Below are 184881 nucleotides of genomic sequence, written 5' to 3'. Positions count from 1 at the left end.
GCCGGCCGCGCGGCCGCGCCCCGCCGCCGGCGCCGGCTGGCCGGCGGCGCCGCGCTGGCCCTGTGCGCCGCCGGCGCCTTCTGGAATGGCAAGGCCTTCATGGCCTCATGGCTGGCGGCATGGTGGTTCTGGTTCGGCCTGGGCCTGGGCGCGCAGGCCATCGTCTGGCTGCACCGGCTGACCGGCGGCGCCTGGGGCGCGGCGCTGATGCCGGCGCTGGACCGGCTGCGCGCGCCGGTCCCGATCGTGGCCGCGCTGGTGCTGCCGGTCCTGCTCGTGCCGTCTGCGCTCTACCCCTGGGCCGCCGGCGCGGCGCCCGAAGAAGGCTTCCCCGCCGCCTGGCTGACGCCTGCCGGCGTGGCGCTGCGCGGCATCGCCTGGGTCGCGCTGTGCGCCTTGCTGTGCCTGGCCTGGGGCCGCGGGCGGCGCCCCGCCTCGGCCGGTTTCGCGGCGCTGGGCCTGGCGGCATACGGCTACGGCATCAGCCTGGGCAGCGTGGACCTGCTGATGTCGCTGGTGCCGCACTGGTATTCCGCCGGCTTCGGCCTGACGGTGGCCGTGGCGTCGATGAAATGCGCGCTGGCCGCCGCCGCGCTGCGGCAGGCGCCGGCGCTGCCGCCGCCGCTGCGCGCCGACGCCGGCAACCTGCTGCTGATGTTCGTGATGACCTGGGCCTATCTCTCGTATACGCAGTTGCTGATCATCTGGGCCGAGAACCTGCCGCACGAGATCGCGTGGTATCTGCCGCGCCTGCAAACGGGATGGGCATGGCTGGGCCTGCTGCTGGCGGCGGCGGGCTTCGCGCTGCCGATGGCGCTGCTGCTGTTCCGCCGCCTGAAGACCGACGCGCGCTGGCTGCGGGCCATCGCGGCCGTGGTGCTGGCCACCGGCTGGGCCGACGTGCTGTGGTGGATCCTGCCGTCGGTGGCGCCGGTCGGTTTCGGCGCGCTGTGGATGCTGCCGCTGGCCACGCTCGGCATGGGCGCCGTCGCCTCCGCATGGCCGTGGCGGCCGCCGCCGGCGCCTGCCGCCGCCCGGGGAGCCCACCATGCGTGACGGCATCGATACCCGGCGCGTCGCGCGGCTCGGGCTGGCCGCGCTGGTCGTCCTGGCGGCCGCGGTGGCCGCCGCGCTGTGGCTGGCCTCGCACTGGACCGATCCGTGGCCGCCGCTGCCGCAGGGGCCGGACGGCACGCCCGCCGCCGCGGCCGGCCAGGGCCGCCAGCCCGGCGCTTCGGCCGAACCCGCGCTCGAAGCGCATCCGCAGCAGGCGCTGGCCGACTACCTGCGCGAAAAGGCCCGCCTGACCGACCGCTACGGCTGGCTGGACCGCCGCGCCGGCATCGCCCGCATCCCGGTCGACGAAGCCATGCGCGCGCTGGCCGAACGGGCGGGCGATCCGGCGGCGACGGAGGCCACGCCATGAACGCGCTGCGCAGGGTCTTCCTGACGGGCACGCTCCCCGGCCCGCGCCATGGCCGGCATCCGGCCTTCGCGACGTATCGCCGCCTTCTGCAAGCAGCCGCGCTGCTGTGCGCGTCGGCCGCATGCGCGATCCAGCCGCACGCGCAAGCGCTGCCAGCCGCCGGCCCGGACACGGTCGCCTTCGTCCAGCGCCCCGGCGCCGCGCTGCCGCTGGATGCGGCGCTGCGCGACGAGGCGGGCCGCGCCGTGCGGCTCGGCAGCTATTTCGGCGCCGAACCGGTGGTGCTGGTGCTGGGCTACTACCACTGCCCGATGCTGTGCTCAACGCTGATGGACGGCGTGATCGAGAGCCTGCACGGCATCGGCGTCGACTACCGCGTGGTCGGCGTCGGCATCGACCCGGCCGAGACGCCGGCCGACGCCGCCGCCCGCCACGCCGCCTACCAGGGCCTGCTCGACCCGGAACAGCGCGGCCGCCTGCACCTGCTGACCGGCGCCGCCGCGCCGGTGGCGCGCATCGCCCGGGCCGTCGGCTTCCACTACCGCCGCGATCCGGCCACCGGCCAGTACGCGCACCCGGCCGGCTTCGTCGTCGCCACGCCGGACGGCACGGTGTCGCGCTACTTCCCCGGCGTGCGCTTCGCGCCGCGCGACCTGCGGCTGGCGCTGGTGGAGGCCTCGCGCGGCACGGTCGGCAGCGTGTCGGACCGCCTGTTCCTGCTGTGCGCCCACTACGATCCGCAGCGCGGCCGCTATACGCTGGCCGCGATGACGGCGGCGCGCGCGGCCGGCCTCGCGGTGCTGGCGGTCCTGGCGGCGATGCTGTGGCGCCTGCGCGGGAAGGGGGGCATGCGGTGACCGACGAGATCAGCCTGCTGCCGCCCGCCGCCTCCAGCGTCGCCGGCCATACCGACGCGCTGTTCTATTCGCTGGCCGGCTTCTCGACCGCGATCGCCGCCGCGCTGGCGCTGCTGGCGGTGGCTTTCTGCATCCGCTACCGGCGCGGCTCGCGCGCCTCGCGGCAGGGGGCGCGCCGGCACGCCAACGGCCTGGAATGGGCCTGGACGATCGCGCCGATGACGGTCTTCCTCGGCCTGTTCGCCTGGGGCGCCTACGACTACGCCAGGCTCACGCGGCCGCCGGCCGACGCGGTGCCGGTGCTGGCGGTGGCCAAGCAATGGGTGTGGACGCTGCAGCACGCCGACGGCCGGCGCGAGATCAACGAACTGCACGTGCCGCTGGGCCGCCCGGTGCGGCTCCTGATGACCTCGCAGGACGTGATCCACAGCTTTTTCGTGCCTGCCTTCCGCATCAAGCAGGACGTGCTGCCGGGCCGCTACACCAGCCTGTGGTTCACCCCGACCCGCGCCGGCACCTACCACCTGCTGTGCGCCGAATACTGCGGCACCGACCACGCGGCCATGGTGGGCGGCATCGTGGTCATGCCGCCCGAACGCTTCGCGCAGTGGCTGCAGGAAGGCGACCGCGGCCCCAGCCTGGCGCGGCTCGGCATGCGCCTGTTCCGCGACAGCGGCTGCGCCGGCTGCCACAACCCGCAGTCGTCCGTCCATGCCCCCGACCTGCGCCAATTGTTCGGCCGCCGCGTGTTCATGCAGGACGGCAGCCAGCGGGTGGCCGACGAAACCTATCTGCGCGACTCGATCGTCGAGCCGCGCAAAGACATCGTGGCCGGCTACGAGCCCATCATGCCCTCGTACGCCGGCCAGCTGGACGAGGAACAGATCGGCGCGCTGGTGCAGTACCTGCGCAGCGGCGCCGCGCCGGAGGAGTCGCCATGAACACGCCTGCCCTGCCGGCGCCCACCGGCGCCCCGGCGCGCAGCTACCTTCAGGAAGGCTACCGCCTGTCGGACTGGCTGCGCACCCACGACCACAAGCGCATCGCCGTGCTGTACGCGGTCGGCATCACGCTGTTCTTCTTCATCGGCGGCGCCGCCGCGGCCCTGATCCGGCTGGAACTGCTGACGCCGCAGCCCGACCTGGTCGGCGCCGACACCTACAACCGGCTGTTCACCGCCCACGGCGTGATCATGGTGTGGATGTTCCTGATCCCCTCGATCCCTTCGGTGCTGGGCAATTTCCTGCTGCCGCTGATGATCGGCGCGCGCGACCTCGCCTTCCCGCGGCTGAACCTGCTGAGCTGGTACCTGTACATGGGCGGCGGCGCCTTCACGCTGGCCGCGCTGCTGCTGGGCGGCGTCGATACCGGCTGGACCTTCTACGCGCCGTTCTCCACGATGTTCTCGCACAGCCGCGTGCTGCTGACCCTGTGCGGCGTGTTCGTGCTGGGCTTCTCGTCGATCCTGACCGGGCTCAATTTCATCGTCACCATCCACACGATGCGCGCGCCGGGCATGGGCTGGTTCCGCATGCCGCTGTTCGTGTGGGCGCAATACGCCACCAGCCTGCTGCTGGTGCTGGCCACGCCGGTGCTGGCCGTCACGCTGACGCTGCTGGCGGTCGAACGGGTGTTCCACGTCGGCTTCTTCGATCCGGCCTACGGCGGCGACCCGTTGCTGTTCCAGCATCTGTTCTGGTTCTATTCGCATCCGGCCGTCTACATCATGATCCTGCCGGCCATGGGCGTGGCCAGCGAGATCATTCCCTGCTTCGCGCGCCGGCCGGTGTTCGGCTACCGCTCGATGGCCTACGCCATCCTCGGCATCGGCGTCATCAGCTTCCTGGTGTGGGGGCACCACATGTTCGTCAGCGGACAGTCCGTCTACGCCAACATGACGTTCTCGCTGCTGAGCTTCATGGTGGCGGTGCCGTCGGCGGTCAAGGTCTTCAACTGGACCGCCACGCTGTACAAGGGCTCGATCAGCTTCGAGGCGCCGATGCTGTATGCGCTGGGCTTCGTCGGCCTGTTCATGACCGGCGGCCTCACGGGCCTGTTCCTGGCCGCGCTGGCGGTGGACGTGCACGTGACGGATACCTATTTCGTGGTCGCGCATTTCCACTACATCATGGTCGGCGGCGCGGTCATGGCCTACCTGGGCGGCATTCACTTCTGGTGGCCCAAGATCAGCGGCCGGCTCTACCCGGAAGCCTGGGCGCGGGTGGCGGCGGTGGCGATATTCATCGGCTTCAACCTCACCTTCTTTCCGCAGTTCGTGCTGGGCTACGCCGGCATGCCGCGCCGCTACCACGCCTATCCGCCGGAATTCCAGGTACTCAACGTGCTGTCGTCGGCCGGCGCCGGCATGCTGGCGCTGGGCTACCTGCTGCCGTTGGGCTATCTGCTGTGGTCGTGGTTCCGCGGGCCGCGCGCGCCGGGCAATCCCTGGAACGCGAGCGGGCTCGAGTGGCAGACCGCGTCGCCGCCGCCGAAGGAAAACTTCGCCACGCCGCCCGATGGCAACCGGGATCCTTATGGGTATCCGCTGCATCCCACCGGCCCGGGGGACTGACATGGATGCCGCGTCTTCCGCCGCCGACCGCCTCGCCGACTACCGCGCCCGCCTGGGCATGTGGGTGTTCCTGGCCACCGAGGCGATGTTCATCGGGCCGCTGTTCCTGGTCTACGCGACCGCGCGGCTGCGCCTGCCGGAGGCCTTCGAACAGGCCGGCCGCCTGGCCGACGTGGCGCTGGGCGCGACCAACACGGCCGTCCTGCTGACCAGCAGCCTGGCGATGGCGCTGGCGGTGGAAGCCGCCCGCCTGCGGCTGACGGCGGCGGCGCGGCGCGCGCTGGCCGCCACGCTGGCGCTGGGCGCGCTGTTCCTGGTGCTCAAGGGCTGCGAATACGCGCTGGACTGGCGCGAACACCTGTTCCCGGGCGCCGGCTTCCGGCCGGAGGGCGTATCCGACGTGGCCGGGGCCCGGCTGTTCTTCCTGCTGTATTTCACGGCCACCGGCATCCACGCGATCCACGTGGCGGTCGGCCTGGGCGCCATCGCCGCCGCGCTGCGCCGCTGGCGCCGGCGACCGGACGACCACGCCGTCCGGCAAATGGAGGCCACCGGCCTGTACTGGCATTTCGTCGACGTCGTCTGGATCTTCCTGTTTCCGGCGCTCTACCTGGTCGGGAGGGCGCCATGAACCGGCCGGCGCCGGGCGCGCCCCGCACGGACCCGGCCGCGGTGTGGCAGCGCTCGGCATGGCGGCGCGCGGCACGCGGGCTGGTCCTGGTGTGGCTGGCGCTGTTGCTGCTGGCCGCGCTGACCACCGGCAGCGCCTTCCTGCCGATAGGGGCTGCCCATGTCGCCGTCAGCGTGGGCATCGCCGCCGTCAAGGCCGTGCTGGTGGCGGCCTTCTTCATGCAGCTGCGCGAACCCTACCCCGTGCTGCGCATGGCCGCGCTGCTGGCGCTGGCGCTGCTGGCCATCCTGTTCGCGCTGAGCGCCACCGACTACGGCTGGCGCAGCCCGCCGCCGCCCCGGCCGGCGGCTCGGCAGCCGCCGCCTGCGGCCGTACAATAGGCCATCCGCACAGCAGCAGCCGCACACCTTTCCATGCGTCAATACGAAGATTTCATGCGCCACGTGTATGAACACGGCGTGCAGAAGACCGACCGCACCGGCACCGGCACGCGCTCGGTGTTCGGCTACCAGATGCGCTTCGACCTGTCGCAGGGCTTTCCGCTGGTCACCACCAAGAAAGTCCACACCAAGAGCATCATCGTCGAACTGCTGTGGTTCCTGCAGGGCGGTACCAATGTGCGCTGGCTGCAGGAGCGCGGCGTCAGCATCTGGGACGAATGGGCCGGCCCCGACGGCGAACTGGGCCCGGTGTACGGCGCGCAGTGGCGCAGCTGGCCCACGCCCGGCGGCGGCCACGTCGACCAGATCGCCCAGCTGCTGCAGCAGATCCGCAGCAATCCCGATTCGCGCCGGCTGATCGTGTCGGCCTGGAACGTGGCCGACATCCCGAACATGGCGCTGCCGCCGTGCCACGCCTTCTTCCAGTTCTACGTGGCCGACGGCCGGCTGTCGTGCCAGCTGTACCAGCGCAGCGCCGACATCTTCCTGGGCGTGCCGTTCAACATCGCCAGCTACGCGCTGCTCACCCACATGATCGCCCAGCAGTGCGACCTCGAACCGGGCGACTTCGTCTGGACCGGCGGCGACTGCCATCTGTACAACAACCATTTCGAGCAGGTCGAGCTGCAGCTGTCGCGCGAGCCCTATCCCTACCCGCGCCTGGCCATCCGGCGCCGCCCGCCCACGCTGTTCGACTACGAATACGAAGATTTCGCGTTCGTCGACTATCGCTCGCATCCGCACATCAAGGCGCCGGTAGCGGTCTGAGCGGCCGACACGGAACCGGAACGCCGGGGTCCGTATAATTTTCCGACTGCCCGCCCGGGCCGAAAACAGGAGAATGAAGGTGCGCCGTTTGCGTAACGCCAAGATCGTCGCCACCGTGGGCCCCGCCAGTTCCGATCCCGCGATGCTGGCGCGGCTGTTCCGCGCCGGCGCCGACGTCTTCCGCCTGAATTTCAGCCACGGCACGCACGACGACCACCGCGCGCGGCTGGACGCCATCCGCGCGCTGGAGCGCGAGGTGGGCCGCCCGATCGGCGTGCTGATGGACCTGCAAGGCCCGAAGCTGCGCGTGGGCCGCTTTGCCAGCGGCCCCGTCATGCTGCACCCCGGCCAGCATTTCCGGCTCGATCTCGATGCGGCCACGCCGGGCGACGACAACCGCGCCCCGCTGCCGCACCCCGAAATCTTCGCCGCCATCGGCCCCGGCACCGACCTGCTGCTCGACGACGGCCGCATCCGGCTGCGCGTGGTGGAGTCCGGCCCCGACTACGCCCACACCGAAGTGATCGAGGGCGGCCCCTTGTCGGACCGCAAGGGGGTCAACGTGCCCGGCGTGGTGCTGCCGCTGTCGGCCATGACGGAGAAAGACCGCGTCGACCTGGAATTCGGCCTGTCGCTGGGCGTGGACTGGATCGCGCTGTCGTTCGTGCAGCGCGCCGAAGACATCCGCGAGATCAAGCAGCTGGTCGACGGCCGCGCCGGCGTGATGGCCAAGCTGGAAAAGCCGGCCGCGATCGCCGAACTGGAATCGATCCTGGCCGAGTCCGACGCCGTGATGGTGGCGCGCGGCGACCTGGGGGTGGAAATGCCGGCCGAGCAGGTGCCGGCCATCCAGAAGCGCATCGTGCGCGCCTGCCGGCGCATCGGCAAGCCGGTGGTCGTTGCCACGCAGATGCTGGAATCGATGGTCAACGCGCCGGTGCCCACGCGGGCCGAGGCCTCCGACGTGGCCACCGCCGTCTACGACGGCGCCGACGCCGTCATGCTGTCGGCCGAGTCGGCCTCCGGCAAGTACCCGGTGGAAGCGGTCCGGATGATGAACGACATCATCGCCCAGACCGAAGCCGACCCGCACTACCGCGAGGTGATGGAAGCCTCGCAGACGCCGCCCGCGCCCGACATCGCCAACGCGATCGGCCGCGCGATGCGGGGCGTGGCCGGGCTGCTGCACGTGGCCACCACGGTGGCCTATACCAGTTCCGGCTATTCGGCGATGCGCATGTCGCGCGAGCGGCCCGAGGCGCCCATCATCGGCATGACGCCGAACCTGGCCACCGCGCGCCGCATGGCGCTGGTATGGGGCGTGCACGCGGTGGTGATCCACGAAGTGGACAGCGTCGGCGAAATGACCGCCTACGCCTGTGAAACCGCCCTCAGCGAAGGCTTCGCCAAGGTCGGCCAGACCATCGTGATCTCGGCCGGCATGCCGTTCGGCTCGTCCGGCACCACCAACCTGCTGCGCATCGCCACCGTAGAAGCGCCCGAGGCTTGAACCCCTGCACCCAGGACGCCGCGGATCCGGCTCCGCCGGTCCGCCAGCGTCGCCCCTTGAGGGGCGCGCGAAGCGCGTAGGGGTGGGCTACATCTTCGCCAGGAATTCCAGCGTGCGCTGGGTGGCTACGCTGGAGGCGGCCGGGTCGAAGGCGGCGCGCTGGTCGCAGTTGAACCCGTGGCCGGCGTCGTACACGTAGATCTCGGACTCGGGATGGGCGGCGCGGATCTTCTCGACGTCGGCCATCGGAATGGACTTGTCCTGCTCGCCGAAGTGGCCCTGCACCGGCACTTTCAGCTTGGCGTCGGCGCGCGCGGCGATGCCGCCGCCGTAGTAGGGCACCGCGGCGGCAATGCCGTCCAGCTGGGAGGCGGCGATCCACGCCACCGTGCCGCCCCAGCAATAGCCGATCACGGCCACCTTGCCGCCCTCGGCCGCCACCGCCACCGCCGCCGCCACGTCTTTCAGCGCCGAGTCGAAATCGATCTTCTGCATGATCTCGCGGCCGCGCGCCACGTCGTCGGGGTTGTAGCCGAGTTCGACGCCGGGCTGCACGCGGTCGAACATCGCCGGCGCGACGGCCAGGTAGCCCTCCTTGGCATAGCGGTCGGCCACGCTGCGGATGTGCGAATTGAGCCCGAAGATCTCCTGCACGATCACCACGCCGCCACGCGGCTTGCCCTGGGGGTCGGCGCGGTAGGCGGCAAGGCGGGTTCCGTCGGCTGCGGTCAGTTCGATTTGCGTTCCCATGATTTCCTTTGGCTCGGTAGAGTTGTTCGAAAGAACCGGCCCGCCCGCGCGCAGCGGCGCGTCCGCGGGCCGGACGCCCAACTCCCGGTTGTATCAGAAAAGGCGGCGAGCCGTCATGCATGCTGGCGCCCATGGGCACGGGCGGCGGCGCATCGGCGGCACGGCGGGCCGCGCCCGCCCTTCGTGCTAGAGTCGACTTCCCGCCGTCCGTCCTGCCTGCCGCCGCCGATGCACCTCGTCCTGATCGTCGCCTACGCCCGCAACCGCGTCATCGGACGCGCCAACACGCTGCCCTGGCGCCTGCCGGGCGACCTCGCCCACTTCAAGCGCAGCACGCTGGGCCATCCGATCGTGATGGGCCGCAAGACCTGGGAATCGCTGGGCCGGCCGCTGCCGGGCCGCCAGAACATCCTGGTAACGCGCGACCCGGCCTATGCGGCGGCCGGCGCCACGGTCGTGCACGGCCTGGACGAGGCGCTGGCCGCCTGCGCCGGCGCGCCGCGCGTATTCGTGATCGGCGGCGCCCAGCTCTATGCCGCCGCGCTCGGCCGGGCCGACGAAATCCTCGCCACCGAAATCGACGCCGAAGTCGAAGGCGATGCCTTCTTCCCGCCGCTGCCGCCCGGCTGGCGGGAGCAAAGCCGGCAGCCTCAGCCGCCGGAGAACGGGTACCGCTACGATTTCGTCAGTTACCTGCGCCCGGCAGACCACGCCTAGCCTCAGCCCTTCAATTGGCCTCGCTGATGTGCGCGTCGTGTGCAATCCGCCGGAACTTGGCGGCCTCGTTCTCAATGAATTTCTGAAAATCGGCCGGAGTGCGTCCATCCGGGGTCAGCACGGCGTTTTCGCGCAGCCACTGCTTCCATTCCGGCGTATCGAGGATACGATTGATTTCCGCATTCAGACGCCCTACTACCGCCGACGGCGTACCCGCCGGTGCGGCCAGGCCATACCACTCGGTAATCTCGTAGTCCGGGTAGCCAGATTCGGCAATGGTCGGCAACTGCGGCAGGCGCGGCGTGCGACGGGAACCCGTCAGCCCCAGCGCCTTGACCGCCCCCGATTCCAGCGAACCGGCCACCGTCGGAACGGCTACGAAACTCGTTGCCACCTGACCGGCAACGACGTCGGCCAATGCCGGGGCGGCGCCGGAATACGGAACGTGCACGATGTCGACCCCTGCCTGCAGCTTGAAAAGCTCACCGGCAAAATGATGCGCCAGGCCAATGCCTGGGGATGAGAAGAACAGCTGCCCCGGCCGCTTCTTGGCCAGCTGCACGAATTCGGCCAGATTGGCGACCGGTACGGCGGGGCTTACGGCGAACACCATCGGGACCTGGCCAACCAATGCTACCGCCTGGAAGCTGGCGATCGGATCGAAATTGAGCTTGCGGCCGATGGCTGGCACCGAGACGTTCGAACTGATGATCATGCCTATCGTATAGCCGTCGGGCTCGGCACGGGCCAGTTCACCGGAGGCGATCATGCCGCTCGCGCCGGCCCGGTTCTCGACCACGACGGGCTTGCCGAGGGCCTGGGCCAGCGGCACCGCGAGCTTGCGGGCAATGATGTCGGTCGTACCCCCGGGGGCGAAGCCCACGAGTACCCGGACGGGCCGCTGCGGCCAGGTTTCGGCCGACGCCCCACAGGCGGCGAAGGTTGCCAGCAGGCATGTCAATAGCTGCGCCGGTTTGCGCATGGTGTCTCCTCGGTTCTGGTTTGTGCCGGCAGGGGGACGGCCTGCGTCGCAGCGTGGCGAAAGGCCCTCTCCGGCGGCTGCGAAAACTATGCACAAATGGCGCCGAAGCCGCCATTCGTCGTTGGAAAACACCCCGTTAACGCCAGGCTAAGAAGCCCGCGCGGACAGGCCCTTAGCGCTCGCTTAAGCCCCTCTTATGAAAAGCGAAATTGTTCGCCGCCGCCCGCGCTTCCAGAATGACGCCACCGTACCGAACAAGGAACTGCAATGTTGGCAACCTTATCCCGAGTCGATGTACTGCCGATGCCGGCCGGATTGGGCGCAGAGATTACCGGCGTCGACCTCGCCGGCCCCGTGTCCGACGAGGTCCATGCCCGTATCGTCGATGCGTGGCACCAGTACCTGGTATTGCGCATCCGCGGACAGCGATTGGACGATGCGCAACTGATGCGCTTCGGCAGGCGCTTCGGCGAACTGGAACTGTCTCCCAGTACCGAATACACCGCCAACTTCGGCGAAATGGAAGGCGTGCCGCCCGAAGTCACCGTCGTGTCCAACATTGTGGAAGACGGCAAGGCACTCGGCACGCTTGGCGCAGGCGAAGCCTACTGGCATTCCGATAGCTCCTTCATCGACAAGCCGCCCAGCGCCAGCATACTGTACGGCATCGAGGTTCCCGACAGCGGCGGCGACACCTGCTTCGCCAATATGTACGCCGCCTACGAGGCACTGCCGGACGACGTCAAGGCTCGCATCGACGGGCTGCGCGCCATTCACAGCTCTGCCTATACCAGCGCGGGCGCGCTGCGCAAGGGCCGCACGGCGCCGGCCGATGTCACGCAGGATCCCGGCCCCCGCCATCCGTTGGTCCGCACGCATCCGGAAACCGGCCGCAAGGCGCTTTACCTGGGCCGGCGCCTCAACAGCTACATCGTCGGCCTGCCAATTGCCGAAAGCGAAGCACTGCTGGATCTGCTCTGGTCGCACGCGACGCGCGAAGAATTCACGTGGCGTCATCAATGGCAGCGCGGCGACGTGCTGATCTGGGACAACCGCTGCGCGCTGCACCGGCGCGACGCGTTCGATCCCTCCGTGCGTCGCCTGATGCACCGGGTACAGGTCAAGGGAACGACGCCGGTGTGAATATGGGACAGAGACCTTTCATGCGTGTCAGCACGTCGGATATTTTCGACGCCGATCCGGACCGCGTCCTGGTCTGCGAAACCCAGTTCCGCAGCTTCGGCCGGTTGCGCGAGTTCGCCGGCCCGTGCGCCACGGTGGCCGTACGCGAAGACCACCGGGAGATCCGCAAGCTGCTTGAAACGCCGGGCGAAGGCCGCGTCCTGGTGGTAGACGGCGGCGGTTCGCCGCGCGTCGGGTTGATGGGCGACGTCATGGCGGCGATGGCGGTGCGCAACGGATGGGCCGGTGCTATCGTTTTCGGCGCCATTCGCGACAGCTCCGCCATCGATGCAATGGAATTCGGCGTCAAGGCCGTCGCCACCACGGCTCGCCGCGCCCAGACTGCCGCGTCCGCCCTGCACGACCAACCGGTGGAATTCGGGGGTGTGCGCTTCCATCCCGGCGATTGGGTTTGTGCGGACTCCGATGCCGTGGTCGTGCGGCCTCAGCGGTGAATGGCAACATGGCCATCGACCATCGTGGGGAACGACCGGATGCCTATGCAATTCGACCTCGTCGATTTCAGACTGCTCGTCAACATTGCCGAGGAAAAAAGCCTGAGCCGGGGGGCGGAGCGCTCCCATCTCTCGATCCCGGCCGCCAGCAATCGCATCAAGAACCTGGAAAGCCGGATCGGCATGGACCTGCTGTACCGGAACAGCCAAGGCGTTACGCTCACGCCCATAGGGCAGTCGTTCCTGCACCATGCCCGCATCGTCCTGCGGCAGCTGGAGCACTTGTGCGGCGACCTGCAGGAATACACCGAAGGCATCAAAGGCCACATCAAGATATTTGCCACCACCACGGCCATCACGGAACTGTTGCCCGAGCCGATCAGCCGCTTCTTGCGGGCGCACCCCGACGTCAACATCACGATGCAGGAACATCGCAGCCAGCACATCCTGCGCGCGGTCACGGAAGGATCGATCGACATCGGCATCGTCGCGGAAAACATCAACCACGAGAACGTGCAGCTGTTTCCGTTCGGACAAGACCGCCTGGCCTTGGTGGCGCCGGTCGACCATCCCTTGGTCGGCCGCCGGGAAGTGGCCTTTGCCGAAACGCTGGACTACGACTACGTAGGCCTCTGGGAATCGAGCGCGATGCACAGCTTTCTCGTCGATGCCTCGCGCTCGTTGAACCGACCGATGAAATTCCGCCTCGAAGTCGGCAGCATCGAAGCGGCCTGCCGCATGGTTTCGTTCGGCGTCGGCATTGCGATGGTCCCGGTTTCGGCGGCTCGACGCTACGCCACGTCGTTCGATATCAGGGTCATCGAGCTCAGCGACGACTGGGCCCGGCGCTGCCTGCAGATCTGCGTGCGGAACCTGGAGCAATTGCCGGTGTTCGCGCGCGACCTCGTTGCCTTCCTGCTGGCCACGGCCGACGTATCCGCGCTCTGATCCGCAAGACGCCAGCCTGCCTGCCGGCCCCCACCTTCTTCTCATTGCTGGCCGGCCATGGCCAGACACCGGAGCCTTCATGATTCCGATCCAGTACCTGACCAATATCATCCTCGCGCCAGGCTGTGTGGCCATGCTGCCCGACACGCTTGGCAAGCTGGGGGTCCACCGGCCGCTGCTCGTGACCGACAAGGGCGTTCGCCACACCGCCGCCTTCGAGCGCATACAGTCCGCGCTCGGCGCCGGGCATGCGCTGTTCGACGACACCCCTCAGAATCCCACCGAGCACGCCGTCGAATCGGCCACTGCCCTGTTCCGCGACCGCCGCTGCGACGGCGTCGTGGCGGTCGGCGGAGGATCGCCCATCGATCTGTCCAAGGCCGTCGCCCTGCTGGCCACGCACCAGCCTCCGCTATCCCGCTATGCGCTGATCATGGACGGACTGCGCCACATCCGCGCCGACGTAGCGCCGGTGGTCGCCCTTCCCACCACGGCCGGGACCGGCAGCGAAGTCGGCCGGGGAGCGTTGATCACATTGCGGGACGGCCGAAAGCTGGGGCTGATCAGCCAGCATCTGATTCCAAAGTACGCCCTCTGCGACCCCGAGCTGACACTGTCGCTGCCGCCGCGCCTGACCGCCGCCACTGGCATGGACGCCTTGGCCCACTGCATCGAAACCTTCCTGTCGCCGCGCGACAATCCGGTAGCGGACGCAATCGCGCTGGACGGTGCGGGCCGGGCCTACCGCAATATAGAGAGCGCCGTGCGCAACGGCAGCGATCTGCGGACACGGCAGGAAATGATGACCGCATCGCTGATGGGAGGACTCTGCTTTCAGAAAGGACTGGGAGCGGTGCATTCGCTGTCGCATGCGCTGGGGGCGATCAAGAACCCCGTCCTGCACCATGGAACGCTGAACGCCATCCTTCTGCCTTCGGTACTGCGGGCCAACGCGGCCTATGCCGGAGACAAATACCCGCGGCTGCTGGCCGCCATGCACCTGGCCACGGATACCGATTTGCCCGCCGCCATCGAGGCGCTGAACGGCAGGCTGGGCATTCCCTCCAGCCTGAAGGATCTGGGCGTGACGCGCGACATGCTGCCTGGCGCAGTCCGAGGCGCGCTGGCCGACCACTCTCATGCAACCAATCCTTTTCAACCGGACGCGATGCAATACATGGACATACTTGACGCCGCCATGCAGTGAGGCGGCACGGTTGCGCTCTGGCACAATGATGCATCCAGATCACGCAACGACCCTCGATGCCCCGGTTTTTCCGGCTGCCCGCGCTGCTGGCCGCATTCGCGCTGCTGGCGGCGTGCGCCAGCGTTCCGCCGCCGTCTCCGCCCGGCGTGTTCGATACCGGCTTCGAGTCCGGCAGCCTCGGCACGATCGAGGCGGTCGACGATGCCACCTGGGACCTGCGGCTGCGCAACGACAACAATGACCCATCGCTGCCGGCCTCGTTCCGCACCTGGTTCTACTTCGGGCTGAACCGTATCCCGACCGGCCGGCCGCTGACGCTCCGGCTGTCGGGCTTCGGTTCGTCCTACCCGGCCATGCCGGTCTATTCGTACGACCGCGTTCACTGGCGGCATTTCGACGCGTCAGAAGTCGACTGGCAATCCTGCCCCCGCTCGCGGCCCGGGCAATGCCGGCTGGTGGTGCGCAAGGCCTTCGCCCAGCCGCGGGTATGGATCGCCCGCTTTTTTCCCTACACCGCGCGCGAGCTCGACGCCTTCCTCGACACGGTGCGCGGCAGCCCCTACCTGACCGAACGCACGCTGGCCACGGGACCGGCCACCGGGCAGCCTATCCGGCTGCTGACGATCGGCGATCCGCCGGCCGCGGCGAATATCATGCCGGACCGCCGCTACGTGTGGATACAGGCACGCAGCCACCCCGGCGAAACCGCGTCGTCCTTTCTGCTGGAAGGGCTGATGAAGCGTGTGCTGGCCGACGACGGCCTGGGCCGTTCGCTGCGCGCGCGCTATGTGTTCGAGATCGTGCCGATCCATAACGTGGACGGCGTGGCGCTCGGCAACTACCGCACCAACGCCGCCAGCCAAAACCTGGAAGACAGCTGGACCTTCGCCTCCGACGGCACGCCGCTGCCCGGCGAGCCGGCGCCCCCGCCCGAGGACCTGGCGCTGATGCAGGCCGGCATCCAGCCGCTGCTGCGGGCGGGCGCGCGTTTCGCGCTGGCGCTGAATCTGCACTCGTCCAACGCCGAACCCGACAAACCGGCGTTCTTCGTGCCGCATTTCGGCAGCGATCCGGCCGCCTACACCGACGCCCAGCGCGCGCTGTGGCAGCGGCAGGCCCGCTTTGCCGAACTGGTCGACGCCTATTACGATGGCCCGATATGGCCGGTGCGCGAAGGCGGTCAATCGTTCCTGGAGCACTATTTCCCCGAGCGCTGGTGGTGGGCATCGCAGCAGGACGCCGTCGATGCGCTCACGCTGGAAACCACCTACGGCCGCGGCGGACTGGGCCGCTGGATCGAGCCCGACGACTTGCGGCGGCTGGGCGAGGCGGTGGCGCAGGCCATCGCCGCGATGGACGACGGCACGGCCGAGCCGATGCCCGTGGCGCCGCCGGGGCAAGGCAGCCACCAGGCGCCGGCTCCCACGGAGGAAGATCTGTAAGCGCGCCCGCCTGCGGCGGCGCGACCTTGTCAGGCAAGACATCGCACAGCGACAGGAGTACGCCAGTGAACCGCTTGCAAGTCATCCGCGCCGACATCACGACGCTCGACATCGACGCCATCGTCAATGCCGCCAATCCGTCCTTGCTGGGCGGCGGCGGGGTCGACGGCGCGATCCACCGCGCGGCCGGCCCCGAACTGCTGCGCGAGTGCCGCGGACTGGGCGGCTGCCCCACCGGCGAGGCCCGGCTCACGCGCGGCTACAGGCTGCCGGCGCGTTTCGTGATCCACACGGTAGGGCCGGTGTGGCGCGGCGGCGGCGCCGGCGAGCCGGAATTGCTCGCCAGCTGCTATCGCAACGCGCTGCGAATCGCCGGCGAACGGTCGCTGCGCGGCATCGCCTTCCCCAGCATCTCGACCGGGGTCTACGGCTATCCCGTCGAGGCGGCGGCGACGGTGGCGGTGCGGGCCGTCATGCAGGCGCTGCCGGCCGCGCCGTCGCTGGAGTCGGTCGTGTTCTGCTGCTTCTCCGAAGCGGACCGCATCGTGTACGCCGACTGCCTCGAACGCGAAGGCGGCGGGGCGTCTTTCTCATGAAGCCGCGGCGCCTCGTCCGGCCGGGCCGCGCGCGCCTGGCGGCCGCGACGCAGCATGGCCGCAACGGCGCCAGGCGATGAACGCGCCGGGCCGCATCGCCGCATTCACGCTGCTGGCGCTTGCGGCCGCGGCCGCCCTGTTCGCCTACGGCGTGCGCAGCGGCCGGATCATGCTGCCCGATCGCTGGAACCCGTGGACGCCGCTCGACGTGCGCCAGCCGCCCGGCCCGCTGACGGGCTGGAAGCTATGGCGCGCCACGCACGACCCGCAGTTGTGCCGCGCCGCGCTCGACTTGTCCGGCATGACCTACCACCCGGTGCCGGACCAGAGCGCCGGCCCGGGCTGCGAGCTGCACGGCGCCGTGCGGGTCGAGCGGCTGGACACCCGCTTCGGCAGCAGCTTCCTGGCCAGCTGTCCGCTGGCGCTGGGCGTGGCGCTGTTCGACGCGCAGTACCTGCAGCCCGCCGCGCAGGCTTTCTACGGCGAGCCGGTCGCGCGCATCGACCACGTCGGCAGTTATGCCTGCCGCAACGTCAACCACGCCGCCAGCGGCTCGCTCAGCCAGCATGCGCATGCCAACGCGCTGGACATTACCGGTTTCGTGCTGGCGGGCGGGCGCCGCATCACGGTAACGGGCGACTGGAACGACGGCGGCAAGGCCGGGCAGTTCCTGCGCCAGGTGCACGACGGCGCGTGCAAGTCGTTCAATGCCACGCTGGGGCCGGAATACAACGCGCTGCATGCCACGCATTTCCACGTCGACATGGGGCCGTACCGGATGTGCCGCTAGGCCGGCGCGGCATGACTAAGGCGCAGCCCGCGCCCGTCGATAATCGCCGCGGATAAATGGGCGCCGTCGGCCGGCCATCTATCAAATTCCGATATTGGACCCTCGTCCCCGCGGCTCTCTACACTGCACCGGGTCATCTCCAGAAGGAGCAATCGATGGCCCCGGAACGCGCGGATTCAAGCATGCAGGAAATCGTGGTCGAGGGCTTGCCGGACCCGCCCCGGTTCGGCAGCCCCACCGCCTTGGCCATCAGGGCCGGCCAGCAGATCTTCATATCCGGGACCCTGGCCTGGGACGCCGACCGCAAGCTGGTGGGCGTCGGCGACGTCGAGGTCCAGACCCGGCACATTCTCGATGCGATGGCGGCGATTCTTCGCACCCAGGGAGCGTCCCTGCGCGATATCGTGAAAATCAATTTCTTCCTGACCGATATCCGCGACAAGGAAAGGATTTGGGCCGTCCGCCGGGAAATGTTCGGCGACCATCGCCCCGCCTCCACGCTGGTGGAAGTCTCCCAGCTGGTCGATACGGAAGCGAAGCTGGAAGTGGAAGCCATCGCGCTGGTTCCTCCGTCGCGGCCTTGAAGGAAGCGTGCAACATGCAGATCCATCGTCCGAAAACCTACACCTTCGTGTTCGAGAACGTCCGCGCGATGTCGGCGATGCTGTCGCCGCCGGAGCTGACCTGGTTCACCGAGATTCCCGACGATGGCATCGCGCGGCCGTTCTACCTCCACCTGTCGTGCATGGCGCATCTCACCCCGCACATCCCCTACATCGCGCAGGCCGTCCTTCACAGGCTGGATCTTCCCTGTCCGATCGTAGGCGGCCCCGAGCACTGTTGCGGGGGATACCATCATGTATTCCAGGACAAGAAGCTGGAAAAGAAAAGCGCCGTCATCACGTTGAACGCCCTGCGCAAGGCCAGCGCGGCCACGGTGCTCTCCATATGCCCGAGCTGCGACGAACGCTTTGCCGAGCACCGCCCGGCCTCGCTCGAGCTCGACCACGGCAATGTGTCGCGCCTGTTCGCCGGACTGCTCGACCGGCTGCGCCCGATGATGAAACCCGTGCCACGCCGGGCGATCCTCCATTACCACGACTACAACGAGGCGCGCCGGCAGGACGAAGGCAACATCCGCGCGATTCTTTCCGCCATTCCCGGACTCGAACTGATCGAATCCGTGCACGCCCACGGCCAGGGCAAGGATTGCAATCCGCGCAACCGGATGCCGCCGGAACAGACGGCCCGCCTGCTCGACGATGCGAAACGCGCCGCCGCCGACATGCTGGTGGTCCCGTACCATTCCTGCTTCAGGCAGAACTGCCACCTCGAACTCGGCGCAGGGCCCAAGGTGCACCACTACCTCGAACTGCTCGCCATGGCGCTGGGCATTGCGTACGAGGATCCGTTCAAGCAGCTGCGGCTGGCGAACGACGTCGATGCGGCGGTGGAAATGCTGCGTCCGCGATGGGAGGCGCTGCGCCTGGAGCGCAGCGACGTGCGGGCCTTCGTGCACCATTCCGTCTATTCGTGAGGGCCGCCATGGAAGCATCCACCACGGAAAGCGAATGGATCCACCTGGGCGCCAGCGAAGATTTCGGCGCCGGATGCCCGATCGTCGAACGCCAGCGGCGCCGATTCGTCGTGGCGATCCTCGACAACAGGATATTCGCGTTCGACGCGCTGTGCCCGCATGCCTTCGGTCCGATGCACCTGGCCGAGGTGCAGGGAACGGTCGTCACCTGCCCCTTGCACGCCTGGCGATTCGACCTCGAACAGGATGGCCGGGAGCTGCATGGCTATCGAGGCTTGCAGACATACGCCGTGAAGCAGGAAGGCGGCCAGGTCTACATCGCCAAGAGACCGGCATAGGCCGGCGCGGCGGTCCACCCGGAACGCGGGAGGAAGAGACAAGGCCCTCCGCGCCGGCGGAAGACATTCGCACTGAACAAGGAACTGTCATGGATCTTCATCGCAAGACGCCGCGCATGCTTGCCGCGGTTGTTTGTCTGTTCTTCGGCATGGCTTCGCAGGCATGGGCCGAATCCTGGCCCACGCGCCCGGTCAGGCTGGTGGTACCGCTCGCGGTGGGCGGCGGGGTCGATGCGGTGGCGCGCATCCTGGCCGCCAAGCTGGGGGCGGCCCTCGGCCAGCCGGTGGTGGTGGAGAACCAGGGCGGCGCCGGCGGCACGCTGGCCACCGGCTACGTGGCGAGGTCGCCCGCCGATGGCTATACGCTCATCTTTTCGTCGACCTCGGCGGCGGTGATCAACGCGCTCGTCTACAAGAACCTGCCCTACGACCCCGTCAAGGACTTCGCTCCGGTCTCGCTGTTCGCGACGTCTCCGCTGGTGGCGGTCATCAATCCGCAAGTCCCCGTCCGCGACCTGCCGGAGTTTCTCGCGCTGCTGCGGGCCAATCCTGGCAAATACTCCTATGGCTCATCGGGATATGGAACCATCACGCACCTCGCCGGCGAGTACTTCAAGTCCCTCGCCAAGGTGGACATCGTCCATGTTCCGTACCGCGGCAACGCTGCCGTCCTGCCCGACCTGTTCGGCGGCCGCATTTCATTGATGTTCGACAGCCTGCCGCTGCAGATTCCCAATATCCGCAGCGGCAAGGTCCGCGCCATCGGCCTGCTCGGCAACCAGAAGTCGCCCGAGTTGCCGGACGTGCCCTTGATGAAGGAAACGCTGCCCGGGTTCGAGCTGCAATTCTGGATGGGCGTATATGCGCCGGCCCGGACGCCGAAGCCTATCGTCGAGCGACTCGCCGCCGAGATATCCAAGGTGGCCGCCGACCCGGAGGTCGTGGCGAACCTGGCCAGGCTCGGGGTCGACAGCCGCAGCTCCTCCCCCGGCCAGTTCGACGCGTTCTGGCACGAGCAACTGCGGCAATATGGGAAAATCGTGCAGGCCAACCACATCATGGTGGATTGACGCCGGCGGCCGTCGGGCCGCCATGGGACGGCGATGGCCATGCAATACTGTGCCGTGGCCACCCGGCGCGGCAGGAGTATTGCATGTATCCCGACGTAAAGTTCCGCCAGATCCGCGCCTTCATCGCGGTCGCCGAATGGCGCAGCTTTACCAAGGCCAGCGCCGCCTTGCACATCTCCCAGCCAGCCCTGACGGCCTCCATCAGACAGCTGGAGGAAACGCTGGCGACACGGCTGCTCGATCGCAATACCCGCAGCGTAACGCTGACCGAATCAGGCGAATCGTTCTTCGCCACCGCGAAGTACCTGGTGCGCAGCTTCGATTCTTTCATCGGCGACACCCGGGACAAAGGCAATCTGCAGGCCGGCCAGGTCGTCGTGTCGGCGCTGCCCTCGGTGTCGGCCACGCTGGTCAGGGATTCGATCCCGAAATTCCGCAGGATGTTTCCCGGCGTATCGCTTCATCTCTACGACGGCATCGATCTCGACGTTGCGGGACACGTCGTGCGCATGCAGGCCGATTTCGGCGTCGGCGGGCGCCTCACCCGCTATCCCGAGCTCGATTTCGAGCCCCTGGCCGTCGAAAAGGCCTTCGTCGTCTTCCGCCGCGGGCATTGGCTTGCGCAGCGCAAGAAAGTCGCCGTGGCCGAGCTCGCGGACGAGCCGATGATCGTGCAGAGCCGGCGCACCCGCTGGCAGCAGCTGGTGGAAGAAGCGTTCGTCAAGAGCGATGTCCGGACCAACACGCTATGCGAGGTCCAGCAGCTCAGCAGCCTCAAATCCTTCATCGAAACCGGGCTCGGCGTGGCCATCGTGAATTCGACCTGTCTGCCGGTCGTCGTCGGCGCCGGCATCCTCGCCCGCGAGGTCGCGAGCCCGCCCATCACGCGCGAGATCGGCATCATCACGCGCGCGGGCGGGTCCATGTCGGTAGCGGCGGAAAGCTTTCGGCAGATCATCCACGCCGCGCTGACGCATGCGGGCGCGGGCCCGGCGCAATCGGCCGATGCCGCCCGCCCGGCCTAGCGGCGAACCGGATCGCCCGCTGCCAGGCTGTCCGGCCGCCCCGCGTCGGCGGCCACCGTCGCCAGGAAATGCCGGTAGTTCCGGTGCGCGTTGCCCAGGTGCTCGCGCAGCGCGGCCAGCGCGGCGGCGCCGTCGCCCTTCTGCAAAGCCTGGATGATGCGGCGGTGTTCCGACGAACCGTCGTGGCCGCGCGCGCCGCGGTCGGCCCAGAACCAGTAGCCGTCGTTGCGGCGGCGGAAATTGAGCCGATCGTAGATGTCGCCCAGCATCCGCACCAGCAGCGCGTTGCCGGACAGGCCGGCCAGCGCCAGGTGGAATTCCTGGTCGATGCGGGAACGGTTGACCACGCTCTGGTCGTCCAGCAGGCGCTGGTATTCGGTGTTGAGCCGCATCAGCGACTCGATGCCGTCGGCATCGACGCCACGTTCGAGCGCCGTCTCCAGCGCGCGGATTTCCAGCCCGTAGCGCACGTCGTACAGATCGCTGGCCTCGGTGGCGTCCATCTCGGCCACGAAGTAGCCTCGCGCCGGAATGCGGGTCACATACCCTTCCTGGCACAGCCGCTCGAGCGCATGCCGCACCGGCGTGCGCGACACGTTCAGCGTGCCGGCGATGTGTTCGGGAATCAGCTTGACGCCGGGCCGCACGCGCTGGGCCAGGATGTCGCCGCGCAGCGTTTCGTACACCTTGTGGATGAAGAAGCCGCGGTCGGACTTGGCTGGCGGCGCGCTGCCGGCCGGCTTTTCGACGGCCGCGGCGGCTTTCCCGGAACGGCTGGCGCGGGTCATCGGTTCCCCGCCTCGTGCACGGCCGCGCCGATCGCGGCCGCGAGCGATTCCTGCAAGCGCGCGACGGGCGCCTGCCCATCGACTTCGCGGCACAGGGCGAACAGCCCCGCCGGCGCAGCCGGGCCGGCGCAACCGGCGAACTTGGCCTGCAACGTGGCCGCATCGAGCCAATTGCCAGGCTTGCCGCTGGCCACGTCGACACGGGCCGACTCGAGGCGGCCGTCATCCATCTCCACATCGACGATGGCGGCGAACTCGCGGTCGTCGGCCACGCGCGGGTCCACTTCGACGCCGATGCGGTCCATCAGCGCCGCCGCCTGCGGGCGCCGGATCCGGTCGTCGAGAAAGCTGTCCATGTTGACGGTGTCGTCCAATAAAGCGGCGGCGATGCAATAGCGCATGCTGAACTTGCCCTCCAGCGGCGTGGCGGGGCGGTCATGGATCAAGGGCTGCAGCGCGAATTTCGACGCGCCCACCCGCACCCGCCGGACCGCAGCGGGATTGTAATCCGCGAGCCTGCGGCGCACCGCGCGCGCGGCGTCGATGGCCGGATGGGTGGCCGCGCAGCACGGATAGGCCTTGAGCGCGATGCCGGTGTCGGTGAGGATTTCCAGCGGCTCGCCCCAGGGCTTGGCGCGGCCGCCCGCGGCGCCGGCGCCGCCGAGCACCTTGAAGAAGCCGTGGCGGCCCTCCAGCGCATCGTCGGCGCTGGTCAGGCCGGCGGCCGCCAGCCGCGCCGCCAGGATGGCCGAGCGGCCCGGCAGGCCGGCATGCAGCGGCTTGGTCATGGTGCCGAAGTTCTGCCGCACCCCGCCCGCCATCGAGGCGGCGATGCCGATGGCCTGGCGCGTGGCCGGGCCGGGCAGTCCCTCCAGCCAGCACACGGCGGCGGTGGCGGCCAGCGTGCCCAGCGTGGCGGTGGCGTGCCAGCCGGCCTCGTAGTGCGCCAGGTTCAGCCGGCGGCCCAGCTGGCCCAGCACTTCCAGGCCGACCACGTAGGCCCGCAGCAGCGCCGCGCCGCCGGCCTGCAGCGCGCTGGCGCGCGCCAGCAGCGGCGGCAGCAGCAGCGCCGTGGGATGGCAGTAGGCCGGATGGCTGATGTCGTCGAAATCCACCGCATGGGCGAGCGTGCCCAGGTACAGCGCGGCCGCGCCCTGCGCGTCGGTATCGGCACGGGCCAGCGCGGCCGGCGCCAGCCGGGCCGCCACGTCATGGCCGGTGGCGGCCGCGCCGAACAAGGCGGTGCGCAGCGGCGCCTCCAGCGGCTGGCGGGCGCCCAGCAGCATGCAGCCGACCGAATCGGTGATCGCGTCGGTGGCGCGCCGGACGGCTTCGGCCGGCAGCGGGGCATCGCGCAAGGCATCGCCGAAGCGGATCAGGGCGGCGGTGAAATCCCGGTTCGGGTCGATCGCGTCGGCTTGGTCCACGCCGGTTCTCCATAAGCATAAGACGGGGGTGCGCTCATTATGGCACCCCTGGTGCTCTTTAGCATCCAAATCAAGGCCCAATTAAAGGTCCACAACTGGATCCAGTTCGTGATAAACTGGCCGCCAACGTCGTCACGGTGCCGCCACAACCCATCGCCATGCCTACCGCCGAGTCCTCCGTACCGCCGATTCCGAACCGTCTGCCGCTGTCCGGCCTGGTCGTGCTGGAAATGGCGCACACCGTCATGGGGCCCTGTTGCGGCCTGGTGCTGGCCGACCTGGGGGCCGAGGTGATCCGCGTCGAGCCGGCGCCCGGCGGCGACCGCACGCGCCGGCTGCGCGGCTTCGCCAGCGGCTTCTTCTCCTACTTCAACCGCAACAAGCGGAGCCTCTGTCTGGACCTGAAGTCCGAACGCGGGATGGCGCTGGCGCGCCGGCTGATCGCCCGCGCCGACGTGCTGGTCGAGAACTTCGCCCCCGGCACGCTGGATCGCCTCGGGCTCGACTGGGAAACGCTGCACGCGCTCAACCCGCGGCTGGTGTTCTGCGCGCTGAAGGGTTTCCTGCCGGGCCCCTACGAACACCGGCCGGCGCTGGACGAGATCGTGCAGTACATGACGGGCCTGGCCTATATGACCGGCCCCCCGGGCCAGCCGCTGCGGGCCGGCGCCTCGGTGGTCGACATCATGGGCGGCGTGATGGGCGCGGTGGCGATCCTGGCCGCGCTGCGCCAGCGCGACGCCGACGGCGTGGGCCGCCGCGTCACCAGTTCGCTGTATGAGTCGTCGGCCTTCCTGGTGGCCCAGCATATGGCGGGCGAGGCCGTCACCGGCGTGCCGGCGCCGCCCATGCCGGCGCGCGACAGCGCGTGGGCCATCTACGAAACCTTCCCCACCGCCGACGGCACGCCGCTGTTCGTCGGCATTACTTCCGACCGCCACTGGGAAGCCTTCTGCCGGCACTTCGGACGCGAAGACTTGCTGGCCGACCCGCGCTACGCCGCCAACGAAGAGCGCGTGCGCCACCGCGACACGCTGCGGCCGCAGGTGGCGGCGGCGATCGCCGCGCGCCCGATCGAAGAACTGTGCGGGATCCTGGAACGCATCGGCGTGCCGTTCTCGCCCGTGCGCCGGCCGGGCGAGCTGTTCGACGATCCGCAGTTGCGCGCCAACGACCGCATGCTGCGCACCGTGATGCCGGACGGCCGCACCGTTCCTTTCCCCAGCCTGCCGCTGGAGATCGACGGCAAGGCCCCGCCGCTGCGCCGCCAGCCGCCCGCGGCCGGCCAGCACACCGACGAAATCCTCGCCTCGCTCGGCCTGGAGGCCGCCGAGATCGCCGAACTGCGGGCCGCGCAGGTGGTGCGATGAACGCGCCCGCCCGGCCGCAGCGACAGGAGGCCCGCCAGTGAACGCCACGCGCTTCCCGGCCCGCGTCGACATCTTCGAAGAAGGCGTGCGCGAGGGCTTCCAGTCGCTGCCGATGGTGGTGCCGACCGAGGTCAAGCTGGACATCATCCGCCGGCTCTCCGCCACCGGCCTGAAGCAGATCGCCGCCGCCTCCTTCGTGCGTCCCGACCGCGTGCCGGGCTGGGCCGACGCCGAAGAGGTGGCGAGCCGGCTGGAGCCGGTCGACGGCGTGTCGTATTCGGCCCTGTGGTTCAACCGGCGCGGCCTGGAGCGCGCCGCCCGCCACGCCGGCCGGCTCGAGCTGTTGGGCTCGCTCACGCTGTCGGCCTCGCGCGCCTTCATCCAGCGCAACCAGAACATCGGCTACGAACAGGCGCTGCGCCAGCTCGACGACGTGGTGGCCTGGTGCCGCGAACTGTCGATCCCGGTGCCGCGCGCCGCCGTGTCGGCCGCCTTCGGCTGCAACTACGAAGGACCCGGCTCGCTCTCCCGTCTGCTCGAGGTCGTGGCCGACCTGCGCGGCTGCGCGCGCAAGCATGGCCTGGAAATCGAATACCTGACCCTGGCCGACACCATGGGCTGGGCCGACCCCGTCCAGGTCGGCGCCTATGTGGACGCGGTGCGCGCGGCCTGGCCCGGCGTGCGCATCTGCCTGCACCTGCACGACACGCGCGGCCTGGGCCTGGCCAATGCCTATGCCGGCCTGGCCGCCGGCGTCGACCTCTTCGACGCCAGCCTGGGCGGGCTGGGCGGCTGTCCCTTCGGCGGCAGCGTGCGCGCCTCCGGCAACGTCAGCACCGAAGACCTGGTCTACCTGTGCCACCGGCTGGGCATCGCCACCGGCGTCGACCTGGCCCGCCTGGTGGCCGTCTCGCGCCATGCCGAGGAAGTGCTGGGCATCCCGCTGCCCGGACGCCTGAAGAACGTGGCCGACGCCTGCATCGGCCTGCCCCCCGCACCCTCCATTGCCGAGGTATCCGCATCATGACCGCCTCAACGTTCGCCCCCATCGACCACCCGTCGGCCTGGCGCGCCGCCGACGTCGCCGATTCGCCCGCCTGGCGCGTGAGGCTGGCGCCCGAGGCGGCCGCCGAACTGGCGGGCGGGGCCGCCCGCACCGATCGCGCCTCGCTGGCCTCGATCACCGCCAGCCCGGTGGACCGCGCCGCCTTCCCCGCCGCCGCTGCGCAGCTGGCCGCCATCGAGCGCGAGGTGATGCTGGGCCGCGGCTTCGTGCTGCTCAACGGCCTCGACCCCGGCCTGGACGACGGCATGCTCAAGGCCTGCTACTGGATCATCGCCAACCTGCTCGGCACGCCGCTCAGCCAGAACTCCTACGGCGACCTGCTGTGCGACGTGATCGACACCGGCAAGAAGATCGGCGAAAAGCGCGTGCGCGGCTACCAGACCAACGCCGACCTGAAATTCCATACCGACCGCGCCGACATCGTCGGCCTGCTATGCGTGCGCAAGGCCATGCGCGGCGGCAGCAGCAGCATTTCGAGCGCGGTCACGGCCTACAACGAACTGCTGCGCCGCCGCCCAGAGCTGCTGGTGCCGCTCACCGAAGGCCTGTACTACATGAACGTGGAAGAAGGCGGCGACTCCAGCCTCAAGCGCGTGCCGATCTTCGACCTGCGCGACGGCGTGCTGTCGTGCCGCTACTCGCGCAACACCATGGCCACCGCGATGCTCAACGGCGCGCCGTTCACCGAATTGGAAAAAGAAGCCCTCGACGCGCTCGACGCGCTGGCGGCCGACCCCGCGCTCAGGCTCGACATGACGCTGGAGCGCGGCGACATCCAGCTCATCAACAACTACACCACCCTGCACGCGCGCACCGCGTTCGAAGACTATCCCGACCCCCGGCTCAAGCGCTGCAAGACGCGCGCCTGGATGCGCAGCCTGAGCGGCCGCCCGGTCGGCCCCCACTTCGACGACTACGCCGGCGTGCCGGTCACGCTAGAGCGCGAGATCGCCCGCCGTGCGGCAGTCTGACCGAGGACGCCGCGGATCCGGCTTCGCCGGTCCGCCAGCGTCGCCCCCCCGGGGGGGGCGCGCGAAGCGCGTAGGGGGAGCCCAATGCAGCGGCCGCCAGAGCCGCGCCCACGACATCACGAGGAGGATGGAGAAATGAAAAAGCAAGCAATGTTCGCCCGCGGCGCCGCCGCCGTGGCCGTCCTGCTGTCGCTGGCCTGCGGCGCCGCCGCCGCGCAGGACTACCCCAACCGCCCGGTGCGCAGCATCGTCGGCTACCCGCCGGGCGGCGCGGTCGACACCAACGCCCGCATACTGGGCCAGGCGCTGAGCAAGCTGTGGGGGCAGTCGGTGGTGATCGAGAACCGCGGCGGCGCCGGCTCCACCATCGGCACCGCCATGGCGGCCCAGGCCGCGCCCGACGGCTATGCCTACCTGGTGGTATCGCCGGCCCACGCCATCAATGCCACCCTGTACAAGAAGCTGCCGTACGACACCGAGAAAGACTTCGCCCCCGTCGCCCAGCTGACCGAATCGCCGCTGATCCTGTTCGTGAACCCGTCTTTGCCGGTCAATTCCGTGGCCGAGCTGATCGCCTACGCCAAGGCCCATCCCGGCAAGCTCAACTACGGCTCGTCCGGCAACGGCACCTCCGTGCACCTGGCCGGCGCCCTGTTCAACATGATGGCCGGCACCCGCATGACGCACATCCCCTACAACGGCGGCGGCCCGGCCTACAACGCCCTGCTGGCCGGCGACGTCGACCTGATGTTCGGCGGCGTCGAAGGCCTGCCGCACGCCAAGTCCGGCAAGCTCAAGGCCCTGGCCGTCACCACTCCGCGCCGCGCCCCCGGCTACGCCGACATCCCGACCGTGGCCGAATCCGGCCTGCCAGGCTACGAGGTGGAGGCCTGGTACGGCGTGTACGTTCCGGCCGCCACGCCCAAGGACATCGTCGCCCGCCTGAACCGAGACATCAACCGCGCGCTCGAAACCGACGAGGTCAGGAAACGCTACGGCGAGCTCGGCTTCAGCGTCGTCCACGGCACGCCGGAACAGTTCGCCGAATTCAGCAAGTCCGAAATCGCCAAGTGGCGCAAAGTAGTACAGTTCGCAAACGCAGGAATCGACTGACTACCCAGACTCCAGGAGGCATTGCATGAAGCTCGTCACGTTCCAACCGCGCCGCGGCGGCGCCCCTTCCTTCGGCGTCGCCCGCGACGACGGCATCGTCGACCTGGGCGCCGACTGGCCCGACGTCGGCGGCGTGCGCGGCCTGATCGAGCGCAACCTGCTGGCCGAAGCCGCTGCCCGCGCCAAGGACCGCCCGGCCTCGCACGCCCTGGCCGACGTGACGCTGCTGCCACCCATCCCCGTCCCCGGCAAGATCCTGTGCGTGGGCCGCAACTACATGGACCACGTGGCCGAGCTGGGCGACAAGCCGCGCGGCCATCCCAGCATCTTCATCCGCCTCACCAACACCCTGGTCGGCCACGAAGGCCAGCTGGTCCGCCCCAAGGTATCGGACAACTTCGACTTCGAAGGCGAACTGCTGCTGGTGATCGGCAAGCACGGCCGCCACATCAAGCCCGAAGACGCGCTCGACCACATCGCCGGCTACGCCTGCTTCAACGACGCCAGCGTGCGCAACTACCAGTTCGAGCACTGCCTGATCGTCGGCAAGAACTTCCACGCCACCGGCGGCTTCGGCCCCTGGATCGTGACCGCCGACGAAGTGGGCGACCCGCGCGAGCTCACGCTCGAAACGCGCCTGAACGGCCAGCGGGTGCAGCACTCCACCGTCGACAAGCTGATCTGGGACATCCCCACCCTGATCAACTACCTGTCGACCATCACCCCGCTCGAACCGGGCGACGTGATCGCCACCGGCACGCCCGAAGGCGTCGGCTATTCGCGCAAGCCGCAGCTGTGGATGAAGCCGGGCGACACGATCGAAGTCGACATCTCGCGCATCGGCGTGCTGCGCCACACGATCGTCGACGAAGCGGCCTGACCGGCAGCACCCGCCCCGTCCCGGCGTAAGACCGGAGGCGGGGCCGGCGGATGTCAATCCCCCGGCTTCCACACGTACTCGAAAGCCTCCGCCGCCGTCATCCAGACGATGCCGTCCCCCACATGCTGGGTGGCCGCAGCTTCCAGGATCGCCTTGCGCAGTCCTTCCGCATGGGCGTCCTCGGCCACGATCTCGATCCGCACTTTGGGCGAGAAATCCAGAAGCTCTTCCTTGATCCCGTGCGGCACGTGTCGCTGGGGCGAACTGCAGCCCTCGACCCGGGTCACGGTCATCCCCGGAAACCCCGGCACCTTGCGCAGCGCTTCGCGGACCTCGTCCAGCCGGAACGGCTGGATGATCGCCTTGATCTCTTTCATGGCATCCTCCTAGGCTTCGGCCGGTTCTTCGTCGAACCAGCGATACAAAGTGGGCAGCACCAGCAGCGTCAGCAAGGTGCAGCTGATCAGCCCGCCGATCACCACCACCGCCAGCGGCCGCTGCACTTCCGACCCCGGACCGGTGGCGAACAGGAACGGGATCAGGCCCAGCATCGCCACCGTGGCCGTCATCATCACCGGCCGGAAGCGCATCCTGGCGCCCTCCACCACCGCTTCGGCCAGCGGCATCCCTTCGCGCCGCAGGCTGCGGATGTAGGACACCATCACCACCCCGTTGAGCACCGCGATGCCCCACAGCGCGATGAAGCCGACGGAGGCCGGCACCGACAGGTATTCCCCGCTGACGAACAGCCCGACGATGCCGCCGATCGACGCGAACGGCAGCACCGTGATGATCAGGGTCGCGTAGCGCACCGAGTTGAACAGCAGGAACAACAGGAAGAAGATCGCCGCCACCGTGACGGGCACGATGATCATCAAGTGGCCCAGCGCGCGCTGCATGTTCTGGAACTGCCCGCCCCATTCCAGGTAGTACCCGGTCGGCAGCGACACCTTCTCCTGCACCGCCTGCTGCAGTTCAGCCACGAAGCCGCCCAGGTCGCGGCCCTGCACGTTGATGGCCACCACCACGCGCCGCTTGCCGCCCTCGCGGCTGATCTGCGCCGGCCCGTCGCGCACCTCGATCGTGGCCAGGCTTTCCAGCGGCACCCGCACGCCGCGCGGCGTGGTCAGCAGCAGTTGCCGGATCGCCGACACGTCGTCGCGGAATTCCTCGGGCAGCCGCACCGCGGCCGAGAAGCGCCGCTCGCCTTCGAAGATCTCGGTGGCGGTCTTGCCGGCGATCGCCACTTCGATCACGTCGTGCACGTCCGACACGTTCAGGCCGTAGCGCGCGATGGCCTGGCGGTCGATATTGATCGACAGGTACTGCTGGCCGCTTACCCGCTCGACCCGGATGTCGCGCGCGCCGGCGATGCCGCCGGCCACCCGCGCCACCTCGTTGGCCTTCTGCAGCAGCCGGTCCAGGTCTTCGCCGAACACCTTGACCGCCACGTCGGAGCGCACGCCGGTCACCATCTCGTCCACGCGGTCGGAAATCGGCTGCGCCATCACCACCTGGGCGCTCGGGATCGCGGCCAGCTTCTTCTGCATTGCCTCGGCGATGTCGTCCTGCGTCCAGCCCTCGGGCCACTGGTCGCGCGGCTTCAGGCTCACGATGGGTGTCGATTCGTTTTGCGCCTGCGGGTCGGCCGGGCTTTCGCCGCGGCCCACGCCCGACACCGCCGACTTCACGCCTGGCACCTCCATCACCAGCCGCATGGCCTGCTTTTCGAGCGCGATCGATTCTTCCAGCGAGATGTTGGGCACCCGGTTGATGCCCGGCACGACCGAACCCTCCTTCATCTCGGGAATGAAGGAGGTGCCCAGCAGCGGCAGCAGCGCCAGCGAGGCGGCGAAGGCCAGCACCGCCGCGATCACGGTCTTCCTGCCGTTGCGCAGCACCGCGTCGAGCATCTTCAGATAGCGCGTCTTCAGGAAACCGATCAGTCGCGTATCGTGCTCGGCGCCGCCCTTGAGCAGATAGGAGGACAGCACCGGCGACAGCGTCAGCGACAGCACCAGCGAGATCGCCAGCGCGATGGCGATGGTGTAGGCCAGCGGCGCGAACATCTTGCCTTCCATGCCCTGCAGCGTCATCAGCGGCAAGAACACCAGGATGATGATGCCGATGCCGAACACCACCGGCGTGGCCACCTCGGCCACCGCTTTCAGGATGACGCGGACCTTGCTTTCGCCGGACTCGCGGGCGCGGCCCAGGTGGGCGAAGGCGTTCTCCACCACCACCACCGAGCCGTCCACCATCAGGCCGATCGCCACCGCCAGCCCGCCCAGCGACATCAGGTTGGCCGAGATGCCGAGCCGGTTCATCGCGAAGAAGGTGAGCAGCGGCGTCAGCACCAGCGTGGCCACCACGATCAGCGACGAACGCACGTCGCCCAGGAACAGGAACAGCACCAGCACCACGAAGGCCACGCCCTCCAGCAGCACCTTGGCCACCGTCCACAGCGCGGCGTCGACCAGCTCGCTGCGGTCGTAGTAGGGCACGATCCGCAGCCCGTCGGGCAGCATGCCGCGCTCGTTGATCTCGGCCACCCGCCGCTGCACGCGCGACACCACCTCCTTGGCGTTGCCGCCGCGCATCATCATCACGATGCCGCCCACCGATTCGGTCACGCCGTTCTTGACCACCGCGCCGTAGCGCACCTCGTGGCCGATGGTCACCTGCGCCACGTCGCGGATGTAGACCGGCGTGCCGTCGGATTCCGACAGCACGATGTTGCCGATGTCGTCCAGGTTCTCGATCAGGCCCACGCCGCGGATCAGGTACTGCTCGGCATAGTGCGGCAGGATGCCGCCGCCCGAATTGGCGTTGTTGCGCGCCAGCGCCTCGTACACCTGCTGGACCGACACGCCGTAGTGGGTCATGCGGTCGGGGCTGATCAGCACCTGGTACTGCTTGACGTAGCCGCCCTGCGAGTTGATCTCGGCCACCTGCGGGATCGAGCGCAGCAAGGGGCGCACCACCCAGTCCTGCACGATGCGGCGTTCGGTCAGCTCCTGCGGCGTCAGCTCGCGGTCGCCGTCGTCGGGACGGTCCAGCGTGTACTGGTAGATTTCGCCCAGGCCGGTGGAGACCGGACCGAGCACCGGCGTCACGCCGGCGGGCATGCGGCCGCCCACCTCGATCAGCCGCTCCATCACCAGCTGGCGGGCGAAATAGACGTCGGTGGCATCGGTGAACACCAGCGTGATCAGCGACAGCCCGGGCTTGTTCAGCGAACGCATTTCCTCCAGCCCCGGCAGGCCGGTCATCGCGATCTCGATCGGCACGGTAATGAAGCGTTCCACCTCTTCGGGCGAACGGCCGGTGGCGTCGGTGGCGATCTGCACCTGCACGTTGGTCACGTCGGGGAAGGCATCGACCGACAGCTTGCGCATCGCATCGATGCCGAAGGCCAGCGCCACCGCCGCCAGCACGACGATGACGAGCCGCTGCCGCAGCGCGACGCGGACGAGGTTCTCGAACATGGCCTACTCCTGGGCGGCGCCGGTGCGCTGGTTGTTGAGATGGAAGGCGCCTTCGGCCACCACGCGGTCGCCCGCCTTGACGCCCGAATCCACCGCCACCTTGCCGTTGTAGCCCTGGCCCAACTGCACCGGCACGGCGCGATACTGGCCGGGGCCGTTCTCGACATAGACCAGGTCCTGGTCGCCGGCGCGCACCACCGCCGAGGACGGGATGACCACCCGCTCGGTGGGCCGGCTGACGATCAGCATGGTCGCCAGCATGGCAGGCTTGAGGCGGCCGCCGGGGTTGTCCAGCGCGGTGCGCACCAGCACCGTCCGGGTCTGCGGATCGACGATCTGGCCCACGTAGATCAGCTCGCCGGAGAATTTCATGTTGCCGAGCGCCGGCACCTCGATATCGACCGTCTGGCCCTGGGCCACCAGGTCGGCCTGCTGCTCGGGCACCTCGGCCACGGCCCACACGCGCGACAGGTCGGCCACGGTGAACAGCGCGTCGGCCGGCTGCACCACCTGGCCCGGCGCCACCTTGAACTCGACCACCGAGCCGCGCAGGGTCGACACCACCGACGAGAACGAACTGATTTCGCCGTCCTGGGCCAGCTTGGCGATGGCCGCCGACGGCATGCCCAGCACGCTCAGCTGGTCGCGCGCCGCGCGCAGCTCGGCGGCGGCGACGGCGTACTCGTTCTCGCGCTTCTGCAGTTCGGCGCGGCCGATCACGTCGGCCGCGAACAGCTGGCGCGCGCGTTCGCGGTTGTTGCGCTGCAGTTCGGTCTGCGCCGAGGCCTTCAGGTAGGCCAGCTGCGCCGTGCCCAGTTCGGTGCTGTGCAGGCGCGCCAGCACGTCGCCCGGCTTGACCTGCTGGCCCAGGCGGGCGTTGATGTCGGTGACCCGGCCGGTCACCGGCGCGCCGATGCGGGCCACGCGCTGCAGGTCGAAATCGATGCGGCCGGCCACGCGCAGGATCTCGCCGAACGGTTCGAGCCGTGCCTCCTCGGTCTTCAGACGGGCCTGCAAGGCGGCGTCGGCCTCGACCAGGCTGGGGTCGGACCGGGTGGCCTGTTCGGCCGGCGACGGCGTCTTGTCGCCGCAGGCGCCGAGGAGGATCGCCAGCGCGAGCAGCGCGGCGCAAAGGCAGGTACGGGGCATGGTCGTCATCATGGGCCTACTGGCGTGTTGGCCAGCAGCCGTTCGATCTCGACGGCGGCCAGCTGAAGGTCGTATTGGGCGGCGATCAGTTCATTGCGCGCGTTGCGCAAGACCCGCTGGGCATCGAGGTAATCGATGATGCCCCGCTCGCCGAATCGGTAGGCGGCCTCGGCCACCCGCAGCGCGGCCTCGGCCTGGCGCACGATGCCGGACTCGAAGGCCTCGGCCTGGGCGGCCGCGATCTGGAACTGCTGGTAGGCCGAATCCAGCCCTTGCTGGAGTTCGAACTCGCGCGCCTCCAGCAGGCTGCGCATGCGGATCACGCCGGCAGCGGCCTCGTCGATCGGGCCCTGCCGGCGGTCCCACAGCGGCACGCTCAGCACCACCCCGAGGCGGGTGTTGCGCGCGTCGGGCTCGCGCTCGGCTGCCAGCCGCAGCGCCACCGAAGGCAGCCGCAATGAACGCTCGTAGTCGACCGCCAGTTCGGCCCGTTCCACTTCGTCGCGCAGCCGGGCCAATTCCGGATTGGTAGCGGCGAGCACCTCGCGCAGCCGGGCCAGGTCGGGAATGTGCGGCGCGCGCGCCAGCGTGCCGTGCAGCGCATAGTTGCCCGGCAAGCGGTCGCCCACCTGCTGGCGCAGCACCGACTTGGCGCGGCTCACGCGCAGCATCGCCGTCTGGCTGTTCTTCTGCGCGTTCAGCAACTCCGCCTCGGCACGGATCAGTTCGTAGCGCGGCGCGTCGCCGGCGTCCACGCGCACCAGCGCGCGTTCGTAGATCTGCTGCGTGAGCCGCAGGTCTTCCTCCGACGCCTCGAACTCGGCCTGGCGGCGCAGCGCGTCGTAATAGGCCTCCTTGACGCGCGCGGCGAGGTCCGACATGTAGGCGCGCTGGCCCGCCGATACGGCATCCAGCGTCTTGCCGGCGATCTCGCCGCGCAGCCGGCGCTGGCCCGGCAGGTCGATGCGCTGGGTGACGGAATACGTCTGGGTCGGCCCGGCAACCGCGCCGGGCTGGCGCGCCGACACGCGGCCGGTCAGGAATTCGACCTCGGGATTGGGATAGGCGCGGGCGGTGGCGATGCCGGCGCGCGCGGCGTCGACGCCGGCGGCGGTCGCCTGCGCGCCTTTGTTGGTGGCGGCGGCTAGATCCAGCAATTGCTGGAGCGTATAGGGCTGCGCCGCGGACGCCGGAAAGGCGGCAACGGCCAGCCACACCGCCAGGGCGAGTGTGATCGGTTTCATGTAGAGCCTAGTCCTAGGCGCATCGCGCGCCTCGAGAGGCGGCGCAAGCGGACCGGCAAAGCCGGAGCCGCCGCGCGCCGGAAGGCGCCACGGTTGGCGTAGGAAACGTCAAGAAGGAAAGGCGCCGCGGCCGTGGCCGCGTGCTTCGGCTGCGCGGTGTTTCCGCGCGGGAACGCGTCAGGCCGCGCGTCTGGGCGGCTTGTCGGTCTCGAAAACGGGGGCGGGAGGAGGGGTTTGCGGCAAAGCAGCAAACGGGGCATCGCGCAGTGCCGGCGGCACCATCGGCGCGATCAGGGGAAAGTCGAACTCATGCTGCTCGCCGGATGCCGACAGCAGCGCGGTGGAGTCGTCGGCCGGGATGCGGCACGACAACTCGTCGACGCTGACGTGGCTCCACTCCGGCGCCGAAACCTGTTCGACGATGTCGAGCGGCTCGTCGTCGAAGAATTCCCAGGTGGGCAGGCCGAGCCGGTTGAGAGTGAAGCCGAGGCCGGAATCGGCCTGGACGGCCGCGCGCAGCGCCGGTTCGGCGGCGAACTGCTGCACGCCGGCGGCATCGTGCTGGACGACGGTTTCGGCGGCCTTCTGCTTGCACTGGAACATGCCTGCCCAGACGAAGTGGGTAGGCGCCAAAGCCAGGACGAGAAGAGCCAGCCAATAACGCATGTGCAGCATTTTAGCGAGAGGCCGTTTTTTTGCCAATTGGCGCGGCCATGGCTGGCACCGCCCATCAGCCTTGCGCCGCCACCGCCTCGTAGCCGGCCGCGTCCAGCAGCGCGGCGGTGTCTTCCAGCCGCACCGGCTTGAGCTTGAAGATCCAGGCGTCATAGGGCGCCGCGTTGATCTTCTCGGGTTCGGCCGACAGCTCGTCGTTGAAGGCGACGATCTCGCCGTCCACCGGCGCATGGATGTCGGAGGCGGTCTTGACCGATTCCACCACGCCGGCCGGGTCGCCGGCCTTCAGCACGGCGCCGACCTTCACGTCGCCGACGAAGACCAGGTCGCCCAGCGCGTCCTGCGCGGTGTCGGTGATGCCGACGACCAGCAGGTCGCCGTCGGTGCGTACCCATTCGTGGGTCGCCGCGTATTTCAGGTCGGTGGGTGTGTGCATGGTGCGCTCTCGGGAAATCGGATGATGGCTAGGGGTATATCGGTGCAATCGAAGGGGGTGGGCTACACCCTTTGACCGCAGGCAACGCCGGAGGCCCACGCCCACTGGAAGTTATAGCCGCCGAGCCAGCCGGTGACGTCGACCACTTCGCCGATGAAGTGTAGCCCCGGCACGGCCTGCGCTTCCATGCCGTGCTGGTCCAGGCCGCGCGTGTCGACGCCGCCGAGCATCACCTCGGCCTTCTTGTAGCCGGCGGTGCCGGAAGGCCGCAGGCGCCAGTGTTGCAGGCCTTGCGCCAGCTCGCGCAGCACCCGGTCGGGAAGGTCGGCCAGGCGCTGCGCGGCCAGGCCGGCGCCGGCGCCGGCGTCCGGCGCCCGGGCCGCGTGGTTTGCCGCGGCCTTCGGCCCACTGCCCGCGGCTGCCGCATCGCACACCGCCAGCCACTGTTCGGCCAGCCGCCGCGGCAGCAGCGCGCCCAGCGCGGTGCCGAGCTGCTGCCGGCTGCCGCGCTTGGCTGCCAGCAGCTCGGCGGCCAGGTCGCGTCCGGGCGCGAGATCGATCTCGATGTCCTGCCCCGGCCGCCAGTAGCTGGAAATCTGCAGCACCGCCGGCCCCGACAGGCCGCGATGGGTGAACAGCAGGTCTTCGCGGAACGCGCCGGCCCGGCGCCCCTCCCCGGTCCGGATGTCGACCTCGAGCGCGACGCCGGCCAGCGGCGCGAACGGGCGCCAGGTCTCGGCATCGAAGGTCAGCGGCACCAGCGCCGGCCGCGGCTCGACCACCGCCAGCCCGAACTGCCGCGCGATGCGCAGCCCGAAGTCGGTGGCGCCGATCTGCGGCACCGGCATGCCGCCGGTGGCGATCACAACGCGCTGCGCCGCGATCGGGCCGGCCGAGGTCCGCAGCGCGAAGCCGGCACCGTCGCGCGCCAAAGATTCCACCGTGCACGGCATGCGCCAGGCCACGCCCGCGACATCGCACTCGCTGCGCAGCATGCGGATGATGGCCTCGCTGGATTCGTCGCAGAACAACTGGCCGCGATGCTTCTCGTGCCACGCGATGCGGTGGCGCGCCAGCAGCGCGAGGAAATCCTGCGGCGTATAGCGCGCCAGCGCCGAACGGCAGAAATGCGGATTGGCCGAAATGAAGTTGGCCGGCCCGGCGTCGCGGTTGGTGAAGTTGCAGCGGCCGCCGCCCGAGATGCGGATCTTCTCGGCCAGGCGCCCGGCATGGTCGATCAGCACCACCCGCCGGCCGCGCGCGCCCGCCGTCGCCGCGCACATCATGCCGGCGGCGCCGGCGCCGATCACCGCGACGTCGAACACCATTCGACGCTGATGATTTCGCCCCTCGCACGACGCACGCCGCGCGAGTGCGGTGCAGCTCGACCCAGGACGCCGCGGATCCGGCTCCGCCGGTCCGCCAGCGTCGCCCCTTGAGGGGCCGCGCACAGACGCGTAGGGGTGGTCATACCCTCACGCAATCGACATAGTGCCGGCGCGCGCCGTCGGGCCCGATCTCTTCGGCCAGGCCGTGGATGTCGGTGCCGAAGCCGGGGAACTGCGCGTTGAACTGCCGCGCGAAGCGCAGGTAGTTGATGATGGTGCGGTTGAAGCGCTCGCCCGGGATCAAGAGCGGAATGCCGGGCGGATACGGCGTCAGCAGCACGCTGGTGATGCGGCCTTCCAGGTCGTCGATCTCGACCCGCTCGATCTCGCGGTGCGCCATCTTGGCGTAGGCGTCGGCCGGCGTCATCGCCGGCTGCATGTCGCTCAGGTACATCTCGGTGGTCACGCGCGCCACGTCATGGGTACGGTACATGTCATGGATGCGGGTGCACAGGTCGCGCAGCCCGACCCGCTCGTACTGCGGGTAGTCGTGGCAGAACTCGGGCAGGATGCGCCACATCGGCTGGTTCTTGTCGTAGTCGTCCTTGAACTGCTGCAGCGCGGTCAGCAGCGTGTTCCAGCGGCCCTTGGTGATGCCGATGGTGAACAGGATGAAGAACGAATACAGCCCGGTCTTTTCCACGATCACGCCGTGCTCGGCCAGGAACTTGGTCACGATCGAGGCCGGGATGCCGGTCTGGCCGAAGTTGCCGGCCATGTCGAGCCCGGGGGTGACGATGGTGGCCTTGATCGGGTCCAGCATGTTGAAGCCCGGGGCCAGGTCGCCGAAGCCGTGCCACTCGTCGTTGGACTTCAGGATCCAGTCCTCGCGCTCGCCGATGCCGTCGGCCACCAGCTCGTCGGGGCCCCACACCTTGAACCACCAGTCGCTGGCGCCGAATTCTTCCTCCACCTTGCGCATCGCGCGGCGGAAGTCGAGCGCTTCCAGGATGCTCTCCTCCACCAGCGCGGTGCCGCCCGGCGGCTCCATCATCGCCGCGGCCACGTCGCACGACGCGATGATCGCGTACTGCGGCGAGGTCGAGGTGTGCATCAGGTAGGCTTCGTTGAAGATGTGGCGGTCCAGCGTGCGGCTCTCGGACTCCTGCACGATGATCTGCGAGGCCTGCGACAGCCCGGCCAGCAGCTTGTGCGTGGAGTGGGTGGCGTAGACCACCGCGTCCTTGCTGCGCGGGCGGTCCTTGCCGATGGCGTGCATGTTCTTGTAGAAGTCGTGGAAGGCCGCGTGCGGGATCCACGCCTCGTCGAAATGGAGCGTATCGATCGCGCCGTTCAGCGTGGCCTTGATCGTTTCCACGTTGTAGACCACGCCGTCGTAGGTGCTCTGCGTCAGCGCCATGATGCGCGGCCGGCGGTTGCTCTTGCCGGCGAACGGGTTGGCGTCGATCTTTTTCCGGATGTTCTCGGGCTTGAACTCTTCCAGCGGGATCGGGCCGATGATGCCCAGGTGGTTGCGGGTGGGCCGCAGGAACACCGGCACCGCGCCGATCATGATGATGGCGTGCAGGATCGACTTGTGGCAGTTGCGGTCCACCACCACCACGTCGCCCGGCGCCACGTTGGCGTGCCAGACGATCTTGTTCGAGGTGGAGGTGCCGTTGGTGACGAAGAAGCAGTGGTCGGCGTTGAAGATGCGCGCCGCGTTGCGCTCCGAGGCCGCCACCGGCCCGGTGTGGTCCAGCAGCTGGCCGAGTTCGTCGACCGCGTTGCAGACGTCGGCGCGCAGCATGTTCTCGCCGAAGAACTGGTGGAACATCTGCCCCACCGGGCTCTTCAGGAACGCCACGCCGCCCGAGTGGCCCGGACAGTGCCACGAGTACGAGCCGTCCTGCGCGTACTTGACCAGTTCGCGGAAGAACGGCGGCGGCAGCGAGTCCAGGTAGCTCTTGGCCTCGCGGATGATGTGGCGCGCCACGAACTCGGGCGTGTCCTCGAACATATGGATGAAGCCGTGCAGCTCGCGCAGGATGTCGTTCGGGATGTGCCTGGAGGTGCGCGTTTCGCCGTACAGGTAGATCGGAATCTCGGCATTGCGGAAGCGCAGTTCGCCGATGAAAGCGCGCAGCTTGTGGACCGCGTTGGCCACGTCTTCCGGCGAACCGGCGCCGAATTCTTCGTCGTCGATCGACAGGATGAAGGCGCTGGCCCGGCTCTGCTGCTGCGCGAACGACGACAGGTCGCCGTAGCTGGTCACGCCCAGCACTTCCATGCCCTCGGCCTCGAGCGCCGCGGCCAGCGCGCGCACGCCCAGGCCCGACGCGTTCTCGGAACGGAAATCTTCGTCGATGATGACGACGGGAAAACGGAATTTCATGGACGCTCCTGTGCTGCCGGAGTGAAGGAAGGCGTCAAGTCCTGGGCAGCGTGACGCCCTGCTGCCCCTGGTACTTGCCGCCGCGATCCTTGTACGAGGTCTCGCAGACTTCGTCGCTTTCGAGGAAAAGCATTTGCGCGCAGCCTTCGCCTGCGTAGATCTTGGCGGGCAGCGGCGTGGTGTTGGAAAACTCCAGCGTGACGTGGCCTTCCCATTCGGGCTCCAGCGGCGTCACGTTGACGATGATGCCGCAGCGCGCGTAGGTGCTCTTGCCCAGGCAGATGGTCAGCACGCTGCGCGGGATGCGGAAGTACTCCACCGTGCGCGCCAGCGCGAACGAGTTGGGCGGGATGATGCACACGTCGCCCTTGAAATCGACGAACGATTTCTCGTCGAAGGCCTTGGGGTCGACGATGGTGGAATTGATGTTGGTGAAGATCTTGAATTCGTCGGCGCAGCGCACGTCGTAGCCGTAGCTGCTGGTGCCGTAGCTGACGATCTTGCCGCCGCCCGTGGCGCGTACCTGGCCGGCCTCGAACGGTTCGATCATGCCGGCGGCAGCGGCGCGGCGGATCCAGCGATCGCTCTTGATGCTCATGGGCAGGCCTCGGCAAATGCGGAAAAAAGTGGCGAAAGGGAAAGCGAAGGCTGCGATTGTAGCGTCGTAATGCGACGGCGCCGGGCGCGCCCGGGCCGTCAATCGTCGAAAAATACGTAATAGAGCAAGTCCAGCCCGGTCAGCGTTCCGCCCTTGGCCACCACCGACAGGCGGCGGGTCAGCTGGTAGCTTGCCCGCACCACGCCGTCGCGGCCGCTCAGCGCCTGTTCGAAGCTTACGTACACCGCGTTCGACAGGCGCTTGCCGATGATGAAGAACTGGCTGGCCTGCTGCGTGGTCGAGGTGGTGCTGCTGCCGGCCACGGTGCGCTCGGGCAGCAGGCCGCGGGTCGAGCCGACGTTGCCCGAGCGCACGCCGATCTCGTCCACGCCGAGCCGGCGCGACAAGGGCTCGCTGTCGCCCGAACCCAGCAGCGAGGTGGCCGCGCCGAGCAGCAGCGTGGCGTCGGCCGAGCCACCGCCTTCGTCCGGGCCTCGGCCCAGCAGCAGCCACGACAGCTTTTCGACGTCGCTCACCTCGGGCTCGGAGATCAGCGCGATGCGCGGATGGCGGGCGGTGCCGCTGACCTGCACGCCGGCCTCCACCTGGGGGCCGACGCGCAGCGCCACGATGTCGAGCAGCGGGTCGTCGATCGGGCCCTGGAAGGTGATCACGCCGCGCCGCACCGTCAGCGTCTGGCCGTAGGCGTCGAAGCGGCCGCCGCGAGTGCTGACGCGGCCGGCGGCCATCAGCTCGCCGCCGCTTCCCGTCACCCGCAACTGGCCGGTCAGTTGGGTGTCGAGCCCATAGCCGCGCAGGTAGAAGCGGTTGCCCAGCCTGGCGCCCACGTCGATGTCGATGCCGAGCGGCTTGGCGCGCGGGGCGTCGTCGCCGGGCTGCGCCACGTACACGTCGCTCGACAGCGTGGCCGGCGCCTCGGTGCCGAGGTCGATCCAGCCGGCGTCGGCCTCGAGCTGGCCGGCGATCCGCATTTTTCCGGGAGCCAGGTCCATGTCGATCCGGCCCGAGCCGGCCACGAAACGGTCGGCGCGCTGGATCAGCGGGAAGCGGTCGGCGTTGACCGTGGCATGCCCTGCGCCGGCCGACAGGCGCCAGTCGGCCGTCATTTCCAGCCGGCCGCCCTGCCCGCTGCCGTCGAGCCAGGCCACCACCCGCGAGTCGCGCGGCCGCACCCTGATCACCGACGGGAAGCGCAGCGAATCCAGCACGAGCCGGTCGTCCTCCAGCGTGGCCTTGAGGGTGCCGTCCAGCAGGCGCACGCCGTCGTCGATGCGCACCATGCGCAGGCCGTCGCCGGTGATGGCGCCGGTGGCGTGCCACTGGCCGCCGCGGCGCTCGACGTGCGCCTTGCCGGCAATGCGGCCGCCGATCTCGTTGGCGTCGCCGGCGAACAGCTCGGCCCAGCTGATGTCGCGCATGTCGATGTCGGCGTCGGCGAAGGCCGGCGCGTCGGGGTCCAGCCCGAGCGCGCCGCCGTCGGCCGCCACCCCGGCCTCGCCGTCGATCCGCACGCGGCCCACGCGCTCGCCGTCGATCTCGCCCTGCACCGTCACCCGGCTGCGGCCGGCCGCGCCGGTGGGCGTGGCGCGCAGCGTGAGCGCGGCGGTGCGCAGGCCGAGCGGCGCGGGCGGCGTGCCCGGCAGCCACAGGTCGCCGCCGTGCCGGCGCAGCTGGGCGGTGCCGCGCAGCGCGCCGCGGAAGGCCAGGTCCCAGTCGCCGTCGAACAGCAGCACCGAATCGGGCGGCGGCTTGGCGCCGGCCACCACGTCGTGCAGCAGGTCGGGCGCCCAGGCCAGGCCTTCGGCGCGGCCGCGCGTCTCCCAGCCTTGCGCGCCGCCGCGCGAACCGTCGTGCACCAGGCTGCCGGTGCGCCCTTCGGGCAGGCGGGCGGTGAAGCGGGCGGCGCCGGCCTCCCATTGCCAGGCCGGCGACGGCGCGGCCGGCACCAGCGAGACCGTCATCGGCGCGTCGAGCGCGATGCCGAACGGCGGGCGGCTGGCGTCGAATTTCTCCAGCGTGCCGTGCCAGCCTGCCGGCTGGCGGCCGGCGGCGCCCGTCCAGCCGCCGGCCACGGCCACCGCCAGCGTGGCGTGGGTCGAACCGTCGGCCGGCACGAATTCGGCGTCGACCGTCGCGCGATGGCTGGCCATCGTGCCATCGGCGCGGACCCGCGCCTCGCGCATCACCGCCTGCGGCGCGGCGCTCACGCTGACGTCGCCGATCGTCAGGTCGACTTCGACCGGCGCCTGCGCCAGGCCGGCCGGCGCGCTGCCTGGCCTGCCACGTGCCGTAGCGCCTGCCGCGCCGCCAGCGGCACCTCCGGCCATGCCGACGTCGATCGTGCCGCGCACGCTGCCGACCTTGATTCCACCCGGCGCCGCCAGGTCGCCGGCGTCGATCGTCGCCGCCATGGACGGCGCGGCCGGCGTGCCCCCCAATTCCCCCTTGGCGTCGAGCCGCCCCGCCAGCCCGGGCCACAGCGCTTCCAGCCGCGGCGCGGCCAGGTCGAAGCGCAGGCGGTCGCCTGGCCGGCCGAAGGCGCCGTCAGCCCGCAGCCGGCTGTCGCCCGCCGTCAGCGCCGCATCGATCCGCTCCACCCGGTCGCCGGCAAAGGCAAGATCCACCTTGCCGCCCAGCGGCTCGCGATTCCAGCGGCTGCCCGGATCCACCGACAGCGCCACCGAGCCGGCCGGCGCCGGCGACAAGCGCCCCCGTGCGGTGGCCGACGCCGAAAGGCTGGCCGGCGGCAGGCCCGCGCCGGGCGCCAGGCGCGCCGGGTCGAAGCGGTCGAGCCGCAGCTGGGCGGAGAAATCGCGATCGCCGTCGAGCGCCAGTTCGCCGGTGGCATGCGCCCGCGCCGGGCCGGCCTCCAGGTCGGCGCGCGAAACGGTCAGCCGCTGATCCTGCAGCCGCGCCGACAGCGCCAGCGACAAGGGCAGCTCGCGCCCCGCCTCCGACAACTTGGCATCGACCTGCTGGCTGCCGGCATCGGCCGTGAACGCGATCGGCCCCGACAGGCGCGTGGCCACGGCCGCGCCATGCAGCCGCGAAGCATCGATGTCGGTGGCGGTGAGCCGGCCCTGCAGCGTGCCGACCGGGTCAGCCGGATCCGGCCGGCTCCAGGCCAGGTCGCCGCGCAGGCGGCCGCCGCCGGCCGCCATGATGTCGAGCGACGACACGTCGACCCGGTCCACGCGGGTATCGGCCGGCAGATCAAGCGTGCCCGCCACGCGCGCCACCGGCACCCCGCCGCGGTCGATCGGCAGCGGGTCGGCGTTGGACAATGCGAAAGTCCCATGCAGCACCTGGCCCGCGCCGGCCGCGCCCGGCGCGTTGGCCTGGTCCACCGTGCCCAGGTCTGCGGTCAGGTCCAGCCGCGCATGCGGCGCGCCGGACGCCCACGCCGACGGATCGATGCCGCGCAGCCGCAGCTGCAGCGTGCGCAGCGGAAAGCCGGCCAGCGGCGCCAGCCGGGCGCGGGCATCCAGCCCCACGCCCGCGCCGTCGCCGCGCAGCTGCAGCGCAAGGTCTTCGAGCGAACCGCTGCCCTCGGCCTGCAGCGCGAACGCGCGGTCGGCCTGCCGACCGTCCAGGCTCAGGTCGAGCCCGACCGGGAAGGGCGATGCGGCGCCCAGCCGCAGTTCGCCGCGCGCCGAGGCCTCGGCCTGCGGGCCGGCCGCGTGCAGGCCGTTGATCAGCAGCCGGTGCCCCTGCGGGCCGAGCGCGGCGCGCAGGTCGATGCCGCTCAGCGCGACCGGCAGCGGCGTGCCGCCGGTGGCAATATCGAGCGTGCCGATCGCCAGCCGGTCGACGTCGATCTCCAGCGGCAGCCCCAGCGATGCCGGCGGCCCCCCGCCGGCATCGTCCGACGGGCGGACGTCCACCCGCAGGCGGCCGGCCGACAAGTCCAGCACGTGCAGCCGGCGCCCCCACAACGCGCTCCAGGCCACCTCCACGCGCAGCCGCTCGCCGTCGACGTCGGCGCCTGGCGTGCGTACCGTCAGCCGGTCGATCTCCAGGCCGTCGGCCAGCGTGCCCCGCACGCCCTCGGCGCCGCTGCCGGCGCCGGCCAGCGCCAGCCCCGTGCGCAGCGCCCACGCGGTGCCCGATGGGGTGGCCGCGACCCAGGCCGCGGCCGCCACCGCGGCCACCGCCACCACGACAACCAGCAGCGGCAGCAGCCACAGCCAGCGGCGCCGGCGGCGCGCCGGCCGCACGGCGGCAGGAGATGGCGGATCGGTGCGCCGGCTGTCCATCAGAATGCGATCCCGAGCGAGAAATTCAGGCGCACGCCCTTGTCGCGCACCGCGTAGGCCACGTCAAGGTTCAGCGGCCCGGCCGGCGTGCGCACGCGCAGCCCGGCGCCGACGCCGGTGGCGAGTTTCATTTGCCCGAACGACGGCGCCACGTTGCCGGTGTCGACGAACAGCGCGCCGCCGAAACGCTCGTTGAAATAATGCGTGCCTTCGATGCTGGCCACCGCCAGCGTGGCATCGCCCAGTATCGCGTCGCCCACGTGCCGGCCCAGGCCCAGGTAGCGGTAGCCGCGCACCGAGCGCGCGCCGCCGGTGCGGAAGGCGAAATCGTCTGGCACCCGCAGCACGTCGACGGCCCACAGCTTGCCGATTTCGGCCCGCACCGTGAGCACGTCGCGCGGCGACAGCGACCACCAGTACTGCCCGCGCGCGGTCAGCCGGCCGAAGCGGTTGCTGCCGTCCAGTTCGGTCCCCAGGCCGGCGCCCAGCGCGATCAGATTGCCTTCGCGCGGATCGTATTTATCGTTGACGTCGCGCCGCAGCCATTCGATCGTGCCGGTGGCAGTGGTGGAGTCGTACGACTCCACGCCGTCGATCTTCACGTGCTCCCTGGCCAGCCGCGAGCCCAGCCGGGTTTCGTACTCCACCCGCTTGCCCGGATCGGTGGGCTTGCGCGTATAGACGCGGATCGCGCCCACCGCCAGCCGGTGCACGTCCAGCCCTTCGATGTCGGAATGCTGCGCCAGCACGCCGAAGCTGTCCTGGTGGCCGGCGGGATCTGGCGCCAAGTGGATATCGGCATAACCCAGCTGGCGCAGGCGGTCCAGGCGGCCGCCGGTTTCGAGCTCCACCGGATAGCCCGCCACCACGTTCTGCCGGTAGACCGACTCCACACGCGGGCCGGCCTCGGAATCGACGCCGAGCGACACGCTCATGCGGCGCGGCCGCGACTCGGTCACGCTGGCCAGGATCGGCAGCGTCACCTCCGGCGGCCCCTGGTACGGCGGCGCTGTGCCGGTCTCGCGCGCTTTTTCCATCGATTCGGGCATCAGGCCGGGCACTTCCTCGGCGGGGGCGGGCGCCAGGCCGCGCTGGTCCAGCTGCAGCCGGGCGCCGCTGAAGAACGGCGTGGCGGTCAGCTCCTGCTGCCACTCCACCATGCGGTCGCGGTCGTAGCGCTGGCCGGGCTGGACTCGCACATAGCGTTCTACCACGCCCTCCGGCACCCGCTTCAGGCCGCGCACCTCCACCTGGCCGAAGCGCACCGCCGGCCCGCTGTCGAGCTTGACGTGCAGCCGCGCGCTGGCCCGCTGCGGATCGACGTCGGCCGAGGTCTCGACCAGCCGCGCCAGCGGGAAATCGACGGCGCCGGCCGCATCCAGCAGGGTGCGCTTGGCGTTTTCCCAGGCCTCGTTGCGGAACGGCGCGCCTTCGGCCAGCCCCCAGCCGCGGCGCAGTTCGTCGGCCCGCGCAGCGAAATCCGGCCCGGCCAGCGTGCCGGTAAATTGCAAATCGACCGCTTCGATCACGGTGCGCGGCCCAGGGTCGATGCGGATGTCCCATGCGGTGGCCGGGTCGCCGCCTTCGCCGAATTCGACCTGCGGCGAGAAATACCCTTCGGTGGCCAGCGCGTCCACCGCCGCGGTACGCGCCCGGCGCCGCAACCGGGTCGCCTCGCCGCCGTCCTCGTCCTCGGCCAGCGCGGCCACGCTTTGCACCGCCTTGCTCACCGCGTCCAGCACGCCGGAGGGCAGGCCCTGCGCGGCGATCTGCACCGACGGCCGCGCCGCCCATCCGGCCGCGGCCCAGCCCACCCCCAGCGCCAGCGCCAACCACCGCGCCGCCCGCAGGCCGGCAAGGCGCGCGGCACGGGCGGAGGCGATGCGGCGGAAACGGCTCACGTGTTCTGCACGACGATGGTCGGGAACTTGCTGCTCATGTCGCGCGCCTGTTCCGCCACCTTCACCGCGAGGCGGCGGGCGATGGCCCGGTAGACGGCGGCCAGGTCGCCGTCGGGATCGGCGGCCACCGTGGGCGTGCCGGAATCGGCCTGCTGGCGGATCCGCATGTCCAGCGGCAGCGCGCCGAGATAGTCGACGCCGTAGTCGTTGGCCATGCGCTGACCGCCCCCTTCGCCGAAGATGTGCTCGGCATGGCCGCAGTTGGAACAGACGTGGATCGCCATGTTCTCGACGATGCCCAGGATGGGGATGCCAACCTTCTCGAACATCTTGAGCCCCTTGCGGGCGTCGAGCAGGGCCAGGTCCTGCGGCGTGGTGACGATGACCGCGCCGGTCACGGGCACTTTCTGCGCCAGCGTGAGCTGGATGTCGCCGGTGCCGGGCGGCATGTCGACCACCAGGTAGTCCAGCTCGCGCCAGTTGGTCTGGCGCAGCAGCTGCTCCAGCGCCTGCGTGACCATCGGGCCGCGCCACACCATGGGCGTGTCGGCGTCGATCATGAAGCCGATCGAGCTGGCCTGCAGGCCGTGGCCGGTCATCGGCTCCATCGTCTTGCCGTCCAGCGACTGCGGCCGGCCGGTGATGCCGAGCATGGCCGGCTGGCTGGGGCCGTAGATGTCGGCGTCCAGCACGCCCACGCTGGCGCCCTCGGCCGCCAGCGCCAGCGCCAGGTTGGCCGCTGTGGTGCTCTTGCCCACGCCGCCCTTGCCGGAGGCCACCGCGATGATGTTCTTGACCCCGGGCAGCAGCTGCACGCCGCGCTGCACCGCGTGCGCGGCCACCTTCCAGTCCAGCTGGACCCGGGCGCCACCGGCGCCGGCCGCCGCCAGCGCGGCCTCGGCCTGGGCGCGCAGGGCCTGCGCCCGCGGGCCGGGCGGATAGCCCAGCACGAGCTCGACGCTGACGAGGCTGCCCTCCGATTTCACGTTGCGAACGGTCGCCCCCGCCAGCAGATCCCTGCCGGTATCGGGATCGACCACGCGCCGCAGCGCCTCTTTTACCTGTTCGACTGACAAACTCATGCAGACTTCCCGCCATTCCTGCGCCATTGGACGATTCCGCAAGCATAGCGGATGCGCCGCCCGGCCGCCGACTACCGGCCCGGACGGGATTGTTTTCGAATGTGTGCCGGGCGCGCCGCGGGCCGATGCGGGCCAATACCGCGCGGCCGAGGTTGGGCGAAGCGCCCGGCGTCGGCTATGCTGGGAAACATTGCCAACACCAGGCCGCGAAAACCCCCACCCGGCGCGGCCTTTTCCATGGAAATCGCTCTTCTTCTGGTCCTTTTCATCGCCAATGGCGTGTTCGCCATGAGCGAGATCGCCGTCGTCACCGCCCGCCGCTCGCGCCTGCAGCAGCGCGCCGAGGAAGGCGACGCCCGCGCGCGGGCCGCGCTGGAACTGGCCGAACACCCCACCCATTTCCTGTCGACGGTGCAGATCGGCATCACCTCGATCAGCATCCTGACCGGCATCGTCGGCGAGGGCGCGCTGGCCCAGCCGCTGGCCGAATGGATCCGCATCCACGTTCCCGCGCTGGCCCCGTGGTCGGGCGGGCTGGCGCTGACGCTGGTGGTGATCGCCATCACGCTGTTGTCCATCGTCATCGGCGAACTGGTGCCCAAGCGCCTGGGCCAGATGCACGCGGAAACGATTTCCGGCCTGATCGCCGCGCCGATGCGAGTGCTGTCGTGGGTCGCCACCCCCTTCGTCAGGCTGCTGTCGCTGGCCACCGACACCCTGCTGCGGCTGCTGGGCGCGCGCGAGAACGACGAACACATCGTCAGCGAGGAAGAAATCCAGGTCCTGATGGCCCAGGGCACGACCGCCGGCATCTTCGAGCAGGCCGAGCAGCAGATGGTGCGCAACGTGTTCCGCCTGGACGAGCGCAAGCTGTCGTCGCTGATGGTGCCGCGCTCCGACATCGTCTACCTGGACGTGACCGACCCGCCCGAAGTGTCGAAGGCCAAGATCGAAACCTCCCAGCACTCGCGCTTCCCGGTGTGCCGGGGCGACCTGTCCGACGTGATCGGCTTCATCAGCGCCAAGGAGCTGCTGGCGCGCGCGCTGGCCGGCGCGCCGTTCGACCTGACCAGCCGGCTGGCGCCGGTGCTGTACGTGCCGGAAACCCTGACCGGCACCGAACTGGTGGAAAACTTCCGCAACGCGCGCACCCAGACGGCGCTGGTGGTGGACGAATACGGCGACGTGCAGGGCCTGGTCACGCTGCGCGACGTGCTGGAAGCCATCGTGGGCGAATTCCACACCACCGCCGCGCCCGGCGAATCATCGGCCGTGCGGCGCGACGACGGCTCCTGGCTGCTGGACGGCCTGATCGACACCCACGAGCTGGCCGACCGCCTGGGCATCAAAGACATGCCCGAGGGCGAATCGGAGAGCTACCACACCCTGTCCGGCATGATCATGCTGCTGCTGGGCCGCATCCCCCGCACGGCCGAGCAGGTGGAATGGGGCGGCTGGCGCTTCGAGATCGTCGACATGGACGGCAAGCGCGTCGACAAGGTCCTGGCGACCCGCGTCGTCATCCCTGAACTCCTGGACGAACCCGATTGATCCGTCCCCCAGGAACTTCCACGGCAGGCAATGCCCCAATAGACATGGCTGATACATTCTCGAAACTGTTCCGCACCGTCATCGTCGCCGCCGTCGCGCTGGCCGGCATGCTGATGGCGGCCGTTTTCATCGTCTCGACCGCGGTGGCGTTCGGCGTCGTCTACCTGCTGGCCCGGCTGGCCGGCAAGCCGGCCACGATCGAAATCTTCCGCCGCGCGCCTTGGCAGCGCCGCGGCCCGGCCCCCGGCACGGGCGCCTCGCCCGGGGCCGGCGCGCCGCCCCGCAAGAACGCCCCCGTCTTCCTGCGCCCCAAGCCCGCCGACGTAATCGACGTCGAAGTCCGCGAGATCTGATCCCCCTACGCGCTTACGCGCGCCCCCCAGGGGGCGATGCGGGCGGACCGGCGGAGCCGGATCAGCCGCATCCTGGAGGGGGCGGCGCGGAGGCATTCGTCGCGGCAGTTCGTTGCCGCGGTGCCGGGAGGGAAGGTTAGTCTGCGCTTAGGTGCGCGGCTTCGACTACCTTGCGCCAGCGCGCCACTTCGCTCTTCACGAACGCGCCCAGCTCGGCCGGCGTGCTGCTTTGGGTGTCGGCGCCGTTTTCCTTGAATTTCTCGATCACCGACGGATCGCGCAGCGCGGCGTTCAGATGCCGGTTCAGCAGGCCGACGACCGCCGCGTCCGTGCCGGCCGGCGCGAACAGGGCGTACCACTGCGGCACGCTGACACCCTTGACGCCCAGTTCCTCCAGCGTGGGAACGTCCTTGAGCACGTCCGAGCGCTTGTCGCCGGCCAGCGCCAGCGCCTTGATCCTGCCCGAGCCAAGGTGCGGATAGGCGCTGAACAGGCTGGGAAACATCACCTGCGTGGTGCCGGCCAGCGTATCGGCCATCGCCGGCGCCGAGCCCTTGTACGGAATGTGCAGCATCTGCGTGCCGGTGGCGAGCTTGAACAGCTCGGCCGTCACGTGCGGAGCCGTGCCGGCGCCCGCCGACGCATAGCTGAGCGTGTCGGGCTGCGTCTTGCCGCGCTCGATCAGTTGCTTGACCGAATCGATGCCCGAGGCCGCCGACACCACCAATAGCGTGGGCGAGCTGGCCAGCATGCCGACCGGCGCGAAATCGGCCACCGGGTCGTAGCGCAGCTTCTGCAGCGCCGGATTGATCCCGTGCGTGGCGATGTAGCCGAACAGCAACGTATAGCCGTCGGCCGGCGCGTGCGCCACGAATTCGCTGGCGATGGCGCCCTGGGCGCCCGCCTTGTTGACGACCACCACGGTCTGCTTGAGGCTTTCGCCCATCTTCTGCGCCAGCACGCGGGCGAAGGCGTCGTTGCCGCCGCCGGGCGCGGTCGGCACCACGATGGTCACGGGGCGCTCGGGGTAGGCGGCCTGCGCGGAAGCCGCGGCGCAAGCCAGCGCGGCCGCGGCCAGCGCCATGGAAAGTGCCGATGGTCGGCATTCGGAACGTTGCATTCGAGTCTCCGATGGTTTCGTGGGCGCCGCGGGAAGCGTGACGGCGCCGGGTGTTGCGATATGCCGCCGCGCCATGCGGCGGCGCGGGGTTCAGCCCTCGAAAAGCCGGGCGGGCAAGTACAGCTGGCCTTCCATGATCTTGCGGGCGGTGCGGATCAGCCCCGCGCCGACGACCTCCTGCGACGGCCCCTCGCCGCGCAGTTCGACGTCGATCTCGATGCGGCCGGAAGGATGAGCCACTTCGATCCGATGGGTGCCCGGCCCATGTGCCGCGCCGAGGCGGAACGGCACGGTGCCGGGCGTGACGAAAGCCGTCGCCACGCCGATCGCGCCGGTGACGGCGTGCGAGCGGTGGCAGCGGTGCGGCGTGAAATAGCGGGAGACGATGCGGCCGGGATGCCCGCCGGCGCTGACCAGCACCGGCTTGGGCACCACGCTGTCGGCAACGTCGCCCAGCCCCATGCGGCGCCCCGCCTCGCGCCGCAGGGCCTCCAGCCGCGCCCGCATGCCGGCGTCGGCATCGAGCTGGTCGGGCGTCTCGTCGCCGCGCAGGCCCAGCGAGCCGGCGGCCACGATCATCAGCGGCATGGCCGCGTCGATACAGGTGGCGGGCACGCCGTCGACGACGTCGGTCGCACTGCCCGTGGGGAACACCTTGCCGGTGACCGTGCCCCACGCGTCCAGGAAATCGAGCCGGATCGGCGCGGCCGAGCCGGGCACGCCGTCGATGCGCGTATCGCCCTCGTACTCGACCCGCCCGCCGGGCGTCTGCACCACGGCGTCGATGGTCGAGCGGGTATTGACGTTGTAGATCCGCACCCGGGTGAAACCGTCGGCGGCCGGCACCATCGCCTGCTCGATGGCGAACGGCGCGACGCCCGACAACAGGTTGCCGCAATTCGGGCGCGTATCGACCAGCGCCTGCTCGACCGACACTTGCGCGAACAGGTAATCGACGTCGCAGCCCGGCCGGGTCGACGGCGAGACGATGGCGACCTTGCTGGTCAGCGTGTTGCCGCCGCCCAGCCCGTCGATCTGCAATTCGTGGGGCGAGCCCATCGCGCCGAGCAGCACGCGGTCGCGCCGGCCGGAGTCGGGCGGCAGCCAGTCGGCCCGGAAATAGGGGCCGCGCGACGTGCCGCCACGCATGAAGACACAGGGTATGGTTCGTTGCATGGGACGGCATGTTGCGCCGGCCGCGATAATAAGTGAATTGCAATTCTTATATAATTTAATGCATGGCACGCATCAATTTCGACCTGCAGGAATTGCAGGCCTTCGTCGCCGTGGCCGAACGTTCCAGCTTCCGCGCCGCGGCCGAAGACCTCAGCCTGTCGCAGCCGGCGCTCAGCCGCCGCATCGAAAAACTCGAAAGCATCCTGGGCGCGCGCCTGCTCGACCGCAGCACCCGCCACGTGGCGCTCACCAACGTCGGCCGGATGTTCCTGGAGCACTCGCGCGCCGCGCTCGACGAACTGGAAGGCGCGGTGCTCGGCGTCTCCGATCTCGCCGCGCGCCGCAGCGGGCTGGTCACGGTCAGCTGCGTGCCGTCGGCGGCCTACTACTTCCTGCCCTCGGTGCTGCGCGAATTCTCGGCGCGCTACCCGCGCATCCGCGTCAAGGTCATCGACGAAGGCGCCAACACGGTGCTCAATGCGGTCATCTCCGGCCGCGCCGATTTCGGCATCAGCTTCATCGGCACGCAGGAAACCGAAGTCGACTTCAAGGCCATCTTCAGGGAGCACTTCGTGCTGGCCGTGCGCAACGACCACCCGCTGGCCGCGCGCCGCAGCGTCGAATGGGAAGAACTGGCCGGCGAACGTTTCATGACGGTCGACAAGGACAGCGGCAACCGCCTGCTGATCGACGCCGCGCTCGCCAAGAGCGGCAAGCGGGCGATGAGCGCGTTCGAGGTCAGCCACGTGCTGACCCTGCTGGGGCTGGTCGAGGCCGGCCTGGGCGTGGCCGCCGTGCCCAAGCTCGCGCTGCCGCTCACCACCCATCCCACGCTGGTGGGCGTCCCGCTGCTCAAGCCGCGGGTCAGCCGCACGCTGGGTCTGATCGCCCGCCACGGCCGGCCGCTGGCGCCGGCCGCGGCCGCCCTGTACGACATGCTGCGCCATGCCGGCCGCGCCGCCCACCGCAGCCCCGATCCGGCGCCCGGCGCGGCAACGCCCGGCACGGCGCCGGCGGCACGGCCGGCCAGCCGGCTAAAATAGCAGGCTCCGCCTCCTCTTTCCGCCTTCCATGCCGCGCACGATCTTCGTCACCACCGCCCTGCCCTACGCCAACGGCTCCTTCCACATCGGCCACATCATGGAATACATCCAGGCCGACATCTGGGTCCGGGCGATGCGCATGCAGGGCCACACGGTGCACTTCGTCTGCGCCGACGACGCCCACGGCGCGCCGATCATGCTCAAGGCCGAAAGCGAAGGCATCGCGCCGCGCGAACTGGTGGCGCGCATCGCCGCCGAGCGCCCGCAGTACCTGAACGGCTTCCACGTGGCCTTCGACCACTGGCACTCCACCGACTCGGCCGAGAACACCGAGCTGTCGCAGGCCATCTACCGCCGCCTGCGCGACGCCGGGCTGGTCGACACGCGCACCATCGAACAGTTCTTCGACCCGGTCAAAGGCATGTTCCTGGCCGACCGCTACATCAAGGGCGAATGCCCGCGCTGCGGCGCCAAGGACCAGTACGGCGACTCCTGCGAGGTGTGCGGCGCGGTCTACGCCCCCACCGACCTGCGCAACCCGTATTCCACGCTCACCGGCGCCACCCCGGTGCTGAAAAGCTCCGAACACTTCTTCTTCCGCCTGTCCGACCCGCGCTGCGTGGAATTCCTGCAGCAATGGACCCGCGGCGAGCGCCCGGCCGGCGGCCCGCGGCTGCAGCCCGAGGTCTACGCCAAGACCCGCGAATGGCTGGGCGAGGAAGGCAAGCTGGCCGACTGGGACATTTCCCGCGACGCCCCCTACTTCGGCATCGAGATCCCCGATGCCCCCGGCAAGTACTTCTACGTGTGGCTGGACGCGCCGGTCGGCTACCTGGCCTCGCTGAAGGCCTACTGCGCGCGCGCCGGGCTCGATTTCGACGCCCTGCTCGACCCCGCCGGCGGCACCGAGCAGTACCACTTCATCGGCAAGGACATCGTCTACTTCCACGCCCTGTTCTGGCCGGCCATGCTGAAGTTCGCCGGCCGCAAGACGCCCGACGGCCTGAACGTGCACGGCTTCATCACCGTCAGCGGCGAAAAGATGTCCAAGAGCCGCGGCACCGGCATCTCGCCGCTGCGCTACCTGGAACTGGGCATGAACCCGGAATGGCTGCGCTACTACATGGCGGCCAAGCTCAACGCCCACGTCGAAGACGTCGACTTCAACCCCGACGACTTCATCGCCCGCGTCAACAGCGACCTGGTCGGCAAATACGTCAACATCGCCAGCCGCGCGGCCAATTTCATCGGCAAGCACTTCGGCGGCGAGCTCGCCTACTCCGGCGACACCAGCGCCATGCAGGCCGACCTGCAGGCCACCGCCGATTCCGTGCGCGCCGCGTTCGAGGCGCGCGAGTACGGCAAGGCGATCCGCGAGATCATGGCCGCCGCCGACCGCATCAACCAGGCCTTCGACGCCGCCCAGCCCTGGGTGATGGCCAAGGCCGCGGCCGCCGACCCGGCGCAGAAGGCCGCGCTGCAGGACATCTGCTCGCGCACGCTGGCCGGCTTCAAGGCCCTGTCGGTCATGCTGGCGCCGGTGCTGCCGGCGCTCGCCCGGCGCGTGGCGCTGGAACTGTTCGGCGGCGAGCGCGAATTCGCCTGGACCGACGCCGCCGTGCTGCCCACCCGCGTGGGCGCTTACCAGCACCTGGCGCAGCGGGTCGACCCGAAGCTGCTCGACGCCCTGTTCGAACCGCCCGCCGCGCCGGCCCCCGCCGCGCCCAGGCCGGGCGGCGAAGAAATCGCGCCGGTCATCACCATCGACGACTTCGCCAAGATCGACCTGCGCATCGCGCGCATCGTCGACTGCCAGGAAGTCGAAGGCTCCGACAAGCTGCTGCGGCTCACGCTCGACGTGGGCGAAGGCCGCCACCGCAACGTCTTCTCCGGCATCAAGTCGGCCTACCGCCCGCAAGACCTGGTCGGCAAGCTGACCGTGCTGGTGGCCAACCTGGCGCCGCGCAAGATGAAATTCGGCGTCTCGGAAGGCATGGTGCTGGCCGCCAGCCACGCCGACGAAAAGGCGCAGCCCGGCATCTACATCCTCGAACCGGTCCCGGGCGCCCAACCCGGGATGCGGATCCATTGACCGATGCAGTAAACTGCCGCGCATTGAAGCCGAAGCACGTCACAGGTAAGCCATGGCAAAGAGCTACGAATCCGACATCACCCGCTTCCTGCAGGACCTGAAGAAGCAGCGCCCCCAGCTCGAGGCCGAACAGCGCAAGGGCCGCGCCCGCCTGTGGGACAAAACCATCGATCCGGAACTGGTCGAAGGCTTCAAGGCCGCCCGCGTCCCGCAGAAACCCTACGTCTACCAGACGGACAACTGATACCGGCCCATGCGCCTTCGCATCCGACCGCGCCTTCCGGCCCGTCGCCGGCGCGCCGCCCGCCATGGCGGCTAGCGCCGGCGACGGGCTGGCGGCGCTGGCGGAGCCTGCCGTGGACAGCACGCCCGACACCGTCGACGGCGTGGCGCTGGCCCGCCTGTACGGCGAACCGCTGTTCGCGCTGCCGCAAGACCTCTACATCCCGCCCGACGCGCTGGAGGTCTTCCTCGAGACCTTCGAAGGCCCGCTGGACCTGCTGCTCTACCTGATCCGCAAGCAGAACTTCAACGTGCTCGACATCCCGATGGCGGAGGTCACGCGGCAATACCTGTCGTACGTCGACCAGATCCGCCAGCACAACCTCGAGCTGGCCGCGGAATACCTGCTGATGGCGGCGCTGCTGATCGAGATCAAGTCGCGCATGCTGCTGCCGGTGCGCAAGGCCGACAGCGACGAAGAACCGGAAGACCCGCGCGCCGAACTGGTCCGGCGCCTGCTCGAATACGAGCAGATGAAGCTGGCCGCGCAACGGATCGACGCGCTGCCCCAGCTGGGCCGCGACTTCGTCCGCGCCCAGGTGCTGCTGGAGCAGGCCACCGAGCGCCGGCTGCCCGACGTAACCGCGCTGGAGCTGCGCGACGCCTGGGCCGAGATCGTCAAGCGCGCCAAGCTCAACGCCCACCACCACATCTCGCGCGAGGAGCTTTCCGTGCGCGACCACATGAGCCAGATCCTGCGCCGCCTGCAGGGCGTGCGCTACATGGAGTTCACCGAGCTGTTCATGGAACGCGTGCGCGCCGGCGCCGGCCCGGCGGTGATCGTGGTCCATTTCATCGCGATGCTGGAACTGGCGCGCGAATCGCTGCTCGATATCACCCAGGCCGAACCGTACGCCCCCATCTACGTCCGGCTCGGCTTTACCGCCAAAGAAACCGCCGCTCTCTGATTTGGCGCGCCGCCGCCGCTGCGGTAGCATGCGCCCCTCGTCCCGCATTACCTACGCGAGCACCGTCACGCCATGAAGGTCGTCCACACCATCGAAGAACTGCGCGACCAGTTGCGCGGCCAACTCCGAGTCTCGTTCGTGCCCACCATGGGCAATCTGCACGAAGGCCACCTGGCGCTGATGGGCACCGCGCGCCGCCACGGCGACCCGGTGGTGGCCAGCATCTTCGTCAACCGGCTGCAGTTCGGCCCCAACGAAGATTTCGACCGCTACCCGCGCACGCTGGCCTCCGACATCGAAAAGCTGGAGCGCGACCGCAACGTCTACGTGCTGTTCGCGCCCGACGAGCGCGAAATGTACCCCGAGCCGCAGAACTACCGCGTGCAGCCGCCGGGCGATCTGGGCGACATCCTCGAAGGCGAATTCCGCCCCGGCTTCTTCGGCGGCGTCTGCACGGTGGTGCTCAAGCTGCTGTCCTGCGTGCAGCCGCGGGTGGCCGTGTTCGGCAAGAAGGACTACCAGCAGCTGATGGTCGTGCGCAATATGTGCCGCCAGTTCCAGCTGCCGATCGAGATCGTGCCGCAGGAAACCGTGCGCGCCGACGACGGTCTGGCGCTGTCTTCGCGTAACGTTTACCTGAACGCCGACGAACGCGCCGAGGCCCCGCGCCTTTACGCCGCGCTGCAGCAAGTGCAGGCCCGCCTGCGCGGCGGCGAGCGCGACGTCGCAGCGCTGGAGCGGCAGGCCGGCGGCGAACTCGGCGCCCGCGGCTGGAAAGTGGATTACGTGTCGATCCGCCGCCAGCTGGACCTGAAGCCGCCCACGCAGGAACAGGTCGAGGCCGGCGAGCCGCTGGTCGTGCTGGCCGCCGCCAAGCTGGGCGCCACCCGGCTGATCGACAATCTGGAGCTTTGAAAATCCGCCGTCAGCGGCGCTGCGATCCCTTGCAAGCAATTGATACAGCGATGCAGGCGCCTACAGCGCTTTTAACGGCGGATGGTTTACGATTACGCCCATGATCGAAGATCTCGACCACCTCGCCCAACGTTTGCGCCAGCTGGCCCGGCTCACGCAAGACCTGCGCGCGGAAAACCGCGCCCTGCAGGGGGAGATCGGCCGCCGCGACGCCCAGATCCGCAGCCTGCACGGCACGCTGGAGACCGCCCAGTCGCGGGTCGACGCCGTGCTCGCCCGCCTGCCGGTGCCGCCCTCCGAAGCGGCGCAGGAAGACGACGCCCAGGCCGACGACCCCGCCTCCGAGGCCGAGGACGAGAACGCCATCGCCGCCCCCCATCCCGCGGCCGACGAGCGCCGGAGCATGCATGGAACGACTTGACGTCACCATCCTGGGCCGGGAATACCCGCTGGCCTGCGAACCCGAAGAAAAAGAAGCCTTGATGACCGCCGCCACGCTGGTCGACCGCACCATGCAGCGGATCAAGGCCGGCAGCAAGATCACCGGCACCGAGCGCATCGCCGTGATGGCGGCCCTGCACCTGGCCACCGAGCTGCTCAACGCGCGCGCGCCCGACGGCCCGCTGTCGCAGCTTGCAGTCGGCGACTACAAGCGTAAAATCGAAGATATGAACCGAGTGATCGACGACACGCTCGGCACGCAAGAAAAGCTCTTCTGAGTTGTATCGAAGCACATCGAACGGGTTCGCCGCCCAGCCCGGCGCGCAAACCCTGTATGATCAAGCTTCCCTGCAGTGTTCGTGTTTGGCCATATATTTTCTGGACCCATGCTGATGGCATGAGGTTGTGGAAATTGCCCGCGGGCGTGATCGTCTCTCCGTCAGACGAACCCGAAGCGAGGCTGACCGCGACCACCTTGAACCCCCGGTTCAGGATGCCGGCCTAGCGGCACATGCGGGGATCTATCCCACGACCCGGATGCACACGCGTCCGGGTCGTTTTTTATAGCCGCAGGAGCCGCCGCATGGATCCGCTGTTCATCGTTCTATTGTTGTTGCTGGGCGCCGCGACAGGTTTCGCGGCGGGCTTGCTGGGCATCGGCGGCGGCATGATCATGGTGCCCTTCCTGACCCTGGCGTTCACTTGGCAGAAGCTGGATCCCGAGCTGGTCGTCCACGCCGCCATCGCCACCTCGATGGCCACCATCCTGTTCACGTCGCTGTCGAGCGTGCGCGCGCACCACAAGAAGGGCGCCGTGCGCTGGAACCTGGTGGCGCAGTTCACGCCGGGGCTGGTGATCGGCGGGCTGCTGGCCGGCGGCGCCATCTTCTCGGTGCTCAAGACCGGCTGGCTGGCCCTGTTCTTCACGCTGTTCGTCGGCTATTCGGCCATGCAGATGCTGATCGACAAAAAGCCCAAGCCTTCGCGCCAGATGCCCGGCCCGGTGGGCACCTCGGTGGCCGGCACCGGCATCGGTCTGCTGTCGGGCCTGGTGGGCGCCGGCGGCGGCTTTGTATCGGTTCCTTTCATGACCTGGTGCAACGTGCCGCTGCACAACGCGGTGGCGACCTCCGCCGCGCTGGGCTTTCCGATCGCGCTGGCCAACACCATCGGCTATGTGTGGTCGGGCATCCAGCACTACGGCATCCGGCCCGGCATGCTGGGCTATATCTACTGGCCGGCGCTGCTGGTGCTGGTGGTGGCCAGCGTGGTGATGGCGCCGGTCGGCGCGCACGTGGCGCACCGGCTGCCCGTCAAGTCGCTGAAACGGGTGTTTGCATACGTGCTGATCGTGCTGGCCGCTTACATGCTATACAAAGCGTACACCGCGTTCGCGATGTAGCCGGGCATCGCCCGGCGCGGGGCGCGGCCTTCCGTACCAGGAACCACACCGCATGGCTCGACGCCCTTCTCCTTCCCTCGGATACTTCCTCGCGCCGCTGGCGGGCCTGGCCTGCGCAGCGGCGCTGTCTCTGCCGGCCTCGGCCCAGCAGCCGCCCCCGCCGCCGCGGCCCGAGCTGCCGCAACTGTCGCTGGAAGCCTCCGCCGCGCGCGACGTCGCGCAGGACAAGGTCGAAATCACGCTGGCCAACGAGATCGAAGGCAGCGACCAGGCCGGCGTGGCCGACCAGTTGAACAAGCTGGTCGAGACCGCGCTGAACCAGGCCAAGCGCGAGACCCGCGTCACCTCGCGCACCGGCAGCTACCGCATCTGGGCCAATACCGACCGCAACGGCAAGATCACCGGCTGGCGCGGCCGCGCCGAACTGGTGCTCGAATCGAAAGACTTCGTCGCCGCCTCCACGCTGGCCGGCGACCTGGGCAAGCTGATGGCGGTGTCCAACGTCGCGTTCTCGCTCTCGCGCGAGGCGCGCGAGGCCGAAGAGCACAGCCTGCTGGCCGAGGCGGCCGCCGCCTTCAAGGCCCGCGCCAACGACGCCGCCCGTGCCTTCGGCTTCGGCGGCTACGCCATCCGGCAGCTCGATCTGAGCGGCAGCGGCACCGTCTACCAGCCGCCGCGCCCCTACGCGATGCGGGCCTCGGCGATGGAAGCCAAGGCCGCCGACGCCGTGCCGCTCGAAGCCGGCAAGGCCACCGTCACGGTATCGGTGCGCGGCACGGTCGATCTGATCGGGACGCCGGCGCGCTGATCAGGCCTGCGCGCCGGCCGGCGGCCGGCGCGCGCTCCACGCGTAAAAGACGAAGCCCAGCACGATCATCGGCAGCGACAGCCACTGCCCCATCGTGAAGCCGGCCGCCAGGATGCCGAGGAAGCTGTCCGGCTCGCGGGTGTATTCGACGATGAAGCGGAACACCCCGTAGCCCATCAGGAACACCCCGCTCACCTGCCCCACCGGCCGCGGCTTGCGGGCGAAAAGCCATACCAGCGCGAACAGCGCCAGGCCTTCCAGCCCCAGTTCGTACAGTTGCGAAGGATGGCGCGGGATGCCGTCGCCCGCCTGCGGAAACACCATGCCCCACGGCACGGTGGTCGGCCGGCCCCACAGTTCGCCGTTGATGAAATTGCCGAGCCGGCCTGCGGCCAGCCCCAGCGGCACCAGCGTGGCGACGAAGTCGCCGATCTCGAAGAACCGCCGGCCGCGGGCGCGGGCGAAGGCCAGCATGACCAGGATCACGCCCAGCAGCCCGCCGTGGAACGACATGCCCCCTTGCCAGACCTCGAAGATCTCCAGCGGATGCGCCAGGTAGTGCGAAGGCTTGTAGAACAGCACGTAGCCCAGGCGGCCGCCCACCACCACGCCCAGCACGCAATAGAAAAGCAGGTCGTCGAGGTCGCGCAGCGTAAGCGGGGTCTTGCCGTGGCGGATGCGCCAGCGGCCCAGCGTCCATGCCAGCGCGAAGGCGACGAGATACATCAGGCCGTACCAGCGCACGGCCACCGGGCCGATCTGGAACGCGATGGGGGAAAACTGCGGGTGGACCAGCATGACGCAAGCTTCTCCGGAGTGGAAGTCGGGGATCATACCCCGGCCCGCGTGACAGCCCGCCGCGGCCCGCCGATTTGACGCGCCCCCGGCCGCTGGGCGAGACTGCCGGAGTTCGCTGTTCATTCCGGAATCACCATGCCGTACCTGCTTCATCCGCGCGCCGCGCTGGTTGCCGCGCTGTGCGCGGCGACGGCCGCCGGCCTGCCGGCAGCGCGCGCCGCCGGCACCGGCGACGGGCTCGAGCTGGCCAGGTCCAAGAACTGCCTCGGCTGTCACCAGCTCGATACCAAACGCGTCGGGCCGGCCTACCGCTCGGTCGCCCAGCGCTTCGCCGGCGACCCCGGCGCGGTCGACAAGCTGCAGACGGCGATCCGCAAAGGCAGCATCCGCCAATGGGGCGCGGTGCCGATGCCGGCGCAGACCCAGGTAACGGAAGCCGAGGCTCGCCAGCTGGCCCAGTGGATACTTTCGCTGAAGTGACCCACCCCTACGCGCTGCGCGCGCCCAGGCAAGGCCCACCCCTACGCGCTTCGCGCGCCCCGGCAAGGCCCACCCCTACGCGCTTCGCGCGCCCCTCAAGGGGCGGCACTGGCGGACCGGCGGAGCCGGATCCGCTGTGCCCTGGATGGTGCTAGGGTGCGAAGTTAGTCATATAGGAAGGAGAGTGCCATGTCGCAAATGGAACAGGCGGTCTTCGGCGGCGGCTGCTTCTGGTGCGTCGAAGCGGTATTCCAGCAACTGGAAGGCGTGCTCACCGTGGAGCCGGGCTATGCCGGCGGCCAGGTCGACAACCCGAGCTACGAGCAGGTCTGCAGCGGAGACACCGGCCACATCGAGGTGGCGCGGATCACCTTCGACCCGGGCGCGATCGGCTACCGCGACCTGCTGGAGATCTTCTTCGCCACCCACGATCCCACTACCATGGATCGCCAGGGCAACGACGTAGGGCCGCAATACCGCTCGGCCATCTTCTGGCAGACGCCGCAGCAGCGCGACGCCGCGCAGGAAGTGATGGCCGACCTGCAGGCCCGCGGCGTGTTCGGCGCGCCGATCGTCACCCAGCTGCTGCCGCCCGCGCATTTCTGGCCGGCGGAAGACTATCACCGCGACTACTACCTGCGGCACCCGCAGCAAGGGTACTGCGCCTACGTCATCACGCCGAAAGTGGCCAAGCTGCGCAAGGCGTTCGCGCATAGGGTGAAGTAGGCCCCCTACGCGCTTCGCGCCCCCCAGGATGCGGGCGGACCGGAAGGAAAGCCCACCCCCGCGCGGCCTTCGGCCGCACCCCCTCAAGGCGATGCGGGCGGACCGGCGGAGCCGGATCCGCCGCATCCTGGAAGGGAGCACCATTTATTCGGAGGGTGGGTTGTCGAATGGATCGGGGTCGCGCGGCTCGGCCAGCGTCGCCCACGGTGGGGGACGGCCGGGCGCCGCGGATGCGCGCGCGTGCATGGCCACCACCAGTTCCACCGCGTTGCGCACGCCCATCTTCGCCATCAGCCGGGCCCGATGCACCTCGACGGTGCGGATCGAGATGCCCAGTGCGCCGGCGATCACCTTGTTGGCCTTGCCCCGCACCATCCAGGCCATCACCTCGCGCTCGCGCGGAGTCAGCGGTATACCTCTCAATTCGTTGTTGTGCAAGGACATCTCGCTTCTTCGCCCCCCTTTCGCCGGGCTGACCATGGCCCGGTCTATTCAGCCTGCGGCCAGTCTTGCACGAGGAAAACCCCTATAAGAACTGTCAACGCTGACAGGCCACTGAACGACACTGCGGCCGGCGCTGCATCGCCGTGTGCTATTTCGTCCACTTTCGGGAAAACCCCGACGATCTTGCGCGCAATTACTGCTTCTTTATTCCGTGGCCTGCGATAACATGCCCGCCTTGCAAGTGAAGTCAGAGAGGAGCCCACTTCCAATGCGCATACAGTCTCAACAAAACTTCTGGTCGGGGGTGATGTTCATCGTCCTTGGCATCCTGTTCGCGATATTCGCCCTGGACTACCAGATGGGCACGGCCGCGAAGATGGGCCCCGGCTACTTCCCGTTCTGGCTGGGCATCCTCATGGCCCTGCTCGGCGCGGTCATCGGCATCTCGGCGCTGTCGCCGAAGGCCGAGGAAACCAAGGTCACCGGCATCGATTTCAAGATCGCGCTGCTGGTGCTGGGCTCCGTGGTGCTGTTCGGCATCCTGCTGCGTCCGCTGGGCGTGTACGTGTCGATCCTGATCCTGGTCGTCCTCAGCAGCTACGCCAGCCACGAATTCAACTGGAAGGTCGCGGTCGTCAACGGCTTCTGCCTGGTGATCTTCAGCCACCTGGTATTCGTCAAAGGCCTCGGACTGATCTTCCCGCTGTGGCCGACCTTCCTCGGCATGAACTAAGGAGTCCGTCTACATGGAATTGTTCGAGCACCTGGAACTGGGCTTCTCCACCGCCCTCTCGTTCCAGAACATCATCTACGCGTTTCTCGGCGCGCTGATCGGCACGCTGGTGGGCGTGCTTCCCGGCCTCGGCCCGGTGCCCACCATCGCGATGCTGCTGCCGATCACCTACGCGCTGCCGCCGGTGGCCGGCCTGATCATGCTGGCAGGCATCTACTACGGCGCCCAGTACGGCGGCTCCACCACGGCCATCCTGGTCAACCTGCCCGGTGAAACGTCGGCGGTGGTCACATGTCTGGACGGCTACCAGATGGCGCGAACAGGGAGAGCCGGCAAGGCCCTGTCGATCGCCGCACTCGGCTCCTTCTTCGCCGGCTGCGTGGCCACCATCCTGCTGGCCGCCTTCGCGCCCCCGCTGGCCGAGGTCGCCTTCCAGTTCGGTCCCGCCGAGTACTTCTCGCTGATGGTCCTGGGCCTGATCGGCGCCGTGGTGCTGGCGTCCGGCTCGCTGATCAAAGCCATCTGCATGATCCTGATGGGCCTGCTGCTGGGCATGGTCGGCACCGACGTGAACTCCGGCGTCGCCCGCTACTCCTTCGGCATCCCGGAACTGACCGACGGCATCGACTTCGCCGTGGTCGCCATGGGCGTGTTCGGTTTCTCCGAAATCATGAACAACCTGGAGCAGAAGGAAGAGCGCGAGGTCTTCTTCGACAAGATCGGCAACCTCTACCCCGAGTGGGAAGACATCAAGCGGGCCACCCCCGCGGTGCTGCGCGGCACGGCCATCGGCTCGGCGCTGGGCATCCTGCCGGGCGGCGGCGCGGTGATGGCGTCGTTCGCGTCCTACACGGTCGAAAAGAAGATGGCCAAGAACCCGCAGGATTTCGGCAAGGGCGAAATCCGCGGCGTGGCGGGTCCGGAATCGGCCAACAACGCGGCCTCGCAAACCTCGTTCATCCCGCTGCTCACGCTGGGCATCCCGGGCAACGCGGTGATGGCGCTGATGGTCGGCGCGATGACCATCCACAACATCCAGCCCGGCCCGCAGGTCATGACGGCCAACCCCGAGCTGTTCTGGGGCCTGATCGCCTCGATGTGGATCGGCAACCTGATGCTGGTGGTTCTGAACCTGCCGCTGATCGGCATCTGGGTCAAGCTGCTGAAGGTGCCCTACCGCGTGCTCTTCCCTGCCATCCTGATGATCTGCTCGATCGGTGTCTACACGCTGAACTACAACGTGTTCGACATCTGGATGACGGCGTTCTTCGGCTTCGTGGGCTACATCTGGTCGAAGCTGAAGTGCGAAGGCGCCCCGCTGCTGCTGGGCCTGGTGCTCGGCCCGATGATGGAAGAAAACTTCCGCCGTGCCCTGCTGCTGTCCCGCGGCGACTTCGGTACCTTCGTCACCCGCCCGCTGTCGGCCTCGCTGCTGGTCATCGCGGCCATCCTGGTGCTGATCGTGGCCTCGCCGGCAATCCGCAAGAAGCGCGAAGAAACCTTCGTGGAAGACTGATTCCCGCCTGGCCCCGCCTCCCCGGGGCCGGCAGGATCCAGGAAAAACCCGGCCTCGGCCGGGTTTTTTCGTTGGGGATGCCCGTGGACTTCAAGCAACTCGAGTATTTCGTGCGCACCGCCGAACTGGGCAGCTTCACGCGCGCGTCGGTCGAACTCGACGTGGCGCAATCGGCGCTCAGCCGGCAGGTGCGGCAGCTGGAAATCGAGTTGGGCCGCAGCCTGCTGATCCGCAACGGCCGCGGCGTGGCGCCCACCGAAGCCGGCAAGCGGCTGCTGGAACACGGCCGCGGCATCCTGTACCAGGTGGCGCGCACGCGCGAGGAAATACAGGCCGCCGGCGACGCGCTGGCGGGCCGCGTGGCGGTGGGCCTGCCGCCCTCGTTCTCGAAGACGCTGACCGTCCCGCTCACGCGGGCATGCCGCGAGAGGCTGCCGCAGGCCGCGCTGTCGATCACCGAAGGACTGTCGAGCGCGCTGCGCGAGGCATTGGCGATCGGCCGGCTCGACGTCGCGCTGCTGTACAACCCCGCGCCCTCTCCCGACATCGATAGCATCCCGCTGCTGGAAGAGGATTTCTATTTCGTGACCCGCCGCACCGGGCGGCCCGCGCGCCGCCGCATCGCGCTGCGCGAGCTGGCGCTGGAGCCGCTGGTCATCCCCACCCGGCCCAACACCATCCGCCTGCTGGTGGAAAGCGCGCTGGCCGACCACGGCCTGCGCCCCCGCATCGCGCTGGAAATCGACAGCGTCGCCGCCATCCTCGACCTGGTGGCGGACGGCGCCGGCGGCGCCGTGCTGTCCATCCACTCGGTCATGCACGGCCGCCATGGCGCGCGGCCGTCCCGCGCCGCCGCCCGGGCAGCCCTGCCCTACGAGGCGATCCCGATCGTGCAGCCACGGCTGCGCAGCAAGCTGGCGATGGCCGTCAGCGCGCAGCGCCCGGCCACGCCCACCCAGCAGGCGGTAGCCGGCATCATCCGCGACATGGTGGCGCGCCTACCCGGCGCCCGGCTGCCGTAGCCAGCCCAGGCCGGCGCGCGTGCCGCCCGGCGCCGCGCCCAGGCGGGGATGGTATTCGCAGCCGATCCAGCCATCGAAGCCCAACCGGTCGATCAGCGCGAACAGATAGGGATAGTTGACCTCGCCCTCGTCGGGCTCGTGCCGGGCCGGCACGCCGGCCACCTGCAAGTGGCCGACGCGGCCCGTGGGCAGATAGCGGCGCAACTTCTGCTCCAGGTCGCCTTCGACGATCTGGCAGTGATAGAGGTCCATCTGCACTTTCACGTTGGCCGCGCCCACGGCGGCCACGATGTCGTGGGCCTCGTCCTGCCGGTTCAGGAAAAAACCCGGCATGTCGCGCGGGTTGATCGGCTCGATCAGCACGTCGCAGCCTTGCGGCGCGGCGCGCGCGGCGGCCCAGGCCAGGTTCTCCTGGTACACGCCGCGCAGCCGCGCGCGGTCGGCCCCGGCCGGGACCCGGCCCGACATCGCATGCAACTGCGCGCAGCCCAGTTCGCCGGCGTAGTCCAGCGCGCGCAGGAAACCCTCGCGGAACTCGGCTTCTCGCCCCGGCAGGCAGGCCACGCCGCGGTCGTCTTCATCGCGGCGCGGCGTGGCGTTGAACAGCACCAGCCGCAGGCCGTTGCCGTCCAGCCGCGCTCGCAGTTCCCGCGCGGGATGGGCATAGGGGAAGAAGCACTCGACGGCGCAAAAGCCGTCGCGCGCCGCCAGTTCCAGGCGGCCGAGGAAATCCGCCTCCGGATACAGCAGCGTCAGGTTGGCGGCGAAACGCGGCATGGCGGCGCCGGCTTACACCGGCGTGAGCAGCTTGCCGGTGCGGAAATAGGCGTCGACGTTGTCGCACACCGACGCTTCCATGTCGCGGCGCGACTCGCGCGTGAAGCCGCCGATGTGCGCCACCGCCACGACGTTGTCCATCTCCAGCAGCGGCTGCGGCACGTCGGGCTCGTGCTCGAACACGTCCAGCCCCGCGCCGCCCAGGCGGCCGGCGACAAGGGCCTCGACCAGCGCCTTTTCGTCGACGATGCTGCCGCGCGCGATGTTGACCAGGATGCCCTCCGGCCCCAGCGCATCGATCACCTCGGCCGAGACCAGGTGGAAGGTCTGCGGCCCGCCCACGCAGGCCACGACCAGGAAATCCGCCCAGCGCGCCAGCTCCACCAGCGAATCGACATGCTGGTGCGGGGCGCCCGGCACGACGTGGCGGGTGTGGTAGCGCACGTCCATGAGGAAGGCGTCGGCGCGGCGGGCGATGGCCTGGCCGATGCCGCCGTAGCCCAGCAGCCCCAGGCGCTTGCGGTTGACCCGCGTCATCAGCGGCCGCTGCCCGGTCTTCCAGGCGCCGGCGCGCACGAAGCGGGTGGCGGCCGACACGCCGCGCGCCACGTCGATCATCAGGCCGAACGCGAGGTCGGCCACGCACTCGTCCAGCACCTTGGGCGTATTGCTGACCTGGATGCCGCGCCGCCGGGCCGCGTCGACGTCGATCTTGTCGTAGCCGACGCCGAAGTTGGCGATGGCCTTCAGCTTGGGCAGCGCCGCCATCAGCTCGTCTCCGAAGGGAAAGCGCAGGTGGATGGCGGCCACCTCGAATTCGCTGCCGTGCGCCGCCAGGAAGGCCTTGGGATCGGCTTCCTTCCAGAGCGCGGCGACATCGTAGTCGGCGGCGAGCCGGGCGTCCACTGCCGGCGTGATGGCGCTGATCTGCAGCAATCGGTGACGGGCCATGCGGTTTTCCTCCAGTCTAGTTGCGGTACGACGGGTCGCGGCGATCGAGCATGCGCAGCAGCGCCGGCCATTCGCGCTCGCCATGCGCCAGCAGCCTGCCGTGCCTGTCGGGCGACGGCGCGCGGCGCAGCTGGCGGTAGGCGTGCTCGATTACCTGCTGCGCCGGCAGATGCAGGGGCGAGCCGGCCGACTGCGTCAGCAGCTGCGTCTGGCAGGAACGCTCCAGCCGGTGCATGTTGACGAAAGCCTCGGCCACCGTGCGGCCCACGGTCAGCAGGCCGTGATTGCGCAGGATCATCGCGTCGTGCTCGCCCAGGTCCGCCACCAGCCGTTCGCGCTCGCCCACCTCGACCGCCACCCCCTCGAACTCATGGTACCCCAGGCCGCCGTAAAAACGCATCGCGGTCTGGTTCAAAGGCAGCAGCCCGCATTCCAGCGCCGACACCGCCATGCCGGCCGGCGTGTGGGTATGCAGCACGCAGCCCACGTCGGGCCGGCCGCCGTGGATCGCGCTGTGGATCACGTAGCCGGGCAGGTTGAGCGTGTACTCCTCGTGCGGATTGTCGATGACCGTGCCGTCCAGGTCGACCTTGATCAGGCTCGACGCCGTGATCTCCTCGTAAGTCATGCCGAAGGGATTGATCAGGAAATGCTCGTGCTCCCCCGGCACGCGCGCCGAGATGTGGTTCAGGATCACGTCGCTCATCCCGAACAGGTCGACCAGCCGGTAGCAGGCGGCCAGGTCAACGCGCACGCGCCACTCCTCGGGGTCGACCCGCCCGCGGACGGCATCCATGCCTGCTTCAGTACTCGTCATATCAGTGCTCCATGGCGCCTCGCGCCCAACTCATCATCCGACCCTGCGCCACCCTATCCAGGATGCGGCGGATCCGGCTCCGCCGGTCCGCGCGCATCGCCCCCTGGGGGGCGCGCGAAGCGCGTAGGGGGGGGTCATTGTCTTGCAATACCGGCCTGCTCGATGACCGCGCCCCACTTGGCGGCGTCGGCCCGGTACAGCGCCTTCAACGCCTCGGGCGAACTGGGCTTGGGCGTCACGCCCAGGTCCAGGAAGTGCTTTTGCAACGCCGGGTCGGCCAGCGCCTGCGTGATCTCGCGGTTGAGCCGGCCCACCACGTCGGCCGGCATGCCGGCCGGACCGACGATGCCGTTCCACGACTGCGATTCGTAGCGCGCCAGCTCGGGCACCCCGCTCTCGGCCACGGTAGGCACGTCGGGCAGGAAAGGCAGCCGCCGCGGCCCGCTGACCGCGATCGCGCGCAGGCCGCCGCCCCGTATCTGGCCCAGCACGCCGGTCACGGTCTCCACCGCAACCTGGATGTTGCGGCCCTGCAGCGCGCTGATGACGTCGCCGGTCGCCTTGAACGGCACCACCGGCACCTCCAGCCCGGCCATCGACGCGAACAGCCGCGCCGACAGGTTCTGCGCGCTGCCCACGCTGATGGTGCCGATGTTGAAGCGCTGCGGATCCTTGCGCGCCGCGGCCAGCACGTCGGCCACCGTCTTCAGCGGGCTGTCCTTGGCCGCCACCAGCACGAAATCGAAAGTGCCGACCGTGGAAACCATCGTGAAGCTGTCGACCGGGTCGTAGGGCAGCGATTTGAACAGATAGGGACTGAAGGCGTTCTGCCCGCTCGACAACAGCAAGGTATAGCCATCGGGCGCGGCGCGCGCCACGGCCGAAGCGGCCGTAATGCCGCCGGCGCCCGGCATGTTCTCGACCACCACGCTCTGCCCCATCGACGCCGACATCTTCTGCCCGAGCGCGCGCGTCACGATATCGCCCAGCCCGCCCGGGCCGAAGCCCACCACGATGCGGATCGGCTTCGAAGGAAAGGCATCGGCCGCGCGCGCCGCGGTTCCCATCGCCAGCCCCGCCGCACAGGCGATGGCAAGCATCCCGCCGGCAAGGCGGGCCATCCGGTTCGGTTTCATCGATCTCCTCCTGGTGCGCGGACGGTACGTCGCCGTCCCCGGGGAACGCCTCGGAAGGCGTCTATGCGGCGCATTATGCGCAGCCGCTTCACCGGTCGAAACCGGGAGGAAAAGACATCTGATATGCCGATTCGAGATAACAGGAAACGCCGATCCCGGGCCATTCGTAATCGCCGTTACGCCTTGTGATCAACATTGCTGTAACACAGTCCGCCTAGTATCGCGGCGTTCAGCTTCATGTCATCGAACAGACAGCTCGATGACAGGATCAACCGCCCCGCGCTTCCCATCCCCGGAGTGACCCTCATGTCAGAAATCGCGAAACCCTCCCGCCGCAACCTTCTCAAACTGCTGGGCGGTGCGCCCATGCTGCCGCTGGCCGGCGGCGTCTCGGCCGCTACCCTGCTCGCGGCCTGTGGCGGCGATGACGACGACAGCCCGTCCGACGGCGGCGGCGGCAACAACCCGCCCCCCTCGCAGGCCGAATTCCAGTCCGCCACCTTCACCGCCACGCCCGCGCCGTCGTTGAGCAAGCCGGCCGACATGGCCACCACCTACACCACGTCGTCGATGGAAGTCACGTTCACCGACGGCAGCAAGCAGACCGTGCAGCTGGCCTACCACCCGTTCTTCAAGACGGGCGACCTGGTGCCGGACGGCAACGGCAACATGCTCGTGGCCGGCGGCTACTTCGACAACAACAACGAACCGATCTACGACACGTCGTCTTCCGTGTCCGGCAGCCGCCAGTTCTTCTCCGACGCGCCCGACGGCACCTCGCTGCTGACCGTGCCGGACGCGAACGTTACCGTCGACGGCAAGAAGGTCGCCAACCCGGTGTTCGCCGTGGTGCAGTTCGAGTACAACACCAAGAACGCCGCCGGCACCAGCACCTACGGCCAGCTGCCCTCGCCCATCGCCGTGCTCACGCTGGACCAGAACCAGGAAACCGGCGAGCTGAAGCTGGTCAAGTACCACAACGTCAACATGAAGACGGCGCACTCGCTGTGGATCACCTGCGGCGCCAGCCTGTCGCCGTGGGGCACCCACCTGTCGAGCGAAGAATACGAACCCGACGCCGCCCTGCTCAAGGCCGGCAACGCCAGCGTCACGGCGCAGTTCAGCGCGTTCAGCCAGTACACCTTCGGCAACGACAGCGCCAATCCCTACCACTACGGCCATCTGCCCGAGATCACCGTCAACCCCGACGGCACGGGCACCGTCAAGAAGCACTACTGCCTGGGCCGCATCTCGCACGAGCTGATCCAGGTCATGCCCGACAACCGCACCGCGCTGATGGGCGACGACTACACCAACGGCGGCCTGTTCATGTTCGTGGCCGACAAAGAGAAGGACCTGTCGGCGGGCACGCTGTACGTGGCCAAGTACGGCCCGGGCCTGAAGCTCGACACCACCTCGTCGGCCCCCATCGGCTGGATCAAGCTGGGCCACGCCACCAGCGCCGAGATCGAAGCGCTGGCCAATGCCGCCACCATCGACGCCATCATGGATGTCGTGTTCAGCGATCCGGACGACGACAGCTACACGCACATGTTCTGCGATGGCCGGGAGCAGTGGGTGAAGCTGAAGGCCGGCCAGGACAAGGCCGGCGCCTTCCTGGAAACGCACCGCTACGCCAACCTGAAGGGCGGCAGCATGGCCTTCACCAAGATGGAAGGCACGACGGTCAACGTCAAGGACAAGGTCGCGTACTCGGCGCTGGCCAACATCCAGGCGTCGATGGTCAAGAACGACCCCGCCTGGAACGCTGCGCACAACATCTCGCTGGACAAGAAGCTGGTCGCCGGCGGCGTCCTGGCCCACAAGCTGCAGGGCGGCCAGAAGGACGATACGGGCGCTGCCATCGACAGCGAATGGGTGCCGGTGTCCAGCCAGTTCCTGCTGCTGGGCGAAGACATCCCGGCCGACACGCTGGGCAACACCGCCAATCCCAACAAGATCGCCAGCCCCGACAACCTGAAGTTCTCGGAAAAGCTGCGCACCCTGTTCATCGGGGAGGACAGCGGCAACCACGTCAACAACTTCCTGTGGGCCTACAACATCGACACCAAGACGCTGACCCGCATCCTGTCGGCGCCGGCCGCCGCCGAATCCACGGGGCTGCACGCGGTGGACGAGATCAACGGCTGGACCTACATCATGAGCAACTTCCAGCACGCCGGCGACTGGGGCGGCATCCACGCCAATGTGCGCGCGACGCTCGATCCGTACATCAACGCCAACTACAACAACAAGTTCTCGGCCAACGTCGGCTACCTGACGGCCGTCGATACGACCAAGGCCTGATCGGCCCGCGGCCACCCGGCCACGCATGCAAGGCACCTTTCGAGGTGCCTTTTTTCTTTCCGCGGTGGCCGGGCAATGCGCGCATCTCGCGGCGCGGATCAGAAAAGGGGCCGCAATGCCAACTCCAGCCCCAGCAGCAGCAAGAACGACAGAAAGCACAGCCTGAACCGCCTCGGGCTGATGCGCGCCCTGATCCTCTGCCCAAGCCGCATGCCAGCCAGGGCCGGCGCGACGGCCAGCGCGGACAGCCCCGACTGCTCCAGCCGGAAGGCACCGTGCGCCATCAAGCCGGCGGCCAGCGCCACGGTGGATACCGTGAAAGACAGCCCCAGCGCCTGCACCAGTTCTTCCTTGTCCAGCCGCAAGGCCTGAAGACACGGCACGGCCGGAATCACGAACACTCCGGTGGCGCCGGTGACCACGCCGGTGAGCAGACCGGCAATCGGCAACAGCCATGGCTCGATCCGCGGCGGAATCGAAAGCGCCGGCGCAACCAGCGCGTAACCGGCATACGCCACCAAGGCGACCCCCAGCGCCAGGCCGGACCACAACGGATCGACGCCGACCAGCAACGCCGAACCGCCGATCGTGCCGGCGACGATGCCGAGCATCATCGGCCACAGCCGCCTCAGCAGGCGGCCGACGGCGGGGCCGGCCAGCAATTGCCAGACATTGGTCACGAACGACGGGACCACCAGCATCGCCGCCGCCGCGGCCGGCGACATGAAAGAGCCCAGCAGGCCCATGGCGACCGTGGGCAGGCCCATGCCGGTGACGCCCTTGACCAGGCCGGCCAGCGAGAAGGTGGCCGCCAGCAGCGGCAGCAGAAGGGATGAGGATTCATTCATGACCCGCATTGAAGCCGTACCGGCGGCTGGGCACAATGCGGGTTTGGCGTTCCAGCTTTCGGTGTACCCGAAGGCTAAGAGGAAGCGGTCGCTCCAAGCGGACCACCGGCACCCTCGGGTTCCCCAAACCATCGCAATAAGGCATGGGCGAACTCTTTATCGTCGGGGGCGTCTTCACATGCCCACGCGACGAACCCGTCGGGACGCACCAATACGGCGCGCAGGCCCAGCCGATCTTTCGCGTCGATCGCGACATAGGCGAGGCGCTCCCGCCAACGGCTCGCCAGCGCCCGAAGCGACGCGCCTGAATCGAAGTCCAGCAGAAGTCCTCGCCCGTCGTGCAGTAAGCTGCCGACCTTCGTCCCGTCGACCAGCTCGAAATCGGGAACGCTGCGGCCTATCAACGGATGGCCGTTGCCAAGATCGTAGCGAAGCGAAAGACCCCATACCCGCTCAGCAAAATACGTCGCACCATCCTGGGTCCCGATAAGGTCCCGGATAATCGCTTCGAGTGCGCGCGTGCTTGGAGTGGGCCGCATGAGCGCGACTTGCGCACGCGACCAGTCGAGAACGCTCTCTCCTATCGGATGCCGCTCGTGCTGATAGCTGTCGAGCAAACCGGCTGGCGCCTTTCCACGGATTGTGGATGCCAGCTTCCAGCCCAGGTTCATCGCGTCTCCGAGCCCAAGGTTCAGCCCTTGACCGCCCAACGGAGAATGGATGTGGGCGGCATCGCCCGCAAGCAGCACTCGCCCTTTGCGATAGGCTGTCACCTGATAGGCGCGATCAGTCCACGTGGCCGCAAGCCTGAGTTTTGTCAGAGTGACTTCTGCGCCGGACACGCGGCGCAACACCGCCTGTACATGCTCCAGCGTGATAGGTTGAACCCGGTGGAAGGCTCCGCCATCGAAGTCCACCATCGCAATCGTGCCGGGAGGCGCGTAGGTGAACATGCCGGCCGGGGTGTAGTGCCGGCCGGGCCGGAGCGCTTCCGGATCGGCCATCTCGACCTCGACGGAGTAGCCGGTGAATTCAGGGTCGGTACCGACAAAATCGAACGCGCCCGCTTTGCGAATCGTACTGCGGCCACCATCGCAACCGACGAGCCAGCCTCCGCGAAAAGCCTTTCCACCCGCGTGGACGGTCACCCCTTCGTCCGATTCGTGGAATTCATCGACGCCGAAGCCTCGCCGGATCTCGCATCCCATCGCTCCGGCTCGGCACGCGAGGACGGTTTCGAGTGTTTCCAATGCGACTGCCATCCCGGCTCTCGCCGAGCCTGGCAGGCGATACGGCCACTTCGACGTATCGACGTCGTCCTGATAAAACTGGATGCCGGCGAAATGGCCGGCTGGCCGGCGCGGCTGTTGCGTCCAGTGCGCGGCCGTCGCAGTTTGGTCTGTGGTATCGCCCGCACGCTGCGCCGCGATTACATCGTCCAGCAAACCGCGATGGTAAAGGGCCTCGAGCGTGGGAGCCGAAAGGCCGCGCATCCCGAACGGCAGCTGCTTCAAGGGGGAATGTGGCGTGTCGGCGCGCTCGAGCACGAGGACCCTCAGGTCGAACAAACGGAGCTCGCAGGCGAGAAACAGACCGACGGGACCAGCCCCGGCGATCACGACGTCGTAGATATCTTGATGATGCTCGTGCATAACGGCTCCTGTGTCGATGTTCGACCGGAGCGTTCCTCAAGTTAAGAGCCACACGGACGAACGTTTGGACGCTGGACAGCGTCAGATGTTCGTCGTGGGGATCTCATGCACGAGGCCGAAGACCAGAGCTTTCGTTACCGAAAGGACTTGGGCTTACCAAACCAAGTCTGCCTTTTCCGACACCGCTTTATAACACGGCATCGATGCACAAAAATCTATGCGCTTTTACCCTCCAACGGCCGCACGTTGCACACATACGACCGATGCGGCGCCGAGCCGCTAATCGGATCGAGCTCCCCATCGCCAATCAACAGATTGAAGTTCGCACCGTCCGTCGAGAACGGCTCATAACCCGCCAATCCGAGTTCCTGGCTACCCTGCCACCATCCGTACTGCGCACACACCACCCGCTGATCGAGATGCGTGTCGAACGCGGCCTTCATCCTTACCGTGCCGGACGGCGTGGAAAGCGCCACCCAATCGCCATTGGCGATACCCCGCCCCGCCGCCGTCTCCGGATGGAGCGTCACCACCGGCTCGGGCGACTTGCGCCGCAGCGACGGTATCTGCCGGTGCTGGCTATGGCAGAACTGCGGCAGCTTGGCGCTGGTCAGCACCAGCGGGAAGGCCTGCTTCACGGCCGCATCCGCAATCAGCCGCGGCACCGGCTCCACATAGCCGGGCAGCGGGTCCTGGCCGGCGCCCAGGAAGGTTTCCGAATAGACCTCCACCTTGCCCGACGGCGTGGCGAAGCCGCGCGGCTGGCGCGCATACTTCCGATAGGCCGGGGCCAGCGGCTGGCGCATGCCTTCCGGTTGCTGCCGCAGCACTTCCAGCGAAATGCCCGTCGGCTCCAGGATGTACCGGTACGCGGCATCGATGTCGCCATTCCAGAAGTGCTCGCCCAGCCCCATCCGCTTCGCGAGTTCGAACACGATCCACGCATCGGACCGGCTTTCGCCCGCCGACGGGATCATCGCCGGCCGCAGCTGCACCAGTTCTTCGGCCGCCTGGCTCACTTCGAAGCCGACGCGCAGCGCCTCGCGTTCCCACGGCGTGTTGACCGGCAGCACGATGTCGGCGAACTGCGCCGTGGGCGTAAGCGTGACGTCGGCATGCACGCAGAACTCCAGCTTGCTCAACGCCTGCCGCGCCGCCTGCGGATTCGCATGCGACATCACCAGATTGGCGCCGAAGCCGACCAACGCGCGTATGGCGTAAGGCTCTTCCTGCAGGATCGCCCGGTACAGCGCATCGGACCCGATCGCCCCCTTCCGGGCCGGCCCGAGCGGCTGCGCCTGGGCGGAAATGCATTTGGCGAGCTGGCCGGCCGGCATCAGCTCGCGCCCGCCCACGTCGCGCGCCGGCAAGTGGGAGAACTCCACGTTGCCGCCCTGCGCGTCGAAATCGCCGGTCAGCGCATACAGCAGCGCGATCGCTCGGTCGGTCTGCGTGGCGTTGGTGTGCTGGCCCACGCCCGACCATGCGTAATAGCTGACCGGCCGGTGGTGGAATAGCAGGCGGGCCGTCTGCGTGACGGCATCGGCGTTCACCCAGCAGATTTGCGCCACCCTGTCGGGCGGATAGTCGTCGCACAGGTCGGCGTAGCGCTGGAAGGCGCTGCGGCACTCGACTTCCACGCCGTCGATGGCGACCGTACGCACGGCACGCAACGCGATGCCTTCCGGGCCGCCCTCATAAAGCCCGGTTGCCGGATCGTAGCAGGCGAACGCGCCGCGCGCTTCGTTCCACGCCACCAGCCGCGCGCCGCCAGGCTGCCCCGACAGGTCGCCTTCGCGCAGCAGCCTGCCCGTATCGCCCCGCACCAGCAAAGGCCCGTTCGAATGTTCGCGCAGGAAGTCCGCGTCGAACCAGCCATTGCGGATCATCTCGCCGGCGATGCCGAGCGCCAGCGCGCCGTCGCTGCCGGGCCGGACCCGCAGCCATTGGTCGGCACGCATCGCGAACCCCACCCGCCGCGGGTCGACCACCACCAGCTTGGCTCCCCGCCTGACCGCATCGTTCACGCCCGTGGCATGGTCCAGCCACGTCGCGCTCGGGTTGTGGCCCCACAGCAGCACGCAGCCCGTGTGCTCGAAATCGGGCGACCCGATGCCGCGGCCGAAGGTGTAGGCATGGGCCTCGTCCTTGTGCCAGTTGCAGATTTCCGTGCCGCGGGACAGGTTGGGGCTGCCGAAGGCGTTGACCAGCCGTTCGACCCACTTGATGCCGTCCGACAGCGGCGAGCCGCTGGGCGAGGTGATCGAGAACGCCACCGCCTCGGCCCCGTGCGCGGCCTTGATCCGGTTCAGCTGCGCGGCAGTCTCGTCCAGCGCTTCGTCCCACGAAATGCGCCGCCATCCAGGATCCTGGCTGCCCTTGGGCGCCGTGCGCCGCACCGGGTACAGCAGCCGCTGCGGGTTGGCGACGATCTCGGGCGCGGCGCGGCCTTTCATGCACAGCGCCTTGCCGGTGGGATGGGACGGATCCGGCTCCTGCGCCAGCAGCACGCCGTTCTCCACCACGCCCACGGAGCCGCAGCGCGAACGGCACAACGCACAGAACCCCGGTATCCGATCAGCCATTCCCATCCTCCACGCAGCGCCGGCGGCCACATTGTGCGACCGCGGCAAACCGGCCGATTCTGACATCAAAACGAGCGGCACGCCCTGCATCTTTTCCGATCGATTGTTAGCGTGCGGCAATGACGGCGATTCCGCTCTCGGCCGAAGCGCAGACGGCCCGCACCGGACCGGTGCGAAAGCGTCATGCCTGCGCCCGGCACGCCCGCCGCGGTGCGCCGGATCGGTCCGCCATGGTGCCATGCGCACCCTTGCAAGACGCCAATCCTGGCGCTGGTGCACGCTCAGGAAAGCCTGCGGCATATATCGGCCGGCGCGAACGATTCATCAAAACTAACTGTTTGTGAAGGCGCTTTCGGGCCACGTAAGTTCGGTCTGCCAATCAACGGTTTCCTTCCCCGCGAACCCACCTGGACCCAGTCATGAGCACACCGATCGACCGCTTGCCGATACCGCTGCTGCAACGCAGAACGCTGATGACCGGCATGGCCGGCTTCGCCGCCTCGATGGCGACCCTGGCGCCGTCCCGCAGCGCCCTCGCCGTTCCGGTTGCCGATTATCCGAACCGCCCGGTGCGCCTGGTCGTGAGCTATCCGCCAGGCGGAGTGGGCGACACGATCGGACGCATCATCGCCACCGGCCTGTCGGCCACACTGAAGCAGACCGTGTTCGTGGAAAACCGCGGCGGCGCCGGCGGCACGCTGGGCGCGGCGGCGGTGGCCAAGGCGGCGCCGGACGGCTACACATTGCTGCTGACCTTCCCGCCCATGGTCGCCGTCGCCCCCGCCCTGCTGAAGAGCCTGCCCTACGACGCGAAAGACGACTTCACCCCCATCGGCACTTTCGCCACCACCCCCAACATCCTGGTGGTGAACGCGGGCCTGCCGGTCAGGACGCTGGCCGACCTGGCCGACTACGCCAAGGGCGAAGGCCGCGGCAAGCTCAGCTACGGCTCGGCCGGGCCGGGCAGCACCGGCCACCTGTACGGCCAGATCCTGTGCACGGCGATGGGCATCGAGATGACCCACATCCCGTACAAATCCTCAGGGCTGGCCTTCCCCGACGTCATCGCCGGCCGGGTATCGATGGTGTTCGACTCGGTGCCGTCGACCATCGGCTACGTGCGCGCCGGCACGGTCCGGCCCATCGCGGTGATGTCGGAACAGCGCGCCTCGCTGCTGCCCGACGTGCCGACCACCGGCGAGGCCGGCTATCCCGGCGCCAGCATGGCCTACTGGATCGGCCTGGAAGCCCCGCGCGGCCTGCCGCCCGAACTGACGCGCAAGCTGGACGAGGCGATCAGCGCCGCGGTGCATTCGCCGGAAACGCAGAAGCAGCTTGCCGCGGTCGGCGCAGAGCCCTTCCTGACCTCGGCCGAGGAATACGCGAGGCTGCGCGCCCACGATATCGAACGCCTGCACCGCCTGGTGGCCGACCTGGGCCTGCGGGCCGAATGAAGCTAGACTTCGGGTCTCACCACCGGAGACTCGCATGCCCTCGATCGGAACCAGAGACTACGACACCGTACCCGCCACCGACGTCGCCTTCATCGGCCTCGGCGTCATGGGCTTCCCGATGGCCGGCCACCTGGCCAAGGCCGGCCACCGCGTCACCGTCTACAACCGCACCGCGGCCAAGGCGCGGCAATGGGCGCAAGAATTCGGCGGCCGCCACGCCCCCACGCCGCGCGAAGCGGCCGCCGGCGCGCAGATCGTTTTCATGTGCGTGGGCAACGACGACGACCTGCGCAGCGTGACGCTGGGCGAAGACGGCGCGCTGGCCGGCCTGCAGCCCGGCACCCTGCTGGTGGACCACACCACCGCCTCCGCCGACGTGGCGCGCGAACTGCATGCAGCCGCCACGGCGCGCCAGGTCGGCTTCGTCGACGCTCCGGTCTCCGGCGGCCAGGCCGGCGCCGTCAACGGCGTGCTCACCGTCATGTGCGGCGGCAGCCAGGCCGACTTCGACCGCGTCAAGCCGGTCGCGATGGCCTATGCCCGCGCCTTCACCCTTATCGGCGAGGCCGGCGCCGGCCAGCTCGCCAAGATGGTCAACCAGATCTGCATCGCCGGCCTGGTGCAAGGCCTGTCGGAAGCCATCGCCTTCGGCCAGCATGCCGGGCTCGACATGAAGCTGGTGCTCGACGTCATCTCCAAGGGCGCGGCGCAGAGCTGGCAGATGGAAAACCGCGGCTACACCATGGTCGACGACAAGTTCGACTTCGGCTTCGCGGTGGACTGGATGCGCAAGGACCTGAGCCTGGTGCTGGACGAGGCGCGGCGCAACGGGGCGCGCGTGCCGGTCACGGCGCTGGTCGACCAGTTCTATGCCGACGTGCAGCGCCTGGGGGGCAATCGGTGGGATACGTCGTCGCTGATCAAGCGGCTGCGGTAGGACTGGCGCTCGTTCGAACCCAAGGGTTCAACCTCGGCTACCGATTTCACGCCTTCGCGTGCCGGTGCTGCCGCACCCGGTACTCGATCTGCGTCTGCGCTTCCTGCCCGCACTGCGCCAGCTTCTGCATGATGGACCGCAGCGCGGCGAAATCCTTTGCCGTCAGCGCCGAGAACAGCACGTCGTTGACCTCGCACTGGAAGGGCCGGATGGCTGCCAGGCGATCGCGCGCCTCGGGCGTCATCCGCAGCAGCGTGCGGCGGCCGTCGCGCTCGTCCTGGTGCTTGGTCAGCAAGCCCATTCCCACCAGCTTGCTGGTCTCGGCGGCCACATAGGCCACCACGCGGTGGGTCTTGGCCGAAACCTCGCCGATGCTTATGCCGGGTCCGCCGCCGAAGTGATTCACCAGCATCAGGATCTCGAACTGATGCTGGGTCACGTCCATCATTTCGGCCAGGCCCTTGGACACCGAATTGAGCTGGTGCCGAAAGGCCAGGATGTCGTGCAGCATGCTGCGGAAAGCGGCGTCGCTGCCGCCGTCGAGCAGTTGCGGCAGCGAGACGGTATTGAGGGATGAATCCGAGGCAGCGATTTGCGATCTCCCGCGGCGCCGCGCCGGCAGCGCCAGAAAGTTTTGTTTGTTTTTTTTAGCTAAAAAGGTTAAGTTATTTGAAATACATAATTTATATGGCCTATTTTACGACATGACGACTGCCAGGTAGCGCGAGCCTGGAACGGGAGCGGGAATGGTCTTTCGGCAATTGGTCTATCTGGTCGCACTCGCCCGCGAACGTCATTTCGGCCGCGCCGCCGAGGCCTGTCATGTCTCTCAGCCGGGGCTGTCGACCGCGCTGCGCCAACTGGAAGAAGACCTGGGCGTGCCCATCATCCTGCGCACGCAGCGGTTCAAGGGCTTCACGCCGCAGGGGGAGGTGGTGCTCAATTTCGCCCGCCGGGTGCTGGATGAATGCGGCACCCTGCGACAGGAGCTGCTGTCGCGCTCGGGCGCTCTCGAAGGTCGGCTGAAGATCGGCGTGCTGCCGTCGGCCATGCCGCTGCTGCCGCTGCTGACCGGGCCCTTGTGCAGCCGCCATCCGGACATCTCCATCGAAGCCCTGTCGCTTACCGAAAGCGACATCCAGAAACAGCTGGTGGAATTCGAGCTCGACCTTGGCTTCACCATGCTGAGCGGCATCAACCTGCCCAACCTGCGGGTCACTGCCCCGCTGTTCACCGAGCGCTATGTGTTCCTGACGCCGGCCCATCATCCGCTGGCGCAGCGCGCGTCGGTCACGCTGAACGAGGTGGCGGCCGCGCCGCTGTGCCTGCTGAAGCGGACCATCCACACGCGGCGCGTGATCGACCGGCTGTTCGCCGCCGCGTATTGCGAGCCGTCGCCGCAGATCGAGACCGATTCCATCCTGGCGCTGTGTGCCCACGTGCGTTCGGGCCACTGGTCGACCATCCTGCCCGAAGGCTGTCTGCACCCTTTCGGCGCGCTGCCCGGCACGGCGGCGATCCCGTTGCGCGACGCCGCCGGCACCGAGCAGGTAGGGCTGGCGATGATCGACCGCTCGCCGTTGCCGCCGCTGGTCCAGGCCATGCTCACGGTGGCGGCCGACGTGCGCATCGCCGACCAGCTGCGCCAGCTCACGGCCGTGCCGCCGGCGGCGCGGCGGGCCGAACTGGTGGCCTGAGCCCGGCGGCCTCACGCCGCGCTGCCTAGAGCCGCGCTTCCTCGGCGCCGATACGCTCGCACACCGCCTTGAGCTTCGCCAGCCTGTCGGACGACAGCCCGGCGATCGGCCGCCGCGGCAGCCCGGCATCGCGCCCCACCAGCCGCATCGCCTCCTTGATGACCACCGGGAACGATCCCAGCGCCCACGCTTCGCGCAGCGGCGCCATGATGTCGTGGATGCGGCCGGCCTCGGCCCAGTCGCCGGCGCGCGCGGCGCGGTACTGCGCCACCACCAGCTTGGGAAACACATTGGCCGCCGGCGAGATCGTGCCGTGGCCGCCGTGCATCATCAGGCTCTGGAAGATCGTGTCGCGGCCCGAGAACACCAGCGCGCGGCGGCCGCTGGCCAGCAGGTATTCGACAGTCTGGGTGATGTCGCCGCTGGAATCCTTCACGCCGACCACGTTGGGCGCCGCCATGCAGCGCACCAGCGTCGACGGCTGCACATTGACGCCGGTGCGCGGCGGGTTGTTGTAGAGCATGACCGGCAGCTCGGTGGCACGCGCCACGGCCGTAAAGTGCTCGGCCAGTTCGTCCTGCGTCGGCTGCACGAAATACGGCGTGATCAGCAGCGCGAGATCGACCTGCAGCGATTGCGCCACCTGCGTCAGCCTGATCGAGCCGCGCGTGGTGACGCCGCCCGTGCCGGCGTACACGGGTACCCGGCCGGCCACGGCATCCATCGTCGTCTCCAGCAGGCGCACGTGCTCGTCGTAGTCGAGCGAGAAGAACTCGCCCTGGCTGCCGGCCACCGAAATGCCGTCCACGCCGCAGGCGATGTAGTCGTCGATCAGCTCGCGCAAGCGGCCGGTATCCAGCCTCTCGCCGTCGCCGAACGGCGTCGCCACCGCCGGCACCACTCCGTGGAATTTCTCGTTCATGCCGTTCATGCTCTTTTCCTTGCGTTGTCCAGACGTATCGAATCGATCGGATCGGCGCGGCCACCCCGCCGGCCGCGTCACACCCCCAGGTAGCGGCGGCTCAGCTCGCCGTCGCCGCGCAACGCCGCCGAGCCGCCGGTCCACACCACCCGGCCCTTCTCCAGGATGTAGTGGCGGTCGGCGATCCGGCACAGCGCCTCGACGTTCTTGTCGATCACCAGGATCGCCTGCCCCGCTTCCTTCAACAGCGACAGGCAGCGCCAGATCTCGGCCCGGACGATAGGCGCCAGCCCTTCGGTGGCCTCGTCCAGTACCAGCAGCCGCGGATTGGTCATCAGCGCGCGGCCGATCACCATCATCTGCTGCTCGCCCCCGGACAGCAGCGAGGCCGGGCTGTGCAGCCGCTCGGCCAGCCGGGGAAACAGTTCGAGCACCTTGCCCAGCACCCAGGGATCGGCGCTGCCGGCGCGGTTGGCGGCCGCCGCCACCAGGTTCTCGCGCACCGTCAGGTTCGGGAACACCTGCCGCCCCTCGGGCACCAGGCCCAGCCCGCGCTGGGCGATGCGGTAGGCCGGCAGGCCGGCGATCGGCGCGCCGTCGAACTCGATGCGGCCGGCAGCGGGCCGCACGATGCCCATGATGGAAGACACCGTGGTGGTCTTGCCCATGCCGTTGCGGCCAAGCAGCGTCACCACCTCGCCCTTGCCGATCTCCAGGCCGATGTCGAACAGCACCTGGCTGCCGCCGTAGCCGGCCCGCAGCCCGCTCACCTTCAGCATGGCTGGTCTCCCTCGCCCAGGTAGGCTTTGCGCACGCCCGCATCGGCGCGTACCTCGTCGCTGCTGCCGGCCGCGATCACGCGGCCCGAAACCAGCACCACCACGCGGTCGGCCAACGCGAACACGGCATCCATGTCGTGCTCCACCAGCACGATGGCCAGGCGGCCCTTGAGCGAGGCCAGCAGCGCCACCATGCGGGCCGATTCCTCCGGCCCCATGCCTGCCATCGGCTCGTCCAGCAGCAGCAGGCGCGGCCGCGTGGCCAACGCCATCGCGATCTCGAGCGCCCGCTTCTCGCCGTGCGACAGCTCGGTGGCGACCACGCCCGCCCGGCCGGCGAGCCCCACCTGTTCCAGGAAGCCGAGCGCGGGCCGTGCCAGCGCCGGGTCGCGACTGGCGTTGCGCCACAGGCGAAAGCTGTGGCCGGCCTGCGCCTGCACCGCCAGCGCCACGTTCTGCCAGGCCGTGAACTCGCCGAAAATGCTCGTGATCTGGAACGAACGCGCGAAGCCGCCCAGCGCGCGCGCATGGGCCGGCAGGCGGGTCACGTCGCGCCCCGCGAATACGATGCGGCCGGAATCCGGCGCGAGCTCGCCCGACAGCTGGGTGATGAGCGTAGTCTTGCCCGCGCCGTTCGGGCCGATGATGGCGCACAACTCGCCGTCGGCCACGCGCAGGCTGAAATCGTCGGTGGCGACCACGCCGCCGTAGCGCTTGCACAGCCCTTCCACCAACAGGAGCGGTTCAGCCATGGCGGCGCTCCCCCAGCGCGGCCACGGCGCCGAAAATGCCCTTCTTGGCGTACAGGATCACGATCAGCAGCAGGATTCCGAGCAGCAGTTGCCAGTGCTCGGTATAGCCCGACAGGCCGGTTTCCAGCAGCAGCAGTGCCGCGGCGCCGAACACCGGCCCGATCAGGCTGCCCATGCCGCCCAGGATGACCATGATCATCAGCTCGCTGGAGCGCGTCCAGTGCATGATGGCGGGCGACACGAACAGGTTCTGGTTGGCCAGCAGGAACCCGGCCAACCCGCACATCGTGCCCGACAGCACGAAAGCCGCCAGCCGGTAGCGGAACACGGCGATGCCGATCGCGCCCACGCGGCGCTCGTTCTGGCGGGCCGCGCGCAGCACCATGCCGAAGCGCGACTCCACCAGCCGCGATCCCAGCAGCAGCGTGGCCGCCAGCACGGCGAACACCGCGTAATACAGCGCGAGCCCGTCACTCAGATCGAGCCAGCCGCCGAAATCGCTGTTCGACATGATGTTGAGGCCGTCCTCGCCGCCGTAGGTGTTCAGGCTGGTGGCGATGAAGTAGATCATCTGGCCGAAACCCAGCGTGATCATGATGAAGTGGATGCCGGCCGTGCGCAGCGAGATCAGTCCGACGAACAGCGCGCACAGCGCCGAGCCGGCCAAGGCCGCGCCGAGCTGGACGAAGCCGTTGTCGATGCCGTGGTACGACAGGATCGCCACGGCGTAGGCGCCGATGCCCACGTAGCCGGCATGGCCGAAGCTGACCAGCCCGCCGTAGCCCAGCACGAGGTCGAGGCTGACGGCAGCCACGGCCAGGATCATGATGCGGACGGCGACATCGAGAAAGTACGGCGCATCGAGCAGCCGTGCCACGGCCGGCATCAGGGCCAGCGCGAGCAGCAGCAGGGTGAGAACGGCCGGGCGCAACGCCGGCCGGCGCAGGATCGCGGCCATGGCCTACCTCACCCGCGGCGGGAACAGGCCGCGCGGCCGGAAGAACAGCACCGCGGCCATGGCGACGTAGATCAGGATGGACGCCAGCGCCGGCCCCGCGCTCTCGGCCGCGGCCGGCGACAGCAGCAACTGCAGCAGCGGGCGCAGGAAGACGCGGCCGGCGGTGTCGATGATGCCGATCATCAGCGCGCCGATAAAGGCGCCGCGTACCGAGCCGACACCGCCGATCACGATCACCGCCAGAGCCAGGATCAGGATCTTGTCGCCCATGCCCGGTTCGACCGACGAGATCGGCCCGGCCATCAGCCCGGCCAGCGCGGCCAGCATCGCGCCCAGGCCGAATACCGCCGTGTACAGCAGCCGGATGTTGACGCCCAGCGCGCCGATCATCACCCGGTTGCTGGCGCCGGCGCGGATCAGCATGCCGAGCCGCGTATGGCCGATCAGCAGGTACAGCAGCAGTGCCGCCGCGAGCCCGACCGTCAGGATGGCGAGCCGGATGGTGGGATACGGCACGCCGGGCAGGACCTGCACCTGGCCCGACAGGAAATCCGGCAGCGGCGCGTTGATGGCGCCGGGGCCCCAGATGATCCGGATCAGCTCGTTGGAGATCAGCAGCACCGCGAAAGTGGCCAGCACCTGGTCGAGATTGCTGCGCTGGTACAGCTTGCGGAACACGGCCACCTCCACCAGCACGCCCAGCGCCAGCGCGCCGACCAGCGCCGCGGCCACAGCGAAGGCGAACGAGCCGCTCCACAGGTAGGCCGACGCGCACAGGTAGGCGCCCACCATGTACATGGCGCCATGCGCCAGGTTGATCAGGTTCATGATGCCGAACACCAGCGTCAAGCCGGCGGCCAGCAGGAACAGCGTCACCCCGAGCTGCACGCCGTTCAACAGCTGCTCGAGCACGATCAAATACTGCATGCGTTCTTCCTGGAAGCGTCCTGGAACCCTAGCGGGACCCCGCCGCGCCGCGGCCCGCTCGGGCCGCGGCGGCGGGCGGTCACTGCGTCTTGCATTCGGCGTAGTAGGCGTCCTTGTGCTTGGGCAACACCAGGGCCTCGGTCTTGCGGACATAGCTGCCGTCGGCGTCGGCGGCCACCTTGAACACGTAGTAGTCCTGGATCGGGAATTGATTCACGTTGAACGAGAACGAACCGCGCACGGACTGGAAGTCTGCCTTGCGCATCGCGGCCTGCAAGGCGGCCTGGTCGTCCAGCTTGCCGCCCGTGGCGCGCACCGCGCTGGCGATCAGGTTGATGGCGTCGTAGCTGGCGGCGGCATAGTCGGACGGCAGGTGGCCGTACTTGGCCCGGTAACTGGCCACGAAGGCCTGATTCCTCGGTATCTTGAGGTCGGGCGACCAGAACCCGCTGTCGTAGATGCCGGCGGCCGCCTTGCCGAGTGCCGGCAGCGTGGTCTCGTTGGCCGTGAACGAGGTATACACGGGCACCTCCAGCCCAGACTGCGCGTACTGCTTGAGGATCTGCACGCCCAGCCCGCCCGGGTAGAACATGAAGATGGCGCCCGGATTGGCGGCGCGGATCTGCGTGAACTCGGCCTGGTAGTCGGACTGGTCGAGCTTGGTGTAGACCTCGGCGGCGATCTTGCCTTTGTAGTAGCGCTTGAAGCCCTGGATCATGTCCTTGCCGGCGGCATAGTTGGGCGCCATCAGGTACACGTCCTGCACGTTCTTCTGCGCCAGGTACCGGCCCATCGCCTCGGGCGATTGGTCGTTCTGCCACGCGGTCGAAAAGAAGTTCGGCGCGCACATCTTGCCGGCGATCTGCGACGGCCCCGCGCTGGCGCTGACGAAGATCTTGCCCGAACGCACGATGGGCTGGTACATGGCCAGCATCACGTTGGAGAAAATCACGCCGGCCAGGAAATCGACGTCGTCGCGCTTGATCATGGTCTCGGTCAGCTGGCGGCCCACGTCGGGCTTGAGCTGGTCGTCGCCGAAAATGATCTGCACGTCCTGGCCCGCCATCTTGCCGCCCAGTTCGGCCAGCGCCAGTTCGGCGCCCTCCTTCATATGCTGGCCCATGACGCCGGCCGGTCCGGACAGCGTGGTAACGAAGCCGATCTTCACCGCCGCCTGCGCGGCCGCCGATGCGGCCAGGCCGCAGCCCAGGGCCAGGCCGGTAATCATGCTCTTCATGCTCATGACGTTCATCCTAGGTTGATTGCTACAAGATCGAATCGGCCGAACGCCGCCCGCCAGCCGCGGCCGGAGCGTCGCAACACAGGGGAAACCGCCTAGCGCGCGCGTGCCGCCCGCAGGGCGCCGAGCACGCGCTCGGGAGTAAAGGGCTGCTGCATGATTTGCGCGCCGAAGGGCTTGAGCGCGTCGTTGACTGCCACCCACAGCGCGCCGATGGCGCCGATGGTGCCTGCCTCGCCGATGCCCTTGGCGCCCAGGCGCGTGGTGGCTTCGGGCGTCTCGATATGGTCGACGTGGATGTCGGGCATCTCGCTGGCCATCGGCACCAGGTAGTCGGCCAGCGTCGCGTTGACCAGGCTGCCGCCGGCGTCGTAGATGCATTCCTCGTACAGCGCGGCGCCTATGCCCTGCACCACGCCGCCGCGCACCTGCTCGTCCACCAGCAGCGGATTGACCACGCGGCCGCAGTCGTCCACCGCCCAGTGGCCCAGCAGGCGGATGAAGCCCGTCTCGGGATCGAGCTCCAGGTAACTGCCCTGCACGCCGTTGGCCATGTAGTAGTGCTGGTGGTTGGCGACGTGGCTGGCCGCCACCTGCATCTGCGGCTGGAAATCGGCAGGCAGCGTGTCCTGCCGGAAGTAGCCGATGCGAGCGGCCTCGGCCACGCTCATGACCGTGCGGCCGGCGGCAGGCTCGACGACCTGGCCGCCTGCCACGTCGAGCCGGTCAGCGGGCACGCCGCTGATGGCCTCGGCTAGCGCCAGGATGGCCGCCTTCAACGCCAGCCCTCCCTTCAGCGCCGCCTCGCCGCCCACTGCCATGCCGCGCGAGCCCCAGGCGCCGCCGCCGTAAGGCGAACTGCGGCTGTCGCCCGACACCACGTCGACGTCTTCCAGGCCCACGCCCACCGCGGTGGCCACGATCTGCGCCAGGCCGGTCAACGTGCCCTGTCCCTGGTCGGTGCTGCTGGTGATGCAGCGGACCAGTCCCGACGGCTCCAGCTTCAGCACGCAGGCGTCCTGCACCGAGATGCGGGCATCGGACGGCCCGTAGTACGGCGGGCCGTAGGAGGTCTGTTCGACGAAGGTGGCCACGCCGATTCCGCGGTACACGCCGCGCTCGCGGGCCGCCGCCTGGTCGGCGCGCAGCGCGGCGTAGTCCATGTTGGCCACCAGCCGGTCCAGGCACTGCTGGAACGACACCGTTTCCATTTTCGAGCCGCCGGGCGTGGTGCACGGCAATGCCGACGCCGGGCGGAAATTGCGGCGCTTGAACGCGACAGGGTCTTCGCCCATGCGCGTGGCCGCCAGGTCCATCAGTACTTCGGTCACCGCGCACGCCAGCGGCATGCCGACCCCGCGGAACATGCCGATCAGGTTCTTGTTGACGTACACGCTGCGGGTGCGGGCCTGGTAGCAGGAGAAGTCGTACGGCGCGCCGGCCATCGTGATCGCCATCATTCCTTCGGCGATGTTGAAGCGCAGCGGCATGCCGTAGGCGCCGATGGCAGCCAGGTCGTCGAACGCCATGGCCGTGATGCGGCCCTCGGCCGACACCGCGATGCGCGCCTCGATGGTGTGCTCGCGCGCATGCGCATCGGCCAGGAAGGCCTCCATGCGGTCGGCGCAATACTTCACCGGCACCCCGGCCAGGCGGCTGGCCGCCGCCACCGCCAGTTCCTCGGCATACACATTGATCTTGACGCCGAAGCCGCCGCCGACGTCGGGGGCGATCACGCGCACCTTGTGTTCCGCGATGTCCAGGTGCTTGCTGAACACGTCCTGCATCTGGAACGGCGATTGGTGCGAGTGGTAGACCGTGAGCGAACCTTCGCTGGGATCGTAGTCGGCGATCAGGCCGCGCGCCTCCAGGCTGACGCCCGTCTGGCGCTCGAAGCGAAAGGTGTGGCCCACCACGCAGGCGGCGGCATCGAAGGCGGCCGCGCAGTCGCCCTGGTCGATCGCGAATTCGAACGCCAGGTTGCCGTCCAGCTCCGGATGGATGGCCGCCGCGCCATCGGCCGCGGCCGCCTCGGCATCCAGCACCGCCGGCAAGGCTTCCCATTCGATGTCGATCTGCTCGGCGCCGTCCTCGGCCTCGGCGCGCGAGGCGGCCAGCACCGCCGCCACCGGCTGGCCCTGCCATACCGCGCGCTCCAGCGCCAGCGGGTACTGCGGCGCAGACCGATGCCCGGCACGATGGGCGGCCACCGCCACGAAGGGCTGGCACAGCGCGGCCAGGTCGACGCCGGTGATGACGCGCGTCACGCCAGGCACCGCCAGCGCGCGGGAGGCGTCGATCGATACGATGCGCGCATGCGCATGCGGGCTGCGCACGAAGCACAGGTGCTGCATGCGTGGCAGGCTGATGTCGGCCACATAGCGGCCGCGGCCGTGCAGCAGCCGCCGGATGCCGAGCCGCGGCGCGCGCCGGCCCACCAGCGAACCGGGAGCATCCAGCAGGTTGGGGGCGTCGGTGAGTTTCATCGCGCTTCGCTCCGATGGTCGCCGCGCCGGGCCATGACCGCCTCGATGGCGTCGACGATGGCCTGGTAGCCCGTACAGCGGCAGAAGTTGCCGGAGATGTGCTCGCGGATCTCGGCGCGCGTCGCGCGCACGCCGGACTCGAGCAGTTCATGGGCGGTCAGCAGCATGCCGGGCGTGCAGAAGCCGCACTGGGCGGCGTTGCGGCGCGCGAACTCCTCCTGCAGCGCCCTGAGCACGCCGCGTTCGGACGCGCCCTCGATGGTCTCCACGCAGCGGCCGCCGGCCTGCGCGGCCAGCGTCAGGCAGCCACGCACCACGGCGCCGTCGAGCAGCACCGAACAGCCGCCGCACACGCCGTGTTCGCAGCCCAGATGCGTGCCGGTCAGGCCCAGTTCGTCGCGCACCATGTCGGCCAGGTGCTGGCGCGCGCGCACCCTGCACTGCATCGGCCTGCCGTTGACCACGGTATGGATTTCGACCATGAAGGCCGGCTCGGCCGGCAAATCGGCCGATATGCCGGCCGGCGCGTCGTGGAGGTTCATTGCGGCATCCGTTGATTGAGCGTGGCGAGCGCGCGGCGCGTCAGCGTCACGGCCAATTGCCGGCGCGTGGCCGCGCTGCAGCCCGGGGTATCGGTGGGGTCGATGTCCGCTGCCACGGCATCGTCGACTCCGCCGAGATCGCCGGGGTCGGCCGGCAGCGGCACCGGCCGGCCGGCAAGCAGGGCCGACACGCGGGGCGCCACCCGCGGCCGGTCGGTACAGCCGAAATACACCACCCGCGCCTGCCGGATCCGCGCGTCCTGCACCGTGGCCTGCACCGCCAGCCCGGCCAGCGCGAAATCGCCGGCGCGCCGGCTCAGTTCCGCCACGGCATGCAGTTCGCCCTCGCCCCGCACGGGGAAGCGCACCTCGACGATGAGTTCGCCCGTTTCCAGCGCGGTTTCGAGCAGGCCGCGGAAAAAATCGCCGGCCGCGATCTCGCGGAGCCCATTCGGACCGGCCACTACGACCACGCCGCCCAGCGCCACCGTACAGGCGGGCATCTCGGCCGCCGGATCCGAATAGGCCAGGCTGCCGCCGAAGGTGCCGCGATTGCGGATGGCCGCATGCCCCACATAGCCGATGGCTTCGCGCAGCAAGGGCGCGTGGCGCTCCACCAGCGGCGAGCGCATCAGCTCCACGTGCCGCGTCAGCGCGCCGATGCGCAGCGTGGCGCCGTCGCCGGCCAGCGCGATGCCCTTGAGCTCATCCAGGCCGCCGATGTCGACCAGGCACTCGGGCGCGGCGATGCGCATGCTCAGCCCGGCGAGCAGGCTCTGCCCGCCGGCCAGCGGCACGGCGCCGCCCTCGTACCGGCCGAGCAGCGCGAGCGCATCGGGCAGAGAGGCGGGGCGGACGTACTGGAACTGCGGAAACTTCATGCGATGATCCTGGAAGTGGCGCGATGGACCCCGGAGCCGACGTGGCGGCGCGAGACCGGCACAGGCAGATTAGAGACGCCGCCACCGCCGGGCAAATATTTTGTGCAGATGGGCCAATAAGCGGTTTTTATTAAGCGGCGTTCGATCGGCATGCCGCGCTTCGGCGCGCGCATCCTTGATAATCCGTGCCTATCGGGCAATCCGCAATCGGTATTGGAGCGCCGGCGCGAAGTCTCTTAGGCTTCGCACTGCAGCCGACGCGCGTCGCACGCACGGCGGCCTTCATACGAATCCTCAAGCGAGAACGCCATGGCAAAACTACGTCACGTCGCGATAATGGTGCCGGACCCCGAAAAGACGGCAAAATTCTTCATGGACACATTCGGCATGGAGCAGGTCGGCACCACCGAATCGCCGCTGTCGACCGGCGTATTCCTGTCGGACGGCACCATCAATCTGGCGGTCCTCAACTTCAAGGACGATCGCTCGGCCGGCGTGCCCGGCGGCAAGGATTCGATCTGCATCAACCATATCGGCTTCTGGGTCGACGATCTGAAGGAAATCGACGCGCAGATCACCGGCAACGGCGGCGCGCTGATGCTCGGCCTGCCCGACGATCCCGACGACCGCAAGGAACTGTTCTACGAAGTGAAGTACAAGAATCCCGACGGCATCATCATCGACGTCAGCGCGCACGGCTGGGTGGGTGCCAAGCTTTGAGCGCAACATACCGATGACTTCTTCCGCCATGCCGGGCAATGCCCTGCCGGCCGCGCTGCGCGAGCTGGGCGGCCTGCTGCGGGCGCCCGGACCGATCTCGCCGCCGGCCGGCCTCGAGCGCGACCGCGACGTCTTCGTATTCGAACTGCGCGCCCTGTTCTTCTCGCAATGGCTGGCGCTTGGCGCGGCCAGCGCGATGGCGGCGCCCGGCGCCCGCGCCGCCTACGAAACAGGCCCCCGATCCTATCTCGCCGTGCGCGACACCGGCGGCGAGCTGCGCGTATTCCGCAACCGCTGCCCCCATGCCGGCCACGTGCTGTTCGAAGACGGCGACTCCGTCGCGTCCGACCAACTGGTGTGCAAATACCACGGCTGGCGCTTCGCGCTCGACGGCCGGGCCGCCCTGCTGCCCCACCTCCCCGAATCCGCCCGCGCGACAGGCATCGCGCTCGAGCCGTTGCCGATCGCGTGCCGCCACGGGCTGCTATTCGTGGATCCGCGCAGCAGCGAAGACCGCTTCGGCGAGGCGCCGCGGCTGCAGGCGCCGGCATGGATGGAGCATGCGGCGGCCGGCGCCCACGGCACCGCTCCGACGGCGGCCAATTGGAAGACCCTGTACTGGCGCGTGCCCGCCCTGCTGGCGCGGCTGCTCGGCGTGGAAGAAGCCGGGCTGCAATGGCAGCGCCTGGATACGCTCGGTTTTCTTGCCCATGCCGGCGCCGATGCCGTGCTGCTGCGCCTGAGCCCGCGTGGCAGCCAGGACACCGCCGTGCGGGCCGATTGGCTGCATGCGCCGCAGGCCGGGCCCGCCGCCGATACGGCGCCGCCCGCGCCCGCTGCAGGGCCTCGTTCCGGCGCCGACGGCCACCGTGCCGGGCGGCCCTCTCCGGACGCCGCCCATGCCTGGCTCGCGCAACAGACGGCTGCGGTCCTGGCCGACGCGGCCCCGGCGCCGCGCGCTTTCTTCGACTGGTACTGGAACGCCCTCGGCGCCCCGACCCACTGACTCGAGTCTTTCCATGGAACTCACCGGCGAACAACTCCTCAGCCAGCCACGGCAGGTGGTCTGGCAGTGCCTGAACGACCCCGACGTGCTCAAGGCCTGCGTGCCCGGCTGCGAAAGCCTGGAGCGCACCGCCGACCACGAATACCGCGTGGTCATGCTGGCGGCCATCGGGCCTGTCAAGGCACGCTTCAACGGCACGCTGCGCCTGTCCGACCTCCAGCCCCCGGCCTCGTACAGCCTGGCCTTCGAAGGCGCCGGCGGCGCGGCGGGCTTCGGCAAAGGCGGCGCCCGCGTGGCGCTGGCCGAACGCGACGGCGGCGGCACGCTGCTCCAATACCAGAGCAGCGCCCAGGTGGGCGGCAAGCTGGCGCAGATCGGCTCGCGGCTGATCGGCGCAGTGGCAAAGAAACTCTCCGACGAATTCTTCGAACGCTTCCGGGCCGAACTTGAGCGCCGCGTGCCCGCCGTGGACGCCTGAGCCGGGCCGCCGTCGCAATAGGCAGTGCCTTCGCCCGCGCTCTGCCCGACCGCAGCCGGGCTGCCGGACGGCCCCGCCCACGCGCATTGGCACCATTTGTGTTTGCCCCGGACCGGCCTATACTATCGCTCTGGACGCAGGGGTCCTGCCGGCGCAGCCGCGCCGCGGGTGAGAAAAACCCTTCGAACCTGTACGGATAATGCCGATGCAGGGAGCGTTTCCGGCGGAATCCTACAGGGTTCCAGCAGCACGGCCGCCCACGGCCCGCCGCATGCCGCCCACCCGGCCGGCTTCGGTGCTCCTCCGGAAATTCCTTCCTTCGTTCGGCTCCGGAAAACTTTTCTTGGAGCGCCGATGAACGCCAACCCGAAATTCCTGGCCGCGACGGCCCACGTCGACGAAGCCGCGGTGCAGCCGCTGCCGAAGTCCCGCAAGATCTACGAACAGGGCTCGCGCCCCGACATCCGCGTGCCGTTCCGCGAGATCGAGCAGTCGACCACGCCCACCATGTTCGGCGGCGAAGCCAACCCGCCCATCACCGTCTACGACACCAGCGGCCCCTACACCGACCCGGCCGTCAAGATCGACATCCGCTCCGGCCTGCCGGCGCTGCGCGAAGCCTGGATCGCCGAACGCGGCGATACCGAACAGCTGCCCGGCCCCAGCAGCGCCTACGGCCAGGAACGCCTGAACGACCCGAAGCTGGCCGAACTGCGCTTCAACCTGCACCGCAAGCCGCGCCGCGCGCGCGCCGGCGCCAACGTGTCGCAGATGCACTACGCGCGCCGCGGCATCATCACGCCCGAGATGGAATTCGTCGCGATCCGCGAGAACGTGCGCCGCGACGCCTACCTGGAATCGCTGCGCAACGCCGGCCCGCAAGGCCAGCGCATGTTCGAGCTGCTGTCGCGCCAGCATCCCGGCCAGTCGTTCGGCGCCGCGATCCCGGCCCGCATCACCCCCGAGTTCGTGCGCGACGAAGTGGCGCGCGGCCGCGCCATCATCCCGGCCAACATCAACCACCCGGAAATCGAGCCGATGGCCATCGGCCGCAATTTCCTGGTCAAGATCAACGCCAACATCGGCAACTCGGCCGTCACCTCCTCCATCGCGGAAGAGGTGGAAAAAATGACGTGGTCGATCCGCTGGGGCGGCGACACCGTGATGGACCTGTCCACCGGCAAGCACATCCACGAAACCCGCGAGTGGATCATCCGCAACTCGCCGGTGCCGATCGGCACGGTGCCGATCTACCAGGCGCTGGAAAAGGTCGACGGCAAGGCCGAGGAACTCACCTGGGAAATCTTCCGCGACACGCTGATCGAACAGGCCGAACAGGGCGTGGACTACTTCACCATCCACGCCGGCGTGCGCCTGGCGTTCATCCCGATGACGGCGCGCCGCATGACGGGCATCGTCTCGCGCGGCGGCTCGATCATGGCCAAGTGGTGCCTGGCCCACCATCGCGAGAGCTTCCTGTACGAGCACTTCGAAGACATCTGCGACATCATGAAGGCCTACGACGTCAGCTTCTCGCTGGGCGACGGCCTGCGTCCGGGCTCGATCTACGACGCCAACGACGAAGCCCAGCTGTCCGAGCTCAAGACCCTGGGCGAGCTGACCACCGTCGCCTGGAAGCATGACGTGCAGACCATGATCGAGGGCCCCGGCCACGTGCCGATGCACCTGATCAAGGAAAACATGGACCTGCAGCTCGAACAGTGCCACGAGGCGCCCTTCTACACGCTCGGCCCGCTGACCACCGACATCGCCCCCGGCTACGACCACATCACCTCGGGCATCGGCGCCGCCATGATCGGCTGGTACGGCACCGCGATGCTGTGCTATGTGACCCCGAAGGAACACCTGGGCCTGCCCAACAAGAAAGACGTCAAGGACGGCATCATCACCTACAAGATCGCCGCCCACGCCGCCGACCTCGCCAAAGGCCACCCCGGCGCGCAGATCCGCGACAACGCGCTTTCCAAGGCCCGCTTCGAGTTCCGCTGGGAAGACCAGTTCAACCTCGGCCTCGACCCGGACACGGCGAAGGACTTCCACGACGAGACCCTGCCCAAGGACTCGATGAAGGCCGCCCACTTCTGTTCCATGTGCGGCCCGCACTTCTGCAGCATGAAGATCACGCAGGACGTGCGCGACTACGCCGAGCAGCAGGGCGTGAGCGAAGCCGAGGCGCTGAAGAAGGGCATGCAGGAGAAAGCGGTCGAGTTCGTGAAGAAGGGCGCCGAGATCTACCACAGATCGTAGGCCGTAGCGCGCGGTATCGGCCCCGTCCCATCCGGCCGGGGCCGGTTCCGCCGCGCCCGCCAGAAGACACTCAACCGGAATCCGCCATGAGCACCACGCAAGACCCTCTTATCATCGCCGGCAAGCCGTACCACTCGCGCTTGCTGGTCGGCACCGGAAAGTACAAGGACTTCGACCAGACCCGCCAGGCCATCGAGGCCAGCGGCGCGCAGATCGTCACCGTCGCCATCCGCCGCGTCAACATCGGCCAGCACGCCGGCGAACCCAGCCTGCTGGAGTACCTGCCCCCCAGCCGCTACACCCTGCTGCCCAACACCGCCGGCTGCTACACCGCCGACGATGCCGTGCGCACCCTGCGCCTGGCGCGCGAACTGCTCGACGGCCACGACCTCGTCAAGCTCGAAGTGCTGGGCGACAGCCACACGCTGTTCCCCAACATGCCCGAAACCCTCAAGGCCGCGGAAACCCTCGTCAAGGAAGGCTTCAAGGTCATGGTCTACTGCACCGACGACCCCATCCAGGCCCGCATCCTGGAAGACATCGGCTGCGTGGCCGTGATGCCACTGGCGTCGCTGATCGGCTCCGGCATGGGCATCCTGAATCCGTGGAACCTGCGGCTGATCATCGACCAGGCTCGCGTGCCGATCGTCGTCGACGCCGGCGTCGGCACCGCCTCCGACGCCGCCATCGCGATGGAACTGGGCTGCGACGCCGTGCTGATGAACACCGCCATCGCCGCCGCCAACGACCCGGTCCTGATGGCCAGCGCGATGAAAAAAGGCATCGAGGCCGGCCGCGAGGCCTTCCGCGCGGGGCGCATGCCCAAGAAGCTGTACAGCGCGTCGCCCAGTTCGCCGATGACGGGGCTGATTCAGCAGAAGACGGCGTAATGCCTGCAACGCCGCTGCCCATGCGGCGTTTACCGCGCGATCGCCGCACCATCCGCGGCGTTTTTTTGTCTGCGCGGGGAATGAATCCCCACCGCCCGCCCGGGCCCCTGCCCGGCAGCAGCAGATTCGGCGCGCCCCCGGGTCGGGAACAGGCCCGCGGGGATACACTTGAAGGAGCCAAGCCGGGCGCGATTGCTTACCATGGCAGTACGCCAGTTCCCAGCAGGCACGATACCCATGGCTTCCAGACGACGCCCCGGCGGCACCGCCGGCTTGGCAAGAAAGTCCACCGAGCTGGCCTTGGCCACGCCGCAGGTGATGGCGCATCGCATGATGCGGATGGCGCTGGCGGGCACGCAGTTGTCCGAGCGCGACCGTAAAGAATTCAATTTGATGGGGATGGAAAAGCTCGGCGCCTTCACGGCTGCCTACAATGCCATGGCCTGGGCAAGCCTGGCCAGCAGCCAGACGCTGGCAATGCAAATGTGGCTGGCCTGGTGCACCCCTTGGATGGGAAACCGGGGCGCCAACCGGCTCGCGCAGCAGATGCAGCAGGCTGCCGTGAGCATTCTGAGCAAGGGCCTGGCGCCCGCCCATGCCAAGGCCACCGCCAATGCCCGCCGTTTGGCGGCGACGCCGCTGGTGGCGGCGCCGCGGCGCCGCACCCGCGCCTGAGACCGCCGGCGCCTCAATCCACCGTAGCGCCGGATTCCTTGACGATGGCTTTCCACTTCGGCACTTCCTTCTCCAGCAGCGCGCGCAGCTGCTCGGGGCCGCCGGGTTGGAGCTGGATCTCGTGCCCTTCGTAGAACTGCTTCTCGGCCGGTTGCGCCAGGCAATTCAGGATGGCCGTGCTGAGCTTGTCGATGATGGGCTTGGGCGTGCCGGCCGGCGCCAGCACCGCGTGCCAGGTTGCGACGCTGTAGCCGGGCGCGACAGTTTCGGCAACGGTGGGCACGTCGGGGATCGAACCGATCCGCCTGTCGCCCGTCACTGCCAGCGCGCGCAGCTTGCCGGTCTTGACCTGCGGCAGCACGTTGGTGGAGTTGTCGAACATCGCGTCGATCTGGCCGCCCAGCAGATCGGTCATGGCCGGGCCGCTGCCCTTGTAGGGCACGTGGACGAAATCGATATTGGTCATCGACTTGAACAGCTGGCCCGTCAAGTGCAGTGAGGAACCGTTGCCGGAAGAGCCGACGCGTATGGCGCCGGGATGGGCCTTGGCGTACGCGACGAACTCCTGCACGGTCTTGACGGGCAGGTTCTTCGTATTGACCACCAGCACCAGCGGCGTCGCGCCGATCAGCGCAACGGGCGCAAAGTCCTTGATGGGATCGTAGTCCAGCTTGGGATACAGGCCGGCGTTGATCGCATGGGTGCCGAGCGAGCCTTCGACCAGGGTATAGCCGTCGGGCGCCGCCTTCGCCACGTAGGTGGTGCCGATCACGCCGCCCGCGCCGGCGCGGTTTTCCACGATGAAGGGCTGGCCCAGTGCGGGCTGCAGGCATTGTCCGACGCGCCGCGCGATCAGGTCCACCGGCGTGCCGGCGGGATAGGGCGAAACGTAGGTCACCGGGCGCGTGGGCCAGGCGGCCTCTTGCGCATGCGCCGGCAGGCACGCGGCGGCGAGGCTCAGCGCGGCGCCGAGAAAGAATGCTTGCCTGGAACGGATCGGAATGGCCATGGCGGTAAGTCCTGAATAGGGAAGTGTTGGAAGAAACCGGCGCGCCGCTACAAGAGCGCGACGCAGGCCGGCGAAGGAGAGCGCAGGCGCAGCGCCTCGCGCAAGGCGCCGCTGTCCCGGTCGACATCGAAACGCCGGATGTCGTCGGAGCCGTGCGCGGCGACCCACAGCGACGATCCGTCGCCGCTGATCTGCATGAAGCGGGGCGAGCGCCCTGCTTCCGCCGTCCATCCCTGCGGCTGCAGGTCGAGGCCGTCCGGCGCAACGGCGAACACCGCGACGGCGTCCTGGCCGCGATTGGATACGTAAAGGTGGCGGCCATCGGGCGCAATGCAGATGGCGGCGCCGATGTTCCTGTCCTGGTAGCGCGGCGGCAGCGCGCTGCGCACGGCAAGGCGGCCCAGCCTGGCCTGCCGCGCCGACCACTCGTAGACGCCCACGCTGGAATCCAGCTCGTGGACCACGTAGGCGATCGGCAGGAAGGGATGCCAGGCGATGTGCCGCGGCCCGGCCGCCGGTGGCGCCTCGGCACGCCCGGCGACCTCGATGGCGCCCGCACGGGCGTCGAAGGCGCAGATCCAGATGACGTCGCAGCCGCGATCCGGCACCAGCACGAAACGTCCGTCGGGAGAAAAGCTGATCTGGTGCGGCTGGCTGCCGGTCTGCGAAGGCAGCGGCCCAGGCGGCGCCGACAGGCTCACGACGCCCGTGAGTTCCTGCATGGCTCCCACGGCCGACAGGCCTATCATGGAAACCTGGCCGCTGCCGAAATTGGCGACCAGCAGCGTGTCGCCGCCCGGGTCGCAGGCCAGGTGCAGGGTGCTGGAACCTCCGGTGGCCAGCGTGGACTCGAGCTCGAGCCGCCCTTCGTCGGCATCCAGGGCCAGCGCGCTGACGTAGGCTTCGTCGGCATGGCCTACGTACACCGTCCGCCGCGCGGGATGCACGGCGAACCAGGCGGGGTTGGACATGGCCACTTCGGCCAGCGCCACGCAGCGGCCATCGGCGCCGATCTCCAGCAGGCTCGCCCCGCGCGCCCTGCCCTCCCGCTTCGGGGCCGTGAACCCTCCCGCCAGCAGCCGGATGCCGTGTTGCGTACCGCGCCGCCCCGCTGTGGCGTGGCCTTGAATTCGAAGTATCTGTTCCATCGGATCCGCTGTCTCCCTGCGGAAGCACGATGTTACCCAGGAGATGCTCCAGTTTGTTCGCATATATCTCGATCCAACCGCGAGCAAAACTCAAGGATCGGGTATAGTCGTCCGGCCGTATCTACCCGCAGCGCGCCATCGCCGAAGATTCCCGCCGTGAAGCTCCAATACCTCCATACCCTGTCGGTCGTCATCGCCAAGGGCAGCCTTACGGCCGGGGCCCAGGAAGTCAACCTGTCGACCAGTGCGGTCAGCCTGCAGATGCGCCAGCTGGAAGAGTATTTCCGGCAGCCGCTGTTCGACCGCTCCGGCCGCAGCATCCGGCCCACCGAGTTCGCGCGGGCGCTGGCGGCCACCGCCGAGCGCGCGATGGGCGAGATCGAGGCCATGCGCGACAGCCGCAGCCTGTCGCCGGCCGGGCGCGTGCGCCTGGGCATTACCGAATCCGTCGAAGCGACGCTGTTCCCGCGCGCCTATGCGACCCTGCGCCGGCGCACGCCGCAGATCGAATTGCAGGTGCGCCGGGGCCACACCGCTTCGCTGCTGCAATCGATCAAGGCGGGGGAACTGGACATCGCGCTGCTCGTGCGGCCTACGGGCGGCATCACGCGGCAGCTGGCGTGGTCGGAACTGTGGCGGCAGCCGTTCGTGCTGGTGGTCCCGCGCGACGCGCAGGTGTCGACGGCGAAAGCGGCGTTGCGGGCATACCCCTGGATCCGCATCTCCCGCCAGCTCATCACCGGGCGCCTGGCGGCGCGTTATGTGGACGCGTTGATACCGCACTGCCCGGCGCTGGTCGACCTGGAGAACATCGACTGCGCGGTGGCGCTGGTGGCCGAAGGCGTGGGCGTGGCGGTGCTGCCCAAGCTGCGCCCGGAATTGCTCGATGCCTATCCGGTGCGCGAGATCGCGCTCGGGTCGTCGGCGCCGACCCGCCAGCTGATGCTGGTCAAGCGGCGCGCCGACGAAGACAACCGCCGCGTCCTGCTGGTCGAGGCGGCATTCGAAGAGGCGGTTTCGGCCTTCCGCGCATAGGCGGTCAGCGGTCGCAGCGGATCCTGTCGATCAACGCGCGATCGAGCTCCATGCCCCAACCCGGCAGTTCGGACAGCGTGAGCTTGCCGTCCGCGATCCTGGGGGGATTCTCGATGAGGGCGTGGTACAGCGGATCGCGGTTGGGCTGCATGACTTCCACGTACAGCCCGTTCGACACCGAGGCGGCCAGCGCGGCGCCGACCTGCGTTTCCAGGTGCGGATAGATGCCGACGCCGAACAGCGCGGCCGTCGCGGCCACCTTGCGCCATTCGGTGGGGCCGCCGCTCCAGCTGGGGTCGAAATTGCAGACGTCGATCGCATTGGCGACCAGCAGGTCGCGGCAGCCCGCGCCCGTCACCTCGCTTTGGCCGGCGGCGACGCGCACGCCCGTGATCGCGCGCAGGCGCGCCAGGTCCCGCATGTCGTTCTGCCAATGGCAAGGCTCTTCCAGCCAATGGATGTCCAGGTCTTCGACCAGCCTGGCGAAGCGCACCGCCTCGTCGAAGCTGTAGCCCTGGTTCGGATCGGGGATCAGCCAGAAGCCGTCGCCGGCGCCCTCGCGCGCCGCGCGCACCCGCAGCGCATCCTGTTCGGGCGACAGGCGGCCGATCTTCAGCTTGCAGCCGGCGAAGCCCTGGCGCCTGAGCATGGCCATCTCGTCGTGCACGATCTGCAGGTCGTTGCCGTCGTTGTAGTAGGCCCCCATCGCCACCGCCGGCACCTCGTCGCGCATGCCGCCCCACAGGCGGTGCAGCGGCAGGCCCACGGCCTTGCCCACGGCGTCCCACAAGGCCGCGTCGACGCAGGCGATGGCGCGTATGGGCATGCGCCGGTCGCGCAGGAAATCGCGGGTGATGGGGTACATCGCCTCCCAGCAGGCCTCGACATGGAAGGCGCTGCGGCCCTTGAGCCGGGGAAGGATTTCTTCTCCGATCAGGCGGACGATCTCGGGCTGGCCGCGATCCTCGTTGTTGCTGAAGCACTCGCCGACGATGCCCTCGGCCGTATGGACGCGCGTAAGGACCGTGGCGCGGGCGTTCACCACCACGGTGCCTGCCTTGAGCGGCTTGGGCAACGGCATTCTCAGGGGTATGGCCTCGATTCGTTCGATGGTGAGATTCATGATGGTCGGGCTGCCTGTCTTGCGATGTTTCGATGCGGAGCGCGGCCGCGCCGCGGCGCGCCGTCCGGACAGCGGATGATATGCCCCGACGCTCCTGCAAGGTTCGCGTATTCCTCGTAGCAAGCTCGAGAAATACTTGACGATCGGAGCGTTCGCGCTTGACAGTCCGTGCAATCGGCAACACGATAAAAATGGCATTCAGGTCTATCCAATGAACAACATCGTCCTCACCGTTCACGAAGGTTGGGCGCACCTTCGAATCGCGCGCCCGGAAAAACGCAATGCGCTCGATTCGCCCATGCGGCTGGCGCTGCTCGAACATCTGGCGGCGCTGTCGGGGCAGGCGCGCGCCATCGTGCTCACCGGCGCCGACGGCTGGTTCTGTTGCGGCGCCGACCTGAAGGAACGGGCGCAGCGCGCGGCGCAGGGGCTGCCCGATGTCACCGCGCCGGAAGGCATCGAGCTGGCCTGCACCATCAAGACTTTTCCGGGCGTGGTGATCGCCGCGGTCAACGGCCTGACACTGGGCTACGGCGTGAACCTGGTCAATTGCTGCGACCTGGCCATCGCGGCCGACGGCGCCGAGTTCGGCCTGCCCGAGGTGCAGGCCGGCGGCTTCGCGAGCATGTCGGCCGCCACCGGCCAGTTGTCCGGGATCAACCGCAAGCGCATCGGCTGGCTGCTGTACAGCGCCGAACGCCTGCCGGCGGCCACCGCGGCCACCTGGGGCCTGGTCAACGAGGTCGTGGCGCCCGACGCCCTGGCCGCCCGCGCCGAAGCCCTCGCGCGCAGGATCGCGTCGTTCGAGCCCGCCGCGGTCAGGGAAACCAAGGCCGCGCTCGCCCAGGTGCCCGACGCCCGGCACGCCGATTGGCGCGCCGCCATGGAAGACGGGCAAACGGTGGCCGCGCGCATCCGCCAGGCCCGCGCCGCGACCTGACCCCGGCCACGTCCCGCCAACATTCCACACGAACAAGTCCTCACATGTCACTTCCACTCAACGGCTATCGCATCCTCGACCTCACCAACGTCCTGTCCGGCCCGTTCTGCTGCCATCAGCTGGCCCACATGGGCGCGGAGGTCATCAAGGTGGAGAACCGCAAGGGCGGAGACCTCGCGCGCCAATTGGGCGCCGATCCCGAACTCATCAAGCGCTTCATGGGCATCTCGTACCTGGCGCAGAACGCCGGCAAGCGCTCCGTCACCATCGACCTCAAGCAGGAGAAAGGCAAGGCGCTGTTCCGCCGGCTGGTGCGGACGGCCGATGTCGTGGTCGAGAATTTCCGGCCCGGCGTCATGACGCGGCTGGGCCTGGGCTACGAAGACCTGCTGAAGGACAATCCGCGTCTGGTCTACTGCGCGATCTCAGGCTTCGGCCAGGACGGCCCGCTCAAAGACCGCCCCGCCTACGACCAGATCATCCAGGGCATGTCGGGCGTGATGAGCGTTACCGGCGCGCCGGACACCGCGCCCTATCGCGTCGGCTACCCGGTGGCCGACACGGTCGGCGGCCTGACCGCGGCCTTTGCCGTGGCGGCGGCGCTGGCCGACAGGAAGCGCGAGACCGGCATCTTCTTGGACGTCTCCATGCTGGCGGCCACCATGGTCTCGATGGCCTGGGCCATCTCGAACAAGCTGATCGCCGGCCAGGAGCCGCAGCCGATGGGCAACGAGAACGTCACCGCCAGCCCCTCGGGCACGTTCAAGACCGGCGGCGGCCTGCTCAACATCTCGGCCAACAAGCAGGAACAGTTCGAGGCGCTGTGCACCGCCGTCGGCCGCCCCGACATCCATGCCGACCCGCGCTTCCATGCGCGCCACGACCGCCTGCGCAACCGCTACGAACTGAAGGCCGAACTCGAAACGGCGCTGGCCTCGAAATCGGCGGACGAGTGGTGCGAAGTGCTCAACGCGGTGGGCGTGCCGTCGGGCCCGGTGTACTCGGTATCGCAGGCGCTGGCCCAGCCGCAGATCGTCCAGCGCGACATGACCAGCACCTTCCCCGACGTTCCCGGCGTGGGCCGCGACCTCCACCTCGTGCGGACCGGGGTGAAGGTCAACGGCGCGACGCCCGCCGTCGACATCCCGCCGCGCCAGCTGGGCGCCGACAACCGGGAGGTATACGGCGAACTGGGGCTGGCCGACGACGAGATCGAGGCGCTGCGCGCCGAAGGCGTGATCTGACGTCAAAGGCCGGCGGCGGGAAGACCGCCGCCGCGCTCATCGGCTTCCACATCGCCTTGCAGCCATGCCGCAACGTCGCGCATGCCATGCAGGACTCGCCAGACCTCGACGTGTTCTGCACGTTCCATGTAGAAAACGATGTAGGGATATCGCCTCAGCTTCCAGCTGCGCAGGCCAGGCAGGTCGAGCTCATGGGCGTAGCGGGCCGAACCCGTGGCCGAATGCCGGCCGACATGGGCATAGGCTTGTTCCAGGGCATCGATGAAGCCCAGCGCCGCCTGGACTGCGCCTTCGCCAAGGTAGGCGCCGATGGCCTGTTCGACGTCCTGCGTGGCGAGTGCCCGCAGGACGACGGCCTTCGCCTTCATCTGCCGGCGCTGCGCACGCGCGCCCGCAACGCATCGAAATATTCAGGGCCGGCGGAGGCGGCTGGCGCGGAGGCGGCGCCTTCCAGCAGGATGCGGCGCAAGCGTTGGCGATCCTGATCCCTGCGGATCAGTTCACGTACGTATTCGCTGCTCGTGCCGTAGCCGCGGCGGTCCACCTGCTCATCGACGAAAGCCTTGAGCGCATCGGGCAAGGAAATGTTCATGGTGCTCATGGCACCATGCTAGCAGTTTGGCAAAATTTGGCAATATCCGGTCTCACCACCACCGGTGGAAATGATGCACCGGCCCGTGCCCGCTCCCCACTTTCAGCCGATCCGACTGCCGGATCGCCTCCGTCAGGTAATCCTTGGCGCGCCGCGCCGCTTCCGGCGTGTCGTTCAAGCGCGGCAAGAGCGCGGCCAGGGCGGCCGACAGCGTGCAGCCGGTGCCGTGCGTATGCGGCGTATCGATGCGCGGCGCCACCAGTTCGATCATGCGGTCGCCGTCGTGCACCAGGTCGATGGCGGCGTCGCCGGGCAGGTGGCCGCCCTTCAGGTACACCCAGCGCTGGCCGTCGTAGGCCAGTTGCTCGCGCAGCTTCTCGGCCATGCGGCGCATTTCCTTCACGTTCTCGGCCGGCCGCTGCTCCAGCAGCACGCCGGCCTCGGGCAGGTTGGGCGTGATCATCGTCACCACCGGCAGCAGCGCCTCGCGCAGCGCGCCGATTGCGTCGCGTTCCAGCAGCGCGTCGCCGCTCTTGGCGATCATGACGGGATCGAGCACCACATGGGGCGGCTTCCAGTGCCGCAGGCGCTCGCCCACGGTTTCGGTAACGGGCCGGTTGCCCAGCATGCCGATCTTGACGGCATCGGCCGGCACGTCGGCCAGCAGGGTGTCGATCTGGCGCGCCACGAAGGCGGCGTCGACCGGCTGCACGCCGGCCACGCCGCGGGTGCTCTGGGCGGTGAGCGCGGCCACCACGGCGCAGGCGTAGGCGCCGAGCGCGCTCATGGCCTTGACGTCGGCCAGCACGCCGGCGCCGCCGGAAGGGTCGACGCCGGCGATGGTAAGAGTCTTGGGAATGGAAGGGGCGACGGGCATGGGGAATCCTGCGGAGATGCTCAGCGCCGCGTTTCGCGGCGAAATTTCATGGCATAAACATACCGGTTTTCCGGGTGCACCGTGGCAGTCACCTGCAACAGCTCGCCGGATTCGGAGGCATAGCGGCGCACCAGGCACAGCGCGGAGCTGCCGGGCTCGGCCGCCAGCATCGATGCCAGCCGCTCCGGCACGCGGCCAACGGAGATCTCGACTTCGACCTCGGCGATGCGCTCTCCGGACACCCGCTCGATCTGCTCGTGCACCGGGGTGACCTCGTGGTCGCGCTCGCGCGTGACGGCGGCCAGCCGCGGCGCCACGTAGATGTCGACCCAGCACAGCGGCGCCTTCATCGACGGCGCGCTGCGCAGCGCGCCGATGCGCAGCCAGGCGCTGCCGTCCTCGACCCCCAGTTGCGCGGCCAGCGCGCGGTCGGCCACCACGTGCGCGGACTCCACGTGCTGCCGCCGCACGTCGGCCGGGTAATTGAACCATTGATCGAAGTTCGACACCGACTGCACGAAGCGCCGCCGCGGGCCGCTGGCGATCACGGTCGAACCGCTGCCGGGCCGGCGCAGGATGATGCCCTCGTCCGACAGGCAGCGCAGCGCGTCGCGCACGGTATGCCGGCCGGTGCCGAAACGCTCGCCGAACTCGGCCTCGGTGGGCAGCAGCGAGCCCACCGGGTAGACACCGGCGGCGATGTCGGCCATCAGCGCATCGGCGATCTTGCGGTAAAGCGGTGCGCCCGGCGCGCGCCCGCGGCGCCGGGCCGGGGCGCCCGGCAGTGGAGGTGTGGAATTCATTCGAGTCGTTCGCCGCGCAGCCGACGAGCCGCGGCGCACGAATACGCCGCAGCCGGATCCTGGACGCCGCGGATCCGGCTTTGCCGGTCCGCCAGCGTCGCCCCCTCGAGGGGGCGCGCGAAGCGCGTAGGGGGTGGGTTCATCCCAGGATTTTAAACGCCGCCTGCAGCCGGCGTTCGTAGCCTTCCTTCAGTTCGCGCGCCTGCTCCGGCGTCCAGTCGCGGTAGCCGCCGCCGGCCTTGATGCCGTAGCGCCCCGCCCGGTACAGGGCCGCCAGGCACTCCGGCGCCACCGCCGTGTTGGACAACGATGGGTAGATTTCCTGCGCCGCCTGGTAGACGGAGTCCCAGCCGGAAATCTCCTTCTGCAGCATCGGCCCGATGGCCGCGTAGCGGAAACCGAAGCTGTAGCGCACCGCCAGGTCGACGTCGTCGAAGGTGGCCACGCCTTCGTCGATCAGCGCCAGCGCCTCGCGCATCAGCGCATGCTGGATGCGATTGGCGAGGAAGCCCGGAATGTCCTTGCGCACCAGCACCGGCTTCTTGCCATGCGCGGCGAACAGCTCGACCACGCGCGCGGCCAGCGCCGCATCGGAATCGGCGCCCATCACCACCTCGACCAGCGGCACCAGGTGGGCCGGCATGAAGTAGTGCGTGCCGAACATGCGCGCGCGCGTGGCCAGGCCGCCGGCGATGCGCGAGATCGGATAGCCCGAGCTGTTGCTGCCGATCGGCACGCCCGCCGGCACCAAGGCATCGAGCTGCGCGAACAGCGCCTGCTTGACGGCCAGGTCTTCGCTGACGCTTTCGATGACGAGATCGGCGCCGTCCCAGCCCTGCCAGCCGTCCAGCACGGCGGCCTCCACCGGGCCCGCCGCGCCGCCGAGCGACCCGGCCAGTTCCAGCGCCTGCACGCGCGCGCGTTCGGCCGCCTCGGGCCGGCGCCCGAGCAGCGCCACGCCGGCGCCGGCGGCCGCGAAACCGGCGGCGATGCCGCATCCCATGATGCCCGTCCCTACCACGATGATCCTGGCCATGTTCATTTATCCTGATATTTACAGCGATATGATGTCTCATCAACCGGCGGCTTTAGAAGCATATCGTATACCCTGATTGCCGGGTTTTTCCTAGCAGCGACAAAATATCCGTATATTTAGGAGGAGCGCCCCGCCATGCCCATCATCGAGTCCGTCAGCGTCGCCGTGCCCATCGTCCCGCTGGACAAGGTCACCTCGTTTTCCAACCGCACCGTCTCCGAACGGCACTATTGCCTGGTCAAGGTGCGCAGCACCGACGGCGCCGAAGGCATCGGCTTCTGCTACGTGGGCAATCGCGCCGGCGCGCTGGCGCGCGTGGCGGTCGAGCAATTGCTGGCGCCCCTCCTGATCGGCCAGGAAAGCCGCCGCAGCGAAGGCCTGTGGAACGAGATGTACCAGGAAGCCTTGCTGCAGGGCCGCTCGGGCGCGGTCATGCGCGGCATCTCCATCCTCGACACCGCGCTGTGGGACCTGAACGCGCGCTCGGTGGGCGTGCCGCTGCACTACTACCTCGGCAGCGTCCACGGCGAACACGTGCCGGCCTACGCCAGCGGCGGCTACTACGTGGACGGCAAGACGCCCGCGATGCTGGGCGAAGAAATGGCCGGCTACGTGAAGCTGGGTTTCCGCGCGGTCAAGATGAAGACGGGCCGCCTGTCGCCGGCCGAGGAAGAAGCCCGCGTCAAGGCGGCGCGCGACGCCATCGGCCCCGACGTGCTGCTGATGCTCGACTGCAACAACGGCTGGGGCGACCTGCCCACCGCGCTCGAATACATGCGCCGCTTCGAAGCCTACGACCCGTACTGGATCGAAGAACCGTTCTCGCCCGACGCCATCGACCTGCACGCCAGGCTGGCCGCCCGCACCTCCGTTACCGTGGCCACCGGCGAGATCGAAGTCGGCCGCTGGCGCTTCCGCGAACTGGTCGACGCCGGCGGCGCCGAGATCCTGCAGACAGACGCCGCGGTCTGCGGCGGCATCAGCGAATGGCGCCGCATCGCCGCCCACGCCGGCAGCATGGGCGTCACCGTCAGCCCGCACTGGTTCCACGACCTGCACGCGCCGCTGGTGGCCGCCACGCCGAACGCCCGCTTCGTGGAATTCTTCCCCGACGACCAGGTGCTGAACTTCCGGCGGCTGGTGGACGAACAGCTGCAGTACAAGGACGGCTGCGTGCTGCTGCGCCAGAAGCCGGGGCTGGGTTTCGGGTTCGACGAGGCGGCGGTGCGCAAGTATGCGGGCAACGATGCGTGGACGGTGATCCGCAAGTAGCCTTGCTGGGACACGGGCGGGGCGGCGTTCGATACGCTGACGGCTGTTCTTTCCGAGGCAGCCGCCAAGCCGCCCCGTCGGATTTCACGATCTTCCCGTTGATTAGATTTGATTCTGAGCCAAAGCGATCGATACCGCCATTTGAATCATTGCCCCCTCGTCCCAGTCCGAACGCTGGTCGGTTCGTCCATAGGACGAGGAGCGAGTGCAGTCGAAAAACTGAAGACGCCCTGCCGGGTCAACCGCGCGAACTCGGCCTCCAGCAACTCCTGAACGACCGGCAGGGCCGAGTTGTCGCGCCGCTCGATGCGCGTGGCCAGCACGAGTACCCGGCTGAGCTGCACGCCGGATACCTCGGTCATGACCACTTCCTGCTGCGATTGCCGGTCCTTGAAAACGGACACCGGCATGATGGTGGCGTATTTGCCGTGCAAGACCAGCTCCCGGATCGAATCCACCGAATCGATCTCCGACTGAATATTCAGCTTGCCGCGCAGGGGCTGCAGCTGGCGTTCGATGATGCCGCGATGCAGTGAAGTCATGAACAGCGGGATGCGCGCGAGTTGGGCAATCGATACGGTCGGCCCCATGCGGCGCGAGCGATGGGATACCAGCGCGAACGGTTCGCCCAGCAGGGCGTGCAGCGAAAGCCGGCGGCCAGGCTCCGGATTGGTGACGACCGCCAGATCGACCATGCCGCGCTCCAGCCAATCCAGCAACGTGGGCGTGAAGGCCTCGCGCGCCCGGAGCTGAATGTCCACATGCGCGCGCTGGAAATTGTCGAACAGGCCCGGCAGGACGACGCGCGCCAGAGTCGGCGACACGCCCAGCACCACCGTGGCGCCGGACGCCGAGTGCTGGCTTGCCAGCCGGCGGCGTACCAATGCGGCTTCGGCCAGCATGCGCTGGGCGGATTCGTACAGGGTTACGCCCGCCTGCGTCAGCAGAACGCCGCGCGGCGTTCTCTGCAGTAATTGCACCTCCAGATCGGCTTCCAGCTCCCGCAGCTGGCGGGTAAGCGCTGGCTGCGCGACCGCAATGGCCTGGGCCGCCGCAGTGAAACTGCCCGCGTCGGCAATGGCAACGAAGTAGCGCAGGGCGCGCAGGTTCATAGTCAGTCCTTCCTGTCGCTTCCCCATATCAGAGTGATATGGGTAGGGACGAATTCAGCATTGGACGCTAGGGTAACGCTTTCCTAGACTGTGTGCGTTCAATGAGGAGACCCAGGCAACGCCCTGGCCCGGCAACACATGGGAAAAGATAACAAATCGGTATTGGTGACCGCCGAACAGCTGGCCGATTTCATCGATCGCGCGTTGCAGGCTTCGGGGCTGCCATCGGCAGACGCGGCGTGCGTGGCGGCATTGATGGCCCGGGCCGATCTGCAGGGGTCGGACGGGCACGGCGTCATCCGCCTGCCGCAATACGTCAAGCGGATACGCGCCGGAGGCATCAACCCCCGGCCCGACATCCGCGTGGCCGAGGAGCGCCCGGGCATGGCCGTGGTCGACGGCGACAACGGCATGGGCCACCTGGTGATGTCGCGCGCGGTCGAACTGGCGATCGAAAAGGCCGCGGCGACCGGCGTCGCCTGGGTCGGCACCCGGGCCAGCAATCATGCGGGGCCGGCCTCGCTGTACGCCAGCATGCCGATAGCGCGCGACATGATCGGTCTCTATTTCGCGGTGGGCAGCGCCAATCATCTGCCTCCGTGGGGCGGCATCGACATGCTGTTGTCGACCAACCCGATCGCCGTCGGCATTCCCGCCGGCGCCGAGCCGCCCGTCGTGCTGGACATGGCCACCACCGTCGCCGCTTATGGCAAGGTCAAGGCCAAGGCCAAGCGGGGCGAACAGATGCCCGAAGGATGGATGATCGGCTTCGACGGCCGTCCGCTGCTGGACCCCAACCGCGCCCACGAGGGCTTCCTGCTGCCCATCGGCGGCTACAAGGGATACGGCCTGGCCCTGGTCGTCGGCCTGCTGGCCGGCACGCTACAGGGCGCCGCGATGGGACGGGACGTGGTGGATTTCAACAAGGACCACGTAACCCTGACCAACACCGGGCAGGCGATCCTGGTGCTGGACTTGAAGGCCTTCGGAGACCCCGCCGCCTTCAAGGAAGCCGTGGACCGGCTGGTCCGCGACATCCGGGGCAGCCGGCGCCTGCCCGGCGTCGACCGCATATGGCTGCCGGGCGAACAGAGCCACGAACGCCGCAAGGCCTACGCCAGGGAAGGCATTCCGCTGCCCGCCGAAATCGTGGCGGAACTGCGGGAACTGGCCGGACAATGGGGCGTGGACCCGCTGCAGGTCCAGCCATCATGAAAAAGAGAGGAGACGATCATGGGACTACGGTTCATGGAGCACATCCTGATCCTTACCCACGACCCCGAGGCGACGCGCGACTGGTTCTGCGACAACCTGGGGTTTCGCGACGGCTATCACCCCGAGTTCGGCTTTCCGGTGTATTGGCTGTATATAGGCGAACAGGACGTGGTGCACATCGGCAAGGCCCACCATTCGGAGCACCAGGACTCGTATCTGCGCACGCCGAATGACCGGGACGGCGACGACTATTCGGCGGCCGGCGCGCCAGGCTCGGGCCGCATCGACCACGTGTGCTTCAACTGCGACGGCCTTGCGGAATTCATCGCGCGCCTGACGCGCAACGGCGTGGCGTTCAGCGAGCGCAAGGCGCACAACTCCGACCTGTACCAGTTGTTCATGCGCGAACCGGTCAACGGGATCAAGGTGGAACTGAACTTCGCCGCGCACGAGGCGGCGCAGGCCGGGCGCGTGCCGACGTGGACCGACAAGGGCCGGACGGAGCCAGCCCATGAGGCGCCGGGCGACCGGTAGCGGCCAGCGATACCCGAGCCAGGGCAGCGGCTCCCGCGAGAGCCATTTTCCCCAGACGACCTAGGTCGCCGGCAGTCCAACGATCCGGAAACGGAGGAGACGTCATGCAAATCCGAAACACATTTCCGCACACCCCGCAGGACATGGCATGGGAAGACGGCAGCGGGCCGGACGGCGCATCGCGCCGGCGGCGCCTCCTGGCCGCAACCGCGGCCGTGGCCTGCTGCGCGGCATGGCCGCTGGCCGCACCGGCACAGCAGGCGCCCGAGGCGCAATATCCGACCAAGCCGATCCGAGTCGTGGTGCCTTATGTCGCAGGCGGCCCCATGGACTTCATCGGCCGCACGCTGGCACAGAAACTGGCGCAGACGCGCAACTGGAATCTGGTCATCGACAACCGGGCCGGCGCGGGAGGCGCCATCGGCACCGAAAACGTCGCCAAGTCGGCGCCCGACGGCTACACCATCCTCCTGACCTCGTCCAGCCATGCCACGCTGCCCAGCATCATGAAGCACCTGGGATACGACGCGGTCAAGGATTTCGCGCCGATCACCGAAGTGGCGGACAGCGTCGGCTTCATCCTGGTGGCGGGGCCGAAGGCGCCAGTGAAGTCGGTGGCCGAGCTGATCGCGCTGGAGAAAGCCAAGCCCGGCTCGCTGACCTACGGTTCGGCCGGCATCGGGAACGTCATGCACTTCGCGGCGGAGTCGTTCAATCAGGCCGCCGGCACGAAGATGGCCCACGTTCCCTACAAGGGCGTTGCGCAGGCGCTGACCGATCTGATCGGCGGCCGCATCGACGTCGCTTTCGTTCCGCCGACGGCGGCGCTGTCGTACATCAAGGCCGGTACGGTCAAGGCGCTCGGCATCGCGGCGCTGCATCGCTGGAACGTGCTGCCCGACCTGCAGACCATCGACGAGCAAGGCGTACCGGGCTTCAAGTACGGCCCGTTCTACGGCCTCTGGTTCCCCGCCGGCACGCCGCAGGCATACATCGAGCGCGTTCATTCCGAGGTGGCCGCCGCGATGCGCGATCCACAGATCAGGCGCGAATTCAGCGAGCAGGGTTTCGTCCCGATGGCCACCTCGCCCGAGGAGTTCGCCAAGACCGTCGGCGATGAGATAACGTTCAACCAGAAGCTGGTAAAGCTGATAGACCTGAAAGCAGAATAAGCAAGGAGACATCATGGCACGACCACTGGAGGGCATCCGGGTGGTGGAGCTCGGCAATTTCATCGCCGGCCCCTTCTGCGGCATGTTGCTGGGTGACATGGGGGCGGACGTCATCAAGATCGAACGTCCCGGCCTGGGCGACCAGACCCGCGCCATGCCGCCCATGGTCAACGGCGAAAGCGTGAGCTTTGCCGCGCTGAACCGCAACAAGCGCAGCCTGGTCCTCGATCTGAAGCGGGAAGAAGCGCGCGACATCGTGCGGCAACTGGCGGCGGGCAGCGACGTGTTCGTCGAGAACAACCGCCCTGGCGCGCTGGACGCGCTGGGCCTCGGCGCGGAGCAGATCAGGGCGATCAATCCGAACATCGTCTACGTATCCGCATCGGGCTTCGGCCAGACCGGCCCCTATCGGCGGCGCGCCGGCGTAAACCTGATCGTCGAGGCCTTCTCGGGCGCCCTCTCGGTCACGGGGAACCCGGACGACATGCCGATGCGGCCAGGCCTGCAGACGGCCGACATATTCGGCGCGCTGTTCGCGACCTACGCGGCACTGTCGGGACTGATCAGCGTGTTGCGCCATCGCGAGGGACACGCAGTCGACGTGTCGCTGGTCGAGGCGTCGATCGCGGCGGCGGCCTGGGAAACCGCCGGCTTCCTGGCCACGGGCGAAATTCCCAAGCGGCTCGGCAACCGGCACCGGCTCAATGCGCCTTATCAGCTGTTCGCCACGCGAGACCATCGCTACATCGCCCTAGGCACGCCGAACGACGAGCTGTTCCGCCGCTTCATGACGGTGCTCGGGCTGGCCGAATATATCGGCGACCCGCGCTTCGCCACCTACGTGCTGCGCAAACAGAACGAAACCGGACTGCTGGAACTGGTGTCGCCCGCCATCGAAGGCCGCGACGCCGGCGAGCTGGAGGCCCTGCTGCAGAAGGCGGGCGTGCCGTGCTCCCAGGTCAACGACTACGACGAGGTCTTTGCCGACGCCCACATCATCGAGCGCAAAGTCGCTGTGGACGTGCCTCATCCGAAGATCGGAACGGTCAGGACGGTACGCAATCCCGTTCTGTTCGACCGCGACGGGCCCGGCATCCGGTACGCCGCGCCGCTGCTCGGCCAGCACTCGCGGGAGATCCTGGGCGAACTGGGATATGCGGCGGCGCGGATCGACGAACTGGCCGCCGCCGGCATCGTGCAATTGTTGCCGGGCGCCATGGCCGCCGCGCCGGCGAACCAGGAGGCCTGACGATGAACATGTGGCGCAGTCTGTTATTCGTGCCGGCGAATCGGCAGAAGATGCTCGACAAGCTGGGGGCCATCCCCGCCGACGGCTTCATCTTCGATCTGGAAGACACCGTGCCCGCCGAGGAAAAAGCCCACGCCCGCCAGATGGCCGCCGACTGCATCGCGCAACTGCCGGCCGACCGCTGCTGGGTACGCGTCAACGGGATCCGCAGCGGCTTCCTGCATGAAGACCTGGACGCCTTCGTCGGACAGGTACAGGTGGCCGGCTTCGTGCTGCCCAAGCAGGACACGGCCGCCGACGTGGCCGCCGTCGACCGCATGCTGGCCAGCCTGGAAGCCTCCCGCGGGATGGCCGTCGGCAGCATCCCCGTCATTGCCATGATCGAAAGCGCCTCAGGCGTGCTGTTCGCACACCAGATCATGACGGCTTCCAGCCGGGTGGCATCGGCGGTCTACGCGGGCGGCCAGGACGGCGACATGAATGTGTCGCTCGGCGCGACGTGGTCGAGCGAAGGGCCCGAGATGATGTTCGCGCGGCAGATGACCCTGCTGTCGGCGCGGGCCGCCGACATCCCCTGCCCGCTCGACGGCGTATATGCCAATATCGCCGATCCGGCGGGCTTCGAACGCGATACGCAGTTGTCGCAGCGTCTCGGATTCCGGGGCCGGACGGTCATTCACCCATCCCAGGTGGAGGCCGCCAACCGCATCTACATGCCTTCCGAGGCCGACATCGCGTATTACACCCGCGTATTGCAAGCCTTCGAAGACGCACTGGGCAGGGGCACCGCCAGCACGACGGTCGACGGCAAGCTGGTGGACGTGGCGATGGCCGCGAATGCCCGCCGGGTGCTCGATCTCGTGGCGGCCTACCAAAGGAAATGACGATCGCCATGGCCACGCCACACGTCCTGAACGCTGCCATCGTCGGCCTCGGCCGCTGGGGCAAGAATCTGGTCGAATCGGTGCAGGGCAAAAGCGCAGGCATCCGCTTCGTACGCGGCATGGTGCGCCATCCCGAGGCGGTCGCCGATTTTGCCGGCCGGCACGGCCTTGTCCTGACGCCGCGCTTCCAAGACCTGCTGGACGACGACGCCGTCGAGGCGCTGGTGCTGGCCACGCCACATGGCCTGCATGTCGAACAGATCGTCGCGGCGGCGCAAGCGGGAAAGCCCGTTTTCTGCGAAAAGCCGCTGGCGCTGTCGCGCATCGAGGCAGAGCGCGCCGTCGAGGCGTGCGCGCGGGCGGGCGTCGTGCTGGGCGTGGGACACGACAAGCGCTTCTGGCCGTCGATGATGGAACTCAAGCGAGTGGTCGACAGCGGCTGCCTGGGCACGCTGCTGCACGTCGAAGGCAATCTCAGCAACGAGAATTCGCGTACGGCCTACACGGCGTGGCGCGGGCTGCCTTCCGAATCGCCCGGCGGTTGCCTGACGGCCACCGGCATCCACATCCTCGATGCCTTCGTGAACCTGCTCGGGCCCGCCAGGCAAGTCACCGCGCACTACCAGCTCCGGCAACGGGCGCCCGATTGCGTGGACACCACCACGGTCTACTTCGAATTTCAAGGCGGTGCCAGCGGCGTGCTGACGTCGGTACGGCCCACGCCGGTCTTCTTCCGGGTACACGTATTCGGCACGAACGGCTCGGCCGAGGCGCGCGGCGCCGATGACATGGAATTGCGCCTCAGCGGCAAGCCGGCCGAGCGTCGCAGTTTCGCGCCGGTCGATGCGCTACGGTATGAACTCGAGGCGTTTGCCGATGCCGTGGCAGGCAGGGCGGCGTATCCTGTCACCCCGCAGCAGATCATCGAAACCGTGGCCACGCTCGAAGCCGCCATCCGCGCGGTCGGGACGGCCAGCCAACCCACAGCAGGAGCAGAACATGTCAGCCTATTGGCTCGCCCGCTCGATCGTCAATGACCCGGTGCTCTACAAGCGCTATGCCGACCAGGTGCCCGACATCGTCGCGGCCTACGGCGGCCGCATTCTGGCGCGCGGCGGCAAATTCGAGATACTGGAGGGGCCGGAGAAATTCACGCGCTTCGTGGTGATCGAGTTTCCGTCGCTGGAACAGGCGCGCGCGTGCTTCCACTCCGAGCGCTATCAAAGCGCGGCCCGCTGGCGCAGGCAGGATGGCGCAGGAGAAGTCGAATTGGCGATCGTCGAGTCGCTCGACGCCTGAACGAGCCGGCCGGCCGCGCTACGCCCCCTGCGCCGCCCCGGCCGGCGCATCATCGCGCCGGCGCACTTCCCCCGCAAACCCATAGCGCAGCAAATACGCCTCGGCCTGCTCCGCCGCCGCCGGCCGGCCCACGTAGTAGCCCTGAATCTCGCTGCACCCGCAACGCCGCAGCTGTTCCCACTGCCTTCGAGACTCCACCCCTTCGCCGGTCGTGCTCATCCCCAGGCTGCGCGCCAGGTCGACGATCGAGCGCACGATGCGCGTGGCCTCCGGCGTTTCGCAGATCTCCCGCACGAAGGAAATATCGATCTTGATGCGGTCCACCGGGAAGCGCCGCAGATAGCTCAACGACGAATACCCGGTGCCGAAGTCGTCGAGCGCGATGCCCACGCCCAGGCTGCGCAGCCGCTCCAGCGTGGCGCGCAGCTGGGGCGAGTCGTGCAGCAGCACCGTCTCGGTAATCTCCAGCTCGAGCCGGTCGCCCGCCAGGCCGGACTCCGCCAGCGCCTCGCGCACGTGCTCCACCAGGTCGCCGCCGCGGAACTGCCAGGGCGACACGTTGACCGCCACCCGCACCGGCGCCGGCCAGGCGGCGGCCTGGCGACAGGCCGCGCGCAGCACCCAGCGGCCGATCGGCACGATCAGGCCCGTTTCCTCGGCCACCTGCACCAGCCGCGCGGTGCTGGCGAATTCGGGCATCGCGGTCTTCCAGCGCAGCAGGGCCTCGAAGCCGCGCAGCACCGAGGTCGAGGCGTCCACCACGGGCTGGTAGTGCAATTCGAAGCCGTCGTTCTGCAACGTGTCGCGCAACGCCATCTCCAGCGCGCGGCGGGCCTGGATCTGTTCGTCCATTTCCATTTCGAACACGCGCCAGGTATTGCGGCCGTCGGCCTTGGCGCGGTAGAGCGCCATGTCGGCGTTCTTCAGCAGGCGGTCGCCGTCCACCCCGTGCGCGGGGAAGAACGTCAGCCCCACGCTGGCACTGGTCACGATGCGGTTGCCGTCGACGCTGTACGGCTCGCACACGGTTTCGACGATGCGCTTGGCCAGGGCCTGCGCGTCTTGCGGCCGCGCGTTCTCCTGCAGGATCGCGAACTCGTCGCCACCCAGCCGCGCCACCAGCGCGCCGGCCCCCGCCGTGCGCTGCAACCGGTCGCCGATGGCGCGCAGCAGCGTGTCGCCGGCCGGGTGGCCCAGGGTGTCGTTGACCGTCTTGAAGTAATCCAGGTCCACCAGCAGGATCGCCGCCGGCTCGGGCGGCCCGCTGCCCGCGCGCGACGATCGCTCGCGCAGCCGTTCGCTGAACATCAGCCGGTTGGGCAGGCCGGTCAGCATGTCGTGGCGCGCCATGTGGCTGGCGGTCTCGGCCAGGCGGTACTGCGCCTGCAACTGGCGGCGCGCCAGTATCACGCACAGGCCGATGATCAGGCACAGCAGCCCGGCGCTGCCGGCGATGGCCCAGGCTTCGGGCTTCCAGTACGCGCCGATCGCATCTTCGGTCACGCTGACGGCCACGTTCAGCGGATAGTGCTCCAGGCTATTGACGACGCCCAGGCGGCGCAGCCCGTCGACCGGGCTGGTGGAGGCGAACGCCCGGCCTTCGGTTTCGCGGTCCAGGCGAGCCGCCTGCTGCGCCGGGGTCAGGTAGGCCTGGCCCACGGTGCCCACCGCCGGCGAACGCACCAGCAGCATGCCGTCGTTGCGGAACAGGCTGATGGCGCCGCCCTCGCCCATCTGCACGGCGCCGTAGAACTGCTCGAAGTAATCGAGACGGATCGCCCCCAGCACCATGCCGAGCGCGGTGCCGTCGGGCGCCCGGAACTTGCGCGCGAGATAGATCGTCCAGGCGCCCGTGCCGCGGTTGGGAACCGGCACGCTCAGGAAGGTGTCGAGCTCCGGATCGGCCATCAGGGCCTTGAAGTAGTCGCGGTCCGACACGTTGACCGGCGGGATCGGCCAATAGCGAGAGAAATTCAGCAGCTTGCCGTGGCGGTCGATCAGCGTGATGGCGTCCACGTAAGGCAGGGCGGCGATCTTGTCGCGCAGCGCATTGCCCACCTGGTGCGTGGTCATCACCCGCTCGAAGGCCTCCGGGGTGGTCACCTGCTGCGCCTGCATCCCTTCGATCACGCTGGTCTGCACGGCGTCGAGGGCCTGGAATGCGCGCTCGCATTCCTGCGACAAGACCAGCGCCAGCGTGGTCAGCTCGCGCGATTTGGCGGCCACCGTGCGCTGCTTCAGGTTGACGACCAGCGAAGCCGCAGCGGCCGCTACAACCAGCGCCAGCAGGACGCCGGCCACCGTCAGCCAGCGGTCGAGCCGCCACCGCGAGATCGGGCGGCCGGGCAAAACCTGCGGGATTTCGGACGAGACCGCCATCAGGACACCCAGAATTTCGGAACACCGCCGCTGCGCGCCGCCGGAGGCGCGCGGCCCCGGCGCCGGCACGGCGCGTTGCCACCGGAAACGTGCTGTTAGCGCGCGACAGATCCCGGCGAGCCGCCTAGACTAACACCGCACGCTGCGCCCCGGGGAAGACATTGCCGCGACACGGCCTGTTGGCGCCGGCGCAGGTGTTACTGTCCGTTTCCACCGTCACAGGTAAAATCCTGCCATCGCGCGCAGCCGCCAACCGAGACTTTTCCCGTCATGAATGCCGTAGTGAACCTGCCGGATATCGAACAAGCCCGCTTCAACATGGTGGAGCAGCAGATCCGCCCGTGGGACGTCCTCGACCAGAACGTGCTGGACTTGCTGTTCCGGGTCAAACGCGAAGAATTCGTGCCGCCGGCGCTGCGGTCGCTGGCTTTCGCCGATACCGACATCCCGCTGAAGTTCGACGATTTCGATACCGGCGAATGCATGCTGGCGCCCAAGGTCGAAGCCCGCCTGCAACAGGAACTGTCGCTCAAGCCTACCGACAGCGTGCTGGAAATCGGCACCGGCTCTGGCTACCAGACCGCGCTGCTGGCCAGCCAGGCCCGCACCGTCACGTCGGTCGAGATCCTGCCCCGGCTGTCGGCCTTCGCCAAGGAAAACCTGAAGCGCGCCGGCATCACCAACGCCGAGCTGCAGGTGGGCGACGGCAGCAAGGGCTGGGGCTCCACCGAATACGACGCCATCCTCGTCACCGGTTCGGTGCCGGAAGTGCCCGACAGCCTGAAATACCAGCTGCGCGTGGGCGGCCGGCTCGTCATCATCGTCGGCCAGGCGCCGGTCATGACCGCCTGGCTGATCGTGCGCACCACCGCGGCCAGCTTCGAGACCACCTCGCTGTTCGAAACGCTGGTCAAGCCGCTGCGCGGCGTGTCGGTGTCGAAGTTCAAGTTCTGATTCGGCGCCTGCAGGCCGTCCCGTATCGCTGCGTCGCTTCGGGATACCGCATAGAATGAATCCATGCCCGCCCCTGGCAATCCGGGGCCGGGCCTCGGAAAGGATTCGCCCGATGCCTCACTATAACGACCATGAATTGGAAACGATGCTCCATGATTTGGAGTCGGATATGGTCGAACGCAAGGAATCCTTCAAAGGGAACGCTCCCAAGACGGCGCGCGAAGCCGTCTGCGCCTTTGCCAACGATCTGCCCAATCATCGGCGGCCGGGCGTCGTTTTCATCGGCGCCAAAGACGACGGCAGCCCGTCCGGAATCCAAATCACGGACGAGTTGTTACGCCAATTGTCAGACATCAAGACAGACGGCCACATTGTTCCGCCCCCGACGTTGTTCGTCGAAAAGCGCCTGCTGCGAGGAGCGGAGATGGCCGTGATCACGGTAGCGCCATCGGATTCGCCCCCCGTCCGGTGCCAGGGCCGGATTCACATCCGTGTTGGCCCGCGCCGAGCCATCGCTTCGGCGCAAGACGAACGCATCCTCAATGAAAAACGCAGGCATCGCGACCTGCCGTTCGATGCGCAGCCCGTGCCGACGGCAACGCTGGCCGATCTCAGCCGGCGGCTGTTCGAAGAGGAATACCTGCCTTCGGCATTCGCACCCGACGTGCTGGATGCCAACGGCAGAAGCTACGAGCAAAGGCTGGCCGCCTGCAAAATGATTGCCTCGACAGACGACCCCACACCGACGGTGGTGGGATTGCTAACGCTGGGCATCCGCACCCGGGATGCCATCCCAGGCGCATACATACAGTTCCTGAGAATCAACGGCTGCGCGTGGTCGGATACGATCGTGGACGAGGCCGCGATCGACGGTCCGCTGTCGCAGATGCTGCGCAGGATCGACGAAAAGCTTGCTGCCCACAACCGGACATCGTTGCAGTTCACCAAAAACCCAATTGAAGAACGCCAACCGCGTTACCCGCTGGTCGCGCTCCAGCAACTTGTCCGCAATGCCGTCATGCACCGGACGTACGAAGCCACCCATGCTCCCATCAAAGTCTATTGGTTCGACGATCGCATCGAGATCATTAGTCCCGGAGGGCCCTTCGGGACGGTAACGCGCGAGAATTTCGGGCAGCCGGGCGTTACCGACTACCGCAATCCGAACGTGGCCGAGGCATTGCGTGTGCTGGGCTACGTGCAGCGGTTCGGCTTCGGCATCCAGATCGCCAGATCGGAATTGGCGAAGAACGGCAACCCTCCCCCGGTATTCGACGTCACCGATCAAGTCGTCATGTGCCGGCTGGAAGGCACAGGAGCCATGCCATGACATGTCCGGTCTTGACGTTCTTCAATAACAAGGGCGGAGTCGGCAAAACCTCGCTGATCTACCACCTTGCGTGGATGCTGTCGAACAAGCAGCTCAACGTGTTGGTGTGCGACCTCGATCCTCAGGCAAACCTGACCGCGGCCTTCCTGGACGAAGACGACCTGGCACAGCTCTGGGATACGGACATGCCCGGCGGCGATGCCGGCGAAGGGCAGACGATCTTCCAATGCATCCGGCCATTGACGGAAGTGGGCGATCTGCTCCCGCCCAAGCTGCGACGCATCAGGCGCGGGCTCTCGCTGCTTCCGGGGGATCTTTCGCTGTCTGGATTCGAGGACCAGCTTTCCACGGAATGGGTACAAAGCATGGGTACGGCCCCGTACCGACCATTCCGCGTCCTGACTGCCTTCTGGCAGGTTTGCCAATTGGGGGCCAAGCGCATGGAGGCCGACATCATCCTCATCGACGTCGGTCCCAACCTGGGCGCGATCAACCGCTCCGCGCTCATCGCATCCGATTATCTGATCGTTCCGTTGGCCGCCGACCTCTTTTCCCTGCAAGGCCTGAAGAACCTGGGGCCCACGTTGTATCGATGGCGCACGGAATGGAACAAGCGCCTGGAAAATTGGGCAGCCCCTTCTTTCGAGCTTCCCGCCGGCCGTATGCAGCCCCTCGGCTATGTCGTGCACCAGCACAGCGTGCGGCTCAGCCGGCCCGTCCGTGCATACGACCGATGGATCAACCGGATCCCCGAGGAATTCCGGCACAGCGTTCTGAGGGAAGCATCGCCCCCGGCCGGGCTAAGCCCGGCCACCGACCCGCTGTGCATCGCAACGCTGAAGCATTACCGTAGCCTGATTCCCCTATCGCAGGAAGCAAGAAAGCCGGTATTCGAACTCTCCGTCGCCGACGGAGCGATCGGATCGCATCATGCCGCGGTCAAAGAAGCCTACCGCGACTTTGAACGCATGGCGGACGAAATCATCTCTCGCGTGCCTGAGCTGGACGTACTGTAGGGCTATCAGGCGTGTGCCAGGCGTCGCAGCGTCTTACTTGATCCAGTTCCCGATCGCCAGCATCACCCGCCGCGTGGCGCCGGTATGGGTGGCCGTGAACGCGGCCGCCGCCGCCCGCATCGCCTCGCGCCGGCCGTCATCGGCCAGCAGTTCCAGCGCCAGCTGCCATGCGTGGGCGGCGTCGGCGGCGCGCCGCGCGGCGCCGGCGGCGATGGCGTCTTCGCTGGCCTGCGCGAAATTGAAGGTGTGCGGGCCCACGATGACCGGGCTGCCGCAGGCCGCGGCTTCGATCAGGTTCTGGCCGCCCAGCGGCGCGAAGCTGCCGCCCACGACGGAAACGTCGGCGGTGGAATAGTAGAACGGCATCTCGCCCAGGCTGTCGCCCAGCAGGACTTGCGTGTCGGACGGCAATTCGGCGGCCGACCAGCCGGCCAGCGTCGAACGGCGCACGGTGCGCAGGCCCGAGGCCTTCAACAGCGCGGCGACGTCGTCGAAGCGCTGGGGATGGCGCGGCACCAGGATTACCAGCGGCACCGGGCCCGGTCCGGCGGGCGGCCGCCGCGCGATCGCCGCCAGCAGCATCTCTTCCTCGCCCTCGCGGGTGCTGGCCAGCACCACCACCGGGCGGCCCAGCGCCGCGCGCCAGTCCCGGCCTGCCCGCAGCTGCTCCGGCGGCAGGCCGAGGTCGAATTTCAGGTTGCCGACCACCTGCGGCGCGCGGGCGCCCACCTCGGCCAGGCGCGCGGCGTCGGCGGCGGTTTGCGCCAGCACCAGGTCGAGCCCGCCGTAGGCTGCGCGCGCCAGGCTCTTCAGGTACAGCGCCTTGCGCGCCGACGATGCCGACAGGCGCGCGCTGACCAGCGCCATCGGCACCGCATGCCAATGGGCGGCGAATATCAGATTGGGCCAGACCTCGGTCTCGATCAGCAGGCCGCAGCGCGGCGTGAAGTGGCGGAAGAAGCGCCGCACCGCGCCGGGCAGGTCGTAGGGCAGCCAGGCCTGGCGCAGCCGGCCCTGGGCGATGGCCTGCTCGAACAGGCGCGCGCCTTCGGTGCGGCCGGTGGCGGTCATGTGGGTCAGCAGCACCGTCAGGCCGCGATCGAGCAGCGCCTGGATCAGCGGCTGCGCGGCGCGCGTCTCGCCCAGGCTCACCGCGTGCACCCAGACGGGCGCGGCGCGGTAGCCGTCGTAGGAAGGCACCGTGGCTTCGCGGCGATAGCGGCCGAAGCGTTCGAACGGGAAGGCGCCATAGGCCGGCTCGCGGCGCGCGCGGCGCCAGATGCGCAGCCACAGCCACGGCGCGGCCAGGCGCCACAGCGCCGAATACAGCCCGCGCCACACGGCGGCCGCGCTCACCGCGCCGCCTCCGGCAAGGCCCGCCCGATCGCGGCCAGCACTTCCTGCGCCGACGGCGGCTTGCCCGGGCCGCCCAGGCAGGCGATGAACCCGGCCCCCGTCACCGGCGCCAGCGCCGGGTCGTAGTCCGCATAGATGCCGATCGTGGGCCGCCCGAGCGCGCCGGCCAGATGGGTCAGGCCGCTGTCGAGGCCCACCACCACGGCGGCGCCGGCCAGCACGCCGGCGGCGTCGGCCAGGCCCATGCGCGGCAGCGCCTGCGCGCCTTCGATGCCTTGCGCCAGCCGCTGCGCGCGCGCCCGTTCTTCGTCGTTGCCGGCGAACAGCAGCGGCGCACAGCCGGCCACCTGCAAGCGCGCCAGCACGGCGCGCCAATGGCCTTCATCCCACAGCTTGGTGGCCCGGCTGGCCGACGGCATGATCGCCGCATAGCGGGCCGGCAGCCCCGGCGGCGGCTCGGCCCGCACGCCGAAATCGGGCGGGCCGCTGAATTCGTAGCCCAGCGACAGCGCGGGCAGCAGCCGCATGCGCACTACCGCGGACTGCTCGAACACCACCCGGTGCCGATGCCCGTAGAACAGCGCGGCGAACGGATCGCGCGCGGAGCGGAAGCCGCAGCCATGCAAGGGGCCGCGGGCGCGCCGCGCCACCAGCGCCGATTTGATCAGTCCTTGCAGATCGATCACCGCATCGTAGCGATGCGCGCGCAGCCGCCGCAGGAAATTCCCGCGTTCGGCGCGCACGCCGGCATCGAACCAGTTCTTGCGCCAGCGCCGCAGCGCGACGGGAATCACGTCGGCCACGTCCGGATGCAGCGCCGGCAGCGCCGCGAAGGCCTCTTCGGCGACCCAGTCCACCTGCGCATCCGGCACGTGGCGAATGATGTCCGACACCGCCGGCAGGGCATGGACGATGTCGCCCATCGACGAGGTCTTGACGAGAAGGATGCGGGGCACGGGGAAATAGCGGGCGGCGAGTGTGCGGGAAGCCGAAGTTTAACCGCAGCGCAGCAAACGCCAACCTGCCCGCCCCCGCCGCGCCGGCGGCCGCTACGCCGTCCGGCGCGGCCCGTAGCCCGCGGCCGGCGCGTGCCCGTTCCCGTGCCCGTGTCCATGACCCTGCCCGTGCGCGGCCTCGCCATCGTGCACGAACTTGCCGCCGCCCAGCCACGACGCGAGGCACGCAACCAGGTTCAGCGCCATCGAGAAACTGAACGCCAGCTTCAGCCCGTGCATGAACGGCACCGCCATCAGGTGCGGGAAGAAATGCGTGCCGGTGATCTCTGCCGCGCTCGCCGCGGGCAGCGCATGCAGCGCGGCGGCCGGAACCAGCTCGGTCATCGGGTTGTAGCCGAGGAAGGCCGCGAACAGGCTGGCCACCGGCGGCGCCTGCGCCACGCCGCGGGCCACGTCGGGCGCCACGTGCTGCGCCACCAGCGCCGCCTCCATCGACTGCGGCAGCGACGCCGCCAGGCCGACCAGCATCAGGCTGAAGAACACGCCAATGGACAGCACCATGCCCGCGTTCAGCGTGGTGGCCCGCATGCCGGAGGCCTGGCCGCGCTCCACCGGCGGCACCGAATTCATGATCTGCGTGCTGTTGGGCGCGATGAACAGCCCCGAGCCCAGCCCGTTCAGGAAGATCAGCAGCGCGAACAGCCAGTAGGGGAAATCGGCCGGCAGCGCCATCAGCGCGCCGAAGCTGGCTGCGCCCAGCAGCATGCCGCCCACCGCGAACGGCCGCGCGCCCACGCGGTCCGACCAGTAGCCGGCGAACGGCGCGGCCGCCAGCAGGCCCACCGTCAGCGGCAGCATGAAGATGGCCGACCACAGCGGCGTTTCCTCGAAGCTGTAGCCGTGCAGCGGCAGCCAGATGCCCTGCAGCCAGATGATGAGGATGAACTGCAGGCCGCCGCGCGCCACCGACGAGGCCAGGCTGGCCAGGTTGCCGTAGGCGAACGGCCGCAGCCGGAACAGCCGGAAATCGAACATCGGCTTGGCCACGCGGCGCTCGATCGCGAAGAACGCCGCCAGCGCCAGCACGCCCACCACGAAAAAGCCCAGCACCTTGGGGCTGGTCCACGCCATCACGTGGCCGCCGTAGGGCTGGATGCCCTCCGTGATCGCCGTCAGCACCAGCACCAGGCCCACCGCGAAGCTGAGATTGCCGGCCCAGTCGATGCGGTGGCTGACGCGCGCGCCGTGGTCGCGCAATTTCAGGAACCCCCACGCGGTGCCGACCAGCCCGATCGGCACGTTGATCCAGAACACCAGCCGCCAGCTGGTATCGGCCAGCAGCCCGCCGATGATCAGGCCGACGAACTGCCCGCCCACCGCGGCGATCATGTTCACGCCCAGCGCCAGGCCGCGCTGGTGCGGCGGGAAGGCGTCGGTCAGGATGGCGGTGGAATTGGCCATGATCAGCGCGCCGCCCAGCCCCTGCACCACGCGCACCAGGATCAGGTACAGCGCCGCGCCGTTGCCGTTGCCCGGCATCAGCGCCAGCGCGATCGAAGCCGCGGTGAACACCGCGAAGCCCAGGTTGTACATGCGCGCGCGGCCGAACTGGTCGCCCAGCCTGCCGAAGGCCACCACCAGCACCGCCGTCACGATCAGGTAGCCGATGATGGCCCACAGCAGGTAATCGATATTGGCGGGATCGAGCGCCTTGAGCCCGATGCCGCGGAACACCGCGGGCAGGCTGATCAGCAGGATCGAGCTGTTGATGGCCGCGGCCAGCATGCCGAGCGTGGTGTTGCTCAGCACCATCCACTTGTGGCTGGCCGGCCGCGGATGGCCCGGGGCATGATGGGCGGGGGAATGCGGACCGGCGCCATGGCCGCCGGCCTTGGCGGAAGAAGCGTGTGCCTTCATGATTGTGCGAGCCTGCGAGACGGGGCGTTGCGCCCCATGATTTATCTGTATTATGCAGATATCTACTGATAGCAAGCTGAAAGCACGAGCCGGAACGTCGCGTGCATAATACAGGCATCTTACAAACGCGCGATCCGCGCACGCAACAAGGAAGGCGGCCCCGGCCGGCCGCCCGGAGGAGCCCCATGACGCCGCCAGGCAAACCGCCCGGACAACCGCCGGGCATCGAAGTGCTGGAGCAGGAACTCGCCTACCTCGCGCGCGCCCTGGAAGCCGTCCAGCGCAAGCGCCGCTACCCGCTGGACCGCGCGCAATACCTGCTGCTGGCGCTGCTCGAACGCGACGGCCCGCTGCCGGTGACGGCGCTGGCCGAACGGCTGCTGCTGGACGATTCGACGGTAACGCGGCAGGTGGCGGCCATGGCCGAACGCGGGCTGGTGGACCGCCTGCCCAATCCCGCCGACGGCCGCAGCATGCTGATCCGCGCCACCCCGGCAGGCCTGGAAACGGCCGGCCAGATGCGCGACATGCGCATCGGCCGCGTGGCCCTGCTGTTCGAAGGCTGGCCCGACGACGACCGCGTCCGGATGGCCGAACTGCTGGCCCGGCTCAACGCTTCGCTGCGGGCCACGCTGTCCACTCGATAGCGGGGTGGGGGCCGGACCCCCGGCCGCCCAGGCGGATTTCACCAAATTCTTGATTTCATCGAATGTTGAAATTCGGTTTTTGGTGAAATTACTTGTGAACTTTCACTAATCATGGCATTTTCACTTTATGTTGAAATCCATAGATCCAGTGAAAATCGAAGGGCAAGCTGCCGAGATGCTTCACCGCATCCTGGAACATATCCCTTCTATCGAGCGCCTGGAGATCCGCCGTCCATCAACCGCAGGCGAGCGCTCTATCGACCTCGTCGCTCACATCGACATCTTCGGTCGCCGGCATACCCTGGTCGCTGAAGTGAAGGCCAGTGGCCAGCCTCGGCAAGTGCGGCCAGCGCTGCTCATGCTGAAAGACTACGCGGCACGCCAAGCGGAGACCGTCACACCGGTGTTCATAGCGCCTTACCTGTCGGCCGAGGCCCAGGCCTTGTGTCGCGAGTACGACGTTGCGTTCCTGGATCTGGAAGGCAACGCGCGGCTGGCGTTCGGCACCTTCTTCATTGCTCGCCAGGTCGCCAGCAAACCTGCCGCGGAGCGGCGCGAACTGCGCTCCCTATTCAAGCCCAAATCCGCGCAAGTGCTACGGCAGATGCTGCGCGAGCCTAACCGGCCCTGGCGGGTGGCGGAGCTGGCCCAGGCAGCCCATGTCAGCTTGGGGCATGTGAGCAACGTGCGCACGGCTCTGGTGGAGCGGGAGTGGGCGCAGGTGGCTGATGAGGGGGTGTTTCTGTCGAACCCTGATGCACTGCTGGACGCCTGGCGCGAAGCCTACGAGCCGCCAGCAGGAAAACGTCAAACCTTCTATACCACCTTGCACGGTTCAGCCTTTACAGAGGCCCTGCGCGCCATGCCAGCCTCTTCGGCAGAAACGGGGAGAGTGGCGCTGGCCACGTTCTCTGCGGCCCAGTGGCTCGCGGCCTACAGCCGCACGGGAATCCAGTATTTCTATGCCGACAAGATGGGCCTGCAGCAGCTGCAAACGGCCTTGCACCTTTCACCAGCCGGCAAGGGCGAGAACGTCGTTGTGACCGTGCTCGACGACTTGGGCGTATTCCTCGATACGGACAAGCCCGCGACAGGCATCGTCTGCACGAGCCCTGTTCAAACTTACTTGGATCTTGCCCATGCTGGAGAACGTGGCCGCGAGGCAGCTGAACATCTTCGGAAAGAGAAATTGCAATGGTCCCTATGACACCCGGCGACCCGCAATTCGCCTCGGACTACGACGACCGGACCACCGCGGCGGTCAAGTCCGTTCTGATCGAGATTGGACAGATTCTCGGCAGCTTCAAGGGCAAGTTTGCTGTCGTGGGCGGGGTAGTCCCCTGGCTGCTGCTGGGCGACAACGAAGAAATGCCCCACGTCGGAACACTGGACCTGGATCTGGGATTGGATGCCGAGGCGCTCGGGGATGGCGAATACGCCAATTTGGTGGAAGAGTTGCTGGGCCATGGCTATGCACAGCGGAAGGAACTGAGGCGTTTCCAGCTCGTGCGCAATATCCAGCCGAAGGACGGCGGCCCCTCCATTGACGTGATGATCGACTTCCTGAGGCCCAGAGATGCTCAACTCGTCAAGAATGTGCCTCCTCTGATCAGCAACTTCGCGGTGCAAGGGGCAGACGGCGCGGACTTGGCCATCCGCTTCTACCAGATGGTGGCAATCGTCGGCTCCATGCCTCATGGCGGCACCAACCGCGTGGAGGTGGCCGTGTGCTCCATTCCCGCATTGCTGGCCATGAAGGGACATGCCATCGCGGGTCGCTACAAGCAAAAGGACGCCTACGATATCTACTACTGCGTCCGTAACTATCCCGGCGGCCCGCAGGCACTGGCCGAGGACTGCCGGCCATTGCTTGGACATGCCAGCGGACTTGCCGGCTACCAGCACATCGCCAGTAAGTTCGATACGGCCGAAGGCTTTGGCCCGACCTGCGTGCGGCATTTTGTCGAAGATACGCAGGTGCTGAGCGAGCGCACGCCGGAACAGTGGCAAGTGGATGCCTTCGGACAGGTGGATGCGTGGCTGCGTGCCTTGGGCTTGAGGTAAGCAACCATCTTCTCTAAGCCACGGCCAGCTTCGAATAGCTGGCCTCCACGCATTCCATGAACGCGCGCAGCGTGGCGGAGGCGCGCTTCTGGTACCAGACCATGCCGCTGGAGCGCGCCACATGCGGCAGTTGCAGCTTGAGCACCTTGATGAGCCCGAGCTTCTCGAAATAGTGGGAGACCTGCGGCGCGAGGATGGCCAGCGCATCGGTGCGGTTCAGATAGGCCTGGATGGTGTGCACCGACAGGGTCTCGATGCGGTCGCGCGGCATGGGCAGCCCATGCTCCTGCAGGGCGCGGTCCAGCGGCTCGCGCAGCGGCGTGCCGATGGGCGGCAGCACCCAGGGATAGCCTTGCAGGTGCATCCACTGGATACGCTTGCGCCGCGCGAGCGGATGGCGCGTGCCCACCACCAGCAGCATGGGCTCGGACGACAGCACCTTGACGCTCAGTTCGGCCGGGCAATCGAGGGGAATGCGGCCGATGAAAATATCGATCTTGCCCAGCCACAGGTCGGTCAGGTGCGCCTCGGTGGCGCCTTCGCGGACCACGACCGTGGTGCCGGGGAATTTCTGCTTCAGCAGCGCCAGGCTTTCCGGCACCACGCCGATGGTGGCGTGCGGACTGGTGCCCACGCTGATGCGTTCCCGGTCGCCCGACAGCAGGCCGTGCAGTTCGTCCGTGACGTGGCTCAGCGTGGCCAGCGCGTTGCGCGCATGGCGGATCAGGCACTGGCCGTAGATCGTGGGATGCAGCCCCTTGGGCAGGCGTTCGAACAACTTGACGCCGAAGCCCGCTTCCAGTTCGGCGAGGATCTTGGACACCGCGGGCTGCGAGACGTTGGACAGCGCCGCCACCTTGCCGACGTTGCGGCAATCGTCCAGCGCGACCAGCAATTGATAGTGCCGGGTCTTGAGGTGGCCGAGAAAGCGCGGATTGCTCATTGCAGATAACCGTAAGGTTATGCCAACGAGCAATTCTCTCATTAGACGCGCCGGGCGGCGAAACGTAGCATGGCCCTCCATTCCAGCGAATACAAGGAGGGGGAGCCAGCCATGAGCATACCGCGATTGAACGGCGTCATCCGCGCGCTCGAGTCAGGCGGGCCGGCATTCGTGTGCATGAGCAATTTCGACATCGCCCGGGCGCAGGAGATCGCCGGCGATCCCTATGACGGCATGGCGTTCGAGATGGAGCACAACCCCTACGACATCAAGGGGCTGCGCGACTGCCTGCAGTACATGCTCGATCCGCGCCGCATCGCCAAGACGGGCAGCGTCGCGCCACCGGTCACGCCCATGGTGCGCATACCGCCCAACGGCGGCGAGATGAATCAATGGATCGCCAAGCAGGTGCTCGACATCGGCGTGTACGGCATCATCTGGCCGCATGTGAGCACCGTGGAAGAAGCGCGCAACGCGGTGGCCGCCTGCCGCTATCCCAGGCCCCGCGAAGCGCCGCGGTTCGAGCCGCCGGGCCTGCGCGGCGACAGCCCGCGCAATGCCGCCCGCTACTGGGGAGTTTCGCAACAGGAGTACTACGAGCGCGCCGACGTATGGCCGCTCGACCCGAAAGGCGAAATCCTGGTCGCCATCATGTGCGAGGACCCTGCCGGCATCGCCAACCTGCCGAAGATGCTGGAGGAAGTCCCGGGCATCGGCGCCGTCATCGTGGGAGAAGGCGACCTGTCGCAAAGCCTGGGCTTGCCGCGGCAGTACGACCATCCGACCGTGACCGCGGCGATCGACGAGATCCTGGCCATCTGCAAGGCGCACGGCGTGGCGTGCGGCCATCCGCACATCGACAGGAACAACATCGTCGAAGCGATAGAACGCGGTTTCCGCTGGCTGATGCCCAAACCCGAACGCTCCAACCATGCGCTGGAACTCGGGCGAAGCACGGCGCGCAAGCAGTCCGGCAATTAGAAAACAGAAAGAGAGGAGACAAGCATGAAGGTTCGGACATGGTGCCTGGCCCTGGCGGCCGGCGCGCTCGCAGCCGCCACGGCGCAAGCGCAGAACTATCCCAACAAGCCGGTGCGCGTGGTCGTCGGCACGACGGCCGGCAGCAGCATGGACGTGGTGGCGCGCGGGCTGGCGGAGAGGCTTTCCAGGATCTGGGGGCAGTCCGTCATCGTCGACAACCGCGCGGGCGCGGCCGGGCTGATCGGCGAGGAACTGGTGGCCAAGTCGGCCCCCGATGGATACACGCTGCTGTACGCCGCCGGCTCGCTCGCGGCGCGCCCCGCCCGCTACCGCAAACTGCCGTTCGACGTGCTGCGCGATTTCGAGCCGGTAACGCAGGTGGTGTCGCGCGGCGAAGTGCTGACCGTCAATCCGCAGGTGCCGGCCAAGGACACCCGCGAACTGATCGCGCTGGCGAAAGCCAGGCCGGGCCAGATCCGCTATTCCACCGGCGGCGTGGGCAGCGCCAGCCAGATGGGCATGGAGCTGTTCAACCTGATGGCGGGCATCAAGCTCACCAACGTGCCGTACAAAGGCGGCCCGCAGGCGATCAACGACGTGGTAAGCGGCACTATCGAAGCCTATTTCGGCGGCCTGCTGCCGGTGTTGCCGATGATCAAGGAAGGACGGCTGCGCGCGCTGGGCACCAGCGGGCCGCGGCGTTCGTCCATCCTGCCGGATGTGCAGACCATGGCCGAAGCCGGCGTGCCCGGCTTCGAGTTCGACAACTGGAACGGCATTTTCGTGCGGGCCGGCACGCCGCCGGAGATTGTCGAGAAAATCGCCGCCGACATCCGGACGGTGGTCTCTTCGGAGGAACTGAAAAGCCGCTTTGCCTCGCAGGGCATCGACCTCGTCAGCACGAGCCCGGCGGACTTCAAGAAATACTTTGCCGCGGAAGTGGCGAAATGGCCGGAAGTGGTGAAGGCCGCCAACATCGCCGTGCAGTGAGCGCCGCCCTCCGACCAGAAAGGTTTCAACTTGAAGATTTCGCACATCGAAACCAGCATCGTCCGGCTGCCGGCCGATGAACCGCTGGCCAACCCGGCGGCGCCGGCCGCCGGCACGCGCAATTTCGTGACCGTCACGGTCAGGACCGACGATGGGCTGGAAGGCATCGGCTTCTCGTTTTTCGGCTGGGCCATCACCGGCGCGCTCAGGACGGCGATCGACGAACTAGGGGCGCTGATCATCGGCGACGACCCGCTGCGCGCGGAAACCATCGCGGCAAAGCTGCGCGGCGCGGCCGGCGGCGCGGGGCCGGGCGGCATATTCACGCTGGCGCTGTCCGCGCTCGACATCGCGCTGTGGGACATCAAAGGCAAGGTCGCCAACCTGCCGGTGTCGAAACTGCTGGGCGGCAGCCGCGATCGCGTGCCCACGTATGCGAGCGGCGCGCTGGGCCGGACGCTATCGCTGGACCAGGTGGCCGAGGCCGCCGCCACCCTGGTGAAAAAAGGCTTTCGCCAGATGAAAACCCAGCTCGCGCTGCCCGGCCCGCCGAACCCGCGCGGCGAGGTAGAACGCATCCGCGCCATCCGCGCCGCCATCGGCCCTGACATCGACCTGATGTGCGACGTCAACCAGCGCTGGAGCGTGCACCAGGCCATCGACATCGGCCAGCGTCTGGAAGACACCCGCCTGTTCTGGCTGGAAGACGTGACCCGCCATGACGACTACCAGGGGCTGGCCTGCATCACCGATGCGCTGTCCACCCCCATCGCCGGCGGCGAATACGTGTACGGGCTGCCGGCGTTCCGCCAGATGATCGAGGCGCGTTCGGTGGATATCGTCATGGTCGACGTGCTGCGCGCGGGCGGCATCACGCAGTGGCAGAAAATCGCTGCCATGGCGGAAGCGTTCAACATGCCCGTGGTCAGCCATTGCCACCCGGAAGTGTCCATTCACCTGGTGGCGGCGTTCCCGCACGGCCTAACTGTCGAATACATGCCGTGGCTGTACCGCATCTTCGAGGAACCGCTGCAAATCCAGGACGGGCAGATGCTCGTGCCGGACCGGCCCGGACTGGGGCTTACCTTCAACCGCGAGGCCCTGCGCCGCTATTCGAGCTGACGGCCACGCAAACGCCGATCCAGGGTGGGCGCGACGGCGCGCCAAGGGCCTTCCGGGCGCGCGAGCATTTCCTAACACATAGACAGCGCCCTGTCAGTTTCACTTTGAAACAAGCCGGCCGCAACTTTCCATTACATTTCCTGCCAATTTCCGCACCGTGTCCGTGTGCCGGGGCGCTCTAGCCGCATCGCCGCCCCAGCCGTCCGGCCGCGGTCTTTCATCAACGAACGGATGCGGCCACGGCCGAGCCTGGCCCACCAAGAACCCAGAACAAATGCCATGCGAAAGATCCTGTCTTTTCTCATCTTGTGTTTTGCGATGTTCTCGGCGCAGGCCTACGCGCAAAGCGGCAGCCGCCCGACCGGCGTGTTCCTGACCACCGACTATCCGTCCCTCACCCTGCAGCCCGGCACCACCTCCAACATCAGCCTCACGCTGGCCAACCGCGGCGTGGCGCCCAGCCGCATGGCGCTGCGCGTGACCGACGTGCCCGCAGGCTGGAAGGCCACGCTGCTGGGCGGCGGCCAGCCGGTGTCGGCCGCCATGCCCGGCACCGACAACAGCGTGCTGCTGCAGCTGCGCGTGGAAGTGCCGGCCGACGCGCCCAAGGCCCCGCACACCCTGACGGTGCTGGCCGAAGGCCCGGCCGGCACGGTACGGCTGCCGATCGACGTGGCGCTGGCCGACCAGCTGCCGGCCAAGCTGGTCATCGACTCCAAGCTGCCCGCGCTGCGCGGCGGCCCCAGCTCCTCGTTCGACTACCAGTTCAGCCTGCGCAACGATAGCGGCAAAGACCTGCTGGTCACGCTCGGCGCCGACGCCCCGCAGTACTTCGACACCTCGTTCACCGAGGGCTACGGCACGCAGCAGCTCACCTCGGTGCCGGTCAAGGCCGGCGAGTCGAAAGACATGAAGCTCAGCGTGCGGCCGCCGTCCAACGTCAAGCCCGGCAGCTTCCCGATCAAGATCTCGGCCCAGGCGCAAGACGCCAGCGCCAATGCCGACCTGTCGCTCGAGATCATCGGCCAGCCCTCGCTGCGCATCTCCGGCCGCGACGGCCTGATGAGCGCCGACGCCACCGCCGGCACGGCGAGCACCGTTCCCGTGGTGATCCAGAACGACGGCTCGGCGCCCGCCGCCAACGTCGAACTGTCGGCCACCGCGCCCAATGGCTGGGAGATCGAATTCGAGCCCAAGACCATCGACCAGATCGCCGCCGGCGGCCATGCCGAGGCCCAGGCCAAGCTGACGCCGTCCAAGCAATCGCTGGCCGGCGACTACATGGCCACGGTGCGCGCCTCGTCCGGCGGCCAGTCGGCTTCGGGCGACTTCCGCATCACCGTCCATACGTCCACCCTGTGGGGCATCGCCGGCGCGGTCATCATCGCCATCGCCGTGCTGGTGCTGGTGGGCGCCGTCGCGAGGTTCGGACGGCGATGAGCGAACTCGTCATCCAGGCCGACGGCCTCACGCGCCGCTACGGCGCCACCACCGCCGTCGACCACATCACCTTCACGGTGGAGCGCGGCGAAGTGTTCGGCCTGCTGGGCCCGAACGGCGCCGGCAAGACCACCACCATCCTGATGCTGCTGGGCCTGACCGACATCAGCGCGGGCAGCGTGCGCGTGCTGGGCCGCGACCCGCAGCGCGAGCCGCTGGCCGTCAAGCGGCAGGTCGGCTACATGCCCGACGCGGTCGGCTTCTACGACCACCTGACCGCGCGCGAGAACCTGTCGTACACCGCGCGCCTGCTGGGCATGCCGGCCGGCGAACGCGACGCCGCCATCGACGCCGCGCTGGCGCGCGTGCGGCTGCAGGACGTGGCCGACAAGCGCGTGGCGACCTTCTCGCGCGGGATGCGGCAGCGCCTGGGGCTGGCCGAGATCGTCATGAAAGGCACCCAGGTGGCCATCCTCGACGAACCCACGTCGGGCCTGGACCCGCAGTCCACCGAGGAATTCCTCGAACTGGTGCGCAGCCTGGCGGCCGAGGGCGTGTCGGTGCTGCTGTCCTCGCACCTGCTGGAACACATGCAGCGCATCTGCGACCGCGTGGCGCTGTTCCAGCGCGGCCGCATCGCGCTGATGGGCACCGTGCCGGCGCTGGCCAAGCAGGTGCTGGGCGGCGGCTACGCGGTGGCGGTCGAAGCCGATGGCCAGGGCCTGGCCGGGCACCTGCGCGCCATTCCCGGCGTCTACCAGCTCGAACAGCCCGACCCGCAGCACTACCGCCTGCTGGCCGACCACGACGTGCGGGCCGACGCCGCGCGCGCCGTGGTGCAGGCCGGCGGCCAGCTGTACCGGCTGTCGGTGGACCAGCCCAGCCTGGACGTCATCTACAACCGCTTCTTCCAAAGTCAATGAGCCCGCCCCTACGCGCTTCGCGCGCCCCTCGAGGGGCGGCACCGGCGGACCGGCGAAGCCGGATCCGCGGTGCCCTGGATGGGGCGGAGCAAGTTCATGCATCGTGTCAGGCGCGCGGCGCCGAGGAGTATAGATATGCAGCGTGAAGGCTCTCCGTGGCACGGGGTCGAGACCGTCACGGTCAAGGAACTGGCCGACCACCTTTCCAGCGCCCGCATGCGGATCCTGGAATGGCTGATCGTGCTGACCGCGGCGGCGTCGCTGTACGGCGTGGTGCAGCAGATCCGCAGCACCACGGCGTCGGATCCGTTCATCTTCCTGCGGCTGTTCACCGCCGCCCAGGCGCCGCTGCCGTCGTTCGCGTCACTGCTCGGCTTCCTGATTCCGCTGGTGGCCATCGGGCTGGGCTTCGACGCCATCAACAGCGAATACAACCGGCGCACGCTCAGCCGCATCCTGTCGCAGCCCATCTACCGCGACGCGCTGCTGCTGGGCAAGTTCCTGGCGGGCCTGGGCACGCTGGCGATCTGCCTCATCACGCTGTGGCTGCTGGTGATCGGCACCGGCCTCCTGCTGCTGGGCGTGCCGCCCAGCGGGGAAGAAATCGCCCGCTCGCTGCTGTTCCTGGTGGTGGCGCTGGCCTATGCGGGCGTGTGGCTGGCGGTGGCGATGCTGCTGTCCATCGTGTTCCGCTCGCCGGCCACCTCGGCGCTGGCCGCGCTCGGGCTGTGGCTGCTGTTCACGATGCTGTGGCCCATGCTGGCGCCGGCCGTGGCGCAGGCCATCGCGCCGCCCGATCCGGTATCGCTGATGCTGGGCCAGCCCAGCCTGGAAACCATGCAGTGGGAACAGGCGCTGGGGCGGATATCGCCCACGCGGCTGTTCGGCGAGGCGGTGGTCGGGCTGCTGAACCCCGGCACCCGCACGCTGGGGCCGCTGTTCATGGACCAGCTCGAAGGCGCGGTGATGGGATCGCCGCTGCCGCTCGGGCAGAGCCTGGGCATCATCTGGCCGCAGGCGGTGGGGTTGATCGCCGGGGTGATCCTGCTGTTTGCGCTGGGGTATGTGGTGTTCCAGCGGCAGGAAGTGCGGGCGTAGCGCCGGCGGCCCGGGATCATTTTCGCCAATCGTAGCTATCCCAACTCGCCTCCGGCCTCGAAGGCATCTATGGTGAATCGCGGTGTTGCCCCTGTGCGGCACACCGCGATCATTCCATGGCGGGAATATTCCTTCGAGGCTATAATCAATGCGTTGGCAGGTCGAGTACACCGACGAATTCGGTCATTGGTGGAATACGCTGCGTGCAGATGAACAGGAGTCCGTAGCCGCTTCGGTGCAATTGCTTGAAGCCCTTGGGCCTTCGCTCGGCTTTCCACACAGCAGCGGGATCGGCACGTCCAGGCATGGCCATATGAGGGAACTGCGAACGCAGCACGATGGGCGGCCTTTTCGCACGCTATACGCGTTCGACCCTCGGCGGACGGCCATTCTGTTGATAGGTGCGGACAAAACGGGAAACGATCGCTGGTACGACCTCTATGTTCCGATCGCGGATCGGCTGTACGACCAACACCTCGAAGAATTGAGGGCGGAAGGATCAAGCGATGGCTAAGAAATTTTCGACACTGCGTGCCCGCATGTCTTCCGAGTCACAGGCACGCGCAGCGGCAAAGGCCCGGGCCATGCTCGAGGAAATGCCGCTGAACGAGCTCCGTCAAGCGCGAGGCTTGTCCCAACAGGAACTGGCCGAGCGTCTCCAGGTGCAGCAACCTTCGATCGCCAAGCTGGAGAAACGCACCGACATGTACCTCTCCACACTGCGCAGCCATGTCGAGGCAATGGGGGGACAGTTGGAAGTCATCGCGCGTTTTCCGGACGGCGAAGTAAAGATTAAGAACTTATAGCTTTCGGCGACAACGGCGGCGTCGCCCTGCTGAACCCCGGCACCCGCACCCTCGGCCCGCTGTTCATGGACCAGTTGGAAGGCGCGGTAATGGGATCGCCGCTGCCGCTGGGCAAAGCCTGGGCATCATCTGGCCGCAGGCGGTGGGGTTCTCGAGATTGCGCGCCGCCCATTTTTTGTTGATGATCAAACACCGCTTCGAGGGAAGTGGCGTCCAAGACTTTCAGGGCCCAGGCGTCGAGGTCTTGCAGTGAGGCTGTCTGCAAACGTTGGAGGAGGGCTGCGGGCAGGGGGCCGAATTTATGGGTCAGCAAGCGTTCCAACTGTCGAGCCTGGCCTTCCTGGCGGCCCCGCTTCAGCCCTTCTTCAGTCGCATATCTCAATGCCGCGATTTCATCGGCCATGGCCGCTCACGCACGAACGCCCGACGCCGCGCCTGATCGTCCATACTCAGAACCTTGAGCCGCCGCACGGTCTGTTGTACAGGCGGATGGGTGACATCATCCATGATGGCGTCCTCTTGTCCGTGCTGAAAGCAGGCGACCCATGCGGCCAGAGCCGCAGGCAGTCGGCCCGGCCGCTCTGCCTTCGGCAATTCTAGTTCTAGTATATGCAGCTGCAGTTCGTCGCCCATCAAGGTGCCGGAACGGCGATCACGGAATTGGGTCAGAGGGACGGCGCCGGTTTATCCGTCAGGGAAAACCGAAGTCAATCCCCGCTACTTCCACCGCCCCACCCAATACGCCGTCGACACGTCATGCTCGCCAGCCGGCCCGCCGCCCAGTTCAGCGGCAATCCCCGTGGCCAGCACCTTCCCGTACTCCACGCCCCACTGGTCATAAACATCGATGCCCCACACGGCCCCCTGCACGAACACCTTGTGCTCGTACAAGGCCAGCAACGCGCCCAAGGCCTGCGGCGCGAGCCGCGGCAGCACGATCAGGTTGGAAGGCCGCCCGCCGTGATGCGCCTTGTGGCACGCCAGCCAACGCGCTTCGTCGTCGTTCGCCGCCTTGGTCCGCTGCTCGGGCACCAGCTCGGCAACGCTCTTGCCCCGCAGCAAGGCCTCGCGCTGGGCCAGGCAATTGGCCACCAGCAGCCGATGATGCTCGGGATAAGGATGATCGGCCTCGCGGCAGATGATGAAATCCACCGGCGCGCCCTCCGGCCCCTGGTGCAGCCACTGGAAGAAGGTGTGCTGCCCGTCCGTCCCCGGCATGCCCCATACCACCGGCCCGGTCGGCACCGTGACGGTGGCGCCGCCCACGTCCACCGACTTGCCCAGGGATTCCATCTCCAGCTGCTGCAGATAGGGCACCAGGTTCCCCAGCCGCGCGTCGTACGGCGCGATGTTGTAGGTGGCATAGCCGAAGGCCGAGCGATTGGCCAGCCCGGCCAGCGCCAGCTGCACCGGCGCATTGCCCGACAGCGGCGCCCGCGCGAAATGCGCGTCCATCGCCGCCGCGCCCTCCAGCAGGCCGTCCAGCGCCTCGGCGCCCAGCGCCAGCGCGATCGGCAGCCCGATCGACGACCACACCGAATAGCGCCCGCCGGCCCAGTCCCAGAACCGGAAAATCTGCTCCGCCGGCACGCCCAGCTTCTGCGCCGCGGCCACGTTGGACGTGACCGCCGCCACCTGCGCCATCGGCTCGGCCACGCCGCCGTCGCGCAGCCATTCGATGGCGCGCTCGGCGTTGCGCATGGTCTCGATCGTGGAGAACGACTTGGACGACACCACCACCAGCGTGGCATGCGGGTCCAGGCCCAGCACCCCGGCCTCCATCGCATGGCCGTCGATATTGGCCACGAAACGCACCTCGCGCCGCGCGCCGGCATAGCCCAGCGCGCTCACCACCAGCTTGGGCCCCCAGTCGCTGCCGCCGATGCCGATGTGCAGCACCGACTTGTAGCGCCCATCGCCATCCACGCGCCGCACGAAAGCGCGCACCCGGTCGCGCTCCACGCCCACCTCGGGCACCGGCGAGGGCTCGGCGCGCAGCGCCGTATGCCAGGCCGCGCGATGCTCGGTCACGTTGGCGATGCCGCCTTCCAGCAGCGTGCGGCGGGCGTCGTCGAACCCGCGCGCGGCCAGCAGCGCCTCGCCCGCCTGGCGCAGGTCTTCCGACCACGCCTGCGCGCTCAGGTCCAGGTGCAGGCCGGCGGCCTCCACCACGCGCAGCACCTGCGCGCCGCGGTCGGCCGCCTTCGCGGCCTGCAGGAAGGCCCGCCACTCGGGGCATTCGGCCAAGGGCGCCGGCGACGCCACCGGGCCCGACACGCCAACAGATTCCTTCATGCCGGGCTCCTCAGAACGGCAGCCTGGCGTCCGGCTTCACGCGCAGCAACTGCTCGCGGAAGGCGGACTGGATGCGCGCCAGCGCCGCGTCGTCGTCGGCCTCGAAGCGCAGCACCACCACCGGCGTGGTGTTGGAAGCGCGCGCCAGGCCGAAACCGTCGGCATACTCGGCCCGCACGCCGTCGATCGTGACCACGTCGCGCGCGCCCTCGAACCGCCCTTCGCGCTGCAAGCGCTCGATCAGGTCGAACTGCTCGCCTTCCCGCGTCTCCAGCTTCAGTTCCGGCGTCGACTTGGCCTGGGGCAGGATCTCCAGCATCGCCGAGGGGTTGGCCGCGCGCGACACGATCTCCAGCAGCCGGGCGCCGGCGTACAGGCCGTCGTCGAACCCGTACCAGCGGTCCTTGAAAAAGATGTGCCCGCTCATCTCGCCGGCCAGCGGCGCGCCGGTTTCCTTCAACTTGGCCTTGATGAACGAATGGCCGGTCTTCCACATCAGCGGCCGGCCGCCCGCCTTGCGCACTTCCTCCGCCACGAAGCGGGTGCACTTCACGTCGTAGATGACCTCGGCGCCCGGGTTGCGCACCAGCACGTCGCGCGCGAACAGGATCAGCTGGCGGTCGGGCCAGACGATCTGTCCCGATTTCGTCACGATGCCCAGCCGGTCGCCGTCGCCGTCGAACGCCAGGCCCAGCTCGCAATCGGTTTCGCGCAGGCAGCGCGTGAGGTCTTCCAGGTTGTGCGGGTCGGCCGGGTCGGGGTGATGGTTGGGGAAACGGCCGTCCACGTCGCAGAACAGGTCCACCACCTCGCAGCCCAGCGCGCGGAACAGCTTCACCGCCGTCGGCCCGGCCACGCCGTTGCCGGCGTCGACGGCGATCTTCATCGGCCGCGCCAGCTTCACATCGCCCACGATCCGGTCCAGGTAATCCTGCACCACGTCGCGGCGCTCGAGCTTGCCGGTAGCCGGCGCCGGCGGCAGCGGCGCGAGCATCGCGTCGCGCAGCGCGGTAATGGCCGGCCCGAACAGCGTCACGCCGCCCAGCATCATCTTGAAGCCGTTGTACTCCGGGGGATTATGGCTGCCGGTAATGGCGATGCCCGACCCGTTGCCCATGGTGCTGGCCGCGTAGTACACCAGCGGCGTGGGCACCATGCCGATGTCGATCACGTCGATGCCGCCTTCCAGCAGACCGCCCTGCAGCGCCTCCGACAGCTCGGGCCCGCTCAGGCGGCCGTCGCGGCCCACCACTATCCTGGAGAGGCCCATTTTGCGCGCCTCGGCCGCCAGCGCCAGGCCCAGCAGACGGGCGAACCCCGCGCTCAGCGGGGCGGGCACCACCCCGCGGATGTCATAGGCCTTGAATACGGAAGCGGCGATGTCGACGGCAGTCTGTGTAGATTCAGTCACGCAAGTCCCCTAGAAAGTCGATACCGATTATCCATGATAAGGATGACGGCGCCTTTTTCCACGGTAACCCAGCGTTACCCGCCCGCCAAATACCGCCTTGGGGGGCATCCATGCGCCGTAGCGCGGACGACCGAGGGGCGTCCGGCCTCGTCCAGATGGGTGGCATACCCGCGGCGCCGAAGCACGGTGTCATACAATACCGGGCGAGCTCGCAGCATCGCGGCGCTGCCTCGCGCAGCCCCGCTCCGCCGCCCTATCGATGCTTTCTCGGTTTCATCCGGCGCGCATGCTCAACCTCACCGTCAGTTTCATCGCCTCCCTGGTCATCAATCTGTTCATCGTGCGCTACGGCAGCGGACGACGGTCCATCGCGGCCGACTCGGATTTGCAGGGCGTGCAGAAATTCCATACCCGGCCCGTCCCCCGCATCGGCGGGCTGGCCATCATGGCGGCCTGTTGGCTGGCGGTGGCGGCGCTATGGCCGCGGGACGGCTACCTGGCCGGACAACTGACGACCCTGCTGCTCGCCTCCCTCATCGCTTTCGCCAGCGGACTGGCCGAAGACATCACCAAGAAAGTGCGCCCCTTCGTGCGGCTGATCGCCACGGCGGCGGCGGCGCTGCTCGGCTGTACGCTGGCCGGGGCCATCATTCCCCGGGTGGACGTGGCGCTGATCGACGGCTGGATGGCGCACTGGCCGGTGCTGGCGGTCGTATTGAGCGTGGTGTGCGTGGCGGGAATGGTCAATGCGGTCAACATCATCGACGGGTTCAACGGGCTGGCATCCGTCACCGCCATCCTGATGTTCATGTCGCTCGGCTACGTGGCGTTCAAAGTAGGCGACCCCTTCGTGCTGGGGGGAGCGCTCATCATGATCGGCGCCATCCTGGGATTTTTCCTCTGGAATTACCCCAACGGCATGGTGTTCCTTGGCGACGGCGGAGCGTACCTGCTGGGCTTCGTACTGGCCGAGCTGGGCATCCTGCTGGTGGCGCGCAATCCGCAGGTGTCGGCCTGGTATCCGGCGCTGCTGTTCATCTATCCGATTTTTGAAACGGTATTTTCAATCTATCGCAAGAAGTACCTCAGAGGGATCTCGCCCGGCGTGCCCGACGGGGTGCATTTGCACATGCTGATCTACAAGCGGGTCATCCGCTGGGCGATCGGCAAGCGCAACGCCCGGGTGCTGCTGCGGCGCAATGCCATGACATCCCCTTACTTGTGGGCGCTTGCTCTGATCGCGGTGATGCCGGCTACCATCTTCTGGGCACAGAAATATGTGCTGGTGGGATTTCTGCTGGGTTTCATTCTTGTTTACTGTCTGCTGTATAGGGCCATCGTAAGATTCCGGACGCCCAAATGGCTCGTGCTGCACCGCACACACTGAAACAAGGAAAAACTGGAAATAAGCTCGGATGAAACCATTAGCTACTCGCTGTTAGTACTTGTAACTTGTAACCGCTCCAGCAAAGCTACAATCGTCCACCCTGGATTGACGCATTTGCCGAACCAAATCACAGATTTGGTTACATTGCAGTCATAGGAAGTCCACGCCCCGACTCTATGCTGGCGCTCTGTCAGAAAAACACCGACAACGTGGGCCCTCAGGGCAACTTGTCCGCAACACGTTAAGGGCCTCAATAAAAGCAAGTACTTTCTTACTGCTCCCTTTCGGCCAGTCCGATAGGGTGGCCCAGGCATCGAAAAAAACGGCAGGGGAAGAAGAATGACTGCAGCGTTAAAGTATTTCGGCACGGACGGCATCCGGGGCAAAGTAGGCGGAGACGTAATCAATGCAGCGTTCGCGCTGCGCCTGGGCCAGGCAACAGGCACGGTGCTGGCCGCCGACAGCCCCGCGGGCGTGCGCCCGACGGTCCTGATCGGCAAGGACACCCGCATATCGGGCTATATGCTCGAGTCCGCCCTGGAGGCCGGGCTATCGTCCGCCGGCGTGGACGTCGTCCTGGCCGGCCCCATTCCCACCCCCGCGGTGGCGTATCTCACGCGGGCACTGCGCCTTTCGGCGGGCATCGTCATCAGCGCCTCGCACAATCCTTACGACGACAACGGCATCAAATTCTTCTCCGGCCAAGGCAACAAGCTGCCCGACGAAACGGAGTTGCGCATCGAAGCGGCCCTGGAACAGCCAGGACCGTGCGTGCCCTCGGACGGCCTGGGGAAAGTCCGCCGGCTCGACGATGCGGCCGGGCGATATATCGAATTCTGCAAGTCCACCTTCCCAGGCGACAGCAACCTGAACGGACTGAAAATCGTGGTGGACGCGGCGCACGGCGCGGCCTACCACATAGCACCTAACGTATTTCAAGAACTGGGCGCACAAATAATAACCATCGGCTGCGAGCCCAATGGATTCAATATCAACGCCGAAGTGGGCGCTACGCATCCGGAAACCCTGGCGCAAAAGGTGATCCAATATGGTGCGGATCTCGGCATCGCGCTGGACGGCGACGCCGACAGATTACAGATGGTCGACGGCCGTGGACGGCTTTACAATGGCGACGAACTGCTCTACGCCATTATTTCCGAACGCCTGAGCCACGGCCCGGTGGCCGGCGTTGCCGGTACCGTCATGACGAATTACGCGTTCGAACGAAAAATGAACGAACTCGGAATTCAATTCGTGCGCACGCCCGTCGGAGACAAGAACGTACTGGCGGCTCTACAAGAAAAAGGCTGGTTATATGGCGGGGAAAGCTCCGGCCACCTGCTATGCCTGGACAGGCATTCCACGGGCGATGGCATCGTCGCCGCGCTGCAGGTGCTGGGCGCCATGCGCCACTCCGGCCGCAGCCTGCCGGAATTGACCGCCGATCTTCGGCTGCTGCCGCAGAAACTCGTCAACGTCGTGTTGCCGCCGGGCCAGGAATGGCAGCAGCATGCCGGGCTTGCGCAAGCGTATCAGGAAGTGATGAATATCCTGCAGGGGCGTGGACGGGTTCTGATCCGCCCTTCGGGCACCGAACCGAAATTGCGACTAATGGTAGAAGCGGAGGAAGAAGGCCTGGCAGTGAACTGCGTCAATCGCCTGGCGACCAGCCTTGCTTGAATGGGCATGGGCCATAGACACAAAGCGATACGCCATACCGCGTCCGCGGTATTGAGCGGAAGCGCTCGCACCCGAATAATGGACGGCCCCGGGGCGGCTGCCCATGCCTGTCAATACTACGCTGCCCCCTAGGCACACCGAGTAGGCCCACAACATGTTGTCCCAACTCAGAAACTGGCTGGTTTCCCTTTCCCGCCCCCAGAAAGTAGCGGTAATGGTGGCGGCCGACCTGGTCGCATTGCCCACTTGCCTGCTGGCCGCTTTCTATCTGCGGCTCGGCGACGGCTTCGTGCTCCAGCAATATGGCGCCAGCGCACCGGTCATCATGGCACTGGCGACCATGCCAGTGTTCTACTTCTGCAACCTGTACCGCAATGTCGTGCGCTACGTCGACGTCCGCGTGCTGCGTTCCACGGGAATCGGCATCACAATCCTGGCACTGGGCACCTATGCCTTGTCGCTCGTATTGGACACGCCAACGCCGCCGCGCAGCAGCTTGCTGATCTACTGGTTCGTGGCATTCGCATACGTGGTGATCTCGCGGTTCGGCGCTCGCCATCTCTTGCGCAATCCTCAACACCGGCCCGGCCGTCCTCAGCGCGTGGCCATCTACGGCGCGGGAGAGGCGGGCTTTCAGCTCGTCAACGCGATGCGGACCAGCCAGACGTACGTACCCGTCTGCTACTTCGACGACGACCGGCACCTCGAGAATCGCCACGTCGCGAGCCTCAGAGTTCACCCCATCAGCCGCCTGCGCGAAATAGTCAGCAATCTTGACATCGAGCAGATCATCATCGCGATTCCTTCCGCGTCTCCAGAACGGCGTCGGCATATCTTCAACCAGCTGTCAGCACTCGACATCCCGGTAAAGACGCTGCCTACTATGGCGGAGCTCGTTGACGGCAAAGTATCCGACAACGCCATACGTGAAATCAAACTGGAGGATTTGCTCGGCCGCAAGCCCGTGCCTCCGCGCAAGGATCTATTCGCCCGCTGCGTGGCCGGTAAAGTGGTATTGGTCACCGGTGCCGGCGGCTCAATCGGCAGCGAACTGTGCCGTCAGATCGAAACGCAGCGGCCCTCCAAGCTGATACTGCTGGATCATTCTGAATATGCACTGTATTCCATCGAACACGAGCTGCGCGGACGGTTTCCAGAGGCTGCGATAGCGGCTTACCTTGGATCCGTGTGCGACGCATCCTTGTTGTCTGGCATTGTCAGGGAACACCGCGTCGATACCATATACCATGCTGCGGCCTATAAGCATGTTCCTCTTGTCGAAACCAACATGGCCGAGGGCATTCGCAACAACGTCATGGGTACTTGGAACGTAGCGATGGCGGCCGCTCAGCATGACGTGGAAACCTGCGTGCTTGTCTCCACCGACAAGGCTGTCCGCCCGACGAACGTCATGGGCGCGAGCAAGCGCTGCGCGGAACTGATTTTCCAGGCATTCGCATCGAGACAGGCCAATCGCACCACTTTCAGCATGGTCCGCTTCGGTAACGTGCTGGGCTCATCGGGTTCGGTGGTGCCGCTATTCCGACGGCAGATCGAAAATGGGGGACCGGTCACAGTCACCCACACCGACATCATTCGGTATTTCATGCTCATCCCTGAAGCGGCGCAACTCGTGATCCAGGCCGGCGGCATGGCCAAGGGAGGCGAAGTATTCGTGCTCGACATGGGAGAACCGGTGAAGGTCATGGACCTGGCCCGCACGATGATCGAAATGTCCGGGCTCACGGAAAAAACCCCGCAGAATCCGTTGGGAGACATCGAGATCAAAGTCGTAGGCTTGCGTCCGGGTGAGAAACTCTATGAGGAATTGCTGATCGCCGGAGATACGATTCCAAGCGAACATCCACGCATCATGAGTTCGCGCGAACCATGCTTCGGATTAATTGAACTGGAGAATCGGCTCAATAAACTCTTCGAGGCATGCAAGAGCCAGGACGACCTTCAGATCCGCATGGCGCTGCAACAGCTTGTGCCTGAATACGCGCCGTACTCGTCACTGCGCGGTACGCGCATCTCTACACCACTACCGGCAGCCGTCAGCAAGCCGCAAAGAGGAACCAGCAGGAGTCCATATTCGATCACATATGGCGACAAGGCCATTCCAGTTAGCCACGCAGCCTAGCAGCACCACAGCGGAAGCGGGGGGCCGCCGCTGCATTTTGCGTTTGCGCATTTCATGATCAAGAGACTTCTCGATATCGTACTGGCTGGCGTTGGACTCATTATCCTAAGTCCCATCATCGCCGCCCTCTATTTCGCCGTGCGCCACCAACTTGGCCGCCCAGTTTTCTTTCGGCAGATCCGTCCTGGTCTCCATGGCCAGCCGTTTGAAATGATCAAGTTCCGGACCATGCTTGATGTCTGCGGGCCGGACGGTCAACAACTATCCGACGAAAACCGGATGACGCCGTTCGGCCGCTTTCTGCGCAGCAGCAGCTTGGACGAATTGCCGGAACTGTGGAACGTATTGCGGGGCGATATGAGTCTTGTCGGCCCGCGCCCCTTGCTGATGGAATATCTTCCGCTCTATAGCGAAAAGCAAAGGCGACGTCACGAAGTACGGCCCGGTGTTACCGGATGGGCACAAGTGAATGGCCGCAATGCGCTTTCATGGCAGCAAAAATTCGATCTGGATGTCTGGTACGTGGAAAACCGGTCGGTATGGCTTGACATCTTTATCCTGTGGAAAACGGTCCAAAAAGTCATCGTGCGGGAGGGCATAAGCGCCGACGGCCAGGCGACCATGGAGCGTTTCCGTGGGAATGCCAAATGAAAACCCTGGCGATCCTCGGCGCTGGAGGGCATGGCCGTGTAGTTGCAGACGCTGCGGAAGCATCGGGACAGTGGGATGAGATCTTTTTTTTCGACGATTCCTGGCCCGATCGCACTTGCAATGGCCCGTGGCAGATTGTGGGTAACACGAAGCAACTTGAAAATGACGCGAAACATTACGGCGGCATTGTCATAGCCATCGGCATCAATCGGATCCGGCTGAGACTTAGCCAAGAAATGGAATTCAAAGGGGGACGTCTCGCGGTCATCGTACATCCCCACGCCACGATTAGTCGCCATGCCAAGGTCGGCAAGGGTAGCGTGGTATTTGCCGGCGCGGTGGTCAACATAGGTGCCACAGTAGGCCACGCATGCATTATCAACACCGGTGCTACTGTCGACCATGACTGCCAACTGGCCGACGGGGTGCATATCAGCCCGGGCGCAAACTTGGCAGGTACGGTCAACGTTGGTACCTGCGCCTGGATTGGCGCCGGCGCCGCAGTCAGGCAACAGATCGCTATCGGCGCTGATGTGGTGGTAGGCGTCGGTGCCGCGGTAGTCCATGATCAGCCTGCCGGCGTCACCGTCGTCGGCAATCCCGCCAAAGTTCTTAGGACGTCATAATGTTGAACACCGAATTTGCACCATGGCCGTCATTCACTGAAGAGGAAGCCGACGCTGTCCGCCGTGTGCTACTTTCGAATAAGGTTAATTACTGGACTGGCCAGGAATGCCGCGAATTCGAACGGGAATTCGCCCGTTGGACCAATACCGAATATGCAGTGGCTGTTGGAAACGGTACATTGGCACTCGACTTGGCGTTGAAGGCGCTCGGCATTGGTCCGGGGGACGATGTCGTTGTCACACCACGCACCTTCCTTGCATCAGCGTCCAGCATTGTCACGGCGGGGGCGCGACCAATATTTGCCGATGTAGACCTTAACAGTCAGAACATTACCGCGGATACCATTCGGCCAGTACTTACTCCTAACACTCGCGCCATTATCTGCGTTCACCTTGCAGGGTGGCCGTGCGATATGGACCCGATCATGGCACTGGCCAAAGAACGCGACCTTTTCGTAATTGAAGATTGCGCGCAGGCCCATGGCGCAAAATATAAAGGTCGTCCGGTGGGTAGCATTGGCCATATCGGTGCATGGTCATTCTGCCAGGACAAGATCATGACCACCGGCGGCGAAGGAGGTATGGTTACCACCAACAATCGAGACTGGTGGGCCTCTATGTGGTCGTACAAGGATCACGGTAAATCCTGGGAAGCCGTTTACGAGCGCAAGCACCCCCCCGGATTTCGATGGATCCATGAATCGTTCGGCACTAATTGGCGGATGACAGAGATCCAAGCCACCATAGGACGCATCCAACTACGCCGCATGCCGGAGTGGTCACGCAAACGTAGAGAGAACGCGGCGGCGATCGACGAGGTGGCCCAGCGTCACAATATCGTCCGGGCCCCTGTCGTACCAGACTATATCCAGCATGCAGCATACAAGCATTATCTGTTTGTACGACCCGACGCACTGGCGACCGGATGGACTCGCGACCGCATCATCGACGCCATCAACGCAAAGGGTGTGCCCTGCTATCAGGGCTCGTGTTCCGAAGTCTATTTGGAAAAAGCATTCAGGGGCACTGATATGGTTCCCGCTCACCGGCTCTCTAATGCGGTGACACTTGGAGAAACAAGCATAATGTTTCTCGTCCATCCCACGCTAACCGCCGACCAAATAGAGCGAACGACGACGGTATTAGATGACGTGTTGTCTGCGGCAGCGGCACATTGAGTGCGAGATGACTGCAACGGCTCTGTTCCCCGATTCCCAGCTAACGACGACGGCGAGAATCCTCGTTATTGGCGGGCTGGCCGAATCACTTATCAATTTTCGATGGCCGCTGATACGGACACTTGCCGAGCGGGGTCATCAAGTATTCGGTTGTGCAGCGGAGGACCATCCCGAAGTGTCAGCGCGCTTCAGCGAGATTGGCGGTGCCTACTATCAAATACCGCTCAGAAGAGCGGGGATGAATCCGCGTGACGATTGGCGTACCTATTCCGCGCTTCGAAAACTGATACGCACGCTACGAGTTAACGTGGTCATCGCTTATACGATCAAGCCTGTCGTCTATGGCATGCTAGCGGCGCATCGCTGTGGGGTAGCGCGTCGCTACGCGCTGATAACAGGCCTGGGCTATGCCTTTACAGATGCCAGTAGCGACCCACGTAGGGCGATGACACAAAGAATTGCAACATTGCTATATAAGACGAGTCTTAAGAAAGCAAATCATATTTTCTTCCAGAACCCGGACGATCAAGAATTATTCATTGACCGTGCCCTACTATCCCGAGAAGCATCTACTAGCATCGTCAACGGGTCCGGGGTCGATACACGGCGTTTCCGCGTCGAACCGCTGCCAGCAAAACCGGTTTTTCTGCTAATCGCCCGGCTTCTGCGAGATAAAGGCATACGCGAATATGTAGAAGCGGCGCGGATTATCCGGCAGAGATATCCCGAGGCTGTTTTTCTTTTAGCAGGCCCAGTTGACCCGAACCCAGCGGCGATACGCCCTGAAGAACTGCGGAGCTGGGTTAACGACGGCAGTATCGAATATCTCGGCCCTCTTGCCGATGTACGTCCCGCGATCGCTCGCGCTAGCGTCTACGTCCTACCCTCATACCGCGAAGGAACACCCCGAACGGTCCTTGAGGCAATGGCCATGGGCCGGCCGATCATTACTACCAACGTGCCGGGGTGTAGGGAGACGGTCCAGCACGGCATCAATGGCTTGCTTGTACCTCACAAAAACGTACCACAACTAGCGGAAGCAATGGAACAGCTGATCATAGCACCGGAATTGCGCGCACGTTACGCAGGCAAAAGCCGTGAAATCGCCGAAAGCAAATACGACGATATCCAAGTGAGCTCTACGATGATAGACACGATGAACCTAAACGCAAGTGCTGCGCCGATATGATCTTGACCGCGTAGACCGTAACCACAACAAAACCGTTGAATTCTTATGCGAAGTGACTCCAACATGCCCTCTCTGGAAAATACGAAAGTGACCGTCATCGGACTCGGCTACGTCGGCCTGCCGCTCGCGGTCGAATTCGGCAAGCGCTATCCGACCGTCGGCTTCGACATCAAAGCAGAACGCATCGCGGAACTACGCAGTGGTAAAGACTCGACGCTGGAAGTATCGCCAGAGGAATTGGCAAGCAGCGCAATGCTTGAATATACAAACGATCTTGACGCCATACGTCACACGAATGTCTACATCGTGACGGTGCCGACTCCTATCGACGAAGCCAAACGACCTGATCTCACGCCCCTCATTAAAGCGAGCGAGACTATAGGCTCGGTGCTGAAGAAGAACGACGTCGTTATCTATGAATCAACTGTCTATCCAGGTGCCACGGAAGAGGTGTGCGTGCCAATTTTAGAACGCCAGTCTGGACTAGTCTTCAACCGCGACTTCTTCGCAGGCTATAGCCCGGAGCGCATTAATCCGGGCGATAAGCAGCACCGCGTTACCACGATTCAAAAAGTCACCTCAGGATCGACTACGGAAGTCGCCGACTTTGTCGACGCTTTGTACCGTTCGATCATAACGGCGGGCACTCACAAAGCTAGCAGCATTAGGGTCGCAGAAGCCGCCAAAGTAATCGAAAATACTCAGCGCGACGTCAACATCGCACTGATCAACGAACTGGCATTGATCTTCAACCGCTTAGGCATCGACACGCTCGAAGTTCTAGAAGCTGCCGGTACTAAATGGAATTTTCTACCGTTTCGTCCTGGGCTCGTGGGAGGCCACTGCATCAGTGTTGACCCATATTACCTAACCCACAAAGCACAGCAGATTGGCTATCATCCCGAAGTAATTCTGGCGGGACGCCGAATCAATGACGGTATGGGGCAATATGTAGCAGATCAGGTACTACGACTGCTCGTACGCAAGGCCGTAAATCCAGTAAACGCCCGCATATTAATTCTCGGGCTGACGTTCAAAGAAAACTGCCCCGATTTACGCAATACCCGCGTAATCGATATCGTCCAGGCATTGCGCGAATTCACTACCCATGTGGACATCCATGATCCCTGGGTTAATGCGGAAGAAGCCGCACACGAATATGATTTAAAGTTAGTTCACACACCTGCACATGAAGCTTACGATGCCATTGTGGTAGCCGTCGGCCACAAGATCTTCGCGGAACTTGGCACTGAAGGAATTCGCAAGTACGGCAAGCCGAACGCGGTGCTTTATGATGTCAAGTATATCTTTCCCAAGACGGATGTTGACGGACGTCTTTGAAATTGTCTCCGAACAACCGGGCAAGCAAACGAGGCAGCATGGCGGGACATTACGAATCAATCCTGGCGGAGCTAGCCGCTGCACCACGAACTTGGTTGATAACCGGGGTGGCCGGCTTCATAGGGAGCAATTTACTCGAAGCTCTACTTAGAGCAAATCAATATGTAGTAGGTTTAGACAATTTTTCCACTGGGCATAAGCATAACCTCGATGAGGTGAGAGATGCTGTCGGATCACGCCACTGGCAAAATTTTAGATTCATCGAAGGCGATATTCGATCGTTATCCGACTGCAAGAGCGCCTGCAGCGGCGTTGACTATGTTTTGCATCAAGCAGCACTTGGCTCCGTGCCGCGCTCAATCCAGGACCCAATCACAACCAACGAAGCAAACGTGGTGGGCTTTCTCAACATGCTTGTGGCGGCCCGCGACGCCAACACGCAAAGATTTGTCTATGCAGCAAGCAGCTCGACATATGGTGACCATCCAGGACTCCCCAAGGTAGAAGACACCATTGGCGCTCCGTTATCCCCATATGCTGTCACTAAGTATGTAAACGAACTGTACGCTAACGTCTTTGCTCGCACATACGGATTTAATTCGATTGGTTTGCGTTACTTCAACGTGTTTGGAAAGCGACAAGATCCCTTTGGGCCTTACGCGGCAGTCATTCCCAGGTGGATAGCAGCAATGGTGAACGGACAGGATGTGTTTATAAATGGTGATGGGGAAACGAGCCGCGACTTCTGTTTCATCGACAATGTTGTCCGTGCAAATATTTTGGCTGCAGTTATCAACGATAACGACGCGGTCAACGAAGTGTATAACATCGCAGTCGGAGGGCGTACCACGCTAAACCAGTTGTTCGCCGCCATAAAGCAAAGCTTGAAACAACATGGGGTGCCCTATGACAAGCCTCCTACCTATCGTGAATTTCGCGATGGTGATGTGAGGCATTCGCAAGCCAACATCGATAAAGCTCGCCGCTTGCTAGGTTACGACCCTCGATTCGATCTCCGAACTGGCATTGACGTAGCGACCCCTTGGTACATTGCCCACATTTAAAGCAAACATTAACGCACAATACGGAGAGTTCAGAATGACAAACTTTGCGCTAATAGGTGCCGCGGGCTACATCGCTCCCCGCCATATGCAGGCGATTAAAGCGACGGGGAACCGCCTCGTAGCCGCCCTCGACCGGAACGATTCAGTCGGCATTATAGACAGCTACTTTCCCGACGCGGATTTTTTTACTGAATTCGAACGGTTCGATAGGCATCTGGATAGACTTCGCCGCCACGTTCACAGTGATCGAGTTGACTATGTAGCGATTTGCTCACCGAATTATCTACACGATTCGCACATCCGGTTTGCGTTGCGCACTGGGGCGGACGCTATTTGCGAAAAGCCATTGGTACTGAATCCGTGGAATATAGATGGTCTGCTTGAGATAGAGAAGGACACTGGCCGCAAAGTCGCCACGATTCTCCAGCTACGGCTACATCCTTCTATCATCGCTCTACGAGAAAGGGTGCGTCGAGAAGCCATAACCCAAAAATATGATGTTGACCTAGCATATATTACATCCAGAGGTCACTGGTATTTGCAATCATGGAAAGGCGATGTCAAGAAAGCCGGGGGCATTGCAACCAATATTGGCGTTCATTTCTTTGACATGCTGCATTTCCTATTCGGAGACTTGCAGGAAAACGTGGTGCATTACAGTTCCGATACTAAGGCGGCTGGCTATCTCGAGTACCAAAAAGCGCGAGTACGTTGGTTTCTTTCGGTTGACGCTGAAGATGTACCCGCGGCACAGATTGAAAAAGGCCAACGTACTTACCGGTCGATCACCATTAATGGAGACGAAATTGAATTCTCTGGTGGCTTTACCGACCTTCACATACGAAGCTATGAAGAAATTTTAGCCGGCAACGGATTCGGTTTAGAAGAAAATCGAACGGCGATCTCTACAGTAGCCGCCATTCGAAATGCGGCACCAGTCGGTTTGATGGGCGACTACCATCCCTTTCTAGCCAATCTCAAAACTTGAGTCTATGGAACATTATCAGCATCCGACAGCCATCGTCGATGAAGGCGCAATAATTGGGAAAGATTCTCGAATTTGGCACTTCGTCCATGTATGCAGTGGCGCCCGCATCGGAAGAAGAGTATCACTTGGACAAAACGTCTTTGTCGCAGGAAGGGCTGTTATTGGTGACGGCTGCAAGATTCAAAATAACGTGTCTGTTTATGATAATGTTACCATCGAACAGGACGTCTTTTGTGGTCCCAGCATGGTTTTCACCAACGTGCTAAATCCGCGCGCCCATATAGAACGCAAGGCGGAATATCGACATACATTGATAAAGAGGGGAGCATCACTCGGAGCGAATTGTACCATCGTATGCGGCGTCACGATCGGGGAATTCGCGTTCGTCGGAGCTGGTGCCGTCGTCAACAAGAATGTGCCGCCATATGCTTTGGTTGTTGGCGTCCCTGCTCGACAGACCGGTTGGATAAGTGAATTCGGTGAACGGCTTGCATTACCGATTAATGGTACCGGTAAGGCAATCTGCCCTCATACTGGAGTGCAATACATATTGGACGGCACGCTTATAACCAGGATGGAGAGCGGGAGATGATGGAATTTATCGATCTAAAGCTGCAGCAAGCCCGAGTAAAGGATGAAATTGATAGAGCCATACAGCGCGTATTAGCTCATGGAAAATATATACTCGGGCCGGAGGTATCGGAGGTAGAAGAGAAGCTGGCGGAGTTTGTAGGCGCCAAGTATTGCATTACATGCGCCAATGGCACCGACGCGCTTCAAATCGCGCAAATGGCTTTAGGCATAAGCAGTGGCGACGAAGTAATCACTCCAGGATTCACTTACATTGCAACCGCTGAAACCGCTGCTTTACTAGGTGCCAAGCCAGTCTATGTTGACGTTGATCCCAAGACATACAATCTGGACCCTCATAAACTACGGGCTGCGATTACCCCTCGCACTAAAGCAATAATCCCAGTGTCACTGTATGGGCAATGTGCCGATTTCGATACAATTAATTCCATCGCCGCCGACTTCGGTTTAACTGTCATAGAGGACGCGGCTCAGAGCTTTGGCGCGTTTTATAAGCAGCGACACTCCTGCAACGTGACCCCTATAGCGTGTACCAGTTTCTTCCCAAGTAAGCCTCTTGGCGCCTACGGTGATGGTGGTGCGATATTTACGAGTAATGACGAGTTAGCCGCTCGGCTAAGACGGATAGCCCGACACGGCCAAGATAAGCGTTACTTTCATTCGTGCATAGGTGTCAACAGCCGACTCGACACAATTCAGGCAGCTATTCTTTTGGCGAAGCTGACGATATTTCCGAATGAAGTGGAGTTGCGCCAGCAAGTCGCACACAGGTACGATTCCCTGCTAACTGAAGTCGGAATCACTCCACCGCATATTAGCGATTGGAATACTAGTGTTTATGCTCAATATACGATTTGCGTTCCAAACCGACAAGCGGTGCAAGAGAAATTGCATGCCGCAGGAATCCCCACAGCGGTGCATTATCCAATTCCTCTAAATAGGCAGCCTGCAGTCGCAGATTCTGAGGCTCAGCTTCCGGTTGGTGATGAGCTAGCCGAGCGAGTATTGAGTATCCCAATGCATCCCTACTTAACTCCGGAGGCGCAGCAATTCATAGTGCGGTCCATTGCAACGGCCTCCGGCTGCTAAAAGACGTTAACAGATATGCGCCTGATATATCTACGCCATCTGTTTCGATAAGCGGGCAGAGTAATGTTTCATAACTTGCGGAGCAAGTTCACAGCGCTGCACCAGCGCCAGTTTTTCCGTTCCGTCAGCGTTTTGGTTGGTGGCACGGCGATCGCACAAGCAGTAATGGCGTTGGCCCTACCTATAATCACGCGCTTATATACGCCTCAAGACTTTAGCATTCTCGCGATTTATATTTCTCTAGTCGGAACAATAACTTCAGCAGCTTGTTTACGCTTTGAAATTGCGATTCCATTGCCAGAAAGCGACGAGGATGCGATCAACCTTGTTGCGCTAGCGTCCAGTAGTGTGCTGGTTATCAGTATTGCAATGGGATTCTTATTTTTTTGTTTCCATGACCTAATTACTCAAGCTCTCGGCCGTCCAGGCATAGGACGCTATTTATGGACAATACCGATAGGAGTCCTTTTAATAGGAATCTACAATGCTTTGCAGTACTGGGCAACGAGAAAGAAACAGTTTCAGCTAGTTGCTCGAACACGAATGAGCCAAGCCATTGGCTCTGTCGGTGTTCAAATCGGTTGGGGACTCTTTTCATTTGGTCCTTTAGGTCTATTGCTAGGACAGCTAATCACTGGAAGTGCGGGCATACTAAATATATGGCGACGCGTATTGCGCGAAGACAGGGCGCTACTGCGGGAGGTTAGTTTCAGTCGAATGAGAGGGACCTTTCTTTCGTACATTCGTTTCCCAAAATTTTCCGCACTTGAAGCTCTTGCGAATAGCGCGGGAGCTCAACTTCCCATTCTATTTATTGCAGCATGGTCTGCTCCGAGCGAAGCAGGTCAACTCATGCTGGCCATCAAAGTAATGCAGATTCCTTTAGGGCTTATAGGTAGTGCCGTCGCGCAAGTTTATTTGTCTCGTGCACCCCAGGAGCATCGCTCAGAGTCACTTAATCGATTCACCATGACTACGCTGAGTGGCTTGACAAAAGCAGGATTCGGACCATTACTCTTCGCCGGCATACTAGCACCTCCATTGTTTTCCTTAGCGTTTGGACCTAGCTGGGTCCGAGCTGGCGAACTGGTAAGATGGTTGGTTCCATGGCTCATGCTGCAGTTCCTTGCATCTCCGATATCTATGGTTATGCACATCAAGGGCCATCAAAAACTAATGCTACTCATTACCATCGGCGGTTTTCTATTCAGGTGCGGCACGGTGTATTTATTTGGCCTCGTCGCGAAGAATTTAATTGCCGAAGCATATTCCATTACGGGTTTAATTTTCTATAGCATTTGCCTTATAATATTCTGCAGGTCCGCAGGGATCAATCTTCGGGGCATAATGAGAGCATTGATATCGTCAGGGAAAATCACATCAATTTGGGTAATCGCCGCAATTGCGATGTCCCTCTTGTACACACTGATAACTAGAAATGTCGTTTAAACACAATATGGCGCATCACGCCAAACCGCTTCTTCGATTCATCATGTCTCTTTTTTTTGAAAAAAAATATCTGCAAGGGTACCATTTCGATGAATCGCTAGGCGGATATGTTTTCGGCATAAAATCTATTTGGCAAAGAAGTATTTTACGACTGGCTAAACCATTACCTTGGCCAGCGGCTGCTTCCTGCCATGTCACCAATCCCCGAAATATATTTTTCCATCCGGACGATTTAAATAACTTCCAATCTCCAGGCACGTATTATCAAAATTTTAAAGCTGCTATATATATAGGGAGAGGAACATTTATAGGTCCGAATGTCGGCATTATTACGGCCAATCATCAATTTGATGATCTATCAAAGCACGAATTGGGTAAAGATGTAAAAATAGGTGAGAAGTGCTGGATTGGAATGAACTCTGTGCTATTACCCGGTGTCGTTTTGGGTAATCGTTCAATCGTTGCAGCGGGTTCGATCGTAACTAAGAGCTTTCCCGCCGGCAACGTTGTGATTGGGGGAGTCCCAGCTCGAGTAATCAAGCAGCTTCCTCTAAGCCAAACAGGAAACGCAGGGGTATAGAAGCGGTGCTAGGATGATTTCACCGTAAGGGCCGACAACGATCATAGTTTAATACTCAATGGGGCGAAAGGCTATCATGAAAGCTCAGCACTCCCCTAGCTACAGTCGTCGAATATTACTGGGACGCATTACCTCCATTTTGGGCGCCATATTGACGGCGCGTCCCGCGGCGGTCATTGGCGCTGATAGCAACGACAAACCAATTTCTGTTAAAGATTACGGAGCAAAAGGAGATGGGGTTACTGATGACTACGCATCGATAAAAGAGGCTGTTCGTAAAATTAATGAGCAGAAGGGCGGGACTCTTATTTTTCCCAAAGGAACGTATTATATCGGCGCCATAAAGGATCTCCGCGATCCGTCGCAGGACTGGGATATTACTTTCTCGGAATGTCGCGGCTTAACTATCGACTTACAAGGGTCTTCTATCGTCGTTCGAGGCAATTTTCGTCGATCAGCAGACGTTAAGGCTGCTAGAGGCTACGTTTCCTTCAAGAATACTGTCATTCCGATTAAGCTTGTCAATTGCCAGGATTGCCATCTCAGGAACGGCACATTGCTTGGAGGAGTCGGAGAGCTCACTCGGGACAGCGGCGTGGTCGAGGGACCTTGCCACGGTGTGATGATAAACGGTGGGGCAGATATCTATATTTCCGATCTAACTGTTCGGGATTTCGCTGCTGACGGCGTCTATATTGCTCCAAGCCCGTCTGCGCAAGGTAAAAAGGCTACAAGAATACGCTTGGACCGGGTAACCTCGACCAATAATGCTCGTCAGGGCATGTCCATAGTCGGCGGAATAGGTATAAGAGCTGATGGATGCTATTTTGGCCTCACCGGAATTGTTAAGGGTGCTTACGGCAATCACCCCCCTTCAGCGGGTGTAGATGTAGAGCCAAACGTAAAGCCACGTGACGGCAACTATACGGGACAGATAGAATTTATTAATTGCAAATTCGACCGAAATAAGGGACACAACTTCGTAGCATCTAGCCCCGAGTCAACGGCGAGTATCACGCTATCTGAATGCACCTTTATAGGCGATGCTGCTGCTCGCGGCCAAGCATTCTATGCTGGAGCTGTAAATACTTATGTTCAGGATTGCGTTATTCGACAGTGCACTTTTATGAACTGCGCTCTGATGCCGGGCTACGCTCACAGAACTTCAGCTAATCCTTCCAGCACGAAAGTGGAGAATTGTACATTTTCCATAACGAAGCTGAGAACGCCAAGTATATATGTGCAAAGCAAGCTCGAAAATCTACATATCACTCTTCGTCAGAACGTTCTGTACTTTGAACCTTCCGGAGATATTCCCAGATATTTTATACAGATAAGTAACAAAGGGGTTGAATTTACGCAAAACAAAATATTCGTGTCGGCTCACAAGCTTCTCGCGTCTGGCGCTCGACCTCGATTCGCCCTGCAGGGAATAAGTATGTACAGCGATAACGAGTGGATAGGTCGAACGCAAAATGACATAAACCCCAGTCAAATTATTGGTCCCACGAAGGAGGAGTCGACAAACGATCGCTTTTTATTAGATCGGACCTGGATAATACCCTCTTAAAGACTTCTATTAATAAGAAATGCCTGACTGAGGTATGAATGGCATGCGTGGCGCCCTTCAACGCTCCAGGTACCGGCTTGAAAGTCACCTGTAAACTTCTCCCTACGAAGGCCTCTGGGACCTACCGGTTGATTCAGATACAGGCTCGAGGGAAGCATTTATTAATTGCCGACTCCGATAATAAGATGCGCCAACACGTTGGCGACCAAGCACTGACAAAAATAGGACTATCAGCATAGGTACAAACATCCATTTTTGCCGAATTGCAATGCCAAGGTTCGCTGTGGTCAAGGCCAGTATCATCCAAGCAGTAAAGGCATACGAGATTAGAAAGATCCTGTCATGTGGCATCATGGCACGACGTCCGATCACCAGTTTCCATCCGCCGATTAGAAATAGATACAACAGAATTAGATTGTCTACGCTAGCAGCTAAAGCAAAGACGCTCCGTGCTTCGAGTACCGTCGGTCGAAATGCATATGTGAAAAATTTCGCAGGCAAACTCATGCTAGAGATATCCACACTAGCCCCACCTTCCATATTTTGTGCCTGCCTTTGGTCTACATAATCCATAATCGCGTCAACATCCCCCCCTCCTCCCACTCCGGCATAATTCAGAACGAGAGGAAGCAAGGCGATAGCAGCTATCATTGATAACCCGAAGATGAAGGTTCTCTTTAACGGCGACACACCACGCTGCAATCCCAATGCTATAGCGACACTTGCAATCATCAATAATGCAATATGTGGCCTAACTAGCATCATTATGGCAACAGCAAGAACCTGGAGAGCAACACTCTTCGTAAGTTGCTGCGCTGCCCACAACATTAGTCCAACCGACATGAATGCTAGCGAATCCTTACCTATGGCAGACGACCAAAAGCTTACAGACGGAAGAAAAATAATAACGACACCAAGCCAACGCGGGCGTAGACTCCGCGTCTGGGCTATTACTTTTAAACTGCCCGCGAACGCGATTAACCCAATAGAACCAAATATATTGAAAATCAAGGATGTTCCCCAAAAGGACATCCCCAAAGCACGGGCAAATACAGCGGTTAATAAGTCGACACCAGCAGTTCCGATACCCAGATCAAGACTGCCCGAAGTCGCGCGCCGATAATAACCAATCGCGTCGCCTCCGTAAGACAGAACATACCAACAATAGAATACACAAAACGCCGTATGCCATAAATATATAAAGGCGCAGTACTTTTTACTAAGCCCAAATTTGCGGGCAATGCTTAATGAAAGGAAAAATCCCAACAAAAAGGATACGCTCGCATCAAAGAGATCCCACGCTGAGGTCACCATAGATGTCAGCTCTTGTAATACAACATATCTTACTAAGCGGGGTCCACGGACGTTTGACCCTCATAAATCGCAATCCATCGACGCACCGCTTGCTGCAAAGAATAACTTTCCTCTACTCGCTTACGCGCACGAGTTCCAAGTAAACCGGCCTCGAACTCGGAAAGGGATAGTGCGCTCATAATAGCTGACGCAAGAAGAGATGGCTGTTTCGGAGGAATCAAATATCCAACATCTCCAAGAACTTCCTTCACCCCCCCACAATCAGTGGCAACCACTACCCTTTCACATGCCATCGCCTCCGCTACAACTAAACCGAATCCCTCCCACGCGGACGACAACACAAAAACGTCAGCTGCTGACAAGACCGCGGGGATGTCGTCTCTCACACCTAGCCATAGGATCTTATTACTTATTTTCAGCGCTACAGCTAACCTCTTCAATTCGGATCTTAGGGGACCGTCACCGACGATTGCGACCTGGAATGGATTGGACGCTCGCAATAGGCTGATCGCCGTTAGTAAGTTGGGGTAGTCCTTGGCCGCGTTAAGACGGCCGACTGCTACGATGAGTTTAGAATTAGGTGAGATTCGCAGCTCTTTTCTTATCAAATCGCGAGAAATACTATCGAATCTAAACCGGCGCGTATTAATTCCATTGTGTAATGTGCGAATCCTATCAGGTCTACATCCGTTACGATCTATAAATGATTGAGTCGCTACTTCGCTGACATTTGTCGTAATATCCGTAAGCCTGTCAGTAAGACGATAAGCGAACATTCGCCACCTTGAGCCTTCGTTATTATTATGGGCGCTGCTAATTAACTTCGGGATATCCACACTCCACCGGAGTAAACGAGCCAAAATATTGGCATGAAACAAATGGCTATGCACTACGTGTGGCTTATATTTTACTAAGAAGCGTCTACATCTAAAGTAGACAGCGAAAAAATCGTAGGGAGACCGAACGCCCATTCCAATAATTCGCACACTTGAATGTTTGGGCTTCAAATCCGCCGTTCCTGTCAGATATAGAATAGCTACTTGGTGCCCAAGTTCAATCAAGCTATCCGCAAGATCGATAACCAGTCGTTCGGCGCCCCCTACTCCTAGCCCCGTTATCAAAAACGCAATTCTCAAGGTCGCCTACTTAATTTCATTGAGGAATGCAAAAAATTTGTCTACATGCGTTCTAATTGAATAATTTTCACTCACCGCTTTTGCTTGTTGAGCTTTGACCTTGGCACCTTCTCTATCTATCGCGACTTGGCAATACGTTTCCGCCAGTGCTTCAACGTCATCTTGATCGATAAAGAAACACGAATCATCAGACAAAACTCGGCAAAATATCTCATTGCGCCACGCGACAATAATTTTCTCTGAAGCCATTTGCTCAATTAATGCGTTGGAGACCCCCCCTCCTCCCATGAGATCCTTCGAATAAGTTAGCGCAACACAACAATCGATTTTTTTCAGAAATTCGGGAACCGACTGATTCGGCATGGCCCCATGGAAATAGAGTGACCCGTTCTCGGCGGCCATTTGGACCATATTTCGATATGGCCCATCACCAACGACGTGAAATTCTAGTTGATCTTTTTGCGTTTTAGATAAAGCTATATCGATCGACTTCAGGAAGGCCTCAATTCCCTTCACTTGAGACAATCTACCGATAAAAGCGATTCGCACCTTATTATTCGTCGGAGCAACGGGAATCTGCTGTTTCCATCGCTCCAGATCTACGGCGTTGTGTATAACAGTGCAATCAATTCCATAGGCTCTATAAAAAGCCGCTGTATCTTCGCCATTGGCTATTACCCCATCAAAAAAATGACGGATGACAAAAACCTCTAACTTTATAACCAATCGACGAGTAAAGCTATTAAGTCGATAGCCTTTTTCTTTTGAGTATACTGTGCGAAGCCAAATTATCCGCTTTGGATTATAAAACAAACGAAGTCTTGAACATGCGACGGCAATGGCTTCGTTAAGCCCTCCAACTGCAAGAAGGTAATCAGCCTTTGTCTTTCTAAATAAAAATTTCTTGACAAAGCCAAACCAAAACTTGACAGGAATAGGTATTCTTCCGGGAGGGCAATCTATCTCTATTCGATCTCCAAGGAGATGCGGATAGCGATCTTCATTGTCACTCAGCACATTGTCCTTCTCCGCTCTTAAGGAGAAGAAAGAAATCTCACACTTCCGGTTCCTTCGCCCCAACTCGCCAATAAAGGTGTTCAACCAAGTTTCCCGCCCACCGTCCGCAAATCCAAGCCGGGACATCATCAGCAAGTCAATTCTCATTATTCGACTTCCTGTCAACGGGTCTTGCAGGAATACCAATAAGCAATAAACCGTGATCTGAATATGATTTGTTGACTACGGCATTGGCCCCAATGGCACAGTTGTTACCAATCTGAATGGCTCCGAAAATTTTGGCTCCTGGACCGATGTAGCTATTATCTCCTATACGAGGCGCCAAGTTAATAGCATCCTCAGGCGCATAAAACCCCGCTTGGCCTCCGATATTCACACACGCATGCATTCTACAATTTCTTCCCACGCTGGCGAACGGAGACACGATGATCGTTCCATAGTGGACAATACAAAGCCCCGGACCGAAGACGTGAGCGGGAATGGAGAAACCAAGCTTTAGGGAAAGGGCTCTAAACCATATCTTCACCAAGAGCGATAGCCCAAATATTTTGTTCGACTGCAAATACTCATGAATCCTCAGGAGGATAGTAAATCGTATTAACGGATTACACAGCCTCATGATAGAAAACTTCACTTTGCGTGCAGCGAAGTCTTGCTTGATGAAAAATTTTAGATCTGCGTATGTCTTTATACGCTCGTCATTCATTCACTATCTCCGCACGCTTGCACCCACTCAATTTCAACTTTCTTAAGTAAAGTTCATGTTAAGGCGATCGGGACATAGCATTATTTCTTTCCGTATGTGTAATAGTATCTATAGGCATAGCCGTAACCTACGCGGTTGCGCTTGACGCCGTTGAAAATCAACCCCTTTACCGACGCCCCTGCCGCCTCAAGTTTGCGTATAGCATCTTTGACTTCTGCCACTGTGCTCCGCTCTGCCCTAACAACCATAAATATAGTTGAAGCACAACGAGCTACAGCTAAGGTATCACCTACAGGCAATAGCGGCGTGGAATCAAAAATGATGTGATCATATCGATGTTGGACGCTATTTATTAACTCTAAAAATTGATTGCTTAATAGCAATTCACCGGGGTTGGGTGGGATTTGTCCGGAGGGAAGTACATCCAAGATACCACTACCAACGTTCGGCGACAGCACGGCGTTTTCAAATTTAGCCGTTCCTGCAAGCACATCAGAAAGACCTGATACACGGCCATAACCGAAATACGTCCCCAGTTTCGGGCGGCGCATGTCGGTTTCAATCAACAGGGTTCTCCGCCCCGAGGAAGCAATAAGGGCACTTAGGTTTGCTGAAATAAAGCTCTTGCCTAGTCCTGCTGTCGCGCCCGTGATAACAATATTCTTATCTCTCGCTCCCATCAATGCAAAAGCGAGACCGGTTCGTAGTGAACGTAAACTTTCGACGGCCGGATCGTCGGGATATGACACTGCAAGTAGTTGTATAGAGTTGGAACCCCGGCCTTTAGTATTTAGGTCCAGCTTTTCCTGCAAGTGACTTTCAGGCACGGACGCATAAGAAACAAGACCAGTACTCTTTTCTACTTCAGATATTTCCCGAACAGTAGGACGAAGCGCACGCGCCGCAAATGCCGCAATGACGCCTAAGACTAAACCAATAATTGCTGTAGCTACAACGATTATGGGCTTGTTCGGTGCAACTGGCTGCGTATCCCGCACTGCAAAATCAATTATTCGAACATTACCTATAGTTCCAGCTTTTGCCACTTTCAATTGCTGGACATTATTCAATAATGCAATATATAACTGATTATTTACCTCTGCATCCCTCTGAAGCCGTAGGAGATCGCGCTGGGCTGCTGGTAACCGACTAACGGTGTCGTTCACCTTTACTGCCTCCTGTGCAATTGCTCCTAGTTGACTTTCTATGGCTTTCAACATTGGATGGTCTGGCTTGTATCGCTGCCGAAGATCATCTCTTTGCAGTTCCAACTGAAGCCTAGATCGTTCGATAGAAACCGCCTGATCAAGCAGGCTATCAGCCGATTTTTCTACGCTTACGGTATTGGTACGAGTACGAAATGCATTTAGAGCATTCTCAGCATTCTCTACATTTTGTTTTATTTCGGGGAGTTGCTGACTTAAGAACTTAAGACTTTGATCGGCCTCGGCACTTCTTCGCTCTACGTTTTGCGTCAAATAGGCGGATGCCACAGCATTAACCAGTTGCTGTGCAAAGTTAATGTCATGGTCTTCATAACTAACTCGAATGATATTGCTCTGCTTTCCACTCTCTTCAACTGTGATCTTATTCAGAATCGCCCGATAGGCAGTAATAGGAGAAGCACGCACAACATGAAAAACTGTCTCTGGGCGCGCTCTCAAATCTGCCACAGATATGCTAGCGGGCTCCCCATATATTTGGAACTTAGCCTGCTGCCCAACCACACCCGACGCCAAGACCTGTCCATCTGAGCCGAGGATATCGTATCCCTGCTCCGTGACCTTCAGATCGAACGTCTGGTTATATGCCTTATCTGGCACGTTAAAAGCTTCAATTCGGAGAGCCTCACCGCCCCAAGCATATTCGCGCAGCCCCCAAAGTGGCTGGCTTTCTGGCACACCACCACTAGCCCGGCGAGCAATCCAATCTCCGATGATAGGAAAGCGCTTTGGCGAAATACGTATTTCGGCGTTCGTAGCGCGTAACGCCTTCATAATTACTTCGCGCGATTTAAGTATTTCGATCTCGCCGCTCACCGGACTCGCCGCAGTACCCAAAGCGTCTGCAATTTCCTGCACGCCACTTAGTGGACTCGGCTTGTTCGCTTCGACCTGAATTAAAGCATCAGCACGGTAGATTGGGGTCGCTAATAGAACGTAACCTAGCCCGCAGCCTAACACCACGACAAAAATCGCGACAATCAGGCGAATATGCTGCAATAGAACGTCAATTAAACCCGATAAACTTATATCGTCTTCGACGGCGTCTACAACTCGATCCAACGGGGCGGAAGATGCGATCATTATATGGCTATTGCTCAACAGTATAAATGAAGCGGGCAGTAGGAAGGATATTGCTTATTACTCGACCGAATCGAGCCACGGCTGCCGGATCAACATACACAATATCTCGCGGCGCTAGATCAAATTGATCCGCAAGAACCAACGCATCAGGACTAGCGGCGTCGAGATGCCAGATTTGGGGGCGGTTGTCCGGGCCGCGACGAATTACATACATTTGGCCAGCGTTTGAAGTGAGCGGATTAAATCCCCCGGCATCCGAAAGAGCTTCCGCCAAACTAATTCTTCCTCGGGGCATTATTAGAGACTGTGGCTTTGTAACTTCGCCCAGCACAAAGATTTTGTTATATCGATTTTCTGGAATTGTTAGTATGTCTCCAGACTGGAGACGGACATTCTGATTAATGTCTCCGTGATAATAGAGCGCGTACAAATCTATGTGTATCGTTTCTGTGCCACGAGTTAGAGTCGCGGCTTTTAAATCAGCTTCAGGTGTTACTCCACCTGATTGCGTTATAAGGTCTGTGACATTGAGTGGAACGTCAGTTATAGGGACCACACCTGGCTTCTGAACCTGCCCCATCGCGAAAACGCGTTTACTTCGGTACGTCAGCACTGAAACGTCTACCTGGGGTTCGACCAAAACCTTATTTAGTCGGGCGGTGAGATCAGATCGTATTTGCTGCACAGACTTCCCTGCCGCTTGCACATTGCCCGCGTAGGGATAAAAGAAAGTGCCATCTTCCCCTACAGTCCGACCCGCCAATAAATTGGTCATTCCTGCTGGGTTATTTAGTTCCGGATGATTCCATACAGTAACCAACAATACATCTTGAGCCCCTACTTTATAGCTGTATTTTGGTTCCTGGATGTTGTGTTGCCTCGATCCTATTTGTGCATTGCCACCGTTTAGTGCGGTTCGCGCTGAGATCAGCTTAGCAATGGATGCTGGGGTAATAGAAAAAATATCGGCTCGTTCCGTCACATCGTCGGTGCCTGTCGTGTCATACACATAATCAGTATCAGTTTCCGATATAGTCGGAGCTGTCACGCCAAGATACGTACCAGGAACCAACGAACATCCACTTAAACTTCCAATGGATGCCAGCAAGCAGACCCGCCACCTACGGTGAAAATTGGTTCTCAGAATAAATAAGGACATGAAACAACCACTCCCGGCGAACAATAATATGTATTCTTGTCAGCAACACAGCGTACATTACTCATGCTCGGCAACCTGATGAAGCATGCCTGCTTGCTTTAGCCGTGTTATCCACTGCAAGACCCCCGCGTTGATTTGCTGCCACGCAAGCTCGAACGCCGATATGGGTTTATGGATCGGATCAGCAATTTCGACGTTTTCCCATTGCCCTAGCAAGAATGTCTTCCCAGATGCGGCCGGGAACCGCTGCTGTACTGCCCACCGGTGTTCATTGTCCATTACCAAGATTACTCCTGCCGACGCAACTTCAGCACTAGTAACTTCCGCGGCTCGTTTTGCAGGATCAAGGATAATTCCGTGTGCTTTGGATACCGAGATGGCATATGGATGAGGTGATCTACCAATTGGTGGAGCTAGCCCACGGGATATGACATGAGCGGACAGTTTCTGCTTAGCTAGGTGATAGCTTAGGGAAGCTTCCGCCATCGGACTGCGGCATACATTACCAGTGCACATTACCAGCACGAGCAGTTCGGATGAATCTTGTACTAGTGCCATAGACGACTTACCTGATGTTTGCTCTCATGCAACGTAACCCTCTACCGATTTTGCAATTTAATCCAACACCGCTAGCGGGACATTCATGCCAAGCATGAAACTGAATCCATCGTTAACAGGGCCTTGCTGACTGCGCAATAGAGTAAAGCCTACCCGAAAAGTAGCGGGTCTTATGACCCAACTATAAGCGAACTCACCTCCATACCACTTGGAGTGCGAAGGAAACGCTTGATTGATAGCTTGACTTGTCTCGTTAACTTCTGCACGCAGAATTCGAAAACTGTACCGAGAGGAATAGCGAAAATCGTCAGGTATGATCGTCACCCCAGCCGAAAGCAATTGCCCTGTCCCACCGATGGGATGCCCTATGGGTAGACCATCATGATAAAGGCCGTTCTTATACGTCCCATGGCTGTATGCAACGCCTCTCATTCCATCACCGAGGCCGAAAATGCGGCTAGCTGTGGTGTCGGCCGCCTCAGCGTGCCATTGCAGCCGGCTTGAGCCCAACATGTGTTTGAATTCTGTCCCCACCTGACTCAGATAATGAGACGGAAAACCTCCCGCTTCGTCCTCACCCGCTAGTTGGGCATATACCGTGAGGGGATTGCCCCATAGCGGAAAAGTGTAACGGGCATCGAACCCGGCCAGCTCATTGCTAGGGTCGGCAACGTTCGGATCGTTAGAATTTCCAGTCAGCGCATCCCAAAGCGATCCCAGATTGTTGGGACGGCCCTTTCCTCCCCACTGAATGAAGCGTGACGCCCCGAGCTCGAGTCCGGAGAACGGCCTCGCGAACAGACGCATGTTGAGGACTCTTGCATCGGGCACGGCGGTATCATGCTGCATCTGCCCAATAAAGAGGTCATATCCCCAGGGACCGATCCAGGATAACCATGGGGATTTGAATGCAGTCTGCTCCGCGCGTTGCAACCCCAGGCCCGGTATAGCTGTGGCGGAGTTGCCCCAGTTCAGACTACCGTCCTGTCCCGGCCCCCACCAATGGGCGATCTGCCCGGCGTAGATGACCTGTCCCAAGCCGGACGCAGCGAGATAACTGCCCTCCACATTGAATTTGGATTGTTTGCCAGTGATAGGGTCGATAAGCCCATTTGCTTGTAATTTCCCGGCCAAGCGTCCGGTCGAACCTTGCAAATAAACTCCACCAGTGGCCTTTGCACGGCTCTGAGATGCGAATCCGAGCTGCGGCGTCGCATCACTGTTGAATTGAGCAACGAGACCAAATGATGTCTTTCTCTGCTGCTCTATATACCGGTGCACGGCCAAGAGCGCATGCACGTCGCCGCGGGACAAGCCCTTTTTCTTACGGCCCTCCATGGCCTTTTCGAGTGCCGATAACGGCAAGGGCCAGGTAGAGGCAGTAATGTCAATGATTTTTCGATCGATCAGCCACTGAATATCGTCTCGTAGCTCCTGGTTTCCTGCCTCTACCATAACGGCAGTCTGGGCCGACACCGAAGTTGGCGCCATTAGCGCCATGCCGAGCGCACCCGATGCGGCAAGCGGCACCATACATCCCTTCGTAAGCAACCCACTGAGGGGCATTATGAGACGTCGGAAAATCGACATTCGCGCGAGCTCGAAAAAAGTTGGGAGTGAATCCCCGTAGGGCCGGTTGAGAGGGCCAAAGAAAGTACCACGAAAAAAAGCCCCTCTCTACAACCATTAACTTCTATAACATTTTTTCCGATAAAATTTCAGACAACCCCCATTCCACCCCACCGCTCGTTACCACGCCGAGTCACTCGTAACCGGCCGCAAGTGAGAACTAAATAGAGATCATTCCGCGGTAACATCTGCCAATTGCAGCTGATCTATCCAAGCGAGAACTCCCAATGAACCCCGTCCGCACCGCCGTCTTTCCTGTTGCCGGCCTAGGTACGCGATTTCTACCCGCGACCAAGGCCATGCCCAAGGAGATGCTTCCCGTCATCGACAAGCCGCTGATTCAATACGCAGTCGAGGAAGCCGTTGCGGCGGGTATCACGACCATGGTCTTCATCACCGGCCGCAACAAGCGCGCCATCGAAGACCACTTCGATACGATCGCGGAACTGGAGGCTGAACTGGTAGCCAAGCACAAACTGGAATTGCTGGCGGCCGTCAAGAACATCATCCCCTCTTCGGTAAACTGCATCTATATCCGGCAGCATGCCCCACTCGGCCTTGGCCATGCCGTACTATGCGCCGAACCTGTTGTAGGAAAACAGCCGTTTGCCGTACTCCTTGCGGATGACCTCATCGATGCCGACGTGCCGGTCACCAAGCAACTCGTCGATACCGCTCTTGCCCATGGCGGCAGCGTCCTTGGCGTGCAAGACGTGGCCCGGGAAGAAACGTCCAAATACGGCATAGTAGACACTCATCAGGCCCAAGGCCAGACTGCCCAGGTTTTCGACATGGTCGAAAAGCCGTCGCCCGAGAAGGCCCCGTCCACCCTGGCCGTGGTGGGCCGCTACGTGCTGGAAGGCGAGATCTTCGACCATCTCCGTAACCTTGGCAAAGGCGCCGGCGGCGAGATTCAGCTTACCGACGGCATTGCATCGCTGATGCAGCATAACCGCAAAGTATTCGCTCATCGTTACGAAGGTATTCGCTACGACTGCGGCAACAAGGCGGGCCTGTTCGAAGCTTCCCTGGCGCTGGGCAAGAAGTATCACGGCTTCAAAGTCTGATCGCCGGCGCAGGCGCAGCCATCCTCCTTTACACTGCGCCTTTCCGCCGCAGCATTGTCAGCCGTGAACACCGCCCGCCGCTACCTGGCTACCGAAATATACCGTTCGTCCACAGTCGTCCTCCTGGCCTTGGTGGGCCTGTTCACCTTCTTCTCCCTGGTCGACGACCTGGACGACGTGGGCCGTGGCGGCTTCACGCTGTACCACCTGTTCATACTCGAGCTGTTCGCCCTCCCCACCCGCGTCTACGACATCCTGCCGATCGGCCTGCTGATCGGCAGCATCCTCGCGCTGGCGGGCCTGGCGCAGCGGCATGAGTTGGTGATCTTGCGCGTCTCCGGCGTAAGCGGCATGCGCTTGCTGGGCATGCTGTGGGTGGTGACGATTCCCGTGGTGGTGCTGGCCTTGCTGGTAGCAGAGCTGCTCACGCCCGCGGCTGAAATCAAGCTGAACGAAGCCCGCCTGCGATACACCGGCAGCACCGGCAGTAGTTCCGGCATGCTGCGCAGCGGCTACTGGTTCAAGGAAAGCACGCCCACGGGCGAACGCATGATCAACGTGGCCGGGCTGCAGTCCAGCGGCGGCGCGGTGGGCATCACGCTGTACGAGTTCAACCAGGGCCGGGCGCTCAGTTCCGTGGTCCAGGCCGAGTCGGCCACCTTCGAGACCGGCCATCTGGCCTTGCGCAACGCCACCATCAACACCGTTTCGCCTGACGCCGAGTCGGCGCTGGACGAAGGCCGCCGCGCCACGGCGCCGTCCGTTACGGTAACGAAGCAGGCGCAGATGTCGGTGCCGACTTCGCTTACGCCGGAGTTGCTGTTCGCTCGCGTGCTGACGCCGGAGCGGATGTCGTTCGCCAATCTGGTGAACTACATCCGCTATCTGAGCAGCAATCATCTGGTGGCCGAACGGCAGGTGGTGGCGATCTGGCGCAAGGTGATCTATCCCTTCACGCTGCTGGCGATGGTGACGATCGCGGCGCCGCTCGGCTTCATGCAGACGCGGCGCGGCGGCGTGGGGGTGAAGGTGTTCGTGGGGATCCTGTTGGGGGTGGCATTCTTCATGCTGAACCAGTTGTCGCTGAACGTCGGCATGCTCAATCGCTGGCCCGCCTGGCTTACCGCCGTGGGGCCGAACGCGATGGCGATGGCGGGCGGATTGGGGGCGATGCTGGCGCTGGAATATGGCAGCCGGCTGCCGTGGCGCCGGAGGGTTGGGGCATGAGCGCGCCCCGCCCGGCCGCCCGAAGGGGCGCGCGTCCTCCCTTGGGGAGGATGTCGCGTAGCGACAGGAGGGCTCTTCAGTGAGCACTTGGATGATTGGCGATCTGCAGGGCTGCTGCGATTCGCTGCAGGATCTGCTTGGCCAGCCGCGGATCGCGCAGGATGCCGCGGCGCGGTTCTGGTTTGCCGGCGACCTGGTCAATCGGGGGCCGGCTTCGCTGCCTACGCTGCGGCGGGTGATGGCGCTGGGCGAGCGGGCCGTGTCGGTGCTGGGCAACCACGATCTGCATTTGCTTGCCGTGGCGGCGGGTATCCGCAAAGCCGGTAAATCCGACACGCTGCAGGAAATTCTGGACGCGCCGGATCTGGGCGAGATCGTGGACTGGCTGCGCACGCGGCCGCTGGCGCATTTCGCGCGCGGGCATCTGTTGGTGCATGCGGGCGTGCTGCCTACCTGGACGGCGGCGCAGACCTTGGCGCTGGCTGCCGAGGTGGAGGCGGCCTTGCGTGGGCCGCGCTGGACTGAGTTCCTGGTGCAGATGTACGGCAATACGCCGGATGCCTGGAACGATGGGCTGCGAGGGCCTGACCGGCTGCGCGTGGTGGTCAATGCGTTGACGCGGCTGCGGTTTTGCACGGCCGAAGGGCGGATGGAGTTCAACGCCAAGGAAGGCGCCGGCAAGGCGCCGCAGGGGTATATGCCCTGGTTCGAGGTGCCGGGGCGTGCCACCGAGTCGGTCACGGTGGTGTTCGGGCATTGGTCGGCCATGGGGCAGGTGATACGGCCGGGGCTGCTGGGGCTGGATACGGGGTGCGTGTGGGGCGGGCAGTTGACGGCTGCGCGGCTGGAGGATCATGAAATCGTGCAGGTGCCTTGTCCGCAGCACCGGACGCCGGGGTAGGCCGGATGGCCGAAAATAGGGCTGGGCGGTGAAGCATTTGTTACGAATGGCGGCGGGATTTACATTTACGTAGATATTTAGCGCGGCGCGGGCGGGAAATTGTTGTGCATCGGAGCGCATGTGCACGAACTTGCCCAGATTGCGCTTGGCGTGGTAATTAAGTGCACAATCATGCGCAAATCACGCTATACCACCCCCATCACTAGCACGGAAAAGCTCGCTGATGGCGACCGTGTTCAAGGACGACGAATAACCGGGGCGGCGGCACCGTTTAGCATAGGACGCTTTTGTCCCAGGACGGCGTAGCGCGCGTGGAAGGCCGTGGGCTATAGTGAAATCGATCCTGATTTCGTGTTTCAGCCTTTACCCATGAATGCGCTGACCTTCGACACCTTGAGTATGGCGGACCGCCTCGAACAGGCGGGCTTTAGCCGCGAGCAGGCCAGGGCCCAGACGGCGGTCCTGGCTGGATTTGCTGAATCGAATTTGTCCAGCCTTGCCACGCGCGAAGATCTGGAGCGATTGGAGCAGCGGCTCCGGCAGGATCTGGCTACGCGCGAAAACCTGGATCAGATCGAACATCGCCTGCGCCGGGATCTTGCTACGCGCGCCGATATGGTTCGAATGGGGGAAGATCTCCAGGCGGAGATGAAAAATCTCGACCAGGCGCTGCGTTCTGACATGAAGAATATGGACCAGTCCTTGCGCGCCGATATCAAAAACATGTCGCTTCGGCTGGGTGGCGAGATGTTGTTGCTTAAGTGGATGTTGGGCGTGGCGGTTGCCGGCATCGCCAGCATCGTCGTGCGCGTGTACGTTTAGCGCCCTGCCCGCCTTCAAAGCCCCGACAGGCTGCGCGCCGCCACCACCGCTTCGGTCCGGTTCCTGACGTTCAATGCGCGGAAGATCGCCGCCAGGTGGATCTTGACCGTGCCTTCGCTGATGCCCAGGTCGCGCGCGATGAGTTTGTTGGGCTTGCCTTGCGACAGCAGCCGCAGCACGTCCACCTGGCGTTCGGTGAGCAGGCCGCGCAACTGGTCGACCGAGGTGGATGCCGGTGCGGCGGGGGCGGCGTCGAGGATGGGCGCGGCGGGTGTCGCGGTGGACGCCGGCATGGCCGACAGCAGCATTTGCGGGATGTAGACGCCGCCGGCCAGTACCAGCCGCACGGCCGACAGCATGACTTCGGGCGAGTAGGCCTTGGGGATGAAGCCGAGCGCGCCGAGTTCGATGGAGGCCCGCATGACCTCGGGGTCTTCCACGCCGGACAGCACGATGATCGGCATGGCCGGCAGGCGGTGGCGCAGTTCGGCGATGTGCTGGTAGCCGTCGGCGCCGGGCATGGTCAGGTCGACCAGGGCCAGGTCGATGTCTTCGGTGGCTTCGGTGTCGAGGTCTTCCACCTTCATCGCGGCGCGGAATTCCACGCCTGGGCCCAGCTCGGCCAGCTTGGCCTTGACGGCCTCTACGACCAGCCGATGATCGTCGGCGATCAGGATTTTCATGCCTCCCCCGGGATAGCGGCCGGCGCATGCGTGGTTGGGGTTGCGCCGGGAGGCTCAAAGATAGTCGTTACTCCGCGTAAGGAGCAAGCACGGGGGCTTGCAACCAAAGGCATAGGCCGCTCGGACTATGGCCCTGCCGGCGCGCGGTCCGCAGAATCGATTGCACGTTCACGAGAAGCGGATCATGGGATTGCCGATGCGCGCGATGGCGCTGATTGCCGGCGGGCTGCTGGGGGCGGCTGCGCTGGTTGTGCCGGATGCGCCGCGGGCGCAGGATCGCGAGCCGGGCGTGATGCAAAGACCCCGGGAGCCGGCGGTCGCGCAGGAGGCCGGGCACGATCCCGAGGCGTGGCGGCGCTGGCGCGGGGTGTTGTTCCGGGTCCAGCCGCCGGGCGGGCATGGGGACGATACCGTCAGCTTCCTGTTCGGCACGCTGCATTTCGGCAGCGCGGCCGAGCTCGGGCTCGATACCGATGTGGTGTTCGAGGCGCTGGGGCATATGCGGCGGCTCGTCAACGAGGTGGATAACCAGGCGCCTTGGGATCCGGATATGGATCGTTATCGGCTGCTGCCCGGGAAGGACGGGTTGCGCGCGCTGATCGGCGCGCCGGCGTTCGGGGCGCTGGCGCAATTGCTGCCCGACGTGTCGCCGGCCTGGCTGTCGCGGCTCAAGCCGTGGGCGGCGTTGGCGCTGCTGGAGGCGCGGGGCGAGACGGCCGGCGATCAGTTGCTCGATCTGCAACTGGAGCGGCGCGCGGCGGCTGCGGGTTTGGCGGTCGAGCATCTGGAGACCTTGCGTGAGCAGCTGGCTGCGCTGGATTGCGTGCCGGCGGTGGAGCATGCGCCGGTGCTGGAACAGCGGCTGCGTACGCCGTGGCTGTTCGCCGAGGATTCGGCGCGGACGCTGGAGTATTACCGTACGCGGGACTTGGCTGGGTGGATGGATGATGTCGACGCGATGGAGGGGTTGGATGCGCGCGGGCGGGCGGCCGAGCAGCAGGCGCGGCGTTGTCTGATCGAGGATCGCAACGCGCGCTGGCTGCCGCGGCTGGACGCTTTGCTGCGGCGTGGCGGGGTGTTCGTGGCGGTGGGGGCGATTCATCTGACGGGCGCGGCCGGTCTGCTCGAGCAGCTTCGGCGGCGCGGTTTTTCCATCGTGGCCGAGCCCTTGTGATGGCGCGGGCGGATGCAGCTGGGCACGCGGATTGCTGGTCTGACTGCACTTACCGATGCGTTATCCCAACCGGATCGGCATCCAGCATCGGAAGTGCAGCGGATGCCGTAATCGATAGGAGAGACATCATGGCTTACAACGAACGTACCGGCACGGCGGCGGGTGGCGCGGGCATCGTGGGCAAGGGCTCGGCGACCGCGGATGGGCCGGGGCCGAACATCATGGCGGCCGATACGCTGGAAGGCAATACGGTCTACAGCTCGGATGACCAGGACGTGGGCAAGATCAAGGACATCATGCTCGACGTGTCGAGCGGGCGTATTGCCTACGCGGTGCTGTCGAGCGGCGGCTTCCTGGGGATGGGCGACAAGCTGCTGGCCATTCCGTGGAGCGCGCTGACGCTGGACACCGATCGCAAGGCGTTCATCCTGAGCGTGCCGGCCGACGTGGTGAAGAATGCGCCGGGGTTCGACAAGGACCATTGGCCGAGCTTTGCCGATGCGTCGTGGGCGACGTCGCTGCACAGCCATTACGGGCTCGAACCGTATTGGACCGGGGAAGGAGAGCGTGCGGTGATCGATCAGCCGGTGGTGGATCGGCCGAAGAGCGCGTTTTCGGAAGGGTTGTAGGGCGGAGGGTTGATGCCCGGTTGAGACGCGCGGTCATTGCGCGTTGAGTTGTGAAGGCGGACGCCTCGTCGCATGTGCGGCGGGGCGTTTGTGCTTGTGGAGTTTTGTATAAAATATTATACAATAAAGTTAGATGGAGAAAGAGATATCGCCGTCGCCAACATCAGGAATGCCAAGCCATGAAAGTCGATACCGCAATCCGCCATGTCACCAAGGCTGGAGCCAATCTGTTCCTGGAGTTGGGGTTCCCTCCCGAGGAAGCGCGCAGGTTGCACGCCGCCTCGAAGCGGCAGATCGACGACGCGAAGATGCTCAAAGAGCAGTTGATGGGTGAACTGGCTGCGTGGATTGAACAGCACCATCTGAAACAGGCTCAGGCGGCGGAAATTCTCATGATTTCGAGACCTCGTGTTTCCGATGTGGTCAATAAGAAAACCGCGAAGTTCACCATCGATGCGTTGGTTGGAATGCTAAGCCGGATAGGCAAGCCGGTAAGGCTGGCGGTCTGGGATACGCAATGAAGGTATTCATTACTGAAGCTACAGCACAGATGGCTGAACTGATACGGCGCGCAGAGGCCGGTGACGAAATCATTTTTACGCTGAATGGCCGAGCCGCAGCACGACTGGCGCCTGTTGTTGCAAAGCCAGATCGAACGTTGCGCCAAGCGCTCATTCAAGCGGTCCGAGCATCCGCCTCCGCCAAGGTATCCGCTGGCCCAATAGCGGCCCGCAGCCAAGACTTTCTCTATGGTAAGGAAGGCCTTCCCGAATAAGGGGATAGGAAATCTCATCAATACCTGACCTGCACATCGAACGCCGCAGCACCCCAGGCAGGGTTGCATGGCGTCTGCGTGGGGCATCGAGCCTGGCCGGCGAAGGGGGAGTAGTCGGGACGGCGCAGGCGGGCGGCGGCGGTTTGGGCGGTGGGGGGGAATTCCTGGAAAACGTCGCCGGTGGCGGTCAGGCCGGCCTGGGTGAAGTCGCGTTCGGTTGCCGAGACTAGGGCGACGAAGCGGTTGAGGCCGGCGGGTTCGCCGGCGTCCATGGGCCAGTTGGGGCGCGGCAGGCGCAGCGGCTGGTTGGCCTGGATGCGGTGGTTGGCGTCGATGCCGTTGGGGAAGAGCTGGATGAATTTGCCGGCGGGGTCGACCATCAATACGTACAGGTAGCCGGTGGTGTTGCTGCGCACGCTGAAGGACAGCGTGTCGCGGCCGATGCGGGCCACGGCGCGGGTGTTGTCGACGCGGACCTGGACGGCGGGGTCGCCGAGGGCGGGCAGGCGGGCGAGTTCGTCGAAGGGGTTGTAGGGGGGCATGTCGGCTGCCGGGCCGTCGTTTGGCGCGGCGGGAACGGGGGTGGTCTGGCTGGTTTGCTCCGTGGCTTGGTTGGGCTGCCCGAGCGTGCCGGCGCTTTGGGGCGATCGGTCCGCTTCCGCCGTCTGGCCAGGTTGGGCCGGTTGTGCCGGCGCGCCGTTGGCTTGGTCCGGTGGGCCGGCTGTCGATGCAGCTTGGCTTGGCTGGCCCGAGGAGGCCGGTGCCGTGTCGCCGCTGTCGGATGCGCCGGGGCGCCACAGGATGGCAGCGAGGCCTGCCAGGACGAGGATGCCGGCGGCTGCGGCGGCCAGCGGCCATTTTTTTCGGCTGGCGGCGGGACGGGCCGGGGCGGGTCCGGAAGCGGCGGGCACGGAAGCGGCGGACACGGATGCCGGGGATACGCTGGCAGATGCCGCCGTGGTGCGTGGCGCCGAGGGCAGGATGCGCGTCGCGTCGTCGCGTTCTTCGGGGGCCAGGAGGTCGAGGGCGCCCGCTGCGCTGCGCGTGCCGGCCATGCCGGTTTCGGCGACGAACGGGTCGCCGTGGTGATAGCCGGCGTCGATCCGGATGCCGAGGTCGGCGGCAAGCTCCTGCACGCTTTGCGGCCGCTGTTCGGGACTGACGGCCAGTGCGCGGTCGATGGCCTGCAGGAAGGGCTGGCTGTAGCGGCCGGAAGTGTCGGTGGCCAGCGGGACGTAGCTGTCTTTCAGCACGCGGCCGACGGCTTCGGGCGGGGTGCGGCCGCGGATGGCGAAGTGGACGACGGCGGCCAGCGCGTAGAGGTCGGTCCAGGGGCCTTGCTTGAAGGCGGGGACTTCGGCGTATTGCTCGACCGGGGCGTAGCCGGGCTTGAGGATGATGGTGAGGTCTTGCGTCATGCCGCCGATCACGCGGCGGGCGGCGCCGAAGTCGAGCAGCAGGGGGCGGCCGCTGCCTTTGAGCAGCAGGATGTTGTCGGGGGCGATGTCGCGGTGGTAGCAGTGTTCGCCGTGGATGATGGCCAGGGCGTTGAGCAGCGGGGCGAGCAGGCCGCGCAGCCAGGCTTCGTCGGGCGGGCCGTCGGTGGCGGCCAGCGTTTCTTTCAGCGTGGCGCCTTCGTAGAACGGCATGGCCATGTAGGCGGTGCCGTTGGCTTCCCAGAAGCGGTAGACCTTGAGCAGCGAGGGATGATCGAAGCGGGCCAGCAGGCGGGCTTCGTTGATGAAGCTGCGGCGGCCGGCCTCGAAGGTGTCGCCGTGGCGGGCCGACTTGACCGAGACGGTGCCCCCGCCGGCGCGGTGGGCGATGGCCGACGGCATGTATTCCTTGACCGCCACGCGGCGGCCGAGCGAGGTGTCGTCGGCCAGGTAGACGATGCCGAAGCCGCCCTCGCCCACCAGGTCGAGGATTTCGAACTCGGCCAGCTGGGTGCCGGGCGGGAGGGCGTTGTGGGGATGGCCGTCGGTGGGCATCGGGACGCGGGCTCCTGTCGTCAGCGGCCTGTGAGCATGACGGCGAACGCGGCGGGGTCCGGCATGCCGGCGGCGGCGTGCAGGTCGAAGGGCTGGTCGGGGCCGACGGGGAACGCGGTCCACAGGCTGCGGCCGTCCGCCAGTGCGCGCCAGGGGATGGGACTGCTTGCCGCGGGCGCCGGCAGCGGCGCCACCACGCCGGCCAGCGCGGCGTCGAAGGCGGCGGCGTCGTGGTCGTATTCGATGGCGTCGAGGGCGCAGCGCTCCAGGGCCGATAGCCAGTGCCAGAACGCGGCCAGCGCGGCCGGGGTGGCGGGCGGCTTGTCCATGGGCGCCGCCACGGTGAGCGGGAAGTGCCGCCCTACCCTGTCCACCGAGGCGAGCAGCACGCCTGCCCAGCCGTTGGCGGACAGCGCGCCGGGCAGCAGCAGGAAGCGCCATACGGGGCAGGACAGATAGGCATTGAGCCAGTCGTTGCCGAGGCGGCGGCGGCTGGCTTCGAGCACGGACGAGAGCCAGGCGTCCCAGGGCTCGATGAAATCCACCGGCAGGCGGCGCGAGGCGAAGTCGCCCAGCGACGGCAGCTTGCCGTACCAGCCGGCGGCTTCGGGCGGCAGGCCGTTCACAGGTTCTCCGGGCAGGCGAAGCTGCGCAGTTCGGGCAGCCGGAACGGGTTGTTGACGCTGCTGGTGGTCACCTCGAACCGGGCCTGCCGGCCTTCGGTGTCGAATACGGCGACGAAGCGTTCGGGCTGGGGCGTGGGTTCGATGGCGAGGCGGTCGAACATGCGGAACAGCGCCCAGGGGCCTTCGAACGACAGCGGGCCGGCCGCGGCCGACGGCGGCGGGGTGAGTTGCAGGCTGACGCGGCCGGTGCCGCGGCTGCCGGGCCATTGCACCGAGGTGGCGATCTGCGGGCCGTGTTCGTAGCGCACGATCTGGCCGTCGATGTCGAGCACGAACTGGAGGATGGAGGGGTCCATCTCGATCGGCTTGAAGGTCAGGCGCAGCGCGGGGGTCTTGCCGCCGCCGGCGAAGAAGACGTCGCGGATGGTGGCGGCGCGCTGGAACTGGGCCAGGCCGGCGGGGCTGATGGTGGCGGTGGCGTCGACCTGGCGCTTGAAGGCCCAGGGGCGCGCCGAGGTGTCGACGTCGTTGGCGAGGTTGCGGGTGAAGAAGTCGTCGAGCCGGCCGCCGGGGCCGAACAGGGCGCCGAAGTCTTCGGGCGTGACTTCGCTGCTGGCGCTGCGCACGAAGGGGTAGCGGCCGCCGATGGCTTTCTTGCAGTAGTCCGAGACGGCGGTGTGCAGGTCGGCCGACAGGTTGGCGCGGCGCGCCTGCTGGGTTTCGGCGCTGCCGACCTGGCCGAGCTGGGTCAGCAGCGAGCGGACCGGCTCGGGCATGCGGGCGGCGTTGGCGCGCAGCTGGTTCGGCACGTCGGAGGGCGGCAGCGGGGTGCGCGACTGGATGGCGGCGTCGGTGGCGCTCAGGTACATGTAGACGTCGTTGATCAGCGACAGCGTCTGCGCGATCGGCGCGGGCTGGCCGGCGGCCGGCGGGCGGACCAGGGCGCGCAGGCCGGCGAAGCGGTTGTCGACGATGTTTTCGATGCGGCCGGAGACCACCGGCGCCATCCTGGTGGGATCGTCGCCGCCCATGATGCGCAGCAGGTCCTGGCGGGCGTCGCGGATGCGGTCGGTGGTGCGCGAGACGACGTTGGCTTCGCCTGCGGGGCGTTCGCCGAGCGTGGTTTCGCGCGAGGCGGCGGTGAGGAAGGCGGCCAGCGGGGAGTCGGGCGCCGACAGGATGCGGGCGATCTGCATGGCCTGCTGCAGGTCGGCGGCGCGGGTCAGGCGCACGTCGTTGATGAAGGCTTCCCAGGTGCGGGCGTAGTCTTCCAGGTAGAGGCGGCGCACGTCCTGGTTCAGGCGTTCCATCGCCACCGGGTCGCGGCTGCCGGCCTCGGAGGCGGCGGGCAGCGCGAGCACCCATTCGTCCTCGCTGGCCAGCTGGCGGGCGATGGGGTCGATCGCGGTGGCGAAGGCCTTGTGGTAGCTGTCGTAGGTGAACAGGCCGGGCACGCCGCGGTTGAGCGGCTCGCCGCTGTCGCGCGTGAAGACCAGCGCGGCGTTGGGGCCGCCGGCGCGGGCCACGGTGAATTCGGGGTAGTTCTCGCCCACGCCCTGGCGCTTCAGGCGGCTGTAGATGCGCTGCGGCAGCGTGTAGCGCGTGAGCATGCGCCGCAGGCCGTCGACCAGGCGCGGGTCGTAGGGCAGGTTGGCGCGCACGGCGGCGCCTTGCGCCAGCAGCGCGTCGAGGTGGCGCTGCAGCGCGGCGCGCTGGTCGGCGTCGATCGAGCGCGACAGGCTGCGTTCCCAGTCGATGGCGATCCAGGCCTTGAGGGCGTCGGTGTCCATGTGCTCGGGCTGGTGCAGCATCAGGTAGGCCTTGAGCGCCTCGTAGGCGAACTCCAGGTTGTCGGGGCCGGCGCTGCGGGCCATTTCCTCGATGCGGGCCGACAGCCGCGGCAGCATCCAGTCGGCCAGCAGGCGCTGGTAGCTGAGGCTGGCGGCGGCGTCGAGCTTTTCGCCCTGCCACAGGCCCAGGCGCATCGACAGCGGCGCGTCGGCGGCGTCGGTCTCGGGCGTGGAGGCGAGCTGGCGCACGCGGTCGAGCATCGGCAGCAGCGCGACCAGTTCGGTGCTGCGGTTGGCGTTGATGTCGCCCAGCTGTTTCTGGGCGGCGGCGGCCTGCGCGGTGACGGTGTCGACGTAGGCGCGGTTGCCCAGGTAGCTGATGGTCCAGGCGGCTGCCAGGCCGACGGCCGCCACCGCGATGGCCGCGTAGGCGCCCAGCCGCATCAGGTGGCGGCGGCGCGACCATTGCAGGTTGGTGCCGGCCAGGCCCTGCTCTTCGAACACCAGGTCGCGCAGCAGGCGGGTGATGAAGTAGCTGCGGCCGCTGGCCTGTTGCGGCGGCAGCACCTGGCGTTCGAGGCCGAAGGCGCGCGCCAGCGTGCCCATCACGCGGTCGATCGGGCTGCCTTCCTGGGTGCCGCTGGTGAAGTAGACGCCGCGCACCATGGGGGTTTCGGAGAAGCGCGACGGGGTGAACACCTGTTCGAGGAATTCGCCCAGCGTGCGGCGCAGGGCGGCGAACTGCTGCGGGAAGCCGAGCGCGGCGGCGCGACCGGCGGGGTCGCGGTCGGCCTGCATGCGTTCGAGGGCGTGTTCGGCCAGGCGCTTTTCCAGCGCCTGGAGTTCGCGGTCCAGGCCGCGCGACAGCGGTTCGGCTTCGTGGTCGAGCGCGAGGGTGGTGCCCCAGACCTGGGCGCGGTCGTCTTTGTTGAGTTCGCCGAAGGTGTCCATGAAGCCGGCCAGCAGGTCGGCCTTGGTGACCAGCACGTAGACCGGGAAGCGGATGCCCAGCGTTTCCGACAGTTCGGCCAGGCGGGCGCGCAGCGCGCCGGCGTGGGCTTCGCGCTCGGCGGCGTTCTGGGTCAGCAGGTCGGCCACGCTGATGGTGAGCAGCACGCCATTGATGGGCTGGCGCGGGCGGCTTTTCTTGAGCAGGCCGAGGAAGCCGGTCCATGCCGCGTGGTCGACGTCGCGGTTGCTTTCCTGGGTGGTGTAGCGGCCGGCGGTGTCGATCAGCACGGCTTCGTCGGTGAACCACCAGTCGCAGTTGCGGGTGCCGCCGACGCCTTTGATGGCGTGGGTGCCGAATTTCTCGGCCAGCGGGAATTTGAGGCCGGAGTGGATCAGCGCGGTGGTCTTGCCCGAGCCGGGGGCGCCGATGAACATGTACCACGGCAGCTGGTACAGGTACTGTCGGCCGCTGAGCGAGACCCAGTCGCGCCAGTTGCTCTTGCGGCCGGCGGCCGACATGCGCGCCTGGCGCAGCACGGCCACGGCTTGTTCGAAGCGCTGCGACAGGGCCTGCACTTCGGCTTCCGAGGCCGAGGGGCCGAGGGGGACGGCGGCTTCCTTGCGGGCCTGGCCGCGCAGGCCGTCGAACAGGGCCTGGTTGGCGCGGCTGGCGCGCCAGGCGCGCCAGGCCATGCGCAGCAGGATCAGCAGCAGCACCACGCCGATCGCTATCAGGCGGGCGGTTTCGGTGTCCAGCGGATGGTAGCGGCCGACCGCCACCAGCGGCCCGACCCACCAGATCAACAGGGCCAGCAGCAGGAAGCCGATCAGCGTCAGCAGCAGCGGATGGAACAGGATCGAGAGGATTTTCTTCATGGCTTTGCCGCCGTGATTTGCGCGCCTGCCGGTTCGACGGCCAGCACCACTTCCACTCGCCGGTTGCGCGAGCGGCCGGCGGCCGAGTCGTTGGGCGCCACCGGCTCGGTGTCGGCCTTGCCGGTGGCCTTGATGCGGGACGGGTCCACGTAGCGGCCCAGCAGTGCGGCCACGCTTGCGGCGCGGTCTTGCGACAGGTGCCAGTTGGAGGGGTAGCGCGCGCTGCGGATCGGCACGTTGTCGGTGTGGCCGGTGACTTCGACGCGGCCGGGCAGCGAGGCCAGCGCTTCGCCGATGCGGGCCAGGGTGGGCTTGAGGGCCTCGGACACGTCGGCGCTGCCGGATGCGAACAGGCCGTCGCCGCGCAGCGTGACGATCGAGCGGTCGACTTCGTCGTTGACGGCCAGCACGCCGGCGCGGATGTCGGTGGCCAGCAGCTGGGCCAGGCGCGGCTTGGGCGCCTGCCGCACCACGGTGGGCGGCGGGGGCGGCGTGCGGACCGCGGCGATGGCGCTGAAGGCCTGGTCGGAGCGGCCGTTGAGCGCGAAGTCGAGCACGAAGTAGAGGCCGGCCAGCAGGACCGCGGCCAGGCTGGCGACGACCCATACCGGCAGCGCGTCGGTGACGCGGCGGCGCTGGGTGGCCACGCCCTGCCACTGCGGCGACAGTTCGGGTTCGGGCTCGCCGCGTTCCTTGCGGATCATGCGGTACAGGCGTTCGCGCACGGTGGCCACCTGCTGGCGGCCGTTGTCGTCGACGCGGTAGCGGCCTTCGAAGCCCAGGCTCAGCACGGCGTAGACCAGCTCCAGCATCGGCAGGTGCCGGGCCGGGTTCTGCGCCAGGCGCGACAGCAATTGGAAGACTTTTTCGCCGCCCCAGGTTTCGTTGTGGAACATGACCAGCAGGCTTTGTTCGCTCCAGGTGCCGGCGCCCCAGGGCGTGCCGGCCACGGCTTCGTCGAGGAAGGTGCACAGCACGTAGCGGGCCGCCACCACGTGTTCGGGCAGGGCCGCGCGCGGGCCGGAGGCGGCTTCGCGTTCGAAGCGGCGGATCATCTGCGCGATGCGCTGGCGCAGGGCGGCGGGGTCGGGGCAGCCGGGCATGGCGCGGATCTGCACCGCCAGTTGCAGGAGCGGCTGGGCGGCGTCGATCAGCGGGTTGATGCCGCCGCCCAGGCCGAACAATTGGTCCAGGCCCAGGGCCGGCGCGTCGGCCGCGGGGGGCGCGGCGCGCGGCGGCGCGGCCGGGGCGGCCGCGTTGGTGGCGCGGCCGCCCGGCCTGGGCTTGATCAGCGTGCGGTCGGATTCGAAGGCGGCGAAAGGATCGCCGCCGGGCTTTTGCGTCATGGCGATCGTCCTTGCGCGTCAGGTCCGGATGGCCCAGAACTCGAGCTCGAGTCCGGGAAATTCGCCGGCGATGTGCATCGCCAGGTTGCCGGTGCGTTCGAGCTGTTTCCACAGGTCGTTGGCGCGGTCGAGTTCGAAGTAGTTGAAGCCGGCGTGGTAGGGGATCTGGCGCGGCGCCACCGGCAGCGGCCGCAGACCGACGCCGGGCAGCTGCAGGTTGACCAGGTCGCGGATGCGTTCGACCGGGCCGATCTTGACCTGGGTGGGGAAGCGCACGCGCAGCGCGTCGCCGGGCAGGTGGGCGTTGACGGCCAGCACGAAGCTGGCGGTGCGCACCAGTTCCAGGTCGCCGATGGTGGCCACGCGCACGCCGTGGCGGCGGTCCTGCAGCTCGATGGCGACCGCGTTCTGCTCCATCACCATCGACAGCGAATCGCGGATGTCCTGCATGACGGGACGGAAGCTGGCCTGCAGGTCGTCGTGGCGGTAGGCGGGGAAGGCCGGCGGACGGCGCTGGCTGCGGAAGGCGGCGAGGTCGCCGGCCAGTTGCAGCAGCGTGGCGTACAGGCGTTCGGGGTGCAGCGGCGACGGCTGCGGCAGGTGGGCGAACAGCGGCTCGTAGCGGTTGACCGTCTGCAGCATCAGGAAGTCGGCGATCTCGGCCACGCCGCCGCGGCCGGGCTGGATCATGCGGGCCGCGAGCGCGTCGCCGCGCTGGTGCAGCATGCCCAGGATTTCGCGCACGTAGCTGGCCAGCACGGGGGAGGCGCCGGCGTGCAGCATGGGGGGCACGTAGGCGGCGTCGAGGTCGACGCGGTTGTCGGCGCGGCGTTCGACGATGCGGGCGGCGCCGAGCGCGGCGTGGGCGTCGGTGAGGTCGCGCGCCAGCAGCAGCATCAGGCGCGGCGAGCCGAGCTGCATGTCGGCCCGGCCGTCGGCGCCGACCGTGTTGTCGCCCACCGCGGCGTGGCGCACGGCGTAGCGCAGCGCGCCGGCGTCGCCGCCGCCGCCGATGTCGGCTTCCTTGGCGCCGGGGCGCGCCACCAGCACGGCCAGCGAGACCAGTTCGTTCTTGGCGTCGGCCGGCACGTCGAGCGGCGGCGGCGCTTCTTCCTCGGCCGGCAGTTCGAACGGCGTGCCGTCGGGCAGCACGCCGCGCGCCGAGGCCAGCACGATCTTGCCGATGCGCAGCGCGGCCTCGTCGAGCGCCAGTTCGGTGAAGCCCCAGCCGTAGGGCTGGGTGGCCTCGGCGTGCGCGCGCACCAGCCGTTCGATGTGCCGGTCGTGCTGCTGGAAGTGCTGGGGCTGCAGGAACAGCCCTTCAGACCAGATCACCCGTTGATGCCATGCCATCGCTTTCCGCCCGTCGTCGGCCCGGCCGCGCGGCCGGCCCGTGTGCGGGCGGCCGCGCGGCGGCGGGCTTCACTGTGTCGTCAGGGCCAGGCCGTTGCGCTCCACGCGCACGCGCACCGGCGTGGTCTTGTTCGGCGGGATCTCGGCCACCGCGCGCCAGTTGGCCCGCTCGATGTCGCGGTAGGCCGCGACCACGCCGATGAAGCGGGTGTCCGGCTTCGGATCCAGCTTGAATTGCGCCGAGTCGCCCGGCTTGAGCACCCGCTCGTCCTTGTTGGCCAGGTCGGCGCCCAGGGTTTCGCGGTCGCGCGAGTACAGGCTGAAGAAATCGGCGCTGTCGAACGCGGCGCGCGAGCGCAGTTCGTAGATCCGCAGCGATACCGGCGAGGCGCGGCCGCGCGCGTCGGGGTTGGCGTCGGCGGCGGCCGCCAGCGAGACCAGCGCCACCGTGGGCGGCGGCGGAGGCGGCGGGGGCGGCGGCTTGCCGGCGCAGGCGGCCAGGCCGGCGGCGCACAGGATCGCCGCGGCGACCCGGGCCGGCCGGCGCAGGCCGGCGGATCGATGGAACGAAGCAAGGCGCATCGGGGGCTGTCCGGAAAAAAAGTCGCGGCGGGACATCGACATCCGCGCCGCGTCCGCCCTGCCTATGAGACGAATCAGGCGGCGGTTTTTTTAAAGGCCGCAGGTGGGCCGCCGCGCCGGAATCCCGCGCGAAGATTCGTCCTGTGTGTTGGATTGGTCATATGCCAAGCCAAAGCATCCGTCTGGAGGCCACTACCATGGCGTGGCAAGCACGGTTAAAGGCATAGAAAAGTGTACCCGTATCGGGTATATTTGGAGACCGAATGTCGCGCATCCTCCCCGGCGGAGGCAAGAGTGGCGGTTACCGCACACTGTTATCGGCCCGGATCGGTAGCCGCTACGTGTTCCTGCACGGGTTTCCCAAGAACGACAAGGCCAATATCACACGGGACGAAAAGAAGGCACTGCGATTCGCCGGCCAGGTATTCCTGCAATTGCCTGCTGAAGCCTTGGCGAAGGCATTGCAATCAGGTGTGTTGCTAAAGGTGCATTGTGAGCAAGATCATTGAATCGCTGCGTGACGATCTGGCCACGCTCCATAGAGCGGGCGCCGTCGGCAAGGTGACGATGCGCGAGTTCGATGCGATTTGTCCGCCCCGGGTGCGGGAGTTCAGCGCGGCCGATATCAAGCGCCTGCGCGAGAGCCTGAAGTTCAGCCAGCCGGTGTTCGCGCTTCACCTGCACACCACGGCTTCGACCGTGCGCAAGTGGGAACAAGGCGAAACCCATCCCGCCGGTCCGGCGCTCAAGCTGCTCAACGTTATCGCCGACAAGGGCCTGCAAGCCATCATCTGATGCCTCGATAGCGTAAGGCATCGGCGACGCTGGGACGGCGCCGCGCGCAGCGGCAAGCGTGAGTCGCTTTTTCAAAAACCGGACGGTCGTTCGTTTTGTTGATTGCGCGGCCCTTACTCGGGAACCCCATGATCGACATCGAACCCTTCCTGGCCGAGGCGGCCGAGCAGCCGCCTTGCGGGCCCAATCTGGAGTACGACCCGGCTTTCGTCGCGCTGGAGACGCTCGCGCAGCGCAAGGCCGAGCAGCAGTTCGGCGATACCGTGATTCCTGCGGAGGAGCCGGACTGGCGGCGGGTGCGCGATGCGGCGGCTGAATTGCTGTTGCGCTCGAAAGATCTGCGGATTGCGGTGTTGCTGCTGCGCGCGTGGACCAATCTGGAGGGGCTGGCGGGGTTCAATGCCGGCATGGATTTGCTGCGGGGGCTGGTGGAGCGGTACTGGGAGGCGCTGTTGCCGCCGCTGGATGCCGACGAGGACGACGACCCGCTGTTCCGCCTGAACGCGCTGGCGCCGCTGGCCGATGCCGACATGCTGCCGCGCGATCTGCGCAATGCGCCGGTGCTGGCGTCGCGCGCGGCCGGGCCGCTGTCGTTGCGGATGCTGGAGGTGAGCCAGGGGCGGCTGCCGCCGCGTGCCGGGGAGGCTGCGTTGACCGAGGCGCAGATCCAGGGGGCGATCGAGGCGGCGTTGCAGGAATCGGCCGAAGCGCTGGCGCCGGCGGCGGGGATGCTGCCGGCCATCCGGCGGCTGTCGGCGGCGCTGTCCGAGCGCGTGGGGGAGCGCGCGCCGGATGTGGGGCCGCTGCTGGCGGCGGCGCAGGCGCTGGCGCCGCTGACGGCCGC

173 protein-coding genes, 1 other RNA gene and 1 pseudogene are annotated in these 184881 nt (G+C 66.0%); 105 read left to right on the top strand and 70 right to left on the bottom strand.

Features of this window, described 5'->3' with window-relative positions:
• The 9 genes from ABD927_RS13380 to pyk form a co-directional block, all read left to right on the top strand.
• On the top strand, positions 1-1056 hold a 1056-nt coding region (locus ABD927_RS13380), incomplete at its 5' end, for a hypothetical protein (protein WP_345250199.1).
• Entirely contained in the window at positions 1049-1426 is a 378-nt protein-coding gene (locus tag ABD927_RS13375) for a hypothetical protein (RefSeq protein ID WP_345250197.1), read from the top strand. The genes ABD927_RS13380 and ABD927_RS13375, both read left to right, overlap by 8 nt.
• On the top strand, positions 1423-2283 hold the full coding sequence (locus tag ABD927_RS13370) for an SCO family protein (protein ID WP_345250195.1): 861 nt from the start codon (positions 1423-1425) through the stop codon (positions 2281-2283). Before ABD927_RS13375 ends, ABD927_RS13370 begins: the two co-directional genes overlap by 4 nt.
• Positions 2280-3224: a cytochrome c oxidase subunit II gene (coxB, locus tag ABD927_RS13365; protein WP_345250193.1), complete on the top strand. Its 945-nt coding sequence runs from the start codon at positions 2280-2282 to the stop codon at positions 3222-3224. Before ABD927_RS13370 ends, coxB begins: the two co-directional genes overlap by 4 nt.
• The gene (ctaD, locus tag ABD927_RS13360; protein ID WP_345250191.1) at positions 3221-4855 is read left to right on the top strand and encodes a cytochrome c oxidase subunit I; all 1635 of its coding nucleotides are present in this window, start codon (positions 3221-3223) and stop codon (positions 4853-4855) included. Before coxB ends, ctaD begins: the two co-directional genes overlap by 4 nt.
• Position 4856: 1 nt before the next feature.
• Positions 4857-5486, top strand: a complete 630-nt coding sequence (locus tag ABD927_RS13355) for a cytochrome c oxidase subunit 3 (protein ID WP_345250189.1) — start codon at positions 4857-4859, stop codon at positions 5484-5486.
• Complete coding sequence (locus ABD927_RS13350) at positions 5483-5866, top strand: cytochrome C oxidase subunit IV family protein (protein WP_345250188.1); 384 nt, start codon at positions 5483-5485, stop codon at positions 5864-5866. The genes ABD927_RS13355 and ABD927_RS13350 overlap by 4 nt, the downstream gene beginning before the upstream one ends.
• Positions 5867-5899: 33 nt before the next feature.
• On the top strand, positions 5900-6694 hold the full coding sequence (locus ABD927_RS13345) for a thymidylate synthase (RefSeq protein ID WP_345250186.1): 795 nt from the start codon (positions 5900-5902) through the stop codon (positions 6692-6694).
• A gap of 79 nt (positions 6695-6773) precedes the next feature.
• A complete protein-coding gene (gene pyk, locus ABD927_RS13340) occupies positions 6774-8204 on the top strand; it encodes a pyruvate kinase (protein WP_345250184.1) in 1431 nt (476 codons plus the stop codon).
• 87 nt (positions 8205-8291) lie between these two features.
• On the opposite strand, the gene ABD927_RS13335 is transcribed toward pyk, so the two are convergent.
• Positions 8292-8954 carry a dienelactone hydrolase family protein gene (locus tag ABD927_RS13335; protein ID WP_345250182.1) on the bottom strand — a complete coding sequence of 221 codons (663 nt, stop codon included), beginning with the start codon at positions 8952-8954 and terminating at the stop codon, positions 8292-8294.
• Positions 8955-9182: 228 nt separating this feature from the next.
• On the opposite strand from ABD927_RS13335, the gene ABD927_RS13330 reads away from it, so the two are divergent.
• On the top strand, positions 9183-9671 hold the full coding sequence (locus ABD927_RS13330) for a dihydrofolate reductase (RefSeq protein ID WP_345250180.1): 489 nt from the start codon (positions 9183-9185) through the stop codon (positions 9669-9671).
• A 10-nt stretch (positions 9672-9681) separates the two neighbouring features.
• On the opposite strand, the gene ABD927_RS13325 is transcribed toward ABD927_RS13330, so the two are convergent.
• Positions 9682-10653, bottom strand: coding sequence for a Bug family tripartite tricarboxylate transporter substrate binding protein (locus ABD927_RS13325; protein WP_345250178.1), 972 nt, complete (start codon positions 10651-10653; stop codon positions 9682-9684).
• Positions 10654-10920: 267 nt separating this feature from the next.
• Here ABD927_RS13325 and ABD927_RS13320 point away from each other — a divergent pair, with 267 nt between their 5' ends.
• From ABD927_RS13320 to ABD927_RS13265, 12 genes are all read left to right on the top strand, one after another.
• The gene (locus ABD927_RS13320; protein WP_345250176.1) at positions 10921-11796 is read left to right on the top strand and encodes a TauD/TfdA dioxygenase family protein; all 876 of its coding nucleotides are present in this window, start codon (positions 10921-10923) and stop codon (positions 11794-11796) included.
• Between the two features lie 20 nt (positions 11797-11816).
• Positions 11817-12290 carry a ribonuclease E activity regulator RraA gene (gene rraA / locus ABD927_RS13315; RefSeq protein WP_345250174.1) on the top strand — a complete coding sequence of 158 codons (474 nt, stop codon included), beginning with the start codon at positions 11817-11819 and terminating at the stop codon, positions 12288-12290.
• Between the two features lie 39 nt (positions 12291-12329).
• Complete coding sequence (locus ABD927_RS13310; protein WP_345250172.1) at positions 12330-13238, top strand: LysR family transcriptional regulator; 909 nt, start codon at positions 12330-12332, stop codon at positions 13236-13238.
• Between the two features lie 79 nt (positions 13239-13317).
• Complete coding sequence (locus ABD927_RS13305) at positions 13318-14445, top strand: iron-containing alcohol dehydrogenase (protein ID WP_345250170.1); 1128 nt, start codon at positions 13318-13320, stop codon at positions 14443-14445.
• A 56-nt stretch (positions 14446-14501) separates the two neighbouring features.
• Entirely contained in the window at positions 14502-15887 is a 1386-nt protein-coding gene (locus ABD927_RS13300) for a M14-type cytosolic carboxypeptidase (RefSeq protein WP_345250168.1), read from the top strand.
• A gap of 65 nt (positions 15888-15952) precedes the next feature.
• Positions 15953-16483 carry an O-acetyl-ADP-ribose deacetylase gene (locus ABD927_RS13295; protein ID WP_345250166.1) on the top strand — a complete coding sequence of 177 codons (531 nt, stop codon included), beginning with the start codon at positions 15953-15955 and terminating at the stop codon, positions 16481-16483.
• A gap of 76 nt (positions 16484-16559) precedes the next feature.
• Positions 16560-17273, top strand: coding sequence for an extensin-like domain-containing protein (locus ABD927_RS13290; protein WP_345250164.1), 714 nt, complete (start codon positions 16560-16562; stop codon positions 17271-17273).
• A gap of 182 nt (positions 17274-17455) precedes the next feature.
• Complete coding sequence (locus tag ABD927_RS13285) at positions 17456-17857, top strand: RidA family protein (RefSeq protein WP_345250162.1); 402 nt, start codon at positions 17456-17458, stop codon at positions 17855-17857.
• Positions 17858-17871: 14 nt separating this feature from the next.
• Positions 17872-18810: a heterodisulfide reductase-related iron-sulfur binding cluster gene (locus ABD927_RS13280; RefSeq protein ID WP_345250159.1), complete on the top strand. Its 939-nt coding sequence runs from the start codon at positions 17872-17874 to the stop codon at positions 18808-18810.
• Positions 18811-18818: 8 nt separating this feature from the next.
• Positions 18819-19148, top strand: coding sequence for a Rieske (2Fe-2S) protein (locus ABD927_RS13275; RefSeq protein ID WP_345250157.1), 330 nt, complete (start codon positions 18819-18821; stop codon positions 19146-19148).
• Positions 19149-19237: 89 nt separating this feature from the next.
• Positions 19238-20218 (top strand): Bug family tripartite tricarboxylate transporter substrate binding protein, encoded by a 981-nt coding sequence (locus ABD927_RS13270; protein ID WP_345250155.1) that lies wholly within the window; start codon positions 19238-19240, stop codon positions 20216-20218.
• Between the two features lie 83 nt (positions 20219-20301).
• Entirely contained in the window at positions 20302-21243 is a 942-nt protein-coding gene (locus ABD927_RS13265) for a LysR family transcriptional regulator (protein WP_345250152.1), read from the top strand.
• Here ABD927_RS13265 and ABD927_RS13260 read toward each other — a convergent pair.
• Both ABD927_RS13260 and ABD927_RS13255 read right to left on the bottom strand, forming a co-directional pair.
• Positions 21240-22031: a GntR family transcriptional regulator gene (locus ABD927_RS13260; protein WP_345250150.1), complete on the bottom strand. Its 792-nt coding sequence runs from the start codon at positions 22029-22031 to the stop codon at positions 21240-21242. The genes ABD927_RS13265 and ABD927_RS13260 overlap by 4 nt on opposite strands.
• The gene (locus ABD927_RS13255; protein ID WP_345250148.1) at positions 22028-23458 is read right to left on the bottom strand and encodes an MmgE/PrpD family protein; all 1431 of its coding nucleotides are present in this window, start codon (positions 23456-23458) and stop codon (positions 22028-22030) included. The genes ABD927_RS13260 and ABD927_RS13255 overlap by 4 nt, the downstream gene beginning before the upstream one ends.
• 158 nt (positions 23459-23616) lie before the next feature.
• On the opposite strand from ABD927_RS13255, the gene ABD927_RS13250 reads away from it, so the two are divergent.
• From ABD927_RS13250 to ABD927_RS13230, 5 genes are all read left to right on the top strand, one after another.
• A complete protein-coding gene (locus ABD927_RS13250) occupies positions 23617-24828 on the top strand; it encodes a CaiB/BaiF CoA transferase family protein (protein WP_345250146.1) in 1212 nt (403 codons plus the stop codon).
• Positions 24829-24865: 37 nt separating this feature from the next.
• Positions 24866-25855, top strand: coding sequence for a hydroxymethylglutaryl-CoA lyase (locus ABD927_RS13245; RefSeq protein WP_345250144.1), 990 nt, complete (start codon positions 24866-24868; stop codon positions 25853-25855).
• Positions 25852-26865, top strand: a complete 1014-nt coding sequence (locus tag ABD927_RS13240) for a TauD/TfdA family dioxygenase (RefSeq protein WP_345250142.1) — start codon at positions 25852-25854, stop codon at positions 26863-26865. The genes ABD927_RS13245 and ABD927_RS13240 overlap by 4 nt, the downstream gene beginning before the upstream one ends.
• A 135-nt stretch (positions 26866-27000) precedes the next feature.
• Positions 27001-27978: a Bug family tripartite tricarboxylate transporter substrate binding protein gene (locus ABD927_RS13235; RefSeq protein WP_345250140.1), complete on the top strand. Its 978-nt coding sequence runs from the start codon at positions 27001-27003 to the stop codon at positions 27976-27978.
• Positions 27979-28003: 25 nt separating this feature from the next.
• On the top strand, positions 28004-28858 hold the full coding sequence (locus ABD927_RS13230) for a fumarylacetoacetate hydrolase family protein (protein WP_345250138.1): 855 nt from the start codon (positions 28004-28006) through the stop codon (positions 28856-28858).
• A gap of 53 nt (positions 28859-28911) precedes the next feature.
• Here ABD927_RS13230 and ABD927_RS13225 read toward each other — a convergent pair whose 3' ends face one another.
• The 12 genes from ABD927_RS13225 to apbC form a co-directional block, all read right to left on the bottom strand.
• On the bottom strand, positions 28912-29235 hold the full coding sequence (locus tag ABD927_RS13225; protein ID WP_345250136.1) for a P-II family nitrogen regulator: 324 nt from the start codon (positions 29233-29235) through the stop codon (positions 28912-28914).
• A 9-nt stretch (positions 29236-29244) separates the two neighbouring features.
• A complete protein-coding gene (locus ABD927_RS13220) occupies positions 29245-32346 on the bottom strand; it encodes an efflux RND transporter permease subunit (protein WP_345250134.1) in 3102 nt (1033 codons plus the stop codon).
• Between the two features lie 3 nt (positions 32347-32349).
• On the bottom strand, positions 32350-33495 hold the full coding sequence (locus ABD927_RS13215; protein WP_345250132.1) for an efflux RND transporter periplasmic adaptor subunit: 1146 nt from the start codon (positions 33493-33495) through the stop codon (positions 32350-32352).
• An 8-nt stretch (positions 33496-33503) separates the two neighbouring features.
• A complete protein-coding gene (locus ABD927_RS13210; RefSeq protein ID WP_345250130.1) occupies positions 33504-34739 on the bottom strand; it encodes a TolC family protein in 1236 nt (411 codons plus the stop codon).
• A gap of 177 nt (positions 34740-34916) precedes the next feature.
• Entirely contained in the window at positions 34917-35405 is a 489-nt protein-coding gene (locus tag ABD927_RS13205; RefSeq protein WP_345250128.1) for a hypothetical protein, read from the bottom strand.
• Positions 35406-35469: 64 nt separating this feature from the next.
• Positions 35470-35850, bottom strand: coding sequence for a glycine cleavage system protein GcvH (gene gcvH / locus ABD927_RS13200; protein WP_345250126.1), 381 nt, complete (start codon positions 35848-35850; stop codon positions 35470-35472).
• A 62-nt stretch (positions 35851-35912) separates the two neighbouring features.
• Positions 35913-37178 (bottom strand): BaiN/RdsA family NAD(P)/FAD-dependent oxidoreductase, encoded by a 1266-nt coding sequence (locus tag ABD927_RS13195; RefSeq protein ID WP_345250124.1) that lies wholly within the window; start codon positions 37176-37178, stop codon positions 35913-35915.
• Between the two features lie 139 nt (positions 37179-37317).
• Entirely contained in the window at positions 37318-39573 is a 2256-nt protein-coding gene (locus ABD927_RS13190) for an Orn/Lys/Arg family decarboxylase (RefSeq protein WP_345250122.1), read from the bottom strand.
• Between the two features lie 34 nt (positions 39574-39607).
• A complete protein-coding gene (dcd, locus tag ABD927_RS13185; protein WP_345250120.1) occupies positions 39608-40171 on the bottom strand; it encodes a dCTP deaminase in 564 nt (187 codons plus the stop codon).
• Positions 40172-40269: 98 nt separating this feature from the next.
• Positions 40270-44448 (bottom strand): translocation/assembly module TamB domain-containing protein, encoded by a 4179-nt coding sequence (locus tag ABD927_RS13180; RefSeq protein WP_345250118.1) that lies wholly within the window; start codon positions 44446-44448, stop codon positions 40270-40272.
• Complete coding sequence (locus tag ABD927_RS13175) at positions 44448-46349, bottom strand: autotransporter assembly complex protein TamA (RefSeq protein WP_345250116.1); 1902 nt, start codon at positions 46347-46349, stop codon at positions 44448-44450. Before ABD927_RS13175 ends, ABD927_RS13180 begins: the two co-directional genes overlap by 1 nt.
• Positions 46346-47431: an iron-sulfur cluster carrier protein ApbC gene (gene apbC, locus ABD927_RS13170; protein WP_345250114.1), complete on the bottom strand. Its 1086-nt coding sequence runs from the start codon at positions 47429-47431 to the stop codon at positions 46346-46348. The genes ABD927_RS13175 and apbC overlap by 4 nt, the downstream gene beginning before the upstream one ends.
• Before the next feature lie 237 nt (positions 47432-47668).
• Here apbC and ABD927_RS13165 point away from each other — a divergent pair, with 237 nt between their 5' ends.
• Positions 47669-48982 carry a hemolysin family protein gene (locus tag ABD927_RS13165; RefSeq protein ID WP_345250112.1) on the top strand — a complete coding sequence of 438 codons (1314 nt, stop codon included), beginning with the start codon at positions 47669-47671 and terminating at the stop codon, positions 48980-48982.
• A gap of 44 nt (positions 48983-49026) precedes the next feature.
• Complete coding sequence (locus tag ABD927_RS13160; RefSeq protein ID WP_345250110.1) at positions 49027-49335, top strand: hypothetical protein; 309 nt, start codon at positions 49027-49029, stop codon at positions 49333-49335.
• Positions 49336-49471: 136 nt separating this feature from the next.
• Here the strand turns inward: ABD927_RS13160 and ABD927_RS13155 are convergent, their stop codons facing one another.
• Positions 49472-50455 (bottom strand): Bug family tripartite tricarboxylate transporter substrate binding protein, encoded by a 984-nt coding sequence (locus ABD927_RS13155; protein WP_345250108.1) that lies wholly within the window; start codon positions 50453-50455, stop codon positions 49472-49474.
• A gap of 90 nt (positions 50456-50545) precedes the next feature.
• Positions 50546-51631: a 4-oxalomesaconate tautomerase gene (locus tag ABD927_RS13150; protein WP_345250105.1), complete on the bottom strand. Its 1086-nt coding sequence runs from the start codon at positions 51629-51631 to the stop codon at positions 50546-50548.
• 62 nt (positions 51632-51693) lie between these two features.
• Between ABD927_RS13150 and ABD927_RS13145 the strand changes: the two genes are divergently transcribed.
• The 10 genes from ABD927_RS13145 to ABD927_RS13100 all read left to right on the top strand — a co-directional run bounded on the left by ABD927_RS13145 (position 51694) and on the right by ABD927_RS13100 (position 59522).
• The gene (locus ABD927_RS13145; protein ID WP_345250103.1) at positions 51694-52674 is read left to right on the top strand and encodes a LysR family transcriptional regulator; all 981 of its coding nucleotides are present in this window, start codon (positions 51694-51696) and stop codon (positions 52672-52674) included.
• A 28-nt stretch (positions 52675-52702) separates the two neighbouring features.
• Positions 52703-54766: a methionine--tRNA ligase gene (gene metG, locus ABD927_RS13140; RefSeq protein WP_345250100.1), complete on the top strand. Its 2064-nt coding sequence runs from the start codon at positions 52703-52705 to the stop codon at positions 54764-54766.
• A 52-nt stretch (positions 54767-54818) separates the two neighbouring features.
• Positions 54819-55010 (top strand): DUF3460 family protein, encoded by a 192-nt coding sequence (locus tag ABD927_RS13135; RefSeq protein ID WP_345250098.1) that lies wholly within the window; start codon positions 54819-54821, stop codon positions 55008-55010.
• A gap of 64 nt (positions 55011-55074) precedes the next feature.
• Positions 55075-55956 carry a segregation and condensation protein A gene (locus ABD927_RS13130; RefSeq protein WP_345250096.1) on the top strand — a complete coding sequence of 294 codons (882 nt, stop codon included), beginning with the start codon at positions 55075-55077 and terminating at the stop codon, positions 55954-55956.
• A 72-nt stretch (positions 55957-56028) separates the two neighbouring features.
• Positions 56029-56871: a pantoate--beta-alanine ligase gene (gene panC, locus ABD927_RS13125; protein ID WP_345250094.1), complete on the top strand. Its 843-nt coding sequence runs from the start codon at positions 56029-56031 to the stop codon at positions 56869-56871.
• A gap of 100 nt (positions 56872-56971) precedes the next feature.
• Entirely contained in the window at positions 56972-57292 is a 321-nt protein-coding gene (locus ABD927_RS13120) for a hypothetical protein (RefSeq protein ID WP_345250092.1), read from the top strand.
• Complete coding sequence (locus tag ABD927_RS13115) at positions 57279-57590, top strand: cell division protein ZapA (RefSeq protein ID WP_345250090.1); 312 nt, start codon at positions 57279-57281, stop codon at positions 57588-57590. The genes ABD927_RS13120 and ABD927_RS13115 overlap by 14 nt, the downstream gene beginning before the upstream one ends.
• 64 nt (positions 57591-57654) lie before the next feature.
• Positions 57655-57836, top strand: a non-coding RNA gene (gene ssrS / locus ABD927_RS13110) — 6S RNA.
• 59 nt (positions 57837-57895) lie between these two features.
• On the top strand, positions 57896-58714 hold the full coding sequence (locus ABD927_RS13105) for a sulfite exporter TauE/SafE family protein (protein WP_345250088.1): 819 nt from the start codon (positions 57896-57898) through the stop codon (positions 58712-58714).
• A 52-nt stretch (positions 58715-58766) separates the two neighbouring features.
• Complete coding sequence (locus ABD927_RS13100) at positions 58767-59522, top strand: SIMPL domain-containing protein (RefSeq protein ID WP_345250086.1); 756 nt, start codon at positions 58767-58769, stop codon at positions 59520-59522.
• On the opposite strand, the gene lgt is transcribed toward ABD927_RS13100, so the two are convergent.
• A complete protein-coding gene (gene lgt, locus ABD927_RS13095) occupies positions 59523-60320 on the bottom strand; it encodes a prolipoprotein diacylglyceryl transferase (protein ID WP_345250084.1) in 798 nt (265 codons plus the stop codon). It lies immediately after the preceding gene.
• A 135-nt stretch (positions 60321-60455) separates the two neighbouring features.
• On the opposite strand from lgt, the gene ABD927_RS13090 reads away from it, so the two are divergent.
• Both ABD927_RS13090 and msrA read left to right on the top strand, forming a co-directional pair.
• The gene (locus ABD927_RS13090; protein ID WP_345250082.1) at positions 60456-60800 is read left to right on the top strand and encodes a c-type cytochrome; all 345 of its coding nucleotides are present in this window, start codon (positions 60456-60458) and stop codon (positions 60798-60800) included.
• A 189-nt stretch (positions 60801-60989) separates the two neighbouring features.
• Complete coding sequence (gene msrA, locus ABD927_RS13085; protein WP_345250080.1) at positions 60990-61526, top strand: peptide-methionine (S)-S-oxide reductase MsrA; 537 nt, start codon at positions 60990-60992, stop codon at positions 61524-61526.
• 144 nt (positions 61527-61670) lie between these two features.
• On the opposite strand, the gene ABD927_RS13080 is transcribed toward msrA, so the two are convergent.
• Positions 61671-61970, bottom strand: coding sequence for a response regulator transcription factor (locus ABD927_RS13080; RefSeq protein WP_345250078.1), 300 nt, complete (start codon positions 61968-61970; stop codon positions 61671-61673).
• A gap of 268 nt (positions 61971-62238) precedes the next feature.
• Between ABD927_RS13080 and ABD927_RS13075 the strand changes: the two genes are divergently transcribed.
• The 3 genes from ABD927_RS13075 to ABD927_RS13065 all read left to right on the top strand — a co-directional run bounded on the left by ABD927_RS13075 (position 62239) and on the right by ABD927_RS13065 (position 65241).
• Positions 62239-62703, top strand: coding sequence for a tripartite tricarboxylate transporter TctB family protein (locus ABD927_RS13075; RefSeq protein ID WP_345250076.1), 465 nt, complete (start codon positions 62239-62241; stop codon positions 62701-62703).
• 13 nt (positions 62704-62716) lie between these two features.
• A complete protein-coding gene (locus ABD927_RS13070; protein ID WP_345250074.1) occupies positions 62717-64219 on the top strand; it encodes a tripartite tricarboxylate transporter permease in 1503 nt (500 codons plus the stop codon).
• A gap of 83 nt (positions 64220-64302) precedes the next feature.
• Positions 64303-65241 carry a LysR substrate-binding domain-containing protein gene (locus ABD927_RS13065; RefSeq protein WP_345250072.1) on the top strand — a complete coding sequence of 313 codons (939 nt, stop codon included), beginning with the start codon at positions 64303-64305 and terminating at the stop codon, positions 65239-65241.
• Here ABD927_RS13065 and otnI read toward each other — a convergent pair.
• From otnI to ABD927_RS13045, 4 genes are all read right to left on the bottom strand, one after another.
• The gene (gene otnI, locus ABD927_RS13060; protein WP_345250070.1) at positions 65218-66018 is read right to left on the bottom strand and encodes a 2-oxo-tetronate isomerase; all 801 of its coding nucleotides are present in this window, start codon (positions 66016-66018) and stop codon (positions 65218-65220) included. The two genes, ABD927_RS13065 and otnI, sit on opposite strands and share 24 nt — an antisense overlap.
• Before the next feature lie 12 nt (positions 66019-66030).
• Positions 66031-66969, bottom strand: coding sequence for a 2-hydroxyacid dehydrogenase (locus ABD927_RS13055; protein ID WP_345250068.1), 939 nt, complete (start codon positions 66967-66969; stop codon positions 66031-66033).
• 16 nt (positions 66970-66985) lie between these two features.
• Positions 66986-67786, bottom strand: a complete 801-nt coding sequence (locus tag ABD927_RS13050) for a class II aldolase/adducin family protein (RefSeq protein WP_345250066.1) — start codon at positions 67784-67786, stop codon at positions 66986-66988.
• Between the two features lie 134 nt (positions 67787-67920).
• Positions 67921-68922, bottom strand: coding sequence for a Bug family tripartite tricarboxylate transporter substrate binding protein (locus ABD927_RS13045; RefSeq protein WP_345250064.1), 1002 nt, complete (start codon positions 68920-68922; stop codon positions 67921-67923).
• A 306-nt stretch (positions 68923-69228) separates the two neighbouring features.
• Between ABD927_RS13045 and ABD927_RS13040 the strand changes: the two genes are divergently transcribed.
• On the top strand, positions 69229-71229 hold the full coding sequence (locus ABD927_RS13040; RefSeq protein WP_345250062.1) for a PhoX family protein: 2001 nt from the start codon (positions 69229-69231) through the stop codon (positions 71227-71229).
• 98 nt (positions 71230-71327) lie between these two features.
• Here ABD927_RS13040 and ABD927_RS13035 read toward each other — a convergent pair whose 3' ends face one another.
• The 3 genes from ABD927_RS13035 to ABD927_RS13025 form a co-directional block, all read right to left on the bottom strand.
• The gene (locus tag ABD927_RS13035; protein ID WP_345250060.1) at positions 71328-72077 is read right to left on the bottom strand and encodes a sulfite exporter TauE/SafE family protein; all 750 of its coding nucleotides are present in this window, start codon (positions 72075-72077) and stop codon (positions 71328-71330) included.
• A 74-nt stretch (positions 72078-72151) separates the two neighbouring features.
• Entirely contained in the window at positions 72152-73729 is a 1578-nt protein-coding gene (locus tag ABD927_RS13030) for an FAD-dependent monooxygenase (protein ID WP_345250058.1), read from the bottom strand.
• Positions 73730-73944: 215 nt separating this feature from the next.
• Positions 73945-76314 (bottom strand): molybdopterin-containing oxidoreductase family protein, encoded by a 2370-nt coding sequence (locus ABD927_RS13025; RefSeq protein ID WP_345250056.1) that lies wholly within the window; start codon positions 76312-76314, stop codon positions 73945-73947.
• Positions 76315-76733: 419 nt separating this feature from the next.
• Here ABD927_RS13025 and ABD927_RS13020 point away from each other — a divergent pair, with 419 nt between their 5' ends.
• On the top strand, positions 76734-77768 hold the full coding sequence (locus ABD927_RS13020) for a Bug family tripartite tricarboxylate transporter substrate binding protein (RefSeq protein WP_345250054.1): 1035 nt from the start codon (positions 76734-76736) through the stop codon (positions 77766-77768).
• A gap of 34 nt (positions 77769-77802) precedes the next feature.
• Positions 77803-78705 (top strand): NAD(P)-dependent oxidoreductase, encoded by a 903-nt coding sequence (locus tag ABD927_RS13015; protein WP_345250052.1) that lies wholly within the window; start codon positions 77803-77805, stop codon positions 78703-78705.
• Positions 78706-78751: 46 nt separating this feature from the next.
• Here ABD927_RS13015 and ABD927_RS13010 read toward each other — a convergent pair whose 3' ends face one another.
• On the bottom strand, positions 78752-79216 hold the full coding sequence (locus tag ABD927_RS13010) for a MarR family winged helix-turn-helix transcriptional regulator (RefSeq protein WP_345250050.1): 465 nt from the start codon (positions 79214-79216) through the stop codon (positions 78752-78754).
• A 235-nt stretch (positions 79217-79451) separates the two neighbouring features.
• On the opposite strand from ABD927_RS13010, the gene ABD927_RS13005 reads away from it, so the two are divergent.
• On the top strand, positions 79452-80402 hold the full coding sequence (locus ABD927_RS13005) for a LysR substrate-binding domain-containing protein (RefSeq protein ID WP_345250048.1): 951 nt from the start codon (positions 79452-79454) through the stop codon (positions 80400-80402).
• Positions 80403-80427: 25 nt separating this feature from the next.
• Here the strand turns inward: ABD927_RS13005 and dapA are convergent, their stop codons facing one another.
• From dapA to ABD927_RS12960, 9 genes are all read right to left on the bottom strand, one after another.
• Positions 80428-81333, bottom strand: a complete 906-nt coding sequence (dapA, locus tag ABD927_RS13000) for a 4-hydroxy-tetrahydrodipicolinate synthase (protein WP_345250046.1) — start codon at positions 81331-81333, stop codon at positions 80428-80430.
• Positions 81334-81401: 68 nt separating this feature from the next.
• On the bottom strand, positions 81402-82103 hold the full coding sequence (locus ABD927_RS12995) for an ABC transporter ATP-binding protein (RefSeq protein WP_345250044.1): 702 nt from the start codon (positions 82101-82103) through the stop codon (positions 81402-81404).
• Complete coding sequence (locus tag ABD927_RS12990) at positions 82097-82855, bottom strand: ABC transporter ATP-binding protein (protein WP_345250042.1); 759 nt, start codon at positions 82853-82855, stop codon at positions 82097-82099. The genes ABD927_RS12995 and ABD927_RS12990 overlap by 7 nt, the downstream gene beginning before the upstream one ends.
• Positions 82848-83813, bottom strand: coding sequence for a branched-chain amino acid ABC transporter permease (locus tag ABD927_RS12985; protein WP_345250040.1), 966 nt, complete (start codon positions 83811-83813; stop codon positions 82848-82850). The genes ABD927_RS12990 and ABD927_RS12985 overlap by 8 nt, the downstream gene beginning before the upstream one ends.
• Before the next feature lie 3 nt (positions 83814-83816).
• Entirely contained in the window at positions 83817-84740 is a 924-nt protein-coding gene (locus ABD927_RS12980) for a branched-chain amino acid ABC transporter permease (protein WP_345250038.1), read from the bottom strand.
• Positions 84741-84819: 79 nt separating this feature from the next.
• Positions 84820-85983, bottom strand: a complete 1164-nt coding sequence (locus ABD927_RS12975; protein ID WP_345250036.1) for an ABC transporter substrate-binding protein — start codon at positions 85981-85983, stop codon at positions 84820-84822.
• Positions 85984-86075: 92 nt separating this feature from the next.
• Positions 86076-88466 carry a xanthine dehydrogenase family protein molybdopterin-binding subunit gene (locus ABD927_RS12970; protein ID WP_345250034.1) on the bottom strand — a complete coding sequence of 797 codons (2391 nt, stop codon included), beginning with the start codon at positions 88464-88466 and terminating at the stop codon, positions 86076-86078.
• A complete protein-coding gene (locus tag ABD927_RS12965) occupies positions 88463-89008 on the bottom strand; it encodes a (2Fe-2S)-binding protein (protein ID WP_345250032.1) in 546 nt (181 codons plus the stop codon). Before ABD927_RS12965 ends, ABD927_RS12970 begins: the two co-directional genes overlap by 4 nt.
• Positions 89005-89889: an FAD binding domain-containing protein gene (locus ABD927_RS12960; RefSeq protein ID WP_345250030.1), complete on the bottom strand. Its 885-nt coding sequence runs from the start codon at positions 89887-89889 to the stop codon at positions 89005-89007. Before ABD927_RS12960 ends, ABD927_RS12965 begins: the two co-directional genes overlap by 4 nt.
• Positions 89890-90198: 309 nt before the next feature.
• On the opposite strand from ABD927_RS12960, the gene ABD927_RS12955 reads away from it, so the two are divergent.
• The 6 genes from ABD927_RS12955 to ABD927_RS12930 all read left to right on the top strand — a co-directional run bounded on the left by ABD927_RS12955 (position 90199) and on the right by ABD927_RS12930 (position 95926).
• Positions 90199-90609 (top strand): VOC family protein, encoded by a 411-nt coding sequence (locus ABD927_RS12955; RefSeq protein ID WP_345250028.1) that lies wholly within the window; start codon positions 90199-90201, stop codon positions 90607-90609.
• Positions 90610-90622: 13 nt separating this feature from the next.
• A complete protein-coding gene (locus ABD927_RS12950; protein ID WP_345250026.1) occupies positions 90623-91615 on the top strand; it encodes a Rieske 2Fe-2S domain-containing protein in 993 nt (330 codons plus the stop codon).
• A 13-nt stretch (positions 91616-91628) separates the two neighbouring features.
• Positions 91629-92093 carry an SRPBCC family protein gene (locus ABD927_RS12945; protein WP_345250024.1) on the top strand — a complete coding sequence of 155 codons (465 nt, stop codon included), beginning with the start codon at positions 91629-91631 and terminating at the stop codon, positions 92091-92093.
• Between the two features lie 354 nt (positions 92094-92447).
• Positions 92448-94361, top strand: coding sequence for a phosphomethylpyrimidine synthase ThiC (gene thiC / locus ABD927_RS12940; RefSeq protein WP_345250022.1), 1914 nt, complete (start codon positions 92448-92450; stop codon positions 94359-94361).
• Between the two features lie 86 nt (positions 94362-94447).
• A complete protein-coding gene (locus ABD927_RS12935) occupies positions 94448-95251 on the top strand; it encodes a thiazole synthase (RefSeq protein WP_345250020.1) in 804 nt (267 codons plus the stop codon).
• A gap of 201 nt (positions 95252-95452) precedes the next feature.
• Positions 95453-95926: a polyhydroxyalkanoate granule-associated phasin gene (locus ABD927_RS12930; RefSeq protein WP_425570252.1), complete on the top strand. Its 474-nt coding sequence runs from the start codon at positions 95453-95455 to the stop codon at positions 95924-95926.
• A 13-nt stretch (positions 95927-95939) separates the two neighbouring features.
• Here the strand turns inward: ABD927_RS12930 and ABD927_RS12925 are convergent, their stop codons facing one another.
• Together ABD927_RS12925 and ABD927_RS12920 are read right to left on the bottom strand one after the other, a co-directional pair.
• A complete protein-coding gene (locus ABD927_RS12925) occupies positions 95940-96935 on the bottom strand; it encodes a Bug family tripartite tricarboxylate transporter substrate binding protein (protein ID WP_345250018.1) in 996 nt (331 codons plus the stop codon).
• Between the two features lie 47 nt (positions 96936-96982).
• Positions 96983-98083, bottom strand: coding sequence for a lactonase family protein (locus ABD927_RS12920; protein WP_345250016.1), 1101 nt, complete (start codon positions 98081-98083; stop codon positions 96983-96985).
• Positions 98084-98239: 156 nt separating this feature from the next.
• Between ABD927_RS12920 and ABD927_RS12915 the strand changes: the two genes are divergently transcribed.
• On the top strand, positions 98240-99118 hold the full coding sequence (locus tag ABD927_RS12915) for a LysR substrate-binding domain-containing protein (protein ID WP_345250014.1): 879 nt from the start codon (positions 98240-98242) through the stop codon (positions 99116-99118).
• Between the two features lie 4 nt (positions 99119-99122).
• Here ABD927_RS12915 and ABD927_RS12910 read toward each other — a convergent pair whose 3' ends face one another.
• Entirely contained in the window at positions 99123-100241 is a 1119-nt protein-coding gene (locus tag ABD927_RS12910) for a mandelate racemase/muconate lactonizing enzyme family protein (RefSeq protein ID WP_345250012.1), read from the bottom strand.
• 211 nt (positions 100242-100452) lie between these two features.
• Here ABD927_RS12910 and ABD927_RS12905 point away from each other — a divergent pair, with 211 nt between their 5' ends.
• The gene (locus ABD927_RS12905; RefSeq protein ID WP_345250010.1) at positions 100453-101181 is read left to right on the top strand and encodes an enoyl-CoA hydratase/isomerase family protein; all 729 of its coding nucleotides are present in this window, start codon (positions 100453-100455) and stop codon (positions 101179-101181) included.
• A 44-nt stretch (positions 101182-101225) separates the two neighbouring features.
• Entirely contained in the window at positions 101226-102425 is a 1200-nt protein-coding gene (locus tag ABD927_RS12900) for a CaiB/BaiF CoA transferase family protein (RefSeq protein ID WP_345250008.1), read from the top strand.
• A gap of 2 nt (positions 102426-102427) precedes the next feature.
• On the opposite strand, the gene ABD927_RS12895 is transcribed toward ABD927_RS12900, so the two are convergent.
• The 5 genes from ABD927_RS12895 to ABD927_RS12875 all read right to left on the bottom strand — a co-directional run bounded on the left by ABD927_RS12895 (position 102428) and on the right by ABD927_RS12875 (position 105733).
• Positions 102428-102793 (bottom strand): type II toxin-antitoxin system RelE/ParE family toxin, encoded by a 366-nt coding sequence (locus tag ABD927_RS12895; RefSeq protein ID WP_345250006.1) that lies wholly within the window; start codon positions 102791-102793, stop codon positions 102428-102430.
• Positions 102790-103026: a type II toxin-antitoxin system ParD family antitoxin gene (locus ABD927_RS12890; protein WP_345250004.1), complete on the bottom strand. Its 237-nt coding sequence runs from the start codon at positions 103024-103026 to the stop codon at positions 102790-102792. The genes ABD927_RS12895 and ABD927_RS12890 overlap by 4 nt, the downstream gene beginning before the upstream one ends.
• 43 nt (positions 103027-103069) lie before the next feature.
• Positions 103070-103894 carry a bifunctional hydroxymethylpyrimidine kinase/phosphomethylpyrimidine kinase gene (gene thiD / locus ABD927_RS12885; RefSeq protein ID WP_345250002.1) on the bottom strand — a complete coding sequence of 275 codons (825 nt, stop codon included), beginning with the start codon at positions 103892-103894 and terminating at the stop codon, positions 103070-103072.
• A gap of 20 nt (positions 103895-103914) precedes the next feature.
• Entirely contained in the window at positions 103915-104697 is a 783-nt protein-coding gene (locus ABD927_RS12880) for a GntR family transcriptional regulator (protein ID WP_345250000.1), read from the bottom strand.
• 139 nt (positions 104698-104836) lie between these two features.
• Positions 104837-105733 (bottom strand): 3-hydroxyacyl-CoA dehydrogenase NAD-binding domain-containing protein, encoded by an 897-nt coding sequence (locus ABD927_RS12875; protein ID WP_345249998.1) that lies wholly within the window; start codon positions 105731-105733, stop codon positions 104837-104839.
• 135 nt (positions 105734-105868) lie between these two features.
• Here ABD927_RS12875 and ABD927_RS12870 point away from each other — a divergent pair, with 135 nt between their 5' ends.
• Positions 105869-107005, top strand: a complete 1137-nt coding sequence (locus tag ABD927_RS12870; RefSeq protein ID WP_345249996.1) for a mandelate racemase/muconate lactonizing enzyme family protein — start codon at positions 105869-105871, stop codon at positions 107003-107005.
• A 146-nt stretch (positions 107006-107151) separates the two neighbouring features.
• Here ABD927_RS12870 and ABD927_RS12865 read toward each other — a convergent pair whose 3' ends face one another.
• The gene (locus tag ABD927_RS12865) at positions 107152-108117 is read right to left on the bottom strand and encodes a LysR family transcriptional regulator (protein ID WP_345249994.1); all 966 of its coding nucleotides are present in this window, start codon (positions 108115-108117) and stop codon (positions 107152-107154) included.
• A 138-nt stretch (positions 108118-108255) separates the two neighbouring features.
• Between ABD927_RS12865 and ABD927_RS12860 the strand changes: the two genes are divergently transcribed.
• The 7 genes from ABD927_RS12860 to ABD927_RS12830 all read left to right on the top strand — a co-directional run bounded on the left by ABD927_RS12860 (position 108256) and on the right by ABD927_RS12830 (position 114470).
• Positions 108256-109332 (top strand): Ldh family oxidoreductase, encoded by a 1077-nt coding sequence (locus ABD927_RS12860; RefSeq protein ID WP_345249992.1) that lies wholly within the window; start codon positions 108256-108258, stop codon positions 109330-109332.
• Positions 109333-109350: 18 nt separating this feature from the next.
• A complete protein-coding gene (locus tag ABD927_RS12855) occupies positions 109351-109866 on the top strand; it encodes a VOC family protein (protein WP_345249990.1) in 516 nt (171 codons plus the stop codon).
• 104 nt (positions 109867-109970) lie between these two features.
• Positions 109971-111038, top strand: a complete 1068-nt coding sequence (locus tag ABD927_RS12850) for a tripartite tricarboxylate transporter substrate binding protein (RefSeq protein WP_345249988.1) — start codon at positions 109971-109973, stop codon at positions 111036-111038.
• 13 nt (positions 111039-111051) lie between these two features.
• Positions 111052-112287 (top strand): CaiB/BaiF CoA transferase family protein, encoded by a 1236-nt coding sequence (locus ABD927_RS12845; protein WP_345249986.1) that lies wholly within the window; start codon positions 111052-111054, stop codon positions 112285-112287.
• Positions 112288-112289: 2 nt separating this feature from the next.
• Positions 112290-113171 carry an HpcH/HpaI aldolase/citrate lyase family protein gene (locus ABD927_RS12840; protein WP_345249984.1) on the top strand — a complete coding sequence of 294 codons (882 nt, stop codon included), beginning with the start codon at positions 112290-112292 and terminating at the stop codon, positions 113169-113171.
• On the top strand, positions 113168-114208 hold the full coding sequence (locus tag ABD927_RS12835) for a Gfo/Idh/MocA family protein (protein WP_345249982.1): 1041 nt from the start codon (positions 113168-113170) through the stop codon (positions 114206-114208). Before ABD927_RS12840 ends, ABD927_RS12835 begins: the two co-directional genes overlap by 4 nt.
• Positions 114171-114470 carry a DUF1330 domain-containing protein gene (locus ABD927_RS12830; RefSeq protein ID WP_345249980.1) on the top strand — a complete coding sequence of 100 codons (300 nt, stop codon included), beginning with the start codon at positions 114171-114173 and terminating at the stop codon, positions 114468-114470. Before ABD927_RS12835 ends, ABD927_RS12830 begins: the two co-directional genes overlap by 38 nt.
• Before the next feature lie 18 nt (positions 114471-114488).
• On the opposite strand, the gene ABD927_RS12825 is transcribed toward ABD927_RS12830, so the two are convergent.
• Positions 114489-116849 carry a bifunctional diguanylate cyclase/phosphodiesterase gene (locus ABD927_RS12825; protein WP_345249978.1) on the bottom strand — a complete coding sequence of 787 codons (2361 nt, stop codon included), beginning with the start codon at positions 116847-116849 and terminating at the stop codon, positions 114489-114491.
• A gap of 270 nt (positions 116850-117119) precedes the next feature.
• Here ABD927_RS12825 and ABD927_RS12820 point away from each other — a divergent pair, with 270 nt between their 5' ends.
• The 3 genes from ABD927_RS12820 to ABD927_RS12810 all read left to right on the top strand — a co-directional run bounded on the left by ABD927_RS12820 (position 117120) and on the right by ABD927_RS12810 (position 120149).
• Positions 117120-117803 carry a protein-L-isoaspartate O-methyltransferase family protein gene (locus ABD927_RS12820; protein ID WP_345249976.1) on the top strand — a complete coding sequence of 228 codons (684 nt, stop codon included), beginning with the start codon at positions 117120-117122 and terminating at the stop codon, positions 117801-117803.
• A 169-nt stretch (positions 117804-117972) separates the two neighbouring features.
• Positions 117973-119133, top strand: a complete 1161-nt coding sequence (locus ABD927_RS12815) for an ATP-binding protein (RefSeq protein WP_345249974.1) — start codon at positions 117973-117975, stop codon at positions 119131-119133.
• Positions 119130-120149, top strand: coding sequence for a ParA family protein (locus tag ABD927_RS12810; protein ID WP_345249972.1), 1020 nt, complete (start codon positions 119130-119132; stop codon positions 120147-120149). The genes ABD927_RS12815 and ABD927_RS12810 overlap by 4 nt, the downstream gene beginning before the upstream one ends.
• Before the next feature lie 33 nt (positions 120150-120182).
• On the opposite strand, the gene ABD927_RS12805 is transcribed toward ABD927_RS12810, so the two are convergent.
• The 3 genes from ABD927_RS12805 to ABD927_RS12795 all read right to left on the bottom strand — a co-directional run bounded on the left by ABD927_RS12805 (position 120183) and on the right by ABD927_RS12795 (position 124378).
• Positions 120183-121490 (bottom strand): 3-deoxy-D-manno-octulosonic acid transferase, encoded by a 1308-nt coding sequence (locus ABD927_RS12805; RefSeq protein ID WP_345250206.1) that lies wholly within the window; start codon positions 121488-121490, stop codon positions 120183-120185.
• Positions 121491-121501: 11 nt separating this feature from the next.
• Entirely contained in the window at positions 121502-122428 is a 927-nt protein-coding gene (waaC, locus tag ABD927_RS12800) for a lipopolysaccharide heptosyltransferase I (protein WP_425570254.1), read from the bottom strand.
• 126 nt (positions 122429-122554) lie between these two features.
• The gene (locus tag ABD927_RS12795; protein WP_345249968.1) at positions 122555-124378 is read right to left on the bottom strand and encodes an MFS transporter; all 1824 of its coding nucleotides are present in this window, start codon (positions 124376-124378) and stop codon (positions 122555-122557) included.
• Between the two features lie 185 nt (positions 124379-124563).
• Here ABD927_RS12795 and ABD927_RS12790 point away from each other — a divergent pair, with 185 nt between their 5' ends.
• The 3 genes from ABD927_RS12790 (at position 124564) to ABD927_RS12780 (ending at position 127089) form a co-directional block, all read left to right on the top strand.
• Complete coding sequence (locus ABD927_RS12790) at positions 124564-125025, top strand: MarR family winged helix-turn-helix transcriptional regulator (RefSeq protein WP_345249966.1); 462 nt, start codon at positions 124564-124566, stop codon at positions 125023-125025.
• 127 nt (positions 125026-125152) lie between these two features.
• Positions 125153-126232, top strand: coding sequence for a type IV toxin-antitoxin system AbiEi family antitoxin (locus tag ABD927_RS12785; RefSeq protein ID WP_345249964.1), 1080 nt, complete (start codon positions 125153-125155; stop codon positions 126230-126232).
• Positions 126220-127089, top strand: a complete 870-nt coding sequence (locus ABD927_RS12780) for a nucleotidyl transferase AbiEii/AbiGii toxin family protein (RefSeq protein ID WP_345249962.1) — start codon at positions 126220-126222, stop codon at positions 127087-127089. Before ABD927_RS12785 ends, ABD927_RS12780 begins: the two co-directional genes overlap by 13 nt.
• 13 nt (positions 127090-127102) lie before the next feature.
• Here the strand turns inward: ABD927_RS12780 and ABD927_RS12775 are convergent, their stop codons facing one another.
• On the bottom strand, positions 127103-128032 hold the full coding sequence (locus ABD927_RS12775; protein WP_345249960.1) for a LysR substrate-binding domain-containing protein: 930 nt from the start codon (positions 128030-128032) through the stop codon (positions 127103-127105).
• A gap of 111 nt (positions 128033-128143) precedes the next feature.
• Here ABD927_RS12775 and ABD927_RS12770 point away from each other — a divergent pair, with 111 nt between their 5' ends.
• From ABD927_RS12770 to ABD927_RS12735, 8 genes are all read left to right on the top strand, one after another.
• Complete coding sequence (locus tag ABD927_RS12770; RefSeq protein ID WP_345249958.1) at positions 128144-129013, top strand: HpcH/HpaI aldolase family protein; 870 nt, start codon at positions 128144-128146, stop codon at positions 129011-129013.
• Positions 129014-129037: 24 nt separating this feature from the next.
• Positions 129038-130003 (top strand): tripartite tricarboxylate transporter substrate binding protein, encoded by a 966-nt coding sequence (locus ABD927_RS12765; protein WP_345249956.1) that lies wholly within the window; start codon positions 129038-129040, stop codon positions 130001-130003.
• A gap of 30 nt (positions 130004-130033) precedes the next feature.
• Positions 130034-131125, top strand: coding sequence for a mandelate racemase/muconate lactonizing enzyme family protein (locus tag ABD927_RS12760; RefSeq protein ID WP_345249954.1), 1092 nt, complete (start codon positions 130034-130036; stop codon positions 131123-131125).
• Between the two features lie 279 nt (positions 131126-131404).
• Complete coding sequence (locus tag ABD927_RS12755) at positions 131405-132565, top strand: COG1470 family protein (protein ID WP_345249952.1); 1161 nt, start codon at positions 131405-131407, stop codon at positions 132563-132565.
• Positions 132562-133488, top strand: a complete 927-nt coding sequence (locus tag ABD927_RS12750) for an ABC transporter ATP-binding protein (protein WP_345249950.1) — start codon at positions 132562-132564, stop codon at positions 133486-133488. The genes ABD927_RS12755 and ABD927_RS12750 overlap by 4 nt, the downstream gene beginning before the upstream one ends.
• A gap of 135 nt (positions 133489-133623) precedes the next feature.
• On the top strand, positions 133624-134586 hold the full coding sequence (locus ABD927_RS12745) for an ABC transporter permease (RefSeq protein ID WP_345249948.1): 963 nt from the start codon (positions 133624-133626) through the stop codon (positions 134584-134586).
• A gap of 148 nt (positions 134587-134734) precedes the next feature.
• Positions 134735-135100 carry a type II toxin-antitoxin system RelE/ParE family toxin gene (locus tag ABD927_RS12740; RefSeq protein WP_345249946.1) on the top strand — a complete coding sequence of 122 codons (366 nt, stop codon included), beginning with the start codon at positions 134735-134737 and terminating at the stop codon, positions 135098-135100.
• Positions 135093-135392, top strand: coding sequence for an XRE family transcriptional regulator (locus tag ABD927_RS12735; protein ID WP_345249944.1), 300 nt, complete (start codon positions 135093-135095; stop codon positions 135390-135392). The genes ABD927_RS12740 and ABD927_RS12735 overlap by 8 nt, the downstream gene beginning before the upstream one ends.
• Here ABD927_RS12735 and ABD927_RS12730 read toward each other — a convergent pair.
• The 4 genes from ABD927_RS12730 to ABD927_RS12715 form a co-directional block, all read right to left on the bottom strand.
• Positions 135379-135795, bottom strand: coding sequence for a DUF4351 domain-containing protein (locus ABD927_RS12730; RefSeq protein WP_345249942.1), 417 nt, complete (start codon positions 135793-135795; stop codon positions 135379-135381). The two genes, ABD927_RS12735 and ABD927_RS12730, sit on opposite strands and share 14 nt — an antisense overlap.
• On the bottom strand, positions 135771-136025 hold the full coding sequence (locus tag ABD927_RS12725; protein ID WP_345249940.1) for a hypothetical protein: 255 nt from the start codon (positions 136023-136025) through the stop codon (positions 135771-135773). Before ABD927_RS12725 ends, ABD927_RS12730 begins: the two co-directional genes overlap by 25 nt.
• A gap of 84 nt (positions 136026-136109) precedes the next feature.
• Positions 136110-137687 (bottom strand): glucose-6-phosphate isomerase, encoded by a 1578-nt coding sequence (gene pgi / locus ABD927_RS12720; protein WP_345249938.1) that lies wholly within the window; start codon positions 137685-137687, stop codon positions 136110-136112.
• A 10-nt stretch (positions 137688-137697) separates the two neighbouring features.
• Positions 137698-139098 (bottom strand): phosphomannomutase/phosphoglucomutase, encoded by a 1401-nt coding sequence (locus tag ABD927_RS12715; RefSeq protein WP_345249936.1) that lies wholly within the window; start codon positions 139096-139098, stop codon positions 137698-137700.
• Between the two features lie 286 nt (positions 139099-139384).
• On the opposite strand from ABD927_RS12715, the gene ABD927_RS12710 reads away from it, so the two are divergent.
• The 15 genes from ABD927_RS12710 to ABD927_RS12640 all read left to right on the top strand — a co-directional run bounded on the left by ABD927_RS12710 (position 139385) and on the right by ABD927_RS12640 (position 156624).
• Entirely contained in the window at positions 139385-140485 is a 1101-nt protein-coding gene (locus tag ABD927_RS12710) for an MraY family glycosyltransferase (RefSeq protein ID WP_345249934.1), read from the top strand.
• A 339-nt stretch (positions 140486-140824) separates the two neighbouring features.
• On the top strand, positions 140825-142165 hold the full coding sequence (gene glmM, locus ABD927_RS12705) for a phosphoglucosamine mutase (protein ID WP_345249932.1): 1341 nt from the start codon (positions 140825-140827) through the stop codon (positions 142163-142165).
• Positions 142166-142319: 154 nt separating this feature from the next.
• Positions 142320-144308: a polysaccharide biosynthesis protein gene (locus tag ABD927_RS12700; protein ID WP_345249930.1), complete on the top strand. Its 1989-nt coding sequence runs from the start codon at positions 142320-142322 to the stop codon at positions 144306-144308.
• A gap of 54 nt (positions 144309-144362) precedes the next feature.
• Entirely contained in the window at positions 144363-144959 is a 597-nt protein-coding gene (locus ABD927_RS12695; RefSeq protein ID WP_345249928.1) for a sugar transferase, read from the top strand.
• Positions 144956-145585: an acetyltransferase gene (locus tag ABD927_RS12690; protein WP_345249926.1), complete on the top strand. Its 630-nt coding sequence runs from the start codon at positions 144956-144958 to the stop codon at positions 145583-145585. Before ABD927_RS12695 ends, ABD927_RS12690 begins: the two co-directional genes overlap by 4 nt.
• Positions 145585-146763, top strand: coding sequence for a DegT/DnrJ/EryC1/StrS family aminotransferase (locus tag ABD927_RS12685; RefSeq protein ID WP_345249924.1), 1179 nt, complete (start codon positions 145585-145587; stop codon positions 146761-146763). Before ABD927_RS12690 ends, ABD927_RS12685 begins: the two co-directional genes overlap by 1 nt.
• A 7-nt stretch (positions 146764-146770) precedes the next feature.
• Complete coding sequence (locus ABD927_RS12680) at positions 146771-147952, top strand: glycosyltransferase family 4 protein (RefSeq protein WP_345249922.1); 1182 nt, start codon at positions 146771-146773, stop codon at positions 147950-147952.
• A gap of 63 nt (positions 147953-148015) precedes the next feature.
• Positions 148016-149293, top strand: a complete 1278-nt coding sequence (tviB, locus tag ABD927_RS12675; RefSeq protein WP_345249920.1) for a Vi polysaccharide biosynthesis UDP-N-acetylglucosamine C-6 dehydrogenase TviB — start codon at positions 148016-148018, stop codon at positions 149291-149293.
• Between the two features lie 38 nt (positions 149294-149331).
• Positions 149332-150357 (top strand): NAD-dependent epimerase/dehydratase family protein, encoded by a 1026-nt coding sequence (locus ABD927_RS12670; RefSeq protein WP_345249917.1) that lies wholly within the window; start codon positions 149332-149334, stop codon positions 150355-150357.
• A 34-nt stretch (positions 150358-150391) separates the two neighbouring features.
• Positions 150392-151345, top strand: a complete 954-nt coding sequence (locus tag ABD927_RS12665; protein WP_345249915.1) for a Gfo/Idh/MocA family oxidoreductase — start codon at positions 150392-150394, stop codon at positions 151343-151345.
• 4 nt (positions 151346-151349) lie between these two features.
• Complete coding sequence (locus tag ABD927_RS12660; protein ID WP_345249913.1) at positions 151350-151937, top strand: acyltransferase; 588 nt, start codon at positions 151350-151352, stop codon at positions 151935-151937.
• Entirely contained in the window at positions 151934-153025 is a 1092-nt protein-coding gene (locus ABD927_RS12655; RefSeq protein WP_345249911.1) for a DegT/DnrJ/EryC1/StrS family aminotransferase, read from the top strand. The genes ABD927_RS12660 and ABD927_RS12655 overlap by 4 nt, the downstream gene beginning before the upstream one ends.
• Positions 153026-153088: 63 nt before the next feature.
• On the top strand, positions 153089-154474 hold the full coding sequence (locus ABD927_RS12650) for a lipopolysaccharide biosynthesis protein (RefSeq protein WP_345249909.1): 1386 nt from the start codon (positions 153089-153091) through the stop codon (positions 154472-154474).
• Positions 154464-155054 carry a DapH/DapD/GlmU-related protein gene (locus ABD927_RS12645; RefSeq protein ID WP_345249907.1) on the top strand — a complete coding sequence of 197 codons (591 nt, stop codon included), beginning with the start codon at positions 154464-154466 and terminating at the stop codon, positions 155052-155054. The genes ABD927_RS12650 and ABD927_RS12645 overlap by 11 nt, the downstream gene beginning before the upstream one ends.
• 76 nt (positions 155055-155130) lie before the next feature.
• Positions 155131-156624: a glycosyl hydrolase family 28-related protein gene (locus tag ABD927_RS12640; RefSeq protein ID WP_345249905.1), complete on the top strand. Its 1494-nt coding sequence runs from the start codon at positions 155131-155133 to the stop codon at positions 156622-156624.
• 102 nt (positions 156625-156726) lie between these two features.
• Here ABD927_RS12640 and ABD927_RS12635 read toward each other — a convergent pair whose 3' ends face one another.
• From ABD927_RS12635 to ABD927_RS12605, 8 genes are all read right to left on the bottom strand, one after another.
• Complete coding sequence (locus tag ABD927_RS12635) at positions 156727-157938, bottom strand: hypothetical protein (RefSeq protein ID WP_345249903.1); 1212 nt, start codon at positions 157936-157938, stop codon at positions 156727-156729.
• A gap of 32 nt (positions 157939-157970) precedes the next feature.
• Entirely contained in the window at positions 157971-159059 is a 1089-nt protein-coding gene (locus ABD927_RS24555; RefSeq protein WP_425570253.1) for a glycosyltransferase, read from the bottom strand.
• 21 nt (positions 159060-159080) lie between these two features.
• On the bottom strand, positions 159081-160238 hold the full coding sequence (locus tag ABD927_RS12630) for a glycosyltransferase family 4 protein (RefSeq protein WP_345249901.1): 1158 nt from the start codon (positions 160236-160238) through the stop codon (positions 159081-159083).
• The gene (locus ABD927_RS12625) at positions 160228-160797 is read right to left on the bottom strand and encodes a serine O-acetyltransferase (RefSeq protein ID WP_345249899.1); all 570 of its coding nucleotides are present in this window, start codon (positions 160795-160797) and stop codon (positions 160228-160230) included. The genes ABD927_RS12630 and ABD927_RS12625 overlap by 11 nt, the downstream gene beginning before the upstream one ends.
• 80 nt (positions 160798-160877) lie before the next feature.
• Positions 160878-163103: a polysaccharide biosynthesis tyrosine autokinase gene (locus ABD927_RS12620; protein ID WP_345249897.1), complete on the bottom strand. Its 2226-nt coding sequence runs from the start codon at positions 163101-163103 to the stop codon at positions 160878-160880.
• 7 nt (positions 163104-163110) lie between these two features.
• The gene (locus ABD927_RS12615) at positions 163111-164211 is read right to left on the bottom strand and encodes a polysaccharide biosynthesis/export family protein (RefSeq protein WP_345249895.1); all 1101 of its coding nucleotides are present in this window, start codon (positions 164209-164211) and stop codon (positions 163111-163113) included.
• Between the two features lie 108 nt (positions 164212-164319).
• Entirely contained in the window at positions 164320-164778 is a 459-nt protein-coding gene (locus ABD927_RS12610) for an arsenate reductase/protein-tyrosine-phosphatase family protein (RefSeq protein WP_345250204.1), read from the bottom strand.
• Between the two features lie 99 nt (positions 164779-164877).
• A complete protein-coding gene (locus ABD927_RS12605) occupies positions 164878-166353 on the bottom strand; it encodes a capsule assembly Wzi family protein (RefSeq protein ID WP_345249893.1) in 1476 nt (491 codons plus the stop codon).
• 323 nt (positions 166354-166676) lie between these two features.
• Here ABD927_RS12605 and galU point away from each other — a divergent pair, with 323 nt between their 5' ends.
• The 4 genes from galU (at position 166677) to ABD927_RS12585 (ending at position 170466) form a co-directional block, all read left to right on the top strand.
• On the top strand, positions 166677-167516 hold the full coding sequence (gene galU / locus ABD927_RS12600; protein WP_345249891.1) for a UTP--glucose-1-phosphate uridylyltransferase GalU: 840 nt from the start codon (positions 166677-166679) through the stop codon (positions 167514-167516).
• Positions 167517-167579: 63 nt separating this feature from the next.
• A complete protein-coding gene (gene lptG, locus ABD927_RS12595; RefSeq protein ID WP_345249889.1) occupies positions 167580-168743 on the top strand; it encodes an LPS export ABC transporter permease LptG in 1164 nt (387 codons plus the stop codon).
• Positions 168744-168834: 91 nt separating this feature from the next.
• Complete coding sequence (locus tag ABD927_RS12590; RefSeq protein WP_345250203.1) at positions 168835-169644, top strand: symmetrical bis(5'-nucleosyl)-tetraphosphatase; 810 nt, start codon at positions 168835-168837, stop codon at positions 169642-169644.
• Between the two features lie 369 nt (positions 169645-170013).
• Positions 170014-170466, top strand: a complete 453-nt coding sequence (locus tag ABD927_RS12585) for a coiled-coil domain-containing protein (protein WP_345249887.1) — start codon at positions 170014-170016, stop codon at positions 170464-170466.
• Between the two features lie 14 nt (positions 170467-170480).
• Here the strand turns inward: ABD927_RS12585 and ABD927_RS12580 are convergent, their stop codons facing one another.
• Positions 170481-171149 carry a response regulator gene (locus tag ABD927_RS12580; RefSeq protein WP_345249885.1) on the bottom strand — a complete coding sequence of 223 codons (669 nt, stop codon included), beginning with the start codon at positions 171147-171149 and terminating at the stop codon, positions 170481-170483.
• A 160-nt stretch (positions 171150-171309) separates the two neighbouring features.
• On the opposite strand from ABD927_RS12580, the gene ABD927_RS12575 reads away from it, so the two are divergent.
• From ABD927_RS12575 to ABD927_RS12560, 4 genes are all read left to right on the top strand, one after another.
• Positions 171310-172323 (top strand): TraB/GumN family protein, encoded by a 1014-nt coding sequence (locus ABD927_RS12575; RefSeq protein WP_345249883.1) that lies wholly within the window; start codon positions 171310-171312, stop codon positions 172321-172323.
• A 128-nt stretch (positions 172324-172451) separates the two neighbouring features.
• Positions 172452-172952, top strand: a complete 501-nt coding sequence (locus ABD927_RS12570) for a PRC-barrel domain-containing protein (RefSeq protein ID WP_345249881.1) — start codon at positions 172452-172454, stop codon at positions 172950-172952.
• Between the two features lie 179 nt (positions 172953-173131).
• Positions 173132-173473, top strand: a complete 342-nt coding sequence (locus ABD927_RS12565; protein WP_345249879.1) for a helix-turn-helix domain-containing protein — start codon at positions 173132-173134, stop codon at positions 173471-173473.
• A complete protein-coding gene (locus ABD927_RS12560) occupies positions 173470-173727 on the top strand; it encodes a type II toxin-antitoxin system Phd/YefM family antitoxin (protein ID WP_345249877.1) in 258 nt (85 codons plus the stop codon). Before ABD927_RS12565 ends, ABD927_RS12560 begins: the two co-directional genes overlap by 4 nt.
• A gap of 17 nt (positions 173728-173744) precedes the next feature.
• Here the strand turns inward: ABD927_RS12560 and ABD927_RS12555 are convergent, their stop codons facing one another.
• From ABD927_RS12555 to tssJ, 6 genes are all read right to left on the bottom strand, one after another.
• Positions 173745-175718: a protein kinase domain-containing protein gene (locus ABD927_RS12555; protein ID WP_345249875.1), complete on the bottom strand. Its 1974-nt coding sequence runs from the start codon at positions 175716-175718 to the stop codon at positions 173745-173747.
• Positions 175719-175738: 20 nt separating this feature from the next.
• On the bottom strand, positions 175739-176344 hold the full coding sequence (tagF, locus tag ABD927_RS12550; protein WP_345249873.1) for a type VI secretion system-associated protein TagF: 606 nt from the start codon (positions 176342-176344) through the stop codon (positions 175739-175741).
• Positions 176341-179961 carry a type VI secretion system membrane subunit TssM gene (tssM, locus tag ABD927_RS12545; RefSeq protein ID WP_345249871.1) on the bottom strand — a complete coding sequence of 1207 codons (3621 nt, stop codon included), beginning with the start codon at positions 179959-179961 and terminating at the stop codon, positions 176341-176343. Before tssM ends, tagF begins: the two co-directional genes overlap by 4 nt.
• Positions 179958-181307: a DotU family type VI secretion system protein gene (locus ABD927_RS12540; protein ID WP_345249869.1), complete on the bottom strand. Its 1350-nt coding sequence runs from the start codon at positions 181305-181307 to the stop codon at positions 179958-179960. Before ABD927_RS12540 ends, tssM begins: the two co-directional genes overlap by 4 nt.
• An 18-nt stretch (positions 181308-181325) precedes the next feature.
• Complete coding sequence (tssK, locus tag ABD927_RS12535; RefSeq protein WP_345249867.1) at positions 181326-182660, bottom strand: type VI secretion system baseplate subunit TssK; 1335 nt, start codon at positions 182658-182660, stop codon at positions 181326-181328.
• 69 nt (positions 182661-182729) lie between these two features.
• Complete coding sequence (gene tssJ / locus ABD927_RS12530) at positions 182730-183242, bottom strand: type VI secretion system lipoprotein TssJ (protein WP_345249865.1); 513 nt, start codon at positions 183240-183242, stop codon at positions 182730-182732.
• 278 nt (positions 183243-183520) lie between these two features.
• On the opposite strand from tssJ, the pseudogene ABD927_RS12525 reads away from it, so the two are divergent.
• From ABD927_RS12525 to tssA, 3 genes and pseudogenes are all read left to right on the top strand, one after another.
• Positions 183521-183751, top strand: a pseudogene (locus tag ABD927_RS12525) (type II toxin-antitoxin system RelE/ParE family toxin); the annotation flags it as partial.
• Positions 183735-184037: a helix-turn-helix domain-containing protein gene (locus tag ABD927_RS12520; RefSeq protein ID WP_345249863.1), complete on the top strand. Its 303-nt coding sequence runs from the start codon at positions 183735-183737 to the stop codon at positions 184035-184037. The pseudogene ABD927_RS12525 and the gene ABD927_RS12520, both read left to right, overlap by 17 nt.
• A 128-nt stretch (positions 184038-184165) precedes the next feature.
• A partial coding sequence (tssA, locus tag ABD927_RS12515) for a type VI secretion system protein TssA (RefSeq protein WP_345249861.1) occupies positions 184166-184881 on the top strand: 716 nt, incomplete at its 3' end.

The sequence above is a fragment of the Pigmentiphaga soli genome (assembly GCF_039541095.1).
Lineage (GTDB): Bacteria > Pseudomonadota > Gammaproteobacteria > Burkholderiales > Burkholderiaceae_B > Pigmentiphaga > Pigmentiphaga soli.
Note: the sequence above shows the minus strand (reverse complement) of the source record. Positions and strands in the feature narration are given on the sequence as shown.

What these genes read in the sequence shown, in the direction of transcription:
- ABD927_RS13375 (WP_345250197.1), top strand. Translation starts at nt 1,049, where the DNA reads ATGCGTGACGGCATCGATACCCGGCGCGTCGCGCGGCTCGGGCTGGCC.
- ABD927_RS13370 (WP_345250195.1), top strand. Translation starts at nt 1,423, where the DNA reads ATGAACGCGCTGCGCAGGGTCTTCCTGACGGGCACGCTCCCCGGCCCG.
- ctaD (WP_345250191.1), top strand. Translation starts at nt 3,221, where the DNA reads ATGAACACGCCTGCCCTGCCGGCGCCCACCGGCGCCCCGGCGCGCAGC.
- ABD927_RS13355 (WP_345250189.1), top strand. Translation starts at nt 4,857, where the DNA reads ATGGATGCCGCGTCTTCCGCCGCCGACCGCCTCGCCGACTACCGCGCC.
- ABD927_RS13350 (WP_345250188.1), top strand. Translation starts at nt 5,483, where the DNA reads ATGAACCGGCCGGCGCCGGGCGCGCCCCGCACGGACCCGGCCGCGGTG.
- ABD927_RS13345 (WP_345250186.1), top strand. Translation starts at nt 5,900, where the DNA reads ATGCGTCAATACGAAGATTTCATGCGCCACGTGTATGAACACGGCGTG.
- ABD927_RS13335 (WP_345250182.1), bottom strand. Translation starts at nt 8,954, where the DNA reads ATGGGAACGCAAATCGAACTGACCGCAGCCGACGGAACCCGCCTTGCC.
- ABD927_RS13330 (WP_345250180.1), top strand. Translation starts at nt 9,183, where the DNA reads ATGCACCTCGTCCTGATCGTCGCCTACGCCCGCAACCGCGTCATCGGA.
- ABD927_RS13325 (WP_345250178.1), bottom strand. Translation starts at nt 10,653, where the DNA reads ATGCGCAAACCGGCGCAGCTATTGACATGCCTGCTGGCAACCTTCGCC.
- ABD927_RS13320 (WP_345250176.1), top strand. Translation starts at nt 10,921, where the DNA reads ATGTTGGCAACCTTATCCCGAGTCGATGTACTGCCGATGCCGGCCGGA.
- rraA (WP_345250174.1), top strand. Translation starts at nt 11,817, where the DNA reads ATGCGTGTCAGCACGTCGGATATTTTCGACGCCGATCCGGACCGCGTC.
- ABD927_RS13310 (WP_345250172.1), top strand. Translation starts at nt 12,330, where the DNA reads ATGCCTATGCAATTCGACCTCGTCGATTTCAGACTGCTCGTCAACATT.
- ABD927_RS13305 (WP_345250170.1), top strand. Translation starts at nt 13,318, where the DNA reads ATGATTCCGATCCAGTACCTGACCAATATCATCCTCGCGCCAGGCTGT.
- ABD927_RS13300 (WP_345250168.1), top strand. Translation starts at nt 14,502, where the DNA reads ATGCCCCGGTTTTTCCGGCTGCCCGCGCTGCTGGCCGCATTCGCGCTG.
- ABD927_RS13290 (WP_345250164.1), top strand. Translation starts at nt 16,560, where the DNA reads ATGAACGCGCCGGGCCGCATCGCCGCATTCACGCTGCTGGCGCTTGCG.
- ABD927_RS13285 (WP_345250162.1), top strand. Translation starts at nt 17,456, where the DNA reads ATGCAGGAAATCGTGGTCGAGGGCTTGCCGGACCCGCCCCGGTTCGGC.
- ABD927_RS13280 (WP_345250159.1), top strand. Translation starts at nt 17,872, where the DNA reads ATGCAGATCCATCGTCCGAAAACCTACACCTTCGTGTTCGAGAACGTC.
- ABD927_RS13275 (WP_345250157.1), top strand. Translation starts at nt 18,819, where the DNA reads ATGGAAGCATCCACCACGGAAAGCGAATGGATCCACCTGGGCGCCAGC.
- ABD927_RS13270 (WP_345250155.1), top strand. Translation starts at nt 19,238, where the DNA reads ATGGATCTTCATCGCAAGACGCCGCGCATGCTTGCCGCGGTTGTTTGT.
- ABD927_RS13265 (WP_345250152.1), top strand. Translation starts at nt 20,302, where the DNA reads ATGTATCCCGACGTAAAGTTCCGCCAGATCCGCGCCTTCATCGCGGTC.
- ABD927_RS13260 (WP_345250150.1), bottom strand. Translation starts at nt 22,031, where the DNA reads ATGACCCGCGCCAGCCGTTCCGGGAAAGCCGCCGCGGCCGTCGAAAAG.
- ABD927_RS13250 (WP_345250146.1), top strand. Translation starts at nt 23,617, where the DNA reads ATGCCTACCGCCGAGTCCTCCGTACCGCCGATTCCGAACCGTCTGCCG.
- ABD927_RS13240 (WP_345250142.1), top strand. Translation starts at nt 25,852, where the DNA reads ATGACCGCCTCAACGTTCGCCCCCATCGACCACCCGTCGGCCTGGCGC.
- ABD927_RS13235 (WP_345250140.1), top strand. Translation starts at nt 27,001, where the DNA reads ATGAAAAAGCAAGCAATGTTCGCCCGCGGCGCCGCCGCCGTGGCCGTC.
- ABD927_RS13230 (WP_345250138.1), top strand. Translation starts at nt 28,004, where the DNA reads ATGAAGCTCGTCACGTTCCAACCGCGCCGCGGCGGCGCCCCTTCCTTC.
- ABD927_RS13225 (WP_345250136.1), bottom strand. Translation starts at nt 29,235, where the DNA reads ATGAAAGAGATCAAGGCGATCATCCAGCCGTTCCGGCTGGACGAGGTC.
- ABD927_RS13220 (WP_345250134.1), bottom strand. Translation starts at nt 32,346, where the DNA reads ATGTTCGAGAACCTCGTCCGCGTCGCGCTGCGGCAGCGGCTCGTCATC.
- ABD927_RS13215 (WP_345250132.1), bottom strand. Translation starts at nt 33,495, where the DNA reads ATGCCCCGTACCTGCCTTTGCGCCGCGCTGCTCGCGCTGGCGATCCTC.
- ABD927_RS13210 (WP_345250130.1), bottom strand. Translation starts at nt 34,739, where the DNA reads ATGAAACCGATCACACTCGCCCTGGCGGTGTGGCTGGCCGTTGCCGCC.
- ABD927_RS13205 (WP_345250128.1), bottom strand. Translation starts at nt 35,405, where the DNA reads ATGCGTTATTGGCTGGCTCTTCTCGTCCTGGCTTTGGCGCCTACCCAC.
- gcvH (WP_345250126.1), bottom strand. Translation starts at nt 35,850, where the DNA reads ATGCACACACCCACCGACCTGAAATACGCGGCGACCCACGAATGGGTA.
- ABD927_RS13195 (WP_345250124.1), bottom strand. Translation starts at nt 37,178, where the DNA reads ATGGTGTTCGACGTCGCGGTGATCGGCGCCGGCGCCGCCGGCATGATG.
- ABD927_RS13190 (WP_345250122.1), bottom strand. Translation starts at nt 39,573, where the DNA reads ATGAAATTCCGTTTTCCCGTCGTCATCATCGACGAAGATTTCCGTTCC.
- dcd (WP_345250120.1), bottom strand. Translation starts at nt 40,171, where the DNA reads ATGAGCATCAAGAGCGATCGCTGGATCCGCCGCGCCGCTGCCGCCGGC.
- ABD927_RS13180 (WP_345250118.1), bottom strand. Translation starts at nt 44,448, where the DNA reads ATGGACAGCCGGCGCACCGATCCGCCATCTCCTGCCGCCGTGCGGCCG.
- apbC (WP_345250114.1), bottom strand. Translation starts at nt 47,431, where the DNA reads ATGAGTTTGTCAGTCGAACAGGTAAAAGAGGCGCTGCGGCGCGTGGTC.
- ABD927_RS13165 (WP_345250112.1), top strand. Translation starts at nt 47,669, where the DNA reads ATGGAAATCGCTCTTCTTCTGGTCCTTTTCATCGCCAATGGCGTGTTC.
- ABD927_RS13160 (WP_345250110.1), top strand. Translation starts at nt 49,027, where the DNA reads ATGGCTGATACATTCTCGAAACTGTTCCGCACCGTCATCGTCGCCGCC.
- ABD927_RS13155 (WP_345250108.1), bottom strand. Translation starts at nt 50,455, where the DNA reads ATGCAACGTTCCGAATGCCGACCATCGGCACTTTCCATGGCGCTGGCC.
- ABD927_RS13150 (WP_345250105.1), bottom strand. Translation starts at nt 51,631, where the DNA reads ATGCAACGAACCATACCCTGTGTCTTCATGCGTGGCGGCACGTCGCGC.
- ABD927_RS13145 (WP_345250103.1), top strand. Translation starts at nt 51,694, where the DNA reads ATGGCACGCATCAATTTCGACCTGCAGGAATTGCAGGCCTTCGTCGCC.
- metG (WP_345250100.1), top strand. Translation starts at nt 52,703, where the DNA reads ATGCCGCGCACGATCTTCGTCACCACCGCCCTGCCCTACGCCAACGGC.
- ABD927_RS13135 (WP_345250098.1), top strand. Translation starts at nt 54,819, where the DNA reads ATGGCAAAGAGCTACGAATCCGACATCACCCGCTTCCTGCAGGACCTG.
- ABD927_RS13130 (WP_345250096.1), top strand. Translation starts at nt 55,075, where the DNA reads ATGGCGGCTAGCGCCGGCGACGGGCTGGCGGCGCTGGCGGAGCCTGCC.
- panC (WP_345250094.1), top strand. Translation starts at nt 56,029, where the DNA reads ATGAAGGTCGTCCACACCATCGAAGAACTGCGCGACCAGTTGCGCGGC.
- ABD927_RS13120 (WP_345250092.1), top strand. Translation starts at nt 56,972, where the DNA reads ATGATCGAAGATCTCGACCACCTCGCCCAACGTTTGCGCCAGCTGGCC.
- ABD927_RS13115 (WP_345250090.1), top strand. Translation starts at nt 57,279, where the DNA reads ATGGAACGACTTGACGTCACCATCCTGGGCCGGGAATACCCGCTGGCC.
- ABD927_RS13105 (WP_345250088.1), top strand. Translation starts at nt 57,896, where the DNA reads ATGGATCCGCTGTTCATCGTTCTATTGTTGTTGCTGGGCGCCGCGACA.
- ABD927_RS13100 (WP_345250086.1), top strand. Translation starts at nt 58,767, where the DNA reads ATGGCTCGACGCCCTTCTCCTTCCCTCGGATACTTCCTCGCGCCGCTG.
- lgt (WP_345250084.1), bottom strand. Translation starts at nt 60,320, where the DNA reads ATGCTGGTCCACCCGCAGTTTTCCCCCATCGCGTTCCAGATCGGCCCG.
- ABD927_RS13090 (WP_345250082.1), top strand. Translation starts at nt 60,456, where the DNA reads ATGCCGTACCTGCTTCATCCGCGCGCCGCGCTGGTTGCCGCGCTGTGC.
- msrA (WP_345250080.1), top strand. Translation starts at nt 60,990, where the DNA reads ATGTCGCAAATGGAACAGGCGGTCTTCGGCGGCGGCTGCTTCTGGTGC.
- ABD927_RS13080 (WP_345250078.1), bottom strand. Translation starts at nt 61,970, where the DNA reads ATGTCCTTGCACAACAACGAATTGAGAGGTATACCGCTGACTCCGCGC.
- ABD927_RS13075 (WP_345250076.1), top strand. Translation starts at nt 62,239, where the DNA reads ATGCGCATACAGTCTCAACAAAACTTCTGGTCGGGGGTGATGTTCATC.
- ABD927_RS13070 (WP_345250074.1), top strand. Translation starts at nt 62,717, where the DNA reads ATGGAATTGTTCGAGCACCTGGAACTGGGCTTCTCCACCGCCCTCTCG.
- otnI (WP_345250070.1), bottom strand. Translation starts at nt 66,018, where the DNA reads ATGCCGCGTTTCGCCGCCAACCTGACGCTGCTGTATCCGGAGGCGGAT.
- ABD927_RS13055 (WP_345250068.1), bottom strand. Translation starts at nt 66,969, where the DNA reads ATGGCCCGTCACCGATTGCTGCAGATCAGCGCCATCACGCCGGCAGTG.
- ABD927_RS13050 (WP_345250066.1), bottom strand. Translation starts at nt 67,786, where the DNA reads ATGACGAGTACTGAAGCAGGCATGGATGCCGTCCGCGGGCGGGTCGAC.
- ABD927_RS13045 (WP_345250064.1), bottom strand. Translation starts at nt 68,922, where the DNA reads ATGAAACCGAACCGGATGGCCCGCCTTGCCGGCGGGATGCTTGCCATC.
- ABD927_RS13040 (WP_345250062.1), top strand. Translation starts at nt 69,229, where the DNA reads ATGTCAGAAATCGCGAAACCCTCCCGCCGCAACCTTCTCAAACTGCTG.
- ABD927_RS13035 (WP_345250060.1), bottom strand. Translation starts at nt 72,077, where the DNA reads ATGAATGAATCCTCATCCCTTCTGCTGCCGCTGCTGGCGGCCACCTTC.
- ABD927_RS13030 (WP_345250058.1), bottom strand. Translation starts at nt 73,729, where the DNA reads ATGCACGAGCATCATCAAGATATCTACGACGTCGTGATCGCCGGGGCT.
- ABD927_RS13025 (WP_345250056.1), bottom strand. Translation starts at nt 76,314, where the DNA reads ATGGCTGATCGGATACCGGGGTTCTGTGCGTTGTGCCGTTCGCGCTGC.
- ABD927_RS13020 (WP_345250054.1), top strand. Translation starts at nt 76,734, where the DNA reads ATGAGCACACCGATCGACCGCTTGCCGATACCGCTGCTGCAACGCAGA.
- ABD927_RS13015 (WP_345250052.1), top strand. Translation starts at nt 77,803, where the DNA reads ATGCCCTCGATCGGAACCAGAGACTACGACACCGTACCCGCCACCGAC.
- ABD927_RS13010 (WP_345250050.1), bottom strand. Translation starts at nt 79,216, where the DNA reads ATGCTGCACGACATCCTGGCCTTTCGGCACCAGCTCAATTCGGTGTCC.
- ABD927_RS13005 (WP_345250048.1), top strand. Translation starts at nt 79,452, where the DNA reads ATGGTCTTTCGGCAATTGGTCTATCTGGTCGCACTCGCCCGCGAACGT.
- dapA (WP_345250046.1), bottom strand. Translation starts at nt 81,333, where the DNA reads ATGAACGGCATGAACGAGAAATTCCACGGAGTGGTGCCGGCGGTGGCG.
- ABD927_RS12995 (WP_345250044.1), bottom strand. Translation starts at nt 82,103, where the DNA reads ATGCTGAAGGTGAGCGGGCTGCGGGCCGGCTACGGCGGCAGCCAGGTG.
- ABD927_RS12990 (WP_345250042.1), bottom strand. Translation starts at nt 82,855, where the DNA reads ATGGCTGAACCGCTCCTGTTGGTGGAAGGGCTGTGCAAGCGCTACGGC.
- ABD927_RS12985 (WP_345250040.1), bottom strand. Translation starts at nt 83,813, where the DNA reads ATGGCCGCGATCCTGCGCCGGCCGGCGTTGCGCCCGGCCGTTCTCACC.
- ABD927_RS12980 (WP_345250038.1), bottom strand. Translation starts at nt 84,740, where the DNA reads ATGCAGTATTTGATCGTGCTCGAGCAGCTGTTGAACGGCGTGCAGCTC.
- ABD927_RS12975 (WP_345250036.1), bottom strand. Translation starts at nt 85,983, where the DNA reads ATGAGCATGAAGAGCATGATTACCGGCCTGGCCCTGGGCTGCGGCCTG.
- ABD927_RS12970 (WP_345250034.1), bottom strand. Translation starts at nt 88,466, where the DNA reads ATGAAACTCACCGACGCCCCCAACCTGCTGGATGCTCCCGGTTCGCTG.
- ABD927_RS12965 (WP_345250032.1), bottom strand. Translation starts at nt 89,008, where the DNA reads ATGAACCTCCACGACGCGCCGGCCGGCATATCGGCCGATTTGCCGGCC.
- ABD927_RS12960 (WP_345250030.1), bottom strand. Translation starts at nt 89,889, where the DNA reads ATGAAGTTTCCGCAGTTCCAGTACGTCCGCCCCGCCTCTCTGCCCGAT.
- ABD927_RS12955 (WP_345250028.1), top strand. Translation starts at nt 90,199, where the DNA reads ATGGCAAAACTACGTCACGTCGCGATAATGGTGCCGGACCCCGAAAAG.
- ABD927_RS12950 (WP_345250026.1), top strand. Translation starts at nt 90,623, where the DNA reads ATGACTTCTTCCGCCATGCCGGGCAATGCCCTGCCGGCCGCGCTGCGC.
- ABD927_RS12945 (WP_345250024.1), top strand. Translation starts at nt 91,629, where the DNA reads ATGGAACTCACCGGCGAACAACTCCTCAGCCAGCCACGGCAGGTGGTC.
- thiC (WP_345250022.1), top strand. Translation starts at nt 92,448, where the DNA reads ATGAACGCCAACCCGAAATTCCTGGCCGCGACGGCCCACGTCGACGAA.
- ABD927_RS12935 (WP_345250020.1), top strand. Translation starts at nt 94,448, where the DNA reads ATGAGCACCACGCAAGACCCTCTTATCATCGCCGGCAAGCCGTACCAC.
- ABD927_RS12930 (WP_425570252.1), top strand. Translation starts at nt 95,453, where the DNA reads ATGGCAGTACGCCAGTTCCCAGCAGGCACGATACCCATGGCTTCCAGA.
- ABD927_RS12925 (WP_345250018.1), bottom strand. Translation starts at nt 96,935, where the DNA reads ATGGCCATTCCGATCCGTTCCAGGCAAGCATTCTTTCTCGGCGCCGCG.
- ABD927_RS12920 (WP_345250016.1), bottom strand. Translation starts at nt 98,083, where the DNA reads ATGGAACAGATACTTCGAATTCAAGGCCACGCCACAGCGGGGCGGCGC.
- ABD927_RS12910 (WP_345250012.1), bottom strand. Translation starts at nt 100,241, where the DNA reads ATGAATCTCACCATCGAACGAATCGAGGCCATACCCCTGAGAATGCCG.
- ABD927_RS12905 (WP_345250010.1), top strand. Translation starts at nt 100,453, where the DNA reads ATGAACAACATCGTCCTCACCGTTCACGAAGGTTGGGCGCACCTTCGA.
- ABD927_RS12900 (WP_345250008.1), top strand. Translation starts at nt 101,226, where the DNA reads ATGTCACTTCCACTCAACGGCTATCGCATCCTCGACCTCACCAACGTC.
- ABD927_RS12895 (WP_345250006.1), bottom strand. Translation starts at nt 102,793, where the DNA reads ATGAAGGCGAAGGCCGTCGTCCTGCGGGCACTCGCCACGCAGGACGTC.
- ABD927_RS12890 (WP_345250004.1), bottom strand. Translation starts at nt 103,026, where the DNA reads ATGAGCACCATGAACATTTCCTTGCCCGATGCGCTCAAGGCTTTCGTC.
- thiD (WP_345250002.1), bottom strand. Translation starts at nt 103,894, where the DNA reads ATGCCCGTCGCCCCTTCCATTCCCAAGACTCTTACCATCGCCGGCGTC.
- ABD927_RS12880 (WP_345250000.1), bottom strand. Translation starts at nt 104,697, where the DNA reads ATGAATTCCACACCTCCACTGCCGGGCGCCCCGGCCCGGCGCCGCGGG.
- ABD927_RS12875 (WP_345249998.1), bottom strand. Translation starts at nt 105,733, where the DNA reads ATGGCCAGGATCATCGTGGTAGGGACGGGCATCATGGGATGCGGCATC.
- ABD927_RS12870 (WP_345249996.1), top strand. Translation starts at nt 105,869, where the DNA reads ATGCCCATCATCGAGTCCGTCAGCGTCGCCGTGCCCATCGTCCCGCTG.
- ABD927_RS12865 (WP_345249994.1), bottom strand. Translation starts at nt 108,117, where the DNA reads ATGAACCTGCGCGCCCTGCGCTACTTCGTTGCCATTGCCGACGCGGGC.
- ABD927_RS12860 (WP_345249992.1), top strand. Translation starts at nt 108,256, where the DNA reads ATGGGAAAAGATAACAAATCGGTATTGGTGACCGCCGAACAGCTGGCC.
- ABD927_RS12855 (WP_345249990.1), top strand. Translation starts at nt 109,351, where the DNA reads ATGGGACTACGGTTCATGGAGCACATCCTGATCCTTACCCACGACCCC.
- ABD927_RS12850 (WP_345249988.1), top strand. Translation starts at nt 109,971, where the DNA reads ATGCAAATCCGAAACACATTTCCGCACACCCCGCAGGACATGGCATGG.
- ABD927_RS12845 (WP_345249986.1), top strand. Translation starts at nt 111,052, where the DNA reads ATGGCACGACCACTGGAGGGCATCCGGGTGGTGGAGCTCGGCAATTTC.
- ABD927_RS12840 (WP_345249984.1), top strand. Translation starts at nt 112,290, where the DNA reads ATGAACATGTGGCGCAGTCTGTTATTCGTGCCGGCGAATCGGCAGAAG.
- ABD927_RS12835 (WP_345249982.1), top strand. Translation starts at nt 113,168, where the DNA reads ATGACGATCGCCATGGCCACGCCACACGTCCTGAACGCTGCCATCGTC.
- ABD927_RS12830 (WP_345249980.1), top strand. Translation starts at nt 114,171, where the DNA reads ATGTCAGCCTATTGGCTCGCCCGCTCGATCGTCAATGACCCGGTGCTC.
- ABD927_RS12825 (WP_345249978.1), bottom strand. Translation starts at nt 116,849, where the DNA reads ATGGCGGTCTCGTCCGAAATCCCGCAGGTTTTGCCCGGCCGCCCGATC.
- ABD927_RS12820 (WP_345249976.1), top strand. Translation starts at nt 117,120, where the DNA reads ATGAATGCCGTAGTGAACCTGCCGGATATCGAACAAGCCCGCTTCAAC.
- ABD927_RS12815 (WP_345249974.1), top strand. Translation starts at nt 117,973, where the DNA reads ATGGTCGAACGCAAGGAATCCTTCAAAGGGAACGCTCCCAAGACGGCG.
- ABD927_RS12810 (WP_345249972.1), top strand. Translation starts at nt 119,130, where the DNA reads ATGACATGTCCGGTCTTGACGTTCTTCAATAACAAGGGCGGAGTCGGC.
- waaC (WP_425570254.1), bottom strand. Translation starts at nt 122,428, where the DNA reads ATGGGCGACATCGTCCATGCCCTGCCGGCGGTGTCGGACATCATTCGC.
- ABD927_RS12795 (WP_345249968.1), bottom strand. Translation starts at nt 124,378, where the DNA reads ATGAAGGCACACGCTTCTTCCGCCAAGGCCGGCGGCCATGGCGCCGGT.
- ABD927_RS12790 (WP_345249966.1), top strand. Translation starts at nt 124,564, where the DNA reads ATGACGCCGCCAGGCAAACCGCCCGGACAACCGCCGGGCATCGAAGTG.
- ABD927_RS12785 (WP_345249964.1), top strand. Translation starts at nt 125,153, where the DNA reads ATGTTGAAATCCATAGATCCAGTGAAAATCGAAGGGCAAGCTGCCGAG.
- ABD927_RS12780 (WP_345249962.1), top strand. Translation starts at nt 126,220, where the DNA reads ATGGTCCCTATGACACCCGGCGACCCGCAATTCGCCTCGGACTACGAC.
- ABD927_RS12775 (WP_345249960.1), bottom strand. Translation starts at nt 128,032, where the DNA reads ATGAGCAATCCGCGCTTTCTCGGCCACCTCAAGACCCGGCACTATCAA.
- ABD927_RS12770 (WP_345249958.1), top strand. Translation starts at nt 128,144, where the DNA reads ATGAGCATACCGCGATTGAACGGCGTCATCCGCGCGCTCGAGTCAGGC.
- ABD927_RS12765 (WP_345249956.1), top strand. Translation starts at nt 129,038, where the DNA reads ATGAAGGTTCGGACATGGTGCCTGGCCCTGGCGGCCGGCGCGCTCGCA.
- ABD927_RS12755 (WP_345249952.1), top strand. Translation starts at nt 131,405, where the DNA reads ATGCGAAAGATCCTGTCTTTTCTCATCTTGTGTTTTGCGATGTTCTCG.
- ABD927_RS12750 (WP_345249950.1), top strand. Translation starts at nt 132,562, where the DNA reads ATGAGCGAACTCGTCATCCAGGCCGACGGCCTCACGCGCCGCTACGGC.
- ABD927_RS12745 (WP_345249948.1), top strand. Translation starts at nt 133,624, where the DNA reads ATGCAGCGTGAAGGCTCTCCGTGGCACGGGGTCGAGACCGTCACGGTC.
- ABD927_RS12740 (WP_345249946.1), top strand. Translation starts at nt 134,735, where the DNA reads ATGCGTTGGCAGGTCGAGTACACCGACGAATTCGGTCATTGGTGGAAT.
- ABD927_RS12735 (WP_345249944.1), top strand. Translation starts at nt 135,093, where the DNA reads ATGGCTAAGAAATTTTCGACACTGCGTGCCCGCATGTCTTCCGAGTCA.
- ABD927_RS12730 (WP_345249942.1), bottom strand. Translation starts at nt 135,795, where the DNA reads ATGGCCGATGAAATCGCGGCATTGAGATATGCGACTGAAGAAGGGCTG.
- ABD927_RS12725 (WP_345249940.1), bottom strand. Translation starts at nt 136,025, where the DNA reads ATGGGCGACGAACTGCAGCTGCATATACTAGAACTAGAATTGCCGAAG.
- pgi (WP_345249938.1), bottom strand. Translation starts at nt 137,687, where the DNA reads ATGAAGGAATCTGTTGGCGTGTCGGGCCCGGTGGCGTCGCCGGCGCCC.
- ABD927_RS12710 (WP_345249934.1), top strand. Translation starts at nt 139,385, where the DNA reads ATGCTCAACCTCACCGTCAGTTTCATCGCCTCCCTGGTCATCAATCTG.
- glmM (WP_345249932.1), top strand. Translation starts at nt 140,825, where the DNA reads ATGACTGCAGCGTTAAAGTATTTCGGCACGGACGGCATCCGGGGCAAA.
- ABD927_RS12700 (WP_345249930.1), top strand. Translation starts at nt 142,320, where the DNA reads ATGTTGTCCCAACTCAGAAACTGGCTGGTTTCCCTTTCCCGCCCCCAG.
- ABD927_RS12695 (WP_345249928.1), top strand. Translation starts at nt 144,363, where the DNA reads ATGATCAAGAGACTTCTCGATATCGTACTGGCTGGCGTTGGACTCATT.
- ABD927_RS12690 (WP_345249926.1), top strand. Translation starts at nt 144,956, where the DNA reads ATGAAAACCCTGGCGATCCTCGGCGCTGGAGGGCATGGCCGTGTAGTT.
- ABD927_RS12685 (WP_345249924.1), top strand. Translation starts at nt 145,585, where the DNA reads ATGTTGAACACCGAATTTGCACCATGGCCGTCATTCACTGAAGAGGAA.
- ABD927_RS12680 (WP_345249922.1), top strand. Translation starts at nt 146,771, where the DNA reads ATGACTGCAACGGCTCTGTTCCCCGATTCCCAGCTAACGACGACGGCG.
- tviB (WP_345249920.1), top strand. Translation starts at nt 148,016, where the DNA reads ATGCCCTCTCTGGAAAATACGAAAGTGACCGTCATCGGACTCGGCTAC.
- ABD927_RS12670 (WP_345249917.1), top strand. Translation starts at nt 149,332, where the DNA reads ATGGCGGGACATTACGAATCAATCCTGGCGGAGCTAGCCGCTGCACCA.
- ABD927_RS12665 (WP_345249915.1), top strand. Translation starts at nt 150,392, where the DNA reads ATGACAAACTTTGCGCTAATAGGTGCCGCGGGCTACATCGCTCCCCGC.
- ABD927_RS12660 (WP_345249913.1), top strand. Translation starts at nt 151,350, where the DNA reads ATGGAACATTATCAGCATCCGACAGCCATCGTCGATGAAGGCGCAATA.
- ABD927_RS12655 (WP_345249911.1), top strand. Translation starts at nt 151,934, where the DNA reads ATGATGGAATTTATCGATCTAAAGCTGCAGCAAGCCCGAGTAAAGGAT.
- ABD927_RS12650 (WP_345249909.1), top strand. Translation starts at nt 153,089, where the DNA reads ATGTTTCATAACTTGCGGAGCAAGTTCACAGCGCTGCACCAGCGCCAG.
- ABD927_RS12645 (WP_345249907.1), top strand. Translation starts at nt 154,464, where the DNA reads ATGTCGTTTAAACACAATATGGCGCATCACGCCAAACCGCTTCTTCGA.
- ABD927_RS12640 (WP_345249905.1), top strand. Translation starts at nt 155,131, where the DNA reads ATGAAAGCTCAGCACTCCCCTAGCTACAGTCGTCGAATATTACTGGGA.
- ABD927_RS12635 (WP_345249903.1), bottom strand. Translation starts at nt 157,938, where the DNA reads ATGGTGACCTCAGCGTGGGATCTCTTTGATGCGAGCGTATCCTTTTTG.
- ABD927_RS12630 (WP_345249901.1), bottom strand. Translation starts at nt 160,238, where the DNA reads ATGAGAATTGACTTGCTGATGATGTCCCGGCTTGGATTTGCGGACGGT.
- ABD927_RS12625 (WP_345249899.1), bottom strand. Translation starts at nt 160,797, where the DNA reads ATGAATGACGAGCGTATAAAGACATACGCAGATCTAAAATTTTTCATC.
- ABD927_RS12620 (WP_345249897.1), bottom strand. Translation starts at nt 163,103, where the DNA reads ATGATCGCATCTTCCGCCCCGTTGGATCGAGTTGTAGACGCCGTCGAA.
- ABD927_RS12610 (WP_345250204.1), bottom strand. Translation starts at nt 164,778, where the DNA reads ATGTGCACTGGTAATGTATGCCGCAGTCCGATGGCGGAAGCTTCCCTA.
- ABD927_RS12605 (WP_345249893.1), bottom strand. Translation starts at nt 166,353, where the DNA reads ATGGTGCCGCTTGCCGCATCGGGTGCGCTCGGCATGGCGCTAATGGCG.
- galU (WP_345249891.1), top strand. Translation starts at nt 166,677, where the DNA reads ATGAACCCCGTCCGCACCGCCGTCTTTCCTGTTGCCGGCCTAGGTACG.
- ABD927_RS12590 (WP_345250203.1), top strand. Translation starts at nt 168,835, where the DNA reads ATGATTGGCGATCTGCAGGGCTGCTGCGATTCGCTGCAGGATCTGCTT.
- ABD927_RS12585 (WP_345249887.1), top strand. Translation starts at nt 170,014, where the DNA reads ATGAATGCGCTGACCTTCGACACCTTGAGTATGGCGGACCGCCTCGAA.
- ABD927_RS12580 (WP_345249885.1), bottom strand. Translation starts at nt 171,149, where the DNA reads ATGAAAATCCTGATCGCCGACGATCATCGGCTGGTCGTAGAGGCCGTC.
- ABD927_RS12570 (WP_345249881.1), top strand. Translation starts at nt 172,452, where the DNA reads ATGGCTTACAACGAACGTACCGGCACGGCGGCGGGTGGCGCGGGCATC.
- ABD927_RS12565 (WP_345249879.1), top strand. Translation starts at nt 173,132, where the DNA reads ATGAAAGTCGATACCGCAATCCGCCATGTCACCAAGGCTGGAGCCAAT.
- ABD927_RS12560 (WP_345249877.1), top strand. Translation starts at nt 173,470, where the DNA reads ATGAAGGTATTCATTACTGAAGCTACAGCACAGATGGCTGAACTGATA.
- ABD927_RS12555 (WP_345249875.1), bottom strand. Translation starts at nt 175,718, where the DNA reads ATGCCCACCGACGGCCATCCCCACAACGCCCTCCCGCCCGGCACCCAG.
- tssM (WP_345249871.1), bottom strand. Translation starts at nt 179,961, where the DNA reads ATGAAGAAAATCCTCTCGATCCTGTTCCATCCGCTGCTGCTGACGCTG.
- ABD927_RS12540 (WP_345249869.1), bottom strand. Translation starts at nt 181,307, where the DNA reads ATGACGCAAAAGCCCGGCGGCGATCCTTTCGCCGCCTTCGAATCCGAC.
- tssK (WP_345249867.1), bottom strand. Translation starts at nt 182,660, where the DNA reads ATGGCATGGCATCAACGGGTGATCTGGTCTGAAGGGCTGTTCCTGCAG.
- tssJ (WP_345249865.1), bottom strand. Translation starts at nt 183,242, where the DNA reads ATGCGCCTTGCTTCGTTCCATCGATCCGCCGGCCTGCGCCGGCCGGCC.